This is a genomic window from Polaribacter marinivivus, from assembly GCF_042651285.1.
Classification (GTDB): domain Bacteria; phylum Bacteroidota; class Bacteroidia; order Flavobacteriales; family Flavobacteriaceae; genus Polaribacter; species Polaribacter marinivivus.
Genome location: NZ_JBHSCY010000001.1, coordinates 168,145 through 398,830 on the forward strand (window position 1 = coordinate 168,145; position 230,686 = coordinate 398,830).

The 230,686-nt window shown below is 29.5% G+C and carries 197 protein-coding genes, 3 tRNA genes, 2 pseudogenes and 2 riboswitches (2 of these 204 running past the window's edge); of the genes and pseudogenes, 87 read left to right on the forward strand and 115 right to left on the reverse strand.

Translation table 11 applies throughout. From position 1 onward, the window contains the following. The 6 genes from ACFOWD_RS00840 to ACFOWD_RS00865 all read right to left on the reverse strand — a co-directional run. Positions 1-716: the 5' portion of a 5-oxoprolinase subunit C family protein gene (locus ACFOWD_RS00840; RefSeq protein ID WP_377407327.1), read on the reverse strand. It extends 142 nt beyond the left edge of the window; 716 of the gene's 858 nt are visible here — the first part of the coding sequence; its start codon is at positions 714-716; its stop codon lies off the left edge, out of view. Further along, the gene (pxpB, locus tag ACFOWD_RS00845) at positions 709-1,437 is read right to left on the reverse strand and encodes a 5-oxoprolinase subunit PxpB (protein WP_377407329.1); all 729 of its coding nucleotides are present in this window, start codon (positions 1,435-1,437) and stop codon (positions 709-711) included. Before pxpB ends, ACFOWD_RS00840 begins: the two co-directional genes overlap by 8 nt. Then, the gene (gene pxpA, locus ACFOWD_RS00850) at positions 1,430-2,161 is read right to left on the reverse strand and encodes a 5-oxoprolinase subunit PxpA (RefSeq protein WP_377407331.1); all 732 of its coding nucleotides are present in this window, start codon (positions 2,159-2,161) and stop codon (positions 1,430-1,432) included. The genes pxpB and pxpA overlap by 8 nt, the downstream gene beginning before the upstream one ends. Before the next feature lies 1 nt (position 2,162). Beyond that, on the reverse strand, positions 2,163-3,389 hold the full coding sequence (locus tag ACFOWD_RS00855) for an Nramp family divalent metal transporter (RefSeq protein WP_377407333.1): 1,227 nt from the start codon (positions 3,387-3,389) through the stop codon (positions 2,163-2,165). A gap of 97 nt (positions 3,390-3,486) precedes the next feature. Beyond that, positions 3,487-5,097 (reverse strand): phosphoenolpyruvate carboxykinase (ATP), encoded by a 1,611-nt coding sequence (pckA, locus tag ACFOWD_RS00860; protein ID WP_377409587.1) that lies wholly within the window; start codon positions 5,095-5,097, stop codon positions 3,487-3,489. Positions 5,098-5,183: 86 nt separating this feature from the next. Then, positions 5,184-5,564, reverse strand: coding sequence for a DUF423 domain-containing protein (locus ACFOWD_RS00865; protein WP_377407335.1), 381 nt, complete (start codon positions 5,562-5,564; stop codon positions 5,184-5,186). 71 nt (positions 5,565-5,635) lie between these two features. Between ACFOWD_RS00865 and ACFOWD_RS00870 the strand changes: the two genes are divergently transcribed. Continuing rightward, a complete protein-coding gene (locus tag ACFOWD_RS00870; RefSeq protein WP_377407337.1) occupies positions 5,636-7,003 on the forward strand; it encodes a saccharopine dehydrogenase family protein in 1,368 nt (455 codons plus the stop codon). Here the strand turns inward: ACFOWD_RS00870 and ACFOWD_RS00875 are convergent, their stop codons facing one another. After that, positions 7,004-7,726, reverse strand: coding sequence for a tRNA1(Val) (adenine(37)-N6)-methyltransferase (locus ACFOWD_RS00875; RefSeq protein WP_377407339.1), 723 nt, complete (start codon positions 7,724-7,726; stop codon positions 7,004-7,006). Positions 7,727-7,845: 119 nt separating this feature from the next. Here ACFOWD_RS00875 and ACFOWD_RS00880 point away from each other — a divergent pair, with 119 nt between their 5' ends. After that, entirely contained in the window at positions 7,846-9,408 is a 1,563-nt protein-coding gene (locus tag ACFOWD_RS00880; protein ID WP_377407341.1) for a family 16 glycosylhydrolase, read from the forward strand. 43 nt (positions 9,409-9,451) lie between these two features. Then, positions 9,452-9,868, forward strand: a complete 417-nt coding sequence (locus ACFOWD_RS00885; RefSeq protein ID WP_377407343.1) for a hypothetical protein — start codon at positions 9,452-9,454, stop codon at positions 9,866-9,868. Positions 9,869-9,883: 15 nt separating this feature from the next. On the opposite strand, the gene ACFOWD_RS00890 is transcribed toward ACFOWD_RS00885, so the two are convergent. From ACFOWD_RS00890 to ACFOWD_RS00900, 3 genes are all read right to left on the reverse strand, one after another. Next, a tRNA-Ser gene (locus ACFOWD_RS00890) sits at positions 9,884-9,970 on the reverse strand. Between the two features lie 2 nt (positions 9,971-9,972). Continuing rightward, positions 9,973-10,497: a ribosome maturation factor RimM gene (gene rimM / locus ACFOWD_RS00895; RefSeq protein WP_377407345.1), complete on the reverse strand. Its 525-nt coding sequence runs from the start codon at positions 10,495-10,497 to the stop codon at positions 9,973-9,975. Between the two features lie 14 nt (positions 10,498-10,511). Then, complete coding sequence (locus ACFOWD_RS00900; RefSeq protein WP_298989044.1) at positions 10,512-11,072, reverse strand: 30S ribosomal protein S16; 561 nt, start codon at positions 11,070-11,072, stop codon at positions 10,512-10,514. A 273-nt stretch (positions 11,073-11,345) separates the two neighbouring features. On the opposite strand from ACFOWD_RS00900, the gene ACFOWD_RS00905 reads away from it, so the two are divergent. The 3 genes from ACFOWD_RS00905 (at position 11,346) to ACFOWD_RS00915 (ending at position 16,901) form a co-directional block, all read left to right on the forward strand. Then, positions 11,346-11,795, forward strand: coding sequence for a ferritin-like domain-containing protein (locus ACFOWD_RS00905; RefSeq protein ID WP_377407347.1), 450 nt, complete (start codon positions 11,346-11,348; stop codon positions 11,793-11,795). A gap of 146 nt (positions 11,796-11,941) precedes the next feature. Then, entirely contained in the window at positions 11,942-16,279 is a 4,338-nt protein-coding gene (gene dnaE / locus ACFOWD_RS00910; RefSeq protein WP_377407349.1) for a DNA polymerase III subunit alpha, read from the forward strand. Position 16,280: 1 nt separating this feature from the next. Next, positions 16,281-16,901 (forward strand): hypothetical protein, encoded by a 621-nt coding sequence (locus ACFOWD_RS00915; protein ID WP_377407351.1) that lies wholly within the window; start codon positions 16,281-16,283, stop codon positions 16,899-16,901. 19 nt (positions 16,902-16,920) lie between these two features. Here the strand turns inward: ACFOWD_RS00915 and ACFOWD_RS00920 are convergent. From ACFOWD_RS00920 to ACFOWD_RS00945, 6 genes and pseudogenes are all read right to left on the reverse strand, one after another. Further along, positions 16,921-17,586: pseudogene (locus tag ACFOWD_RS00920) on the reverse strand (ATP-binding cassette domain-containing protein); the annotation flags it as partial. A gap of 39 nt (positions 17,587-17,625) precedes the next feature. Then, positions 17,626-18,387: a hypothetical protein gene (locus ACFOWD_RS00925; RefSeq protein ID WP_377407353.1), complete on the reverse strand. Its 762-nt coding sequence runs from the start codon at positions 18,385-18,387 to the stop codon at positions 17,626-17,628. A gap of 70 nt (positions 18,388-18,457) precedes the next feature. Next, on the reverse strand, positions 18,458-21,241 hold the full coding sequence (locus ACFOWD_RS00930; RefSeq protein ID WP_377407355.1) for a carboxypeptidase regulatory-like domain-containing protein: 2,784 nt from the start codon (positions 21,239-21,241) through the stop codon (positions 18,458-18,460). A 41-nt stretch (positions 21,242-21,282) separates the two neighbouring features. Continuing rightward, positions 21,283-22,149: a GLPGLI family protein gene (locus tag ACFOWD_RS00935; protein ID WP_377407356.1), complete on the reverse strand. Its 867-nt coding sequence runs from the start codon at positions 22,147-22,149 to the stop codon at positions 21,283-21,285. A 113-nt stretch (positions 22,150-22,262) separates the two neighbouring features. After that, on the reverse strand, positions 22,263-23,102 hold the full coding sequence (locus ACFOWD_RS00940; protein WP_298989065.1) for a GLPGLI family protein: 840 nt from the start codon (positions 23,100-23,102) through the stop codon (positions 22,263-22,265). Between the two features lie 3 nt (positions 23,103-23,105). Further along, positions 23,106-23,465 (reverse strand): hypothetical protein, encoded by a 360-nt coding sequence (locus ACFOWD_RS00945; RefSeq protein WP_377407358.1) that lies wholly within the window; start codon positions 23,463-23,465, stop codon positions 23,106-23,108. Between the two features lie 120 nt (positions 23,466-23,585). Here ACFOWD_RS00945 and ACFOWD_RS00950 point away from each other — a divergent pair, with 120 nt between their 5' ends. The 6 genes from ACFOWD_RS00950 (at position 23,586) to ACFOWD_RS00975 (ending at position 29,961) form a co-directional block, all read left to right on the forward strand. Next, complete coding sequence (locus ACFOWD_RS00950) at positions 23,586-25,187, forward strand: sensor histidine kinase (RefSeq protein ID WP_377407360.1); 1,602 nt, start codon at positions 23,586-23,588, stop codon at positions 25,185-25,187. After that, positions 25,180-25,857, forward strand: a complete 678-nt coding sequence (locus ACFOWD_RS00955; protein WP_377407362.1) for a response regulator transcription factor — start codon at positions 25,180-25,182, stop codon at positions 25,855-25,857. Before ACFOWD_RS00950 ends, ACFOWD_RS00955 begins: the two co-directional genes overlap by 8 nt. A gap of 66 nt (positions 25,858-25,923) precedes the next feature. Further along, positions 25,924-26,538 carry a deoxynucleoside kinase gene (locus ACFOWD_RS00960; RefSeq protein ID WP_298989079.1) on the forward strand — a complete coding sequence of 205 codons (615 nt, stop codon included), beginning with the start codon at positions 25,924-25,926 and terminating at the stop codon, positions 26,536-26,538. A gap of 435 nt (positions 26,539-26,973) precedes the next feature. After that, on the forward strand, positions 26,974-27,837 hold the full coding sequence (locus ACFOWD_RS00965; RefSeq protein WP_114424921.1) for a sigma-70 family RNA polymerase sigma factor: 864 nt from the start codon (positions 26,974-26,976) through the stop codon (positions 27,835-27,837). A 99-nt stretch (positions 27,838-27,936) separates the two neighbouring features. Then, entirely contained in the window at positions 27,937-28,593 is a 657-nt protein-coding gene (rpe, locus tag ACFOWD_RS00970) for a ribulose-phosphate 3-epimerase (protein WP_298989087.1), read from the forward strand. Continuing rightward, complete coding sequence (locus tag ACFOWD_RS00975; protein WP_377407364.1) at positions 28,594-29,961, forward strand: 3'-5' exonuclease family protein; 1,368 nt, start codon at positions 28,594-28,596, stop codon at positions 29,959-29,961. 7 nt (positions 29,962-29,968) lie between these two features. Here the strand turns inward: ACFOWD_RS00975 and ACFOWD_RS00980 are convergent, their stop codons facing one another. Beyond that, positions 29,969-30,388 carry a CBS domain-containing protein gene (locus tag ACFOWD_RS00980; protein ID WP_377407366.1) on the reverse strand — a complete coding sequence of 140 codons (420 nt, stop codon included), beginning with the start codon at positions 30,386-30,388 and terminating at the stop codon, positions 29,969-29,971. A 145-nt stretch (positions 30,389-30,533) separates the two neighbouring features. Here ACFOWD_RS00980 and ACFOWD_RS00985 point away from each other — a divergent pair, with 145 nt between their 5' ends. From ACFOWD_RS00985 to ACFOWD_RS01010, 6 genes are all read left to right on the forward strand, one after another. Then, positions 30,534-31,814, forward strand: a complete 1,281-nt coding sequence (locus ACFOWD_RS00985; RefSeq protein ID WP_377407368.1) for an FAD-dependent oxidoreductase — start codon at positions 30,534-30,536, stop codon at positions 31,812-31,814. A 21-nt stretch (positions 31,815-31,835) separates the two neighbouring features. Beyond that, positions 31,836-32,468 (forward strand): Crp/Fnr family transcriptional regulator, encoded by a 633-nt coding sequence (locus ACFOWD_RS00990; RefSeq protein WP_298989094.1) that lies wholly within the window; start codon positions 31,836-31,838, stop codon positions 32,466-32,468. 102 nt (positions 32,469-32,570) lie between these two features. Continuing rightward, positions 32,571-33,881 (forward strand): TolC family protein, encoded by a 1,311-nt coding sequence (locus ACFOWD_RS00995; RefSeq protein WP_377407370.1) that lies wholly within the window; start codon positions 32,571-32,573, stop codon positions 33,879-33,881. 4 nt (positions 33,882-33,885) lie between these two features. Continuing rightward, the gene (locus tag ACFOWD_RS01000; protein ID WP_377407372.1) at positions 33,886-34,962 is read left to right on the forward strand and encodes an efflux RND transporter periplasmic adaptor subunit; all 1,077 of its coding nucleotides are present in this window, start codon (positions 33,886-33,888) and stop codon (positions 34,960-34,962) included. Positions 34,963-34,979: 17 nt separating this feature from the next. Continuing rightward, positions 34,980-38,174 (forward strand): efflux RND transporter permease subunit, encoded by a 3,195-nt coding sequence (locus ACFOWD_RS01005; RefSeq protein ID WP_377407374.1) that lies wholly within the window; start codon positions 34,980-34,982, stop codon positions 38,172-38,174. Position 38,175: 1 nt separating this feature from the next. Beyond that, positions 38,176-38,367, forward strand: coding sequence for a YgaP family membrane protein (locus ACFOWD_RS01010; RefSeq protein ID WP_298989106.1), 192 nt, complete (start codon positions 38,176-38,178; stop codon positions 38,365-38,367). Between the two features lie 43 nt (positions 38,368-38,410). Here ACFOWD_RS01010 and ACFOWD_RS01015 read toward each other — a convergent pair whose 3' ends face one another. From ACFOWD_RS01015 to ACFOWD_RS01025, 3 genes are all read right to left on the reverse strand, one after another. After that, entirely contained in the window at positions 38,411-40,084 is a 1,674-nt protein-coding gene (locus ACFOWD_RS01015) for a glycosyl hydrolase 53 family protein (RefSeq protein WP_377407376.1), read from the reverse strand. Positions 40,085-40,190: 106 nt separating this feature from the next. After that, positions 40,191-40,643 carry a GatB/YqeY domain-containing protein gene (locus ACFOWD_RS01020; protein ID WP_377407378.1) on the reverse strand — a complete coding sequence of 151 codons (453 nt, stop codon included), beginning with the start codon at positions 40,641-40,643 and terminating at the stop codon, positions 40,191-40,193. Between the two features lie 19 nt (positions 40,644-40,662). Next, positions 40,663-41,109, reverse strand: coding sequence for a retropepsin-like aspartic protease (locus ACFOWD_RS01025; RefSeq protein ID WP_377409589.1), 447 nt, complete (start codon positions 41,107-41,109; stop codon positions 40,663-40,665). A gap of 142 nt (positions 41,110-41,251) precedes the next feature. Between ACFOWD_RS01025 and ACFOWD_RS01030 the strand changes: the two genes are divergently transcribed. Further along, on the forward strand, positions 41,252-41,719 hold the full coding sequence (locus ACFOWD_RS01030; protein ID WP_377407380.1) for a Na(+)-translocating NADH-quinone reductase subunit F: 468 nt from the start codon (positions 41,252-41,254) through the stop codon (positions 41,717-41,719). Positions 41,720-41,786: 67 nt separating this feature from the next. Here ACFOWD_RS01030 and nqrF read toward each other — a convergent pair whose 3' ends face one another. The 6 genes from nqrF to ACFOWD_RS01060 are packed head-to-tail and all read right to left on the reverse strand — an operon-like array spanning position 41,787 to position 47,824. Beyond that, a complete protein-coding gene (gene nqrF, locus ACFOWD_RS01035; protein ID WP_377407382.1) occupies positions 41,787-43,094 on the reverse strand; it encodes an NADH:ubiquinone reductase (Na(+)-transporting) subunit F in 1,308 nt (435 codons plus the stop codon). Positions 43,095-43,100: 6 nt separating this feature from the next. Further along, a complete protein-coding gene (gene nqrE, locus ACFOWD_RS01040) occupies positions 43,101-43,823 on the reverse strand; it encodes an NADH:ubiquinone reductase (Na(+)-transporting) subunit E (RefSeq protein WP_298989119.1) in 723 nt (240 codons plus the stop codon). 47 nt (positions 43,824-43,870) lie between these two features. Then, positions 43,871-44,518, reverse strand: coding sequence for an NADH:ubiquinone reductase (Na(+)-transporting) subunit D (locus tag ACFOWD_RS01045; protein WP_298989121.1), 648 nt, complete (start codon positions 44,516-44,518; stop codon positions 43,871-43,873). 3 nt (positions 44,519-44,521) lie between these two features. Next, positions 44,522-45,268, reverse strand: a complete 747-nt coding sequence (locus ACFOWD_RS01050; RefSeq protein WP_298989123.1) for a Na(+)-translocating NADH-quinone reductase subunit C — start codon at positions 45,266-45,268, stop codon at positions 44,522-44,524. Between the two features lie 2 nt (positions 45,269-45,270). Continuing rightward, a complete protein-coding gene (locus tag ACFOWD_RS01055) occupies positions 45,271-46,470 on the reverse strand; it encodes an NADH:ubiquinone reductase (Na(+)-transporting) subunit B (protein ID WP_298989126.1) in 1,200 nt (399 codons plus the stop codon). A gap of 4 nt (positions 46,471-46,474) precedes the next feature. Next, positions 46,475-47,824 carry a Na(+)-translocating NADH-quinone reductase subunit A gene (locus ACFOWD_RS01060; RefSeq protein ID WP_377407385.1) on the reverse strand — a complete coding sequence of 450 codons (1,350 nt, stop codon included), beginning with the start codon at positions 47,822-47,824 and terminating at the stop codon, positions 46,475-46,477. 205 nt (positions 47,825-48,029) lie between these two features. On the opposite strand from ACFOWD_RS01060, the gene ACFOWD_RS01065 reads away from it, so the two are divergent. From ACFOWD_RS01065 to ACFOWD_RS01080, 4 genes and pseudogenes are all read left to right on the forward strand, one after another. Further along, positions 48,030-49,253: a type IX secretion system plug protein gene (locus ACFOWD_RS01065; protein ID WP_377407387.1), complete on the forward strand. Its 1,224-nt coding sequence runs from the start codon at positions 48,030-48,032 to the stop codon at positions 49,251-49,253. A 51-nt stretch (positions 49,254-49,304) separates the two neighbouring features. Beyond that, complete coding sequence (gene apaG / locus ACFOWD_RS01070) at positions 49,305-49,691, forward strand: Co2+/Mg2+ efflux protein ApaG (RefSeq protein ID WP_377407389.1); 387 nt, start codon at positions 49,305-49,307, stop codon at positions 49,689-49,691. A gap of 137 nt (positions 49,692-49,828) precedes the next feature. Continuing rightward, a pseudogene (locus ACFOWD_RS01075) lies at positions 49,829-49,984 on the forward strand (DUF3667 domain-containing protein); the annotation flags it as partial. A gap of 24 nt (positions 49,985-50,008) precedes the next feature. Beyond that, positions 50,009-50,848: a hypothetical protein gene (locus ACFOWD_RS01080; protein ID WP_298989136.1), complete on the forward strand. Its 840-nt coding sequence runs from the start codon at positions 50,009-50,011 to the stop codon at positions 50,846-50,848. A 15-nt stretch (positions 50,849-50,863) separates the two neighbouring features. Here the strand turns inward: ACFOWD_RS01080 and ACFOWD_RS01085 are convergent, their stop codons facing one another. After that, on the reverse strand, positions 50,864-51,556 hold the full coding sequence (locus tag ACFOWD_RS01085) for an NRDE family protein (RefSeq protein WP_377407391.1): 693 nt from the start codon (positions 51,554-51,556) through the stop codon (positions 50,864-50,866). Positions 51,557-51,669: 113 nt separating this feature from the next. Here ACFOWD_RS01085 and pruA point away from each other — a divergent pair, with 113 nt between their 5' ends. Next, on the forward strand, positions 51,670-53,295 hold the full coding sequence (gene pruA / locus ACFOWD_RS01090; RefSeq protein ID WP_377407393.1) for an L-glutamate gamma-semialdehyde dehydrogenase: 1,626 nt from the start codon (positions 51,670-51,672) through the stop codon (positions 53,293-53,295). A gap of 67 nt (positions 53,296-53,362) precedes the next feature. Here the strand turns inward: pruA and ACFOWD_RS01095 are convergent, their stop codons facing one another. Beyond that, the gene (locus ACFOWD_RS01095) at positions 53,363-56,665 is read right to left on the reverse strand and encodes a reprolysin-like metallopeptidase (protein WP_377407395.1); all 3,303 of its coding nucleotides are present in this window, start codon (positions 56,663-56,665) and stop codon (positions 53,363-53,365) included. 59 nt (positions 56,666-56,724) lie between these two features. Here ACFOWD_RS01095 and lipB point away from each other — a divergent pair, with 59 nt between their 5' ends. Next, positions 56,725-57,432: a lipoyl(octanoyl) transferase LipB gene (gene lipB / locus ACFOWD_RS01100; RefSeq protein ID WP_377407398.1), complete on the forward strand. Its 708-nt coding sequence runs from the start codon at positions 56,725-56,727 to the stop codon at positions 57,430-57,432. A gap of 45 nt (positions 57,433-57,477) precedes the next feature. Here the strand turns inward: lipB and ACFOWD_RS01105 are convergent, their stop codons facing one another. After that, a complete protein-coding gene (locus tag ACFOWD_RS01105; RefSeq protein ID WP_377407400.1) occupies positions 57,478-58,530 on the reverse strand; it encodes a nucleoid-associated protein in 1,053 nt (350 codons plus the stop codon). 32 nt (positions 58,531-58,562) lie between these two features. Then, positions 58,563-59,162, reverse strand: a complete 600-nt coding sequence (locus ACFOWD_RS01110) for a ribonuclease HII (RefSeq protein ID WP_377407402.1) — start codon at positions 59,160-59,162, stop codon at positions 58,563-58,565. 80 nt (positions 59,163-59,242) lie between these two features. Here ACFOWD_RS01110 and ACFOWD_RS01115 point away from each other — a divergent pair, with 80 nt between their 5' ends. Together ACFOWD_RS01115 and ACFOWD_RS01120 are read left to right on the forward strand one after the other, a co-directional pair. Then, on the forward strand, positions 59,243-61,216 hold the full coding sequence (locus ACFOWD_RS01115; RefSeq protein WP_377407403.1) for a putative porin: 1,974 nt from the start codon (positions 59,243-59,245) through the stop codon (positions 61,214-61,216). A 272-nt stretch (positions 61,217-61,488) separates the two neighbouring features. Beyond that, positions 61,489-61,734 carry a hypothetical protein gene (locus ACFOWD_RS01120; RefSeq protein ID WP_377407405.1) on the forward strand — a complete coding sequence of 82 codons (246 nt, stop codon included), beginning with the start codon at positions 61,489-61,491 and terminating at the stop codon, positions 61,732-61,734. Here ACFOWD_RS01120 and ACFOWD_RS01125 read toward each other — a convergent pair. Both ACFOWD_RS01125 and nhaC read right to left on the reverse strand, forming a co-directional pair. Continuing rightward, positions 61,685-62,137, reverse strand: a complete 453-nt coding sequence (locus ACFOWD_RS01125; RefSeq protein ID WP_377407407.1) for a GNAT family N-acetyltransferase — start codon at positions 62,135-62,137, stop codon at positions 61,685-61,687. The two genes, ACFOWD_RS01120 and ACFOWD_RS01125, sit on opposite strands and share 50 nt — an antisense overlap. Before the next feature lies 1 nt (position 62,138). Beyond that, complete coding sequence (gene nhaC, locus ACFOWD_RS01130) at positions 62,139-63,608, reverse strand: Na+/H+ antiporter NhaC (protein WP_377407409.1); 1,470 nt, start codon at positions 63,606-63,608, stop codon at positions 62,139-62,141. 80 nt (positions 63,609-63,688) lie between these two features. On the opposite strand from nhaC, the gene ACFOWD_RS01135 reads away from it, so the two are divergent. After that, a complete protein-coding gene (locus ACFOWD_RS01135; RefSeq protein WP_377407411.1) occupies positions 63,689-64,711 on the forward strand; it encodes a metal-dependent hydrolase in 1,023 nt (340 codons plus the stop codon). 125 nt (positions 64,712-64,836) lie between these two features. Here ACFOWD_RS01135 and ACFOWD_RS01140 read toward each other — a convergent pair whose 3' ends face one another. Continuing rightward, positions 64,837-66,036, reverse strand: a complete 1,200-nt coding sequence (locus ACFOWD_RS01140; RefSeq protein ID WP_377407413.1) for an aminotransferase class I/II-fold pyridoxal phosphate-dependent enzyme — start codon at positions 66,034-66,036, stop codon at positions 64,837-64,839. Positions 66,037-66,187: 151 nt separating this feature from the next. Here ACFOWD_RS01140 and ACFOWD_RS01145 point away from each other — a divergent pair, with 151 nt between their 5' ends. Further along, entirely contained in the window at positions 66,188-66,646 is a 459-nt protein-coding gene (locus tag ACFOWD_RS01145; RefSeq protein ID WP_298989167.1) for an Lrp/AsnC family transcriptional regulator, read from the forward strand. A 40-nt stretch (positions 66,647-66,686) separates the two neighbouring features. Here the strand turns inward: ACFOWD_RS01145 and ACFOWD_RS01150 are convergent, their stop codons facing one another. From ACFOWD_RS01150 to ACFOWD_RS01190, 9 genes are all read right to left on the reverse strand, one after another. Beyond that, on the reverse strand, positions 66,687-68,732 hold the full coding sequence (locus tag ACFOWD_RS01150) for a DUF3857 domain-containing protein (protein WP_377407415.1): 2,046 nt from the start codon (positions 68,730-68,732) through the stop codon (positions 66,687-66,689). After that, positions 68,733-70,649 carry a DUF3857 domain-containing protein gene (locus ACFOWD_RS01155; RefSeq protein ID WP_377407417.1) on the reverse strand — a complete coding sequence of 639 codons (1,917 nt, stop codon included), beginning with the start codon at positions 70,647-70,649 and terminating at the stop codon, positions 68,733-68,735. It lies immediately after the preceding gene. Positions 70,650-70,842: 193 nt separating this feature from the next. Next, entirely contained in the window at positions 70,843-71,484 is a 642-nt protein-coding gene (locus tag ACFOWD_RS01160) for a YceI family protein (RefSeq protein WP_377407419.1), read from the reverse strand. 111 nt (positions 71,485-71,595) lie between these two features. After that, on the reverse strand, positions 71,596-72,048 hold the full coding sequence (dtd, locus tag ACFOWD_RS01165) for a D-aminoacyl-tRNA deacylase (RefSeq protein ID WP_377407421.1): 453 nt from the start codon (positions 72,046-72,048) through the stop codon (positions 71,596-71,598). Between the two features lie 2 nt (positions 72,049-72,050). Next, on the reverse strand, positions 72,051-73,010 hold the full coding sequence (rsgA, locus tag ACFOWD_RS01170; RefSeq protein ID WP_298989177.1) for a ribosome small subunit-dependent GTPase A: 960 nt from the start codon (positions 73,008-73,010) through the stop codon (positions 72,051-72,053). 89 nt (positions 73,011-73,099) lie between these two features. Continuing rightward, positions 73,100-74,182 carry a bifunctional 3-deoxy-7-phosphoheptulonate synthase/chorismate mutase type II gene (locus ACFOWD_RS01175; RefSeq protein WP_298989186.1) on the reverse strand — a complete coding sequence of 361 codons (1,083 nt, stop codon included), beginning with the start codon at positions 74,180-74,182 and terminating at the stop codon, positions 73,100-73,102. Between the two features lie 21 nt (positions 74,183-74,203). Beyond that, entirely contained in the window at positions 74,204-75,055 is an 852-nt protein-coding gene (locus tag ACFOWD_RS01180) for a prephenate dehydrogenase (protein ID WP_377407424.1), read from the reverse strand. Beyond that, positions 75,052-76,194, reverse strand: a complete 1,143-nt coding sequence (locus tag ACFOWD_RS01185; RefSeq protein ID WP_377407426.1) for a pyridoxal phosphate-dependent aminotransferase — start codon at positions 76,192-76,194, stop codon at positions 75,052-75,054. Before ACFOWD_RS01185 ends, ACFOWD_RS01180 begins: the two co-directional genes overlap by 4 nt. Further along, entirely contained in the window at positions 76,191-77,018 is an 828-nt protein-coding gene (locus tag ACFOWD_RS01190) for a prephenate dehydratase (protein ID WP_377407428.1), read from the reverse strand. Before ACFOWD_RS01190 ends, ACFOWD_RS01185 begins: the two co-directional genes overlap by 4 nt. 412 nt (positions 77,019-77,430) lie before the next feature. Here ACFOWD_RS01190 and ACFOWD_RS01195 point away from each other — a divergent pair, with 412 nt between their 5' ends. After that, on the forward strand, positions 77,431-78,507 hold the full coding sequence (locus ACFOWD_RS01195) for a formylglycine-generating enzyme family protein (RefSeq protein ID WP_377407430.1): 1,077 nt from the start codon (positions 77,431-77,433) through the stop codon (positions 78,505-78,507). Between the two features lie 868 nt (positions 78,508-79,375). Beyond that, positions 79,376-79,762 carry an HU family DNA-binding protein gene (locus ACFOWD_RS01200; RefSeq protein ID WP_377407432.1) on the forward strand — a complete coding sequence of 129 codons (387 nt, stop codon included), beginning with the start codon at positions 79,376-79,378 and terminating at the stop codon, positions 79,760-79,762. A gap of 202 nt (positions 79,763-79,964) precedes the next feature. Here the strand turns inward: ACFOWD_RS01200 and ACFOWD_RS01205 are convergent, their stop codons facing one another. From ACFOWD_RS01205 to ACFOWD_RS01320, 24 genes are all read right to left on the reverse strand, one after another. Beyond that, positions 79,965-81,209 carry an McrC family protein gene (locus ACFOWD_RS01205; protein WP_377407434.1) on the reverse strand — a complete coding sequence of 415 codons (1,245 nt, stop codon included), beginning with the start codon at positions 81,207-81,209 and terminating at the stop codon, positions 79,965-79,967. Continuing rightward, positions 81,210-84,566, reverse strand: a complete 3,357-nt coding sequence (locus ACFOWD_RS01210; RefSeq protein ID WP_377407436.1) for an EVE domain-containing protein — start codon at positions 84,564-84,566, stop codon at positions 81,210-81,212. It abuts the gene before it with no gap. Positions 84,567-84,572: 6 nt separating this feature from the next. Beyond that, on the reverse strand, positions 84,573-84,959 hold the full coding sequence (locus tag ACFOWD_RS01215) for a DUF6979 family protein (protein WP_377407438.1): 387 nt from the start codon (positions 84,957-84,959) through the stop codon (positions 84,573-84,575). 6 nt (positions 84,960-84,965) lie between these two features. Further along, a complete protein-coding gene (locus ACFOWD_RS01220) occupies positions 84,966-85,973 on the reverse strand; it encodes a hypothetical protein (protein WP_377407440.1) in 1,008 nt (335 codons plus the stop codon). Positions 85,974-85,978: 5 nt separating this feature from the next. Further along, positions 85,979-87,976, reverse strand: coding sequence for an AAA family ATPase (locus ACFOWD_RS01225; protein WP_377407442.1), 1,998 nt, complete (start codon positions 87,974-87,976; stop codon positions 85,979-85,981). 3 nt (positions 87,977-87,979) lie between these two features. Next, positions 87,980-88,702 carry an AbiV family abortive infection protein gene (locus ACFOWD_RS01230; protein WP_377407444.1) on the reverse strand — a complete coding sequence of 241 codons (723 nt, stop codon included), beginning with the start codon at positions 88,700-88,702 and terminating at the stop codon, positions 87,980-87,982. After that, entirely contained in the window at positions 88,699-90,000 is a 1,302-nt protein-coding gene (locus ACFOWD_RS01235) for a restriction endonuclease subunit S (RefSeq protein WP_377407446.1), read from the reverse strand. The genes ACFOWD_RS01230 and ACFOWD_RS01235 overlap by 4 nt, the downstream gene beginning before the upstream one ends. Next, a complete protein-coding gene (locus ACFOWD_RS01240) occupies positions 89,993-91,618 on the reverse strand; it encodes an HsdM family class I SAM-dependent methyltransferase (protein ID WP_377407448.1) in 1,626 nt (541 codons plus the stop codon). The genes ACFOWD_RS01235 and ACFOWD_RS01240 overlap by 8 nt, the downstream gene beginning before the upstream one ends. A 7-nt stretch (positions 91,619-91,625) precedes the next feature. Beyond that, a complete protein-coding gene (locus ACFOWD_RS01245) occupies positions 91,626-94,694 on the reverse strand; it encodes a type I restriction endonuclease subunit R (protein ID WP_377407451.1) in 3,069 nt (1,022 codons plus the stop codon). Positions 94,695-94,873: 179 nt separating this feature from the next. Further along, a tRNA-Asp gene (locus ACFOWD_RS01250) sits at positions 94,874-94,947 on the reverse strand. A gap of 61 nt (positions 94,948-95,008) precedes the next feature. Beyond that, on the reverse strand, positions 95,009-95,929 hold the full coding sequence (locus ACFOWD_RS01255) for a DUF58 domain-containing protein (protein WP_377407453.1): 921 nt from the start codon (positions 95,927-95,929) through the stop codon (positions 95,009-95,011). A 1-nt stretch (position 95,930) separates the two neighbouring features. Next, complete coding sequence (locus ACFOWD_RS01260) at positions 95,931-98,495, reverse strand: M1 family metallopeptidase (RefSeq protein WP_377407454.1); 2,565 nt, start codon at positions 98,493-98,495, stop codon at positions 95,931-95,933. An 8-nt stretch (positions 98,496-98,503) separates the two neighbouring features. After that, positions 98,504-98,857, reverse strand: coding sequence for a gamma-glutamylcyclotransferase family protein (locus tag ACFOWD_RS01265; RefSeq protein ID WP_377407456.1), 354 nt, complete (start codon positions 98,855-98,857; stop codon positions 98,504-98,506). 80 nt (positions 98,858-98,937) lie between these two features. Beyond that, complete coding sequence (gene trxA, locus ACFOWD_RS01270; RefSeq protein ID WP_298989225.1) at positions 98,938-99,255, reverse strand: thioredoxin; 318 nt, start codon at positions 99,253-99,255, stop codon at positions 98,938-98,940. Positions 99,256-99,378: 123 nt separating this feature from the next. Continuing rightward, the gene (metF, locus tag ACFOWD_RS01275) at positions 99,379-100,332 is read right to left on the reverse strand and encodes a methylenetetrahydrofolate reductase [NAD(P)H] (protein ID WP_298989228.1); all 954 of its coding nucleotides are present in this window, start codon (positions 100,330-100,332) and stop codon (positions 99,379-99,381) included. Between the two features lie 120 nt (positions 100,333-100,452). Further along, a complete protein-coding gene (locus tag ACFOWD_RS01280) occupies positions 100,453-103,554 on the reverse strand; it encodes a vitamin B12 dependent-methionine synthase activation domain-containing protein (RefSeq protein ID WP_449301191.1) in 3,102 nt (1,033 codons plus the stop codon). A gap of 141 nt (positions 103,555-103,695) precedes the next feature. Further along, positions 103,696-104,727: a homocysteine S-methyltransferase family protein gene (locus tag ACFOWD_RS01285; RefSeq protein ID WP_377407460.1), complete on the reverse strand. Its 1,032-nt coding sequence runs from the start codon at positions 104,725-104,727 to the stop codon at positions 103,696-103,698. A 97-nt stretch (positions 104,728-104,824) separates the two neighbouring features. Further along, positions 104,825-104,938: riboswitch (SAM riboswitch) on the reverse strand. Positions 104,939-105,008: 70 nt separating this feature from the next. Continuing rightward, positions 105,009-105,896, reverse strand: coding sequence for a cysteine synthase CysM (cysM, locus tag ACFOWD_RS01290; protein WP_298989232.1), 888 nt, complete (start codon positions 105,894-105,896; stop codon positions 105,009-105,011). Positions 105,897-105,901: 5 nt separating this feature from the next. Continuing rightward, positions 105,902-106,660, reverse strand: a complete 759-nt coding sequence (gene epsC, locus ACFOWD_RS01295) for a serine O-acetyltransferase EpsC (RefSeq protein WP_377407463.1) — start codon at positions 106,658-106,660, stop codon at positions 105,902-105,904. Between the two features lie 10 nt (positions 106,661-106,670). After that, positions 106,671-107,000: a 2Fe-2S iron-sulfur cluster-binding protein gene (locus ACFOWD_RS01300; RefSeq protein ID WP_298989236.1), complete on the reverse strand. Its 330-nt coding sequence runs from the start codon at positions 106,998-107,000 to the stop codon at positions 106,671-106,673. A 34-nt stretch (positions 107,001-107,034) separates the two neighbouring features. Continuing rightward, the gene (locus ACFOWD_RS01305; RefSeq protein WP_377407465.1) at positions 107,035-108,255 is read right to left on the reverse strand and encodes an acyloxyacyl hydrolase; all 1,221 of its coding nucleotides are present in this window, start codon (positions 108,253-108,255) and stop codon (positions 107,035-107,037) included. A 159-nt stretch (positions 108,256-108,414) separates the two neighbouring features. Next, on the reverse strand, positions 108,415-109,578 hold the full coding sequence (locus ACFOWD_RS01310) for an O-succinylhomoserine sulfhydrylase (protein WP_377407467.1): 1,164 nt from the start codon (positions 109,576-109,578) through the stop codon (positions 108,415-108,417). Positions 109,579-109,685: 107 nt separating this feature from the next. Then, positions 109,686-113,078 (reverse strand): bifunctional aspartate kinase/homoserine dehydrogenase I, encoded by a 3,393-nt coding sequence (thrA, locus tag ACFOWD_RS01315; RefSeq protein WP_377407469.1) that lies wholly within the window; start codon positions 113,076-113,078, stop codon positions 109,686-109,688. Between the two features lie 53 nt (positions 113,079-113,131). Continuing rightward, positions 113,132-114,424, reverse strand: coding sequence for an O-acetylhomoserine aminocarboxypropyltransferase/cysteine synthase family protein (locus tag ACFOWD_RS01320; protein ID WP_377407471.1), 1,293 nt, complete (start codon positions 114,422-114,424; stop codon positions 113,132-113,134). 124 nt (positions 114,425-114,548) lie between these two features. Continuing rightward, positions 114,549-114,682, reverse strand: a riboswitch (SAM riboswitch). A gap of 310 nt (positions 114,683-114,992) precedes the next feature. Between ACFOWD_RS01320 and metK the strand changes: the two genes are divergently transcribed. The 4 genes from metK (at position 114,993) to ACFOWD_RS01340 (ending at position 122,323) form a co-directional block, all read left to right on the forward strand. After that, positions 114,993-116,249, forward strand: a complete 1,257-nt coding sequence (gene metK / locus ACFOWD_RS01325; protein WP_377407473.1) for a methionine adenosyltransferase — start codon at positions 114,993-114,995, stop codon at positions 116,247-116,249. A 145-nt stretch (positions 116,250-116,394) separates the two neighbouring features. After that, the gene (locus tag ACFOWD_RS01330; protein ID WP_377407475.1) at positions 116,395-118,902 is read left to right on the forward strand and encodes a zinc-dependent metalloprotease; all 2,508 of its coding nucleotides are present in this window, start codon (positions 116,395-116,397) and stop codon (positions 118,900-118,902) included. Positions 118,903-119,041: 139 nt separating this feature from the next. Beyond that, positions 119,042-120,697 carry a SulP family inorganic anion transporter gene (locus tag ACFOWD_RS01335; RefSeq protein WP_377407477.1) on the forward strand — a complete coding sequence of 552 codons (1,656 nt, stop codon included), beginning with the start codon at positions 119,042-119,044 and terminating at the stop codon, positions 120,695-120,697. 42 nt (positions 120,698-120,739) lie between these two features. Next, positions 120,740-122,323: a carboxypeptidase-like regulatory domain-containing protein gene (locus ACFOWD_RS01340; protein ID WP_377407479.1), complete on the forward strand. Its 1,584-nt coding sequence runs from the start codon at positions 120,740-120,742 to the stop codon at positions 122,321-122,323. A 3-nt stretch (positions 122,324-122,326) separates the two neighbouring features. Here ACFOWD_RS01340 and ACFOWD_RS01345 read toward each other — a convergent pair whose 3' ends face one another. Then, positions 122,327-123,304, reverse strand: a complete 978-nt coding sequence (locus tag ACFOWD_RS01345) for an endonuclease/exonuclease/phosphatase family protein (RefSeq protein ID WP_377407481.1) — start codon at positions 123,302-123,304, stop codon at positions 122,327-122,329. Beyond that, the gene (locus ACFOWD_RS01350; RefSeq protein ID WP_377407483.1) at positions 123,301-124,956 is read right to left on the reverse strand and encodes a mechanosensitive ion channel family protein; all 1,656 of its coding nucleotides are present in this window, start codon (positions 124,954-124,956) and stop codon (positions 123,301-123,303) included. Before ACFOWD_RS01350 ends, ACFOWD_RS01345 begins: the two co-directional genes overlap by 4 nt. Positions 124,957-125,059: 103 nt before the next feature. On the opposite strand from ACFOWD_RS01350, the gene ACFOWD_RS01355 reads away from it, so the two are divergent. Beyond that, entirely contained in the window at positions 125,060-125,527 is a 468-nt protein-coding gene (locus tag ACFOWD_RS01355; RefSeq protein WP_377407485.1) for a Spy/CpxP family protein refolding chaperone, read from the forward strand. A gap of 65 nt (positions 125,528-125,592) precedes the next feature. Here ACFOWD_RS01355 and ACFOWD_RS01360 read toward each other — a convergent pair whose 3' ends face one another. From ACFOWD_RS01360 to ACFOWD_RS01375, 4 genes are read right to left on the reverse strand one after another with little or no spacing between them, the layout of a single operon-like run. Continuing rightward, the gene (locus tag ACFOWD_RS01360; protein ID WP_298989268.1) at positions 125,593-126,108 is read right to left on the reverse strand and encodes a gamma carbonic anhydrase family protein; all 516 of its coding nucleotides are present in this window, start codon (positions 126,106-126,108) and stop codon (positions 125,593-125,595) included. Positions 126,109-126,147: 39 nt separating this feature from the next. Next, positions 126,148-126,879, reverse strand: coding sequence for a LytR/AlgR family response regulator transcription factor (locus ACFOWD_RS01365; RefSeq protein WP_377407487.1), 732 nt, complete (start codon positions 126,877-126,879; stop codon positions 126,148-126,150). A 1-nt stretch (position 126,880) separates the two neighbouring features. After that, positions 126,881-129,061, reverse strand: a complete 2,181-nt coding sequence (locus ACFOWD_RS01370; protein WP_377407489.1) for a histidine kinase — start codon at positions 129,059-129,061, stop codon at positions 126,881-126,883. Beyond that, a complete protein-coding gene (locus tag ACFOWD_RS01375) occupies positions 129,061-129,777 on the reverse strand; it encodes a carboxypeptidase-like regulatory domain-containing protein (protein ID WP_377407491.1) in 717 nt (238 codons plus the stop codon). The genes ACFOWD_RS01370 and ACFOWD_RS01375 overlap by 1 nt, the downstream gene beginning before the upstream one ends. 245 nt (positions 129,778-130,022) lie before the next feature. Between ACFOWD_RS01375 and ACFOWD_RS01380 the strand changes: the two genes are divergently transcribed. Beyond that, positions 130,023-131,141: a vWA domain-containing protein gene (locus tag ACFOWD_RS01380; protein ID WP_377407493.1), complete on the forward strand. Its 1,119-nt coding sequence runs from the start codon at positions 130,023-130,025 to the stop codon at positions 131,139-131,141. Positions 131,142-131,188: 47 nt separating this feature from the next. Here ACFOWD_RS01380 and ACFOWD_RS01385 read toward each other — a convergent pair whose 3' ends face one another. After that, complete coding sequence (locus ACFOWD_RS01385; protein ID WP_377407495.1) at positions 131,189-132,022, reverse strand: glucosaminidase domain-containing protein; 834 nt, start codon at positions 132,020-132,022, stop codon at positions 131,189-131,191. Then, on the reverse strand, positions 132,022-132,936 hold the full coding sequence (locus ACFOWD_RS01390; RefSeq protein ID WP_377409590.1) for a 1-aminocyclopropane-1-carboxylate deaminase/D-cysteine desulfhydrase: 915 nt from the start codon (positions 132,934-132,936) through the stop codon (positions 132,022-132,024). Before ACFOWD_RS01390 ends, ACFOWD_RS01385 begins: the two co-directional genes overlap by 1 nt. Positions 132,937-133,076: 140 nt before the next feature. Between ACFOWD_RS01390 and ACFOWD_RS01395 the strand changes: the two genes are divergently transcribed. Both ACFOWD_RS01395 and ACFOWD_RS01400 read left to right on the forward strand, forming a co-directional pair. Further along, positions 133,077-134,117, forward strand: a complete 1,041-nt coding sequence (locus tag ACFOWD_RS01395; RefSeq protein WP_377407497.1) for a T9SS type A sorting domain-containing protein — start codon at positions 133,077-133,079, stop codon at positions 134,115-134,117. A gap of 3 nt (positions 134,118-134,120) precedes the next feature. Then, a complete protein-coding gene (locus tag ACFOWD_RS01400; RefSeq protein WP_377407499.1) occupies positions 134,121-134,801 on the forward strand; it encodes a YiiX/YebB-like N1pC/P60 family cysteine hydrolase in 681 nt (226 codons plus the stop codon). Positions 134,802-134,805: 4 nt separating this feature from the next. On the opposite strand, the gene abc-f is transcribed toward ACFOWD_RS01400, so the two are convergent. Next, on the reverse strand, positions 134,806-136,725 hold the full coding sequence (gene abc-f / locus ACFOWD_RS01405) for a ribosomal protection-like ABC-F family protein (protein WP_377407501.1): 1,920 nt from the start codon (positions 136,723-136,725) through the stop codon (positions 134,806-134,808). 54 nt (positions 136,726-136,779) lie between these two features. Here abc-f and ACFOWD_RS01410 point away from each other — a divergent pair, with 54 nt between their 5' ends. Further along, entirely contained in the window at positions 136,780-137,175 is a 396-nt protein-coding gene (locus ACFOWD_RS01410) for a DUF983 domain-containing protein (protein WP_377407503.1), read from the forward strand. A gap of 9 nt (positions 137,176-137,184) precedes the next feature. Here ACFOWD_RS01410 and ACFOWD_RS01415 read toward each other — a convergent pair whose 3' ends face one another. From ACFOWD_RS01415 to topA, 7 genes are all read right to left on the reverse strand, one after another. Next, positions 137,185-138,225 carry an NAD(P)/FAD-dependent oxidoreductase gene (locus tag ACFOWD_RS01415; RefSeq protein WP_377407505.1) on the reverse strand — a complete coding sequence of 347 codons (1,041 nt, stop codon included), beginning with the start codon at positions 138,223-138,225 and terminating at the stop codon, positions 137,185-137,187. A 75-nt stretch (positions 138,226-138,300) separates the two neighbouring features. After that, complete coding sequence (porN, locus tag ACFOWD_RS01420) at positions 138,301-139,155, reverse strand: type IX secretion system ring subunit PorN/GldN (protein ID WP_377407507.1); 855 nt, start codon at positions 139,153-139,155, stop codon at positions 138,301-138,303. Positions 139,156-139,171: 16 nt separating this feature from the next. Continuing rightward, positions 139,172-140,725, reverse strand: a complete 1,554-nt coding sequence (gene porM, locus ACFOWD_RS01425) for a type IX secretion system motor protein PorM/GldM (RefSeq protein WP_377407509.1) — start codon at positions 140,723-140,725, stop codon at positions 139,172-139,174. 39 nt (positions 140,726-140,764) lie between these two features. Next, entirely contained in the window at positions 140,765-141,400 is a 636-nt protein-coding gene (porL, locus tag ACFOWD_RS01430; RefSeq protein ID WP_298989311.1) for a type IX secretion system motor protein PorL/GldL, read from the reverse strand. 26 nt (positions 141,401-141,426) lie between these two features. Then, entirely contained in the window at positions 141,427-142,788 is a 1,362-nt protein-coding gene (gene porK, locus ACFOWD_RS01435) for a T9SS ring complex lipoprotein PorK/GldK (protein ID WP_377407511.1), read from the reverse strand. Positions 142,789-142,894: 106 nt separating this feature from the next. Next, complete coding sequence (locus ACFOWD_RS01440) at positions 142,895-144,055, reverse strand: formimidoylglutamase (RefSeq protein ID WP_298989316.1); 1,161 nt, start codon at positions 144,053-144,055, stop codon at positions 142,895-142,897. Positions 144,056-144,091: 36 nt separating this feature from the next. After that, positions 144,092-146,575, reverse strand: coding sequence for a type I DNA topoisomerase (gene topA, locus ACFOWD_RS01445; RefSeq protein ID WP_377407513.1), 2,484 nt, complete (start codon positions 146,573-146,575; stop codon positions 144,092-144,094). Positions 146,576-146,777: 202 nt separating this feature from the next. Here topA and miaB point away from each other — a divergent pair, with 202 nt between their 5' ends. The 9 genes from miaB to ACFOWD_RS01490 all read left to right on the forward strand — a co-directional run bounded on the left by miaB (position 146,778) and on the right by ACFOWD_RS01490 (position 154,073). Further along, complete coding sequence (gene miaB, locus ACFOWD_RS01450; protein WP_377407515.1) at positions 146,778-148,232, forward strand: tRNA (N6-isopentenyl adenosine(37)-C2)-methylthiotransferase MiaB; 1,455 nt, start codon at positions 146,778-146,780, stop codon at positions 148,230-148,232. An 84-nt stretch (positions 148,233-148,316) separates the two neighbouring features. Continuing rightward, positions 148,317-149,540, forward strand: a complete 1,224-nt coding sequence (locus ACFOWD_RS01455; protein ID WP_377407517.1) for a sigma-54 interaction domain-containing protein — start codon at positions 148,317-148,319, stop codon at positions 149,538-149,540. A gap of 1 nt (position 149,541) precedes the next feature. Next, positions 149,542-149,733, forward strand: a complete 192-nt coding sequence (locus ACFOWD_RS01460; protein WP_298989327.1) for a hypothetical protein — start codon at positions 149,542-149,544, stop codon at positions 149,731-149,733. 1 nt (position 149,734) lies between these two features. Continuing rightward, positions 149,735-150,235, forward strand: a complete 501-nt coding sequence (locus tag ACFOWD_RS01465) for an LptE family protein (RefSeq protein ID WP_377407519.1) — start codon at positions 149,735-149,737, stop codon at positions 150,233-150,235. A 19-nt stretch (positions 150,236-150,254) separates the two neighbouring features. Beyond that, positions 150,255-151,007 (forward strand): hypothetical protein, encoded by a 753-nt coding sequence (locus tag ACFOWD_RS01470; RefSeq protein ID WP_377407521.1) that lies wholly within the window; start codon positions 150,255-150,257, stop codon positions 151,005-151,007. Continuing rightward, on the forward strand, positions 151,004-151,336 hold the full coding sequence (gene secG / locus ACFOWD_RS01475; RefSeq protein ID WP_298989333.1) for a preprotein translocase subunit SecG: 333 nt from the start codon (positions 151,004-151,006) through the stop codon (positions 151,334-151,336). The genes ACFOWD_RS01470 and secG overlap by 4 nt, the downstream gene beginning before the upstream one ends. 179 nt (positions 151,337-151,515) lie before the next feature. Then, a complete protein-coding gene (locus ACFOWD_RS01480) occupies positions 151,516-151,791 on the forward strand; it encodes a co-chaperone GroES (RefSeq protein WP_298989336.1) in 276 nt (91 codons plus the stop codon). Positions 151,792-151,810: 19 nt separating this feature from the next. Further along, positions 151,811-153,448 (forward strand): chaperonin GroEL, encoded by a 1,638-nt coding sequence (groL, locus tag ACFOWD_RS01485; protein ID WP_298989339.1) that lies wholly within the window; start codon positions 151,811-151,813, stop codon positions 153,446-153,448. Between the two features lie 115 nt (positions 153,449-153,563). Further along, a complete protein-coding gene (locus ACFOWD_RS01490; protein ID WP_377407524.1) occupies positions 153,564-154,073 on the forward strand; it encodes a hypothetical protein in 510 nt (169 codons plus the stop codon). Positions 154,074-154,143: 70 nt separating this feature from the next. Here ACFOWD_RS01490 and ACFOWD_RS01495 read toward each other — a convergent pair whose 3' ends face one another. The 4 genes from ACFOWD_RS01495 to ACFOWD_RS01510 form a co-directional block, all read right to left on the reverse strand. Next, positions 154,144-154,869, reverse strand: a complete 726-nt coding sequence (locus ACFOWD_RS01495) for a heavy-metal-associated domain-containing protein (RefSeq protein ID WP_298989343.1) — start codon at positions 154,867-154,869, stop codon at positions 154,144-154,146. A gap of 1 nt (position 154,870) precedes the next feature. Continuing rightward, positions 154,871-155,272 (reverse strand): heavy-metal-associated domain-containing protein, encoded by a 402-nt coding sequence (locus tag ACFOWD_RS01500; RefSeq protein WP_377407526.1) that lies wholly within the window; start codon positions 155,270-155,272, stop codon positions 154,871-154,873. 108 nt (positions 155,273-155,380) lie between these two features. Next, positions 155,381-157,621 carry a TonB-dependent receptor gene (locus tag ACFOWD_RS01505; protein ID WP_377407527.1) on the reverse strand — a complete coding sequence of 747 codons (2,241 nt, stop codon included), beginning with the start codon at positions 157,619-157,621 and terminating at the stop codon, positions 155,381-155,383. A gap of 81 nt (positions 157,622-157,702) precedes the next feature. Beyond that, entirely contained in the window at positions 157,703-158,107 is a 405-nt protein-coding gene (locus ACFOWD_RS01510) for an HYC_CC_PP family protein (RefSeq protein WP_377407529.1), read from the reverse strand. A 135-nt stretch (positions 158,108-158,242) separates the two neighbouring features. Here ACFOWD_RS01510 and ACFOWD_RS01515 point away from each other — a divergent pair, with 135 nt between their 5' ends. From ACFOWD_RS01515 to rodA, 7 genes are all read left to right on the forward strand, one after another. After that, positions 158,243-158,695: a GAF domain-containing protein gene (locus ACFOWD_RS01515; protein ID WP_377407531.1), complete on the forward strand. Its 453-nt coding sequence runs from the start codon at positions 158,243-158,245 to the stop codon at positions 158,693-158,695. A gap of 398 nt (positions 158,696-159,093) precedes the next feature. After that, on the forward strand, positions 159,094-160,623 hold the full coding sequence (gene purH / locus ACFOWD_RS01520; protein WP_298989356.1) for a bifunctional phosphoribosylaminoimidazolecarboxamide formyltransferase/IMP cyclohydrolase: 1,530 nt from the start codon (positions 159,094-159,096) through the stop codon (positions 160,621-160,623). 75 nt (positions 160,624-160,698) lie between these two features. Next, positions 160,699-161,727 carry a rod shape-determining protein gene (locus tag ACFOWD_RS01525; protein WP_298989358.1) on the forward strand — a complete coding sequence of 343 codons (1,029 nt, stop codon included), beginning with the start codon at positions 160,699-160,701 and terminating at the stop codon, positions 161,725-161,727. A gap of 17 nt (positions 161,728-161,744) precedes the next feature. Continuing rightward, positions 161,745-162,572 (forward strand): rod shape-determining protein MreC, encoded by an 828-nt coding sequence (gene mreC, locus ACFOWD_RS01530; protein ID WP_377407534.1) that lies wholly within the window; start codon positions 161,745-161,747, stop codon positions 162,570-162,572. Continuing rightward, positions 162,565-163,068 carry a rod shape-determining protein MreD gene (mreD, locus tag ACFOWD_RS01535; RefSeq protein WP_377407536.1) on the forward strand — a complete coding sequence of 168 codons (504 nt, stop codon included), beginning with the start codon at positions 162,565-162,567 and terminating at the stop codon, positions 163,066-163,068. Before mreC ends, mreD begins: the two co-directional genes overlap by 8 nt. 2 nt (positions 163,069-163,070) lie before the next feature. Next, positions 163,071-164,960, forward strand: coding sequence for a penicillin-binding protein 2 (gene mrdA / locus ACFOWD_RS01540; RefSeq protein WP_377407538.1), 1,890 nt, complete (start codon positions 163,071-163,073; stop codon positions 164,958-164,960). After that, positions 164,941-166,221, forward strand: coding sequence for a rod shape-determining protein RodA (gene rodA / locus ACFOWD_RS01545; RefSeq protein WP_377407540.1), 1,281 nt, complete (start codon positions 164,941-164,943; stop codon positions 166,219-166,221). The genes mrdA and rodA overlap by 20 nt, the downstream gene beginning before the upstream one ends. A 69-nt stretch (positions 166,222-166,290) precedes the next feature. On the opposite strand, the gene rpsT is transcribed toward rodA, so the two are convergent. The 3 genes from rpsT to proS all read right to left on the reverse strand — a co-directional run bounded on the left by rpsT (position 166,291) and on the right by proS (position 168,207). Further along, positions 166,291-166,542 (reverse strand): 30S ribosomal protein S20, encoded by a 252-nt coding sequence (gene rpsT, locus ACFOWD_RS01550; RefSeq protein ID WP_298989376.1) that lies wholly within the window; start codon positions 166,540-166,542, stop codon positions 166,291-166,293. A gap of 32 nt (positions 166,543-166,574) precedes the next feature. Then, positions 166,575-166,646: transfer RNA gene (locus tag ACFOWD_RS01555), tRNA-Glu, on the reverse strand. Between the two features lie 85 nt (positions 166,647-166,731). Beyond that, positions 166,732-168,207, reverse strand: coding sequence for a proline--tRNA ligase (gene proS, locus ACFOWD_RS01560; RefSeq protein ID WP_377407543.1), 1,476 nt, complete (start codon positions 168,205-168,207; stop codon positions 166,732-166,734). A 149-nt stretch (positions 168,208-168,356) separates the two neighbouring features. On the opposite strand from proS, the gene ACFOWD_RS01565 reads away from it, so the two are divergent. The 5 genes from ACFOWD_RS01565 to porT all read left to right on the forward strand — a co-directional run bounded on the left by ACFOWD_RS01565 (position 168,357) and on the right by porT (position 173,273). Then, a complete protein-coding gene (locus ACFOWD_RS01565) occupies positions 168,357-169,430 on the forward strand; it encodes a hypothetical protein (protein WP_377407544.1) in 1,074 nt (357 codons plus the stop codon). Between the two features lie 15 nt (positions 169,431-169,445). Further along, positions 169,446-170,825, forward strand: a complete 1,380-nt coding sequence (locus ACFOWD_RS01570) for an OmpP1/FadL family transporter (RefSeq protein ID WP_377407546.1) — start codon at positions 169,446-169,448, stop codon at positions 170,823-170,825. Positions 170,826-170,929: 104 nt separating this feature from the next. Further along, positions 170,930-171,838, forward strand: coding sequence for a NifU family protein (locus ACFOWD_RS01575; protein WP_377407548.1), 909 nt, complete (start codon positions 170,930-170,932; stop codon positions 171,836-171,838). A gap of 4 nt (positions 171,839-171,842) precedes the next feature. Next, positions 171,843-172,574: a bifunctional demethylmenaquinone methyltransferase/2-methoxy-6-polyprenyl-1,4-benzoquinol methylase UbiE gene (gene ubiE / locus ACFOWD_RS01580; protein WP_377407550.1), complete on the forward strand. Its 732-nt coding sequence runs from the start codon at positions 171,843-171,845 to the stop codon at positions 172,572-172,574. Next, positions 172,575-173,273 carry a type IX secretion/gliding motility protein PorT/SprT gene (porT, locus tag ACFOWD_RS01585; RefSeq protein ID WP_377407552.1) on the forward strand — a complete coding sequence of 233 codons (699 nt, stop codon included), beginning with the start codon at positions 172,575-172,577 and terminating at the stop codon, positions 173,271-173,273. It abuts the gene before it with no gap. 346 nt (positions 173,274-173,619) lie between these two features. Here the strand turns inward: porT and ACFOWD_RS01590 are convergent, their stop codons facing one another. Next, positions 173,620-174,342, reverse strand: coding sequence for a TrmH family RNA methyltransferase (locus ACFOWD_RS01590; protein ID WP_377407554.1), 723 nt, complete (start codon positions 174,340-174,342; stop codon positions 173,620-173,622). A 69-nt stretch (positions 174,343-174,411) separates the two neighbouring features. On the opposite strand from ACFOWD_RS01590, the gene tamL reads away from it, so the two are divergent. From tamL to folK, 6 genes are all read left to right on the forward strand, one after another. Next, positions 174,412-176,892 carry a translocation and assembly module lipoprotein TamL gene (gene tamL / locus ACFOWD_RS01595; protein WP_377407556.1) on the forward strand — a complete coding sequence of 827 codons (2,481 nt, stop codon included), beginning with the start codon at positions 174,412-174,414 and terminating at the stop codon, positions 176,890-176,892. 108 nt (positions 176,893-177,000) lie between these two features. Further along, positions 177,001-178,068: a class II fructose-bisphosphate aldolase gene (gene fbaA / locus ACFOWD_RS01600; RefSeq protein ID WP_298989399.1), complete on the forward strand. Its 1,068-nt coding sequence runs from the start codon at positions 177,001-177,003 to the stop codon at positions 178,066-178,068. 147 nt (positions 178,069-178,215) lie between these two features. Continuing rightward, positions 178,216-179,088, forward strand: coding sequence for an acetyl-CoA carboxylase, carboxyltransferase subunit beta (gene accD, locus ACFOWD_RS01605; protein WP_298989401.1), 873 nt, complete (start codon positions 178,216-178,218; stop codon positions 179,086-179,088). 126 nt (positions 179,089-179,214) lie between these two features. Next, a complete protein-coding gene (gene rpsO / locus ACFOWD_RS01610; RefSeq protein ID WP_298989403.1) occupies positions 179,215-179,484 on the forward strand; it encodes a 30S ribosomal protein S15 in 270 nt (89 codons plus the stop codon). 225 nt (positions 179,485-179,709) lie between these two features. Then, on the forward strand, positions 179,710-181,959 hold the full coding sequence (locus ACFOWD_RS01615; protein WP_377407560.1) for a polyribonucleotide nucleotidyltransferase: 2,250 nt from the start codon (positions 179,710-179,712) through the stop codon (positions 181,957-181,959). 86 nt (positions 181,960-182,045) lie between these two features. Next, a complete protein-coding gene (gene folK / locus ACFOWD_RS01620; RefSeq protein ID WP_377407562.1) occupies positions 182,046-183,170 on the forward strand; it encodes a 2-amino-4-hydroxy-6-hydroxymethyldihydropteridine diphosphokinase in 1,125 nt (374 codons plus the stop codon). A 3-nt stretch (positions 183,171-183,173) separates the two neighbouring features. On the opposite strand, the gene gldC is transcribed toward folK, so the two are convergent. Together gldC and gldB are read right to left on the reverse strand one after the other, a co-directional pair. Then, a complete protein-coding gene (gene gldC / locus ACFOWD_RS01625; RefSeq protein ID WP_298989409.1) occupies positions 183,174-183,509 on the reverse strand; it encodes a gliding motility protein GldC in 336 nt (111 codons plus the stop codon). Next, complete coding sequence (gldB, locus tag ACFOWD_RS01630; protein WP_377407564.1) at positions 183,509-184,468, reverse strand: gliding motility lipoprotein GldB; 960 nt, start codon at positions 184,466-184,468, stop codon at positions 183,509-183,511. The genes gldC and gldB overlap by 1 nt, the downstream gene beginning before the upstream one ends. Before the next feature lie 58 nt (positions 184,469-184,526). Between gldB and nadE the strand changes: the two genes are divergently transcribed. Further along, complete coding sequence (nadE, locus tag ACFOWD_RS01635; RefSeq protein WP_377407566.1) at positions 184,527-185,315, forward strand: NAD(+) synthase; 789 nt, start codon at positions 184,527-184,529, stop codon at positions 185,313-185,315. 180 nt (positions 185,316-185,495) lie between these two features. Here the strand turns inward: nadE and dnaG are convergent, their stop codons facing one another. The 4 genes from dnaG to tig form a co-directional block, all read right to left on the reverse strand. Continuing rightward, positions 185,496-187,451, reverse strand: coding sequence for a DNA primase (gene dnaG, locus ACFOWD_RS01640; RefSeq protein ID WP_377407568.1), 1,956 nt, complete (start codon positions 187,449-187,451; stop codon positions 185,496-185,498). A gap of 87 nt (positions 187,452-187,538) precedes the next feature. After that, positions 187,539-188,774, reverse strand: coding sequence for an ATP-dependent Clp protease ATP-binding subunit ClpX (gene clpX, locus ACFOWD_RS01645; protein WP_298989423.1), 1,236 nt, complete (start codon positions 188,772-188,774; stop codon positions 187,539-187,541). 48 nt (positions 188,775-188,822) lie between these two features. Continuing rightward, on the reverse strand, positions 188,823-189,482 hold the full coding sequence (clpP, locus tag ACFOWD_RS01650; protein ID WP_377407570.1) for an ATP-dependent Clp endopeptidase proteolytic subunit ClpP: 660 nt from the start codon (positions 189,480-189,482) through the stop codon (positions 188,823-188,825). Positions 189,483-189,614: 132 nt separating this feature from the next. After that, positions 189,615-190,937 (reverse strand): trigger factor, encoded by a 1,323-nt coding sequence (tig, locus tag ACFOWD_RS01655; protein ID WP_377407572.1) that lies wholly within the window; start codon positions 190,935-190,937, stop codon positions 189,615-189,617. A gap of 206 nt (positions 190,938-191,143) precedes the next feature. On the opposite strand from tig, the gene pyrH reads away from it, so the two are divergent. From pyrH to ACFOWD_RS01685, 6 genes are all read left to right on the forward strand, one after another. Then, a complete protein-coding gene (pyrH, locus tag ACFOWD_RS01660) occupies positions 191,144-191,851 on the forward strand; it encodes a UMP kinase (RefSeq protein ID WP_298989432.1) in 708 nt (235 codons plus the stop codon). A gap of 26 nt (positions 191,852-191,877) precedes the next feature. Then, entirely contained in the window at positions 191,878-192,432 is a 555-nt protein-coding gene (frr, locus tag ACFOWD_RS01665) for a ribosome recycling factor (protein WP_298989434.1), read from the forward strand. A 100-nt stretch (positions 192,433-192,532) separates the two neighbouring features. Continuing rightward, positions 192,533-194,908, forward strand: a complete 2,376-nt coding sequence (locus ACFOWD_RS01670) for an efflux RND transporter permease subunit (RefSeq protein WP_377407575.1) — start codon at positions 192,533-192,535, stop codon at positions 194,906-194,908. A 93-nt stretch (positions 194,909-195,001) separates the two neighbouring features. After that, positions 195,002-196,435, forward strand: a complete 1,434-nt coding sequence (asnS, locus tag ACFOWD_RS01675) for an asparagine--tRNA ligase (protein WP_298989439.1) — start codon at positions 195,002-195,004, stop codon at positions 196,433-196,435. Positions 196,436-196,459: 24 nt separating this feature from the next. Next, complete coding sequence (gene rpoN, locus ACFOWD_RS01680; protein WP_377407578.1) at positions 196,460-197,917, forward strand: RNA polymerase factor sigma-54; 1,458 nt, start codon at positions 196,460-196,462, stop codon at positions 197,915-197,917. Further along, entirely contained in the window at positions 197,917-198,516 is a 600-nt protein-coding gene (locus tag ACFOWD_RS01685; protein WP_298989444.1) for a hypothetical protein, read from the forward strand. Before rpoN ends, ACFOWD_RS01685 begins: the two co-directional genes overlap by 1 nt. On the opposite strand, the gene ACFOWD_RS01690 is transcribed toward ACFOWD_RS01685, so the two are convergent. The 6 genes from ACFOWD_RS01690 to ACFOWD_RS01715 form a co-directional block, all read right to left on the reverse strand. Then, positions 198,511-199,185, reverse strand: a complete 675-nt coding sequence (locus ACFOWD_RS01690) for a porin family protein (protein ID WP_377407581.1) — start codon at positions 199,183-199,185, stop codon at positions 198,511-198,513. The genes ACFOWD_RS01685 and ACFOWD_RS01690 overlap by 6 nt on opposite strands. A 110-nt stretch (positions 199,186-199,295) precedes the next feature. Beyond that, positions 199,296-199,763 (reverse strand): ExbD/TolR family protein, encoded by a 468-nt coding sequence (locus ACFOWD_RS01695; protein ID WP_298989448.1) that lies wholly within the window; start codon positions 199,761-199,763, stop codon positions 199,296-199,298. A gap of 21 nt (positions 199,764-199,784) precedes the next feature. Beyond that, complete coding sequence (locus tag ACFOWD_RS01700; RefSeq protein WP_298989450.1) at positions 199,785-200,429, reverse strand: ExbD/TolR family protein; 645 nt, start codon at positions 200,427-200,429, stop codon at positions 199,785-199,787. 10 nt (positions 200,430-200,439) lie between these two features. Beyond that, positions 200,440-200,904: a hypothetical protein gene (locus tag ACFOWD_RS01705; RefSeq protein WP_377407584.1), complete on the reverse strand. Its 465-nt coding sequence runs from the start codon at positions 200,902-200,904 to the stop codon at positions 200,440-200,442. Between the two features lie 8 nt (positions 200,905-200,912). After that, positions 200,913-201,635 (reverse strand): MotA/TolQ/ExbB proton channel family protein, encoded by a 723-nt coding sequence (locus ACFOWD_RS01710; RefSeq protein WP_298989459.1) that lies wholly within the window; start codon positions 201,633-201,635, stop codon positions 200,913-200,915. Positions 201,636-201,880: 245 nt separating this feature from the next. Continuing rightward, on the reverse strand, positions 201,881-202,915 hold the full coding sequence (locus ACFOWD_RS01715; protein WP_377407586.1) for an asparaginase: 1,035 nt from the start codon (positions 202,913-202,915) through the stop codon (positions 201,881-201,883). A gap of 146 nt (positions 202,916-203,061) precedes the next feature. Between ACFOWD_RS01715 and ACFOWD_RS01720 the strand changes: the two genes are divergently transcribed. The 3 genes from ACFOWD_RS01720 (at position 203,062) to ACFOWD_RS01730 (ending at position 204,648) form a co-directional block, all read left to right on the forward strand. Further along, positions 203,062-203,760, forward strand: a complete 699-nt coding sequence (locus ACFOWD_RS01720) for a zinc metallopeptidase (RefSeq protein WP_298989464.1) — start codon at positions 203,062-203,064, stop codon at positions 203,758-203,760. A gap of 99 nt (positions 203,761-203,859) precedes the next feature. After that, positions 203,860-204,225, forward strand: a complete 366-nt coding sequence (locus tag ACFOWD_RS01725) for a DUF2237 family protein (RefSeq protein ID WP_377407588.1) — start codon at positions 203,860-203,862, stop codon at positions 204,223-204,225. Further along, positions 204,226-204,648, forward strand: coding sequence for a hypothetical protein (locus tag ACFOWD_RS01730; protein WP_377407590.1), 423 nt, complete (start codon positions 204,226-204,228; stop codon positions 204,646-204,648). Between the two features lie 85 nt (positions 204,649-204,733). On the opposite strand, the gene lepA is transcribed toward ACFOWD_RS01730, so the two are convergent. The 6 genes from lepA to ACFOWD_RS01760 form a co-directional block, all read right to left on the reverse strand. Next, a complete protein-coding gene (gene lepA / locus ACFOWD_RS01735) occupies positions 204,734-206,530 on the reverse strand; it encodes a translation elongation factor 4 (protein WP_298989495.1) in 1,797 nt (598 codons plus the stop codon). Positions 206,531-206,632: 102 nt separating this feature from the next. Then, the gene (locus ACFOWD_RS01740; protein WP_298989501.1) at positions 206,633-207,364 is read right to left on the reverse strand and encodes a metallophosphoesterase family protein; all 732 of its coding nucleotides are present in this window, start codon (positions 207,362-207,364) and stop codon (positions 206,633-206,635) included. 67 nt (positions 207,365-207,431) lie between these two features. After that, entirely contained in the window at positions 207,432-208,706 is a 1,275-nt protein-coding gene (locus tag ACFOWD_RS01745) for an outer membrane protein assembly factor (protein ID WP_377407592.1), read from the reverse strand. A gap of 7 nt (positions 208,707-208,713) precedes the next feature. Then, positions 208,714-209,547 carry a universal stress protein gene (locus tag ACFOWD_RS01750; RefSeq protein ID WP_377407594.1) on the reverse strand — a complete coding sequence of 278 codons (834 nt, stop codon included), beginning with the start codon at positions 209,545-209,547 and terminating at the stop codon, positions 208,714-208,716. Positions 209,548-209,625: 78 nt separating this feature from the next. Continuing rightward, the gene (locus ACFOWD_RS01755; RefSeq protein WP_377407596.1) at positions 209,626-210,630 is read right to left on the reverse strand and encodes a glycoside hydrolase family 113; all 1,005 of its coding nucleotides are present in this window, start codon (positions 210,628-210,630) and stop codon (positions 209,626-209,628) included. A 27-nt stretch (positions 210,631-210,657) separates the two neighbouring features. Then, entirely contained in the window at positions 210,658-211,527 is an 870-nt protein-coding gene (locus tag ACFOWD_RS01760) for a hypothetical protein (protein ID WP_377407598.1), read from the reverse strand. A gap of 157 nt (positions 211,528-211,684) precedes the next feature. On the opposite strand from ACFOWD_RS01760, the gene ACFOWD_RS01765 reads away from it, so the two are divergent. From ACFOWD_RS01765 to ACFOWD_RS01800, 8 genes are all read left to right on the forward strand, one after another. Beyond that, entirely contained in the window at positions 211,685-213,034 is a 1,350-nt protein-coding gene (locus ACFOWD_RS01765; RefSeq protein ID WP_377407600.1) for an NAD(P)/FAD-dependent oxidoreductase, read from the forward strand. Between the two features lie 4 nt (positions 213,035-213,038). After that, positions 213,039-214,658 carry a 4Fe-4S binding protein gene (locus ACFOWD_RS01770; RefSeq protein ID WP_377409592.1) on the forward strand — a complete coding sequence of 540 codons (1,620 nt, stop codon included), beginning with the start codon at positions 213,039-213,041 and terminating at the stop codon, positions 214,656-214,658. Positions 214,659-214,726: 68 nt separating this feature from the next. Further along, positions 214,727-215,137, forward strand: coding sequence for a toxin-antitoxin system YwqK family antitoxin (locus ACFOWD_RS01775; protein WP_377407602.1), 411 nt, complete (start codon positions 214,727-214,729; stop codon positions 215,135-215,137). Then, positions 215,138-215,830 (forward strand): glycosyltransferase family 2 protein, encoded by a 693-nt coding sequence (locus ACFOWD_RS01780; RefSeq protein ID WP_377407604.1) that lies wholly within the window; start codon positions 215,138-215,140, stop codon positions 215,828-215,830. It begins immediately after the preceding gene. After that, entirely contained in the window at positions 215,830-217,320 is a 1,491-nt protein-coding gene (locus ACFOWD_RS01785) for a cellulose synthase family protein (RefSeq protein ID WP_377407606.1), read from the forward strand. Before ACFOWD_RS01780 ends, ACFOWD_RS01785 begins: the two co-directional genes overlap by 1 nt. Continuing rightward, positions 217,320-218,717, forward strand: coding sequence for a mannosyltransferase (locus ACFOWD_RS01790; RefSeq protein ID WP_377407608.1), 1,398 nt, complete (start codon positions 217,320-217,322; stop codon positions 218,715-218,717). Before ACFOWD_RS01785 ends, ACFOWD_RS01790 begins: the two co-directional genes overlap by 1 nt. A gap of 48 nt (positions 218,718-218,765) precedes the next feature. Then, positions 218,766-219,779 carry a LacI family DNA-binding transcriptional regulator gene (locus ACFOWD_RS01795; protein ID WP_298989536.1) on the forward strand — a complete coding sequence of 338 codons (1,014 nt, stop codon included), beginning with the start codon at positions 218,766-218,768 and terminating at the stop codon, positions 219,777-219,779. Continuing rightward, positions 219,780-220,601, forward strand: coding sequence for an HAD family hydrolase (locus tag ACFOWD_RS01800; RefSeq protein ID WP_377407610.1), 822 nt, complete (start codon positions 219,780-219,782; stop codon positions 220,599-220,601). It begins immediately after the preceding gene. Here the strand turns inward: ACFOWD_RS01800 and ACFOWD_RS01805 are convergent. The 3 genes from ACFOWD_RS01805 to ACFOWD_RS01815 are packed head-to-tail and all read right to left on the reverse strand — an operon-like array spanning position 220,575 to position 222,783. Next, positions 220,575-220,997, reverse strand: coding sequence for a secondary thiamine-phosphate synthase enzyme YjbQ (locus tag ACFOWD_RS01805; RefSeq protein ID WP_377407612.1), 423 nt, complete (start codon positions 220,995-220,997; stop codon positions 220,575-220,577). The two genes, ACFOWD_RS01800 and ACFOWD_RS01805, sit on opposite strands and share 27 nt — an antisense overlap. Position 220,998: 1 nt before the next feature. Then, a complete protein-coding gene (locus tag ACFOWD_RS01810; protein WP_377407614.1) occupies positions 220,999-221,949 on the reverse strand; it encodes a carbon-nitrogen hydrolase family protein in 951 nt (316 codons plus the stop codon). Positions 221,950-221,991: 42 nt separating this feature from the next. Further along, complete coding sequence (locus tag ACFOWD_RS01815; protein WP_377407616.1) at positions 221,992-222,783, reverse strand: DUF2797 domain-containing protein; 792 nt, start codon at positions 222,781-222,783, stop codon at positions 221,992-221,994. A 59-nt stretch (positions 222,784-222,842) separates the two neighbouring features. On the opposite strand from ACFOWD_RS01815, the gene ACFOWD_RS01820 reads away from it, so the two are divergent. Beyond that, the gene (locus tag ACFOWD_RS01820; RefSeq protein WP_377407618.1) at positions 222,843-224,351 is read left to right on the forward strand and encodes a GH3 auxin-responsive promoter family protein; all 1,509 of its coding nucleotides are present in this window, start codon (positions 222,843-222,845) and stop codon (positions 224,349-224,351) included. Here the strand turns inward: ACFOWD_RS01820 and ACFOWD_RS01825 are convergent. The 4 genes from ACFOWD_RS01825 to ACFOWD_RS01840 all read right to left on the reverse strand — a co-directional run bounded on the left by ACFOWD_RS01825 (position 224,348) and on the right by ACFOWD_RS01840 (position 228,860). After that, entirely contained in the window at positions 224,348-225,325 is a 978-nt protein-coding gene (locus ACFOWD_RS01825) for a polyprenyl synthetase family protein (protein WP_298989561.1), read from the reverse strand. The two genes, ACFOWD_RS01820 and ACFOWD_RS01825, sit on opposite strands and share 4 nt — an antisense overlap. A 70-nt stretch (positions 225,326-225,395) precedes the next feature. Further along, positions 225,396-226,436 carry a 23S rRNA (adenine(2503)-C(2))-methyltransferase RlmN gene (gene rlmN, locus ACFOWD_RS01830; RefSeq protein ID WP_377407620.1) on the reverse strand — a complete coding sequence of 347 codons (1,041 nt, stop codon included), beginning with the start codon at positions 226,434-226,436 and terminating at the stop codon, positions 225,396-225,398. Between the two features lie 69 nt (positions 226,437-226,505). Next, the gene (queA, locus tag ACFOWD_RS01835; protein ID WP_288956544.1) at positions 226,506-227,555 is read right to left on the reverse strand and encodes a tRNA preQ1(34) S-adenosylmethionine ribosyltransferase-isomerase QueA; all 1,050 of its coding nucleotides are present in this window, start codon (positions 227,553-227,555) and stop codon (positions 226,506-226,508) included. A 75-nt stretch (positions 227,556-227,630) separates the two neighbouring features. Beyond that, on the reverse strand, positions 227,631-228,860 hold the full coding sequence (locus tag ACFOWD_RS01840) for a 3-phosphoshikimate 1-carboxyvinyltransferase (protein WP_377407622.1): 1,230 nt from the start codon (positions 228,858-228,860) through the stop codon (positions 227,631-227,633). Positions 228,861-228,915: 55 nt separating this feature from the next. Between ACFOWD_RS01840 and ACFOWD_RS01845 the strand changes: the two genes are divergently transcribed. Next, positions 228,916-230,686 carry the 5' portion of a WD40/YVTN/BNR-like repeat-containing protein gene (locus ACFOWD_RS01845; RefSeq protein ID WP_377407624.1) on the forward strand. The gene runs 1,337 nt beyond the window's last position, so 1,771 of the gene's 3,108 nt are visible here — the first part of the coding sequence; it begins with the start codon at positions 228,916-228,918; its stop codon lies beyond the right edge, outside the window.

Consider the following 230,686-nt stretch of genomic DNA (forward strand, 5'->3'; position numbering starts at 1 on the left):
TTACCTGAAGGTGTTAATTGAACAGTACCAGGTAAAACTGAAGATGTTAATAATTGTGGTAATTTATTATTTAAAATTTCATTTAACTGATACCCCATTCTATTATTATTTTTTGATATTGTAAAAATATCTGTAAATAATTTTTCTTTTTGGGTAGTTGAAAGCCAATCAAATTCTGGCCCCACTTTACATTCTAAAATTTCTGAACTAAAATGTTCTTTATGTATCTTAATAGACGACTTAGAAGAGAAAAACTCTTTTGGTTGTTGTTTAATTGGTATTATATCACCATTATTTATCTTAAAACTAAAAGTAACATATTTAAACTGACTTCTACTATTTAGTATTATTGGAGAATCAATTCCGCCAGAAATTGCTAAATAACATCGAACACCAATATTGATTTTTCCAAAAGACAATACATCATCTTTTTGAACTCTTATTTTTGAGTTTAATAAGATTGGCTTATCATTTAATTTAGGTGAAAAATCTGCACCAGAAATACAAATAGTAGTAGTATTCAAAAATTTTAAAATACAACCTCCAAAAGTAATTTCTAAAACTGCATTTGTTAAAGGGTTATTTAGAATACTATTGGCTAAATCTGCTGAATAAGCATCCATAACTCCAGAAAACGGAACTCCAAAAGAAGCAAATCCAAATCTTCCTTTATCTTGTATTGTTGAATAAAAGCCGGCTTTTAAAACTTTAATCATACTTTAAAGTTTTATGAATTTTAAAAACATTTACTGTAATATCTTTTTCAATTTGATAAAATTCTTCTTTAGATATAGATCTAAATTTAATTTCATCACCAGCTTTTGCAAAGCAAGGATTTTCTTTATCAGCATTAAAAAAATCAATAGGTGTTTTACCAATAATATTCCACCCACCAGCTGAATTGTTGGGGTAAATTCCTGTTTGCATCCCTCCTATTGCAACATTACCCTTATCTACATGTAATCTTGGGGTTGATTTTCTATCAAAGAATAGTTTTTTATCTAGACCTCCCAAATAAAAGAAACCTGGTAAAAATCCAATAAAAAAAATTGTATAAGTAGGTGCTGTATGAAGTTTTATAATTTCATCAATAGATATTTTTAATTTTTTGGAAATATCTTTTAAATCAATTCCAAAATCTAAATCATAACAGACAGGTATTTCCCATTTATATAAAGCTTTTTTTTCTATTTCTAATGTAGACGAGTAAATAGATTGAAGTTTAAAAATCTTATTTTTTACATTGTTAACTTTAAAATTAAATACAATTGTAAGTGAATTGTATGCTTGAATTATATCTAAATATTCTAAATCACTTTGTAATATTTTCTCTTTATAAGTAATAATATCTGATAGTATGTTTTTATCAATAATAGGTTCCCATTCTATTAAAATAGTATTATCTCCAAATTGTTTGTATGTAATTTGATTAGTCAATATTTAAACCTTCTTTCTCTAAATTTTGATAAAGATATTTTACAATTTCAACAGCATTTTCTGTGTCTCCATGAACACAAAATGTATCTGCTTTTATTTTAGATTTAGTATTGTCAATAGTTGTTACTAAACCTTTTTGTATAATATTTAAAACGTGTTCTAAAACTTCTTCTTTATTTAAAATTAATGCGTTTTTATATTTTCTAGATACTAAAGTTAAATCAGCATTATAATTTCTATCTGCAAAAACTTCATACTTAATTTTTATAGCATTCTTTAAAGCAACATTTTCTATTACAGAATTATAAGGCACATATAAATAACTATTTTTTAAATATTTTGCTACACTACTAATAAATAAAGTAGCCAATTTATTATCAATAGCTATAGCATTATATAGTGCTCCATGTGGTTTTATGTGATGTAATTTTCCGTTTTGTAAAGACAATCTTTCTAAAAATAATTCTAACTGAGATTGAATACTTTTTTTTAATGCATCATTAGAAATCTGTATTAATTTTCTACCAAAGTTTTCTTGATCTGGAAAAGAAGGATGAGCCCCAATTTTAACTTTATGTTTAATTGCTAATTCTATAGTTTTATCAATAGAATTTTTATCGCCAAAATGTCCACCACAAGCAATATTACAAGATGAGATAAATGGCATTAATAAATACTCATTATCTACACCTTCACCAACATCACAGTTAATATCAATTTTCATTTTATAAAAAATTAAACACTTTTAAAATTCCTTTAGCTCCTAAAAAAATAGCTATAGCTAAAATTATAAATCCTAAAATATTTTGAAATTTACTGTTTACATAGTTTCCTAAAATATTCTTTTTATTCATAATCCATAATAAAATTCCTGCAATAACTGGCAATAACATACCATTTGCAACTTGAGCAAATTTTATAATTTCTATAGGTTTTATACCAACTGATGAAAATAAAACCCCTAAAAAAAGAATGATAATCCAAACTAGTCTAAATGATTTTGATTGTAAACCTCCTTTAAAACCTAAACAACCTTTTGCAACATAAGCAGCTGCCAAGGGTGCTGTTATTGCAGATGTTATACCTGCAGCAAACAAACCTAAAGCTAAAAAGTATTTTGCAAAATTACCATATAAAGGAGCTAAACCTTTTGCTAAATCTGCTGCGTTTAAAATATTTGTAGAAGAAATAGAAGCAGCTGAAACTATAATAGCCATAGATACTAAACCTCCTAAAAGTATAGAAATAAAAGTATCTTTTTTGGCAAATATTAAATCTTCTTTTTTATGCCATCTTTCTTTAACTAAAGAAGCGTGTAAAAACAAATTATATGGCACAACTGTTGTTCCAATTAAACCAATAATGGTTAATAAGCTTTTATCTGGAAATCTAGGAACAAACATTCCTTTTAAAATTTGTAAAATATTAGGTTTAGTTACAATTGCAGTTATTACAAATGAAAAACTCATCAACAATACTAATGTAACTAGTGCTTTCTCTAGAAATTTATAATTTCCAATATAAAGTAAAACAAATGCAATTACACCAATAATGATACTCATTAAATTGATAGAAAAATCTCCAAAATGGTACTTAAACTCTCCAAAAATAGTTTCAAGACCTAAGATACCTCCACTTATATTACCTGCTTCATAAGAGGCATTACCAACAACAATTGCAGATAAAATTAAAATTGTAATACATTGTTTTAAAATTGGATTTTTTAATTCTTCTCTTATTACTTCAGATAGTCCTTTTTGAGAAATAATACCTAACCTTGCAGCCATTTCTTGCAATACAATAGTTGCAATAATAGAAAGCAACATAGCCCAAAGTAAATTAAAGCCAAAATTAACACCTGCTAAAGTACACAGGGTTACTGTACCTGGACCAATAAAAGCTGCTGCAACTAAAGTACCTGGTCCTATATTTTGAAACCACTTTTTAATCATAAAAAAAAGAATTTTTACTGACTAAAGATACTTTTTTATAAAGAAAAACACCTCAAATTTGAGGTGTTTCTGTGTAAATTAATAATTATGAACTTAATTAATAAGCATATCTTTGAGGACCACCTCTTCTAATTTCTTCATTCGCATATTCTTCGAATTGCTTAAAATTATTTCTAAACGCATTAGATAACTTAAAAGCTGTTTCATAGTAAGCCTCATCATTATTCCAAGTAGCTCTAGGACTTAGTAATTCAGTTGGAACTCCAGGACAAGATCTTGGTTGTGCTACTCCAAAAACAGAATGTATATGATAGTCTTCGTATGTGTAATCTCCTAATTTCCCATCTAAAACAGCACTAATCATGGCTCTTGTATATTTTAATGGCATTCTTCTACCTACACCATATTTACCTCCAGACCAGCCTGTATTTACCAACCAAACATTAACCCCTGCTTCTTTCATTTTTTTGCTTAACATTTCTGCATATCTTGTTGGATGTAAAGGCATAAATGGTGCACCAAAACAAGCTGAAAAACTTGGCACTGGCTCAGTAACACCAGCTTCTGTACCAGCTACTTTTGCTGTATAACCAGAAATAAAGTGATAAGCTGCTTGTGCAGGTGTTAACTTTGAAATTGGAGGCAACACTCCAAATGCATCTGCTGTTAAAAAGAAAATATTCTTTGGGTTTTTTCCTATTGAAGGTTTTTGAATATTTTCTATATGATAAATAGGATAACTAACTCTTGTATTTTGTGTAATAGAAGTATCAGCAAAATCTACATTGCCTTCACTATCCATAATAACATTTTCTAAAATTGCTCCTTTTTTAATAGCAGCATAAATTTCTGGTTCTTGTTCTTGTGATAAATTAATCACTTTTGCATAACATCCACCTTCAAAATTAAAGACAGTATTTTCTGCTGTCCAACCATGTTCATCATCTCCAATTAAACTTCTATTTGGATCTGTAGAAAGAGTTGTTTTTCCTGTTCCTGAAAGTCCAAAGAAAATAGCTGTATCACCAGCTGCACCAACATTTGCAGAACAATGCATTGGTAACGTATTTTTATCTACTGGTAATATGAAATTTAGGGCAGAAAAAATACCTTTTTTAATTTCACCTGTGTAACCTGTACCTCCAATTAATGCAATCTTTTTAGAAAAATTTAAAATTGCAAAATTATGTTGACGAGTACCATCTACTTCAGGGTTTGCCATAAAACCAGGAGCATTAATAACTGTCCATTCAGGAGAAAAATCTTTTAACTCTTTTTCTGTTGGTCTTAAGAACATATTGTAAGCAAACATATTGCTCCAAGGATATTCGTTAACCACTCTTATATTTAGCTTGTAGTTTTCATCTGCACAAGCGTAACTGTCTCTAACATAAATTTCTTTTTCTGATAAGTAGTTTACAACTTTATCATACAATTGGTCAAACTTATCTTCTTCAAATGGTAAGTTAATATTACTCCACCAAACTTCATCTTTTGTAACATTATCTTTTACAATAAATCGATCCATTGGAGAACGACCTGTAAATTCACCAGTATTTACAGCAATAGCACCTAAAGAAGATTCTACTCCTTGTTTTTTTTGTAAAGTTTCTTTGTGTAAATCTGCAGAAGAAAGTTGATAATTAATTTTTGCATTTTTGATTCCTAGACTATTTAACGAAATCGATTTCGTATTTGTATCTACCATATCAATGTTTTTTTGTTTTTTAATTACAGACAAAATTAAACAATATTTTTAGACGGGCATATTTTCGTGCGATTTTTATAAAAAAATTAATTCTTATTCATTTTTTTTGCGAATATCACAATCATAAGCAACCAACCTATTATAAAAAATAAGCCACCTAAAGGTGTAATAAACCAAATTAATTTTGCCGTTATTTGAGTTAATTGAATAAGATAAATAGAGCCAGAAAAAAGTAGAATGGCAATAAAAAATAAAATACTAATAGTATTTTTTTGTTTTGTAGTAAAACCATCAAAGAGATTAACTATTAATAAAACAATAACATGATACATTTGGTATCTAACAGCAGTTTCAAAACTATTAAGCTGTTCTACTGACAATATTTCTTTTAAAGCATGTGCTCCAAAAGCTCCTAAAATAATTGCAGTTAACCCTAAAAAACAAGTAATAATTAAATTTTTAAACATTTATTGAGGTTTTTGTTTAATTTTAAACAATTATAGTATCTTCGTTATTCTACAAAAATACGTTAATCCTTATGAAAAACATTTTGATTATTGGTGCAGGTAAATCTAGTTCATCACTTATAAAATATTTGTTAGAAAAATCTGATGAAGAAAATCTAAAGATAATTATTGCAGATATTTCTATAGAAAATGCTTTAGAACTTATAGATAATCATAAAAATGCAAGTGCAATTATTTTTGATGTTTTTAATGAAAATCAAAGAAAACAAGAAATAGAAAAGTCTGATATTGTAATTTCTATGTTACCTGCAAGATTTCATATAGAGGTAGCTAAAGATTGCTTATTATTTAATAAGCATATGGTTACTGCTTCTTACATTTCTAAAGAAATGAAAGCTTTAGATAGTGAAGCCAAACAAAAAGGGTTAATTTTTATGAATGAAATTGGTTTAGACCCTGGTTTAGACCATATGAGTGCCATGCAAGTTATTGATAGAATAAGAGATAATAATGCTAAAATATTATTATTTGAATCTTTTTGTGGAGGATTAGTGGCACCAGAAAGTGATAATAATCTTTGGAATTATAAATTTACTTGGAATCCAAGAAATGTAGTATTGGCAGGTCAAGGAGGAGCTGCTATGTTTATTCAAGAAGGCACTTATAAGTACATCCCTTATCACAAACTATTTCGTAGAACTGAGTTTTTAAATATTAATAATCAAAAATTTGAAGCTTATGCTAATAGAGATTCTTTAAAATACAGAAGTGTTTATGGGTTAGATAATATACCTACAATGTATAGAGGAACAATAAGAAAAGTTGGTTTTTCTAGAGCTTGGAATATTTTTGTTCAATTAGGGATGACAGATGATTCTTACATCATAGAAGATTCAGAAAACATGAGTTACAGAGATTTTGTTAATCTATTTTTAGCTTATTCTCCTTCAGATTCTGTAGAATTAAAATTACGCTCATATCTAAAAATTGATCAAGATGATGTAATGTGGGAAAAATTAGTTGAATTAGATCTTTTTAATCCAGATAAAAAAATTGGATTACAAAATGCAACTCCAGCACAAATGCTTCAGAAAATCTTACAAGATTCTTGGACTTTACAAAAACATGATAAAGATATGATAGTTATGCAGCATTTATTTGGATATGAAATTGATGGAGAAAAACGTCAAATAGAAAGTAGTTTAATTGTAGAAGGAGAAAACCAAACCTATACAGCTATGGCTAAAACTGTTGGTTTGCCTGTTGCAATTGCAACTTTAAAAATTTTAAAAGGTGAAATAAAAACACCAGGAGTACAATTACCAATATCAAAAGAAGTTTATATTCCTATTTTAAAAGAATTAGAATTACATGGGATAAAATTTACTGAACGAAAAGTAAAATACTTAGGCTATAATCCAAATCATGTAATGGGTTAATTACATTTTTAAATAAAAATCTTTAGTTAAATTGATATATTCATCTGTGTATTGATGGCGTTTAATCTCAATTGTTAAATTTTCTTTTTTAAGTTTTTTGTCTTCAAAAGAAAATTCTAAGAGACTTCTTTTAAATGCAGATGAAGAATTTCCTTTAACATGGCAAACCCTATTTAAAAATAGATTATTTTCTTTTGCTAATTCAACAAAACCTTGCTCTTCTTTAAAAGGGATAATTACTGCAAATTTTCCTTTTTTAGATAAAATTTTTGACACTCCTTTTAGCAATTCATTAAATGATAAAGAAGTGGTAAACCTAGCTTTATTTCTAGCATCGTTATCAGACTCAAACTCATCTGTATAAAAAGGAGGATTAGATATCATTAAATCATAAGTTTCATCTTCCTCTGCAATTTCGTCAGCAAAATTTTGAAAAGAAGAATGATAACAATACAAACGATCTCCCCAATTAGAATTTTCAAAATTAGTTACGGTTTGCTCATATGCATCATTATCAATTTCAACAGCATCAATGGTTAATGCAAAAGAACGTTGTGCTAACATTAATGCTATAATTCCAGTTCCAGACCCTACATCCAATATTGAATCTATCTCATTTTCTAAGAAAACCCAAGCACCTAACAAAACTGCATCTGTACCAATTTTCATAGCAGTTTTATCTTGATGTATTGAAAATTCTTTAAACTTAAATAATGTACTCATAGATCAAAAATACTGTAAAATTAACTTAAAAATAGGTTTTGTATTGGTTTTGTATTGGTCTATCATTTCAAAAATTAAACTACAACAGATATCTTTGGCTTGATTACAAAAAAATGAACATGTCTCAAAAATACTTTTCAACTTTACTTACTTTAATATTAATTACTTCATCAATATTTTCTCAGCAGATGCCAATTGATTTTGAAAACAAGAATCATGTGTTTTCAGGTTTTAGTGGTGCAAGTTTTTCTACAAGGAATGATCCTGATAATGCATCAAATAAAGTAGGTCAATTTAACAATAATGGCAATGATGCTAATCAAGGTTTTTGGATTGATTTAACAAGAGATATAGATATCAAAAATCAAAAAGAAATAACATTATCTTTTTACGCTTTTGATCCGAATACGCATACTATTTTATTAAAATTAGAAAACGGCACAAATGCTGATGTAGAAGTTTCACAATCAGTTACAAGTGGTAATGCAAATACTTGGCAAAATTTTACTTTTGATTTTTCTAATGCAAAATTATCAGGAACTAACAATACTATAAATGCAACTGGAACATACAGAAAATTAGTTATTTTTATTGACATAGGAGTACCAACTGCTGGTACTTATTTATTAGAAAATATTACTGATGGATCAACTCCTACAGATCCAAATGCTTTAGATGTTGAATACACAAATCTTGTTTGGTCAGATGAATTTGATGGTAATTCTTTGGATACTAATAAATGGCATCATCAAACTTTTGGGCCAAATGGAGGAAGATGGTTTAATGGAGAATTACAACACTATACAGATAGCCCAACAAACTCATTTGTTTCTAATGGTAATTTAAATATAGTTGCTAAAAAAGAAACAAAAACTCTAAATGGGGTTACTTTAGATTATACTTCTGCAAGATTAAACTCTAAATATGCTTTTACATATGGTAGAGTTGATGTTAGAGCAAAATTACCAGAAGGTGCTGGAACTTGGCCAGCAATATGGACTCTTGGTAAAAATATAAGTGAACCAGGAGCTTATTGGGAAACACAGGGTTTTGGAACTACACCTTGGCCAGCTTGTGGAGAAATTGATATTATGGAACATGGTTTACACGCAACTAATGTGGTTTCTAGTGCCTTGCATACACCATCTAGTTCTGGAGCTACTGTTAACACAGCAACAAAAATGTTAACAGATGTAGCTAATAATTATCATGTTTATTCTATGAATTGGTCTCCAAATCAAATTGCTTTTTTAGTTGATGGCGAAGTTTATTATACTTATAAACCATCTACACAAAACAGTAGTACATGGCCTTTTAATTTAGATCAATTCTTATTGCTAAATGTTGCTCTAGGAGGAATTGGTGGTACTATAGATCCAAATTATACAGAAAGTAGTATGATCATCGATTATGTAAGAGTATACCAACAAAGTACAGCAAGTACTGACGACTTTTTTAGCTCTAAATTTGTGGTTTATCCAAATCCTGCTAAAGAAAGTGTAAAAATAAAAACTAAAGAAAATATAGATAAAATAGAGATTTATTCATCATTAGGACAAAAAGTATATTCTAAAAGTTCTAAAATAAACGAAATAAATACAAGATCTTTAACTTCTGGTGTTTACCTTGTAAAGATTCATTCTAATAATAAAGTAGCAAACAAAAAACTTATTATAGAATAATTAAGGATTTTTTTATTTTTGCATTAGTATTAAATAAATAATTATGAGACATCTAATCTTACTTTTAGCAACAATTTTATTTTTCTCATGTGTAACAACTCAAAATGAATTTGAAGATGATGGAATTCCATTATCTCAAACTGATGTTAGGTTAGAGTTTTATACAAATGAGCCAAATGCAGATGAAATTAAGCTTACTTATTATGATAATGCTAACAATATTGATGTTACAGAAATAATAACCTTTGAATACGATACTAATGGTGATGCTTTACCACATATTATTTATTGGAATGATTATGGATATAAGTATGTTAGAGGTGAAGCTTTTAGAAACAGCCCAAGTTCTGCAGAGCTAATGTTAAAGCTTTTTGTTAACGATAGACTTGTACAAGAAGACTCAAAAGCTGGTACATCTAGTAGTTATGCTAGAGTTACTTTTGATTATACTATTAAATAAAATAATTCATTTTTGCAGAGAGGAAGGGATTCGAACCCTCGATACTATTTCTAGTATACTACCTTTCCAGGGTAGCCAGATAAACCACTCTTGCACCTCTCTAATTATAAATACAACTCTATAAGACCTGTTGGAGTCTCTACTTGTATTTGATTGTTTTTTCTATCTACTTTTTTGATAAAATCATCAATCATTGGAATAAAAATAGTTTTGCCTTCTCTATCTATTTCAAAAAGAGGCTGTGCAGCTTTATCATTAATATGTATAACTGTGCCTACTTCACCAAAATTTGAGTCAAAAACTGAAAAACCTATTACTTCATGATAATAGAATTTATCTCCTTCTAGTTTTGGTAATAATGTAAGTGGTAAATAAACATCAGATTTTAAAATAGAATCTGCCTCTTCCTCAGAATATACATCTTCAAATTGAACCCTTAGTTGATTTCCTTTGTGTAGTGAACTTTTATCAATAAAAAATGGAACCAGATTATTGCCAAGTTCGACATAAACTGATTCCATATTTTTATAAAGTTCTGGTTCGTCTGTATCTAATTTGATAACAACCTCACCTTTAAAACTGTGCTTTCTTCCGATTTTGCCTAAATAAAAACAATCTTCTTTACGCATTATCGCTTAAAAAATTACTCAGCTTTTTTCTCTTCAGCAACTTCTGTATCTGCAGCAGCAGCTCCTTCTTCAGCAGCTGTTTCTAATGCTTCAACTTCTTCTGTAGCTTCAACTGCTTCTTCAACTTCTGGAGTTGCAGCAGCAATTCTTGCTTCATTTACAGCTTTTTCAGCTTCTAAAGCTTTTGCTTTAGCTTCTGCTTGAGCTTTTGCTAATTTTTCTTCTTTAGTAGAAACTTTGTTTTCTTTTTCTTCTAACCAAGCTTTAAATTTTTCTTCAGCTTGCTCTTCAGTTAAAGCACCTTTTCTAACACCACCTGCTAAATGATTCTTTAATAAAGCACCTTTATAAGATAAAATACCTTTTGCAGTGTCAGTTGGTTGTGCACCATTCTGTAACCATTTTACAGCTCCATCAACATCTAAATCTATAGTTGCTGGATTTGTGTTTGGATTGTAAGTTCCAATTTTTTCTAAGTAACGACCATCTCTTTTTGCACGTGCATCTGCAGCTACAATCCAATAGAATGGTTTACCTTTTTTACCATGTCTTTGTAATCTAATTTTTACTGGCATAATTTGTTAATGTTGTAAGGTTCTCGACCTTGGTTATTAAAAATCTTATTATCTCGTAATAAGTGGGCGCAAAAGTACAAAATACTTTTAATTTATCACCATAAAAATAACTCTAAAATTTTATTAAATAAAAAACTGATAGTAAATGAGTTAAGACTTACATCATTTGCAATAAAGATAACTTTAGAAACACCTTAAATTTGTAATAACAAAAAGATGTGAAACAATACGCATCTCAAAAAAATTTATTGAAATTTTAAATGAAAAGATAAAATGAAGTATAGTGAAAAAATTTCGAACAAGTTAAACGAATTATTAGAAAAAAATTATGATGCTGAGAAAGGTTATTTAAACGCAGCAAGTAATGTAGAAAGTAAAAAGTTAAAAATATTTTTTAAAAAAAGAGCTTCTGAAAGAAGTGAATTTGCTAAAAATTTAAGAACAGAGATTTTATCTTATGGACAAATTCCAGAAGATAATGGATCTTTCAAAGGAACAATGCATAGAAATTGGATGTCATTAAAATCTATGTTTAATTCTAATGATGAGGAAGCTATTTTAGAAGAAGCATTAAGAGGAGAAGCAGCAAGTTATGATGAATATTGCGAAATATTGAAAGAAGATGACTTTGCTCCATCAACAAGAAAAATATTAGAAATGCAAAAACAGACCATACAGTCTGCTATTAATTCCTTAAAATATCAAGAAGAATTAGTATCATAGAATTCTAATTATTTAAATAAATAAAAAAGTCAATCCTTAGTTGGGTTGACTTTTTTTTTGTTAATAAGTCAGTATAATTAATTCAGGGTAAATCTTTAATGATTTTGTACATTTAACTCTCCAAATTTACTTCATAAAATTCGTGTATGTACTTAATTTTTGATACTGAAACTACTGGTTTACCCAAAAGTTGGAATGCCCCAATTACAGATACAGATAACTGGCCAAGGTGTATTCAAATTGCATGGCAGTTGCATGATGATATGGGTAATTTATTAGACAGAAACGATTTTCTAATACAACCAGATGGATTTAACATTCCTTATGATGCTGAAAGGATTCATGGTATTTCAACAGAATTAGCGCAAGAAAAAGGAATTTCTTTAGATGAAGGATTAAGGCTATTTAATGAAGCGCTTTCTAAAACAACATTTATTGTTGGTCAAAACGTTGAGTTTGATGTAAATATAATGGGATGTGAATTCCATAGATTGGGTGTTGAAAACAACTTAACAAAACTACCTGTTTTAGATACTTGTACAGAAAAATCAGCATTACTTTGTCAACTTCCTGGAGGTAGAGGAGGAAAATTTAAACTACCTACATTAACAGAATTACACAAACACTTATTTGGGATAGATTTTGCTGAAGCACACAATGCAACAGCAGATGTAGAAGCAACAACTCGTTGTTTTTTAGAACTAATTCGTTTACGAGAATTTACCAAAGAAGAATTAGATGTAGATGCAGATTATTTTAAAAAGTATTCAGAAGCCAACCCAAAACCTATTCAGTTAATTGGTATACAACATATCAATTTAAAAAAGGAAAGTGATAAAATTAGAAAACGTCTAGAAAAACTAAAAGACGTAGAAGATACCAAATCTACTAAAGAAGGTTTAGCTGAACTTAAAGATGTTCAATTTGCTCACTTACATAATCATACACAATTTTCTGTTTTACAATCTACTATTCAAATTGGTAATATTGTAAAAGCAGCTGCAAAAGATAATATGTCAGCTGTTGCTATGACAGATACAGGTAATATGATGGCTGCTTTTCATTTTGTAAGTGCAGTATTAAACCACAATAAAAATGCAGAAACACCAATTAAACCAATTGTTGGTTGTGAATTTAATGTTTGTGAAGATCATACTAATAAATCACAAAAAGACAATGGATATCAAGTTGTTTTATTAGCCAAAAATAAAAATGGATACCACAACTTAGCAAAAATGTCTTCTATTGCCTTTGTAGATGGGTTTTACTATGTTCCAAGAATTGATAGAGAGGTTATTAAAAAGTATAAAGACGATATTATTGTTTTAACTGGTAATTTATATGGTGAAGTTCCTAGTAAAATTTTAAATGTTGGAGAGAATCAAGCAGAAGAAGCACTTTTATGGTGGAAAGACCAATTTAAAGATGATTTATATATTGAGTTGATGCGTCATAATCAACAAGATGAAACCATTGTAAATGAAACCTTATTAAAATTTTCTAAAAAGCATGATATAAAAGTTGTTGCTACAAACAATACTTTTTACTTACAAAAAGAAGATGCAAATGCACATGATATTTTACTCTGTGTAAAAGACGGAGAAAAACAAGCTACACCTAAAGGTAAAGGTCGTGGTTATAGATATGGTTTACCAAACGAAGAGTATTATTTTAAATCAACTAAAGAGATGAAAACGCTCTTTGCAGATTTACCTGAAGCCATTATCAATATCCAAGAAGTTGTAGATAAAATAGAAGAATTTACTTTAGCTAGAGATGTATTATTACCAGCTTTTGATATTCCTGATGAATTTAAAGACGCAAAAGATAATGAAGATGGAGGTAAAAGAGGAGAAAATAATTACTTGCGCCATCTAACTTATGAAGGTGCAAAAAAACGTTATGGAGAAATAACTCCAGCCATAAAAGAACGTTTAGATTTTGAGCTAGATGTAATTGCCAAAACTGGTTATCCTGGATATTTTTTAATTGTTGAAGATTTTATTAGAGAAGCCAGAAATATGGATGTTTCTGTAGGACCAGGTCGTGGTTCTGCAGCTGGTTCTGTAGTTGCATATTGTTTATGGATTACCAATATAGATCCTATTAAATACGATTTACTTTTTGAGCGTTTCTTAAACCCTGAGCGTGTTTCTATGCCAGATATTGATATCGATTTTGATGATGAAGGACGAAGCAGAGTTATGGATTACGTAATTAACAAATATGGAGCAAATCAAGTAGCACAAATTATTACTTACGGAACCATGGCTGCTAAATCATCTATTAGAGACACAGCTAGAGTGTTAGATTTACCTTTATTTGAAGCAGACAGAATTGCAAAATTAATACCTGGGGTAAAACTTCAAAACATATTTGGAGATGATGAAAAAAGTAAAGGAAAAATTGCTGGTTTACGAAGCGAAGAAAAAGCTATGGTTGAAGAATTACAAACCATTGCTGCTGGTTCTGATTTAGCTTCAGAAACTGTAAACAAAGCTGCAATTTTAGAGGGCTCTGTTAGAAATACTGGTATTCATGCTTGTGGTGTAATTATTACTCCAGGAGACATTACCAATTATGTTCCTGTTGCTTTAGCAAAAGATTCAGACATGTATGTCACTCAGTTTGACAACTCTGTTGTTGAGTCTGCTGGGTTATTAAAAATGGATTTCTTAGGGTTAAAAACATTAACATTAATAAAAGACACTGTTAAGATTGTAAAAGCCAAACATGGTGTTGCCTTAGATCCTGAGAGTTTTCCTTTAGATGATGAAAAAACATACGAACTCTTTCAAAGAGGAGAAACTGTAGGTATTTTTCAATATGAATCTCCAGGAATGCAAAAACACATGCGTTCTTTAAAACCTACTGTTTTTGGAGATTTAATTGCAATGAATGCACTCTACAGACCAGGACCCATGGAATATATTCCTAGTTTTATCAACAGGAAACATGGTACAGAAGAAATAGAATACGACTTACCAGCCATGGAAGAATATTTGGCTGAGACTTATGGTATTACAGTCTACCAAGAGCAAGTGATGCTACTCTCTCAAAAGTTAGCAGATTTTACAAAAGGTGAAGCTGATGTTTTACGTAAAGCCATGGGTAAAAAGCAAGCTGCTGTTTTAGCAAAAATGAAACCTAAGTTTATAGAACAAGCCAAAGCTAATGGACATGATGAAGAAAAGCTAGAAAAAATATGGAAAGATTGGGAAGCCTTTGCAAGTTATGCCTTTAATAAAAGTCACTCTACTTGTTATGCTTGGATTGCTTATCAAACAGCGTATTTAAAAGCACATTATCCTGCAGAATATATGGCATCTGTACTTTCTAATAACATGAAAGATATAAAAGCTGTATCCTTTTTTATGGAAGAGTGTAAACGAATGGGATTAGAAGTTTTAGGACCAGATATTAATGAATCTTACCTTAAATTTTCTGTAAATGCAGCAGGAGCTGTACGTTTTGGAATGGCAGCAGTAAAAGGAGTTGGAGAATCTGCAGTAAAAGCTATCATAAAAGAACGCAAAGAAAATGGCAACTACACCTCTATTTTTGATTTGGCAAAACGTGTAGATTTACGTGCAGCAAATAAAAAATCGTTTGATAGTTTAGTAAAAGCTGGTGCTTTCGATTCTTTTACAGATACACATAGAGCTCAATATTTTGCTTTAGACGAAAAAGGAATGACGTTTTTAGAACGTGCCATGAAATTTGGCAGTAAATATCAAGAAAACCAAAATTCAGCACAGGTTTCATTATTTGGTGAAGCTTCTACAGTGCAGTTTCCTGAACCAGATATTCCTAATTGTGATACTTGGGGAACCATGGAATTATTATCGCAAGAAAAAGAAGTAATTGGCATGTATATTTCTGCTCATCCTTTAGATGATTTTAAAAACGAAATGATTTTTTGCAATGCAAGATTAAAAGATTTTAAAGGAGAACTTCAAAAAATAGTGGGTAACAATTTATCGTTTGCTGGTATTATAACAGATGTACAACATAGAGTTTCTAAAGCAGGAAAAGGTTGGGCTGCATTTACTATTGAAGATTATAATGATAGTCATGAATTTAGAGTTTTTGGAGAAGAATATTTAAAATTCAAGCACTTTTTAGTACCTAATTCTTTCTTGTATGTTAGAGCTACAATACAACCTGGATGGACCAATAAAGATGGAGTAACTGGAGAGCCAAGAATTAAATTTACAGACTTTAAGTTACTGCATGATATTATGGATGAGTTGTGCAAAAAACTCACTATAAAAATACCAGTTAATGATGTGAACGAAGAAAATATACTTAATTTAGAAAGCATATTAAAAAACAATGTTGGGAAGCAGTCTTTACGATTTACAATTTGGGATGCTCAAGAAAAAATTGAAGTGAATTTACCAAGTAGAAACACCAAAATTAAAGTTTCAAATGAACTATTATCAACTCTTGAAAAGCAGCAAATACATTATAAATTAAACTAACATGATTTTTTATCATCAAGGAAGTAAAAAGAAATCAAATGAATTAGGTGTTGCTAGTGGTTGTTTACTAATTATAGGGTTTGGAGCAATCATTTTCTTTTTTACATTACTAGATGATATAGATGATTTAAGCGATTATTTATTTGAAATTATTGGAGTTTTAGTGATGGCAATAAGTGTTACTTATGGCTTATTTTCAAAAAAAGGAAAGATTGCTAATAAACATATTACTATTAAAGATGACTACTTTAAAATTGATAAAGTAAGTGTTCTTTTAGATACAATTACCATTGATTGTTTTATGATAGAAGGTAAATTTTCAAGATATTTTTTAAGAGATTCTCAAGGAAAAATTGCTATTTACTCCGTTTTAAATGATGATTTAATTGCATTTTTTCTAGAAAATAAACCTCAACAAGTTACTGTTTTAGAGGAGACTTATCACAAGCATGAAGGCCCTTATATATCTGTAAAATCAGATGATAACAGTCTATATTATGATTTAGAAAGTGGCAAATACACTATTAAAAAACAAGATGAACCTTCTGTTAGTTTTACACCAGATGTTTTTGATTATGATGCCAAATATAAATTAGGAAAACCTCTTTTTAAGAAGAAGTAACCTCTCTAAATAAAGTCTCTAAGCTTTTATTTGTTGATTTTAACTGATCCATATCAGTCTTAAAAACAATATTGCCTTTATTTAGTATAATTACTTTATCTGCAACTGCTTCTACTTCTTGCATAATATGCGTAGAAAAAAGTACTGTTTTTTCTTTACCTAATTCTTTAATTAAAGTTCTAATTTCTACTAATTGATTTGGATCTAATCCTGTTGTGGGTTCATCTAAAATTAAAACAGTTGGATTATGTAATATAGCTGCAGCTAACCCTACTCTTTGTTGATATCCTTTAGACAGTTGATGTATTTTTTTATGAGCCTCTAGTGATAAACCAACTTTATATATACACACTTCTATTTGTGTTTTATCAACTTTAAAAATAGCCGCCTGAAAATGTAAATATTCTCTAACATACATATCTGCATACAGAGGATTATGCTCAGGCAAGTAGCCAATATTTTTCTGAGCTTCTAAAGCAGAAGTTAAAACGTCTATTTCATCAACTAAAACCTCTCCAGAGTTTGGTTTAATAAAGCCTGTTAATATCTTCATCATTGTAGATTTACCTGCACCATTTGGACCCAAAAACCCTATAATTTCACCTTTACCCACTTCAAAAGAAACCTCTTTTAAAGCTTGTTGCTGATTATAAAATTTATTAACTGATGAAACTTGTATAGACATTAAATGTGTGTTTGCATATTAAACGAAACTAATATAAAATTAGTTTACTGATTTAGATCTAATTTTTCTAATATTTTTCATGCGTAACCAAGCTAATTTATGTCGTTGTTTATACAACCATAAAGAGCCTAAATCTAATCCAAAATAAAAGAAACTAATTCCACTTGGTGGATTGTAACTTGGCAAAAAGTCAAATACACCCCAAGCAGTAGAAGGCCATTTCCAGCATAAATAATTTGTACCTATAATTTCTAAAACAGCAACTGTTATATACATAGTTAGGTAAAACAAGCGTTCTCTTGGTTTATTTCTTAAAATAAACAAAGTAGCTACAGTCATTACAAAACCAAAAACATCATTCTTAAAAATTAGAAATACAGAGGCATATATAAATATAAAAATGGTAAATATTTTTTCTAAAGAAATTTTATGTTTGGTTATTGAGCTTGCTTTAGAAAAATACAATACAGAAATATACACTAATGCATGACCTGGAGGAACATAATGAGGTACATTTTCTAATCTATAAGTATACATCCCTAAAACAATAGAAAATAAATATTCACCTATTATTGCAATAAGAATTGCAGTAATCATTTGCTCTCGGTTTCTTTTTGTTACATTAAAAAACACAATGCCAGTAACAATAAACATAGCTGCATTTGCAAACCACTGTGCATGTGCTGTTATTTTTACAAAGTGATAACTATCTAAAAAAAGACCCGTTAGTAAAAACAAATACAACAGCCCTAAACTTTTACCTGTTGCATACCAAGGAGATTTTGATGCTAATAAACTCATGTTGCGAAAATACTAAACAAAACAAAAAAAGGCTCTAAAAGAGCCTTTTTAATTAATTCAAATGAGATGATTATAACTGATAACGTAATCTAAAAGTTATTAACCTAGGTAATATAAATGTTTCGTTAATAGAGTTTGATATATTTCCATTATTAACAGAAATTCTAGATTCTGTTCCTAAAATGTTACTTGCTTCAAATTCGTATTCCCATTTTGCATCTCTGTCTTTTCTATAAGACATAGAAAAGTTTAAAATATCAAAAGCATTTTGAAAAACTCCATCTTGTCTCACTTCATTGTAGGTATAATCAGCTCTAACTGTTAATGATTTCCATAAATAGGCATCAAAATCAATAGATGGTGAATGTGTAACAGTTTTAAAATTAAACATATTTCCAGAACCTCTTTCTACTCTATCTTGATCATTAAATGAAGCTCTATACCTTAAGCTCACATTTGGCGCTTTAATATAATTAGTTCTTATACTTGGACTTACACTATAATTTTTTGTGTTGATTTTAGTAGTGTTAATATTTCCAGAACTTAAATCAAATAATTGATAAAATTCAGCATCTGAATAACTACCACCAATACTAGTTCTTATTTTACCAAAAGTTTTAGTAACTGTACCAAAAGCATTAAAACTTTCAATATCAAATGGTAAGTTTAAGTTTGTTCTTGTAGATACAACAGAACCAGGAACGAAATTTGCTATAGAAGAAATTTGTTCCATAGTTTTATTATATGATAAACGTGCAAAAACAAAAGTGTTATTGAATAAATTAAAACTTCTATAATTTAAGTTTGCTGAATGTGCACGAGCGTTCATAATATCATTATTCCCAAAGAAGAATGAGTTAAAACTATTAGCTACAATACCTTCTGCTATTTGGTTTACATCTGTAAAATTTACGCTCTGTCTATAATCAAAAGTCATGTTTTCACTTTTCTTAAATTGAGCAATAATATTCAACTCAGGTAACACTCTTACAAATGTATCTTTAAAATAATTTGTACCATATTGTGTATTATTAGCATTGTAAGAATGTACAGTAAAACCAGGTCTAAAAGTAAAAATACCTGTTTTTACTCTATAACGCATTCCAGCATATAAATCTGTAAAATTATACTCAGTGTCATTTGTATTTTGCGCATTAGCTACATTAGGAATATTTAAATTTGGGTCTAAAGTATTTCCATTATCTAATACTTGAAAAAATCTTGAATCAAAATTTTGTTGACTTAAAATTGTACCTCCTACAAAATTTAAGTTACTCTTGTCATTTAAAATATAATAGTAATCTAATTTCGCATCTAATTGATTCGATTTTACTCTTCTATTTTGATCTAATCTGTAAAACTGTTGCGATTTATTTAAACCTAAAACATCTGCTACATCATCAAAACCATCTACATTATTATTTGGGTCTGTATCTGCATTTTCTATAGACGCCATATAAAAAGGGTCTTCATCTTGCATTGCATGTTGCATCTCTAGTGCAAAAATACTTTTTTCACTAGCTGTGTAGAAATAACTTAAGTTTTGAGTAATGGTAAAAGGTGTTGCATTTTCATTTTCTGTAATTGGTGTATTGCTTCCAATAACTTGAGAAAAACCAACATCATTTCTAAACTCGTTTGTAAAACGACCATTTAAATCGTAGTTTAATTGGTTGTCTACATTCTTCTTATAAATTGCTTTAAAGTTTAATAACCCAGAATTACTGGTTTGGTCTGTAGTATTATCAGTAATATCGTCAGGAATACTTGGATCATTATAATCAACAATGTTACGATTTCTTTGTCCATTAGAATTACCAGACCAAATTAAATATCCACTTAAATCTAATTTTTTATTTGGTGAGTAGCTAAAGTTTAAAGCTGTTAATTTTGTTTCAATTCGGTTTGCATTTCTTGCAGTTGCTGTTAAAAATCCAATACCTGCACTTGCTAAACTAATATTTGTTCCATTAGATGGACTTTGACTTCTAAAACCACCTCTTAAACCTCTAACATCTCTTCTGTCTAAAACAGCTTCTCCAATATTATTAATATCACCAATAATATTTAAGGTATATTTAGGTGTGTAATAAAATAATTTTGGTTGAAATAAATATAAACCTTCATTTGGTGAACTTCCTGCACCAGCATAAACATCTCCAAACCAAAAATTCTTTTTACCTTCTTTTAACTTAATGTTTATAGCAACTCTATCTTGATTATCTTGAACACCTCTTAATTGATTTACATCTGCAAAGTTTCTTAATACTTGTATTTTATCTACAGCATTAGAAGGTATGTTTTTAGATGCCAGTTTTGTATCTCCACTAAAAAACTCTTTACCATCAACAGTAATTTTTTCTACAGCTTTACCTTCTACTTCTATTTGGCCAGCATCGTTAATTTCTACTCCTGGTAATTTTTTTAGTACGTCTTCTAGTTTACGTTCTGTACCATTTTTAAAGGAGTCTGCATTATATATAATTGTATCTCCTTTAACAGTAACAGGCATTTTAGAAACTATATTAATACCATCTAACATGTTGTCTTCGTACATGGTATAGTTTTTTGAAATATTAGTAGTGCCTGTTTTAATAAACTCACTAATTTCTTTAAAACCTATGTAACTTATTTTTACGTTATATACCTTGTTTTCATCTAAGTCTAATTTAAAATTACCTTTAGCATCTGTAAAACCAAATGAGCTAATTTTTTTAGCAACAGTATCTAAAGCGATTACATTTGCCATTTCTAGTGGTGCACCTATAGAGTCTTTTACAACCCCTGTAAGTTTAATTTGAGCACTAGTTACTAATGACACCATAAAGATGGTGATAAGTAATATTTTTTTCATGAATAATTTATTTGATTAGTTTTTTTGTTTGGGTAATCTTATTAGAATCTTCCTCTACCTCCTCTACCTCTACCTCTAAAATTTTGGCGCATTTCCTCCATTTTTTGAGTGATAGTCTTAGTATATTTTTCTCTTTTAATTTTTTCTCCTTTAGTTGGAGCTTCTATTTCGATTTTTTCAGAAGGATTTAAAACAAGTTCTGTACATAAAACAGTTGTTCTACCTGAATTAACCTCTAAGATTAAACCTGGTAATCCCCAATATTCTCCAGGACCATTACTAATAGGAATTTGTGGAGTATACCAAGCTGTAACTTCAATTTGTTTTGGCATTTCTATTTCATCAGAAATTTTAGTAACGTTACTCGAATCTTTTTTAGATTCATCTTTTTTGTTATCGTTATTTCTTCTTCTTCTCATGTTAGTCCAATCTAAAGGATCAACATCTTTCATCATAGTTGCTTTATAACAAGTATAGTTTCCAATTTTTTTAGTTTCTGTAGACATCTCCCATTTTGGTTGATTCATTTCATCAGAAACTAAAAAGTTTTTACCAAAAAACTCAGTAGATTCTAAGGCTACTTTATCTTTAGTATTTTTATATTGTGTTCCACTGCCACCAAAACCACCAAATCTAAATCCTCCTCCAGCACCAGGTGCTTCTAATTTTTCATCTTCTTTGTAAACAGATTCGTTTTTTGTGAATGTTAAAGTGTAAGTTTTTTCTAACATGTTTTTCATTCTTGCAGCAATTTGCTTTTTTTGAGCTTCAGACATTTGTCCATTTCTTCCCCAAGAACTCATATCTACTGTTGTTTTAGACATGTAAGTTGCTTTACCAGTAATTTCTTTTTGTGAAAAAGTTGTAATAGATACTGCTAAAAACAGTAGTGTTAAAAGGTTTTTCATTTTGTAGTGTTTAATTTTTTATCAAAAGTACTTTTAATTTATAGGGGTAAGACTTAAAAAAAACTTAAAAGTTTAATCTTATCAAATAAAAATGAAACAGCTTTAACAAAATTTTAACCTCCTATTTTTATATTGATTCCATTACCCATATCTACTCCATTTCTACTTTTAAAACGCTCCATCATCTCTTTAGATTTTTTTCTGCTAATTTCATCATATTCTGTTTGGTTCACTACAGTTCCTTTTTCAGGTTCATTTATTTTTATTTTATCTGAAGGATTTAAAACAATTTCTGTGCATACAATAGTGGTTGTACCATCATTTATTTCTAATATTAAACCAGGTAATCCTTGATAATCATCTGGACCATTACTTACAGGTATTTGAGGTGTATACCAAGCAGTAGTTGTTACAGATACAGTTTCTTTTACTTCTTTAGAATCTCCATTAACTATGCTCATTTTTACATTTTCTACATCTCTTGTAAATGAAGCTTTATAGCAAGTATAATTACCTATGTTTTTAGTTTCTGAAGACATTTCCCATTTGTAAGTAGGTAAAGAATCTTTTACAAGAAAACGCTTACTCATAATTTCTGTTTGGTTTGTAAACCTGTCTTCTTTAATGTTTTTGTAATAAATACTACCTTCTCCAGAACCACCAAAAGACATTACCATAACATTTGCACCTCCAACATTTGGTTTTGGAGCTTTTAATTTTACATCTTGCTTATACGTAGATGTATATTTATCAAAGTTTAAAATGAATGTTTTTTGATTCATTTTTTGAAATCTTGCTTGTAATTGTTCTTTTTGCTGATCTGTTAATTTTGAATCACCACCAATTTTAAAGTTAGATTTTCTACTAGTTTTATAAATTGCTTTACCTGTAAAATCTTGTGCATTTATAGAAAATGATAAGACTAAAGTTAAAAATGTAATAATAGTTTTCATGATTTAGTTTTTGTATTTATTAGATATTTTTATGATTGATTTTACGCCTTTTTTAGCTCTAAAAATTAAAGAATCTATATCTTTTGTTTGTCCAGATACTTTAATTGAACTTTTAATTTTGTATTTAGAATTTGGATAATTTAATGCAAAGCTCATTTCAATTTTTTCTGAACCCTTATTTGAATTAAAAACTTCTTTTATTTCTTTCCAATCTATACTCTGTAATTCTTTTGCACTATTAACAGCGTAAGAAACAGCTGTAATTTTTACTTCTGACTTTTCATTTATTATTGATAAATTATCTTTTTGACCATAAGCAAAAAAAGAAAAACTTAATAATAGAATTAATAAAATTACTTTCATAATATAGGTTTTATAGTTATACACTACAAAGATGCTTATGAATTATATATTTTATAGTTAATGAGTGTTAACGTGTGTTAACCAGCTGTTTTTCTATTTTTTACATCCTATATTTGCTGTATGAACACCAAAAAATACACTTGGCTTTTCTATTTTATTACACTTACAATTATTACAACAATTGGAGTGCAGTTCTATTGGAATTACAAAAACTACGAAGAAAACAAACAAAGGGTTGCCAACGAAATTCAATTAAGTTTAGACAATGCAGTAGAAGAATATTATTCTTCTTTAGCGAAAAGTAATTTTATTACTATTATAGGTAAAAACGCTACAGATAGTAATAAACTTAAATTTTTTGATGCTATAAGTAATGACACCATTAAACTAAAAAAGAGTAAAAAGAAAATTGGCAGTAAAATCACTTTAAATAGTATAAAAATTACTACAGATGAAAATTATTCTAAAGAAAAGATTGACTCTATTTTACTAACCACTAAAGATTTTGTGACCGAGTTTAATTTAAAAGAAGATTCAACAAAATCTAAATCATTTTTAGAAAACTATAAGCCACAAACTCATTTTAAAGATTCTATTAAAGGCTTACATTTTGATAGTCATGGAAATAAATCTGAGATTAAATATTTTAAAGGTAAAGCTGCTGCAGACAGTTTAAAACTACTTACCAATTTAAAACCCATTTTTATTTCATTTTTAGACCAATCTATTGAATATAAAAAACTAGATTCTTTAATTGAAAACCAACTAAATAAAAAAGGTATAGATTTAAAAACTAGTTTTCATCACATAAAAAATGATTCTATTATTAAAAAAACAAAAGACACTACTTTAATATCAGATCTTTTTTCTGTGGATTCTAAATCTACCTACTTAAAAAAAGAAGAAGCCTTTAAATTGTATTATGCTAATCCTAATTTCGAAGCTCTAAAAAGAGGGTTTGGAGGCATTTTATTATCTTTTATTTTAGCTTTATTAATTGTTTCTTGTTTGTTTTATTTATTAAAAATCATCAAAGAACAAAAAGAGCTTTCTATAATTAAAAATGATTTAATTAGTAATATTACTCACGAATTTAAAACCCCAATAGCTACAGTTTCTACTGCTATAGAAGCCATAGAGAATTTTAATGTATTAGATGATAAAGAAAAGACTCAAAAATATTTATCATTATCATCTATTCAGTTAAAAAAATTACATCAAATGGTAGAGAAACTTTTAGAAACAGCTACTCTTGATAGTGAACAATTATTATTAAAAAAAGAAACAATAGATATTACAGAAGTAGTTCAAAAAATAGTGACTAAACACCAGCTACTAGCAAATAATAAAACACTTAATTTTTCTACCAACCTAAAACCTATATATATAAATGTTGATGCTTTTCATTTCGAAAATGTAGTTTCTAATTTAATAGATAATGCTGTTAAGTATGGAGGAGATACAATAGAAATAAATATCAATTCAATTTTAAACAATACAGAAATTACAGTTGCAGATAATGGAAATGGAGTAGAAAAAAATCAACAAGAAAAGATTTTTGATAAATTTTACAGGGTGCCAAAAGGTAATACACATAATGTTAAAGGTTTTGGTATTGGCTTATATTATTGTAAAAAAATTATTGAAAAACATTTAGGAACTATAAGTTTAGTTTCAGATAAAAACAACACCATTTTTAAAATAAATATTCCAAATGAGTAAAGTTAAAGTTCTATTAGCAGAAGATGAAGCTAGCTTAGGAATGATTGTTAAAGAAAGCTTAGAAACAAGAGATTTTTTAGTTTTTTTAGCTGAAGATGGAGAGCAAGCAGTAGAGATTTACAAAAAAGAACAACCCGATATTTTAGTATTAGATGTAATGATGCCTAAAAAAGATGGATTCTCTGTTGCAGAAGATATAAGAAAAGAAAACAAAAGAATTCCCATAATTTTTTTAACAGCCAAATCGCAAACAAGTGATGTTTTAGAAGGTTTTCATAAAGGAGGAAATGACTACTTAAAAAAACCCTTTTCTATGGAGGAATTAATTGTTAGAATTAAAGCTTTATTAGATAGAATAGAAATTAAAAGTAATGTTGATCACATAACTATTGGAAAATACGTATTCAATTTAACCAAACAAACTCTAGAAATAGATAATAATTTAGAGCAATTAACTCATAGAGAAGCAGAATTGTTATTTTATCTATTTGAGAAAAAAAATGAAATCTTAGATAGATCTTTTATCCTTAATAAACTTTGGGGTAATGATGATTTTTTTAATGCTAGAAGTATGGATGTCTTTATAAGTAAATTACGTAAAAAATTAAAAAAAGACGAAACCATACAAATACTAAATGTTAGAGGTTTTGGATATAAATTAATCTGTTAAGCTTTTAAAATCTTTTATTTTTAGTAACTTTGATTTCTCTTTTTTAATCATAAGATACTATAACATATGCATGTTGCAATTGCAGGAAATATTGGTGCAGGTAAAACTACACTAACCAAACTTTTAGCCAAACATTATAAATGGAAACCACATTTTGAGTCTGTTGATGAAAATCCTTATTTAGATGATTTTTATGCAGAAATGGAACGTTGGTCTTTTAACTTACAAGTCTATTTTTTAAATAGTCGTTTTAGACAGATATTAGAATTACGCGAATCTGGTAAAAATATCATTCAAGATAGAACCATTTACGAAGATGCCCATATTTTTGCACCTAACCTACATGCAATGGGCTTAATGACAAATAGAGATTACAGTAATTATAGCTCTTTATTTGAATTGATGGAAAATTTAGTATCACCTCCAGATTTATTAATTTACTTAAGAGCAGACATCTCTACATTAGTAGGTCAAATTCATAAAAGAGGTAGAGAATATGAAAACTCAATATCTATAGATTATTTGAGTAGATTAAACGAACGTTATGAAGCTTGGATATCTACTTACACAAAAGGAAAATTATTAGTTATTGATGTAGATAATTTAGACTTTGTGAAAAATCAAGAAGATTTAGGATACATTATAGATAGAATAGATTCACAAATAAACGGACTTTTCTAAAAATCTAATAATTATAAATATAAAGAGACCGCATTTCTGCGGTCTCTTTTTTTGTGAAATAAATCACTCATGATAGATAGTCCCCCAACTTTCTATCAAATTGTAATTGAATGATTATATTCAATTGGCATATTATAAAGCAATTTTAGAAATTAAAATTGGTTGGTATTTCAAAAAATTTAGCAAATATAATTTATAAAAACTTAATTATCAAGTTCATATTTATAAAAAAAGAAAATTTATTTTATAATATTAGATATAGCCAATATAATTAAAAAATATAAAAATAGAACATAAATATCAATAAATCAGATTTATAGGTTTTATTATTAATAATAATAAAATATTTTTTAGCTTTTTTGTAACAAAAACAATCTTTGTTACGTATAATAATTTGAGCATTAGTATTAATCCTTAAAAAATGCAAATTATTAGATGAGACAGCTTAAAATTACAAAGCAGGTTACTAACAGGGAAACTGCATCTTTAGACAAATATTTACAAGAAATTGGAAAAGTAGACTTAATTACTGCTGATGAAGAAGTAGAATTAGCACAGCTTATTAAAGCAGGTGATCAAAGAGCATTAGAGAAATTAACAAAAGCCAATTTAAGATTTGTTGTATCAGTTGCAAAACAATACCAAAATCAAGGATTAACTTTACCAGATTTAATTAACGAAGGAAACTTAGGTTTAATTAAAGCCGCAAAACGTTTTGATGAAACACGTGGTTTTAAATTTATATCATATGCAGTTTGGTGGATTCGTCAATCTATATTACAAGCATTAGCAGAACAATCTAGAATTGTACGTTTGCCATTAAATAAAATTGGTTCTATTAATAAAATCAATAAAATGTACGCTTTCTTAGAGCAAGAAAATGAGCGCCCACCAAGTGCTGAAGAAATTGCTAAGAAATTAGACATGACTGTAAATGATGTAAAAGAATCTATGAAAAATTCAGGACGTCATGTATCAATGGATGCACCTTTAATAGAAGGTGAAGATTCTAACTTATATGATGTTTTAAACTCTGGTGAGTCTCCAAATCCAGATAGAACTTTATTACACGAATCTTTAAGAATCGAGATTAATAGAGCTTTAGAAACATTAACTCCAAGAGAAGCAGATGTTGTTAAATTGTATTTTGGTTTAGGTGAGCACCAACCAATGACTCTAGAAGAAATTGGTGAAACTTTTGATTTAACAAGAGAACGTGTTCGTCAAATTAAAGAAAAAGCAATTCGTAGATTAAAACATACATCTAGAAGTAAAATTTTAATGACTTATTTAGGATAATCATTATATAAATATTTTATTAAAAACTCTCGAACTAAATTCGAGAGTTTTTTATTTTATATACCTATTTTTGTAACCTTAAAACACAACTTTATACAAATGAGTAATTTAATTGCACCTTCAATCTTAGCAGCAGATTTTGCTAACTTACAGAGAGACATAGAAATGGTAAATAATAGTGAAGCAGATTGGTTTCATATAGATATTATGGATGGGGTTTTTGTACCTAATATTTCTTTTGGAATGCCTGTTTTAAAAGCTATTTCTAAACATGCTAACAAAACAATTGACGTGCATTTAATGATTGTAGACCCTGATAGATACATACAAACTTTTGCAGATTTAGGTGCAGATATTTTAACTGTGCATTATGAAGCTTGCACACATTTACACAGAACTGTACAAGCTATAAAAGCTGCAGGAATGAAAGCTGGTGTAGCTCTTAACCCACATACACCAATTGCTGTTTTAGAAGACATCATAGCAGATTTAGATTTAGTGTGTTTAATGAGTGTAAATCCAGGTTTTGGTGGACAGTCGTTTATAGAAAATACCTATAAAAAAGTAAGCCAATTAAAACATTTAATTGAGTTTTCTGAATCTAATTGTCAAATAGAAATTGATGGTGGTGTAACTAATAAAAATGCAAATGCTTTAATTGAAGCTGGTGCAAATGTATTAGTGGCAGGAAGCTATGTTTTTAAAAGCGATGATCCAACAGCAACCATTGCAGACTTAAAAAATATAGTTGGATAATTGTACAGTGTTGTAGACATAGAAACCACAGGAAATGGCTATAAAGGTCAAAAAATTACTGAGATTTCTATTTTTTTATTTGATGGTAAAAATATTATAGATGAGTTTACCTCATTAGTAAATCCAGAGCAACACATCCCTCCTTTTATTACCAATTTAACAGGCATAACAGATGCTATGGTTAGGTATGCTCCAAAGTTTTACGAAATAGCAAAACAAGTAGAAGAATTTACCAAAGACACCATATTTGTTGCTCATAATGTTAACTTTGATTATAACATAATTAAAGATGAGTTTAAAAACTTAGGTTTCGATTATAAAAGAAAAAAACTCTGCACAGTTCGTTTATCTAGAAAAATTATGCCAGGTTTACGTTCTTATAGCTTAGGAAATATTTGTTCTGGAGAAAATATATCAATAAATGGCAGACATAGAGCTAAAGGTGATGCAGAAGCAACTACAGAATTATTTAGAAGATTAATAGAAAGAGATGACCAGTTTATCATCAACTCGTTTTTAAACCCTCGTTCTAAACAAGCTACTTTACCCCCTCTTTTAAATAAAAGTGATGTTGAAAATTTACCATCTACACCTGGAGTTTATTATTTTAAAAATGAAGCCAAAGAAATCATTTATGTGGGTAAAGCTATTAATATTAATCAAAGAGTAATTAGTCATTTTTACGATAAAAAAAAGAAAGAAAGAGAAATGTGTCTAGAAACAGCAAGCATTTCTTTTTCTGAAACTGGTAGCGATTTGTTAGCCTTGTTATTGGAATCATCAGAAATTAAAAAGAGGTATCCTAAATATAATAGAGCTCAAAAAAATAATAAAGAAAGTATAGGGTTATTTACTTACGAAGATCAAAAAGGAATTATTCATCTAGCTTTTAATAAAATAAAATTAGTTTCTAATGCAATAATGACTTTTTACTCAATTCAAGAATGTAGAAACTTTTTAGAAAAACTTTGTGAAGAGTATAAATTATGTCCAAAATATTGTCATTTACAGACCAATGTTAAAGTATGTTTTCATCATCAATTAAAAGAATGTAAAGGGGTTTGTTGTGATAAAGAATCACCAAAAAAATATAACCAAAGAGTAAAAGAAGCTATTAATTCTATTGGTTTAGCTTCAGAAAATTTAGTCATCAAAGAAAAAGGTAGATTTAAAAACGAAATTGGTTTTGCCTTAATTTTAGGAGGTGTATACCAAGGATTTGGTTATATAGATAAAGAATTAGACAATCAATTAGAGTTGGCTGAAGATTATCAATTTTATGTACAACCTAAAAGAGATAATAGAGATGTGCAAAGAATTTTAAGTGCTTATTTAAAAAAAGAAAAAGAGCTTTTAAAAAGCTCTTAATCTATTATTAGTTTAATTGTGCTACTAAATAGCGACTTAAATCTGTAGAAGTTACTATACCTAAAAGTTTTTCATCTTTAACTATAGGTAATGCATGAAACTCTTTTTCTACTAACATTTGAGCAACCTTTTTAATTGTAGTATTAGGTGGCACCATTGTTAAGTTTTTTGCCATTATTTGTTTTATGGTAAACATCTCATAAATAAAAGCATCTATTTCAAATTCTTCATTTGTTAAGTCTGCAAAACTTAATCTTAATAAATCTGAATAACTTAACATCCCTACTATTTCACCATTATCAACAATAGGTATATGTCTAATATTATTTTTCTTAAATAATTTTTCTGCGTTTTCTAACTTATCACTACTACTTAACGTTATTACATTTGTAGTCATAATATCTTTTACTGTTGCTGTATTTTTCATGACTATAAGTTTTAAAATCCTACATCAAATTTCAATAATAATTTTATTAAAAAAGATGATTTATGTCATCCTTATGTCATTTTTTTAATTTATAAATAACAAAAATTCACAGTTAATAGCTAATTGATATATTATCTTTGTGATTATGAAAAAGTCTGACTATAAAATTCATATCATTGGAGCTGGAGTTAGTGGTTTAATTGCTGCTCAAATTTTAGAAAATCATGGATATTCGCCAATTATAATAGAAAGTTCTAAAACTGTTGGTGGTCGTGTAAAATCTGATGTTGTTAATAATTACATATTAGATCATGGATTTCAAGTTTTATTAAGTGCTTATCCAGCAGCAAAAAAATACTTGAATTATGAAAGTTTAGACTTACAAGAGCTATTGCCTGGTGCCACTATTTATAAAGAAGGAAAATCTCAATCAATAGGCGATCCTTTAAGAAGTTTTTCTTTGTTGTTTCCAACATTATTCTCAACAATTGGTCATTTTTCTGATAAACTTAAAATCTTAAAATTAAATTCAATTTTAAAGAAAAAGAAAACAGCTGAAATTTTTAAAGAAAAAGAAAAAACAACCTTACAATATTTACAAGATTTTGGTTTCTCTGAGGATATCATTAATAACTTTTTTAAACCTTTTTTTACTGGAATTTTTCTTGAACCCAACTTAGAAACTTCAAGCAGAATGTTCGAGTTTGTTTATAAAATGTTTGGAGATGGTTTAGCTGTTATTCCAAAAGAAGGAATACAAGCTATACCCAATCAATTAAAGAATAATTTAAAAAAGACAACTTTTAAATTCAATCAAAAAGTTAAAGAAGTATTAGATACTAAAATAATTTTATCAGACAATTCAGAAATAAAAAGCCATATTACTATTATTGCTACAGAAGCTTCTCAATTAATTTCAAATTTAAAAAACCAAGAAACTGAGTGGAAATCTTGTAATACTTTATATTTTGAAACAAATACAAAACAAATAAATAAAGCTTTAATTGGTTTAATTGCAGATAAAGATGCTTTAATTAATAATATTTTTTATCCTACTTCTGTTGCAACTGCATCTAAAGGAAATAAAGAATTATTATCTGTAACTGTTGTTAAAGATCATGATTTAAATGAAACAGAATTAATTGAAACTGTACAAAAAGATTTAGAAAAATATTGTTCTATTTCAAATACTACTTTTTTAAAATGCTATCAAATTAAAAAAGCTTTACCAAAATTAAGTAACTTACAATACGAAATTTCAAGTACAGAAACCAAGTTGAAATCTACTATATTTTTAGCAGGAGATCAATTATTAAATGGTTCTTTAAACGCAGCTATGATTGCTGGAGAAAGAGCTGCATTAGGTGTGATACAAACTTTAGAAGATGGCTTAATTGTAGACGAGCTTACTTCTGAATATCAATAATTAATGATTAAAAAAGATTTTATGAATCAAAATTTTGATACTTACTACAGTTACTTATTTGAAGAAGATTTATTAAACGAAATTAAAGAAAAAGGCGTTTTTAAAAAGTTTTCTGCTGATACAAATATTATTGAAATTGGCGACTATATAAAATCTATGCCCTTATTAATAAATGGAGCTATAAAAATACTAAGAGAAGACGAAAATGGTGATGAACTTGTATTGTACTATTTAGAAAAAGGAGATACTTGTGCAATGACTTTATCTTGCTGTATGGGTGAAACTAAAAGTAAAATAAGAGCTGTTGCAGAAAATGATGTAGAGCTAATTTTAGTTCCTAAAAACAATATGAATAGCTGGTTAAGTAAATACACTTCTTGGCAATCATTTATTTTACAAAGTTATCATAATAGAATGGACGAACTTTTAGAAGCCATAGATACTATTGCTTTTTTAAAGATGGATGATAGACTTTTTAAGTACCTAAAAGATAAAGCCATGGTTACTAATAATGATGTAATTACAACTACTCATAAAAAAATCTCTGATGACTTACACACTTCTAGAGTGGTTGTTTCAAGAATTCTAAAAAAGCTTGAGAACGAGAAAAAAATTAAACTGTTTAGAAACAGTATTCAAGTTCTCGAATTATAGATATCTCTATAAAATAGAAAATCTTCTTAGTATTACTAAGTAACTTTTGTTACTTATAGAAATAGTTTTTGACTCTAATTTTGCATCATAAAAATGATGTAAATGAAGAACATAACTTTTTTTATCACCACTTGTTTTATGCTACTTTTTATAAAAGTAGACGCCCAAGAATATACTTTGTTAGATAAATCTGATGTCTTAAGTAAAGTAAAAGCAGAAAATTTAAGTCTGAAAATTTCTCAAGAAGAAATTAATAAAGCAAAAGCAGAATATGTGCAAACCAAAGCTGTTTTTTTACCTTCTGTATCTGCAAGTCACACAGGGTTTTCTACCACAAATCCTTTAATGGCATTTGGTTCAAAACTTAATCAAGGTATACTTACACAAGCAGACTTTAATCCATCTCTTTTAAACAATCCAAATAAAACGCAAAACTTTGCTACTAGGTTAGAAGTGCAACAACCTATTTTAAATTTAGATGGAATCTATCAAAGAAAAGCAGCTAAAAATATTTTAGAGGCAACAATTTTACAAAAACAAAGAGCAGAAGATTATTTAATTTTTGAAATAGAAAAAACATTTATGGAGCTACAGCTAGCCTATAAAACTTTAGAAGTATTGAAAACTAGTTTAAAAGCAGCAAATGAAAATAAAAAAATAATTGAAAATTACTTTGAGCAAGGGTTAGTGCAAAAATCTGAAGTTTTAAATATAAATGTAAACGTCACAGAAAATCAAAATCAAATACTAGCAGCTAAAAGCAATATACAAAACATCTCTAATTACCTGTCTTTTTTAATGAATGAGAATAGTTTTAAAGTTTACAAACCTGTAAAAGAATTAGCTTTACATACTGCTGATGTTACTACGAACGCTGTACCTGAAAATAGAAGTGACATTAAAGCAAATGAACTTTCTGTACAAGCTTATAGTGCAATGAATAAAGCAGATAAAATGGCATTTTTACCACGTTTAAATGCTTTTGGCTCTTACGAATTATATGATAATACACTTTTTAATGGAAATGCAAATGGTTATTTAATTGGCGCTTCTCTAAGTTGGGATATTTTTAAAGGATCTAAAAACATTGGTAAGGCACAAAAGAGTAAAGCTGCATTAGAACAGCAAAAATTAGAATATAAAAAATATGTTTCTAAAAGTAATTTAGAATTAGAAAAAGCAAAAAGAATGCTTTTTGATGCTCGAAACAATTTATCGCTAAATAAATTGGCAGTAGAACAATCTCAAGAATCACTTAGAATTTTAAAAAACAGATTTACTCAAGGTTTAGAAAAATCGAATGATATTCTAGTAGCTGAAGCTAAATATGCTCAAAAGCAATTAGCCTATTATGCTACAATTTACCAATACAATTACGCACTTATATACACCCAGTTTTTAACAAAAGAATAAAAAAATGAAAAACATATACTACATACTAAGTCTTTTAATTTTAATAGCAAGTTGTACATCTAAAACTGAAACAATAACTGAAAATGAAAATCCAGTAATAAAAGTTAAGGTTGCAAAAGTGGAAAAAAACTCATTAAATAATTTCTTTACTGCTAGTGGAAAAATACAAGCAGTACAAAGTGCTGATTTAAGTACTAGAATAATGGGTTTTGTAGAAAAAGTAAATGTAAATGTTGGAGACAAAGTAACTAAAGGACAAAAATTAATTAGCATAAATAATACTGATTTAAAAGCTAAAATAGGTCAAGTTAAATCTAGTATTCTAGAGGCAGAAGCAAGCTTTAAAAATGCTGAAAAAAATTACTTGAGATTTAAAAAATTACATGCTCAAAATAGTGCTTCAGATAAAGAGATGGATGATATTACAACTAATTATAATATGGCAAAAGCTCGTTTAGAATCTGTAAATGAACTAAAAAATGAAGTAAAATCTCAATTTGATTATGCCAATATTAAAGCTCCATTTACAGGTATAATAACAAATAAATATATTAAAGAAGGAGATATGGCTAATCCTGGTATGTCATTACTAACTATTGAAAACGGAAATGATTTAGAGGTTATTGCTACTGTCTCAGAAAACGAAATTATTGATGTTAAAAAAAATACTAACGTATTTGTATCTATCTCTTCAGTAAATAAAAGAATTGAAGGAAATATAACTGAAATAAGTAGTTCTTCAAAAAATACTGGAAATCAGTTTTTAGTAAAAATTGAATTAAAAAACACACCAAAAGAAATATTATCTGGCATGTTTGCCACTGTTGAATTTTATTTACCTAAAAAAATAGAAAAGCAAAATTCTAAAATATTAATCCCAACAGCATCAATCATAAAAAAAGGTGAATTAACAGGAGTATATACAGTTAGTCAAACCAACAAGGCTTTATTAAGATGGTTAAGATTAGGTAAAGTTTATGGTGACAAAGTAGAAGTACTTTCTGGGTTAAATACAACTGAATCATATATTATTTGGTCTGAAGGTAAACTTTTTAACGGTGCTAATATTAGCATTCAATAAATCTAAAAAATTATAAAATGAAAGAAGGTTTTGCAGGTAAAATTGCCAAAGTATTTATAGACTCAAAATTAACCATACTCTTAATGATTGTTTTTATGGTTATTGGAGTGTATAGTTCTTTTTTAATTCCACGTGAAGAAGAACCTCAAATAGATGTGCCTATGGCAGATATATTTGTAGGATATCCTGGAGCTAGCCCAAAAGAAATTGAATCTAAAGTGATAAAACCTTTAGAAAAAATCATCTCTAATATTAAAGGTGTAGAATATGTTTACTCTACTTCTATGCAAGAAAAAGGGATGGTAATTGTACAGTTTTTTGTAGGTGAAGACATAGAAAGATCGTTTGTAAAACTGTATAATGAGATTAATAAACATATGGATGAGATACCAAAAGGAGTCTCTTTTCCATTAATAAAATCGCGTTCTATAGATGATGTACCTATGCTTGGTTTAACATTATGGAGTAAAAATTATGACGATTATGAACTTAGAAAAATCACACAAGAATTAGAAACCGAAATTAAAAAAGTAAATGATGTTTCTATTACTAAAACCATTGGAGGTAGAAATAAACAAGTAAGAGTGGTTTTAGATAAAGAAAAATTAGCTGCAAGCGGATTAGATTTTTTATCTGTTTCTGAAATGATTAAAGCTAATAATGCACAATTAAATTCAGGGAAATTTCAAAGTAATGATACAGAATACTTTGTAAAAACAGGTAATTTTTTACAATCTAAAAATGATGTAGAAAATTTAATTGTTGGTACACAAGACAACAATCCTATTTATTTAAAACAAATTTCTGAAATTATTTACGGTCCAGAAATATCTCAAAATTATGTCTCTTTAGGCTTTGGAAAAGGAAGTGATAAAATAGCATCTTACAATTCAGAATATCCAGCTGTAACACTCTCAATAGCTAAAAGAAAAGGTGCAGATGCTATGCAAATTGCAGAAATTATCATCAATAAAATAGATAAATTAAAAACAACTTTAATTCCTGATGATGTTCATGTAGAAATCACAAGAAATTATGGAGAAACTGCTTCTCATAAAGTATCAGAATTATTACTTCATTTAATTGGTTCTATTATAGCTGTAACTTTAGTAGTAATGTTAGCTATGGGCTGGAGAGGTGGTTTAGTTGTTTTCTTATCTGTACCCATAACTTTTGCTTTGACTTTGTTAAGTTATTACATGCTAGACTATACATTAAACAGAATAACCTTATTTGCTTTGGTTTTTGTTACAGGTATAGTTGTAGACGATTCTATAATTATTGCAGAAAATATGCATAGGCATTTTAAAATGAAAAAATTACCTTTTAAAAAGGCAGCTTTATTTGCAATTAACGAAGTTGGTAACCCAACTATATTAGCAACATTTACAGTAATCGCTTCTGTTTTACCTATGGCTTTTGTGTCTGGTTTAATGGGTCCTTATATGGCTCCAATGCCAATTGGTGCTTCTATTGCAATGATTTTATCATTATTTGTAGCATTAACAATTACTCCTTATTTAGGTTATTTATTTTTAAATGAAAAGCATAAAACAGATGATAAAATCTCTTCTGATAAACCAATAGAAGATACTTTTATTTATAAAATTTATAATAAAATTGAAAGACCTTTACTAGATAGTAATAAAAAAAGGTGGTCTTTTTTAGCTGTAACTTTTATTTTATTAATAGCCACAATGACATTGTTTTTTACAAATGCTGTAGCTGTAAAAATGTTGCCTTTTGATAACAAAAATGAATTTCAAGTGGTTATAGATATGCCAGAAGGCACCACTTTAGAAAGAACAAATTTAGTGGCTAAAGAAGTAGGTTTGTATCTATCTACAAGACCAGAAGTAGTAAATTATCAAAATTATGTTGGCACTTCTGCACCAATTACTTTTAATGGTTTAGTAAGACATTACGATTTAAGAGGTGGTAGTAATATGGCTGATATTCAAGTAAATTTAAAAGATAAAAAAGACAGAACTATTCAAAGTCATGATATTGTTAAATTACTTCGTTCAGATATTCAAAAGATTGGCAAAAAATATAATGCAAATATAAAATTGGTAGAAGTTCCTCCTGGACCTCCAGTATTGTCTACAATTGTTGCAGAAGTATATGGCCCTGATTATAATGAGCAAATAAAAATTGCTAAAAATGTTCAAAAAATTCTTACCAATACAAATGATGTTGTAGATGTAGATTGGATGGTGGAAGATGACCAAAAAGAATATCAGTTTGAAGTAAATAAAGAAAAAGCGATGTTGTATGGTGTAACACCAAAACAAATTGTTTATACCATAAATATGGCATTATCTAACAATGCTATTACACAATTATATAACGAAAATGCTGCAAATCAAGTTAGTTTGATTTTAACTTTGGATGAAAAAGAAAAATCGTCAATTACAAATATTGCGAAGTTAAAAGTTAAAAATAATCAAGGAAATTTAATTCCAATTATTGATTTAATCAGTATTCATCAAAATAAAACCCCTAAAAGTATTTATAGAAAAAACCAAAAAAGAGTGGTTTATGTAATGGCAGATATGGCAGGCAAATTAGAAAGCCCAGCGTATGCTATTCTTGGAATGGAACCTAAACTTAAAGAGATAAATATACCTAAAGGATATTCTATAAATGAACTGTATATAAATCAACCTGATTTTGAAGATGATTATACTGTAAAATGGGATGGTGAATGGCAAATAACTTTAGAAGTTTTTAGAGATTTGGGTATCGCTTTTATTGGTGCAATAATCTTAATTTATATTCTGATTGTGGGTTGGTTTCAAAACTTTAAAGCTCCTTTAGTGATGATGGTAGCTATACCCCTATCATTAATTGGAATTATCTTGGGTCATTGGTTAATGAACGCCTATTTTACAGCAACTTCTTTTATTGGTATGATTGCTTTAGCAGGCATTATGGTTCGTAATTCTGTTTTATTAATCGATTTTATAAATTTAAGAACAGCAGAAGGTATTTCTTTAAAACAAGCTGCTATAGAAGCTGGTGCTGTTAGAACAACACCAATATTATTAACTGCTGGTACAGTAGTAATTGGAGCATTTGTAATTCTTTTTGACCCAATTTTTCAAGGCTTAGCTATTTCTTTAATGGGTGGTACAATAGTATCAACAGTTTTAACTTTAATAGTTGTGCCTTTAGTCTATTATATGATTGAACGTAAAAATTATAAATAAAATGAAAGTAGAACAAATTATTAGAGCAATCGCAGGAACTTTTATACTTATAAGTCTAATATTGGCCATAAAAGTAAATATCAATTGGCTTTGGTTTACAGCCTTTGTAGGTGCCAATCTATTACAATCTTCGTTTACTAAATGGTGTTTAATGGAAGATATTTTAGTAAAAGTTTTTAAAGTAAAAAAGTAAGGAGTTTTTCCTTACTTTTTCTTTTTTGTAAAATCTTTAAGTACTAATTTTTAATAAATTTTAAAGTATTATTATTATTTACTTTAATAAAATATACACCTTTAGATAATTTAGAAACATCTATATTTTCATTAAGGCCTTTTGAGTTTATTTTATAAATTAAATTACCTTTTACATCATAAATTTCTATATTATTTAAAACATCATTTTTATGAGATAAGGTTATAAAAGTATTACTTGGATTTGGATATAATTCTATAACATCAAGTGTTTGTAAATCATTTTTATAAATGCTTAAAGTAGCCTCATTTTTAAAAGCATCCATAGCTACAGAAGGGCTGCCATCTAAATCCCAAGCACCTTTGTTATACGAACGCCAATTACTGTGTGCTATAGGCTCCCAATAGAAAACACCTAAACCATTTGCTTGTTTTGTTTTTTCTATCATATAAATTAAAAATTGATAGGTAACATCAAAATTGTCATTAGGGTATCCTACTTCAACCATCATTACCTGTTTATTGTAACGAGATTGTAAATCTAAGAGATTGTTATAAGTTTCATCTACTTTTAATTTCCATTCTCCTAAAGAAGGATAAAGAGAAAGTCCAATAATATCTAAATTTGAAAACAAAACTCCATTAGAAATTAATCCATCAATATTCCATCTATACAAAGAATTATTATCGCCATTTGCTAAATGTAATATGGTTTTAATACTTGAATCAAATGTTTTTACAGCATTAGCACCAGCATTTATAAACTTTGCATAATTAGCAAAACCTCCTGTAGAGGCTTTTCCTGTATCCCATAACATTCCATCATTAGTTTCATTACCAATCTGAACCCATTTAGGGGTTATAGATTTAGTATTAAGAGCTGCTAAAACATCTATTGTATGATTTGCTACAGCAGTTTCTAACTCACTTACAGAATAATTTATCCAAGCATCTGGTTTGTTTTGTTTTCCTGGATCTGCCCACCAATCACTATAATGAATGGTTAACATTATATCTAGTCCAGCATCGTTTGCTAATGTTGCTTTTTCTACTAAATCATCTATATCACACCATCCATTTGCTCCAGAATTTTCAGGATTAACCCAAACTCGCAAACGAACAGCATTCATATCATATTCTTTTAACAATGGCATTAATTCTTTTTGGTTACCATTGTTATCTTTCCATGTAAAATTAAAAGATTCCATTTCTGTCATCCAACTTATATCAGCCCCTTTGCTTATAGATTTTGTGCTAAAATTATAAGTGTTATTGTTTTTTAAGACCAAGGCTGGAGTATTCCAATACCCTGCCCAAGCATTTTCTGTCCATGTACCACTTTTATACAGAATTGCTTTAGCTTGATAGTAATGACCTGAAGGTAAATTTTTAGAAAGTTTATGCAAACTAGCTATAAAAAGAGGTACAGATAATTGTAAATTTTGACCAGAAGTTTGATTTTCTAAGGTTACTTCAGCAATAGTTTTAACAAAATTATTGTTGCTATCTAACTCCTCTAAACCAATATAAATATGATTATTTGTGGCTCCAGATTCACTAGAATATTGAATAGTTAACTCTAGATTTGCACCTAATAAAGGACTTACTTCTAGTGGGTTTTGACTATAGGAAATGATTTCTATAGATTGTGAAAAAAAAGTAGTTCTAATTACTAAAATCAGTGAACAAAAAATAATTCTTTTTAAGTCTAACATCATTTTTTTTATTAATGTGATAAGATTAGTAACTAAACTTAAGAACCTAAAACTGATTATAAATTCATTAAAAAGAATAGTTTTCTACTGATTTTTTAAAAAATAAATTTTACTTCATTAAAATCTTTTTGACTAAAGTAGAAATTGTTTTACCATCTGCTTGGCCTGCTAATTCTTTAGAAACAATACCCATAACTTTACCCATATCTTGCATACCACTTGCTCCAAGGCTATCTATTGTTGCAATAACCACACCTTCTATTTCTTCTTCTGTTAAGGCTTCTGGTAAAAACTGCTCTAACACAGCAACTTCGTCTAATTCTGGTTTTGCAAGATCTTCTCTACCTTGTTTGATAAAAATAGCTGCACTATCTTTTCTTTGCTTAACTTGCTTTTGTATAATTTTTATCTCTTGAGTTTCTGATAAATCATCTCCTGCTCCACTTTCTGTTTTAGCTAATAAAAAAGCAGATTTTACAGCTCTTAATGCTTGTAAGGCAACTGTATCTTTAGCTTTCATTGCTTCTTTCATTTTCTCCATTACTTGTTTTTGCAAACTCATATTTCTTAATTTTAATTATTTATTTTTTCTTTTTTAAATATAAAATATTCTTATTGTAATCTATAAATGCTTTTCCTTTTTGCAGAACATCTGCTCCAATAATTCCATCTACTTTTTTTGCATTATGTTGCTCTAAAGCACTATTTACATGAGATAAATCAAATAAAATTAAGTGGCTCTTTTTAGTTTTCCAATCACCTATTTTAAGTATATTATTTTTAGATTGTTGTGTTTCCATATCTATAGCTCCAGCTCCAGCAGCTTTAGTTTCACTAACTTCTGCTGTAAGTTTAAAATGTTCAACTAAATCTAGTCCAACACAAGTATTTGAAGCGCCTGTATCTAAAATAAACCTACCTTTTATACCATTAATAGTTGCTTTTAATTCTAAATGATTGGTTGCAATTTTTTTTAATTTAATTGTAACGTAATTGTTTTTCTTTAGAATTTTCTGAATGCCTTTCATTATATATATTATATCATCAAAAATACGACTTATAATCATCATAAAAAAGATGATTATAGTATATCAAACTCATCAATTTTAACATAGATGATTTTATAATATCTTTATTATTTGTTATTTTTAGAGTAATAAAAGATGATGAATGAAAACTACAAAACGTTTAGAAGCAGCCCTTATAAAGCTATATAATGCTTATCATAATAACAAATTAAATCCAGAAGATTGCACTGCATGTGCAGTAGGTAATATTTTAGATAATCATGATAGTTGGAAACATCTTTCCAATCAACATGGGTCTTTAGAATTAAGTTATGTGGGCAGAGTTCATCAAAATTTAGGAAGAAAATTTAATGGGTACACTCCTCAAGAAATCTTACAAATAGAGAAAGTTTTTTTAGATGCTTGTGGGTTTAAAACACCTCTTTGTCATTACAATAAAAAACCGGAAAATCCGAATGCAAACGAAGTGCTTTTTAATGGTTTAGCAGCAGTTGTAGATTTATTATGTGCTTTAGACAACATACCAAATGTAATGGATTATTCTAAGCTTTTTGAACAAGAAAATGGTGAACCTATTTATCATGTTGAAACTTTTTTAGCAGAAGTATAAACTTTATTAATTATAAATAAAAAACCGAGCAATTTGCTCGGTTTTTTTTTATATGTGATTTTAGATATTATCCTCCAAAATCATCAAATCTGATATTCTCATCAGGAATTCCAAAGTCTTCTCCCATCTTTTGAACTGCTTTGTTCATTAAAGGAGGACCACAGAAGTATAATTCGATATCTTCTGGTGCTTCATGATGATTTAAGTAATTATCGATTACACAGTTGTGAATAAATCCAACAAAACCATCACCTTCATCATTAATATCTTTTTTAACTTTCCAATTATCTTCTTCTAAAGGCTCTGAAAGTGCCATGTAAAATTTAAAGTTTGGAAAATCTTTTTCTAAAGATTTAAAGTGGTCAATATAGAATAATTCTCTTTTAGAACGACCTCCATACCAATACGTTACTTTTCTACCAGTCTTTAATGTTTTGAATAAGTGGTATAAGTGAGAACGCATTGGAGCCATACCTGCACCACCACCAACATATAACATTTCTGCATCAGACTCATTGATAAAGAATTCTCCATAAGGTCCAGAGATAGTTACTTTATCTCCTTTCTTTTGATTAAATATATAAGATGATGCTACACCTGGGTTTACATCCATCCAACCGTTTTTAGCTCTATCCCAAGGTGGAGTAGCTATACGTACGTTAAGCATAATTTCTCTACCTTCTGCTGGATAAGAAGCCATAGAATAAGCTCTTTCTACAGTTTCTGTGTTTTTCATTACTAAAGGCCATAAACCGAATTTATCCCACTCAGCTTGAAACTTATCTGGAGTTTCATGCTCTTCTGGATGTGCTGTAATATCCATATCTGCATATTTTACTTCACAAGGTGGAATTTCTATTTGTATATAACCCCCAGCTTTGTAACCCATGTCTTCAGGAATTTCTACAACAAACTCCTTAATAAATGATGCTACATTGTAGTTTCTAACCACTGTTGCTTCCCATTTTTTAATTCCGAAAACTTCTTCAGGAATCGTAATGTTCATGTCTTGTTTTACTTTAACTTGACATGCTAAACGTGCTCCAGCTTTTAATTCTTTTCTTGTAAAGTGTGGTACTTCTGTAGGTAAAGCTTCTCCTCCACCTTCTAAAACGTGACACTCACACTGAATACAAGAACCACCTCCACCACATGCAGATGGTAAGAATATTTTTTCGTTACCTAACGTAGTTAATAATGTACTACCAGAACCAACTTCTATTTTCTTTTCTCCATTAATGGTAATAGTTACTGGACCTGAAGGAGATAATTTTTGCTTAACAAATAATAATAAAGCTACTAATAACAGAGTTAATAATAAAAAAGCTGCTACTGTTGCTATAATAGTACCTGTTGTACCTGCTGCTAATATCATTCTTCTTTAATTTATATTTGTGTTTTCAGCTACAATTTCTTTAGCCTCTTTTTTAATTTCTTCTTTCTCTACTTTGGCTTCAACCTTAGGTTTTTCTTCTTTCTTTTCATCACCACCTGTTAACATTCCTCCAAAACTCATAAAGCCAATTGCCATTAAACCTGTAATAATAAAAGTAATACCTAAACCTCTTAATGCAGGAGGTACAGCAGAATATCTAATTTTTTCACGAATAGCTGCAATAGCTAAAATCGCTAAAAACCAACCAATACCAGAACCAACACCATAAGTTAATGCTAAACCAATACTTGGTATTTCACGAGATTGCATAAATAAACTACCACCTAAAATGGCACAGTTTACAGCAATTAATGGTAAGAAAATACCTAATGAGTTATATAATGATGGCGAAAATTTTTCTACGATAATTTCTACCAATTGTACCATTGTTGCAATTGTTGCAATAAACATGATAAATGATAAGAAACTTAAATCGTAACTCGCATATTCTTCACCTAACCAAGATAAAGCGCCTTCTTGTAAAATATATTGATCTAATAACCAGTTTAAAGGAACTGTTACTGCTAATACAAAGATAACAGCAGCACCTAAACCAACAGCTGTAGATACTTTTTTAGATACAGCTAGGTAAGAACACATCCCTAAAAAGGTTGCGAAAACCATGTTATCTATAAATATCGATTTGAAAAATAATTCTATATGTTCCATAATTTTATTTTAAGATTCTGAAGCAAGTTCAGAATGACGCTAAGCGTCTAATTTTCTTCTATTAATGCTTTATTCTTAGTTCTCTGTACCCAAATTATGATACCTACCACAATTAATGCCATTGGCGATAATAACATAAAACCGTTATTTTCGTAACCAAATGCATACAATCCTGTTTTTTCTATTGGATCTCCTAACACTTTAATACCTAATAGAGTACCAGAACCTAATAATTCTCTAAAGAAACCAACAGCAATTAAGATTAATCCATAACCTACAGCGTTTCCAATACCATCTAAGAAAGATCTCCAAGGTCCGTTTCCTAAAGCAAAGGCTTCAAAACGTCCCATAATTATACAGTTTGTTATAATTAATCCAACAAATACAGATAGTGTTTTACTTAATTCATAAGCAAAGGCTTTTAGCACTAAATCAACTATAATTACTAATGTTGCAACAACTATTAATTGTACTATAATTCTAATTTTAGAAGGAATAATATTTCTCATTAAAGAAATCACTACGTTTCCTAAACCTAATACAAACATTACAGAGATAGACATTACAATAGATGCCTTTAACTCTGCTGTAATAGCTAAAGCAGAACAAATACCTAAAACCTGAATAGTAATAGGGTTGTTATCAAATAATGGATCTTTAATTAATGCTGCGTCTTTTTTTGATAAAAGTCCCATAAATTATTTTTTTAATGTTTTAAAATAAGGCACGTATAATGCTAAATCATTTTTAATCATTGCAGAAACTCCATCACCTGTAATGGTTGCTCCAGCAATTGCATCTACCTCATAATCTGTTTTGTCTTCGTTTTTAGGATCGTTATTTCCTTTTGCTACAGTAATTCCTTTAAAAACTCCTGCTTCTGTTAATAGATGCTCTCCGTAAAAATCATCCATAAAATAACGTTGCTTTATGTTTGCTCCTAATCCAGGAGTTTCTCCTTTATGATCAAAATAAGCTCCTTGAACAACCATGTTTTCATCCATAGAAACATAACCCCAAATAGCATCCCATAAACCTTTACCGTAAATAGGTGCTACATAAAAAGTGTTTCCATCTTTTTCACCAACAAATAAAGGCAATCTTCTAGTACCTCCTTTTTTTGCTTTAGCTTGTTCTTTTTTAACGTCTATTAAATAAGCTTTTTCATCTTCAGTAATATTGTCTCCTTCTATTACTAATTGTTTTTTGATGTACTTATTAAACTCTTGACCAGCAACTGCAGTTGAAACAAAGTTTGCACTTGATTCATCATTTTCATTTACACCCATTGCGTAAAGAATATTTTGTTGCTTTTCTATTCTTTTATTTTCATCAATATTTGGTTTTAATGACGATGCAAAAAATGCCAACATTGATCCCACTACTATTACCATAACAATGGCAAATATTAGTGTATATACATTACTATCTGTTCTCTTACTCATAATTAGGCAGTTTTAACTTTAGCACGTTTTAATCTTCTTTTTACGTTTCCTTGAACTACATAGTGGTCTATGGTTGGAGCAAAAACATTCATTAATAAAATAGCTAAGAATACTCCTTCTGGATATGCAGGGTTAAATACACGAATCATAATAGATATAAAACCAATTAAGAAACCGTAAATCCATTTTCCTCTATTTGTTTGTGATGCAGTAACAGGGTCTGTTGCCATATATACAGCACCAAAAGCTAAACCACCAATAATTAAGTGTTCCCAAAAAGGAGCACTCATTAATCCATAAAATTTACTAGACTCTGTAATAATATCTGCGCTTACAACCCAGTTAAAAATTAAACCCATTGCAGCTGCTCCAATAAAAGTAGAAACAATAATTCTCCAGCTTCCAATTTTTGTGAAAATTAAAAATGCTGCACCTAATAAAATTAATAAGGTTGATGTTTCACCCACTGAACCAGGAATGAATCCCATAAACTTATCCCAAGTAGAATAAACAACTTCTTGGTTTTGTGCATAGCTACCTAATATAGTTTCACCAGAAATTGCATCAGCAGTTCCTGCTCTGTTTACAGCATCATATACCCAAACTTTATCTCCAGACATCCAAGTTGGATATGCAAAGAATAAGAATGCTCTTATAGTTAATGCAGGGTTTAAGATATTCATACCTGTACCTCCAAAAACTTCTTTACCAATAACAACACCAAAAACTACTGCTACAGATAACATCCAAAGAGGTGTATCTACTGGCACAATTAATGGCACTAACATACCAGTTACTAAGTAACCTTCTTCTACTTCATGACCTTTTATAACAGCAAAAATAAATTCTACTAAAAGACCTACTGCATAAGAAACTACAACTAATGGTAATACTTTTATGATACCTATCCATAAGTTATCCCAAGTAAAGAAATTTGCTAATGGATCTAAACGTAGTGAATTGTCTATAGCTGCATAATGTTGGTAACCAGCATTAAACATTCCGAAAATTAAAATCGGAATTAAAGCCATGATAACAGTATTCATAGTACGCTTTAAATCGTCTGCAGCTTTTATATGAGTTCCTCCATGAGTCACTTCATTTGGTAAATATAAAAAGGTATGGATTGCATTAAATGCAGGTGCCATTTTTGTTCCTTTATATTTCTCTTTTAAATTATGTAAATTTTGTTTTAAGCCCATAATCTTATCCTAATTCTTCTCTCATTAAATCTAAACCTTCACGAATTATTTTTTGATGTGGTTGTTTAGACACACAAATAAATTCGGTTAATGCAAAATCTTCAGGGGCCACTTCATAACCTCCTAAAGCTTCCATTTCATCTAAATCTTTATACATAAATGCTTTTAATAATTGCATTGGATAAATATCTAGTGGAAATACATTTTCATAAGAACCAGTAACAACAAATGCTCTGTGTTCTCCATTTGTATTGGTAGTTAAATCGTATTTTTTATTTGGGTTTAACCAAGAAAAAGTTAATGCTCTTGAAGGCGAAATTTTATCAAAAACAGGTTTATTCCATCCAAAGAATTCGTAATCGTCACCTTCTGGAATAGCCGTAATTTGATTGTCATAATAACCTAAAAAGCCATCTTCTTCTACTTGAGTACCAGTAAGAACATTACCACTAATAACTCTAGTATTGTCATTTTCTAGGTTACCTTTTACCACATCAGAAATAGTTGCTCCTGCAATTGCAGTAACATATTGTGGTTTATTTATTTTAGAACCTGTAAGTGCAATTGTTCTAGTGATGTTAAATCTACCAGTTAAAAACAATTCACCAATTACAACTAAGTCTATTGGGTTAAGAGTCCAAACAACTTCACCTTTGTTAATAGGATCTATTTTAGCAATTTGGGTACCTACGTTTCCTGATGGATGTGGTCCTGAAACTTTATGTAATTCAATTCCTTCTACACCATCAAAAACAGTAGTTTCGTTTTTACCAACAGAAACATGTACCTTACCTTCTGTTAATTTAGAAAGAGCAGCTAAAGCTGTTTTTATTTCTAAATCTTTACCTTGAAGTGTATATGTTAAATCTGCAGCTAAAGGTGCACTTGCGTATGCAGAAATAAAGATAGCCTTTGGTGCTTGATTTGGATTTGCAACAACATCATAAGGACGTTGCTTAACAAATGGCCAGCACCCAGAAGTAAACATGTGTGTTTTTACTTCTTCAGCAGTCATTTCTGATGGTTTTTTAACACCAAAATCTACGTGTTCATTTTTTGCATCAGCAGCAATTTTAATGGCTAATACTTTTCTTCTTGCCCCACGAACAACCTCTACAACTTTACCAGAAACAGGACTTGGAAATAAAATACGCTCATCACTTTTTGAATAAAAAAGAGATTGACCCGCTTTTACTACAGCTCCTTCTTTCGCCATAAGTTTAGGTGTAATTCCATGGAAGTCTTCTGGCTTTATTGCATACACACTACTTAAAGAAATGTCTGTAGTGGTTTTTTCTGCTTCGCCAACAAGCTTAATATCTAAGCCTTTTTTAATACGAATGTCTTTTGACATAGTAAATTGGAATTGTTAGTTATCTAAAAAAATCATGCAAATTTACGGCTTTTAACAATTATTATAAAGATAATGCTTCTTATATGTTCGTTAAAAAATACTATTTATAATAATTCTAAATAACTTATTTTTATAAAACGTTTTCGAATTATCTTTTGGCTTACATTTTGATTGTTTTTAAAAATCAAAACCTATTTTTGTATTTATGAAACAATTTGTTACGCTCATTTTTTTAACTTTTTTATCGCTTTTTTCTAATGCTCAGCATATAAAATCGATTCAATTAAGACCTTTACAAGAAAATAATTATTCGAGTATTGTTCCTTTAGGTACTGTATTAGAACTGTCTTTTGATGATTTAGAAGCAGATGGAAAAGATTACAAGTATAAAATAGAGCATATGACCCATGATTGGCAAAAAAGCAGATTATTATCTAGCCAATATGTAGATGGTTTTAACCAAAACACCATTATTAACGTAACCAATTCATTTAATACATTTCAAAGCTACTCACATTATAAAGTAAAAATACCTAATACAAATACTGTAATTACTAAAAGTGGCAATTATTTATTATCTGTTTTAGATGATTATGATGAAGTTGTTTTTACAAGAAGATTTGTTTTGTATGAAAATATTGCAACAGCTGGTGTTGCTATTTCTAGAAGTAGAAATGCTAAAAAATTAGATTCGCAACAAACTGTTGAATTTACTATTAGCCATCCAAATGTTCGTATTAACAACCCACAACAAGAACTAAATGTTGTAATAATTCAAAATGAAAATTGGAATAAGACCATTACAGGTTTACAACCTACTTTTTTTCAACCTAATTTATTAAGATACACTTACACCAATAAAACTAATTTTGAAGGTGGCAATGAGTATTTAAATTTTGACAGCAAAATCTTAAGAAATAAAAGTATCAATACCATTAAAATTACTCAAAATGGCACTGATATTTTTCATCATTATATATATCCTTTTGAGTATAATCCTTACCTAGAATACAGATATAACCCAGATATTAATGGCCAATTTGTAATTAGAAGTTTAGAAGGTAGCAATCCAGATACAGAAGCAGATTATATAATGATGCACTTTACCTTAAATGTAGAGGCTCCTTTTTTAGATGAAAACGTTTATGTCTATGGCGCTTTTAATAACTTTAAAATTGAAGAAGAAAATAAAATGACTTACGATTTTAAAGACAATGCTTACAAAGCAACTATTTTATTAAAACAAGGTTTTTATAATTATACTTTTGCAACTGTAAACAAGTTTAATGAAGTTAATACTAATAAAGTAAATGGCTCTTTTTTTCAAACTGAAAACGAATATAAAGTTTTAGTGTACTTAAAACCTTTTGGTAGTTTATATGATAGAGTTATTGCTGTTGGAACAGGTTTTTTTAACCCAGATAGATAGTTTATGTTTTTGATTTGTGTTTTTTAATCAAAAAAACTACATTTACCATGTATGGTAGAACAAATAACACAAGGCGTAAAAATCTCTGTAAAAACAAAATACAATGGAACCAGTTACAGAAATAATAGGTTGTATTATGTTTTTGCCTATTTTGTTACCATAGAAAATTATTCTAACAAAACAATAGAACTTACACATCGATTTTGGGAGATATTTGATTCTTTAAACAAAACTGAATTTGTAGAAGGCGAAGGTGTAATTGGACAAACTCCTGTTTTAAAACCAAATGATACTTACTCTTACAGTTCTGGTTGCTTTTTAGAATCTAATGTGGGAGCTATGAAAGGTTTTTACACTATGAAAGATGTTAAAACTTTTGAGCAATTTAAAGTTACTATTCCTACATTTCAACTTGCAACACCAATATTATCAAACTAGCAAAATCTAAAAATAAGGTAAGTAAATTCGAAGATCCAGAATGTCTAAACTGTGGACATCCTTTTAGTGGTCACGAAAAATTTTGTCCAGATTGTGGGCAAGCTAATAAGGGTAATAAAATTACGTTTTGGAATTTTATACATGATGTTTTTAATGGCTTCTTTGATTTTGATGGTAGATTTTGGACAACCATTATTCCTCTGTTAACAAAACCAGGTAAAGTTTCTAGAGATTATATAGATGGTAAAAGACAACGCTTTTCAAATCCTTTTCGATTTTATTTAACAGTATCCATTCTCTTTTTCTTAATTGTTGGTTTGTACAAAACCATTCAGAAATATGAAGAATTTACAAAAGATAGTATAAAAGAGGTAACTACTAACGTTAAAAAAGACTCCACCACTACTAAGGATAAAAAAGAAAAACTGACTCCAGAAAAATTAGATTCTATAAAGCAAGAATTAAACGATAAGATGGATAAGTCATTTATCCCTATCCCAAAAAAGGCTAAAGAAAAGTTGATGGAAGAGTTAGATAAAGAACTTAAAGATTCTACCAACTTAAAAAAAATAAATGATAATAGTGGTAAAGATATAAACTTAGAGTTTGGAGGCGATACAAGGTTAGACAAGTTTGTTTCTTATGTAGATAAAAATCCTGAAGCAGAAATAGATGTTGCTTTAGACTCTTTAGGTTATGAGAAAAATTTCTCTAATAGATTCTTATATACAAGAGCAAAAACAGTGCATTCATTTACAAAAAGTAAAGAAACTAGAGAGCAATACTTTAATCAATTATTGTCTTATGGTTCTATAGCACTCTTTATCTTTTTACCCATTTTTACCTTGTTTTTAAAGTTTTATTACATCAGAAGAAAGTTTACTTACATAGACCATTTGGTTTTTGTTTTTCATGTGCAAACAGTTTTCTTTATGTTGTTTGCGTTCCATTTTATATTCTTAATCTTTCATTTAGAACCTAAACTTTGGATTTTTATCATTCTATTTTTACTCTATTTGTATTTAGCCATGAAGAAGTTTTATCAACAAGGTTATATAAAAACCTTTTTTAAGTTTATTCTTCTAAATATAAGCTTTGGCTTTATAGGTATTTTTGGGGTAGCAATTTTGTTTGTAATTTCTTTTGCTATTTTTTAATTAAGTTTTTTTTATCTAAAAAGAATGATTTTTTGTATTAAAATCTATATAAGAAATCTCAACATTTTCTTCTTTTTTTATTGATGTTATACTTACAGTTTCTACAAATTTTCGTTTCATTTTTGGGGAAATTTCTTTAGTCCCTAAACTATCATTTTTATGAAACTCTAGAATATTTTTTAAAGATTCTTTTTTATTATTTTCTAACCAATTTGTAAACCATAACTCTCTTTCTGCTTTCATTTCTGGGGTATATAAAGGAGAAGAAGACCATATTTTTGGTTCTTGTGCTAAAGGTTTAAAATGCTTTTTCATACCATCCCAAACTAATTCGTATGTTACTAATTTAACATCCCAATCAATTAAAATTAAGGTAAAAGGTTCAATATTGGTAAAGTCAAAATCATTTATAAAAGCAATTGCATTATCTGCTATTAAAATATTTTTTACAATAATACCTCTACTCATTTTATAAGGTAATTTTCTTTTATGATTAACAAAACCACCATTTAACAAACAGACCACTCTATTTTTAGAACTCACACCTATCCATGTACCTCCAGCAATTTCATCTTTTGGATACGTTAATGTTACACCATCTTCTACATATTTTTTTGGAGGTATCGTTTTTCTTAGTGGAGTTTCGTCTCTATTAGATGTTAAAATAAATTGATTATCAGCTATAGGTAAATAGGTTACTGTACACATATATAGTATCAAATTTGGATTATATACTATTAATCTGCTCAGCAAATAAACTAACAAATTAATTGTAACTTTGTTGTTCAAAATTAGTAGAATAAAAATTAAAAACTTACAAAATGGCAAGAGGATTTTTTAATGTTCCAATCGCAGTTAACGAACCTGTAAAAGGATATGCTCCTGGGTCTCCTGAAAGAGAAGAATTATTAGCAACCTATAAAAAGATGTATGCAAGTAATATAGACATTCCTATGCATATCAATGGAAAGGAAGTGAGAACTGGCAATACAAAAAATGTAACTCCTCCTCATGATCATAAACATGTAGTTGGTCAATACCACACAGCAGATAAAAGTCATATAGATGAAGCTATAGCAACTGCTTTAGCAGCAAGAGAAGCTTGGAGTTCTGTTTCTTGGACAGAAAGAGCTTCTATCTTTTTAAAAGCTGCTGAATTATTAGCAGGCCCATATAGAGCAAGAATGAATGCTTCTACTATGATTGCTCAATCTAAAAATGTACATCAAGCAGAAATAGATGCTGCTTGTGAAATGATAGATTTCTTTAGATTTAATGTACAATACATGACTGATATTTTTAAAGATCAGCCAGAAAGTGCACCAGGTATTTGGAACAGAGTTGAGTATAGACCTTTAGAAGGATTTGTTTACGCTATTACACCTTTTAACTTTACATCTATTGCAGCTAACTTACCAGCTGCAGCAGCTTTAATGGGTAATGTTGTGGTTTGGAAACCATCTGATCATCAAGCCTATTCTGCTCAGGTTATTGTAGACCTTTTTAAAGAAGCTGGTTTACCTGATGGTGTTATAAATGTAGTTTATGGAGACCCTGTAATGATTACAGATACTGTTTTAAATTCTCCTGATTTTTCAGGTTTACATTTTACAGGTTCTACATTTGTATTTAAAGAATTATGGAAAAAGATTGGTGAAAACATTCATACCTATAAAACTTACCCAAGAATTGTTGGAGAAACTGGTGGTAAAGATTTTATTTGGGCACACAATTCAGCCTACCCTTTACAAGTAGCAACTGCAATCACTAGAGGTGCTTTTGAGTTTCAAGGACAAAAATGTTCTGCTGCTTCTCGTGCTTACATCCCTGCTTCTATTTGGGGTGAGGTTAGAAAGCATTTAGAAAACCAAGTTGCAGAATTAAAAATGGGTTCTCCAGAAGATCCAAGTAACTTTATTAATGCAGTTATTCATGAAGGTTCTTTTGATAAAATCAAAAAATATATAGATGCTGCTAAAGCAGATAATAATGCAGAAGTAATTATTGGTGGTGGTTATGATAAATCTAAAGGTTATTTTATAGAACCAACAGTAATTTTAGCTAAAGATGCTTCTTACCAAACAATGACAACTGAGCTATTTGGTCCTGTAATTACGATTTATGTGTATGAAGATGCAGAATGGGAAAACTCATTAAAATTAGTAGACGAATCTACAGAGTACGCATTAACAGGTGCCATTTTTTCTACAGATAGATACATTGTTGAGCAAGCTTCTAAAGCTTTAGAAAATGCTGCTGGTAATTTCTATATTAACGATAAACCAACAGGAGCAGTTGTAGGCCAACAACCATTTGGTGGTGCAAGAGCATCTGGTACAAATGATAAAGCAGGTTCTGCTCAAAACTTATTAAGATGGACATCTGTTCGTTTAATAAAAGAAACATTTGTTACTCCACAAGATTATAAATATCCTTTTTTAGGATAATAAGTATAACTAATAATAAAAAATCCTCATCTAAATAGATGAGGATTTTTTTATTATATCATTTAGATTATTCTATAATTAATTTTCTTGCTGATTGCTTGTTTCCATTTGTTATTTTTAACAAATACAAACCTTTAGCTAAGTTGTTAAATTGTATCTCTTCTCTAAATATAGCCTTTGTATCTCTAAATATTTTTTCAGCCAGTTGCCTACCTCTAACATCATATAGTTGAAGCGTAGTTTTAGAGGTATCTAAAGTTTCAAACATTAGCGTAAAGTTTCCAGTATTTGGATTTGGAAACAAATTAAATTTATTAAAAGACACATCTTCTAAAGAAGCTGTTGCATCTTCAATGATTAAAGCATAGTCCTCTACTTCACCATCAAAACCTGTTTCACAAGCTGTTGGATAGTCTACAGGACTAGGACTTGGATCTGTATATTTTGTTGAAATCCTCATAATAATAGGTCCTAATTTTGCTGTTGCTGGAATTGTTATTGATAATGGACTCATATCTGTAACACCATTTGGAGTATTACTAGCACCACCTAAATCATATTCTTCTGTACTTGTATCAAATACACAATCTCCATTCCAATCTATCCAAGCTTTAGTTTGCACTCTAAAATTACCATCTGAATTTACGCTTACAGATAAATCATGAGAATCTCCTCTTTTTACACTAGTAGATAAAGAAGTATAATCGGTATAAGGCACTGTTTTTCCTGATGCATTATTAATGGTATTAAATTGAACCAAAGTGGTACTTGTAGCAAAATCTAAACTACCATTAGAAGTACAAACAGTACAACCTTCTGTTGTAAATGAATATATTGAAGAAAAATTACCTTCTGTACAAGTATTTTTAGGTTTTACCCTCCAAAAATATGTTGTTGATTCATTTAACGTAGACGTTGTAAAATTGGTAGTTGTTACTGTTCCACTACTAACGATGTTGTTAAAACCATTATCTGTAGCCACTTGCACTTCATAAGAAGCTGCATTAGTTTCTTCTTCCCAAGTTAGTATTGCTGAAGTTGCTACTCCTGTATCACTATCAGCTGGTGAAGTTAAATTTACGGTATTTAAACTAGAAGTTGTCACTTTTAAAGCAACACCTATTGTTTGCGTTATAGAATTAGATGTTCCTGTAACATTAATAGTATAATCAATTGGTATAGCTCCATCTAAATTAGAAACTGTCATCATTACATTACCATCTGCATTTATTGTAGTGGGGCTAAATGTTACTTGTGCTCCAAAAGGCTCGTTTGCTGCAGATAAAGTAACCGTTTCTGAAAAACCATTTACAAAATCAAAATTTAAACTATAGCTAGCAGATTGACCTGCAACATTACATGCAGATTGCACATCACTTGTGTTTGTTACAATAAATGTTGGTGCAGAATTAATTGTAATTGAACTATTGTTAACATTATAAAAAATATTACCTACTGCTTCAACCATAATTCTAACATTGTTAGAAGCATTATTGGGCACAATAATAGTTTCTGAACCGTCATTTGGTGTATTCGCTTTTAATACTATTGGAAACGTAATTCCACCATCTGTAGACATTTTTATATTTACTAATGTACAGTTAATTGGTGCTGTATTTGTTGTAGTATGAGACCATGTAATTTCTTGAGAAGAACCAACATCCCAAGTTTCTGAACTTTGTTGTGAAGTCACTGCAAAAGCAGGCACATCTGCAACTGTTACTTTTACATCATCTCTTGCTGTGCTTCCTCCTCCAGAATTGTTATCTCTTACAGTAAAAGCAAAATTTAAATCTCTAGCAACAGAAGGTAAAACTTCCCAAGTACCATCTTTACCAGCAACAATTACTGATAAATCTGGAAAATATCTAACAGGTATAGTTTTAGAAGGTAAAGATCTAAACATTGGACCAACTGCATTCGTTGATTCAGGAGGCATGGTTGCCCCTACTTCATTATCAATTTGTTCCCAATTATAGGTTAAAGAATTTATACCATCTGCATCTGTAGCTTCACCTGTTAATCTAAAAGGTGTAGATTTGGGTATAATATAATCGTTACCAGCATCAGCTGTTGGTGTTGCATTATTAGTATCAGATAAAGTAGCACAATTACCAGAAGTTTGTATAATATTCTGCATTTGAGCAATACTTACTGTATGAAAATGATCATCACTATTTCCTGTTGCATTTCCAGCCCCAAAAACATTTGGTGAACAAATACCTGCATAACCCATTATTGTAGATCCACTACCAGGTTCTACAGCAGTTGAATTTGTTCTATTACAACTGTTATTTTGTGTATGTGTTGCTCCAAATTGATGGCCTAATTCGTGCGCTACATAATCTATATCATAAGGATCGTTAATTGGAGAAGATATACCTGTTACACCTCTTGCTTTTTGACCAGACACACAAACAACTCCCAAACCTGCTAAGCCTGCACCACCAATACTAAATATGTGTCCTATATCGTAATTTGCATTTCCAATTTGAGCATCACAAATAGTCTGAGTTTCATTAATCATTGTACCTGCACTTCCATCAGAAATATTATCTGTATTTGCATCTAAAAAAATGATACTGTCATTATTACTAACAATAACCATATTTACACCTAAATCTTTTTCAAAAACTCCATTTATTCTGGTCATTGAAGTATTCATAGCAGATAAAACTGCAGCTTTTTTTACAGCATCAGTAGCTGTTGAAGGTACATTTTGTCTATTGATATGAAACTGAGAATATTCGCCACTAGTTACAATTGCAATTCTATAGGTTCTTAATTTACCATCATTAACTATTCTATTAAATGTAGTATTCTCAACTTTTTCATTTACAGTTTCTTCTACCATACATTTAAAGTCAATCTCATTTTTTGGTAAGTTTAGTCTACTGTAAACAATATAATCTTTTTTGTCTTTAGAGTGTGGGTCTATGTATACAGTAGCATGATTTCCAGAATATATAGTACCATGAAAACCATCTGTACCAATACTTATTTTTGCAATTGCTGTTGGGTCATCTATACCTTTTGCAGTATAAGATCTTATGTTTGGATATTTTTCTTGTAAACCTTTTTCAAAAGTAGATGTTTCTTTAATTGTAAATCTCTTTAAATCTCCATTTGCGTCTGGTAATGCAATCGTTTTTATAGCATTTTTACTTTTTAAGTTTAAACCATTTGTAAACGCTTCTACATCTAAAGAAATTAATTTATACTCTTTAGGAAAATTCTTTTTGCTATAAATTTCATTAGTATTTTTTTTGTAATCTAATTTTGTGATTTGCTCCCAAGTATTTTGAGAATAGGTATTTACACACATTGTAAGTATTAAAAATGTGATAAATAAAGGATTTCTAACGTTCATTTTTTTGATTATAATTTCTATTTCACCAAAGATAATGAATTATTACCTTTGCATTGTATATGAATAAAACTGTTTTACTTCAAGATTTACATCAAAAAGACTACAAGGAAACTTGGGACTTTCAAACGGATTTACTCCAAGAAATTGTAGACACAAAAATTAGCAATCGTAGAAATAATCTTACTGAAGCTACTAAAAATCACTTTCTTTTTGTTGAGCATCCTCATGTGTACACACTAGGCAAAAGTGGAGATTTAAGTAATTTACTTTTAAATGAAGCTCAACTTGCAGAAAAAGGAGCTACTTTTTATAAGATTAATAGAGGTGGAGATATTACTTACCATGGTCCAGGACAAATTGTGGGTTATCCAATTTTAGATTTAGAAAATTTTTTTACAGATATTCATAAATTCCTTCGTTTATTAGAAGAAACAATCATTTTAACCATTGCAGAGTATGGAATTAAAGGTACTAGAAGTGAAGGTGAAACAGGTGTTTGGCTAGATATTGGCACCCCTTTTGCACGTAAAATTTGTGCAATGGGTATTCGTTCTTCTAGATGGGTTACCATGCATGGTTTTGCTTTAAACGCAAATGTTAACTTAGGCTATTTTGATAATATTATACCTTGTGGTATAAGAGGTAAAGCTGTGACTTCTATGGAAGCTGAATTGGGTAAAAAAGTAGATATAGAAGAAGTAAAACAAAAAATATTAAAGCATTTTAAAGCATTATTTGAGGTTGATGAGTTATTAATTGAAGGTTAATGTTTTGTAGTTTATGGTTTATAAAAAAACTAACAACTAATACCATTATTTCTCTTCGTTAAAATATACTTTATAATACTTCATTTTCTTTTCTTCATCATAGCCTCTTTCTAAATATTCAGAAGCTGCATCTGGTGCATCTACATCTAATTTTATACTAATATTAGTATCTAATTTAATTTCTGTCTTTAGCCTACTTTTTTCTTTTTTTAACACCACTCCAGAAACATCAAAATTATTTCTAATTAAGACATCATTTAACGTTTCGTAGTGTTTTTTGTAATCTTCAAATAAGTCTTTATGTTTTTCCTCTTCAAAGATTTCGTCTTTAAAATTATGATAATCTACAGATTCATGTTCTTTAAAATAATCTACAGTATTGGCTAAAAAATTTCCTTGTTCGTGTTTACCAAATTCTGGTTTTATCACTTCTTCTGAGAAAGAAGAACATAGTTCTAAATAGTTTTGAGTGTGCGAATTATAATCATCTGCTAGTTTAACACCTAAGAAATTCTTAATCCAATACTGAGCGTCATAATTATTATTATCTACAGAAAACACAACAGTACCTTCTGTATCTGTTGTATTTAAAATTAAACAACCTTTATCTATTTTTTTAGTAGAGATACCTTGTTGTACAACAACATCCCAACTTTCATTATCATCTAAATACGTTTGAAAGAAATCTACTTTGTTTTCAATTTTAAAAACTCCTACAGCTTCTGTTAACACATCTTTATATTCTAACCCTTCTATAAAAACTACAATTACATCACCTGTTTTAATCTGTGCAGAATTAGATTGTTCATACAAATGATTTACAATGTTTTTAGAAAACTCAATAAAAGATTCTTCATTTGTAAATATTTCTGATGCATAATTATTCATTTCATTTAAACGAACATCTGCATGATGAGAAAAACGATAGCTTTGTGTTAAATTACCAAAAGGCTTAAGTAAAAAGTTCTTCATTAAATCATACGTTTCTGCATCAAAACGAATTAATTCTTCTGAAAATACATTTTGCCCACTATTGTATTTATTGGCAACTTTGTGCAATATGCATTTGGTAATTTCTGCTCTCGTTTTTTTAATCATCTATTCTAAGTTTGGTTCGCAAAAGTAAAAAATTACAACGCTAATTTTAATTGTTCTGGTAATAATTTAAACGATTTTCTGTGATATTTAGTTACTCCAAAATTTCGAATGGCCTCTCTATGTTCTTTTGTTGGATAGCCTTTGTTTTTTTGCCAATTGTAGTCTGAATATTCTAAATGAATTTTCTCCATATATTCATCTCTATATGTTTTGGCTAAAACAGAAGCTGCAGCAATACTTAAGTATTTAGAATCTCCTTTTACAATAGTTTTGTGTGGTATTTCTTTATAGTTTTTAAATTTATTACCATCTACAATAATAAATTCTGGCGTTGTTTTTAATTGAGCTATAGCTCTATGCATGCCAGTAATAGAGGCTTGTAAAACATTAATTTTATCTACCTCTTCTTGCCAAACAAAAGAAACCGCAAAAGCAAGAGATTGTGCTTCTATTATAGGTTTTAATTCTTTTCTTTTTTTCTCTGAAAGTTGTTTAGAATCATTTAAAAAAGGATGTGAAAAATCTTTAGGTAAAATAACTGCAGCAGCTACTACTGGGCCAGCTAAACAACCTCTGCCTGCCTCGTCTGTGCCTGCTTCTAAATCAAAACCACTGTAATTTAACTTTAACATATTACAAATTAACAGATTTCGCTATAATTAAAGGCAACAATTTTCGTTTTATTATTTTACTTTTGTTGCTGTTATATTTTATGATGAATACATATAGAGTTTTATTTTTTTTACTATGCTTATTTTCTGTAAACACCCTTTTTTCTCAAAGAAAATTATCAGGTAATGAGAAAAGAGAAAGCACTTTTATAAATGCAAATGGTGAAATAGATACTTTAAAAACATCAAAATCTACTAAGGTTATTTTATCTGGAGATACTAAGTATACAGACTATAAAATTTTTTCTTTTCAAAGAGATACCACTTATATAGATACCACTTTAACTATAAAAAAACATTATCTATTTAACTATTTAAGAGAAGATAATTTTGAGTTATTTCAATTTCATAACCAAGGACAAACGTATAATAACTTAGGCTATCGTTTTGATGATCTAAATAGGTTACCCGATTTTGGGTTTAGCGCAAAACAGTTTCCGTATTTAGATGTAGATGACATAAATTATTACGAAGTTCCTACACCCACTACAGAAATCACTTATAAAACAGGTTTGCAACAAGGGCAATTTGTTGATGCCATTTTTACCTTGAATTTTTCTCGACGTTTAAATGTTTCTTTATCATATAAAGGCTTACGTTCTTTAGGTGCATATAGAAGAGCTCTAGTAAGTAGTGGTAATTTTAGAGGTACTTTTAGTTATAGAACTAAAGAAAATCAATATGAAATAAGAGGACATTTAACAACTCAAGATTTCTTTCATGAAGAAAATGGTGGTTTAACAGCCTCTGCCTTGCAAAGTTTTATTGATGAAGACCCAAATTTCGACCAACGCTCTAGGCTTGATGTAAATTTAATTGATGCCGAAAATCAATTTAACAGCACACGTTTTTATGTAGAACATAGCTATAAATTATTAGCAAGCAAAGACTCTTTATCTAAAAAAGATTTTACCAATTTAAAAGTTGGCCATGTATTTACAAGTGAAAGTAAGTCGTATAATTTTACACAACCCACAAACACCACCTCTATTTTTGGTGATGCCAACAGCACAAACCCATCTAATAACGATGCTTTAAGTGCTATTACTAATAATGAATTAAACTTAGAGTTTAATTCTAAATATGTCTTAGGTAAATTTAAAGCCAAAGTACATGTAACAAATTACTCCTATGGTTATGACACAATTTTAAACTCAACAAGTACTATTAATAGATTAAAATTAGAAGGTAATGCCATTTCTTTTGGAGGTTCTTGGAACGGAAAAATAAAAAACTTTAAAATAAATGCAGACGCTTCTGTAACTCCTGGTTCTGGAAGGTTGTCTGGAAATTATTTTAAAGGAGAAGCTATCTTTTCTAAAGACAGTGTATTTGATGTAAGAGGTAGTGTTTTATTAAGTTCTAAATCGCCAAACTTTAATACATTATTACATCAAAGTAAATATGATGATTATAATTGGCAAAATAATTTTAGTAATGTTAATACTAGAGATTTAGGTTTTTCTTTACAATCTAAATGGATTAATGGTTCTGTTAATTTTACCAATATCGATAACTATACTTATTTTGATGAAAATAGTTTACCACAACAATTTGCCAATCAAATTACTTACTTAAAGGTAAAAGCAAATCGTGAATTTAAGTTTTGGAAACTTGCTTTAGACAATACAGTCATGTATCAAAATGTAAGCAGTGGAAGTTCGGTTTTTAGAGTACCCGAATTTGTCACTAGAAATACTTTTTATTACACAGACGATTGGTTTAAGGGCAAACCTATGTTAGTAAATATTGGGGTTACTTTTAGGTATTTTACTCAATATCAAATGAATGCTTACAATCCTTTGTTAGCAGAATTTAGATTACAAAACACAGAGGAAATAGGTTTCCCAACTGTAGATTTTTTCTTTAATGCTAGAGTTCGAAGAACAAGGTTGTATTTACAAGTAGACAATGTAACTTCTGGGTTTAGCAAAAAGAATTATTTTTCGGCACCAAATTACCCTTTTAGAGATTTTACAGTACGTTTTGGTTTGGTTTGGAATTGGTTTATATAATTAAATGAGTTATTATTTAGTTTTCTTTATACCTTTATTTATTTGGGCATTTATTTTCATAAAACTATCTTCTTGGAATAATTTCTTTAAGTTTACTTTTTTCAACATTACTATAAGTTTAATTTACTTTATCATAATAATAAATTTTGGGAAATTTATTTTTGGTATTGACCCTTATGGTTTAAAGACATTTTTTTGGTTAATTACATTATTAATAATACATAGTATTATCGCATTTTTTTATTCAATTTATATTATTTACAAATTAAAGAATGATAAAAAATAACTGGAAACTATTTTTAATAGCAAGTTTAACTTTAGGCTTGGCACCTTTTAATCCTCCTCATATAGTAGGAAAACTGAATTGGATTTTAGGAGGTAATGCTTTTCATCCTGAAAAAGGACTGCAACCACAAGATTGGTTTGATGTTTTATTACATGGAAGTCCATGGGTTTTACTCATCATTTCTATACTTCTAAATCTTTTTGCATTATTGGCAAAAAACGACCAGCAATAGAACTTTCTTTTTTGTCTATAATTTTAAATCCTTGAGAGGTATAAAAAGCAACAGCATTTGGGTCTGCTAATAACGTAACCGTTTTTACCTTTACATTTTTAGCTTTTTTAAAAGCATGTTGTAGCAATTGCTTTCCAATTCCTTTTCCTATAAAATTGGGTAAAACAAACAACATTTCTAATTCACAATTATTGTTTTGTGGTTGGTTTAAGATATAGAAACCAACAATCTTATCTTCTACTAGAAAGTTAAAAGTATGTGTTTGTAAAATTAGGTTTTCAGAAACTGTTAAATCATCTACCCAACTATCAAGTTGCTGTTTTGTATAACCCCAAAAGCTTTTAGAAATCATTGCTATTTCAGAAAGTAAACTTGCGTCTGAAATGTTCGCTTTTACAATCATTTTACTTTTTAAGTAATCTTCTTATCTGAATGTTAAAGGCCGCAAATATAAGTGTCATAATTGGGCTTAAATAGTTAAAGATTGCATACACAAAATAATCTGCTACACTTACACCTAATACTCCAGATTGATAGGCACCACAAGTATTCCAAGGAATTAAAACAGAGGTTACTGTACCAGAATCTTCTAAAGTTCTACTTAAATTTTCAGGTGCTAATCCTCTATCTTCATAGGCTTTTTTAAACATTTTACCTGGCACTACTATGGCTAAGTACTGATCAGATGCTACAATATTTAATCCTAAACAACTAGCTACAGTACTTGCAAATAAACCAAAGATTGAAGTAGCTACAGATAGTAAACTTTTTGTAATTTTTGCTAAAGCTCCAATACCATCCATTACTCCTCCAAAAACCATAGCACATATAATTAAATACACTGTCCAAAGCATTCCTTGCATACCTTTAGCAGAAAATAATTGTGTTAACTTTTCATTATCTGTTTCTACTTGGGTTTCAATTAAAATAGAATCTAATATAGATGTAAATTTAGAATCAGAAATACTTAATAGCACATCGTTCTGAAAAATTAAGGCTAACACTATTGCAGATAATACCCCAATTCCTAAAGATATTAATGGTTTTACTTTAAATACAATAAGTACAATAACCAATAATGGCACTATAAACAACCAAGGTGTAATATTAAAAGTAGATTGTACTACATTTAATAAGTTGCTAACGTCTGCATCTCCAGTAGTTTCAATAGTTCCGCTTAAAACAGAAAATACAATTAAGGTAATTAAAATGCTTGGTATTGTTGTATAAAACATATACCTAATATGTGTAAACAAATCTGTACCAGCCATTGCTGGTGCTAAATTTGTAGTATCTGATAATGGAGACATTTTATCGCCAAAATAAGCTCCAGAAATTACAGCTCCTGCAATCATACCTGTAGGTATACCTAATGCACTACCAATACTCACCAAAGCAATACCTACTGTTGCAGAAGTAGTCCAAGAACTACCAGTTGCAATAGAAATAATGGCTGCAATAATAATAGAAACTGGCAAAAATAAAGCAGGACTTAACACTTGTAATCCGTAATAAACCATTGCAGGTATAATACCACTAACCAACCAAGTACCAGCTAAAGCACCTACTAAAAATAAAATGGCTATGGGTACTAAAATACTCTTTAAATTTTCGAGTATTTCTTGAAACATTATGGCAAATGGCACTTTTTTAAATACCCCAACTACTGCAGCTGCTAAACCTCCTAATAATAAAATGAACTGATTTGTATAGGCACCAAACCACTCTTGATCTTCAACAAAAAAAATGTTGTAAGCTAATAAACTCATTAAAATAACAACAGGAATTAAAGATTCTAAAAGATTTAATTCTTTGTTTTCGATAATTTTTTGATGATCTGTTTCTATTTCTGAGAGTTTATTTTTATCGTCCATTGAAGTTTTTAATTATGAGTTGTAATGTTACGATTTTGTAAAGACTTACACAAATATAATCTGTTTACTAACTTTGCTTTATGGATTCGTTAACTCAAATTATATTAGGTGCTGCTTGTGGTGAAGCTGTATTAGGAAAAAAGATAGGAAATAGAGCGCTTTTATTTGGGGCAATTGGAGGCACTATACCAGATTTAGATGTATTTATTGGTAGGATATTGTACCAAAACGAAATTCAAGCCATGGCTTTTCATAGAGGGTTTATGCACTCTATTTTCTTTGCGATTATCGGTTGTTTTGTATTTGGATGGCTTACCTACAAACTCTATGATTTTGGCAAAAGAAAACAGACAACTACATTAAAAGATTGGGTTTTACTTTTCTTCTGGTCTATATTTACCCACCCTATTTTAGATTGCTTTACGCCTTATGGGACCCAATTATTTACGCCATTTACAAATTACAGAGTAGCCTTTAACAACATCTCTGTTGCAGACCCTTTGTATACAGTTCCTTTTCTTTTATGTATGATTGTGTTAATGTTTTACAATCGAGAAAGAACTAGAAGAAAATGGTGGTTAAAAGCAGGAATTTATACAAGTTCTGCCTATATGATTTTTACCATAGCTAACAAATTTCATATGGATGCTGTTTTTGAAAAATCATTTATAAATAAAGGTATACCCTTCACTCGATTTTCTGCGCAACCTACAATTTTTAACAATATCCTTTGGTATGCTGTTGCAGAAACAGAAACACAATATCACCTAGCTTATTACTCATTATTAGACAAAAGTAATACTACAGATAACGTGATAACAGTAGATAAAAATCACGATTTATTAGATATGAGTGATAAAAACCTTAATACACTTACATGGTTTAGCAAAAACTATTTTAACCTATCAAAAAAAGAAGCAGCAGATACCTATAAATATACAGATTTACGATACCCCATGTTAAACCCTAATGACCCAAACACCTCAGTTTTTAATTTCACTATCTATAAGAACAAAGGTGAATGGGATATTTTACCTTTTGCTGGCAGCCCACCAACTCAAGAAGATTTTAAAGTGTTTATTAAACGTTTAAAAGGGGTTTAAGTTTAAGTGTTGGGTGTTGGGTGTTGGGTGTTGGTTAACAGAAATAAAAAATATGGTATATTTTAAACTTCATACATCCAACTTCAAACTTCAAACATCATACACCAAACTTTACAAGATAAACCCTATAAAACACCAACTTCTTTCATACAGGTTTTCATCATTTGAAAGGTTCTTTCAATATCATTATCTAAACCAATAGAAAAACGAATTAAACCATCAGATAAACCCATTTCTTTTTGTTCTTCTTCAGGTATTTCTGATGAAGTAGAACTACCAGGAGCAGAAAATAATGTTTTGTAAAAGCCTAAACTTACAGCCAAATACCCAAGATTTTTATGCTGCATTAATTCCATTAATTCATTTGCTTTTTCTAGTGAACCCACATCTAAAGTTAACATACCCCCAAAACCATATTCTGCATTCATCATGTTCGAAAATAATTTATGAGAAGGATGAGAAGCTAAGCCAGGATAAACAGTTTTTAAGCCCTCTTTTTCAAATTTAGATGCTAAATACATTGCATTATAACTATGTTGCTTAATTCTAATATGCAATGTTCTTAGGTTTTTTAATACAGAAGCCGCTCGTAAACTATCCATTGTTGCACCTAATAACATACAAGCTCCATCATTTACATTTCTTAAATCGTTAATAAATTCTTGTGTACCACAAACTACACCACCCACAGTATCTGAAGAACCATTGATGAATTTTGTTAAACTATGACAAACAATATCTGCACCTAATTTTGCAGGAGAAATAGATAGTGGAGAAAAAGTATTATCTACCACTAATTTTAAATTATATTTTTTAGCCAAAGCTGCTAAGCCTTTAATATCTGCTACTTCTAAAAGCGGATTACTTACAGACTCACAGTACAAAACTTTAGTGTTTTCTGTAATTGCTTTTTCAACCACATCTAATTTTGTAATGTCTACAAAACTTGTAGCAATCCCTAATTTTGGAGTAAAGTTTTTTAAGAAAGCATAAGTTCCCCCATAAATAGTTCTACTAGACACAATATGATCGCCAGCATTACATAATTGTAATAACACTGGGGTAATTGCACCCATACCAGAAGCTGCTACATTGGCTGTTTCTGTACCTTCCATTGCAGCTAAGGCTTCACCCAAATACAAGTTAGAAGGAGATGAATGTCTCGAATATAAATAACAACCATCTGCATTACCTTCAAAAGTATCGAACATGGTTTTTGCTGATAAAAATGTATAGGTAGATGAATCTGAAATAGAAGGGTTTACACCTCCAAATTCGCCAAAATATTGTAAATCTTGAATTTGATCTGCTGGATTGAATTTCATAATTATATGCGTTTAAATACAATTCAAAACTAATCGTTAGTAGTTTTATAATCAATAAATTATTACATATATAGTTTATTTTACTAATTTTAGCATTTATAAAAGAAAATATATCTATTTTTAAGTAATTTATAATCAAATTCTAGAAAAAATGATGCTCGATAAAACAGACAAAACACTCATTAACCTCTTACAAAAAGATAGTAAGCAGACCACAAAACAGCTATCATTACAACTAAATTTATCGGTTACTGCAGTTTACGAACGCATAAAAAAGTTAGAAAAAGAAAAAGTGATAGATAGGTATGTAGCTCTGATTAATAAAAACAAAATAGAAAAATCTTTTTTAGTTTTTTGCCATGTAAAATTAATTCAGCATACTAAAGAATATGTAACCACTTTTGAAAGAGAAATTTTAAAATTAGAAGAAGTTTCTGAATGCTTTCATGTAAGTGGAGATTACGATTACATTTTAAAAATTTACGTAAAAGATATGGATGAATACCGAAATTTTATGGTCACAAAATTGACAGCTATAAAACATATTGGCAGCACACATAGTACTTTTGCCATAGAACAAGTTAAAAACACTACTGAAATAAAGTTGTAAAAAAGAAAACCCAAAACTAAAAGTTTTGGGTTTTAAATTTTTAAATTTTGGTTAACACTATTTTTTCAGTTTCTTTCTGTACTAATTTGCTGTAAAAATCTTTTAGAAAAGTATAATATTGTGCACCTATTAATGCTTTATTAAACTGTAATATTGAAATGGTATTTATTTTATTACCTCTTGAGGTTACTTGAAATTTAAAGACGCCAATATTATCTGGCAATGCAATAGCCATAGGTTCTGGCGTTTGCTCTATTTTATATCCTTCTGGTATTTGAATTGAAACTTTATTTACATCTTTCCAAGCTGTAGTAAAATCTACTGGAAATTTACGTTCTTCTAATTTAAAAGGATTTGTGTTTCTTGTTAAAAACAATAAAGGTTCTATATATAATTTACCATTAATTTCTTCGATTAAATCTTCGCTTGTAAACTTTACATTTCTAGTAATAGGCTTAGCTAAATTTTCTTTATTAACAATTTTAAAATCTTCAACATCTAAATTATTATCCTCTTCAAACTTTGCTCTTAAATCTTCTTCTTTAATATGATTATAATTTTTTCTAAAACTTAAAGCATTTAGGTTATCTAATTTTGTTCTTACTAAACCTTCTACTTCTAGATCATCTGTTAATTTTACCATAACCATATTCTCTTCTAAAGCATGTTTATTTGTTGTTAACTTTACCCAAGAAGAACTGCCATCTTTAGTTACTACTCTACCATTCCAATTTAAAGCTCTAGTTGGTAAAACATTTGGTAAACTATAAGGATCTGTAGCATCTAATAAAACATAAGAATTATCTGCAAATTGCACTAGAGAAATCACATAATCAAACCCTCTAAGAGTTGGAAATAATGGCGTGCCATTTCCTTTAGAACTTATTAAAACAGGATATGCATTTAACTTGGCATACCTTAACATTGCAGTAAGCATTAAATTTATTTCTGCAGCATTCCCTTCGTTATCTTTGTATGCCTTTTTTACCCCTTTATTGGTGTATTTATTTAAATAACCATTCCATTTTACCTTTCTTTTTACAAATTCAAAAATAGTAGCAATTACTTCTTCATTAGACTTTGTATTTGCAATTAAAGGTGCTATATCATTTTCAAAATAGTTTGTTTTTTCGAGCTCTCCTCCAAAATTTTCTGATTTAAAAATCTGTTTAGCTACATTATCCCAAGAAGTAGATAAGTTTTTAGGCATTTGATTCGGAAATCTTGTAGCTACCAACTCAAACTTTATACCTCCTCTATAATTATTAATATTAGACACAAAAGGCTCGTCATCTTTTAATGCTGGAATGTTTTCTGCTTCGTATTTATTTACATTATATGTAACGTCTATTTTATTATTAGAATAGTATGTAGATGATGTTTTACCTCCACCTGCTCTATTATTTCTACTATAATTTGTATCTATTGTCTGTTTAGACCTAATTGTAAAAGAACTTCCATATTTGCTTTGCACTGGTTCTACTGCGTAAAAACCCTTACTTTTTTGAGCAAATATATACCAGTCTGGATTTTCTATAGTTGCAGAAAACTTTTTTACAGGAATACCATATTGAAATTCTAAATCGTCTATATATTGTAAGTAAGGAGATTTTAATGTGTATTGTATTTCTATTACAGAGCCTTCTTTTAAATTAGGCATAGTGATTTTTTTAAGATGACGAAACTTGCTTATTTTTTCATCGAAAATTCCATCTTTATCTAACTTGTCTTTTGTAATTTTTCCGTTTTCATCAATATTATAGGTGTAGGCTTTTAAATCTGAAATTTTTTCTGACTCTCCTTCTTCAGGATTTACATAAGGTATATTAATATTGGCATATTTAAAACCTTCTTTTGTATATATTTTTGTTCTATATACAAATTCATTTAAGATTTCTAAGCCTTTACTATTTCTATAATTATAATAAGTTCTTCTATACTTATACAAATAAGCTGCATCTGCAGTAGAATCTAAAGGATAAAACTCTTCTTCTAACTCTGCTTTAGATACTTTACCGAATTTATAATCTTGAGCAGATAAAAATTGACACATTATTAAAAGTGCGATAACTAATACTTGTTTCATTTATTTATTTTTGGTGATTGCTATTCTCGTATTTTCTAATTTTGCTATTTTTTTTCTAAAACTTCTATACTTACTATACTCTTCTTTAGGATAGATGCCTTCTTTAATAGAAAGCTCTCTTTTATACTCGAATGTCGTATCGTTTTTCTTTAGAAATGATAGTTTGTAGGTTCCGAATTTTGTTTTTATTTCTTGATTTTCGGGTAAATATTCTAATGAATATGTATTTGGAATTATAATTTTGTAAGTATCTATATCTTTATAACCTCTACTAATTTTTAAAGGTAAATTACGGTCTCTATATCTTTTGGGTACATAATTATTTTTATTTAAAACATTTACTCTAAATAAAAACTCTTTATCGTTTACAGCAGCATATTTACTTATTTTTAAATCAATTTTTTCTTTAAAAAGAATACTGTCTTTAAGGTTTTCTAAATTGGCAGAAATAATTTCTAAATTATTATTATAGCTCCAATCTCTAGATTTGTAATATTTATTTAATTCTTCTTCTGTATAGCCTTCTAGATTAAATTTATCATCATATTGTAATCCTTTAGAAATTCTTTCTAAACTTGCTGTAACATCACCAGATTCTAATAATTGTATGGTTGCTTTAGATGATTGCAGATTAACTTCATTTTTATAAGAAGATGTTCTTTTAATTTCGCCTCCTTCTGGCTTTATCACAAGTACATCTCTATCGTCTGTAAAATCTCCTAAAAAACCAAAAGGTATTTCTTGATTTGTACATTCTAACCAAACATCTTTACCATTATTTGGTAAATTTAGAATTACATGATTACCCTGCATTGATGAAAAATCTTTATCTAAGTTTCTTTTTTCTTGTGCATAAACAATCGTATAATAAGAGGTAACCCCAACAACATCTAACAAAGCTTTTGTGTAATTGGTTAAACCCTTACAATCTCCATAACCTACTTCATCTACTTCATTCGCTGCAATAGGTTCCCAACCTCCAATACCAACTTGTACACTTATATATCGCGTTTTATTTTGCATATATTCATATACAATTTTTGCTTTTTCTAAAGGGTCTGTAACACCTTCTACTAAAGCTAGTACTTTATCTTTTGTAGCTTGCTTTAAAATATCTCTATCTTTTAGAAGTGTAGCATTCATCCAAGCACCAAACTCTTTCCAATTTGTGTACTCACCATACACATCTTTTAGGTAAAATTTATCTAAAGCTACTATAGATTTTGGTAAAAAATCTCTGTAAGAAACAGCACTATTTTCGTATTCAAAAGCGTTTTGGTTTGCTAGAGAATAGCTTAGTTTTTGATTCGTTATTTCTTTTTCTATTTTAAAATTATCAAAATTAGTTTCTTTAATTCTCCAAGAAATTTCTTTTGGATTATGAATAATGTAATTGCTTTTTTCTACAGCAACATAATAACCACTAACAGGAAACCACCAAGGTATAAAACCAGTGGTTTTTGTTTTATATTCAGATTCAAAAACTAAGGTATAAGGATATGAAATTGGTTGATAGTTTACATATTTTACCTTAGCATCTGAGTATAATGAACCTCCATCAACAGCACTAACATCAAAAAAATCTCTTTCTTTATATTTCTTTATTTCATTACCAAAAGCATCATAAATTTTTGCAGATAAACTAGTTATTTTAGTGTCATTATCATAACTCTCTGCTATACTTGCAAAGTTGTTTCCAGATTTATTTAAAACAGTCACTACTTTTCTTTTAGTAACTATCATTTTATCTACATCTTCTATAGAAACTTCTAATGTATAATCTCTAATAACCGCATTTGCATTTTCTTTTAATTCGTTTTTAATCGTAAAAGCGATATAGTTTTTCTCTTGAGAATAGTTAACAATAGAAATAAATAAAAGGGTAAGTAGTAGAACAGGGGACTTTAAACGAAGCATTATTAATTTTTAATAGCTCAGCAATGTAAAAAAGAAAACCCAAAACTAAAAGTTTTGGGTTTAAAAAGTTTATGTAAAATTATTTTACATTATTTATTGGCATGTGAACCATCGCAAAAACCATCTTTATCAGCTGTATTGCCACAACCACATTTTGGTCTGTCTAGTTTTAATGTTTTCATCGATCTAAGAATTAAGCTTTTGTTACTACTGTAAAAGACATTTCCATCATATCATCAATAAATTTATCTTTTAAATTATCGAAGAAAGATTTAGAACCATATTTTACATTAAAGTCTGCTCTGTTTACATTAAAAGTTTCACTTTTAAAAGTTGTAACTCCGTTTTCTGTAGTTACAGTTGCTGGTATTGTAATGCTTTTTGTAACGTCTTTTATTTGTAAGTTACCAGTTACGTGTACTTTATCTCCTTTATCTTCTACATTGGTAATCACAAATTTTGAAGTTGGGTAAGTTGCTATATCAAAAAAGTCTCCACTAATTAAATGACCTCTTAATTTTCCATTGCCTTCGTTATCTGCAGGAATATCTAATACTTTAATAGAATTCATATCTATTACAAACTCACCTCCTTTTAAAGTACCTTCTTCTACTAATAAATCACCATCTTTTAACATTACGTTTCCATTATGCGAACCTGTTGGCTTAGTCCCTTTCCATGTAATTACAGATGCTGCTAAATCTACATTGTTTAATTCTGCTACATTAACGGCTACTTTTTCTGCTTCTTTAGTGTCAACAGCTTCTTTTTTCTCTCCTTTACAAGCAGTTAATACAGATGCTACTACTACTAATGCTAAAACTAATTTTTTCATTTTATTTTAATTTTGTTGGTTATTCATTTATTTTCCATGGCAAATATACATCTAATTTATTTTCCATGGAAATTATATGGTTATTTTTTAATAGAACTTTAACAATTAGGGTTATTCTCTGTTTTTTGAATCGATAAGGATGGTTACAGGCCCATCATTTAGTAACTCCACTTTCATGTCTGCCCCAAAGGCTCCTGTTTGTATGGGTTTTTGTAGTGCGCTTTCTAAGCTGTGTATGAATTTTTCATACAAAGGGATAGCAATATCTGGTTTGGCTGCTTTTATATAACTAGGTCTATTTCCTTTTTTGGTAGAGGCATGTAAAGTAAACTGACTTACCAAAATGACATCTCCATGAACATCTTGTAATGATAAATTCATGACCTGGTTTTCATCATTAAATATTCTAAGATTTATTATTTTTCTAACCAGCCAATCAATATCTTCTTGGGTATCGTTATTTTCTATACCTAAAAGTACTAAAACCCCTTTTTGTATAGCTGCAACTTTTTGTTGAGCTATGGTAACACTAGCTTTAGAAACTCTTTGTATAACGACTCTCATAATTAATCTTCTTCATTCCAAATATCTGTTCTGTAATGCTCAGACTCTTCTTCTCCTTCTATAATTTGCAGGTAGCTTTTGTAACGAGACCAAGAAATCTCTTCATTTTCTAAAGCTTCTTTAACAGCACATTGTGGCTCTTTTAAATGTAAGCAATTGTTAAACTTACAGTCTTGTTTTAATTTAAAAAACTCAGGAAAATAATCACCCAGTTCATACTTATCCATATCTACCACACCAAATCCTTTAATACCTGGTGTGTCTATTATTCTTGCATTAAAACTTAAGTCGAACATTTCTGCAAAAGTAGTAGTGTGTTGCCCTTGCTTGTGTTGGTCAGAAATTTCTTTTGTTTTTAATTGTAAAGAAGGTTCTATAGCGTTTACTAAGGTAGATTTACCAACACCTGAATGCCCAACAAACATTGAGGTTTTGCCTAACATTTCTGCTTTTAAAGCCTCTATATTTTTATTTTCTATGGCAGAAACTTCTAAACAGGTATAGCCAATAGCTTCATAAATATCCTTTAAATACAATACCTCTGCTCTTTGTTCTATTTCGTAAGCATCTATCTTATTAAAAATTAAAACAGTGGGTACTCTATAGGCTCTAGTAGTCACCAAAAAACGGTCTATAAAAGTGGTAAAGGTTGGTGGGTTATCTATAGTTACCAACAAAAACACCAAATCTAAATTGGCTGCAATAATATGGGTTTGCTTAGATAGGTTAACCGATTTACGAACAATAAAGTTATCTCTATCATGAATTTTTTTAATAACCCCTACTTCTTCATCACCAATTTTTTCGAGTTCAAAATCTACTTTATCACCAACAGCAATTGGGTTTGTGCTTTTAATATCTTTAATTCTAAATTTCCCTTTTATCCTGCATTGATAAAAAAGACCTTCATCAGATTTAATATGATACCAACTTCCTGTAGATTTATAAACTGTACCTGTCATTAGTACAAAGATGCAGAATAATCTTATTTTAGAAAATTAAAAAAGCCACAAACTTTACTTTGTGGCTTTTATATAGTGTAAAATAAAAATTATCCATTAATAATTTTTTCTTGATGATTAATCGATTCTTGATGAATGGCTTTAAACATTCTTAATACAAATTCTTCGCTTAATCCTTTTTGCTCCCCTTCTAAAACCATATTTCCTAAAATCTCATTCCATCTTCTAGATTGTAATACAGCTACGTTTTGTTCTTTTTTAAGTGCCCCAATTTGGTCTGCAACTTTCATACGCTTGCCTAACAAGTCTATTAATTGGTCGTCTACTACATTAATTTGTGCACGTAAATTTTCTAAAGAACTTCTATAACTAGAATCTGTTTCTGTTTCTTTTCTAATTTTTAAATCTTCCATAATTTGCTTTAATGAAGTAGGTGTTACCTGTTGTGCAGCATCAGACCAAGCATTATCTGGATCAAAATGTGTTTCTATCATTAAACCATCAAAATTTAAATCTAAAGCGGTTTGCGAAACATCAAAAATCATATCTCTTTTTCCTGTAATGTGTGATGGATCACAAATTAATGGTAAATCTGGAAATTTGTTCTGGAACTCAATAGCAATTTGCCACTCAGGATTGTTTCTATATTTCGATTTATCATAGGTAGAAAATCCTCTATGAATTGCTCCTAAATTTTTAACGCCTGCAGTATACAAACGCTCAATACCACCTAACCAAAGTGCCAAATCTGGATTTACTGGATTTTTAACCAATACAATCTTATCTGTTTCTCCTAAAGCATCTGCAATTTCTTGCATAATAAAAGGAGATACTGTAGAACGTGCACCAATCCATAATAAATCGACATCGTTTTCAATGGCTAATTTAACATGAGCTGCATTAGCTACCTCTGTACAGGTTTTCATACCTGTTTCTTCTTTTACTTTTTTAAGCCACCCTAAACCTAAAGCCCCAACACCTTCAAAATTTCCTGGTCTTGTTCTTGGTTTCCATATTCCTGCTCTATAATAGTTTACATCAGAATCTTTTAATTCGTGTGCAATTTTTAAAACTTGTTCTTCAGTTTCTGCACTACAAGGCCCTGCTATTACTAGTGGATGTTCTAATTTCATATCATCCAACCATGTTCTTAATGCTGCTGTATTCTTCATTATTCGTCTAATTTTGGCTTACTATTTTATGCCGTTTAAAATTTGTTTTATATGATTTGTGCTTTCCATTTCATTATAAATGGATTCAAAATTATCTTGTTGCATTAGCTCTTTAAACTGTTGCAAATTGTGTATATATTCTTCTAACGTTTCTATGACGTTTTCTTTATTTTGTTTAAATATGGGTGTCCACATTGCTGGGCTACTTTTTGCCAAACGCACAGTAGATGCAAAACCAGAACCAGCCATATCAAAAATATCGCGTTCATTTTTTTCTTTTTCAATTACGGTTTTTCCTAACATAAATGAACTAATGTGAGACAGGTGCGAAACATACGCAATATGTTTATCGTGCGAAACTGCATCCATATAACGAATACGCATTCCAATAGCTCTAAAAAGGTCTAATGCCTTTTCTTGTAATTTAAAAGTTGTTTTTTCTACCTCGCAAATAATGTTGGTTTTCCCTTTATACAAGCCAGCTATCGCTGCTGTGGGTCCTGAATTTTCTGTACCTGCAATTGGGTGGCATGCTAAAAAATTGCGTCTTTTTGCATGATGTTCAACCACCTCACAAATGGCTTTTTTTGTAGAACCTGCATCTATTACTAAGGTGTTATCTGCAATATAGTCTAAAATGGTAGGCAGTAATTTTACTGTAGCATCAACAGGTATAGACACAATAACCAAATCTGCATTTTTAATGTCTTCTAGTTTTGCCTTTTTATCGATTAAATGTAACTCTAACGCTTTGTCTAGTGTTGTCTCTTTTCTACTAATGCCATGAATTACAGTGTCTGGATAATGTGCTTTAATATCGATAGCAAAACTACCTCCTATTAACCCGATACCAATCATATATACATTTTTCATAGTCTTGCGATTGCTTCTTTAATAATGGTTGATGTTACACATAATGAAAAACGGATGTAGCCTTCGCCTTGCGAACCAAATACAGTACCAGGGGTAATAAAAATATCGTGCTCGTATAATATTTTATCGGTCACTTCTTCTGAGGTTGCCCCTTCAGGAATTTTTGCCCAAACAAATAAACCTGTGGCGTCTGTATCGTATGTAGCATTTAATTTATCTGCCAATTGCCAAATGAATGCTCTGCGATTTTCGTAAATTTTATTTTGTTGTAAAAACCAATCATCAGATAATTGTAAGGCTTCTATGGCTCCTTTTTGTATGCCATAAAACATCCCAGAATCCATGTTCGATTTTACTTTTAATACTTCGTTAATATAGGTGGCATTACCTAACAACATCCCTACTCGCCAACCAGCCATATTAAAAGTTTTGCTTAAAGAGTTTAGTTCTAAAGCCACCTCTTTTGCACCTGCTACCTGTAAAATACTAATAGGGTTATCGTTTAAAATAAAACTGTACGGATTATCATTAATGATAAGAATATTGTGTTTTCTACCAAAAGCCACCAACTTTTTAAAAGTGTCTAAAGTGGCATTGGTACCTGTTGGCATATGAGGGTAATTTACCCACATCATTTTTACTGCTGATAAATCTAATGCCTCTAATGCTTCAAAATTAGGTTGCCATTGATGCTCTGCATCTAAATCGTAAAAAAGCGGGGTTGCCCCTACCAATTTGGTAACAGAGGTATAAGTTGGGTACCCAGGGTTAGGTATCAATACTTTATCGCCTTCATTTAAGAAAGCCATAGAAATGTGCATAATACCTTCTTTACTACCCATTAATGGCAATACCTCGTCTTCTGGATTGGCAACCACAGCAAACTTATTTTGGTAAAACGTAGCAATGGCTTCTCTTAATTCTGGTAAACCTTGGTACGATTGGTATTTATGCGCTGTTGCATCGTCTAAACTACTAGAAATAGCCGCTAATACTTTAGCAGGTGGTTGTAAGTCTGGTGAGCCAATACCCATATTAATAATGGGTTTACCTGCAGCAGCTAAGCCCCTAACCTCTCTTAATTTTTTAGAGAAATAGTATTCTTGAACCGTATCTAATCTTTTTGCAGCCTTAATCATCCTCTTCCATTTTTATACGTTCCTAATATTTTAAATTCTTCTGCCATTATTTCTAAAATAGATTCCGCTTTTTTATAATCTTGATAGTCGTTAAAAGTTACATCTACAAAAAAAGAATATTTCCAAGGGGTTTCTATAACTGGTAACGATTGTATTTTGGTTAAATTCATTTTACAATCGCTTAACACATTTAAAATGGTGGCTAAGCTACCACGTTTATGATTCAATTGAAATTTTAAAGACGCTTTATTAATACTATCTATACCATTATTAGGCGCTTCTTTTTGCACAATTACAAAACGTGTAGCATTGTCTTTAATGGTTTGTATATCGTCTTCTAAAATGGCCAAGTTAAAAATTTCTGCAGCTATGCTTGGTGCAATGGCTGCAATACCTTGTAATTGTTCTTTAGCAATTCTTTTGGCTACCTCTGCAGTATCTACATCTTCTACCAATTTAATCTTTGGGTATTTTTTAAAGAACTCTTTACACTGTAACAATGCCATAGGATGAGACCATACTTCTTTTATATCGTCTATACTTTGCCCCTCTAAAGCCATTAAATGATGATGAATGTTTAAGTACTCTTCTCCTGTAATGTGCAAATTATAGGTATCTATTAAGGCATAGTTGGGTATAATAGAACCAGCTATAGTATTTTCTATGGCCATAACCCCAATATGGGCTGTATTGTCTAACAGGCTATCTACTAGAGCATCAAAAGACATGCACTCTTTTAACGTAATTGCATCTCCATAAAAGTCTAATGCCACCTTATGATGGTTAGATCCTTGAGCACCTTGTATGGCAATTATTTTTTTCATTTTTACTCAAAAAAAAAGCCTCGAAGTAAATTCGAGACTTTATATTTTTATTATTTGGTTAACAACAATATACAAAGTCTCTACTCTTATTATAAAAATAAAAGTAAAAATAGAAACGAGACCAAGTTGTTTTTAACATCTTCATTTAGAATTGAAAAGCAAATCTAAAAATTAATTTTTGATGCACAAGTATTATTACAAAACTTTCAAAAAAATTATGAATAATGTAAAATTTACAAATTATTTTACCTAAAATGTAAGGTAATCTTTGTTTTATTTTTAATACTATAACAGTATAACAAACGTTTATTTATTTTACATCGTTTAGCAAATCATGAAATATATCATGTATCTAATGTTTTCTAATTATTACTTTTACATTTTTTAAAATCAACCTCTTAAAATCAGGAAAATGTTACATCACTTAAAAAAATACATTTTATTTAGTTTTTTACTTAGTCTTACTTTTCTTTTTTACGATTGTAAATCTGATACACCAGCGACTACTAAAACAATTAAAACAGAAGCGCCAAAAGGCATGGTTTGGGTAGAAGGAAAAACCTTTTTACAAGGGGCAAAAGCATCAGATAAATATGCTATGCCTAGAGAAAAACCAGCACATCAAGTAACTGTAGATGGTTTTTATATAGATGTTACAGAAGTCACAAATAAACAGTTTAAAGCCTTTGTAGAAGCTACTAATTATGTAACTGTAGCCGAACGAAAAATAGACTGGGAAAAAATGAAAAGTCAATTACCTCCTGATACACCTAAACCTCATGACTCTATTTTACAACCAGGTAGTCTTATCTTTAATAAAAACGTAAATGCTGTAGTAAACATGAACAATTATACCCAATGGTGGACATGGAAAATTGGTGCAAATTGGAGACATCCTTATGGACCTGGATCTAGTATTGAAGGTAAAGACAATTACCCAGTAGTACATGTTGCCTTAGAAGATGCTTTGGCCTACTGCAAATGGGCAAATAGACGTTTACCAACAGAAGCAGAATGGGAAGCTGCTGCACAAGGTAACCAAACTGATGCAATATTTACTTGGGGTAATGATGCTACTATATTAAATGCTAATGCCAATACTTGGCAAGGTGTTTTTCCTACAAAAAACGAATCGAAAGATGGTTTTGAATTTATTGCAGAAGTAAAATCGTACCCACCTAACAGTATTGGCTTGTATGATATGTTAGGCAATGTTTGGGAATTAACTAGCGATTTGTTTCATGTAAATTACTACAAACAATTAGATACTACATCACCAATTCTAAATCCGAAAGGAGCAGCTAAATCGTATAGCCCAAGTAACCCTTACCAAGTAGAACATGTTATGAAAGGGGGTTCTTTTTTATGTCATGATTCGTATTGTGCTAGTTTTAGAATTTCTGCTAAAATGGGAGTTACTGTAGATTCGGGTTCCGATCATATGGGCTTTAGAACTGTGGCTACACCAGCTATGTTGGAGCGTAAATAATAGCGATTCTTATATAGACTCATAAATACAAATAACACGTCATTACGAGGACGAAAGGACGAAGTAATCTTTTGTTTCATTATACAGATTGCTTCACTGTGTTCGCAATGACAAATGACACGTCATTACGAGGACGTAAGGACGAAGTAATCTGTTGTTTCATTACACAGATTGCATCACTGCGTTCGCAATGACACGTCATTACGAGGACGTAAGGACGAAGTAATCTTTTGATACATTATACAGATTGCTTCACTACGTTCGCAATGACACGTCATTACGAAGGAGGAACGACTGAAGTAATCTGTTGATTCATTTTACAGATTACTTCGTTTCACTCGCAATGACACATCAGAGCAACAGTCGAAAAACTTTTAAAAAAAACTTCAAAAAAAAAGGTAACAATAAAATATATATTGAGTTTTTAATATATCAACAATTAATTAACGAACATATGCTCATAATTTGTTGATAAATTAATCTTATATAAAAGATACTTAATATAGATAAATATTATATTTGTAAAGAACAAAAAAGTCTTAAAGATGTTGCTCTAAGACTTTTTGTAAAATCGGTAACACTGGAGGCAGTGTGTAGTTTTTGTTTGAGACTCTTAAATTACAATACTTCTAACAGCTTACCAAAAGATTTGTATTAATTAATAAAGCAGGCCAACATCCTGCATTTGGTAAGAAATTATGGTTTAATTTTTTTTTACTCCTAAACTTTTTACAAAGTAATTGTTTGTTGGGTAAAACGTACCCAGCAATGTCCATACAAAGGCAGAGTGCATTTAAAACGTAGAGGTCGTCGTACAATACCCTCTCACCAAAAAGTATTGTAATTTTTTAATTTAAAAATAATTAACATGATAAGTTTAAATATCATAGAACGTCCAAATCCGCAGGACAGAACAGCGGAAAACAAATTTTACGCCCAAGTAGTAGCTACGGGCAAAACCGATTTAGAACGCCTAGCGTATTTGGTTAGTAACCAAAGTACAGTTAGAGAAGCCGATTGTTATGCAGTCATCTTATCTTTATTACACAATATTGTAGATGAACTAAAACAAGGTAGAATTGTAAAGCTCGATAAATTGGGGGCTTTTCAATTGGGCATACAATCTGAAGGTGTGGCTACTGCAGAAGAAGTAACTGCTAGTGTGGTTAAAAACTTACGTATTAAGTTTAGGCCAGACCAACGTATGAAAAACCAACTGAATTTAAAAACAGTGCAGTTTACGTTGGCAGAATAAGGTAAAACCTGTCATTTAATTTACAATCTCAATAGTTTCGGCTATTGAGATTTTTTTTTACCCCAAAAAAAGAAAGGATACTTTTTTAAAAAGTATCCTTTCTTTGTTTTAAAACTATCTATAGTTTTAGGCAAAACTAACCTTAGTTTGTATTAAAAGTATAGATACTTTATAAAATTTACATTTGTTAAATGTCATAAATTTATTTTAAGTCTAGTTGTTTTAAAATTTTTAAACCAACCTTTTTATCTAATTCATCACCCTCTAAAACCGAAACAAACCTCATTTTACATTGATGTTCTATTTGAGAATGATTTTTTTCTTCATCTATTACATAATCATCAGTTAGGTATGATTTAAATTGATTACCTCTTTCTTCACCTGGATACAACAACATCGCTTTTTCAGCATCCCAAAAACGACAATAGGCATACATTTGACGTAAATCACTTACTGAAGCTGTATTATTTTTTGGTCTTTTCCATTTGGTATCTATGATATAGGTTTTATCTCCTTTTCGTAATACAATATCTGGACGTAAACTATTATAGCCCCAAAAAGACTTACTTTCTTGTCCTGATACTTTTATATCTGTGCCTATGCACGCTTTTTGCAACTGCTTTACAATATACGTTTCCCAAAGCTCATTCATATCAAATAAAAGTGATACCATTTTTTCTTTACCTGCTGAAATATCAGGAGAATAATTTAAAATAATTAATCTTGCCAACTCTAAAGCTTGTTGATAGCCTTGTGTTTTACGGTTTAATTGTAACCTATTTAATTGTTGTCGAGTTATATTTTGATGTGCTACTTTTGGAAAGTTTAAGGCAACTCTTTTGGTAACATCATACAATCGTGTGCCTTTGGTAAATTGATCTACAATATTTAATGCTTTGTATAAAATCTGATGTAACAAATGGTTGGTGTCGTAGACTTGATGCGTAGTAAAAAAACGTTCTTTATGTATTGCATTTTTCTGGACGTGACCTGCAAATTCCAATTTCCCTTTTAAGGCTTTTGTATTTTTAGTTTCTTTATGATATTGTTTTACAAACCCTTTTCTGAGGAGTATATCTAGATTCGATAAATATTGCTCAAAATAAACTTCTAATAAGTTTAAATGTTGTCGTTTTACATCTGCACCTCCACCAGTTTGGGCATTTAATTTTCCACAGGCTTTCAGCATTTTTAACAATACATTTTTCCAACGATTGTCATCATCTTCCTTATCAGCTTTGGGGTGAATTTGAATAGCAAGACCATCTATCTGAATAATACCCACATATTGGTTGAATTTTAACCCTTTTGCAATAGGTTCAAAATATTTATTTTGATGTAACTCATTTAATTTTAAGAGTGCATCTAAATGTACTTGTTGAAAACCAGATTGACCTACATACAAACGTTGATGTTCAAAAACAGATATGGTTTTAAATGCTTTCAATTATTCATTTTCTTTTTTACCTAATAGCATTTGCACTGCTTCAACTACAGTGTCTTTTTCAACTTTATTTAAAGTATATGAAGACGTAATAAAATCATTGGCATTTTCATAAGAGAACTCTGCAAATTTTATGGTATCGTTCTTTTGCCTTTCTACAAATCCCTTACCCAATACCAAACCAATTTTTCCATAATCACCGTAAAAATACTCTTGTAACAAAGGCACTATTTTATTATTAAAAGCATTGGCTAGTTTTTCTGGAGTATCAACACCTACAAAATAAGAGTGACCTATAGTATGATCTCTGTCTATTAATAATTCGATACGTTGGTTTATGGTTTCTAAAACTTCTGACAATTGTATACTAGCAACTTCTTCGTTTACAATTACCTTATAATTTGGCATCATTTCTTTAAACTCAAAACGACGTCTTAACGCTGTATCTAAAGCTTCTACAGATCTATCTGCAGTATTCATTGTACCGTAAATATCTATATTTGAAGGAACTGAAAACTCTTTTTTAGAATAAGGTAACTTTATAGTGAGTTCATTTTTTTCTCCTTTTCTCTTATCCAATTCAATTAAGGTAATTAATTCTCCAAAAATAGCAGAAACATTACCTCTGTTAATTTCATCAATAAAAATGGCATACCTGTTTTCAGGATCATTTTTAGCCTTGATACATAGTTTTTTAAAAACACCATCTTCAATTTGATAACCTAGATCAGCGGTTTCCTCTTCATTTTCTGGCAATACAGGTTTTATACCTTCAATAAAATCTTCATAAGCAAACGATTGGTGAAAGGTTACAAATTCATAATGTTTGACGATATTATCTGGATCTGGATTATAATTTTCTACAGAATCTTTTAAATCAAGTAATTCAGGAGCTAATTCTTTTACTTCATCTTCTAGAATTTCCCAATAAGAATCTTCTGTTTTATTAAATATTAAAGGTTGTTGTCTACTAGAAACATTTACAAACTCACAATCTTGAATGGTGTGACTTTGCAGTTGCCCCCAAAGTGTAGGTCTTATTGTTTTAGAATTGGATAAACTTGCTTTTTTCTGAACCCATAAATGGACGAAAATATCAGAAACTTTCCCTTTTTTTAAGTCTAGTAATGCAATAGCAATCACTTGCCACCAAGAACAATTACTTACCACAGTTTCAAAATGCTGTTCTTTTGTAATAGAGGTTTGTTTCGAAGTATATTTATCAAACAATTGTTCTTTTAAAAAGTAGGTTTTTCCTGTTCCTGGAGGGCCATAAAGGATTTGGTTAATTGGTGTAAACATGTTAATATTATTTTTAGCACTAGCGGTTAAACCAAATACATAGTTTTGAAAATCAATATTATTATAATTGTTATAACCAGATTTATTGGTTCTTTTTAATTCCTGAGACATGGCATTTATGATAGAACTCCATTCATTTACTTTGGGTTGAAAATCTTTAAAGTAAGTGTATAGTACTTCTCTATCTTTACCTCTAAATGGTGCACTATTTTCTGTTAGTTTCTCTTTTGATATCACACCATATGATCCTTTACTTTTATTTAAGTATAGGTTAAAGGCATAACGTTGTCCTATAATAAAATTTAAACGATCATTTCTAACTGAAAAAACAACACGACTATCATCTCTATTTAAACCTAGTTGAGAAACCAGTTGTTTTAAATTAGAAATGTAGTTGTTAAAAATACCCTCATTAAATTTATTTTTTACCTCAAAAAAGGAATTTGGATTACTATTATAATACAATAATTCATTAAATTCTAATTCTGAGGCACTAAAGTTTGTACCTTGATTGCCAGCTTTAAATTCAGAAAAAATAGGGTTATCTTTTATATCTACCCAAAGAATTGGGTCTTCTGCTAAGTACTTTAGTATTTTAATTTGAACTCTTTCTGTTGGCTCGCTACTTTGGGTATTTTTATAATATTGTTGTTCATACTTCTCCTCTTCAAAAACACTAACTTCAGAAGTTACTTCTGCTAAAGCGTAACACCCTGCATTGTTACCTGTTTGCCAAATAATTATTTGATCGCCAACCTGTATTTTATCTTTATGAGCTGCTACCTTCCAACTTTTTAAATGACCTGCTTTTAATGCTGCTGCAATATCATAAATATTAGGGTTACCTTGAAAAATCCAGTAGTTTGGCGTTCTATATTCAAATCTTTCCTTTAAAAATTTAATATAATTATTTTTTCCAAGTATGGCTTTTGGTATACCATTACTATTTTTGTTATCATAAATTACAAAATCTTGATTTTTAGAGCGTTCTTTTTTACTTAATAAAAATAAGATACTACTAATTAATTCATTTACTTTTTTAGGATCAACAAAAAAGAAGTCTATTTCATCGAAAAAATGATTAATTTCAACTAATTTTTCTTCAATACTTTGGTTGGTATAGCCCAAATAAGCCCGATAAGAATCAAAAGTGTTTTTATTAAGCCATTTTGCAAAATCCTTTTTAACATCTATCTGTCGTTCTTGATATTGTTTCCACAATCTATGACAGTATTTAAAATAGTCTTCTTCTTGTGGTTTTAATTCTAAAATGGTTTTATGAAAGAAAGAAATAGGAGTTTTATTGTTGAACTTAATTTTTAAGTTAGAGGCTACAATTCTAAGCGCATCCAATTTAAACATGTTTACACAGTTATAATTACCATATAAAAATGCAATTTTCCATTTAAATGCATTCCCCAAATCGATATCATCTATAGAGTTTAGATTACCTTCTTGGGCGTAATTGGCAATACGTATAATTAAACTTTTAATAGTGTTGAATGCCTCTAAAGCAGTTGCGCCATACTTAGTATGCCAAGCATATTCACCATCATTTGTTCTATTCGTTGCTGATTCTGTTTTAGAAGTAGCCCCCATTTTATAGATACCAAACTTATAAGAGCTACCACCAACAATACTTCCTAAATCTCTAGTGATATGTTCTAACCAATAGCAAAAAGAGTTTTCTCTATTAGTATCTGTATACTCATCTAGAGTCATTACTTCTAGTTTCTCTAGAGACCAATACGCTAAAAATTCTTGTTTTAGTTTGTGTAAATTTTCGTTCATAGCTCTAACTTTTTTAACTATTTTAAAACCATTTTTTTCAAAAGCATTAAAGCAATCTGTACCTAAACCCCCTTTGAAATAGCGTTCAATTTTTCTGCCTTCTGCATGATAGTTTGCATATGCCATTATTGCTTTTGGTGGATATGGTTTATTTTCATAAACCAGATCATAAGTAGAAGATGGGCCAAATTCTTTTGGTAATCCTTTTTCCTCATAATCCTTAAAGGCTTGTAATATGTGTTCTTCTTTTACATTATCAAATAGCATTCATTCTTATTTTACAATTAAATCATTCTCCCAAAGTGCTAAAATAACATCCATTTGAGAATTATGTTTTTTATCTTCAAGTTCTAGTTGCTCCCAGAGTTCTTTTGAGGTAAATATTTTATTGGGGTTGCTTATTAATACTTTAACAGCCTTTAAAGCATACCTTTTGTTTTTAACTGACTTTGTGTAGTTTCCTTTGGGTACTCCTTTTACCAATCCTGCTTCACACAAACCTAAAAAGGTGTTTTTTGGACAACTTTTCTCTTGTGAGCTTTTAGTTTCAAAAACTTCTTTTGATGCTCTCGACCAAATTTCAATTATAGAATAGTAATTTTTATAGTTTTCTACACTTTTTAAAGCTGTTAGACCGTATTTATTAATTTTACTTTTCATAAAACTTTATTTAGATAAAAGATCTCTAATTATGTCATTCTTAAATTTACTGAATATCTTTTTATGATGATTTTTTTCTTCTAATTCTATACCAAAAATTAACCTATATCTTTCTTCTTTTGATATATCAAGGTTTCCAAAAGTTTTTTCCAAAAGAATATTTAAATAATTTTCCGAATACTTATATCGTAAGTCAATTAAATCCTGTAATTCTCTTCTAGAATGCCCTTTATAAATTAAAGGTAGATTTAATGCATTTACTGTATCAATTCCTTTATTATTAAGAAGCGAAGTGTTTTTTAAAATTATTCTATTATCATTATTTGTAATTGGCAAATAACTAAATTCATAGGAGCTTGAAATATTAGGATTTACATACGGATGTAAATGTTCTAATAGATTTAATTCTTTTATTGATTTAATAGTATTACACGTACCACAAGAAGGGATTAAATTATAAAACGAAATACCTAATAAAGGAAAATTCGTTTTAGAAAACCAATGGTCAAATTGAGGAACCATTCCAACACCTTTTCCTGAAGGGTTTCTGTATATAAAAATATACTCTCTATTACAATAGGTACAAGTATGCTTATCTAATAGTCTTGCCAAACGATAATTCCACTTTTCTCCTAAAGTTTCATCTGTAGAAAACCAATCTTTAAAACCAGACTTAACAAATATTTTTTTTGCGTTAGTATTAAAAATATTAACAGTTTTACCTGCAGTAGCTATAAATTGTGCCTGTAAAGTTTCATTTATTTCAATTAATCTGTGAGGTTTTGCAACTATCAATTCTTTAATGATATCATCAGTAAATAGATTTCTAAAATCTTGATCTATGCCACTTCTGATGCTTGCTGTTCCATTACAAATATTACAACTTGAATTTTTGCAAGAGAAACCAGTCCTGTTTCTTATGGTTTTTCTACCTTTAATTTTAATTCCCAACCAACAAGTTGCTTCTTTAGAATATGCTTTCAATGCAGATAATTGATCTCCTAAATAAATCATAAATTTTATTGGTTTAAATCTTCTAAGTTTAATCCTGCATTTCCAAGAATTCTTTTTACTCTTCTTAAAGTTTCATCTTTATCAATTTCTTCTGGGAAGGCTTGAGAATACATTTCATCCATTTTATATCTTAAAATTGGCTCATCAACGATATCAATTATATTTTTTAAATAGTTTTTATCTCTTTTTAAGAACTCACCTTCTATATTCTTAATTTGTTCTTTTTTAGAATTTAATAAATCTTTATTATTTTTTTCTAAATCAGATTCAAACTTTTTTACTTCATGACTTAAAATAATATAGTTTAAATTATTTAATACTTCTTGTATTTTTTCTTTAGCAAAATCCCCCATCAAACCGTCATCAACAAAAAATGAATCAGCCAATAAATCTGTAATGTTTGCACCAAAAGATTTTTCCGGTTTTTCAACATCATCATTTTTAAACACCTTAATACTTGAATCTCCTAGTTTCTTTAAATAGGTAATATTATCATTTCGTATATCTGATAGTGTCAAAGCATCGTGAGTAGTGAATATGACTTGAATATTAGGATCTTGTTTTAACTCTTTAAATAATTCAGGTAAAATTTCTGTTATGGATTTAATAAACTTCTTTTTCCAAATTGCATGATAGCCTGTTTCAGGCTCATCTAATAAAAGTAAGTACTGATTGTGTTTTCTTATATGCTGTTCTCCTTTTCTAACGAATGCATAAATAGAGCTGTAAAAATTTAATAGTGACTGTTCTCCTGTTGATAATCTTTTTTCTGGGAAAATGTTAAATATTCGAAACTCAAATTGAATATATTGTATAGATTCATGTACATTTTGATACAGTTTTATAAATGTTTCTAAGAAATTTTCAGAACTATCTTGTTTAACAGATAATTTTATTTCATTTGGCTTTTCAAAAATAAATGCTTTGGTATTTTTATATATAAAATGATAAAGCTCCCAAATTGCTGAATAGCGATTAATTGTTTGGATAGCATGAGTTTTTATTGGATTAAACTCAAAACCACCTGCTATTTTACTTATTGGATAAGAATTTATTTTTTTTATAAGTTCTTCTGTATTATTAAAAGTGATCTCTACATTATTTTCTAAAGATTGATATAAGGCTCTATCAATATTATCTAACCTTTTCTTAAGAAATACTATTAATTTTCTTTCAAAATCTTCTTCATCTAAAACATCTTGAAACCCAAAACTATATCCATTAGAGTTCGTTTGTGCAAAAGTATCATCTGTTACTAACAACGAAAGAATAAAAACTTCAAAATTATTAAGAAAATTAAAATTACCATGGATGGAAGGCTCATTAGGTATAGCATAATGGTTCCATAACATTTCTAATTGTTTGGTAATCGATTTTCCTATTGTAGCATTCTTATAAAATTCTGAATTGAGAAAAATTGACTTATCAACTTGGTTTACTTTAATTACTAGGTTTTCATAAAAGGGAAAATTATTATAATTTGTTTGGAGAAATTGCCCTTTTTGATTCAAGAAAAAAACTTGCTTAAGAATTGTATCATAATAATAATCTTCTAAACTATCTAAAATAAGATTAGATTGACTGATAACACTTGATATATCTTTTAAATTATAATCTATATGTGTGGAATAATAAAGCGGGTATAATTCTTGACTTGGGCTAATAATTTCAAACTTAAAATCTGTTTTAAAATCGACATCTGCTTGATTATGAATAATTATATTATCTCCGTCTAAAAAGATAGAAATGATTTCACATTTTGTGTCTCTATTAAGAACTTTCATTATAGATGTTTTACCAACACCATTGTTTCCTACTATGGCACTTATATTAGATAATTTTGTTCCATAAAAGTTTTGAATATATTTTAAATTATCCTTTTTATAAATATTTAAAATGTTTCCTTCTTTGTTATAATAAAATGTATATTTTCCTCCAAAATTAAAGAACTCTGGTTTTTTAAATAAGAAATGATTATTAATATAAAGTGATAATAATTCCATACTTTACTTCTTCTTTAATTCTTCAAATTTCACAATCTTCATTCCATCATCAATAATTTCCTTAATATAATTTTTTGCTTCTTCAATTTTTTTCTTTTCCATATGATTTTCAATTTTTTCGTGAAATAGAATTCTTAATTGTTTATTGAATTTAAAAATTTTATTATTGATTTTTAAAGTTTTAGAATAATCTTCAAAAGTAATTTTCTCTTTCGGCACAATCAACCTATCTCTATAATCTACATAAAAACCGTTATTTTTTATTTCATTGAACTCTTGTAAATATTCTATATCTCGATTTGTTGCATTATATAAAGGCTCCAATTTCTTTAAAATATCTTCTGTTATACTTAGTAAATCCCCAAAATTTTTACTTTTAAGGTTTTGAACTTTAGCAGGATCCAAATTGAATTCATTATTGAAAACAGTTTGAAATTCTAACCCCATAATAACGAACATTCCTATTTGATGTCTAATTACATGATCATAAAAGAACTTTTTTGAGTCCTTTATTTCGTAAATCCTAAAATTTTCTGAATGCAATAAAACCAAAATTGACTTTATGCATTCTTCAGCACTCAGGATTAATAAAGCAGTAGATGTGCTATATGATTCTCTTTTTTCAGCAATGAAAATTGCGTCTCTTTTTAAGTTTAAAGCATTTCTATAAATGGGTTTATCTAAACCTTTTGAATCTTTAGGAAAAAGGTTCAGAAACTTTCTCATCCCTCACCATATTTAACACCCTCCTCAGCAACCAAACCCAAACCTTCTTCTACTAAACCAGCAACACGAACCTGCCCATTCATTAACATAGGCAATAACCAATCTCTTAATTCCGATAGTTTTTGGTTTTCTAATTCTAATAAATTTTGTTTTTTAAAAATAGGTTTTGAGATTTTATAATATTGTTCCAAAACATTTTGGTTTGGAATGGAAATTTTTATCGTTTTTAATGTGGATGAGGATACTTCTTTAAATGTTGAGCCTGATGAATATGCTTCTATTTTGGGGATCTGATTTTTTACTGAGTAATAAATAAATTCAGAAGAATAATTCTCTTTTGGAACAAAAGATTTGAAACCTTGATTTGTTGTTACTTCTTGTCTTGATATTGCCAAATAACCAATTGGAGCTCTTGAACTTAATAAAACTGTTCCTTTTGGCATAATCTTTAATGAAGCACTCTTAATCCCTAAATCTGTAACATCCCATTCACCTCTTGTAATAAATTTTTTCCCTTTGTTTATAGATAGATCTTTTGGAGTAATCCAAGACATATTATCTTCTATAGTAAAGTTTTCTGTTACAGCTTTTGAAGGAGTACTTCCTCCAATAATTGTAGAAATAGTTTCAAATGTTCCACTTTCCCAACCCTCAGGAATTTCACGTTTCAACGCTTCATTAAAAACCATCTTACCACCAGAAGATTTATAAGGTTTTCCGTTTTTATCTGGAAAATCGAATTGTACAAACCAATAATCATACAAGGTTTTTGCCATTGCTTCTAACTCTTGGTTTATTTTGTTGTTGATTTCTATTTTGGCATCTAAATCTGATAAAACTTTGGCGATTTGTTTTTGTTTCTCTAATTCTGGTAATTGAATTGGAAATTGCTTCAACATTAACACATCAACTCCAGTTTGTCCACCTGTTCTTGGAGATAATGCATTTATATATTCAAATAAATGTTTTTGTTTTAAAAAATAATATAAATAGTTATTAGTTATATTATCCTTTGGTATTGCTTTCATCAAAGCTACATTATATGCGCCTTCAATTCCTCTCAAAATTTGAAATATTGGTGGGCCATAACGTCCAATCATTATGTCTGTTTTAGAACAAAGTTTCTTTGTACTGTCTTTTGGAATATAAGTAATGTAACTATCCGTTTTATAATCTCTAATTTGGATTAATCTGATATAACCTTCCTTTTTAGTATTTATAAATTCTTTTTTGGCAGGTTGGCTTCCTCCTACAAAATCACAAACTTCACCTAAAGTAGTATTTGAAATATTACTCATACTTCAAACTCTTTAAATTGGTTTGAATTTCCTTTTCCAAGATTTTGCTTTCAATAAATAGGTTTTCTAAGTTACTTTCAAAACTTATCATTTTAGTTGCAAATTCATCCGCAGAAATATCTATATATTCTATTTTTACTTCAAAATATTGTCCTGCACTTAAACTGTAGTTTTTGGCTTTTATATCATCATAAGAAACCACTACTGAAAAATCTTCTTCAACTTTTTTAGCATTAAAAACAGTACTGATTCTTTCTTCTTCCTCTAGGCTTAAAACTGTTTTTTGGTTTTTGCCTTCTTTTACTTTTGTACCTAAGTTAGAAGCGTCAATCAAAACTACATCTTTGGTATTGGTTTTGTCTAAAAACAAAATACTTACGTTAGTACCTGTGGTTGCAAATATGTTAGAAGGCATAGAAACCACACCTGCCAACATTTTACTTTCAACCAATTTTTGTCTAATCTTTTTATCGATACCAGATTGTGCAGTAATAAAACCTGTAGGCACCACAATAGCTGCTTTCCCTTTGGCAGATAAACTGTGCATTATGTGTTGTATAAACAACAAATAAATTGCCATAGATTCTTTCTTTTTAGCAGGTACTTTTGGGATACCTGCAAAAAAACGTTCTTTATTGGCTTTGGTATCTAAGGATGCACTATAATCTGAAAAATCTAATTTAAATGGTGGGTTAGATACAATATAATCGAAGGTTTCTAAACTACCATCTTCTTTTCTATGATAAGGATTAGAAATGGTATTTCCTTGAATAATGTTTTGGATGGAATGCACCAAGTTGTTTAAAATAAGGTTTAAACGCAACAAACCAGAAGATTTCTCTGAAATGTCTTGTGAGTAGATGGTACATTTATCTTCGCCAATAGCGTGTGCTAAATTCATTAACAGTGTTCCAGAACCTGCACTGGGATCGTAACAAGTAGCATTTGTCACATTAGTATCTGTAACCAAACAGGCTGCCATAATTTTAGCAACTGCATGAGGTGTAAAATACTCCGCATATTTACCACCAGCATTGCTATTGTAGTCTTGTATTAAATATTCAAAAATAGTAGCGAAAAAGTCAAACTTCTGATTAAAAATATGCTCAAAACTAAAACTCACCAATTTATTTACTAATGCCTTACAAAAGTTGTCTTTGCCTTCAGAAACTTTATTACCCACACTTTCGAACATTACAATTTTTTCTCCTCCTTGCGTCAATACAGAGAAAATATCGCTGTTTTGCGCGGCTATTTTTAATAAGGCTTCATCAAAAATTTCAGAGAACTTATCTTCATTTTGTTTTTTAAACAAGGTACTTAATAAAGCATCTGCATCTATAATGGCTGTGCTTTCATTCAGTTGCATATTCAACAATTCTAAATCGTCTGATGAATAGTTTTCTAGTGCTTCTTCAAAATTTGAAGCTTCTTTGAGTGTTGGCTCTAGTTGTTTGAGTTCGTATACATATTTATCATTCAAAAATTTATATAAAAATAGTTGAGAGATTACTGTAAATTCTTTGGCGCTATTTCCTAAACCATAATTGGCACATACCGATTTTAAATCGTCTATGAGTGCTTTGGTTTGGGTTTCAAATTGTATGGTTTCTGTCATAAAGTGATTAGGCTACATTGCCATTATACTCATTAATATATTCTTTTACTAAGATGTTATTTATACGTTTTACATCTGTTGCTGTAATGTTGATTTTTTGTTTATTTTTAAATTGATTGATAACCAAACGCATCATCATTTTTTCGACATAGCGTTCATTTTCTAACACTTTTGAATTTTGTAAAATCTCATTATCAACATCTTCCTTTAAACCTTTTAAGGCTTCAAATAATTTGCGTTCGTTTTCTGTTAATGGATTTTTTTCTAATAAGCGTTTATGAATACGTGCATATTTTTCATCATAATCATACTTTGCCTTTAGTAGTTGATTCTCTCTTTCTAATTTTTTGGCTTTATCGTAAATTTCGTTTAACGCTTTAATATTTGCTTCCATTTCTTCTTTAGAAACTTCACTCAAATTTTTCTTTTTAAACAAACGTTCTAGTTCTTCTTTTAAAGAAATGAATTTAGGATCTTTAGCATCAAAATTACCACCCAACATTTCTCTAGTTTTTTGCAGTGTATCTTTTAATTCATCTGCCAAAACCATTTCTTCTTCCTTTACTTTGGTAAAAGCAAAAATTACATCTTCTAATGCTGTATTTAAAATATTGTTGGTTTCTAAATTGGTTTCTAATGCTATTTTGGTATTGATTAAAGACAGTCTATCATTGGTCATTCTAGATAAAGAAGATAATTTTCTAAAATCCAATTGTTCTAACAATTCAAAATTACCAGACAAACGAATTAAGTTATACAATTCTTTAGCATTGTTTAAAACTTTTGCAATTTTTCTGATTTCAGTTCTGTCGTTGATTTCTGATATTTGCTGACTAAAAATCTCTCTGTTAACGGTATCAAATCGAAAGAGTACATCTTTAATTTCTTCAATTTCCTGTTGAATTTCTTCAGCAGATTTAAACAGGTTCGAATAATGTTGCATTTCATCACCCAATTCACCTTGTAACTCGTTAAAGTAATCTTGATTTGTTTTATCGAACTCTTTTTGAATATCAGCGAAATCAACTACAAAACCATATTTATGATCTTTATAGGTTCTGTTGACTCTGGTTAAGGTTTGTAATAAATTGTGTGATTTTATTTTACGACCTATGTATAATTTCTTTAAACGTTTCGCATCAAAACCAGTCAACAACATATTATAAACAAAGAGCAAATCGATATTACCTGCTTTATAATCTACTACCCAATCTTTACGATCTTGTTTTGAGCCAATATCGTGTAAAATTACTTTTGCTGTTTTTACTTTGCTGTTTTTTAAATGGTTTTTTCCATAACTTTCACGATCTTCAGCAGCCTGTTGAAAATGGGTTTTAGGATGCTCTGCATATTTTTTATCGAAGATTTCCTGCATCATTTTTGCTTGTTCAGAAGAATCGCAAACTACCATTCCACCAATAGAATTATCACCCATAGAAATTCTGGCTTGTTCCATATCCTGAACAATATAATGCAACATAGGTTCTACAAATTTATGATGCGCATAGACTTTCTTTTTATCTGCATCACCTTCTAATACCTTTATTTTCTCTAAGGCTTCTTGTAAAGTCAACTTATAATTAGTTTCTATTTCTTCACGAATTAAACGCAGTGTATAACCATCTTTAATGGATAAGTTGTAATAGTATTTATGAATATAATTACCAAAAAGGGTTTTAGAATTGTATTCTGTACCTAATAAAGGAGTACCTGTTAATCCTATTTTGATCGAGTTTTTATCGGCTAATTCTAAATTGGCTAAAAAACTACCTTTAGGGTTGTAACTTCTATGGACTTCATCTAAAAAGAAAATTCGTTGTACTCCTAAATTGTAATCGTTGTTTTTTATAACATCAGGATCATCTTTAAACTTTTGAATATTTACTACCGTAATTTCTGCTTTCCCAGAACTGTTATGAATAACTTTGGTTGATTTTATATCTCTAGTAAATTCTTCTCTACTATTTACTTTATGTACAATTAATCCACGAGCACTAAACTCTTTTGCTGCTTGAGTTAATAAATCTAAACGATCAACAATAAAGTAAAACTTAGGAATTACATTTTTAGTTTGATAATAATCTGTAAGGTGTTTTACGTTAAAAAAAGTCAAGGCAGTTTTACCAGAACCTTGTGTATGCCAAATGATCCCTTTTTTTACGTTGTTCTCTAGTTTATTCTCAATGGCTTTTGTTGCGAATAATTGAGGATAACGCATAACGTGTTTTTGTAATCCGTTTTCTTCTTCCACATATGCAAAGGCATATTGTAGAATAAATTTTAATCTTTCTTTTTGAAATAAAGACGTACTTATTTTGTTGGTTGGTGTTGTTGGTTTTTTGTTGGATGTAAACTCAACAGAATTTTTAATACTGATTAAATTGTTATCTCTTAAAACAAAGTTTTCTGTCTCTTCTGAAACAGGAGTCAATAAAGTATTTAGATCAAAACTTTCTTCCTCTCTAAAATAATTAAAAATTGGTTTTCTGTAATTGGTGGTACTATAGAAAGCACCTTCTAACATTTGAGTATCATTTTCATTATACTCCATATTATTAGAAAACACCATTAATTGAGTTAAGTTGATAAATTTTCTAAACTTTTTATTTCTAAAACGAGTTTGCATTCGTTTATGCTCTGCTAGAATTCCATCTCTATTATTTGGTTTTTTAACTTCGATAAATATCAAAGGCATTCCGTTTATTAATAGAATGATGTCAGGTCTAAAATTATCATCATCTTTTTCATAAGGCAATTCAGTAACTACGTGAAAAGAATTATTGTCAAAATTTTTAAAGTCGATCAATTTAATCCCAGATTGATCAACAAGTTTTTTATAAAATGCTCTACCTAAATCTTCATTTTCTAGAGATAATGAAATTTCATTGTACAACCTTTCTGTTTCTTTTTGAGAAAGGTTTTTGTTGATTTTTTGAAGTTGATCAAAGAATATATCTTTAAAAATATTGGTTTCAGTATCCCAAGAATTATTCTTTAAAGACAAATAAGTGTAGCCTAATTTTACAAGGTGCAAAATTGAGGGAATTTTTACTCTCGAATCTTCGTTAAATTTCATAGCAGGAAATCGAATTAGATTTAAATTGATTGAAAATCTATATTTGTAAATTTATAAATTCTGAATTGAAATCTGAAAGAAAAAGAATTCATTTTTCAGATTGCTTAGAAAATGTTTAGAATAATTGAAATAAAAAAACCTTAACATCTTTTATATCAAAGTGTTAAGGTTTTATTTTGCGGTCTGGACGGGATTCGAACCCGCGACCCCCTGCGTGACAGGCAGATATTCTAACCAGCTGAACTACCAAACCGTTGCTAATTGCGGATGCAAATATAATACAGTTTTTTGTTTACACAAACAGAAAATTAATTTTATTTAAAATTTTTTCGATGTACCAAATACGCCGTTAATATATCTGTAAAGCCGCTATTGATATCTGTAGGCACATAATCTACTTTGTATTGCAAACACTTGTTTTTTAATTGTTTAAAATAAGTTGCTACCAATTGCTTGTACGACCCTTGTATATTTTCTGCATAGACATTTATAGCCTCGCCAGTTTCTACATCAACAAACTTTTTTGGCGTATTGTCAAAATTAAAGTCAAATTCTGTTTTGGCATCGTAGGTATGAAACAAAACCACCTCGTGTTTGTTGTATTTTAAATGACGTAAGGCCTCAAAAAGGGCTTCTTCTTTTGTAGTGGTTTGAAACATGTCTGTAAACAAAAAGATAAGCGATCGTCTATGTAACTTCTCTGCAATTTCATGCAAGTAATGGTAGGTGTTGGTAGTAGCCTTAGAGGTTGTGGTTAATAAGTGCTCTAATTGATGTAGTATCATTTTACGATGACGCTCACTCCCTTTTTCTGGGGCATAATACTCATAGGTATCTGCATAAACACTTAAACCCACTGCATCTCTTTGCTTTTTTAAAATTTCTAACAAACAAGCAGCAGCTACTGCTGCAAAACCCACTTTATTTAAGGCATCTACGGTTTGTGATTTTACCACTGGGTAATGCATAGACGCAGAGTTGTCTATAATAATATGGCAGCGTAAATTGGTTTCTTCTTCGTACTTTTTGGTATACAGTTTTTCGGTTTTAGCAAACAGCTTCCAATCGATATGACGTGTACTTTCGCCCTTATTATAGAGTTTATGCTCTGAGAATTCTACAGAAAAGCCATGAAACGGACTTTTATGCATACCTGTAATAAAGCCCTCTACCACTTGTTTGGCAAGGATTTCTAAATTTTTTATTTCTGAAGCTTGTAACTGAGATAAATCCATATTACTGTTTTATTTGTTGTGCCCTCTCTAATTGATCTGTGGTTTGCTGTAATTTTTTTAGTAAGATAGGATTATAATCAGGATTTTCTGCTAAGAAATCTTGTAAAATGACATAAGCTTCTTTAGAAGAATAATTACCAATAGAACTGGCCAACCAGCCTTTTGGGAAAAAGATATCGCCCGTTAATTGTACCTCTTCTAAAGTTTCTAAAATAGACCTTAGATGTTTTGTGGCTGTTTTTTGCCTTATAGGATGATGGATGTTGTTTAAAGCGGTTTGCACCCAAGATTCTTTTTCTCTGTTTTCTTTTTGTAAAAGCGCTTGCATAAAATCATCTCTCACCTGTACCTTGTTAGACAATGAAGGCAGTAACCATTGAAAACGTTCTAACCTATCTGCATTCGAAATTTGCTTTTGTTGGGTCTCTAAAATTTCTGTGGCTTTTGGGTGCTGATAAATGGCCAACTTCATGGCTAAATTGGTGTAATCATTCTCGTTTAAAAACAGGTTGCTTATCGTCATTTCTTTTTGCCATATTTGGTACAGATGGTCTAACCCCTCTGTTGAAATGGCCACAGTAGTGTATGCCCCAAATAAGGTTTTTTTAATGTTTTGTGGCAGCTCACTTTGCAACAACCCAAACAAGTTGTCCTCTAATGTAGTTTGTATGGCAGCTTGCGATTGTTTTGATAAAAAGGTCCAATAGATATTTTGGATACGACCAGAGATATAATTAAAAATAAGTTCGTTTTTTTCTTGTGGTAAAGCCTCTAAAAATACTTGTATGGTTTCTTTAGGAGCTATGTTACCCACCAACATATTCTCGTACAAATTAATAAATTGATAGCCTCTAGACACCTCGTCTTTTATGTTTTTATAATCATTGATGGCTGCTTTGTAAATTGGGAAAACCCCATAGCCAAAACCATTGGTATTGTATAATACTTGCCCAGGCTTAAAGTCTTTGGTGGCAGCTGTAATGTCAAAAGACTTGCCCATATTTTTAATACCAATTATTTTTTGATAGCCTCTTTGGTCTATTAATTTAATTTTAAAAGATTGTGTCCATACTTTGTCTGAGCCATCTTCTGCTTTTTGATGAATAACAAACTTGGAGACATTGCCTTTTTCGTTGGTTTCAATTTCTTCGTAAAATAGGGGTCTACCTGATGCATTTACCCATACATCTGACCAACTTTTAATATCGCCAGCAGATTTTTTATCGAAAATATCAACCAAATCGTTCCAATCTGCATTTGTATTGGCATAGGTTTTAATGTATTCTTGAATACCACTTTTAAAAACGTCTTCGCCTAACAAATACTCTAATTGACGCATCATAATTGGTGCTTTATTGTAAATAATTCTACCATACAAAGAGCCTGCATTTTTTAAATTACCTAGGTATTGACGAATGGCATTGGTACCCTTTGTTCTGTCTTCTGAATAGGCACTTGGGTAATGAGACATCATAAAACTTAGGGTATGGTTTACTTCTGGGTAAACAGGGTTTACAATTTTGTCTGCCATAAAATTGGCAAATACCTCTTTCATCCATACATCATTAAACCATTTCATGGTCACCAAATCGCCAAACCACATGTGTGAAGTTTCATGAGCAATTAACTTGGCTCTTCCTAATTTTCTGTTTTGTGTGGCATTTTTATCTAAAAACAAAGACGACTGTCTGTATTGTATAGCCCCCACATGCTCCATACCCCCATATTGAAAAGGCGGTATTGCAGCAAAATCCATCTTTTGAAATGGGAATGGTACAGCAGTATAGCTTTCTAAAAAGTCAAGTGCATTTTGATGAATCTTATACACCTCACCAACACTTTCTGCAATCTTTTCTGGGTTATTTTCTCTATATAAAAAACGCATATCAAAAGCCCCAGGGTTTTGCGTTTGCTCTGTAAATTTACCAGCTACAAAAGAAAATAAATAGGTACTCATTAGATCTGTTTCATTAAAAACATGTGTTGTAAAACCTTCTTGTGAGGCTTTACTACTTGTTAATTTACCCCCTGCCAATACTTGCCAATCTTTAGGTGTAGTTAAGGTTAAATGGTACTTGGCTTTTAGGTCTGGCTGATCGAAACAAGGAAACAACGTACTGGCTCTGTCTGGCACTAGTAAAGTATATAAAAACTCTTTATTTCTATTGAGTGAAGTTTCCCCAGCATCAAAGGTAATAGCTACTGTATTTTTACCTAATTGTAATAAAGATTTGGCTACAATGATGTGTTCTTTTTGATGATTTATGCTAGCCTTTTTATCATTTATTGTAATCGTTTTGAGCTTTGCAGTAGCCTCATTAAAATCTAAAAAAACATCATTTTGTAAATCGTTTACCGTAAACTCTACTTGTAATGTAGTTGGTATGGGTTGGTCTTTTTCTTTAGGAATCGAAAAATGCAAACGATACACAATATCCGAAAGTTGTTGTTTTCTGTATTGGGCTAATTCGTATGAGATTCCTTTTTCTAAAATCAGTTTTTTATGGTCTGATGCACAAGACATCCATAAAAAAATAAGTAGTAAACTAGTACAAAATTGCTTCATATGATGTTTTAAGTAATTGCTATTTTAAAATTTGGATTTATGAGGTATGTATAAGCTGCTAGCTGTAAATTATTATTCAGTTCAATAACAACTTCTGTTCTGTTGTACATGTTTGTTTCAAAGTTATCAATTATACGCCAGTTATGTTCTAATTTTTCTGAAGTGAATAAATAGCCTTCAACCTTGCTTTTTGCATGTGATGCTATTAACCCTGGATAACCTGTTTTGCTTTCCCATTTTTTATCAAAAGCAAACCCAAAAAGTGTTGCTTTTTTAAAATCGCCTCCTATTTCTTTTAAAATAGAATCATTTTCACAACCAAATTTTAAGGTTCCATAGACAAAAAGTCGGTGCTCTATCATCAATTAAATTACTAAAGTTCTAAAATAAAAAAAGGTTTGACCTAAGCCAAACCTTTTTTAATTTATAAATGGAAATACTACTATAAAGCAGCATCTATTTTACCTGTGTACACATTTTTAGGAGCCACACCAACTTGCTTATCAACCACTTCTCCGTTTTTAAATATTAAAACGGTTGGTATATTTCTTACACCATATTTCGCCGCAAATTCTTGATTGTTATCTACATCTACCTTACCCACAACAGCTTTACCATCATATTCCGAAGAAATTTCGTCTACGATTGGTCCTACCATTCTACAAGGTCCACACCAAGCAGCCCAAAAGTCTACTAATACTGGTTTGTCTGATTTTAAAACTACTTCTTCGAAAGTTGCGTCTGTGATTTCTAATGCCATTTTATGTTCTGTTTTATGTTGTTATTTTAATTGTGATATACAAAATTAGTTAAAATATTAACTTTCTTAATCTAAAAAAATTGCTTTTTACTATTTATCTATCAATTGTAACTATGCTTACCCTTAAAATAATGCAGAAGCAATAGCATGTATATTGTCACTTTTACCCATAGAGTAGTAATGTAATACAGGTACCCCAGCCTCTAACAATTCTTTAGATTGTTGTATGGCAAACTCTATACCTACTTGGCGTACATCTTTATTGTGCTTACATTTTTCCACCTCGTTAATTAAGTATTCTGGTATATCTATTTTAAATACCTGAGGCAATAATTGCAAATGCTTTTTTATGGCAATTGGCTTTATACCTGGAATAATTGGTACGTGAATGCCTGCATCTTTTGCAGCTTTTACAAACTCAAAATACTTTTGATTATCAAAAAACATTTGCGTAACCACATAATCTGCACCTGCATCTACTTTTTCTTTTAAGCGTTTTAAGTCTGTTTGTAAAGATGGTGCTTCTATATGTTTTTCTGGATAACCAGCCACACCAATACAAAAATCTGCACAATCTGTAGTTTCGATAACTTCGTGTAAATATTTACCAGCGTTTAAATTCTGAATTTGTGCTACCAATTCTTTCGCATATTGATGTCCGCCTTTTGAAGCTTCAAAATACTTTTGATGACTCATAGCATCGCCTCTTAAAGCCATGACATTTTGGATGCCTAAATAATGACAATCTACCAACAAGTATTCGGTTTCTTCTTTGGTAAAACCACCACATAATACATGGGGTACAGTATCTACATCGTATTTGTGTTTAATGGCTGCACAAATACCTACAGTACCAGGTCGCATTCTAGTGACTTTTCTATCTAACAATCCATTTTTTTCTACATAAACATACTCTTCTCTAGAAGTGGTAACGTCTATAAAAGGAGGTTTAAACTCCATTAAAGGGTCTATATTATTATAGAGTTCTTGAATGCTATTGCCTTTTTTTGGCGGAATAATTTCGAAAGAAAACAAGGTTTTACCTTCTGATTTTTTTATGTGTTCTGTTACTTTCATAAGCCTCCCCTAACCCCTCCAAAGGAGAGATATTGTTAACTGGGTGTATTTTATTAATTCTTATTTTTTATGATATCTACTTTTCTTTTTGGAATTTCTAGTTCCTCCCTTTTGGGGAGGTTAGGAGGGGCTAGCTAAATTTGGATGCAACCATTTTCTAGCACACTCTTTTGTAATTCCTTTTCTTTCTGAATAATCAGTAAGCTGATCCTCAGTAATTTTACCTAACCCAAAGTATTTTGCTTCTTTATTGGCAAAATAATATCCAGAAACAGCAGCAGCTGGCCACATGGCTTTACTTTCTGTTAGGGTTACACCTATTTTGTTTTCTACATCTAACAATTGCCAAATGGTATCTTTTTCTAAATGATCTGGGCAAGCAGGATAACCTGGTGCAGGACGAATGCCTTTGTAATTTTCTTTGATTAAATCATCGTTTGTTAAATCTTCATCTGCTGCATAACCCCAATGTTTGGTTCTTACTTGTTGGTGCAAATATTCTGCAAATGCTTCTGCAAACCTGTCTGCAATAGCTTGTGCCATAATTGCATTGTAATCGTCTTCTTTGGCTTTGTAAGAATCTGCTAGTTCTTGGGCACCAAATATGCCTACACAAAAAGCACCAACATAATCGGTTTTATTACTTTCTTTTGGGGCTACAAAATCTGCTAAAGCTAAATTTGGGATGCCTTCGCGTTTTTTTAATTGTTGTCTTAAAGTTCTAAAAACAACTTTATCATTCTGAGATTTCTCGACTTTGCTCGAAATGACATTCTTCGTTCTATTTGGCTTTTTTAAAACTAGGATATCATCATCATTAATTGTGTTGGCTTCAAACAATCCAAAAACTGCTTTAGGTCTTAGTAATTGTTTTGCTACAATTAAAGAAATCATTTGCTGAGCTTCTTCGTATAAGGTAGTGGCTTGCTCTCCCACCACTTTATCTGTTAGAATCTCTGGAAATTTACCATGTAAATCCCAACTTCTAAAAAACGGACTCCAATCTATAAAAGGAAGTAATTCTTTTAAACTTAATTGCTCTAAAGTTTGAATACCTAGTGCTGCTGGCTTCACAATTTCTGAAGTTTCCCAATCAATTTTATATTTACGCTTGCGAGCTTCATCAATAGAAATGTATTGTTTTTCTTTACCACGTTTTAAAAACTTGGTTCTAAATTCATCATAATCTTTCTTCAATTTAGCCACATATGTATTAGATGTTTTCTTGTTTAACAAATCACCTACCACAGTTACTGCTCTAGAGGCATCATTTACGTGCACTACCGCATTTTTGTATTGCGTATCAATCTTAACAGCTGTATGTGCTTTAGAGGTTGTTGCACCCCCAATTAACAGAGGAACTTCAAAATTTTGACGTTGCATTTCTTTTGCCAAATACACCATTTCGTCTAAAGAAGGCGTAATTAATCCACTTAAACCAATAGCATCAACACGTTCATCTATAGCAGTTTGAATGATTTTTTCTGGTGGAACCATAACTCCTAAATCTACAATTTCGTAATTATTACAAGCCAATACCACACTTACGATATTTTTACCAATATCGTGCACATCACCTTTAACAGTGGCCATTAATATTTTTCCAGCTGGCCCCCTATCCCCCAGAGGGGGAATTGCCAATGCTTCTCTAATTTGTTCTAATACATTGTCTAGATTAGAGAGTACTTCTTTATTTGTAAATCTTATAACTCTATAACCTTCGTTTTCTAACCATTTTGTTCTTTCTAAATCTGATGCTTTATTTTCTGGTAACTGATGAATTAAACCATCAACTTCAACAATTAAATTCATTTTTAAACAAATAAAATCGGCAATATAATTTCCAATAATATGCTGTCTTCTAAATTTATAACCATCTAATTGTTTATTACTTAAAACTTTCCACAAAAGACTTTCGGCTTCTGTTGGTTGATTTCGCATTTTTTTTGAAAACTCAAGTAACAAGCTATAATTAAAAGGATCTGCAGTTTTCCAATACAAAGTCCCCTTTGGGGATTTAGGGGCTTTTTTTGCTGCTTCAATAAACGGATTTAAATAGGCTACCGCTTTTTTCATGACACGTGCAGATTTTACTACTTGTGGTAAGAACATTTTTCCTGCTCCAAATAAATCACCAACTACATTCATCCCAATCATTAAATGCCCTTCAATCACTTCTATAGGAGCTGTAGCTTCTTGTCTTGCTTGTTCTACATCTTCTATAATAAACGCATCTATTCCTTTTACCAAAGCGTGCGTAATTCTGTCTTGTAACGGTTTTTCTCTCCAAGTTAAATCTGCAGTTTTTTCTTTTGAAGTTCCTTTTACAGTTTCAGCAAAATCAAGTAAACGTTCTGTGGCATCATCACGCCTATCTAAAATTACATCTTCTACGTGTTCTAATAAATCTTTTGGAATATCATCATACACCTCTAACATAGTAGGGTTCACAATTCCCATATTCATTCCGTTTTGAATTGCATGATATAGAAAAACAGAATGCATAGCTTCACGCACAGTATTGTTTCCTCTAAATGAAAACGACACATTACTTACACCTCCACTTACAGAAACGTTGGGTAAATTTTCTCTTACCCATTTTGTAGCTTCAATAAAATCGATGGCATTTCTTCTGTGTTCCTCCATGCCTGTGGCTACAGGAAATATATTTAAATCGAAAATGATGTCTTCACTAGCAAAACCTACAATGTTTACCAATATTTCATAAGAGCGTTTTGCAATTTCTATTCTGCGTTCGTAATTATCTGCTTGCCCTACTTCATCAAAAGCCATGACAATTACAGCTGCTCCATAACGTTTTATTTGCGTGGCTTCCCAAATGAATTTTTCTTCACCTTCTTTTAAAGAAATAGAATTCACCACACATTTACCTTGCACCACTTGTAAACCCGCTTCTATGATTTCCCATTTTGAGGAATCAATCATAATAGGCACTCTACAAATATCTGGTTCTGCAGCAATTAAGTTCAAAAAACGAACCATGGCTTCTTTACCATCAATCAAACCATCGTCCATATTAATGTCTATAATTTGAGCTCCACCATCTACTTGATGTCTGGCAATATCTAAGGCTTCATCAAATTTTTCTTCTTTGATTAAGCGTAAAAACTTACGAGAACCAGCTACGTTTGTGCGTTCTCCAACATTTATAAAATTGCTGTTTTCATTCAAGATTAGTGGTTCTAATCCTGATAAACGCATAAATTTACGCCCCTCTCCAACCTCTCCCCAAAGGGAAGAGGCTTTTTTGAAGTTCTTATTTTTATCTTTTTCGATCATTTTAAAAAATGAAGTAAGTTTTAATTAATTTTTGTTTTTCAACTTATGCAAAAACAATAGATTTTAAAGAGTGCTGTACTTCCCTTCCCTTTGGGAAGGGATTGAGGGATGGGCTCTTGGTTTATAATTCTTAGCGATATCTGCTATTACTTTTATATGCTCAGGACTTGTACCACAACAACCGCCAATAATATTGATGAGATTTTTCTTTAAATACTCTTCAATTTGCTCTCCCATTTCTTCTGGAGTTTCATCATATTCACCAAAAGCATTAGGTAAGCCAGCATTTGGATGTGCAGAAATTGCAAACTCGGTTTTATTGGCAATAGCCTCTAAATGGGGTTGTAATAAATTGGCTCCTAAAGCACAATTAAATCCTACAGATAATAAAGGAATATGAGAAACAGATATTAAAAATGCCTCTGCTGTTTGACCAGATAATGTTCTACCAGAGGCATCTGTAATAGTGCCACTTAACATTACAGGCACCTCTATTTTGCGTTCTTCTTTTACTTGCTCAATGGCAAACAAAGCTGCCTTTGCATTAAGCGTATCAAAAACCGTTTCTACTAACAAAATATCTACACCACCATCTAATAAAGCTTCTGCTTGTTGTTTGTAGGCTATTCTGAGTTCATCAAAAGTGACTGCTCTGTAACCAGGGTCGTTTACATCTGGAGACATACTTGCAGTTCTGTTTGTTGGACCTATAGAACCAGCTACAAAACGTGGTTTGTAGGGTTCTTTAGCAGTAAATTCATTGGCAACTTCTTTGGCTATTTTTGCAGATTGATAGTTTAGTTCGTAGACCAAATCTTCCATTTGATAATCTGCCATTGCTATGGTTGTACCAGAAAAGGTATTGGTTTCTACAATGTCTGCACCAGCTTCAAAATACTTAGCATGAATGGTTTTTATGGCTTCTGGTTGGGTAATAGACAACAAATCGTTGTTACCCTGTAAAGGTGTAGGGTAATCTTTAAAGCGTTCTCCTCTAAAATCTTCTTCAGAGAATTTATAGGCTTGTAGCATGGTACCCATAGCACCATCTAAAACTAAAATTCTTTCTTGTAAAGCTTTATAAATGTTTGACATATCATTGATTTATAGAAATATGTCATCAGGAAAAGTGAAGTTTTTTCGCTGTTATCTGTCGAATGTTAAAGTCAGTAATTTAAAAAAATGACTTTAAATGATACTGAAATACATTCAGTATACATTCGTAGAATGTAGCACCTTTCTCAAATAGATTGAGAGGTTGCCAAGGTTTCACAGGGTCTATTCCCTCAACCTTTCATGATAACATATCAATAAGTTTATGAACTATACTACAAAGAAAAGAAATCTTTGTTTATTTAAAGAATAGTTGACGATAATTATTCAAATAAAGTTGACGATAAATAACGGTCTCCTCTATCGCAAATTATAGCTACTATAACGCCTTTGTCTATTGATTTTGCAATTTCTAAAGCACAATACACAGAACCTCCACTACTCATACCTGCAAAAACACCTTCTTTTTCAGCTAATAGTTTTGTTGTTGTTTTTGCAGCTTCTTCTGTGACATCTATTGTAATGTCTACCCTACTTTTATCAAAAAACTTTGGCACGTACTCAGGAGACCACTTTCGAATACCTGGTATTTTAGCCCCTTCTGCTGGTTGTGCTCCTACAATTACAATTTCTTTATTTTGTTCTTTTAAAAATTTTGAAGTACCCATAATTGTTCCTGTGGTACCCATAGTAGCAACAAAATGAGTTATTGTTTTATGAGTTGCATCCCATATTTCTGGTCCTGTTGTTTTATAATGTGCTTTCCAATTGTCGTCATTCTCAAACTGATTTAAAAGCACATAACCTTTTTCATCTCTTAATTTATAAGCCAAATCTCTAGAACCTTCAATACCTGTAGCTGCTGGAGTTAAAATAACTTCTGCACCATAAGCTTTCATTGTTTTTACACGTTCTTCTGTGGCGTTTTCTGGCATAATTAATACCATATGTAAACCCATAAGTTGTGCAATAAAAGCCAATGCAATTCCTGTATTACCACTTGTAGCTTCGACTAATGTGCCTCCTTTTTTAATATCACCTCTTTTTAATGCTTCATTAATCATATTAAAAGCAGCTCTATCTTTTACGCTTCCTCCAGGATTATTACCCTCTAACTTTAAAAGTAAGGTGACGTCTTTTTTATTAAAAATATGCTGAACTTCTATTAAAGGAGTATTGCCAATAAAATTTAAAATGGTGTTTTTTTGCATTGCTGTTATTTTTTAAAAAAGATCTTATTTTTTGCTTGAACAGTAACTACAGAATTTTCTGGTAACGATTCTGTAATGCATACGTTTGCACCAATTACTGAGTTAGCACCAATAACTACATCACCTCCTAAAATTGTAGCATTTGCATAAATAACTACATCATTCTCTATGGTGGGATGCCTTTTTGTTTCTGCTAAACTCTTTTTTACTTGAATACCTCCTAAGGTAACACCTTGAAATATTTTTACATGATTTTTAATTACGGTGGTTTCTCCAATGACTATACCTGTGGCATGGTCTATAAAAAAAGACTCACCAATTTCTGCTCCAGGATGAATATCTGTACCAGTTACACCATGTGCAAACTCACTCATCATTCTTGGTAAAATGGGTATGTTTTGATGTAAAAGTTGATGACTTAACCTATACACTATAATTGCATAAAAACCAGGATATGCCAAATAAATTTCTTCTAAACTTTTTGCTGCTGGATCACTATTTAAAGCTGCAAGTGCATCTAAATCTAGTTTAGCTCTTATTTCTTTAAAAGAAGCTGTAAAATCTAACCAATAACTATCTTTATGTTCTATGTTTAACCTCTCTAAAATTATATAGAATTTTTCTTGAGATTTAGGCAAGTATTCTTTACTGTAATAAGTATCAAATAAACAATTGATAATTTCTCTGGTAAACACCTCTACTGCATTTCTTAAACACATGCTGTATGATTTAGGTGTGGTATCTAATCTTGTAACCGTTTGCATATGTATGTATTTAAGATTCTGGAGCCAATTCTATCTCTAATCCTTCTAAGGCTGGTGTAATTTGAATTTGACAACCTAACCTGCTATTGTCTTCTACATAAAAAGCTTCTGCTAACATGGCATCTTCATCATCTGACATTTCCGGTAACTCATGATTCGATTTTATATAACACTGGCAAGATGCACACATGGCCATACCTCCGCAAACACCTATAGTACCCTCTTCTGCTAATTCATAAGAACGTACAACTTCCATTAAATTCATAGCCATATCTGTTGGTGCCACAACATCGTGAGTTACACCATTTCTATCTGTAATTTTTAAATTTACATCATTCATGTGTCAAATTTTTTGCAAAGTTAGCAAACCAATTCTAAAAAGTTTTGCCAAAAGTAAATTGAATAGGAACAGCAACACCTGCATTATCAGAAAATATATTACCATTAGAATAATGCATAATGCGCAACTCTGCATTATATTTTCTGTTTTTTCCAAAGAAAACACCAAAACCCATGGTGTCTTGATAGGTTACATTTGTACCAGAATCAAAGTTATCCATTATACTTTTTGTAATATAAGTGGGCCCTATGATAGAGTAGTTTGTGTAAAAATCATAGCCTTTTCTTCTTAATAAATAGAAACGTAATACAGGAAAAATTGAAAAGGCAAATACATCTTCTTTTCCAGCAGTTTGAAAATAGGTAGTACTAACACCCCAATCTAAAGAGAAGATTTTTTCTGATCTATAAATAAGCCTTTGATATGTTAACGATACTGAATGTTGTGCTTTAATATCGCCCAACCAAAAAACAGGTACTCCAAAACTTTGAAAATTTCCTACATTCATATTCATAGAAAAGAACTCGTTCATACCATACCCAATAGCTCCAGTACCATAACTAATTTGAAATATGTTTTTTGGAAAAAAATATTGATTATTTGCATAATCATTTGCAGTTTTATCATCCACTTGTTGCAAGTGGTATTCGAAACCTAAAGAAGCTTGAGAAATTGAAGGCTGATTGTATGTCTCTGATTTTGGTATAAAGGTGCCATTTGCAGATAATCGCCATTTTTTACTCAACCAATATTGCACACCAAAACCATAAATTAGACTTGCAAAATGAGCATCATCATAAACCACATTATTACCTATAGAAAAGCCCACTCTAGTTACATTTGCAATACCAGCTTCTGCGTAAATTGAGGTTTTATCAGAAATTGTAAAGTCTCTTTTTAAAGATAAAGACCAAGCATTAATCCAAACACTATTTTCGTAACCAATATTATTTATATTATCATATTTAAACCAAGAAGCAGGTCTCATAGTACCAAACTGAACAGCCCAATCTTTTGCAAATTTATGTCCTAATAACATTCTGCCAGAAAAGCGATTTTTACTTACTGTTTCTGATTGATAACCTGGAGCTAAATTATCATTCGTAAAAGGATAAAAAATGCCTCCAAAATTTATACTGTAATAAGAATTGGCAAGAAAATTTGTGAATTGAGTTTTTGGATTTTCTTTTTTTTGGCCTACTACTCTAAAAGAGGAAATGATTAAAAGTAAAACTAATAAAACTCTTTTTAGCATATAATATATTTAGTCGGCTTTAAAAGCATCAACTAAATTAAACAAAATCTTGTAAATCTAGTTTGTTGTATGCGACTTTTCTTGTCTATAAAAAGTGGCTTGCACATAATCGTCTGCATTACCAGAATTGTTACCTTGATATAAACCTGCTTTAAAAGATTATGCTGTTAAGGCTTGTTGTAAGTCGTTTATAATATCTTCAACATTTTCTAAACCTACAGAAATCCTTACTAAACCATTTGTAATACCTACTTCTAAACGTTCTTCTTCAGATAATTTACCATGAGTTGTAGAGGAAGGATGTGTTACTATAGTTCTAGTGTCTCCTAAATTTGCAGATAGTGAGCACATTTTAATGTTATTTAAAAATTTTCTACCAGAAGCTAAGCCTCCTTTAATTTCAAAAGCAACAATATTTCCTCCTAATTTCATTTGCTGTTTAGCTGTATGGTACTGAGGATGTGATTTTAAGAAAGGATATTTTACGAATTCTACTTGTTTATGCTCTTCTAAAAATTGAGCTACTTTTAGTGCATTTTCGCAATGTTTTTCTACTCTTATAGCTAAAGTTTCTAAACTTTTAGACAAGACCCATGCATTAAATGGCGACATTGCTGGCCCTGTATTTCTAGCAAATAAATAGATTTCTCTTATCAAATCTGACTTACCCACAGTTACCCCACCTAAAACTCGACCTTGACCATCGATTAATTTTGTTGCAGAATGTATTACTAAATCTGCTCCGAATTTTATAGGCTGTTGAATGTAAGGTGTTGCGAAACAATTGTCTACAATAAATATTAAGTTGTGTTTTTTGGCGATGTTACCTATTACCTCTAAATCTAAAATATCTACTGCAGGGTTTGTAGGTGTTTCAATGTAAAGAATCTTCGTGTTTTCTTGAATTAAACTCTCTACTCTATCAACTTCATCTACCTTAAAATAAGAGGTTTCTATATTCCATTTAGGCAAATATTTAGTAAACATACTATGTGTTGAACCAAATACAGATCTACAAGAAACAATATGATCGCCAGCATTTAGTAACGCAGCAAAAGAAGAAAAAATAGCAGACATACCTGTTGCAAAAGCATAACCAGCCTCAGCACCTTCCATAGCTACAATTTTATCTACAAACTCAGTGGTATTTGGGTTTGTAAAACGGCTATATAAATTACGTTGCTTCTCTTCTGCAAAAGAAGCACGCATATCTTCTGCATCATCAAAAACAAAACTTGATGTTAAATATAAAGGTGTAGAATGTTCAGAATACTGAGTTCTCTCTGTTTGGTTTCTTATGGCTTGGGTTTCGAAATTTTTCATTTTTTTTTGGTTGATGGTTTGTGGTTACTTGTTGATTGTTTTTAGTTCTTAGTTATTGGTTTATGGTTAGTGTTTACAAATATGAACCAACAAGCAATATTAAATAACTAAATTGCTAATCTTAAAATATCACCAAAAACACCTCTTGCAGTTACATTAGCTCCTGCACCTGCACCTTGTATTACAATGGGTTGATTACCATAAGATTCTGTATAAATCTCAAAAATAGCATCAGAACCTTGTAAAGAACCCAAAGGAGTGTTTTTAGGTGTTGATATTAATTTTACTTCTAAATTTCCTTTTTCTTTTGATAAATCTCCACTTAATTCACCTATATATCTTAATACATGATTTGGTTTTTGAGCATCTTTAAGCGTTTGATATTCTTGATTCATTAGTGCTAAATTGTCAAGAAAATTTTTAACAGAGCCATTTCTTAATTGTTCTGGAATTAAGTTTTTAATGTCAACTTCATTCAACTCGTTTTTTAAATCTAATTCTCTTGCTAAAATCAATAGTTTCCTTGCAACATCATTACCTCCTAAATCTTCTCTAGGGTCTGGCTCTGTAAAACCTTTTTGAATCGCTTCTTTAAGCACCTCTGAAAAAGAAACATCTTGTGATGAAAATGTATTAAATAAATAACTTAAAGAACCCGAAAAAACGCCTCTAATTTTTGTGATATTTTCTCCAGATTCATGCAATAAACGAATGGTATCTATTAAAGGTAACCCTGCACCCACATTGGTTTCGTATAAATATTGTTTTTTTTGTTCTTTTAGTTTTGCACGCAACTCTTTATAAAAATCAAAAGACAACGTATTTGCTATTTTATTGCAAGAAACCAAATCAAATCCTGCTTCTATTAACGGAATGTAGTTTGAAACAAAGGTTTTACTAGCAGTATTATCTACAGCAATTAAATTTTCGAAATGATGGTCTTTTGCAAAGTTGATAACATCTTGTACAGTTGCATTTGAATGCCCTTTATCTTCTAAGTCTTGTTCCCAACTTTTAGAAACCCCTCTAGACGTTAATAATACTTTTTTAGAGTTAGCTACAGCAAAAATATGTAACTGTATTTTTCGTCTTTCTAATATAGAAGTTGCATTGTCTATTATTTGATGTATAAGAGTACTACCCACTAATCCTTTACCAAAAATGGCAATATTTATTTTTTTATTGACTCCGAAAACTTGACCATGAATTACATTAACAGCTTTATGTAATTCTTCTTTTTTAACCACCAAGCTTACATTTTTACCTGTAATGGTATTATTAAATAACACAGGTATGATATGGTTTTTAATTAAAGCATTATATGGGTGATGAAACTCACTTAAATCTTGACCAATAATAGAAATTACAGCAACATTTTTTGTGACAGAAATTTGATTTACATCTTGCGAATAAAAGTCGTTTTCGAATTCGTTTTCTAAGGCTAACACAGCTTCTTCTGCATGGTTAGCATTAATAATAAGACCTATACCTCTTTCTGATGAGCCTTGAGAAATAATACTAACACTAATGTTTTTATGGCTTAACGCTTTAAAAATACGAGCATCTACCCCTACTTTACCTAACAAACCTCTACCCTCGAAATTTAAAAGAGCCACATTATTAATTGTAGAAATAGAAGTAATTCCTTTAGATGAAGACTCAGCAGTTATTAAAGTTCCTTTGTCTTCTGGATTAAACGTATTTAAAATTCTAAGGTTAATATTCTTCTCTAATAAGGGGATGATTGTTTTAGCATGTAATATAGATGCTCCAAAATTTGCCAATTCATTAGCTTCTGAATAAGAAAGCTGTGAAATCTTTTTGGCATCTGAAACCAAATCTGGATTGGCAGTATAAATACCACTTACATGTGTATAATTTTGTAATTCTTCTGCATCTAAATAATTGGCTAAAAGTGCAGCTGTATAGTTGCTTCCATTTCTACCCAAAGTAGTAGTTTCTCCTTTTTTATTTGAAGCGATAAAGCCAGTTACAATATTTATTGAGTTTTTATTCTTTTTAAAATATTCAGTAACATTTTCTTTAGAAATAGACTGTATTGGTTTTGCGTTTCCAAAAGATTCATCTGTAACAATAATTGCTCTAGCATCTACAACATTTACCTCTATTTTTAAATCTTTTAATAAGCTCGAAAGTAGCTTAGCAGCAAGTAATTCGCCTTGTGCCAACACTTCATCTTTAATTTTTTGGCTATAATCACCTAATAAAGAGACACCCTCAAAAATAGTTTCTAATTTTAAAAATTCAATTGATAAATCGACTTTAGAATTTGGTTTTTGTTGATATTCTTTAAACTTAATAAAGCTAGACAAGTACTCTTTTTTTAGAGCTGCTTTTTCTAAAATATTTTCTAATTGATTAGTAGCATTTCCTCTAGCAGAAACTACTACTGTAAAATTTTCTCCGTTTTTATATTTTTTAGAAATAATGTTTAAAACATTTTCTAGACCAGCATCATTTGCAAGAGATTTACCCCCAAACTTAATCACCTTCATCTTTTGCTTTTTGTAATCTTTATTAAAAATTGGTTCTATTATTTTTTGTAATTGATTGTATTCTATTAAAAATGCATCATGACCATGAACAGAATTAATTTCGTTATAGGTAACATTGGGTTTATTTAATGCCATTAATTTTTGTGTTTCTCTGTTTTCTTCTGCTGTAAAAAACAAATCTGAGTCTACACCAATAATGTGTATATCTGCTTCAATAGCATCTAGAATAGCTGCACTTTTTTCTCCATTATTGGTAACATCAATGGTTTTTAATAATTGATTCATTAACTTATAGGAAGACAATTGAAAACGCTCTTGTAATTTTTTTCCATGATGCAACAACCAACTTTCTATATTAAAAATTTCTAATTCTTTATTTTTTGTTCTATGAAAACGCTCTTTAAAAGATTCTGGTGTTCTGTAACACAACATGGCATGCATACGAGCATCATGCACAGGGTTTTTAGAATTTACTAAAAACTGTTCTTGTATTTGGCAGTTTGCAATTAACCAATCTGTAGATTTCCAATCTGTGGCAACAGGAATAAAATGTTTGGTGATTTTATTGTTTAAAACAACCATTTCCCAAGCAATACCACCCCCTAAAGAACCTCCAATTAAAGCAAATAAATGCGTAATATTTAATTGCTGTAATCCTTCTAAAAACAACCTAGCAATATCTCTAGCTATAAAGCTTTTATAATCGTCAATAATAAAACCATCAAAACCATTACCAGGAATATTAAATGCTAAAACAGTATACTTCTGCGTATTAATTGTTTTATTTTCTCCAATAATTGCTGACCACCAACCTTCTTTTCCTGCTACATTACTATTACCAGTTAATGCATGGTTTACCAAAACAATAGGAGCAGTACCTAATTGTAACCCAAATAATTGATAACTCAGTTTAATGTTTTCAAATTGAGTACCACTTTCTGTTGTAAAGTGCTTTAGTATGATATGATGTAATGAATGTTTCAAACAATATATTTTTTGAGCCTTTCTAAAAAAAAGAAAGGCTCAATGAATTAAAATTACACTAATACTTCTTGTGGTATTTTGGCAAAAGCCTCTTTTAAATCGGTCTTTAAATCTTCTATATCTTCTATACCAACAGACAGTCGTATTAAATCTGATGTTACTCCTGCACTTTCTTGCTGAGCTTCATTTAATTGCTGATGAGTTGTACTTGATGGATGAATAATTAAAGATTTTGTATCTCCAATATTTGCTAATAATGAAAACACTTTAGTTTCATTTGCAATAGTTTTTGCTGCTTCAAAACCTCCTTTAGCACCAAAAGTTACTATACCACTTTGTCCATTAGCTAAATACTTTTTTGCTAAAGCATTGTATTTACTACTTTCTAAACCAGGGTAATTTACCCAAGCAACTTCTTCTTGTGCCTCAAGCCATTTTGCTAATGCTAAAGCATTTTCTGAATGTTGTTTTATTCTTACAGATAAAGTTTCTAAACCTTGAATAATATTAAATGCATTTGTTGGGCTTATGGCACCACCAAAATCACGTAAACCCTCTAAAATCAACTTAAAAGTAAATGAGGCAGCACCTAATGTTTCGTAGTATTTTAAACCATGATATCCTGCTGAAGGTTCAGTAAATTCTGGGAATTTACCACTAGACCAATCAAAAGTTCCTGCATCTATTATAGCACCTCCTAAAGAATTTCCTTGACCACCAATATATTTTGTAAGAGAATGAATTACAATATCTGCACCATGCTTTATAGGATTTAATAATGCAGGTGTAGCCACTGTATTATCTACAATAAAAGGTACCCTAGCTGCTTTTGCATGTGTAGCAATCTCTTCTAAATCTAATACATCTAATTTTGGATTTCCTAACGATTCAACAAAAAAGGCTCTAGTATTTTCTTGAACAGCTTCTGCAAAATTTTCTGGGTTTGAGGCATCTACAAAAGTAGTTGTAATGCCAAATCTTGGTAAAGTTACACTTAATAGATTATAAGTACCTCCATACAAACTACTTGAAGCTACAATATGGTCTCCTGCTTTTAATAGGGTTAATAATCCTGTAGAAATTGCTGCTGTACCAGATGCAAAAACAACAGCACCTATACCACCTTCAATTGCAGCCAAACGTTCTTGCAAAATTTGATTTGTTGGGTTGTTTAAACGTGTGTAAATAAACCCTAATTCTTGTAATGAAAAAAGATTTGCTGCATGATCTGCATCATTAAAAACATAAGATGTAGTTTGGTAAATTGGAACAGCTCTTGCCCCTCCATTTGATTTTACATCATGACCTGCGTGCAACGCATTCGTTGCTAATTTTTGTGTACTCATTTTTCTATTTTTTTGAGTTAATAAATAATTAAAACAAAAGTCAAATGCATCATAAATATGATGTACTTAAAAGAAAAATGTTAAAAAGAAAAATAAGAATAGCCAGAACTAGCATATTCTTTTTTTGTTATCTATCCATTCTCAAATTTGAGATACTAAAACTAGTTTAGTATTTGGGTAGAATTTAGCACCTTCTTTATTGCTAAAGGGTTGCTAAGGCTTCATTGGGTCTAATCCCTCCACCTTTCTTGATAACATTTCAATAAGTTATTGAACTTTGTGAGTACAAATATTGCAACAGAAAAATTTAATATCCAAATAAAAAGAAGTTAATTTTATTTTAATTATCGATTTCAATTAATTTTTATACATTTTTTAAAGTATCTATAAATTTTAGTTAAAAATTCGTTTCGTTTTAGAATTATCACTTAAATTTGCAGTCGAATTTAAGAGGAAAAATTTGAACTGATTGCAACCTCAATAAAAAATGCTAAAGCAGTAATTTCCTACTTCTTTTAGCGACAAAGCAATCATTTTTAAATAAAAACAATTAAAATAAAATTGAATTATGTCGTATTTATTTACTTCAGAAAGTGTATCAGAAGGACATCCAGATAAAGTAGCAGACCAAATCTCTGATGCTTTAATAGACAATTTTTTAGCCTTTGATAAAACTAGTAAAGTGGCTTGTGAAACTTTAGTAACTACTGGTCAAGTGGTATTAGCAGGTGAAGTTAAATCTGATACTTATTTAGATGTTCAAAAAATAGCTAGAGACGTTATTAACAAAATAGGATATACTAAAGGAGAATATATGTTTGATGGTAATTCATGTGGAGTATTGTCTGCCATTCATGAACAATCACCAGATATTAATCAAGGAGTAGATAAAGCAAACCCAGAAGAACAAGGTGCTGGAGACCAAGGTATGATGTTTGGTTATGCAACAGATGAAACTGAAAACTATATGCCTTTAGCCTTAGAATTGTCTCATAGACTATTAAAGGAATTAGCAGAAATACGAAGAGAGAATAAAGACATTACTTACCTTAGACCAGACGCAAAAAGTCAGGTAACTATTGAGTATTCTGATGATAATATCCCTCAAAGAATTGATGCCATAGTAATTTCTACACAACATGATGATTTTGACAAAAGTGAAGCAGTAATGTTAGCAAAAATCAAAAAAGATATTGTTGAAATTTTGATTCCAAGAGTTATTGCAAAGTTACCTGCTCATATTCAAAAATTATTCACAGACGACATTACTTATCATATTAATCCCACAGGAATTTTTGTAATTGGTGGTCCTCATGGAGATACTGGCTTAACAGGTCGTAAAATTATTGTAGATACATATGGAGGTAAAGGCGCACATGGTGGAGGTGCTTTTTCTGGAAAAGACCCTAGTAAAGTAGATAGATCTGGCGCTTATGCAACTAGACATATTGCAAAAAACTTAGTAGCTGCTGGCCTTTGTAAAGAAGTTTTGGTACAAGTTTCTTATGCCATTGGTGTAGCAAAACCAACAAGTATACATGTAGATACTTACGGAACTGCAACTGTTAATTTAACAGATGGAGAAATTAGTAGAAAGGTAGAAGAGATTTTTGATATGCGTCCTTACTTTATAGAACAAAGACTTAAATTAAGAACACCTATCTATTCTGAAACTGCTGCTTATGGACATATGGGAAGAACTCCAGAGGTAAAAACAGTTACTTTTACAAATCCAATGGGAGAAACTGTTTCTGAAGAAGTTGAAACGTTTACTTGGGAAAAATTAGATTATGTAGATAAAGTAAAACAAGTTTTTCAACTTTAAAATCATAAATAGTATTACAAAACAAGCCTTTAGAAATTCTAAAGGCTTTTTTTATGTTAATTATTTTTTTGGCTTTAACAATTTATTAAGAATTCTACCTTTTTAGTTTCCGTAATTTCGGGGGCAATTCAAACATAAATTAATTATGACAAAAAAAGTACTATCGCAACTTCTTTTAGTTGCATTCGTTTTTGCTTTTTCTTTAGATGCTGAGGCTCAAAAAAAGAAGAAAAGAAGTAAAAAAGATGATAAAAAAGCTGTGGCTGTAAAACCAAAGCCAAAACCAAAACCTAAAAAAGGTGCAATACAACCTTATGGGAAAGTGGTAACTAAAGACATGAAGACTGATGATGGTCTTTTTAAAGTGCATTCAAAAGACAATGCTTACCTATTTGAAATTCCGGATTCTTTATTAGAAAGAGAAATGCTAATGGTAACTAGAATTGCTAAAACTGCAAGCGGAATTGGTTTTGGTGGTGGAAAAACTAACACACAAGTTTTACGTTGGCAACGTAAAGACAAACAAGTTTTATTAAGAATTGTATCTCATCAAGTAGTTGCAGATACTATTTTACCAGTTCATGAAGCTGTAGTAAATTCTAACTTTGAACCTGTTTTATATTCTTTTCCTATAAAAGCTTATAATAAAGACACTACTGGTGTTGTTATAGACGCTACTAAATTACTAACAGAAGATATTAAGCCATTAGGTTTCCCTCAATCTTACAGAACTAGATATAGAGCAACTCGTTTAGATAAGTCTAGATCTTACGTAGAAAGAGTAAGTAGTTACCCAGAAAACATTGAATTACGTCATGTAAAAACTTATTTTGCATCTAACCCACCAAGTAATCGTAGTGTTGGTTCTATTTCTGTTGAAATGAGTAACTCTATGATTTTATTACCTAAGGTACCTATGAAACGTCGTTATTTTGACGAACGTGTTGGATGGTTTGCTAGAGGACAAACTGACTACGGTTTAGACGCTCAGAAAAGTAAAACTGTAACTTACTTAGACAGATGGAGATTAGAAGTAAAAGATGAAGATATTGAGAAGTTTAAGAGAGGAGAATTAGTAGTACCAAAAAAACAAATTGTTTACTATATAGATAGAGCTACACCAGAAGTGTGGAGAAAGTATATAAAGCAAGGTATAGAAGATTGGCAAGTTGCTTTTGAAGCAGCTGGTTTTAAAGAAGCTATTATTGCAAAAGATCCACCAACAAAAGAAGAAGATCCAGACTGGTCTCCAGAAGATGTTCGTTATTCTGTTGTTAGATATTTAGCTTCTCCAATTCCAAATGCAAACGGACCTCACGTAAGTGACCCACGTTCTGGAGAAATTTTAGAATCTGATATTAACTGGTATCATAATGTAATGTCATTACTTAGAAACTGGTTCTTTGTTCAAACTGCTGCTATTAATCCAGAAGCACAGTCTACTGAATTTAAAGATGAAATTATGGGACGTTTAATTCGTTTTGTATCATCTCATGAAGTTGGGCATACTTTAGGATTACCTCATAACATGGGAAGTTCTGTTGCTTATCCTGTAGATTCTTTACGTTCTGCAACATTTACAAAAAAATACGGAACAGCACCTTCTATTATGGATTATGCTCGTTTTAATTATGTGGCACAGCCAGAAGATAAAGGTGTTGCTTTAATGCCAGATATTGGAGTATATGATAAATATGCTATTGCTTGGGGTTATAGACCAATTTTTGATAAAACTGCTAAAGAAGAAAAGCCAATTTTAGATTCTTGGATTTTAGAACATGCTGGAGACCCAATGTATCGTTTTGGACATCAACAAGCAGGTGGTGTTGTAGACCCTAGTTCTCAAACAGAAGATTTAGGTGATGATGCTATGAAAGCTAGTATGTATGGTATTAAAAACCTAAAAAGAATTTTACCTAAATTAGAAGATTGGACTACTAAAAAAGGTGAAACTTACGAAGAAATGGCAACTATGTATGGTCAAGTTTTAGGTCAGTTTAGTAGATACATGGGACACGTTGCTGCTAATGTTGGTGGTGTTTACGAATACTACAAAACAGCAGACCAAGATGGAGCTGTATATACGCATGTACCAAAAGATCATCAAAGAAATGCAGTTAAGTTTTTAAATGAGCAATTATTTAAGACACCAACTTGGATGATTGATAAAAACATTTTTAGTAAAACAGGTTTTTCTGGAAACATAGAACGTATTAACTCTATTCAAACAAGAGGGTTAAATGGTGTTTTAAGCCCTGGAAAAATGGCACGTATGATTGAAAATGAAACACTTAATGGAAATGATGCTTATAAAATAACTACATTGTTTTACGATTTAAGAAGAGGTGTTTGGAGTGAGTTATACAATGGAAAAACTATTGATACTTACAGAAGAAACTTACAAAGAGCTCATATTGAGCGTTTAGATTATTTGTTAAACGACGCTAAAAGTCAAAGAGGTTTTAATGCTGGATACTTAAAAAGAAGTACAGTAAACATTGACCAATCTGATATTAAAGCTATGGTTCGTGGAGAATTAAATCGTTTAAAAAGAGATATCAAAGCTAATGTTGGTAAAGCAGCAAACACAGTTTCTAAATATCACTTACAAGATGCTTTAGCTAGAATAGACATGGCTTTAGATCCAAAATAGTAAAACATTATTTTTACACATTTAAAACCTCGCAATTTTGCGAGGTTTTTTTTATAAATAAGTTCTTATATTTAGTGTAAAAGAAACTGGGTAAATTTTCTTTATTATAATGCTACTACTTATAAAAAATTGAACATAAATGATTGCTAAATATTACGACTTAAAAAACTTAAAAGGAGATATTACAGGAGGCTTAGTAGCTGGTGTTGTTGCTTTACCTTTAGCCTTAGCCTTTGGTGTACAATCTGGTTTAGGAGCTATAGCTGGTTTATATGGTGCAATTGCTGTTGGTATTTTTGCTGCTATTTTTGGAGGCACTAAAACACAAGCTAGTGGACCAACAGGACCCATGACTGTAGTTTCTGCTGCATTAGTTGCCTCTGCAATTGATACTACAGGTAGTTTACAAGCAGCCATGCCCATAATAGTTGCCACATTTTTATTGGGTGGTATTTTTCAAATTGTATTTGGATTCTTAAATATTGCTGGTTATGTAAAGTACTTTCCTTATCCTGTAGTTTCTGGTTTTATGAGTGGTGTAGGTTTAATTATTATCATACTTCAACTATTTCCATTTGCAGGTTTATCTTCAGCAAAATCGACTTGGTTAGTATTACAAGATTTACCAAGATTATTCACAGATTTTAATGTTAATGCACTCTTATTGGGTTTATTAACTGTAATTATTTATTACGTTTTTCCTTATATATCTAAAGCAATACCTAGTGCTCTTGTAGCTTTAGTTGTTGCGTCTGTAGCGAGTTTCTTTTTAAATTGGGATGTACCATTAATTGGAGAAATCCCTTCTGGCTTACCAAGTTTACAAGTAGATGGTATATTTAGTATAGACGCAAGTGCTTATTCTCTAATTTTAGAGTATGCAATAGTCTTAGCAGTTTTAGGCTCTATAGATTCATTACTAACATCTGTTATAGCAGATAATATGACCAAAACAAAACACAATAGTAATAGAGAATTAATAGGACAAGGAATTGGTAATGCAATAGCAGGTATTTTAGGAGGTATACCAGGAGCTGGTGCTACTAAAGGAACAGTAATCAATATAAATAGTGGAGGTAAAACAAGACTTTCTGGAACCATACATGGTTTATTTTTATTAGCTGTTTTATTAGGCTTAAGTAAACTAGCTGCATACATTCCTCTTTCAGTTTTAGCAGGGTTATTAATACCTATTGCATTTAAAATTATAGATGCTAAAGGCTTTAAACATTTATTGGTTGTTCCTAAATCTGATGCAATTGTACTTATCATTGTATTATTAATAACCACGTTTGGTAGTTTAATTCAAGCAGTTGGTATTGGGTTGCTTTTGGCTTCGTTATTATTTATGAAACAAGCTAGTGATATTGCAGAAGAAGGATTAGAAGTAGGAACATTGGCTGGGTTTAAAGGAGAGAAACCTTGGCAAGATGAATTAGAGTTCTATGAAAAATATAAAGACAAAGTCTATATTAAGCACTTGTATGGTCCTTTGTTTTTTGGATTTACATCTCATTTTCAAGAGGAAATAAAAAACATACCAAAAGAAGTAAAAGCTTTAATCATTAGAATGGATAGAGTGCCTTATATAGATCAATCTGGTTTATATGCACTTGAAAATGCTATCTTAGATTTAGAACAAAGAAATATTATGGTTTTATTAATAGATGTTGATGAACAACCTTGTGATAAATTAAAATCTATTGATATTATTCCTGATTTAATTGCTGAAGACCATATTTTTAATACAGTTGAAGAAGCTTTTGTGTTTTTAAAAACTGAATTAATAAAGTAAGGATGGTCTAATTTTTGTAAATAAAAATTAAATCCAATTCTATTGAAAACAAAACCTTTTTTCTTTTTTACTTTACTTTTTATCTTTCAAATTACATTTAGCCAAGTAGATAATACTAAGGTTTTTCAACTGTTAGATAAAGAAACTAAGCAACCTATAGCATTTGCTACTATTATGCTTAAAAGTAAAAATAGAGGTACACATGCAGATACAGAAGGTTTTTTTGAAATACCATTAAAGTATATTAGAGATTACACCATACATATAACCTCTATTGGATACATTTCAAAAGAAATACAACTTTCTAAAATAACATTTTCATCAGTAACTATTTTATACTTAGAGCCAGCTAATACAGTTTTAGATGAGGTAGTTATAAGAAGTAAAAAAAAGAAAGAAAAGCGAATTTTAGCCTACAGTATTGTAAAAAAAGCCATTGCAAATATTCCTAAAAACTATCCTACAAAACCTTACTCTTATATTGGGTATTATAGAGATTATCAGCAACCCGTAAATCAAGAATATAAAAAGTTTGTAAATGCTAAAGAAGATATAGACTATATAAATTTACATGAAGGCATTATAGAAGTTTTTGACGCTGGTTTTGGTACAAATCAATTAACAAATAAGCAAAATCAAACTGTATTAAGAAGCTTTATAACAAATACCGATTTTAGAGTTGATAGTACTTTAACTGTACCTTATGATAATGAGTCTAAAAAGTTTTCAGATAACTATAAAGTTACTCCTTTAGGTGGTAACGAATTAAACTTATTAAACTTGGTAAATGCTGTTCGAAATTATGATAAAATGTCTTTTTCATTTGCTAATATTTTTGAGAGAGACTTTTTAGAAAATCATACATTTAGAGTAAAAAAGATACAATATTTAGATGGTAAAACACTTTATGAAATAAACCTTAAAACAAAAAAAACAAATTTTAGAAATCGATATTTTGCTTCAGGTAAAATTTATATTGATAAAGAAAGATTTGCCATTTATAAATTAAATTACAATTTATATTATGGCAATATAAACAACTTGCAGTATGCTATAACAACAGAGTTTTCTGAGAAAAATTCTAAAATGTTTTTAAACTATATTACTTTTAATAACCAATTTATTGCAAGAAGTAGTAACTATTTTAAGGTTGACAAGGTAAAATTAAACATAAACTCTTTTGCATTTAAAGTAGAATTTAACAAAGATGTAAATTTAGAGACTTTAAAACCATTTAAAAGAAAATTTAAAGCTACTTATAAAAATAAATTTTTAAAAATAGATAGAGTTACTATGCTAGATAGCAAGACCTTAATGGTTTATTTAGACACTTCACAAGTCTATATTTTAGATAATAAAAATGAAAAGTCATTTATTACAGATTTTAATTTTGAAGTAAGAAATATCAAAGATGTGTTTGGTTACACCATTAATAAAAAGGTGAATTTAAAATTTAACCAGTATAGAGAGTTATTTGTACAAGAACTATTTACTAATAAAGATTTACCATTAAATACCTCTTTTGTAAATAAAATGAAACCTTTATCTGAATCTAAAATTGAATCGTTAAATATTGCAGATCAATATTGGATAAACTCACCACTTAAAAAAGGAAAGAAAGAGTAGAAATTACTTTAACCTAAACTCCATATAAACAGGTAAATGATCTGATGCTTGACCAAATTCATTAAGTACTTTACCTGAAATATATTCAATAGAGTTTTTAGTGTAAAAGATATAGTCTATTCTTTCAAAAGGCTTTTTAGTATCGAAAGTATTTGGCGGATTTTGAAAATTAAAAGCAGCATTACCTGTTTCTTTCATTGCAAAAATCTTTTGAATAATGGCTTGATAATCTCTAGCTCTAGAATTAAAATCACCTAATAAAATAGTTGGATAATCTTGTGCATATTTATTATAAATACCCAAAACTTTCTCAAACTGTTGTACTCTTGTATTTTTATCAAAAGCCTCTAAATGAATATTAATCACAACAACCTCTTTATCATTTAATTCAACCTTTACTATCTGTGCTAAACGTTCTAAATAAAAGGCATCTCTATAAAATGGTTCGCTTTCTACTCTTTGTAAAACAATTCTTTCTTGATTTTTTATAAGATATTTGCTAAGTATAGATTGGCCTGAAATTACTTTTCCAAAATGCATGCTTGGTGGCCAATAAGGAAAAGGTAAATAACGCTCATCCCAATTAACAGTTCTTGCTCTATAATTATACCCTAATGCTGCAATTTTTTCTTCTTGATTTACATGAAAAGATCTTGAAGCATCGTAATCTATTTCTTGAAAAGCTATGATATCTGGATTTATCTTTTTCGTTTCTGTAAGTACTTTTTGTAAATTATTATCAAATAAAGATTGTGGTTTAGCTACAGCTCTATTGTTAGTCATGCCACTTAAATAACCAATATTGTAGGTTGCAATACTAAAAATTGAATCATTTTTAGGTTTAGTAAACTCATCTACAGTTATAATTTTTGCATATTCTTTTTCATCTAAAGTAGATGATGATGCCCAAAAATAAAATACAACTAAGGCTATTATTAATAAAACTAATATTCTAAAAAAGTACTTTACAAATTGTTTCATAAGTTTTCTGGTATATTTTCTGGTGGTTTATCATTTTTAAACTCACTAATCACTTTAGAGATTGATGACTCTAACCTTGCTTTATCTGTATTGTATTTTGGCGATAAATTTGATTTATCTGGAAACTGCTCTATAGTTACAGTTGTAGAAGGGAAAGCAAACTCTACTCCTAATTCTGCAGCTAACTTAATAATGGCAATGTGTAATCTGTGTTTAGATGATTGTTCTACACCCCAAGCTAAGCTTTTAAAATAAACATTAACCATAATTAATAATGCAGAGTCTCCAAAACCTGTAAATTCTACATTATAAGAATCAGATCTAGTTTCTGGATGCTCTATAACAATTTTACGAACTCCATTCACAAAAGCTTCTATTAATTCTGGTGGAGTATCATAACGTAAACCTAAATTGGTATTATATCTTCTGTATAAACGTAAACCTTTATTGTTAATTACAATTTCAGACAACTTACTATTAGGTATTTGATAAACAGAAGTATCTGCAGCACGAACTCTTGTAGATCTAAATCCAACTCTTTCTACTGTACCTACAACTTCACCAGCTTCTATCCAATCATCTATATGAAAAGGTTTGTCTAAAAAAATCATTATAGTACCTATAAGATTTTTTACAGTGTCTTGAGAAGCTAAAGCAAATGCTAAACCACCAATGGTAGCTCCAGCAATTAATGTAGTGGTATCTACACCAAATAAATTTAATAATTTAAAAACTCCAATAACAATTACTAAACCTGTAAAAAAGTTATTTAAAATTGGCACTAATTGATCATCTAGTCTACTATGTGTATTCTCAGTAAATTCTGAATACATCTTCATAACCACCTTTACTAATTTTAAAAAGACATAAATCCAAAATACAGTTTCAACTATATTTAATGCTAAGAATATCCATTTATTAAAAGTGATCGAGAACTGTAAAGAAGGTATAAATAGTTCAATAATATTTATACAAATCAACAAAGCAATTGGGTGAGCTAATTTTTTAAGTTCATTATCTATATCTTTATTTGAAATGTTTTTTAAAACAGATTTATGAATTCTTTGTAAGATAGAAAAAGCAATTTTTTTTACGATGATATAAATAAAGATGTTTAGTATAAACAAAATGATAAATCCTAAAATTTGCCAAATTTCTATAGACCCTATTTTTTTATGCCCAAAAACTGGTATAATTTCTTGAAACTTATCTATGTACCAAGGAAAAACACTATTGTAAATAGCATCTATTTTAGTAATAGTTTCTCTAGAATAATACCACTTGCCCTCTATTTTTTCTAAATAAATTTCGGGCATTCTATCTGGAAACATAATGTATCTAGATACTGCTGTAACTCCAATAGAATCTACATAATTACTATTTATTGGTACTTTAGTAAAGTCTACAAATAAACCTTTACCATCTAAAATTTGTTTAATTTTTATAGCCTTTCTTATGGCTTTTTTATTTTCTAAACCATAAATGGTTTTTGCAGATTTATTAGGTTGATAAGAATCTGGTTGTAAAAAGTAGAGATGTGTATTTAAAGTGGCATTAGGGTTACTTAAATTTACTTTTACTGTATCTAGTAATTGCTCTTGAGCACTTAATAATAAAGGAAAAAAAAGAAAAAGTAATCTTAGTTTTTTCATATTCAATTTTGTTAAATATACGTTAAACACATAACAAATTTAAACCTTTTAAGAATTATGTTGTCAAAGAATTGAAAATAAAAAATAATTAAAAAAGAATATCATGAGAAAATTAGCAAGCATATTAGTTTTAGTTTTTGCCTTTACATTAACAGCAGAAGCACAAAAAATGAGGAAACAAAAAAGACCAAAACTAACTGTAGAACAACAAACAGATTTAGCTGTAAAAAAAATGACGTTAGCTTTAGATTTAACTGAAAAGCAACAGAATCAAATAGAACCTCTTATAAAAGCAAAAGTTTCTAAAAGAAAAGCAATGATGGAAAAGCGTTTAGAAATGAGAAAAAACAACACTAAACCTACTGCAGATGAAATGTATAAAATGCAAGCAGAACGCTTAGATGACCAAATTGCAATGAAAAATAGAATGAAAAATATTCTTAATAAAGAACAATTTGAAAAGTTTGAAAAAATGGCTAGAGGAAGAAAAATGAAAGGAAAAAAAATGATGAAAAAAAGAGGAGCTATGAAGAAAAGAAAAATGCTAAAAGAGCGTAAAGAAGATAACTAATTTTGGTTGATTGGTTGATTAAAAAAGCTCAGTTTCATATCTGAAACTGGGCTTTTATTTTTGTATTATTCTTTAAACCAGCCTGAATATTTTACATAGTTATTCGCAATTCTATCTATTTCACCAGAAATTAATTCTTGTGATATATCTTTCACTTTTTTTGCAGGCACACCTGCATAAATACTTCCAGCTTCAACTCTTGTATTTTTAGTTACCACTGCACCTGCTGCAATAATTGAGTTGCTTTCTACAATACAATCGTCCATAATTATGGCACCCATACCTACCAAAACATTATCATGAATGGTACACCCATGTACAATCGCATTGTGCCCAATTGAAACATTATTACCAATGGTTGTAGGTGATTTTTGATAAGTCGCATGTATAACTGCACCATCTTGAATGTTGACTTTATTGCCAATTTTTATAAAATGTACATCTCCTCTTAATACTGCATTAAACCAAATAGAACATTGTTTTCCTAAAGAAACTTCGCCAACAATAGTGGCATTTTCTGCAACATAACAATCTTCTGGAATTTGTGGGTGTTTGTTATTTACGGGTTTTATGATGGGCATATTTATAGTTTTAATTGGTTCATTTTGGTTTTTAATTAATCATTTAAAATAAGACAACAAATTACTCTTTTGTGATGCAGAAACTACAATTTCTTTTCCATTAGAAACGATAACACTACCTCCTTTTCCTTTTTTGTATTTAGTAATCGCATTTATGTTTACCAAATACGATTTATGAATTCTTACAAATGCATGTTCTTGTAATACTTCTTGAAAATATTTAAGTGTTTTACTCACTAGTTTTTTTGAGCTTGCTAAATGAATTTCTGTATAATTATCATCTGCTTTACAAAACACAATATCATTTACATCTAATACTTCAAAACCATCTTGTTGTGGTATGGTTATTTTACCTTTTACTGTATTGGTTTGTGGTGTTAATATTTGATACTGCAGTTGATTTTCTTTTTCTTTAATTTCTGATACAATATTTACTGCTTTTATGAGCTCGTCTATAGAAATCGGTTTTAGTAAGTAATAACTTGCATCATTGTTTAAAGCTTCTATTGCATAATGGTCGTAAGCAGTAACAAAAACGGTTTCAAAGGTTCTATTTTCTACTTTTTCTAATAAATCAAAAGCATTACCAAAAGGCATTTCTACATCTAAAAACACCAAGTCTAATTCGTTGTTTTTAATCAATTTATAAGCATCATCAATGGTACTTGCTTCACCAATTAAATTTACATTAGGGCAATATTTACCTAAATAATTTCGCAGAATATCTCTACTTATTTGTTCGTCTTCTACAATGATAGCTTTTAGTTTCATATCAATTTTTCTTTAATAACAACTCAACTTTTGTGCCCTCTCCATTTTCTAAAGCATTAGTAACTTTTACAGAAATACGTTCTTTGTACATACTGTTTAGAATGGCTATTCTATTTTTTATAGTACTCATTCCTTTAGATTTCTGTTTTAGCTGATTTTTTGTTTTTAATTCTTGAGACTTTTTTCTTCCTATTCCATCATCAATAATTACAATTGAAACAGTTTCTGAATCTTTTTTTGTGATAGAAATCTCTAAATTCCCTTTTTCTTTTTTATATCGTAAACCATGCCAAATAGCATTTTCTATGTAAGGCTGTAATAACATTGGCGGAATTGAAAATTGATCTAAGCTAATATTTTCATCAACCATTATTTGATAATCAAACTTATCTTTAAATCGATTATGTTCTAGTTTTACATATAATTCTAATAACTCTACTTCTTTTGTAAGTGGTATAAAATCTTCATCAGAATTTTCTAAAACAGAACGCATTAACACAGAGAACTCACTTAAATATCTATTAGCACTTCTTTCATCATTAACAGCTATAAAACTATTTACAGAATTTAATGCATTAAAAATAAAATGCGGATTCATTTGAGAACGCATAGATTTTAAAGCCAATAAATTATTTGCTAATTTTTGTTGCTTATTGGTTCTAAACATAAAATAAGCGAGTAAAGAAATCAATAGTAAACCTCCAAAAAGTGAGTAAATTAAAATGCGTTGTTTTCGATTACTTTCTTCTGATAATTTTTGATCTATATACGCTAAACTAATTTTGCTTTCTGCTAACTCTTTGTCTTTTTCTAAGCTAGTTATTCTATTTTGATTGTCTGCAATTCGTTTAGAAAAACGCTTTACTTGCTGTATTTCTTGTTCTTTTCTTATGTATAAAGAATCTACTAAGGCAACATATTCTTTGTAATTTTTTAATGCATTTACTTCATCACCAAGAGTCGCAAAAGTTTCAGATATTTTACGTGTTGCATCTTTAGCAACCACAATATCTTTATTTCTTTTAGCATCTTCTTTACTCTTTTCTAAATAAGGTAAAGCTTGTTTGTAGTCTTCTTTTTGTATATAAGCGTTCCCTATTTTATAGTTGATTTTCTGAGAGGTAATAGAGTCTTCTTCTTTACTAATTTTTCTATGACTACTATTTAATTGTGCTTTTTGTAAACTCTTTTTTCTTAATTGAATTTCATCATCAAAACGTTGATTTGCATTATAAAAATCAGCTACTTTTTCTTCTTCTTTTAAAGCACGAACAGGACTCTCTTTTTCAGCCAGATTTATCGATTTTTTAAAAAGATTTTCAGCCTCAGAAATTTTACCTTGGGCAGCATAAACATCTGCTATTTTAGAATTTAAATCTGTAATTTTAGGTGTTACCAAATTGTCTTTTGCAATTTGTAAGGCATCTTGATAATTAGTTCTTGCAGTTACTAAATTTTTCTGAGCAAAATTTACATCACCCAATCCTTCAAAAACTTGTATTTCTTGGTAATTACTTAATTTACTATTCTTTAATGAAGTGTAATTTTCTTTACTCTCTTTATATTTTTTTAATAAAAACTGAGTTTTAGCAATAGCAATTTTTGTGTCTATTTCTTCGTTAATTTGATTTGACAATTTATAATTGTATTCAGCCAAATCAAACTGCTTCCAATAGAAATAAATATCTGCTAAGGTCTTATAGGTTTTAGCATTTCTTCTTTTATTTTGATTGTTGGATAGCGCTTTTTCTATAAAAGAAACACTCTTTTCTATATCATTCTTTTTATAGTAATTTGCAGAATCTAGATTTTGTAAATAAGCATCTCCTCTTTTTATTTTTTTTGAAGCATATCTATCTGAAGCATAATTTTCTACAATTATTTTAATATCCTCACTTGAGGTAAGTGTATGATGAACCGTTTCAAAATCTGGATGCGTAACTCTTACATCATCACCTACTTTTGCTGTAACAATATATTTACCTTGTATATCTGGCAAAGAATAGCTCATTCCGTTTACAAAAATAGTGACACCCTTTTTTATAACGTTATTGTTTTCATCAACAATTTTTATTCGAACAGAAAACTCAACTCCTTTTTGAGTAATTATCGTTTGTTGAGAAAATAAAGGAACAATACAGAAAAGTAAAAACGTATATAATATGTTTATTTTTTTTGTCATTACCATTTTCTGTTTTCTTTCTTTCTAAATAAATTACCTATTCTTTTAAAAATATTGGGTTTCTTTTTAACCACAGCATAACCTACAACAACTACTTCTCCTAACAATTCTTCATCTTCTTTTAGTGTTACAACCAAAGGTTTTTTTATTTTTAAAACATCTATTTCTTGCTTTTTATAACCTAAATATGAAAAAACTAAGATAATCGACTTTCTTTTTTTATTGGGTATTTTAATTGAAAAGTTTCCATCAAAATCTGTTTCTGCACTAATTTTTGAGCCTTTTAATGTAATATTCACCCCAGGTAAATCTCCTGATTCATCTCTAACTTTTCCTTTTAAAATGATATCTTGTACTAAAGTGTCATTATTGATAGTAAACTGATTTTTTACCTCAATTTTTTCTATTTGTGCTTTTTTAGATTGAGAATACAAAGGATTTGTTGAAAGTAATGCAGACAATAACGCTAAACCAGCAGCAACTTTAGGCAAACTACTTTTTTGATAATTGTGTATTTCTTTATTTAACTGATCTTCTCTAAACCTACCACATAAATTATTGTTTTTTAAGATTAGATCAGCAATCTCTGTGTTTGTTAATGAGGTAAAATCTATAACTTCTTTACTACAACTTTTGCAAAATTTTCCATTTTCTGTTGGCATCATTTTGCCAAAATCTTCATGACAGGGTTTAGGTACATGTATTTTAAATTTCATAATTATCACTTTAAAATCATGATAAACTTAGGAACAAATTAGCTGTCAAAAAAATCACTAATATCTAATATTAGCTCTTTTTACCTTAAAAAAGCAGGGTTTACGAAATAAGATTTAGCGTTTACTCATTTAAAAAGACACTTTACTCATTCTAACTTTTTTTTGAATTATGTTGGCATTAATATTGAATTGTATTTAGCAACCAAACTTATATGTCTAAGTATCAATTTAAAAAGAAAAAAATCATGAAATCATTAAAATTAAGCGCTGTAATTCTGTTATTACTATTCACTTCTACTTTTAGTTTTGCAGACCATCAACCTAAAAAAAAACAAACTATAAAAGTGGCCTTGTTATTAGATACAAGTAATAGTATGGATGGTTTAATAAATCAAGCAAAAGCGCAACTTTGGGAAATTGTAAACGAACTTTCTTATGCTAAGTATGGCATTCAAAAACCCAATTTAGAAATTGCTTTGTATGAGTATGGAAACTCAAATTTACCTTCTAGAGAAGGCTTTATAAGACAAGTGTTACAGTTTAGTAATGATTTAGATGAAATATCTGAAAAGCTTTTTTCTTTAACTACAAATGGTGGTAATGAGTTTTGTGGGCAAGTGATACAAACTTCTTTAAATGAATTAGATTGGGGTACAAATAAAAATGATTTAAAACTACTTTTTATAGCAGGTAATGAACCTTTTACACAAGGTAAAATCAATTATAAAGAGGCTGTTGCTAATGCAAAAGAAAAAGAAGTTGTAGTAAATACAATTTTTTGTGGAAATTATTCAAACGGAATTTCTGGTATGTGGAAAGATGGTGCAGATTTAGGTGGTGGTGATTATTTAACTATTAATCAGGATGAGAAAATTGTTCACATCATTACACCTTATGATAATGATATTATCATTTTAAACAAAAAATTAAATGGCACTTATATTTATTTTGGAAAAAAGGGATACTCAAACTATAACAAACAAAAAGTACAAGATAGTAATGCAATGCAAATGCAAGAAGCTGTTGCTGTAAAAAGAGCAGTTAGTAAAAGTTCTAGATTGTATAATAATGCAAAATGGGATTTAGTAGATGCTGATAAAAATGGAAAACTTGATTATAAAAAAATTGAAAAAAAGAATTTACCACCAGCTTTACAAAATAAATCTGAAAATGAGATAAAAGCTTATGTTCAATTAAAAGCTAAAGAAAGAGAGGAAATTCAAGAAAAAATTCAAGAATTAAACAGTAAAAGAAGAAAGTATATTGCAAAAAAACAAAAAGAATCTATAAAAAAAGATGACTTAAACAATGTTATGATAAAAGCGATAAAGAGACAAGCAAAATTAAAAAATTACTCTTGGTAATATAGTTAGTTGATTTGTAAAAAAGCCTGTAATTTGTTTACAGGCTTTTATTTTAATTTTAATTTTTGACCAACAGAAATTGTATTATCTGTTAATCCATTAAGCGCTTTTAGTTCAGACACACTTAATCCAAAACGTCTAGATATAGAGTATAAAGTATCTCCTTTTTTTACTTTATAAGATTTAGATTTTGTAATGGTCTCTTTTGTTTTCTTTTCTCTTTTAGGCTTTTCGTATTTAAAGTTTTTCTTCTTTACATCATCAAACTCATATAACTTATAATCTTCTATAATTTTTATTAATTTATTTGGGTATTTTTTATCAGTGGCATACCCTGCTTTTCTTAACCCTTTTGCCCATTTTCTGTAATCTTTGGTACCATAAGAAAATAGAAATGCATAACGTCTTCTCTGTGTTAAAAATTTAGAATGGTCATCAAATGAAGTTTCTACATATTTGTATTTTCTAAAACATTCACCTTTTTCATCATCATCATGATAAACACGTTGACCTTGCCAACCTGTATGACACTTTATCCCAAAATGATTGTTAGATTTCAAAGCCAATTCGCTTCTACCTCTACCAGATTCTAAAATACCCTGAGCTAAAGTTATACTAGCAGGAATTTTATTTTCATGCATTTCATGAACTGCTAAGGGTGCATATTTTCTAATATAAGCGAGTGTATATTTATTTAATTTTGGGTTTTTTCTTTTAAGTTTCTTGGTAATTTCTACCTCATCTACAGAAGGTAATTTTACAGGTTTTTTTTCAACTGAAACAACCTCTGTATTTTTCTTTTTATTTGTTGCATTTTTAGAAGAACCACAAGAAAAAAGTAGTGCTGTACAAAAAAGAGTGATAATTATTTTAAACTTCATTAATAGACAATAATTTCTTTATTTTTCTTTTTTAATTTTTGGTTAAAACCCTCAATTCCTTGAATGCCTCCTGTATGAATTGCTAGAATTTTACTCCCTTTTTTAAATTGATTTTTCTTAATCATATCTAAAATACCAAACATCATTTTACCTGTATAAATTGGATCTAACAAAACACCAGTATCTTTATTAAAATCATTAATAAAACGAATTAACTCATCTGTATATTTTGCATAGCCGCCAAAATGATAGTTAGTTTGTAAACTCCAATTTGATTTTGAGGTATGTTTTTTGATGTCATCAAACAAAAAATCTCCTTTTAAAGCAGGAAAACCTATTACTTTTTGGTGTTTAGATGATGCATTAATTACCCCCGAAATTGTACCACCAGTTCCAACTGCACAACAAATATAATCGAATTTTGCATCACTAACCGTTAAAATTTCTTCACATCCTTTTATAGCTAAATCATTGGTTCCTCCTTCAGGAATTAAATAAAAATCACCATATTTTTCTATTAAAGTATGTATAAAACTATCTTCTAATTTGTTTCTATAAAGCTCTCTTGAAACAAATTCAAATTGCATATTATGTTCATAAGAATTTTTAAGAGTAGTGTTTTTTGATAAGGTATTAGATACATCTAACCCTAATTCCTCACCTCTAATAACACCTATAGTTTTAAAGTCTGTTAAATAACCAGCAACAGCTGTTGCTACAATATGATTTGAAAATGCACCTCCAAAAGTTAGCAGTGTATTTTTATTTGTTTTATTAGCTTCTTGAATATTATATTTTAATTTACGAAACTTATTGCCAGAAACGAAAGGATGAATTTCATCTTCTCTTTTAATATATAATTCAATACCTTTTTCATCCAAAAAAGAAAGTTGAATTTTTTGATTTTTTGAAATAAATTGTTTTGTAAAAAAGGTTTCCGTAAACTTTAATTTTGAATGAATAACAAAAATAAACCATAATTTTTAACAGTAAAGCTATTTGGCTTTTATTTAGAAATTTACGACCTTAGTACACTTATTGTCATGTGCCTATTTTGAAAAACTTACTTTTCTTTTTTTGTTTTTTTTACACTATTTCATTTATTGGGCAAATTACATATATAGAAAATTTTAATGATAAAGGTATACCTATAAATATACCAAATGGCAGTTACTGGAAATACTTTAATGATATTCATCCATATCAAAATACTTGGGAAAAATTTATTCCAGGAGATGGCTTTGCTTATATAAAAGTTGATGCTGACATACATAATGACACAGATACAACATACCCTTATCAAACCATGGTTTTTGGTGGAGCCACAGAAAATCATAGAATTGAAGTTAGAATGAGAGGAGCAGTTGTTGATGGTGGTTTGGTTGGTTTTTTGTTTACCTACTCAGAAAATAGTTTGGGGACAAATTTTAATGAAGTAGATATAGAAGTTGTTGCAAATGATAGAGATGTAGATGTGCATGAAACTTTACCCCCAAATGGATGGACAGATGCTCGTTTTAATAGTTGGAGAAATGCAAGTACAACTACTTTTTTACCAATTACAGGTTCTGCAAAACCAGTTGTAAATGATAAAGGAGAAAAAATATCTTTAATAGATAATGAATTTCATACCTATACAATTGATTGGAGAACAGATCAAGTTGATTTTTATATTGATGGTGTTTTACAAGATTCCTTTAATACTAATATTGCTGCTGGTTGGGGTGAAGTTATTATTGGCTTCAGAAATTTACCTTGGGCTAAAGATTTTAATTGGACAGGTGAACATTACCTAGTTGTAGATTACTTTAAAGTGCAATATTTAAATAGCTTATCTATTAAAGATAATTCTATTTCTAAAATAAAAGATGTAGCTGTCTACCCAAACCCTGCTCAAAATGAATTAAACATTACTAGTAAAGATTTTTATAATATTAATAAAATTGAAATTTTTAATTCACTTGGTAAACGACTGATTTCCTTTTCTGATTATCAGAATAAAATTGATATTTCTAATCTCTCAGCTGGTCTTTATTTAGTAAATACTTATTTTATTGATGGAAGTATCATTACTAAAAAACTGATGAAAAAATAATTGATGAATAAGCTTTTTATCATTCTTTCTGTTTTATTTTTCTCATTTTCTTGTACTACTAAAAACAATGAAAAATTTAATTTAAAAGAAGGAGACATTTTATTTCAAGATAGCGATTGTGGACCTTTTTGTGAGTCTATAGAAAAAGTAACTTTTGGTTATAAAGGATCTAAATTTTCTCATGTAGGAATGGTTATTTACAATGATAGCAATGAACTCATTGTTATAGAAGCCATCTCAGAAGGGGTCGTAAAAACTTCTTTACACGACTTTCTAAATCGTTCTTTTGATACTAAAAATAATCCAAAAGTTGTGGTTGGTAGATTGAAAGAACAACATCAAAACTTACTAAAAAAAGCTATAGAGTTTTCTAAAACTAAATTAGGTTTAGCCTATGATGAAGTTTTTGATATTACCAATAATAAATACTACTGCTCTGAATTAATTTATGATTCGTTCAAATTTGCAAATGAAAACAAACCCATTTTTGAATTACAAAAAATGACCTATAAAGATCCAGCAACCAATAAAACATTTCCTATTTGGGATGATTATTTTAAAAAATTAGGTGTAGTCATACCAGAAGGAAAACCTGGTTTAAATCCTGGTGGAATGTCTAAAAGTAATTATTTAGATATTGTTCATTTTTATGGCAAACCAGAAGGATATTTAAATCAAGAATAAAAAACTATCCAAATTGTGAAACTTGTTCTTCAACCTTTTCCCATTCTTCCATTAAAGCATCTACTTTTGCTTTTTTAGCTTTGTATTTTTCAAAGAAATTAGGTCTTGCAGAAACTTCATCATAATTTTTAGCCAATTCTAAATCTAACTTTTCAATTTCGGCCTCTAAATCAGCAATTTCAGTTTCTATTTTAGACAACTTATTATTTAATTTTTTAAGTTCTTTTTCTTCTTCTTTAGTACGTTGGTATGCTTCTTTTTTTGTTGATGATTTTTCTTCTTTTACAACAGTTCTTTTTTCAGCTTCTCGTAAACTTTCCATTTTATGTTGCTCTAAGAAATAGTCGATATCACCTAAATATTCTTTAATTTCTCTGTCTTTAAAACCATATACTGTTGTACATAAACCTTGTAAAAATTCACGATCGTGTGAAACTAAAATTAAAGTACCATTAAAGTTTTTTAAAGCCTCTTTTAACACATTTTTAGAAGCTATATCTAAATGGTTTGTAGGCTCATCCATTATTAACACATTAAAAGGTTGTAATAATAATTTACATAAAGCCAATCTATTTCTTTCACCTCCAGAAAGCACTTTCGCTTTTTTATCTACAGCATCACCACCAAATAAAAAAGAACCTAACATGTCTCTAACACGCATTCTATTATTATCTGTTGCAGCATCTTCCATGATTTCTAATACTGTTTTTTCTGGTGGTAAATATTCAGATTGATTTTGAGCAAAATACCCAACCTCTACATTATGTCCTAACTTTAAATGTCCTTTAAACGGAATTTCACCAACCATCATTTTAGCAAGTGTAGATTTACCTTGACCATTTTGTCCTACAAAAGCAATTTTACTGTTACGTTCTATGAGTAAATCAACGTTTTCTAGCACTTTTTTATCACCATAACTTTTAGCTAAATTTTCTGCTTCAACAATAATTTTACCTGGTTCTTTAGAAATTGCAAAACGCACATTCATTACAGCATTATCATCTTGATCTACTTCTATACGTTCTACTTTTTCGAGCTTTTTAATTAGAGATTGAGCCATAGAAGCTTTACTAGCTTTCGCTCTAAATTTCTCTATTAATTTTTCTGTTTGCTCAATTTCCTTTTGTTGATTCTTTTGAGTCTGTAATTGTTTTTCTTTAATTTCTTCTCGCAATTCTAAAAACTGAGAGTATGGTTTTTTATAATCGTAAATCTGTCCTAAAGAAATTTCTATAGTTCTGTTAGTTACATTATCTAAAAACATTTTATCATGAGAAACTAAAACAATAGCACCTGCATAATTTTTTAAGAAGTTTTCTAACCAAATAATCGATTCAATATCTAAGTGGTTTGTAGGCTCATCTAATAATAGAATATCATTATTCTGTAATAATAATTTTGCCAATTCTATTCGCATTCTCCATCCACCAGAAAAGGTATCAGTTAGCTTATCAAAATCTTCTCTTTGAAAACCTAAACCTTGTAATATTTTCTCTGTATCTCCTTGATAATTATAACCTCCTAGCAGTTCGTAACGTTCTTGCTTATCTGTTAAATTCTGAATTAACTCTGTATAAGAATCACTTTCGTAATCGGTTCTTGTAGTTAATTGATGATTGATATCTTCTAGCTCTACCTCTATTTGTTTAATTTCTTCAAAAGCTTGATAAGCTTCTTCTAAAATGGTTCTTCCTTGCACAAAATCGATATCTTGTCTTAAAAAACCCATTTTTATATCTTTATCAAACGCCATAGTTCCTCCACTACTTTCTATATCTTTAGATAGCACTTTTAGTAAGGTAGATTTTCCTGCTCCGTTTTTACCAATTAAACCAATTCTATCACCTTTATTTAATTTAAAAGTAATACCAGAAAATAAGTCTGATCCCATAAAGGAAACAGATAAGTTATGTACGTTTAACATTTAATTTTGCTAATTTTGTAGTGTGCAAAACTAACTAAAAAAATACAGTTTATCATGTTTAAAAAAGGGACAAAAATCTATAGCATTTTTAACGGAAAATGTCCAAGGTGTCATGAAGGTGATTTCTTTAAACATGGCTTTACATTTAATCCATCAAAAATTACAAAATTGCATGATAACTGCTCTCATTGTAATTTAAAATATATGATTGAACCTTCTTTTTTTTATGGAGCAATGTATATTAATTATGGTATAACAGTGGCTATTTCTGTAGCTGTGTTTGTGATTGCAAAATTAGGTTTTGAATTAGATTTGTTACAATCGTTTTTAATGGTTTTAGCAGCTTTAATAGTTTTAGCACCAATTAACTTAAGACTTGCTAGAATTCTTTGGATTAATATGTTTGTGAATTTTAAGAAAGAAACTGAAATTGAGAAATTGAAAGAGTAAAAATTAAAGTTAATCAAATCTTCTAATATCAATTTCTTTATCTAATTCTTGTTGGTGCTCAATAAAGTTATAGAGTTCTTTAGCAACAGTAGGTGCAATCATTACACCTCTGGTACCTAAACCATTTAGAACAAATAAATTTTTATGTGCACTATGTTTACCAACTAAAGGTCTTCTATCTTTTGTTGTGGGTCTAACACCTGCTGTATGGTCTGTAATTTTATACTGAACAGCAATTACTTTTTTGAGTTTTTCTGTTAATTCTTGCTTTCCTTCTTCTGTAGGTTTAGAGGTTTTATCTGACCAGTTAAAAGTTGCACCTACTTTATAATAATGATTGCCTAAAGGCAATACAAAAACGGTTGATTTAACTTGAAAATTAATCTCTAATTCAGGAGCATAAATGGTGATAGTTTCTCCTTTAACTCCTGTTAATGGTAGATGATTAAAAAATTGATTATGTTTTAAACCAAATCCTTCTGAGAATACTATTTTAGTTGCTTGAATATCTTGATATATCAATTGATTTTCTGTGATTTCAAGCTGGTTATAATAAAATTTTTGAATTCTTAATTTCTGTTCATTTAGTAAAAAATCTCTATAAACTTTGACTAGTTTATTGGTATTAATTCTGCCTGTTTCCTTTACATTTCCAAAACCAAATTCAGAGAAAACTCCTTTGTAATTTGCATGATCTAATTTGTCATCTAAATAATTACCAATATCATGTTTATCTATGGCTGCAAACCAATTATTTTGATCTTCTATAGATTTAAATACTTTTTTAGTGACAAATTTTTCATCAAAAATAGTTTCGAATGTTTGTTCTAATTTTTCATAATGTGGTAATGCAACTTTTAATTGCTCAGTTGCATTCCAAACTGGAGTAAATCTTTTTAAAATAACAGGATTATAAACACCTCCAGCAACTAAAGAAGACGTTTGAGACTCATCTTCAAAAACAATAAAAGATTTATTGTTTGCTAAAAGTTCTTCAGCAAAAGCCAAACCAGCTAAACCTAATCCTACTATGATATAATCTACTTTCACCTTGTAAAAATACTTCTTAAAACTAAAAAACGTTCCAAAATTTGGAACGTTTTTTATCTTATTTTTAAACTGGAATTAATAATTCCACATATCAATTTCTCGATTTCTAATTTCTTCTTTAATCTTATTGGCTTCTAATAATTGGAATAATGAATTACCTCTAACATAATCTGAAATAGCTCTATTACCATAAATATTTTCTTCTCTAACAATTACAGCACTAAATCTTCTAGCATTTAATAAATGATCGTAAGAAATAGGATGTGCAGCATTCATTGGATTAAATACCTTAGACTCATGTAAAACTTCTCTTGCATTAGGAAAGAAAATCCAGAAAAGCTCATAAAGATTTTCGTCTTCTACACCTTCTACACCTAAAGTTTGTACATCTCTACCCATTGGTGCTAATGCTAATAATCTGTATTTCATTTCTCCTTGAAGCTTATCAAAATACCACATCCCTTTTAACATATAACCACCAACATCTTCTGTTTGAATATTAAAAGTATCTGTATAACCATTTTCTTCACGTATGTTAACTAAACGAGTGTCAATTTCGTCTTGTGTTATTTTAGTCGTAAAGAAAGAATCTGTATATGCTTCTTTTATTTTTCCTGATCTAATTCCTTTAATTAATGTATCAAATAAAGATCTTCTATCTGAAGAAATATTAGTAGTATCTATTGGAAAATAATAAGGTAAATTTATTTTTTGATTTAAATCTACAAATTCCCAAACCACTTTAGACCACATGATATCTCTATCATCTACATAACCATAAGGTATTGGTCCATCATTATCTGCACCTATTTGCTGTTGGCTTTTTTTACCAATATCATTTGCAGATTTTGCGTTTAAAATATTTGCTTGCGCATTTACTAAACTAACTGCAAAACAGATACAAATAAGAGTTAAAAATTGTTTCTTCATGATTTTCTAATTTTTCTTAGTTAGTCAATTCTATACTTACAGGTAATACCCTTTTTAGCTTATAACTAGAATTTACAACATTAGCTTGTATGTCATAAATATTAATAATATCTCCTCTTTTAGCCTTTGATAAAGCTCTTTTAGCATTAGCATTTAAAGTAGAACCATTTACAATAATGGTTAATTGACCTGGTACTTTTATTTTAAAACTAGTTACTTGTAATTTTAAATCGAATTCAAAATCTGGTAAACCTGCAGCTATAGGTGCATTAGATAAACCTGACTTTGGCATTCTTACAATACCATATTGATTTCTAACAGAACCTTGTGCAGCTGGTACATCTTTAATTCTAAACGTTGCTTTAGAATTTACAGTTTTACCACTACTTAGTTTTGCACTTACATTAATAGTAGCAACATTACCAGAACCAGGTCTAATCATATAACTACTTCCATTTTTAGTTAATTTTCCACCAGTTGCTGTAACGTCTAAATTATTTGAACCCACACCTGGTAAAGAAACTGATATTGGATTACTTAACCCTCTATACACCACATTCATTCTATCTGCAGAAACTACAGCACCACTTGGTTCTGCAATTACAGAATATTCACTTTCAAAAGGAATAACCTCTGGTTTTCCATCTTGCATAAAGGTAATTTCTCCTTTAATAGATTTTTTACCAACATTTCCTGCAGACATATTTAACAAAACTTGCCCATTTTCTACATTGTCAGTAATATCTCTACCATTTAGCGTAACTTTAGTAGGTACTAAATTAGAATCGTATCTACCTAATACTACTTGTCCAGTAACATTTTCTCCTGCAAAATATGCAGTTTTATTTAATGAAACTATACCTTTATAGTTATTGGTTGTTAACTTACTATCTGCTTCTAATTGACCTCCTAAAAGTTCTGTTAACATCTCGCTTTCAGTATTTTTAATGCTAGCCTGCATCTGAGTAATACTTGTTAAAGATGCAATTAAAGGGAACCCTTTATAACGTGAATCTAACCAATCTAATTTTTTAGTTTCACTTATTTTTTTATTAATAACACTATCTGTACTAAAACGAAATGCAACTCTTTCATTAAGCGCTTTATAATCTGAGCCTAAAGTAGAAATAACTGTATTTCTATAATTATTAATATTATCTACAAACTCTTGACCTTCTTTAGTCTTGTTATCTCCTTGAAAAAAGTATGATTCTAAAAAGTCTGTTTTATCCATAGTTTCATAGTCAGTTTTATCTTCTATGCTAGCTTGCATAGTATCTTTTAACTGTTCTAGATATTTATAGAAATTATTTGACAAAGACTTTACTTTCTTTGCTTTTTCATTTAAAGGGGCAAACTTTTCTGGCTGATCTTGAGCTTTTTGTGATAACCCTTCATAACTAATGCTGTTTTTCCTTTCAGTAGCATCAGTATTAACTTTCATTTCTTCCTTAATAAAACCAAAAGCAGATAATACTTCTTTACTCATATTCATTGCTAACATTGCAATAAATACAAGATACATTAAGTTAATCATCTTTTGTCTTGCGGACATTTTTCCTCCTGCCATTCTTAATTAGTTTTTAAGTTATACGTTTTATTTAACTAATTATTTGCTAGACATTGCAGAAAGCATACCACCATAAACTCCGTTTAAAGAAGATAAGTTTTTTGCTAAAGACTCCATTTGTTCTTTTAATCTTTCTGTATTTTCTACAACAGCAGAGTTAATTTCTGCTTGCTTACTAGAATTTTCTACTTGTACTTTATATAAACTATTTAAAGTCTCCATTTGAGCTGCTGCCATAGACACTTGCTCATTATATCTATTTGTTGATGCCACAGATTCTGATGCAGATGATAAACCTTCTGCTGCACTTTGAAAGTTTTTCATACTATTTCCTAAACTTTCCATTAATGACGAATCTATTTTAGCCTCTTGTAATAAGTTATCTAATTTTTGAGATAATAATCCGTCAGCACCTAATTTTTCTTCACTTTCAAAACTATCTGAACCTAATTCTGGGTATACTTTTGTCCAATCTAAATCTTCTTCTATTGGCTCAAATGCAGAATAAACAAAAACTAATGCTTCTACTACTAAACCTATTGTTAACATTAATCCTCCTGTTAAAGGACCAAAAGAAATATGTTGAATTTTAAAAAGAGCTCCAATAATTACAATTGCTGCTCCTAATCCATAGACCATATTTGTAATTCTCTTAATTGATTTTGACTGTGCCATGTTTAATTTAAATTTGGGTATTAATTTTATTTGTTTGTTGTACCTATATAATTTTGAACGGTTCTAAAACCAATATAGCTTCTAGCTGTATCAGCATATTCATAATCTCTAGAAGCTACTTCTAAATAATAAGCAACATCTTTCCAAGAACCTCCTCTAATTATTTTTCTTTTATTTTTTCTATCCTCTACATTTGGATTCATAGTAGAAGCCATATAGTAAGAAGATAAATTGTAAGCTGTGTTTGTCCATTCAGAAACGTTACCAGCCATATTATACAAACCATAATCGTTTGCGTTGTAAGATTTTGCTTCCATTGTATATAAAGCTCCATCTACAGCATAATTACCTCTAACTGGTTTAAAGTTAGCTAAGAAACAACCTCTATCACTTGTTGTGCTTCCAGATCCCCAAGGATATGTTGCAAATTCTAAACCACCTCTAGCTGCATATTCCCATTCTGCTTCTGTTGGTAATCTAAAATCAGGAACTAAAGCTGCATTTTTTCTGCTTTTTTGGTAAGCATTTTTCTTTTTTGTTCTCCAATTACAAAATGCATTTGCTTGACCCCAAGTAACACCAACTACAGGATAATCTCCATAAGATTGGTGATTAAAATAATCTTGGTGCATTGGGTCATTATAAGAATAGTTAAAATCTTTAACCCAAACTGTAGTATCTGGATAAATATTTAAAACTTCTGTTTGTACAAAATCTTTACGATCTCCTCCTTGTCTAGCTGCTGCATCTCTATCAAACCAAGAATATCTGTATTTTAAAAACTTTGTATTAAAAGTTCTTACACCATCTACTGCATCTTCTTTGCTTATGTATAAGCTATCCATAACTTCTACATAATCTGCATCTGGATATTCTTCTGTATTCCAAATTAAATCTGCCTCCCAATTTAATGGCTGTATGGTATCAAAACTGTAGTAGTTTTCATACATGTATTTTTGGTAAGGAGATAAATCTGTAGTATCTGCATTTTTAAATGCGTACTGCTGAATACCATTTCTTGAATTATTATTACCTGTTGGATCTGTATTACCAAGGGCTGCAAACTCAGCTTGATAAGCTAATTTTGTTCTAGTCACAGAATCTCTAACCCAAAAAACGAACTCTTTATATTCGTTGTTTGTGATTTCTGTTTCATCCATATAATAAGGACGTACAGTAACTGTTTTGGTTGGGGTATTTAAAGTACCTAATACATCTTGATCTTGTTTACCCATGGTAAATGATCCTCCTGGAATCAAAGCCATACCATAAGGTTTTTCTGAAAACCATTTTTTCTTAGTTTTTACACCTACTAATTCTCCTCTATCATTAGAACCACAACTGTAAAAAACGGCGATTAAAAGTGCAAGTACTGCTGCTTTTTTCATATTTCTATTTATGTCTTTACTAAAAAGTTCGTAAACCTATTATAATTTTTGCTAAAATACAATCTTGTTATTGTTTTTAACGTACAATATTTATTAAATAATTCTATTACACTAATTTTTTCATTGCCTTAAACCATTTATCAGGGATTTTCTGCTCTGTTGCTTCAATGTAATCTTTATATGTACATGGTATTAACGCATGTCTTTTGTATTTATTATCTGATAAAATATTTATCTCCATCCACCATCTACCAGTTTTATGGCTTTTATAAAAAACCATAGGATCATCATCTTCTACTAAAACTGTAAATTTTTGATAATTTTCTTTACCAGAAAATGGATAATCTTTTGCTCTTAAACTCACACCTTCAATAAAATACCAAATCATCTGAGCAATTAAATTTGCAGTTTGATGATTGTTATCTAATCTAGAATTGTATTCATATATTCCAAAAGAAGATACTTTATCACTTAAGCCAGCATATCTTGTAATTGCACAAATTTCTTCTCCATAAAATCCATTTGCAGAGGCATTATTGTTAGCAGGAGCATCACTTTGCCTAACAGCACCAATATCTATAGAAACAATATCTGCATTTCTAAAAGCTGGTTCTATATTTTCTAATTCTTTTGCTTTACCTAATCTATAAGTATCAAAAAATAATTCTTCTAAAAGTTTAATTTCTCCTTGTGAATTAAAGTAAGTTTGGTAACCAACATTGCAGTAGTTAAATAAATTATTAGGCTCTTGCATAATAATTTTACTTAAATAAGATTGAGAAGTTAAATCGTCTTCTAAATTACCTAAATCAAAACGACTATCAACTGCAGTTATGTTTACAGTTTGTTCTAATTTATCGTAAGCTCTATAGTTTACGTAAGTAATATCTTGACCACCACCAATAATAACAGGAATAATCTCTCTTTCTAATAATGCAGTAATAATCTCTGAAACAGCAAAATAGGTGTCTGCTACTTTTTCTCCTCTTTTTACATTACCTAAATCAGCAATTTCTAAATCCCAAGTACCAGGAAATAGTTGGTATAACTTTTTTCTAATATTTACTAAGTTATCTCCACAACCAAAATTATTCTCAGAGTTTCTATCTTCTTGAACTCCAAAAATAGCAATTTTTACACCTTTTAATTTTGGAAAACCTTCTTGTGCTGAATGTATTCTAATAACTTTACCCAAACAAAATGGAGACTGTAGCACCAAATGCGCTATAGCAACTTCATCTATGGGGGTTAGAAAGTCGTGATTCATTAAATTATATTAATAAGTACGCTAATATATTAAACTTTATTTTTTTTTGGTAGTTTTTCTTTTAGTAGTTTTCTTTTTTGGTGCTTTTGCTTCAATCATTTTTACAGCTTCTTCTTTTGAAAGCTTTTCTATTGCTGTAGTTTTTGGTAATTCAATTTTAATTTTACCTTTTAAAACATTAAATCTGCCCCATCTTGCTTTTTCTACTCTAATACCTACGTCTTCCCAATTATGAATAACTTTATCTATCTCTTTTTGCTTTTTTTCTTCAATTAAAGAAACAATATCATCATGAGATAAATTATCGAAATCATACTTTTTATTTACGTTAATAAACATACCATTCCACTTTATAAAAGGCCCAAAACGCCCAACACCTTTTTGTACAGGTAAATCTTCATAATGTGCAATAGGCGCGTCTGCTTTTCTTTTAGCTTCTATTAACTCTTTAGCTCTGTTTAAATCTACTTCAAAAGGATCTTCGCCTTTATCTAGTGAAACAAACATTTTATCAAATTTTACATACGGACCAAATCTTCCATTCGCTACAACTACTTCTTTATCTTCGTATGTTCCTACTTTTTTAGGCAATAAAAACAATTCTAAAGCTTCCTCTAAAGTGATTGTACCTAAGTTTTGATCTGGATTTAAACTAGCAAATTCCTTCTCTTCATCTTCAGGAGCCCCTATTTGAGCAATAGGTCCAAATTTACCCAAACGTACTAAAACCGTTTTTCCACTCTTTGGATGTTCCCCAAGAATTCTTTCTCCACTTTCTCTATCAGCATTTTCTTTTACATCTTCTACATTATCATGAAACTTTTGGTAAAAACCTTTAATCATTTCTGTCCAATTTTCATCTCCTTCAGAAATGTCATCAAAAGAATTTTCTACTTTGGCTGTAAATCCGAAATCTAGAATATTAGAAAAATTAGCTACTAAAAAGTCGTTTACAATATTTCCAATATCTGTTGGTACTAATTTGTTTTTATTAGAACCTGTTTTTTCGGTTAAGGTTTGTGTTTTTACATCGCCATTTGAAAGAATTAACTGTTCGTAATTTCTTTCTACACCTTCATTTTGTCCTTTTTCTATATAGCCTCTTCTTTGTACAGTAGAAATTGTAGGTGCATATGTAGAAGGACGACCAATACCTAATTCTTCTAATTGTTTTACTAAAGATGCTTCTGTAAAACGATAAGGTGGACTTGTGAAACGTTGTGTTGCGTTAATGAAATTGTAGGTTAAACCATCATTTACTTTTAAATTAGGTAACATTCCTGCTTGTTCCTCTTCATCATCATCTTTACCTTCTAAATATACCTTTAGAAAACCATCGAATTTTATCATTTCTCCATTAGCAGTAAAGACTTTATCATTTTCAGAATTTTCAATCTTTACATTTGTTCTTTCTAATTGAGCATCGCTCATTTGTGAAGCTAATGTTCTTTTCCAAATCAAATCATATAATCTATTCTGATCATATTCAGTAGAAATAGAATGCATTTTCATATTAGTAGGTCTAATAGCTTCGTGAGCTTCTTGAGCTCCTTTTGCTTTAGACTTAAATGTTCTTTGCTTACTATAAGCTTTACCATATGAAGCAATAATTTCTTCTTCGGCTTCGTTTCTAGCATCTACAGATAAATTAACACTATCTGTTCTCATATAAGTAATTAAACCAGCCTCATACAATCGTTGTGCAACTTGCATTGTTTTTCCTACAGGAAAACCTAATTTTCTAGATGCCTCTTGTTGTAAAGTTGAAGTTGTAAATGGTGCTGCTGGTGATTTTTTCGCAGGCTTTTTTGTTAAATCTGCGATTGTAAAATCTGCGTCTGAACAAGAATTTAAAAATGCCTCAGCAGCTTTTTTAGAATTAAAATTCTTTGGTATAGTTGCTTTAAACGTTTTTCCTTCTTCTGTTGCAAACTCAGCCAATACTTTATAATGAGATTCTGCTTTAAATTCTTGTATACTTCTTTCACGCTCTACAATTAAACGTACAGCAACAGATTGAACTCTACCTGCAGACAATCCTCCTTTTACTTTACGCCATAAGACTGGTGAAAGCTCATAACCTACAAGTCTATCTAAAACTCTACGTGCTTGTTGGGCATTTACCATATTATAGTCTATATCTCTTGGATTTTCGACTGCTTTTAAAATGGCTTTCTTAGTAATTTCATGAAAAACAATACGTTTTGTGTTTTCATCTTTTAAGTCTAATTGCTCTTTTAAATGCCATGCAATTGCCTCTCCTTCTCTATCTTCATCACTTGCTAACCAAACAGTATCTGCTTTTTTTGCTAAGGTTTTTAATTTTTTAACAACGGGTTTTTTGTCGTCTGAAATTATATATTTTGGAGTAAAATCACCATCTACATCAATCCCTAATTCTTTAGAGGGTAGGTCTGCAATATGACCATAACTTGATTCTACTTGAAAATCTTTTCCAAGAAATTTTTCTATGGTTTTTGCTTTTGCAGGTGACTCAACTATAACTAAATTCTTTGCCATTTATCTTCTTTTATCTCTGAAAATCGCCCAAAATAAGGGAATTTTTCGACTGCAAAAGTAGTTAGTTTTTTGTTAAAAAAAATTTTTTCATCATTTTTCAATAAATAATTAACAGAATTACAACAATATATTTTCTGCCAATTTGTCATAAAAATATAATTTTGGTTGTATCTTTGCCCACCTTTATATCATATTTAGACAGATGGAAAACGTTGAAAAAGTAATTGATGAAAAAATACAAGGTAAAGCACTTGTAACTGAAAATAAAAAAGAAAATTCAAAGAAATTATTCATTGAGAGTTATGGCTGTCAAATGAATATGAATGATAGTGAAATAGTTGCTGCAATTTTAGATAAAGAAGGCTATAATACAACTCAAATTTTAGAAGAAGCAGATTTAGTTCTAGTAAATACTTGTTCTATTCGTGAAAAAGCAGAAACCACAGTTCGTAATCGTTTAAAAAAATACAATGCTGTAAAAAAGGTAAACAAAAACATGAAGGTTGGTGTTTTGGGTTGTATGGCTGAACGATTAAAAGAAAAGTTTTTAGAAGAAGAGAAAATTGTTGATTTAGTTGTAGGACCAGATGCATATAAAGATTTACCTAATTTATTAGAAGAAGTTTATGAGGGTAGAGATGCTGTAAATGTAATTTTATCTAAAGACGAAACGTATGGTGATGTAGCTCCTGTTCGTTTAAACTCAAATGGAGTTTCAGCTTTTGTTTCTATTACAAGAGGTTGTGATAACATGTGTACTTTTTGTGTAGTCCCTTTTACTCGTGGACGAGAACGAAGCAGAGATCCAAAGAGTATTTTGGAGGAAATTAGACAAATGGTTGATAAAAACTTTAAAGAGATTACACTTCTTGGTCAAAACGTAGATAGCTATTTATGGTATGGAGGAGGATTGAAAAAAGATTTTAAAAAGGCTTCTGAAATTGCGCAAGCTACTGCTGTAGATTTCGCTCAACTATTAGATATGTGTGCCACAGAGTTTCCTAAAACTCGTTTTCGTTTTTCTACATCTAATCCTCAAGACATGAGTTTAGATGTAATTTATACTATGGCTAAACATAAAAATATTTGTAAATACATTCATTTACCTGTACAAAGTGGAAGTAATAAAATGCTAAAAGCGATGAACAGACAACATACTCGTGAAGAGTATATGGAGTTGGTTGATAATATTTTTAAAATCATACCAGAAATGGCATTAAGTCAAGATATGATTGTTGGTTTTTGTGGAGAAACTGAAGAAGACCATAAAGACACCTTAGATTTAATGGAGTATGTAAAATATGATTTCGGTTTTATGTTTGCATATTCAGAAAGACCAGGAACTTTAGCTGGTAAAAAAATGGATGATGATGTGCCACAAGCCATTAAAAAAAGACGTTTACAAGAAGTTATAGCTTTACAACAAAAACATAGTTTATATAGAACTCAACAACATTTAGGAAAAATTGAAGAAGTTTTAATTGAAGGAACTTCTAAGAAAAACCCTAATGAATGGAAAGGAAGAAATACGCAAAATACTGTCATTGTTTTTCCAAAAGAACATTATAAATTAGGAGATTTTGTAAATGTAAAAGTAGAAGATTGTACCTCAGCAACCTTAAAAGGAACAGCTGTTGGTTATTCTGATAATAATTGATTACAGAAAAAAGAAAATAGAGACTAGAAAAAAGAACAATCTTTCTTCTCTATTCTTTTTTCTCTATTCTAGAGAAGAAAAAAAATGGAAAGTATACAAGCCATAAAACAACGATTTGGAATTATTGGAAACGATGTTCAATTAAATCGTGCTATAGAAAAAGCAATGCGTGTTGCACCTACAGATATTTCTGTTTTAGTAACAGGAGAAAGTGGTGTGGGTAAAGAAAACATTCCAAAAATAATTCATTCTTTATCACATAGAAAACATGCAAAATACATTGCAGTAAACTGTGGAGCCATTCCTGAAGGAACAATAGATAGTGAACTTTTTGGTCATGAAAAAGGCGCATTTACTGGGGCTACACAAGACAGAAAAGGATACTTTGAGGTTGCTGATGGTGGTACTATATTTTTAGATGAAGTTGGTGAACTCCCATTAACCACACAAGTGCGTTTATTACGTGTTTTAGAAAATGGTGAGTTTATAAAAGTAGGTTCTTCTAAAGTACAAAAAACCAATGTTAGAATAGTTGCAGCTACAAATGTAAATATGCGTTCTGCCATCGAAAAAGAAAAATTTAGAGAAGATTTATACTATAGATTAAGTACTGTAGAAATTCATTTACCTCCTTTAAGAGAACGAAATGAAGACATTCATCTATTATTTAGAAAATTCGCATCAGATTTTGCTCAAAAATACAGAATGCCTTCTGTTAGATTAGATGAAGCCGCAGTAAATATTTTATTAAACTATCGTTTTCCTGGTAATATTAGACAATTAAAAAACTTAGCTGAACAAATCTCTGTTATTGAAGAAAATAGAAATATTACCGCTCAAAAACTACAACAATATTTACCTGATAATTCAGGAAATTTACCTGCAATTGTTGGTGGTAAAAAAGAAAATGACTTTTCTACAGAACGAGATATCATGTATAAAATACTATTTGATATGCGAAATGACATCAATGATTTAAAGAAATTGACTTTAGATTTGATGAAAAACGGAAATATTGAAGATGTACAAGAAGAAAATCATCAGCTTTTAGAAAAAATATATGGTCATCAAAAATTAAGAGAAAATGATATAGAGGTATTAAATATTCCTCAAAATTCATCAGCTGAAAAAGAATATGATTTTATTGAAACCATAGAAGAAGACGAATCTTTATCTTTACAAGACAAAGAAATAGAAATGATTAAAAAATCTTTAGAAAAAAACAACAATAAACGTAAATTGGCTGCTAAAGAATTGGGGATTTCTGAAAGAACCTTATATAGAAAAATAAAACAATACGATTTATAGTATGAAAGCTGTAGAGATTTTTAGAATCAGAAGATCTTTTGGACCAAATAGTTCAGAAAAAATTAGAGGTGAAGCAGAAGATTTAATTAATGAAAAACATTACAAAGGCTATCGTTTAATTTCTGTTTCTTTTACTGTAGAAGGCAGTTATTTCTATGCATTTATTACAATGAAAAAACCTAACACTTATTAATATGGGTTTAAAAAAAATAGGATTATTAATTATTACTGTTCTAACTTTAATTGGTTGTGGAGCTTATTCTTTTACAGGCACAAATACTACTGCAGAAACCATACAGATAGATTTCTTCCCAAATAATGCTCCTTTAGTAGAACCACAATTAACACAGCGTTTTACAAATGATTTACAAGATTTATTTGTTAGACAAACCAATTTAAATTTAGTACCATCTAATGGAGAATTGTATTTAAGTGGAGAAATAACAGGGTATAGAATAACTCCTATGAGTGGTACTTCTAACCAAACTGCAGCTCAAAACAGACTTACAGTTACTGTAAATGTGCGTTTTGTAAATAAAGAAAATGAAAAAGATGATTTTGAAAAAACATTCTCTTTTTATTCAGACTTTGCAGCTAATGCACAATTAACAGGAGGCGTTTTAGAAACGGCTTTAGATGAAATTATAGAGAGAATAACACAAGATATTTTTAACGCTTCTGTTGCCAAATGGTAATTTTGAATTTATAAGAAATTTGGAAAAGAACACATTCATAGAAATTTTAAATAACAAAAAAGAAGTAGATCATAAATCTACTTTAGATTTAAAAACTGTTATTGATAAATATCCATATTTTCAAGCAGCTAGAGCTTTATATTTAAAAGGATTAAAAAATCAAGATAGTTTTAAATATAATAAAGAGTTAAAAAATACAGCAGCTTACACAACAGACAGAACTATACTTTTTGAATACATAACTTCAAATGATTTTTCTAAAAAAGAAATTATAAAAGAACCAGACTCAATTCAGCCTAATATTGAAGAAAAACCAATTTCAAAAATAATTAAAGCTGAAGAAAAGCAAGCTAAAACTGAAGTTCAAGAAACTAAAGAAACGCTTTCTATTGGCAAACCTATTCAATTTAGTGCCTCAGAAAATTTCTCTTTTAACCAGTGGTTACAATTATCAGTAAAAAAACCAATAATTAGAGAAGTAAAAAAAGAGAAATTAATAGACAAGAAGCAAGAAATTATAAATCAATTCATAGAAAATAACCCGAAAATAGAGCCCGTTTCTAAAGATAAAGTAATCCCTATATCTATACCAGAAACAAAACAAGATAATGCTTTAATGACAGAAACTTTAGCTAAAGTTTATTTAGAGCAAAAAAAGTATGAAAACGCCATTCAAGCATACAGAATTTTAAGTTTGAAATATCCAGAAAAAAGTGGTTTCTTTGCAGACCAAATTAAAAGAATAGAAATTTTACAAAAACATAAATCATGAGTTATACAGCATTTTTAATCTTAATTTTAATTGTGGCAGTTGCCTTAATTTTAATTGTTATGGTTCAAAATCCTAAAGGAGGAGGATTATCTTCTTCTTTTGGTGGTGGAGGAGCACAATCTTTAGGAGGCGTGCAAAACACAAATAATTTTTTAGACAGAACAACTTGGACTCTTGCTATTGCAATGTTTGCGCTTATTTTATTAGCTAATTTTGCTATCCCTAGAGAAGGTGATAACAATGTAAACTTAGATAATACATTAGAAGGTGTAGAAACAACAGCACCTGTGCAAAACACATTACCTGCAACAAAAGATACTGTTCAATAAGACTGATAAAACTTAGAAAAAATGCCAACGAAAATGACACGTTGGCATTTTTTTTTGCTTAAAAATTACGAGTAAAAATCAATCAAAAGAAAAATTGTCAGTTTTAAACCAATGGCACAATTTCTGACTAATTAAAGACTGATAAAATAAATTACTAATTAATCAAAATTTATATAAAAATGGGATTAAACATTAAACCTTTAGCAGACAGAGTTCTTGTAGAACCTGCTCCAGCAGAAACTAAAACTGCTTCTGGAATTATTATACCAGATAACGCAAAAGAAAAACCTCAAAAAGGTACTGTTGTAGCTGTAGGAAATGGAAAAAAAGATGAACCTTTAACTGTAAAAGTGGGTGATACTGTTTTATACAGCAAATATGGAGGTACTGATTTAAAATTAGAAGGTAAAGATTATTTAATGATGCGCGAAAGCGACATTTTAGCAATTGTTTAATTGATAAAAATATAGAAAAATGGCAAAAGATATAAAATTTGATATAGAAGCTAGAGATGGTTTAAAACGTGGAGTTGACGCTCTAGCAAATGCAGTAAAAGTAACTTTAGGACCAAAAGGAAGAAATGTAATTATTTCTAAATCTTTTGGAGCTCCAACAGTAACTAAAGATGGTGTTTCTGTTGCAAAAGAAGTAGAATTAGAAAACGAGCTTGAAAACATGGGAGCTCAAATGGTAAAAGAAGTAGCTTCTAAAACTAATGATTTAGCTGGTGATGGAACTACAACAGCTACAGTTTTAGCACAAGCAATTGTTAAAGAAGGATTAAAAAACGTTGCTGCAGGTGCAAATCCTATGGATTTAAAACGAGGTATAGATAAAGCTGTTGAAGCTATTGTTTCTGATTTAGAAAAACAAACTCAAAAAGTGGGTAACTCTTCTGATAAAATTCAGCAAGTAGCTTCTATTTCTGCTAATAATGATGCTGTTATTGGAGATTTAATTGCTACTGCTTTCGATAAAGTTGGTAAAGAAGGTGTTATTACTGTAGAAGAAGCAAAAGGTACAGATACTTATGTAGATGTTGTAGAAGGTATGCAATTTGATAGAGGATATTTATCTCCTTACTTTGTAACTGATGCAGATAAGATGATTGCAGATTTAGAAAATCCGTACATATTATTATTTGATAAGAAGATTTCTAACTTACAAGAGATACTTCCAATTTTAGAGCCAGTTGCACAATCTAGCAGACCTTTATTAATAATTGCAGAAGATGTAGATGGACAAGCACTAGCTACATTAGTAGTAAACAAATTAAGAGGTGGTTTAAAGATTGCTGCTGTAAAAGCTCCTGGTTTTGGAGACAGAAGAAAAGCAATGTTAGAAGACATCGCAATTTTAACTGGTGGTACAGTAATTTCTGAAGAAAGAGGATTCTCTTTAGAAAATGCAACTTTAGATTTATTAGGTACTGCAGAAACAGTAACTATAGATAAAGATAACACTACTATAGTAAATGGTTCTGGAGATGCAGAAGCAATTAAAGCTAGAGTAAACCAAATTAAAGCTCAAATAGAAACAACTACTTCTGATTACGATAAAGAAAAACTGCAAGAGCGTTTAGCAAAATTAGCTGGTGGAGTTGCTGTATTATATGTTGGTGCTGCTTCTGAAGTAGAAATGAAAGAAAAGAAAGATAGAGTTGACGATGCTTTACATGCAACAAGAGCTGCTGTAGAAGAAGGCATAGTTGCTGGTGGTGGAGTTGCTTTAGTGAGAGCTAAAAAAGTATTAGAGAAATTAGCAACAGAAAATTTAGACGAAACTACTGGTGTACAAATCGTAAACAAAGCTATTGAAGCACCTTTAAGAACCATTGTAGAAAATGCTGGTGGAGAAGGTTCTGTGGTAATCAATAAAGTTTTAGAAGGTAAAAAGGACTTTGGTTACGATGCTAAATCTGACGAATACGTTAATATGTTAGATGCAGGGATTATAGATCCTAAAAAAGTAACTAGAGTTGCCTTAGAAAATGCAGCTTCTGTTGCTGGTATGATTTTAACTACAGAATGCGCTTTAATAGACATTAAAGAAGATGCTCCTGCTGGTGGTGGAATGCCTCCAATGGGTGGTGGAATGCCAGGTATGATGTAAAATTTATGAATAAGTTTTACTTATAGCATTATAAGTATAAAATGCCAATTGTTAAACAATTGGCATTTTTTTTGTGGATTTATTAAATAATGTACAACCTTTTAAACCAACTATTATGAAAAATTTCATCTACCTTTTTGTTTTTTCTTTGATTTTTACCTTAACAAGTAATGCTCAAAAAAATGAAGAATCTTTTAATATAGAAGATGCAGCTGTTGTACTTGAAGCTAATGGAGAATATAGAAAAAACTTACTATTATTAGACTTATTTAGAAAAGAATCTAGATTTTCGAACGGCACTTCGTTTACAGGCCAAACACTTTATGGTTCTGCTTATGGAAATAGCAGAAGTGCAATGCAATCATCAGCTTATGTATCTGCAAGTTATACAGAAAACAACTCTAATCTAAATGGTTTTAATCACGAAAACAGATATGTTTCTTTTACACCTACAAATAGAACATATTTATATGTAGATGGTGAGCTAATTTTTGGTAATGGAGAAAGTAGACTTGACAAAATTATTAACGTTAGAATGAAAGATGTAAAATCTATTGTTCGTTTTAACAAATTTGATACTAAAATTTATGTCACGCTTATGGATAATGAGGAAGTGAGATATTAGTGACATTATTTAAATAAAAAAATCCGATTGAAAATTCAATCGGATTTTTTTATTATCAACTCTTTAAAACTTATAATAAGTTAATCAACATAAAAATAGCCATAACAATCATAATTGTATTTTCTATAAATGTTGCTTTTGTCATTGGTAAATTTAAAACAGACCCTAAGCAAGCACACTTTATTGCTTTTTTATCTAATAAAGATTTGGTAACACCAATTGTTGTTACGCCTAAAATTACTAATGTGATTAGTAAAGCTGCTATTATTTGAAATCTCATTAAAAAGAAAATACCTAAAGCCAACTCTATAAAAGGATATACCAAACCATAATTTGGTATTGTTTTAGCTAAAGGATCATACATAGAAAAACTCATAGCAAATCCTTTTACATCTAAAAGCTTAAAAAAACTGAATACCACATAAAATAACCCCATAAATGTCAACATAAATTCTGATGTATTCCAAGGATTAATATTTATTAAAACAGCTGCTGTAGTAATAAAAGCAAAAATTAAGAATAAAGGATACAACTGTTTAATTGTTGATTTTTCTTCAGCTTCTGCATTTACAGATTTAGTTGTATGATTATCTTTCAACTCAGTTATTGTAAATTTTTCTGATAGAGCATTTTGCAACACAGCAACTTCTATATGTTGTTTCATTTCAATTGCTGCAGTTTCTTTTTCTAAATCAACAGAAACATGTTTTATATTTTCTATTTCAGAAAGTGACTTTTCAACAGAATTTTTACATCCATTACAAGTCATTCCAGAAACACGATATACATGTTTCATCTTAGTTTTGTTTTTTATGCATTTTCATACCACCTTCATGCTCAAGCACTACTTTTTCATCTCTATATTTACAACAAGGGTTTACAGAGTTGTAAGCTTTTAAAGTTGCTGTAATTTTTTTATCTTTTAAGATAATATCATGTCCAACATTTGCTATATTTTGCTGTACAGTTCCTACTTCAACTTTACGTTCATCCATAATTAAGTTTAGTTGATGCGTTTTAACATTCCATAATGCAAATTTTACTCCTTTAGTTTTTAGAGCAGCAGTTTCTATTCTTTTCTTACACATACCACATACACCATCTACCTCAAAAGTTACTTTAGCATTTTTGTTTTTTTCTTGAGCATTTGCTGTAAAGCTTAAAATACTTACAATGACTATTAAAATTATTTTTTTCATGTTCTTAAATTTTATTGTTATTCTTTTTTATTTGTTTTACGTCTTTACGAGTTTACGAAGTAATCTTTAAATTAATAAGAGATTGCTTCACCATGTTTGCAATGACAGTTAATTTATTTTAAATCTAAATCCTGTATAAATCATTCTACCAAAAATTGGTGCATACACAATAGAGGTATCAAAATTTGAACCAAAAGGATTATCGCTTCCTAAAACAGGGTTTTGTTGTCTTGTATTCGTTATGTTTTCTGCACCTATATAAACTTCAAACTTTTTAGAAAACACTTTGGTTATTTGCGAATTTAACAATTCGAAACCATTTACAGATGCTGGTAACTGGTATTGTACAGGATTAGCACTTGTGTTTGGTAAACGTTGAGCTCCAACTGCATTAAAAGTTACATCAAATCTCCATTGATTAAAATTATCGTTATTGGTTTCATAAGAAAGATTTGCAAAAAAGCGATTTCTTGGTTGTAAAGGCTTTTGTAATCTGCCAGACTTATAATCTGTAATTACATCAAAATATTTATAAGCAGTTCTTAGGTCTAATCCTTCTGCTAAATTATAATTCACTTCTACCTGAAAACTATTAGCTATACTTCTACCCTCTAAATTATAGAAATTTATTTCTTGTGGATTTTCCCAATCTACAACAATTTGATTTTCGAAATCGGTTACATAATAATCTAAAGTGATGTCTGCTTTTTGTCCAAATAAATTGAATTTCTGAAGATAAGAAAACCCATAGTTCCATGCAATTTCTGGGTCTAAACCATAGATGTTTCCATTTGCATTATCAATATTTAATTGTCTAGAGCTTGCAAATAATTGCTGATTTTCTGCAAAAATATTTGCACTTCTAATACCTCTACCCACAGAAGCTCTTAAGGTTGCTTTTTCCCAAGGTACATATCTAAAATGTAATCTAGGTGTTATAAATGTGCCTAATAAATTATGATGATCTACTCGTAAACCAGCAGTGTAACTAAAGTTATTTAAATTATCGAAAGCATATTCAAAAAAAGTACCAACACTATTCTCTACTCTATTGTATGTATTTGTAAAAACATCTTCATTATAACCATCGTGAGTAAAACTAATACCTGTTTTAAATTTGTTTCTAGTATCACCAATAATTGAATTAAACAATAAGTTACTGTAAATACTTTCATGAGAAATATTATAATTTCTTAATCCAAAATAAGATTCTTGTTGATGGTTACTATATGCGAATTGAAATCCAAAACTTTGAAAAGGTAACTCAGGAAAAACGTATCCTACTTTAGCAGTAAAGTCAAAACGTTTTGTATCAATTTCACTACCCCAAGCATTCGTTGTTCCTTTATCAGATTCAGGGTTAAAGTCTATTTCTCCTGTTTGTTTATCATCAGATAAATACCTAAAGTTTATAAAACTAACCCAACCTTTTTCTGCATCAGTATACTGCCAACGATTCATAATATTAATTTGATTGGCTAATGGCATATCTAAAAAATTATCTCCATTATTATCAAATTTTTCACCTCTATAATTACCATGTAAATACAGACCTGTAGACCATTTTTCAGAAATCTTTTGGTTAAAATGAGTATTCAATTCTAACCTACCATTTCTATTAGCATATCCGTTTACAAATAATGTATTATCACTAAATGGTTTTACTAATTCTGTATTGATTTGACCAGAAATACTTTCATAACCATTTACAACTGTGCCTGCTCCTTTAGAAATCTGTATACTTTCTACCCAAGTACCAGGTGTAAAAGTTAAACCATAAGCCTGTGATGCACCTCTAATAGATGGCACATTTTCTTGAGTAATTAATATATAAGGACTCTTTAAGCCCAACATTTGTATCTGTCTAGTACCAGTTAAAGCATCAGAAAAACTAACATCTATAGACGGATTTGTTTCAAAACTTTCTGCTAAATTACAGCAAGCTGCTTTTAATAATTCTTCGCTATTCACAGTAAATATATTAGCTGTAGCAAAAGAATTTTTTTGAACAGCATTTCTTTTGCTTTCAATAGTTATTTCATCTAACTCACTTTCTAAGGTTAAAAAATGATGAATAGGTTTTAGATTAGTAATCGTTAAAGTATCTGTTTTATAACCAATGTAACTTACTACTAATTTTTTGTATTCTTCTTTGTAAGGTATAGTAAACCAACCTTTTTCGTTTGTTGTTGTGCCAACATTGGTGTTTAACCAATGTACTGAAACACCTTCTACCCCAAGATTATCTTTTGGGTTATTTTTATCCATAATCATCCCTTTAAAAGTTGTTTGAGAAAAGATGATGTAAGGAATAAAAAGTAAAAAACTATTTAAAATTTTTGTTTTCATGTATATAAATTTAATTCTAATTTTTAAATATTTACAATTTAAACACCTCATTAGGTGATTAATAAATAGAAAAAATTAAAATCAAATGATATAAACTTGATAAGTAGATTGATAATCTATAGGAATATCTGGAGGAGAAAAATCTTTATAATACTTTACATTTCTAAAAGAGTTATAAAATAAATCTTGGTAAGATATTACGAATGAAATTAGAAACTGTTGATTCTCAAAACTAAATTCTTGTTTTAATTGTTGCTGTAATTCGTCTTGACCATCTATATGATGCACTTCGTCTTTACAACAATTTTTCTTTTTAGTTGTAGCAACATTATCCATTTTCATTCCACAACCTTCAGCTTTTCCTGTAAAAGAAACATCAACTAAAAATTCTCCACAATAATGTTTATCTACTGTAAAAGACATGGTAGACAAAAGCACAATTAATGCTAAAAGAATAGATAATATTTTAGAGAAAATAACTTTCATTTCTAAATGCAAATTTACAATAAGATTTATAAAGATTATGTTAAAAAGAAATGTATGTAAGTTTCGAAACAAAAAAACGATTTAATAAATAAAAATATAGATTTTACAGTATTTTTGCATATAATAATGATAGGTATGGAAATTACAGTTTTACAAAATTATATAGATACTATTATAGCATCAAAACAAGCTAAAGAAGAAAAGCTTCAAGCGATTTGTGATTATTTAGAAAGTAAAATTTCTTATTACGATTGGGTTGGTTTTTATTTTAAAAACGGAGATAAAAACGAATTAAAATTAGCACAGTTTACAGGTGAACCAACAGAGCATACAACTATACCTTTTGGAAAAGGTATTTGTGGTCAAGTTGCAGTAAGTAATAAAAATTTTGTGGTACAAGATGTTACTGAACAAGACAATTATATTTCTTGTGGATGGAAGGTAAAATCAGAAATTGTAATTCCAATTTTTGTTGATGGTGAAAATATTGGTCAAATAGATATAGACTCTCATATAGCAAACACTTTTACAAAAGATGATGAAATTCTATTAGAGTACGTTTGTAATAAAGTAGCTACTATTTTATAGGGTATTTGTTTTTAGATTTTTCAATATTTTTTTGTATGTTTGATATTCACATATAAATTTAAGTTTAATCATTAACCCCCCAAAAGTGATGAAAACAAAAAACAACCCTAACTTTCAAATTTTTGAAAGAAACCTCTACTTTGAGGAAAAACCACTAACTTTTTTAGAGAAAATTAGAGACAGTATTCGTTATTTTTTAGAGAATGCTGAGTAATTTTTTGTAAAAAATTTAATTTCTAATAATTTTTAAAAACTTTATAGTTTAAGAAAGTAATTAATAATTATACAAGTTTTAATAAGCTGTTTAATTGTTAATTACTCTTCTTTTTTGTGAGTATCTTTTATTGTGATTTCTGTAAGGTTTGCGTAGTTTTGCTTGCTTAACAATTTTACATAAAATGAGCGCTTCAAAAACTATTAAATCTGCATTAATTTCGGTATTTCACAAAGATGGTTTAGCACCAATTGTTCAAAAATTAAATGAACTTGGCGTAACTATATATTCAACTGGTGGTACAGAAAAATTCATTAAAGAATTAGGTATAAATGTTGTACCTGTAGAAGATGTAACCTCTTACCCATCAATTTTAGGTGGTAGAGTAAAGACTTTACATCCAAAAGTTTTTGGAGGTATCTTAAACAGACAAGATCATGAAGGAGATGTTGCTGAGATGCAAGAATATGAGATTCCTCAATTAGACTTAGTTATTGTAGATTTATATCCTTTTGAAAAAACAGTTGCTTCTGGAGCTTCTGAACAAGATATTGTAGAAAAAATTGATATAGGTGGCATATCACTAATTAGAGCAGCAGCAAAGAATTTTAAAGACACTTTTATTGTATCTTCTATGGAGCAATATGATGAGTTTTTACAAATTTTATCAGAAAACAAAGGAGAAACCTCTATTGAGCAACGTAAAAAATTTGCTGCAAAATCTTTTAATATTTCTTCTCATTATGATACTGCTATCTTTAATTACTTTAACAATCATGAAGAACCTATATTAAAAATTAGTGAACCAAAGGGTCAAGTTTTAAGATATGGAGAAAACCCACATCAAAAAGGATTTTTCTTTGGAGATTTAGAAGCTATGTTCGACAAATTACATGGCAAAGAATTAAGCTACAATAATTTATTAGACGTTGATGCTGCTGTAAATTTAATGGAAGAATTTAAAGGTGAAGCTCCAACTTTTGCAATTTTAAAACACAATAATGCATGTGGTTTTGCTCAAAGAGATACTATTAAACAAGCTTATGTAGATGCTTTAGCTGGTGACCCTGTTTCTGCTTTTGGTGGAATATTAATAGCAAATACAGAAATAGATGCTGCAACAGCAGAAGAGATTCATAAATTATTCTGTGAAGTTGTTATTGCACCAAGTTATACAGATGAAGCATTATCAATTTTAAAAGGAAAAAAGAATAGAATTATCTTAATTCAAAAAGAAGTAGAGCTACCTAAAACAACCATAAGAACTTGTTTAAATGGAGCTTTAGTTCAAGACAAAGATAATGTCACAGATAAATTAGAAGATTTAACGTATGCAACTAATACTAATCCTTCTAAAAACGAGTTAGAAGATTTATTATTTGCTTCTAAACTTTGCAAAAACACAAAGTCTAATACTATTGTTTTAGCTAAAAATAAACAGTTACTAGCAAGTGGTACAGGACAAACAAGTAGAGTTGATGCCTTAAATCAAGCTATAGAAAAAGCTAGAAATTTTGGGTTTGATCTAGAAGGTGCAGTTATGGCAAGTGATGCTTTTTTCCCATTTCCAGACTGTGTTGAAATTGCTGATAAAGCAGGTATTAAAAGTGTAATTCAACCTGGAGGATCTATAAAAGACCAATTAAGTATCGATTATTGTAATGACAATAATTTGTCTATGGTAATGACTGGAACAAGACATTTTAAACATTAAGAATTTGTTACGTGATTACAGATTTAATTTACTAGATTTGTAAGAGTACATCAATAAATAACAAGAAAAATAAATATGGGTTTTTTCGATTTTATGACTGAGGATATTGCGATTGATCTTGGAACCGCAAATACATTAATTATCCATGAAGGAAAAGTTGTTATAGACAGCCCTTCTATTGTTGCTAGAGATAGAACAACAGGAAAAATTATTGCAATTGGTCAAGAAGCTAACTTAATGCAAGGTAAAACTCATGAAAATATAAAGACAATTCGTCCTCTAAAAGATGGAGTTATTGCAGATTTTCAAGCATCTGAAGAGATGATTAAAGAGTTTGTAAAGAAAATACCATCAATTAAAAAGAAATTATTTCCACCTGCATTACGTATGGTAATCTGTATCCCTTCAGGAATCACAGAAGTAGAAAAGCGAGCAGTTCGTGATTCTGCAAAACATATGAATGCCAAAGAAATCTATTTAATATACGAGCCAATGGCTGCTGCTATTGGTGTTGGTATAGATATTATGGAGCCAAAAGGAAACATGATTATTGATATAGGTGGTGGTACTACAGAAATTGCAGTTATTGCTTTAGGTGGTATTGTGTGTGATCAATCTGTAAAAGTTGCTGGTGATTTATTTACAAGTGATATTATGTATTACATGAGAACACAGCACAATTTACACGTTGGTGAAACTACAGCAGAAAAAGTAAAAATTCAAATTGGTGCAGCTACAGAAGATTTAGATACACCTCCAGATGAAATGTTAGTTCAAGGAAGAGATTTATTAAGCGGTAAGCCTAAACAAGTTCAAGTTTCTTTTAGAGAAATAGCTAAGGCTTTAGATAAATCTATTTTAAGAATTGAAGATGCTGTTATGGAGACTTTATCTAAAACACCACCAGAATTAGCTGCAGATATATACAATACTGGAATTTATTTAGCAGGTGGTGGTTCTATGTTAAGAGGATTAGACAAGCGTTTATCTCGTAAAACAGATTTACCAGTTTATGTAACAGAAGATCCTTTAAGAGCTGTTGTTCGTGGAACAGGCATTGCCTTAAAAGAATTAAATAAATACAAAAATGTGTTGATGAATTAGCATTTTAAATTCTAACAATGCAACAAATTATTTACTTTTTTCAAAAGTTTAAATACTTTCTATTCTTTTTATTGTTAGAAATTATTGCGCTTTCTTTAACATTTAACAACTTAGACTTTCATAGAAGTAAGTTTGTTAATTCTGCAAATAATTTAACTGGCGGTTTTTATAGTCAGTTCTCTAATATTTCTGATTTTTTAAATTTAAGATCAGAAAACCAAAAATTGTCTGAAGAAAATACTTATTTAAAAAATCTTTTAGCAAAACAGTCTTTCTTAGATTCTTTAAATAAAATAGATTTTACAGTAATTGATTCGAGTAAGTTTAGACAAAAATATAGTTATATTTCAGCAAAAATCATTAATAATAATTACAGTAAACAATTTAATTTTTTAACTGTAAATAAAGGGCAAAAAGACGGTATTTCTAAGGAAATGGCTGCTTTTAATAGTAAGGGAATAATTGGAATTACAGAAAACACATCTACGAATTACACTAGAATTCAATCCATTTTAAATAGAGATAGTAGAATTAATGCTCGACTGAAAAATACAAACTATTTTGGAACATTAAGTTGGGATGGAAAAGATTATAAAACTGTTCAGTTATATGATATTCCAAGACAAGCACCTTTAAAAATTGGAGATACTATAGAAACTGATGGAAAATCCACTATTTTTCCTGAAGGAATTTTAATAGGTACAATATCAAAAATAAATAATGGTAATACAGCAGACAATAAAGTTGATGTTACTTTATTTAATGATATGAGTAATTTAGGATACATATACATTGTTAAAAATTTCGATAAAATTGAAATTAAAAATTTAGAAAACAATGAATAATCCTCTTAGTACAATAACACTGTTTTTTTCTTTACTGCTTTTACAAGTATTAATTTTAAATAACATCTTGTTTTTAGGTTTTATTAATCCTTACGTTTACATCGCTTTTGTTTTTTATTATCCTTTAAAGGAAAATAGAATTCCATTTTTATTTTATTGTTTTTTATTAGGTATTTCTATAGACTTTTTTTCTGATACAGGAGGCATACATGCCCTTTCTATAGTTTTCATAGCTTATATTCGATTATTTTTTATTCGTTTATATCTAAAAAAAACAGCTGTAGATTACCCATTTTTTAATTTAAACTCAGAACCTTTTGGTAAAGTTTTCAATTATGTAGTAACTTTAACAGTTATACATCATTTCATATACTTTTCTTTTGCTAATTTTAGTTTTCAAAATTTTTCAAACGTATTACTAAACACATTGTTTTCAAGTATTTTTACTTTAATTTTGTTTTTTCTAGGTGCGTACATTTTTAAGAAGAAAAATTAACAATGCAAAGAAGCTTTTTACTTTATTTTCTAATAACCATAACTGGTTTTATCTTTATTGGTAGACTTTTTCAACTTCAAGTAATTGAAGGAGAAAACTATGACCCAATTAGAAATGCTGCAGTAAAAGTAGAATACAACTATCCAGAAAGAGGTTATATTTATGATAGAAATGGTAAATTATTAGTAGCCAATCAACTTTCTTATGATGTTATGGTTCAACCTAATCAAGTTAAAGAAATAGATACTCTTGAATTTTGTAAACTCTTAAAAATTTCTAAAAAAGATTTTAAAAGACGTTTTAAAAAAGCTGAAAATTACGCTTCTTATTTACCTTCAGTATTTTTAAAACAACTTGCTAAAGAAGATTTTGCTTACTTACAAGAAAAACTACATAAATATCAAGGATTTTACATTCAGAAAAGAATAATCAGAGATTATCCAATAAATGCAGCAGCTAATGTTTTAGGTTATATTGGCGAAGTAAATGAACAAAAAGCTAGAAATAACAATTACTATCAACAAGGAGAATTAGAAGGTAAAGATGGTGTAGAAAGACAATATGAGGATGTTTTAAGAGGTAAAAAAGGGAAAAGATATTTACATAGAAATAGATTTAATAGAGTAACAGGGTCCTATAAAAATGGGGCTTATGATACTTTACCAGAAAACGGAAAAGATTTAACATTAACACTAGACATAGAGTTACAACTATATGCTCAAAAATTAATGAAAGGAAAAAGAGGTGGCATTGTTGCTATTGAACCTTCTTCTGGAGAAATTTTAGCTTTAGTTACAGCCCCTTCTTACGATCCTAATATGTTAGTTGGTAGAAAAAGATCTCCTAACTCATATAAACTTTTTAAATTAGATAGTATAGAAAAACCAACTTTTGATAGAGGCTTACTTGCTGCTTATCCTCCAGGTTCTCCATTTAAAATGATGAATGCTCTTATTGGATTGCAAGAAAATGTAATTAACACAAATACTAGTTTCACTTGCTATGGAGGATTTAGATATGGAAATAGATCTAATGAATTTATGAAATGCCATTGTGATATTTATGGTAGACCAATTCGATTAAAAACTGCAATTGCTAGATCTTGTAATAGCTATTTTTCAAATACCTATAAAAGAATTGTAGAAAATAATAATAAACCTTCAGAAGGCTTAGATAATTGGAACAAACACATATCTAGTTTTGGTCTTGGAAATTATTTAGGATATGATTTACCTGCAGGAGTTCCTGGCTTAATTCCTGATGGAAAATATTATGATAGTAGACTAAAATATGCTTGGAATGGGTCTTCTAATATATCAAATGCTATTGGGCAAGGTGAAATTTTAACAACACCAATACAATTGGCTAATTTTACAGCTGCTATTGCAAATAGAGGTTTCTTTTATACACCTCATATTGTAAAAAGAATTGATGACAGATCTATAGATGACCCTAAATATATTAATCCAAAAAAAACCACAATAGACAAACCACATTTTGAACCTGTAATAGAAGCTATGCATGAAGTTTTTAAAACAGGAACAGGAAAATGGAGTCAAGTGAAAGGAATACCAATTTGCGGAAAAACTGGTACAGCAGAAAATTTTATTAGAAAAGAAGGTAAAGTAATTCAATTACAAGATCATTCTATTTTAGTTGCGTTTGCACCAAAAGATAATCCCAAAATTGCCTTAGCTGTTTTTGTAGAGAATGGAGGTTATGGATCTACAATTGCAGCCCCGATAACAAGCCTTATTGTTGAAAAATATATTAATGGTTTTATTTCAAAAGCCAATAAATATAGAGAGCAAAATATGTTAAACTTAAGTTTGCAAAATATTTATGATTTGCAGCTAACAAATCCAGAAGAATTTGCGTCAGGAACGAAATAATATTTTTGCAGGTGTAGATTGGATTTTAGTTTTTTTTTACATTGTTTTAGTTGGTTTTGGCTGGTTAAATATCTATGCTGCCATTGTAGAAGAAAACAATTTTGAAATACTAGACTTTTCTAAAAGATATGGTAAACAACTAATTTGGATTGGCCTATGTATCCCTCTCATAATACTAATACTATTTTTTAATTCTAAATTTTATGAGAAATACGCTAGTATATTTTATGTAATTTCAATAATTGCATTAGTATTTTTATTTCCTTTTGGTAAAGAAATAAATGGAGCAAAATCTTGGTTTAATTTTGGGTTTATGAGCCTACAACCATCAGAATTTGTAAAAGCTTGCACAACTTTAGGTATTGCAAAATTAATGAGTGATAGACAATACAATCTAAAATTAGTAAAAAATCAAATTAAAGCTTTCATTATTATTTTCTTACCAGCATTACTTATTACTTTACAACCAGATGCTGGATCTGCACTTATATATTTATCTTTCTTTTTTGTCTTAAACAGAGAAGGATTAACACTAAACTATATTATTATTGGTGTTACTTGTATTTCTATTTTCTTCTTAACAGTATTATTTGGTGTGAGTAAAATTCTCTTATCATTATATGTAATTATAAGTATTATTTTAATCTATTTAATTTATAAAGGAGGAAAAAGATTTTTAAGATTTAACTGGTATAAAATTATTGGTCTATACACTATTATAGCATTGTTTACTTTTGGAACTGCATACATTTATAATAATGTATTTAAACAACATCATAGAGATCGTTTCGAAGTTCTTTTAGGTCTTAAAGTCGATAATAAAAATATTGGCTATAACTCATATCAATCAGAATTTACTATTAGTTCTGGTAGTTACTTTGGAAAAGGTTTTTTAAAGGGAGATTTAACTCAAGGGGATTTTGTACCAGAACAAGATACAGACTATATTTTTAGTACAATTGGGGAAGAGTGGGGTTTTTTAGGCACTAGTTTAGTTATACTATTCTTTATGCTATTATTATTTAGAATTATATATTTAGCAGAGACTCACACCAATAAATTTGGAAGAATTTATGGTTATGGAGTGGCATCAATATTATTTTTTCATGTAGCAGTTAATATAGGTATGGTAATTGGCTTACTACCAACTGTTGGTATTCCATTACCTTTTTTTAGTTATGGTGGCTCTTCTTTATGGGGTTTTACTATTCTTCTATTTATTTTTATAAGACTTGATGCTCATAAAAACTATGATTTTTAAAAAAAATTAAAGCATAAAAAAAAACTCTGAATTTAAATTCAGAGTTTTTTTATTTTTTACTACTTATAATTATAAAGCAGCAACGTGTTTTGTTAATTTAGATTTTAAATTAGCTGCTTTATTATCGTGTATGATATTATTTTTAGCTAATTTATCTAACATAGAAATAACATTAGGTAATTTACCTTCAGCTTCTTTTTTATCTTCAATAGCACGTAAATCTCTAACAGCATTTCTTGTTGTTTTATGCTGATATTTATTACGTAACCTCTTTGCTTCGTTACTTCTGATTCTTTTTAATGCTGACTTATGATTTGCCATTATTCTATTTCTTTATTTTTAATAAAAATTTGTAGTCCGTACGGGAATCGAACCCGTGTTACCAGGATGAAAACCTGGCGTCCTAACCCCTAGACGAACGGACCAAAACAATTAAATAATCTTCAATTGCGGATGCAAATATACAATGTTTTTAAAAATCTGCAATATTTTTTTAAAAAATTTATTTTTTTAATATGCTTTAGCAAAAAGCACCCTTTTGTTTGATGGTTTTCCAGTCAAAACACAAACACCAGATTCCTCTTTAGCATCATTAGGTATACATCTAATGGTTGCTTTTGTATATTCTTTAATTCTATCTTCAGTTTCTTCTGTACCATCCCAATGTGCAGAAACAAAGCCTCCTTTTTTTATAGCTTTCTTAAATTCTTTAAAATCGTCAACAATAGAAGTGTTTTGTTTTCTAAAATCAATTGCCTTTTGAAATAAATTAACTTGGATTTCTTCTAGTAAATTTTCAATAAAGTTTACAGAATCGTCTTGATTAACAATTTGTTTTTCGAAGGTATCTCTTCTTGCTATTTCTAATGTTCCGTTTTCTAAATCTCTATTTCCAATTGCAATTCTAACAGGAACTCCCTTTAATTCATATTCTGCAAACTTTGCTCCTGGTCTAAAAGTATCTCTATCATCAAATTTTACAGAAATTCCTTTTCTTCTTAAATCTGATTGAATTGATTTTGCTTTTTCTGAAATTGCATCTAATTGATCTTGTCCTTTATATATAGGAACAATTACAACTTGAATTGGAGCTAACTTTGGAGGCAATACTAACCCATTGTCATCTGAATGTGTCATAATTAAACCACCTATTAAACGCGTAGAAACTCCCCAAGAAGTTGCCCAAACATAATCTTGCTTACCTTCTTTATTGGTAAATTTAACATCAAAAGCTTCAGCAAAATTTTGCCCTAAGAAATGGCTTGTCCCAGCTTGTAAAGCTTTTCCATCTTGCATTAAAGCTTCTATTGTATAAGTATCTTCAGCACCTGCAAAACGTTCACTATCTGACTTCACTCCTTTTACTACTGGCATTGCCATAAAATTTTCTGCAAATTCTGCATAAACCTCTTGCATTTGCTTTGCTTCTGCAATTGCTTCAGTTTTAGTAGCATGTGCTGTATGACCTTCTTGCCATAAAAATTCTGCAGTTCTTAAAAATAATCTAGTACGCATTTCCCATCTTACAACATTTGCCCATTGATTTATTAGTAATGGTAAATCTCTATAAGATTGTATCCATCCTTTATAAGTATTCCAAATAATTGCTTCTGATGTTGGTCTTACAACTAACTCTTCTTCTAACTTAGCCTCAGGGTCTACCCTTAATTTACCTTCATTATCAGGGTCATTCTGCAAACGATAATGCGTAACAACTGCGCACTCTTTTGCAAAACCTTCAGCATTTTTTTCTTCAGCCTCAAATAAACTTTTTGGAACAAATAAAGGAAAATACGCATTTTGATGACCAGTTTCTTTAAACATCCTATCTAATTCTGCTTGCATTTTTTCCCAAATAGCAAAACCATAAGGTTTTATAACCATACAACCTCTAACAGCAGAATTTTCAGCTAAATCAGCTTTTACTACTAATTCGTTATACCACTTTGAATAATCTTCTGATCTTTTCGTTAACTTCTTGCTCATAAATATATTTTTGGCACAAATGTTGATTATTATTAAATGAAATTCTTGTTAAATTATTTCAAATTTTTAAAATCGGGTACAAAATTAGCATAATTTAGTGTTTTGGATGCAAAATTATTAGATTATGTGCCATATAAAATAATATCATTATGAAATTACATTATAAATCTTCGAAAATTTACAATTTTTTAATCTTATTAATAGCTTCTATTTTGTTGGTTTCTTGTGGATCTTATCAAAATGTTTCTAATAATGATGGTATTTATGATGATACAACATTTACTAAAAAAGAAAGACCAGTAGTTGTTTTAGAAAAAAAGGAATATCAAGAATATGAAGATAATTATTTTACTAAAGAGTTAGATAGACTAAACACTATTGATGACAATGAAATATTTGTTGATGTTGATTCTTACAACTCTGGAGGAGATAATGTTAATGATGATGAATTTTATAATGAAAATAGTCCTTGGGGATATGAAAACAATGATGTAGTTGTTAATGTTAATTTAGTTGATCCTTTTTGGGGTGGTAATGGTTTTGGATGGGGATGGAATAATCCTTGGGCATTTAACAATTGGAACTATTGGGGCTGGAATGATCCTTTTTGGGGTGGTGGACCTTTTTGGAGAAATCGTTTTTGGGGAGGTAATAGATTTTGGGCTTATAATCCATATTGGAATCCTTATCGAAATAATTGGGCTTGGGGTGGAGCTTTTTGGGGAGGAAGTCCTTATTGGAATAATTGGGGTTGGAATAATAGGTATTATAGAAACCAAAGATATGGAGCAAGGGTTACCAATAATAGATTTGGCAGAAGAACAACATCAAATGGAAGATATAGTGTAACAAGTAGAAGAAATAACTCGTTTAATTCTAACACAAGAGTAAGAAGGAATACAAATTCAAATTACTCGAGAAGAAGCTCTTCAAATATTCGAAGAAGTACGTCTACTAATAGAAGAAATTCTTCAACAATTAGAAGAAGTTCTCAAAGAAGGGGTTCATCTACAATTAGAAGAGGTAGTTCTTCTAGAGGTAATAATAGAACTATTAATAGATCTTCATCAAGAGGAAGTAGTTCAAGAGGTTTTACTCCTTCTAGAAGATCATCAACATCTAGAGCAACAAGTACAAGAAGTTCTTCAAGTAGAAGCTCAAGCAGCAGAAATTCTAGCAGAGGATCAAGCAGAAGTTCTAGTAGATCTAAAAGAGGTAATTAAAAAAATCCAAAAAAAATGAAAAAAATTATTACAACAGCGATATTTTTCGCAGTAACCTCCTTGTCTTTTAGTCAAGCCTTGGGTTATGAAGATTTAGGAATTTTATTTTCTCAAAATGATAATAATGGTACTGCAAGATTTACAGCTATGGGAGGTGCATTCGGAGCTTTAGGTGGAGATATTTCATCTATTAATATAAATCCAGCTGGTTTATCAGTATTTAATAATAGTGTTTTTTCTGGAACATTTAATTCTAGAAATTCAACAATAAATACCACTTATTATGGGAACACTTTAGGTACACAAGACGAATTTATTAATATTTCTCAAGCTGGTGCTGCTTTAGTTTTTGATACTAATTATTCAAATGAATGGACAAAGTTTGCACTTGGTTTTAATTATAGAATGACCAAGGATTTTAATGATAGTTTTTCTGCACAAGGAAATAGTGGTGTAGCTACTTTTACAAACTTTCCTTTAGATACAAATACGCCAGCATTAGAATATAATATTGCAGATGAGCAACGTTTTTTTAATAACTATAGAGGTGATCTTACAGAGTTAAATATTGGTTTGTCTGCTGTACATCAAAATAAACTTCATTTAGGTGTAGCTATTAATTTTTATGATTTAAATTTTAGTCAACAATCTACACTAAGTGAATTTAATAGTGATACAAATGGTAATGAATTAGATGCATTCTTGTATCAAGAAAGTTTTATTACAGGTACTGGTTTTTCTGCTAACCTTGGTTTTATTTATAAATTACATAAAAATTTTAGATTTGGTTTATCATACCAAACACCAACATGGTTTACAGAAGTAATTGATGAGAATAACATTTTAGATAATGATGGTTTTAATGGTGATACAGAAATTTACGTAAGTAATGACAATGTTATTTATGACAACACAGTTAATGGTTTTCCTTCACAAATCTTTGATTTTAGATTAAGAACACCAAGTAAATTAACAGCCAGTGCTGCATTAATTGTTGGAAAATTTGGACTTTTTAGTGTAGATTATTCAAATAGAAATTTTCAAAATATGCGCTTATCAAGAGGTAATTTTAATCAAGAAAATCAATCTTTTCAAGATAATTACAGAAACACCCACAACTTTAATGTTGGTACAGAGTGGAGATTTAATAGATTTAGTCTAAGAGGTGGTTATAGGTTTGAACAAAACCCAAGTAAACAAGCCTTAGATTCAGATAATTTAGAAGGATATTCTTTAGGTGGTGGTTACAATTTTGGAAATTTTAGATTAGATTTCTCATTTACAGACAATAACAGAACTTCTGCTTATAATTTTTATTCAGGATTTAATGTTAATGCAGCAGAGTTATCACAAAACAATAAAGTATTTACAGGTACAGTTACAATAAACCTATAATTGTATAAACACATAAATTTTAAGACTTTGTATAGAAAACATACAAAGTCTTTTTTATTGTAATCATTTTTTTTACCGTAATTTTGCAACTTAGTTTAAAGATTATGCAAGAGGTAAACATTACAATACAAGAAACTACAAACAATACTATTTTAAAGTTTAATAGTAACAAGATATTAATTAATGGTGGTAGCTATGAATTTTCAAATATTGACGAGGCAAAAAATTCACCATTAGCACAGCAATTATTTTATTTACCATTTGTTAAAAAGGTATTTATTACAGCAAATTTTATTGCAATACAAAGATTTGATATTGTTGAGTGGATAGATGTTCAAGAAGAAGTTAAAGAACAAATAGAAGCTTATATTGCTGATGGTAATAAAATTGTAAACGAAGAGACATCAACACAAAAAAAAGAAGCCATAGAAGTTTATGCAGAGGTTACTCCAAATCCTGCAGTAATGAAATTTGGCACCAATAAGAAGCTAACAGAAATTGATGTTGAATATAAAAACATAGAAGAAGCAAGTAAATCATCTCCTTTAGCACAAGCTATTTTTAATTTTCCGTTTGTAAAAGAAGTTTTTATCTCTGATAATTATATTTCTGTTACCAAATATGATATGATAGAGTGGAATGAAGTTTTTGCAGAAGTTAGGTCTTTTATTCGCGAATATCTTGTTGAGGGTAAAACCATTATAAAAGAATTACCTAAAGTTTCTGAAACTTCAGAAACATCAGCTGCTCCTAAAATTGAAGTAAAACTAGAGGGAATTTCAGCTCAAATTGCAGACATTTTAGATGAATACATAAAACCTGCTGTTGCTGGAGATGGAGGAAATATTGCCTTTAATTCTTATGATGAAAACAACAAAGTTGTAAGTGTTATTTTACAAGGAGCTTGTAGTGGATGCCCATCTTCTACTGCTACATTAAAAAACGGAATTGAAACTCTTTTAAAAGAAATGTTACCAAATCAAATTAATGAAGTGGTAGCTTTAAACGGATAATTAAATGTCTAAAACTGTAAAGCCTTACAAAGATTCTAAACTTGGTAAAAAAGAACAAGTTACTCAAATGTTTGATACCATTTCTAAAAATTACGATGGTTTAAATAGAGTAATCTCTTTAGGAATTGATGTAAAATGGCGTAAAAAAGTTGTAAAAATTGTTGGTGAAAATAATCCAAAGCAAATACTAGATATTGCAACTGGCACTGGAGATTTAGCGCTAATGATGGCAGAAACTTTAAATCCTGATAAAGTAATTGGATTAGATATTTCTGCAGGTATGTTAGAGGTTGGTAAACAAAAAATTGCCAAAGCTAAATTATCTGAAAAAATAGATATGATTGTTGGCGATTCTGAAGATATGCCTTTCGAAGACAACACCTTTGATGCTATTACTGTTTCTTTTGGAGTAAGAAATTTTGCCAATTTAGACAAAGGTATTCAAGAAATTGCTAGGGTATTAAAACCAACAGGAGTGTTAGTTATTTTAGAAACATCAAATCCTACAAAATTTCCATTTAAACAAGGGTATAAATTATATACTAATTTTGTATTACCTACTATTGGAAAATTGTTTTCTAAAGATAAAGTTGCCTATTCTTATTTATCTGAATCTGCAAATTCTTTTCCATTTGGAGAAACTTTCAACAATATTTTGAAAAAAAATGGGTTTACTCATACAGAACATCAACCTGTAACTTTTGGTTCTGCTACTATTTATACAGCAAAAAAGTAAATGAGAAAAAAAGTAATTTTAGTATTTCTACTCTTTAGTATTTGTACGTCAATCTTTGCACAAAGAGAACGTGTAGAAAATTTACCAACATTCGATAAAAGAAAAATTCATTATGGTTTTTATCTTGGGGTAAATCAAAATGATTTTAAATTAAACCTTAGAAATAGTGCTATTCAAAATGCAAATATTACTATAGAACCTTCTTCTGGTTTTAATGTAGGTTTAATTGCAGATTTAAGACTTCATAAAAATTTAAATTTACGTTTAGAACCTGGTTTAATTACTAACTCTAAAAATATATATTTTAACCACATTGCAACACAAAGAGATAGTGTTAGAGAGGTTAGTTCTACTTTTTTACATGTACCCTTAGTTTTAAAATTTAGTACAGATAGATATAAAAATATTAGACCTTATTTATTAGCTGGTGTATCTTATGATTATAATTTTTCTAGTAACGAAAAAAATCAAGATGATAATTCTGCTGGACAATTTAGAATGCAAACACATAACTTTATGTACGAAGTTGGTATTGGTATAGATATCTACTTAAATTTCTTTAAATTTTCTCCTTCTATTCGTGGAGTTTTTGCCATGAATAATGAGATTAAATACGATGATGACCCAAATAGCCAATGGACAGCACCAGTGAATTTTATGGGTACTCGTGGAATTTTCTTAAACTTTGCTTTTGAGTAGAAATAGTCTGCTAAATAAAAACTTAATTCCATTATTTTTAATTTGGATAGTATTTTTAATTACAATTTTTGCTTCTCTTTTTACGGAAGTAATTTTTAGCACAAAAAACTCAATTGCTTTTGTTCTTTTCTTAATAACTACATATTTATATGCAAAAAACAAAAAATACTATATATATTCTTTTGTTTTAACTTGTTTAGCAGGTTTATTTGACTTTCTAGATGTGTCTTATTTAAATATAATTTTTAGTTTTTTTATTTTCAAAGTAAATCCAATTTATTTTTTATTAATAATTGTATTCTTATACACTAATAAGGATTTAATTGAAGAAAAAATTAAATAAACTTTAATTTCTTCTAAATTCACTTAATAAAATAGCAGTTGCAGTTGCAACATTTAAACTTTCAGTTTCTTGTAGATTACCAAATCTTGGGATAGATATTTTATGTTTTATTAAGCTTTTAATTTCGTCAGAAACGCCATTTGCTTCATTACCCATAATCAAAACAGCTTCTTTAGGCAGTTCTTTTTTGTAAACGTTTTCCCCATCCATATCAGCTATAAAAGTAGGTAGTTCTGTATTAGATAAATATTCTTTTAAGTTTAAATATTTTATAGCTAATCTAGTTAAAGAACCCATACTAGATTGCACAACTTTTTGATTATAACAATCTACAGTTTCATTAGAACACACTAATGTTGTAACACCAAACCAATCACACAAACGAATAATTGTTCCTAAATTTCCTGGATCATTAATATCGTCTAAAACTAATATTAAACCTTTGTTACTAATTTCTTTTTCAGCAGGAATTTTAAAGATGCCAAGTACTTTATTTGGTGTTTTTAGACTACTAATTTTCCTTAATTCTTCATTAGAAATTATTTGATAATTTTTATGCTGTGTATCAAAATCTTCAGTAGCAAATAATTGATCTAGTTCAAAAGAAGAATTTAATAATTCATTTACAACTTTTACACCTTCTGCTACAAATAATTTGTGCTTTTGTCTATACTTTTTTTTTGATAAACTTGTTATTAATTTAAGTTGATTTTTAGAGATACTCATTAATCGAATTGAAATACAATTATAACGTTGAAAAATACTATTTTTGATATTCTTAGCAATGCTAAAGTAATGAAAAAACTTTCTTTTTATTTGTTGATTTTCTTAATTCTTGCAGCTTGTAATTCTACTAAGCATGTTAAAGATGGCGATTTTATGTTAACAGATAATTACTTTTTTATTGATAGTACAAAAACAGCTGCTCCAAAACTGCAAAAATATGTTTTACAAAAACCAAACTCACGCTTTTTAGGTGTTCCTTTTGGATTATATTTTCATAATATAGGAAATCATGACAAACCCAAAACACCTTCTGAATGGGCTAAAGAAAATCCAAATTCTTACAATTTTGTAAATAAGATTTTCTCTGAAAAACAAAGTATTGCTTATGCTAATTCTTTTATAAACTTAAATAAATGGTTTTTAAGTTATCAAGAACCTCAAATTATAAATCCTACAAAAATTAATAGAACCGCAAATAATTTAGCAGCTTATTATAAAACCCAAGGCTTTTTTGATTCTAAAATTAATTATAAAATTAAAAGAGATTCTATTAGTAAAAAAGCTGCAGTTTCTTATTTTATTAATAAAGGAAAACCTACAACTTTAGATACTATAAATATTAAAATAGATTCACCTGTTTTAGATTCTATTTATAAGAATTCTGGTATTAATAGTTTTTTAATTTCTGGTGACCAGTATAAAGATCAAACGTTTAGAAGAGAAGCAGCTAATATTGTAAAACTTTACAGAAACTCTGGTATTGTTCACTTTTCTGAATCTGCTTTAGGCTTTTATGTAGATTCTACAAGAACCGATTATAAAACCAATGTAGATTTTTTAATTTCTTCGAATCGTTTAAAAGAAGAGAATGGAAAATATGTAGAAAAACCTTACAGAGTTCATACTATAAATGAAGTTAATGTATATACAGATTATACTTTTGCAAAAAAAGGAGATCCAATAAGTGATACTATAAAGTATAAAGGCATCAATTTTTTTGCACATGATAAAATAAAATATAATCCTAAGTATTTATCACAGTCTATTTTTTTAGGACCAAACATGATTTATAAAGATACTTTAAGAAACTTAACCAGAAGTCACTTAAAATCTTTAAAAAACTTTAAGTCTACCAATATAAACTTTAGTACAATTTCTGGTACTGAAGATCAACTTAGGATGGATGTATTTTTATCTCCTTTAGAAAAATACACTATTGGTTTCGAAACAGAACTTACACATTCTAATATTAGAAATATTGGTGTCTCTGGTAAATTTTCATTATCAAACAGAAACACATTTAGAGGTGCTGAGTTATTTAAAATGTCTTTTTTAGGCACCTGGTTTAACTCTAATAATGGCCCTGGTTGGGAAATAGGTGCAGATGCTTCGTTAGAAATACCTAGATTTGTAGTACCTTTTGGATTAAGTAGATTGGTACCAAAAAGAATGTCTCCTAGAACTATAATTTCTTTAGGAACAAGTTTTCAAAAAAATATTGGTTTAGATAGACAAACTTTCTCTTTCTTAACAGATTTTAAATGGCAATACAATTCTAAAAGAACTATTCAATTAGAAGTGCTAAACACACAATACATTAAAAATTTAAATGTTGATAGTTTTTTTAGCATTTACAATTCAGAATATCAAAACTTAAATGATATAGCAAAGGTATATTATAATGACCCTAACAGAGTGTTAGCTTTACCTGATGAAGCAGTTTCTTTTATGAATACTGTATTTCAAGACAGTGGTTTTCAAACTTCAAATCCAGATGAATTTAGCAATAATGCGAATATTTTAAATAGATATAATATTATTACTTCAGATTTTATCATTCCTACAATTGCTTATTCTTTCACATATAACAATCAATTAGATTTTAAAGATTCTGACTTTTCTTTTTTCAGATTTAGAATTGCAAATTCTGGTAATATCATGGGTATATTATCTAAAAACACTAATAGTAACAATAAAAAAACTTTTTTAGGAATACCATTAGCTCAGTATTTTAAAACTGATATAGAATACAAGAAGTTTTGGGGATTAAGAAACAACTCAGTATTTGCAATTAGAACTTTTTTAGGAGCAATTATTACTTACGATAATTCTGACATTCCATTTGTAAAAAGTTATTTTGCAGGAGGTTCTAATGATATTAGAGCTTGGCAAACTTATGAACTAGGTCCAGGAAGAAGCAACACAGGATTAGAATTTAATGTCGGTAGTTTTAAATTTTTAACTAGTGCAGAATATAGGTTTGATATGTTTAGTAGACTTAAAGGTGCATTGTTTATAGATGCTGGAAATATTTGGGATATTTCTGATTCTAGCTTCGCAGAAGATGGCACTCGATTTACAGGATTATCATCATTAAAAGATATTGCAATTGGTTCTGGTTTTGGTGCAAGGCTAGATTTTAATTTTTTAATCTTACGTTTTGATGTAGGCTTTAAAACTTACGAACCCTATTTGTCTGGAAATAAATGGTTCAAAAACTATAATTTCTCTAATGCAGTTTATAATATAGGTATTAACTACCCATTTTAAACAGTCTAAAAAATATAACGTTTTCGTTATTTTATACTATTTAAAGAAAAGTAACTTACTATTTTTCATTATTTTTGAAGTATTAATTTATAAATAAATCAACTTATCATGGGTCATAATATTAAACCTGGTGTAGCAACTGGAAAAGAAGTTCAAGAAATTTTTAACTATGCAAAAGAAAAAGGTTTTGCTTTACCAGCGGTTAATGTAGTAGGTTCTAACACAATAAATGCGGTTTTAGAAACTGCAAAAGAATTAAACTCTCCTGTAATTATTCAATTTTCTAATGGAGGTGCACAATTTAATGCTGGTAAAGGTTTATCTAACGAAAACCAAAAAGCTGCAATTGCTGGTGGTATTGCAGGTGCAAAACATGTAAACGAATTAGCAGAAGCTTATGGTGTTCCTGTAATTTTACATACAGATCATTGTGCAAAGAAATTATTGCCTTGGATAGATGGTTTATTAGATGCATCTGAAAAGCATTTTGCAGAAACAGGTAAACCATTATATAGTTCTCATATGATAGATTTATCTGAAGAGCCTTTAGAAGAAAACATGGAAATTTGTAAAGAATACTTAGCTAGAATGAGCAAAATGGGTATGACTTTAGAAATTGAATTAGGAATAACTGGTGGTGAAGAAGATGGAGTTGATAATTCTGATGTAGATGCTTCTAAATTATATACACAACCAGAAGAGGTTGCTTATGCTTACGAAGAGTTAATGAAAGTTTCACCACAATTTACAATTGCTGCTGCTTTTGGAAACGTACATGGTGTTTATAAACCAGGTAATGTAAAATTAACTCCTAAAATTTTAAAGAATTCTCAAGAGTTTGTAACTAAGAAATTTGGTGTTGAAGAAAATCATATCGATTTTGTTTTTCATGGTGGTTCTGGTTCTACTGTAGAAGAAATTAGAGAAGCAATTGGGTATGGTGTTATAAAAATGAACATTGATACAGATTTACAGTTTGCTTTTACAGAAGGTATTCGTGATTACATGCAAGGTAAAGCTGATTATTTAGCTACTCAAATTGGAAACCCAGAAGGAGCTGACCAACCTAACAAAAAATATTACGATCCAAGAAAATGGTTACGTTTAGGTGAAGAGACATTTAAAACAAGATTAAAGCAAGCATTTGCAGACTTGAATAATGTAGATACTTTATAAAACATATTTCAAATACAATAAAAAAAACATCCTAAGTATATTAGGATGTTTTTTTTATTATTAATAATCGTGTTAAAGAAACATCTATAGTTTATAAAAACTATTATATTTGTAGACTATTTTATACTAAAAACTAAATAAAAGTTTATGGCTTGGTTTAAGAGAACAGATAAAGGTATACAGACTCCAACAGAAGAAAAAAAAGACACTCCAAAAGGCTTGTGGTATAAAACACCAAGTGGTAAAATTATTGACACAGAAGAACTTAAGAAAAATTTATATGTAAGTCCAGAAGATGGTTATCATGTAAGAATTGGTAGTAAAGAATATTTCGAATTATTTTTTGATGACAATAAATTTGAAGAATTAGATAAAAATTTAACTTCAAAAGATCCATTAAAATTCGAAGACACAAAAAAATACACAGATAGAGTAAAGGCTGCTCAAGATAAAACCAAATTAAAAGATGCTGTAAGAACTGCAGTAGGTAAATCTTTAGGTAGAGATTTAGTTATTGCTGCAATGGATTTTGCATTTATTGGTGGTTCTATGGGTTCTGTTGTAGGAGAAAAAATAGCAAGAGCTATAAATTATTCTATAGAGCATAAAATTCCTTTTTTAATGATTTCTAAATCAGGTGGTGCAAGAATGATGGAAGCTTCTCTTTCTTTAATGCAATTAGTAAAAACATCAGCAAAATTAGCACAATTAGCAGAAGCTAAAATCCCATACATATCTTTATGTACAGATCCTACTACTGGAGGTACAACTGCATCTTATGCAATGTTGGGTGATATAAATATTGCAGAACCAAATGCTTTAATAGCTTTTGCAGGACCAAGAGTTGTAAAAGATACTACTGGTAAAGAATTACCAGAAGGTTTTCAACGTTCTGAGTTTGTATTAGAACATGGTTTCTTAGATGCAATTTACGAACGTAAAGAATTAAAAAAGCAAGTAAATTTATATATCGATTTAATTCAGAATCTTCCAATAAGAAAAGAAGAAATTGTTTCTTAATATTAAGAAAATGTAACTTTCTAAAAAGAAAGGATTTACCACTTATTTATTAAAAAAATAATCTATATTTGCAGCTGCAAAGCAAAAAGCTAGGCAATACATAAAAATCATTTAAATAATATTGGCATGTACTTAACAAAAGAAGTAAAAGAAGGAATCTTCGAAAAACACGGTAAAGGTAAAAACGATACTGGTAATTCAGAAGGTCAAATTGCGTTATTTACGCACAGAATCAACCACTTAACAGAGCACTTAAAAAGAAATCGTAAAGATTTTAATACAGAGCGTTCTCTAGTAAGAATGGTTGGTAAACGTAGAAGTTTATTAGATTACTTAAAGAAAACAGATATCACAAGATATCGTGCAATCATTAAAGAATTAGGAATTAGAAAATAATTTCAAAATAAAAAGAGGCTCTATATGCGCCTCTTTTTTGTTTTATATCTTCTCAAAGTTTCGCTTTTAAACTCAAAATAGAAGCATACATCTTAAAAGAGTAACAAACTTTTAAGTAAGAAAAATCAAAAGAAGTAACAACCCTTTTGAATTTCCATTGGAAAAAAACATCCAACAACTACAACACAACAACAAATTAATTAAAAATTAGAATTTAAAAATTTTATGATTCCAAAAGTATTTAGAGAGGTCATAGACCTTGGAGATGGAAGAACCATTTCATTAGAAACTGGTAAGCTTGCAAAACAAGCTCATGGTTCAGTTGTTGTTCAATCAGGTAAGTGTATGTTATTATGTACAGTTGTATCAAACTATCATCAAGCAGATGTAGATTTTTTACCTTTAACTGTAGATTATAGAGAAAAATTTGCTGCTGCAGGACGTTATCCTGGAGGTTTCTTTAAAAGAGAAGCAAGACCAAGTGATGGTGAAGTATTAACAATGCGTTTAGTAGACCGTGTTTTACGACCATTATTTCCAAAAGATTATCATGCAGAAACTCAGGTTATGATTCAGATGATGTCTCATGATGATGATGTTATGCCAGATGCAATGGCTGGTTTAGCTGCTTCTGCTGCTATTCAGTTGTCAGACATTCCATTTGAAACTCCAATTTCAGAAGTTAGAGTTGCAAGAGTAAATGGTGAGTTTGTGATTAACCCAACAAGAGCTCAATTAGGTGAAGCTGATATTGATATGATGGTTGGTGCTTCTGCAGATTCTGTTATGATGGTAGAAGGTGAAATGGACGAGTGTTCTGAAGAAGAAATGGCTGATGCAATTAAATTTGCTCATGAAGCTATAAAAGTACAATGTGCTGCACAAGTTGCTTTAGCTGAAGCATTTGGCAAAAAAGAAACTCGTGAATACGAGCCAGAAGTAGAAGACGAAGACTTAGCTGCTAAAATTAAAGATATGGTGTATGATAAAACATATGCTATTGCAAAAGCAGGTTCTGCTAAGCATGAAAGAGGTGTAGCTTTTAGTGAAATTAAAGAAGAGGTTTTCAATTCTTTTTCTGAAGAAGAGCAAGCTGAATTAGGGAAGTTAATTCATAAATATGTTGCAAAAGCTCAAAAAACTGCAATTCGTGATTTAACTCTAAAAGAAGGTTTACGTTTAGATGGAAGAAAAACTACAGACATCAGACCAATTTGGTGTGAGGTAGATTATTTACCATCAACCCATGGTTCATCTATCTTTACAAGAGGAGAAACACAAGCTTTAGCTACTGTTACCTTAGGTACTTCAAGAGAAGCTAATCAAATAGATATGCCATCTTTTGAAGGTGAAGAAACATTCTATTTACACTACAACTTCCCTCCTTTTTCAACAGGTGAAGCTCGTCCTTTAAGAGGAACTTCTAGACGTGAAGTTGGTCATGGAAACTTAGCTCAAAGAGCATTAAAAGGCATGATTCCTGCTGATTGCCCATATACAGTAAGAGTTGTAAGTGAAGTTTTAGAATCTAATGGTTCTTCTTCTATGGCAACTGTTTGTTCTGGAACAATGGCATTAATGGATGCAGGTGTTCAATTAAAAAAACCTGTTTCTGGTATTGCAATGGGATTAATCTCTGATGGAGACAACTATGCAGTTTTATCTGACATTTTAGGTGACGAAGATCACTTAGGTGATATGGACTTTAAAGTAACTGGTACTGCTGATGGTATTACAGCATGTCAAATGGATATTAAAATCAAAGGATTAAGTTACGAGATTTTAGTAAATGCATTAAAACAAGCTAGAGATGGACGTTTACATATTTTATCTAAATTAACAGATACTATTGAAAAACCAAATGCTACTGTAAAAGCTCACGCTCCAAAAATGATTACAAGACGTATCCCTAATGATATGATTGGTGCATTTATTGGTCCTGGAGGTAAACATATTCAGGAATTACAAAAAGAAACAGAAACTACTATTGTAATTACAGAAGACCCAGAAACTGAAGAAGGTATTATTGAAATTCTAGGAACAAAACCAGAAGGAATGGATGCTGTTATAGCTAAGATAGAATCTATGTTGTTTAAGCCAGAAGTTGGTAGTGTTTACGAAGTTAAAGTAATTAAAATGTTAGACTTTGGTGCTGTTGTAGAATATACTGAAGCTCCTGGAAATGAAGTTTTATTACACGTAAGCGAATTAGCTTGGGAACGTACAGATAATGTTTCTGATGTTGTAAATTTAGGTGATATTTTAGATGTAAAATACTTTGGTATAGATCCTAGAACACGTAAAGAAAAAGTTTCTAGAAAAGCTATTTTACCTAAACCAGAAGGCTGGCAAGAAAGACCTAAGAGAGATAACAACAATCGTGGTCGAGACAATAATAGAGGAAATAGAGACAATAGAAATCGCGACAATAGACGTGATGACAGAAAACCAAGAGAACCAAGAAAAGAAGATTAATCTTTTCTAATTCTTAATAAGTTTCAAAAAATCGTCAATGAATATTGACGATTTTTTTTATGTTTTTAGTTTCTTTGTGAATCTTAATGAAAATTCAAAGAATTACATATTTATCTTTAGGTACAAATCAAGGAAATAAGCTAGAAAACCTACAAAATGCAATTGATATGATTGCTGAAAAAATAGGTGCTATTCTAAATATTTCTTCTGTTTATAAAACAGCTTCTTGGGGTTTTGATAGTAATGACTTTTATAACATTTGCTTAAAAATTTCTACCTATCATCCACCAGAAAAATTAATGAAAATTCTTTTAGATATAGAAAGTAATCTGGGTCGAAAAAGAAATGATAAAAAAGGATATTCAGATAGAAATATTGACATAGATATTTTATTATTTGATGATGAAATTATTTTTTCTAAAACACTTACAGTACCTCATGCTAAAATGTTAGAACGTAAGTTTGTTTTAGTACCATTAGTAGAAATTGCAGCAACTGTAATTCATCCTATAGAAAAACAAAAACTATCTACTTGTATTAAAAATTGTGAAGACACTTCAGAAATTTTATTGACTGATGAAAAATTAATTCGTCCAATACCAATATCAGAAAAGTACAATTACATAGCTATAGAAGGTAATATTGGAGCTGGAAAAACATCTTTAGCAAAAATGATGTCAGACGAATTTAATGCTAAAATAATTTTAGAACGTTTTGCAGATAATCCATTTTTACCAAAGTTTTACGAAGACAAAGAACGTTTTGCATTTCCTTTAGAAATGAGTTTTTTAGCTGATAGATATCAGCAATTATCAGATGATTTAGCACAATTAGATTTGTTTAAAAACTTTATTGTTTCTGATTATTATATTTTTAAATCTTTAATTTTTGCTCAAATTACACTTCAGAAAGATGAATATGCTTTGTACAGAAGAATGTTTGATTTAATGTATAATGAAATTACCAAGCCAGATTTATATGTGTATTTGTATCAAAATACAGATAGGCTTTTACAAAACATTAAAAAAAGGGGTAGAGATTATGAGCAAAATATAGAAGCTGGCTATCTCCAAAAAATACATGATGGCTACAAAAATTTTATAAGTACCCAACAAGATTTAAACACTTTAATTATTGATGTTTCAGAACTTGATTTTGTAAAAAACACAGAAGATTATTCAAACATCATCAATCAAATCAAAAAAGGGTAATTGTTACTTTTTAAGTTCTAATTTTTCTGCAAAGTAATCACAAAAATCACGCATTGTAGCACTCATTTTGTTATCATCTGTTGCTCTTTCAAAAGTATCTGCCATAGAAACTAATGTTTGATGATAAAACTGTTTCATTTCATCTACAGGCATATCTTTTGTCCATAAATCCATGCGTAAAGTATCTTTCTTCTTATGATCCCAAACAGATATCATTACTGCCTTAGAATATTCATTGGTAACTCCACCATCTTCTGCTGACCAAGAGATTTCTTCTGGTATTTTATTTTCGTCTAAACCAATATTAAATTTTACTTCAGAATTATGTTTAACTGCCATTACTTTTTAGGTTTGTAGTTCGATTTTTTGAAAATTTCATCTTCATTCATTTTCAATAATTCTTGCAAAGATACATCATTCTTTTCCATAAAAGAACGAACAATTTGGCATCCTAACCATACTCCTATTTTACCTGGAGATAAGTTATCTTGCTCCATATAAAATTTAGAAAAAGGTGCATTTTCTAAAAATCGAGCATTAAGTTTTGAATCTGTACTAAATAAGATTTTTCTATCAATAAAATACATCCAAATTTGCTGCTCATTTGCTTTTGCCCAATTAAACTTATCAGTAGAATAACCTATTTTTTCTTGATCAGAAATAGTTGGTAAATACAAATCTAACAGATACATTTTTTTACCCTCAAAAATCATTTTATCTATAAATCTTCTTTTATTAAAAGGATGAACTTGCTGATCAATAATTGCATTAGCAACATCTACAATAAGATGTTCTTTTGTGTTATTTTGTTTAATATATTTTGGATAATCTGCATAAAAACGATGTTGTTTACCTAAATAAACGTCTAAAGATATAAGTAATAAACTATCAGCATAAATTACTCTACTTTCATAATCTATGTTACTTAAAAGAGTTACAACATCTGGCTCTTTAAATTTTGAATTGTAATATTTTATATGCTTAAAAAGTGAATTGAGTTGATTTTTTAGAGGAAGTAAATCATCATATATTTTTTGTGTTTCAGCAAATAATTCTTGTTCATCTTTGTTATTTATTTTAGCTAAAGCTAAACTATCTGTAAATTCATTTGGAAATAAATATGGATATTTTTGCTTAACATTTATCAACGTTTTTGCATTTGCATTGTAAAAGTCTACATCATATCTTTTTATAGAAAAATCAACTTTAATTTCTGAGACATCAATTTTAGTCTCATTTTTATCAGAACAAGAAAAAAACAAGCATAAAACCATTAATCCTATAAAAAAAAATCTCATAATCTTTGTATCTTAGTAACTCAATTTAAGAACGATAAAAATACTAAAATAGTTATCAATGAACACTGAAAAAGTAGCAGAATACATCATTAATTGGTTAAAAGATTATGCAACAAATGCTAAAATAAAAGGATTTGTAATTGGAGTTTCTGGAGGAATTGATTCTGCATTAACATCTACTTTATGTGCAAAAACAGGGTTACCACTTTTATGCTTAGAAATGCCTATTCATCAATCACAAAAACAGGTATCTAGAGCAGAAAATCATATAAAATGGTTACAAGAAAACTTTGAAAATGTATCAAAAACCGAAGTTAATTTAACCCCTGTTTTTGATAGTTTAATTGATGCTTTACCAAAAGTTGAAAACGAAGAAAGTAGATTTATGTCTTTAGCTAATACTAGAGCTCGGTTAAGAATGACCACACTTTATTATTTTGCTGCTTTAAATGGGTATTTAGTAGCTGGTACAGGAAATAAGGTTGAAGATTTTGGTGTTGGTTTTTATACAAAATATGGTGATGGAGGTGTAGATATTAGTCCAATTGCAGATTTAATGAAGTCTGAAGTATATGAAATTGCAAAATATTTTGGAGTAAATAAAGAAATTATAGATGCAGCTCCTACTGATGGTTTATGGGGAGATAATAGAACTGATGAAGATCAAATTGGTGCTTCTTATGATGAATTAGAATGGGCTATGAAAATGCAAGATCTAGAAAAAACAGCTGATGATTTTACTGGTAGAGAAAAAGAAGTATATAAAATATATATTCGTTTAAATACAATAAATCAACATAAAATGATACCTATTCCTGTTTGTGAAATACCTGATAATTTAAAGTAATTGGAATAGAGAAAGTCTTTTTTTTATTTTTTTCAAACTTCTTTTTCTTGATCCCTTTGTAATCTCAAAAGGCAAAAAAAATAAAGCAGGTATTATTTTAATAATTTCTAGGGTTTTTTTCATCATAGCTTATTTTACATAAATATATAAAAAAACAATTTAAATAATTATAATACTTTACTATACAACCCTATTAAGTTTTTCAAAGAGTCGAATTCTTAGTGCATTGTAGTTCATAATTAATTCTTTTTCTTCATTGCTATATTCTTTTTCCTTAGTCATTTCATTTTTCACTAAATGATCAATTAAAATTCTACGTAAATTAAAAACAACGTCATTTACTGCTTTAGATAAAACTTCTACTGCATCTTTTACAAAAATATTTTGTTTTTCCCAGTTGCTTAATTGCCTGTTTGGATTCTCTTGATCCATTAAAATAGAAGTTACAATATTTGGGATTTCTGGATTTGAATGGTTTAATAATTGAGTTACATCTATTTTTTCTAATTGATTAAGTTGGTCAATAATTTCTATATAAAGCTCTTGGAAAATAGGATTTGAAAATTCAATTTCATCATCTTGTAAGTGCAAGTAAATCTCTTCAGACACTTTGCTGGTATACTTTTTTATAGTTATTGTTTCTTTCCCTTCTTCATCTACATTTTTAATTTCTTCCTCAAAATCAACTTCTTCATTTCCATAAAGTAATAGAATTCTAATAATTTCTCTTTCAAGAATTGAAAGTTGATTAATTTCTTTTAATTGAATATTTTGCTTTTTAACAACTTCTAAATTTTGTCTTTTTTCAAAATTTTTCTTTGTATTTGATGAGCCAGATTTTGAGAGCAGTTGAGCCATTTCATTAAATAAAACCTGCTCAGAAATCTCCATGATTCTAGCACATTCTTGTATGTAAACTTCTCTTTGAATTGAATCTGGAATTTTTGAAATACTACTTACAATATCTCTGATTAATCCAGCTTTTTTTACAGGATCATTTTTTGCATCTTTTATTAAAAGTGATACTTTAAAATTGATAAAATCTTGGGCAGAATCTTCTAAATATTTTGCCAATTCTGAATCTGAATGACTTTTTGCAAAACTATCTGGATCTTCTCCATCAGGGAATTGAACTACTTTTACATTCATTCCTTGTTCTAGAATTAAATCAATTCCACGAATCGAAGCTCTAATTCCTGCTGCATCACCATCAAATAAAACAGTTATATTCTTAGTTAGCCTATTCACTAACCTAATTTGCTCAGCAGTTAAAGCTGTACCTGAAGAAGCTACAACATTCTCAATACCAGATTGATGAAAAGAAATCACATCTGTATAACCTTCTACTAAGTAACAATTATCTTGTCTAGCAATTTCTTTTTTGGCTTGATAAATTCCATATAAGATTTTACTCTTATGATAAATATCACTTTCAGGCGAGTTTAAATACTTTGCTGCTTTTTTATCATTTGTTAAAATACGACCTCCAAAACCTAAAATTCGCCCAGACATGGAATGAATTGGAAACATTACCCTGCCTTTAAAACGATCAAATTGTTTATTTTCTTTTACAATAGTTAAACCAGTAGACTCTAAATATTTTAAATCATACCCTTTTTCTAAAGCAGCTTTTGTAAAGTTATCCCATTCATCTAAACAATATCCTAAATCAAACTTTTTAATCGTTTCTTCTCTAAAACCTCTTTCTTTAAAATAACTTAGACCAATAGCTTTACCTTGATTGGTGTTTAGCATTAAATTATGAAAGTAATCTTTAGCAAAATTAGAGACCAAAAACATACTTTCTCTTTCATTCATCTGAGCTTTTTCTTCATTAGTTTGCTCAGTTTCCTCTATTTCAATATTGTATTTGTTAGCTAACCATTTTATAGCTTCTGGGTAGGTATAATGCTCATGTTCCATTAAAAAGGAAATAGCATTACCTCCTTTACCAGTAGAAAAATCTTTCCATATTTGTTTAACTGGTGATACCATGAAAGAAGGTGTTTTTTCATCTGTAAAAGGACTTAACCCCTTAAAGTTACTACCTGCTTTTTTTAATTGTACAAATTCACCAATTACTTCCTCTACTCTCGCAGATTCAAAAACTCGCTCTATAGTACTTCTGGTAATCATTTATTTTTCTACTTATTGTATTACAAATATAATAAGACCTCACAGGTATAAAAATCTGTGAGGTCTTAAATCGAATTTATTTTTGTTTTAAGAAGCTGCTCTTAACTTTTTTAAAGTCGAGTTAGTTAATTTAGCTTCTGCATATTCCTTTGTTACATTAAATTCTTTTTCATCAGAACTTGGTAAATCAAACATAGCATCTGTAAAAATAGCTTCGCAAAGAGAACGTAATCCTCTTGCCCCTAACTTATATTCTACTGCTTTATCAACAATGTAATTTAATGCATCTTCTTCAATAGTAAACTCCACATCATCCATAACAAAAAGCTTAGCATATTGTTTGATAATAGAGTTTTTTGGCTCTGTTAATATAGCTCTTAATGTTTTTGCATCTAAAGGATTCATGTAACTTAACACTGGTAAACGACCAATTATTTCTGGAATTAAACCAAATTGTTTTAAGTCTAAAGGAGTAATATATTGCAATAAATTGTTATGATCTATTGTATCTTCTTCTAATGAAGCACCAAAACCAACTGCTTGCATATTTAAACGTTTGCTTATGATTTTATCAATTCCTGAAAACGCACCACCAGCAATGAACAAAATATCTTTTGTATTTACTTCTATAAATTTTTGTTCTGGATGTTTTCTACCTCCTTTTGGAGCTACATTAACAACTGCACCTTCTAGTAATTTTAATAATGCTTGTTGTACACCTTCTCCAGAAACATCTCTAGTAATAGAAGGATTATCTCCTTTTCTTGCTATTTTATCAATTTCATCAATAAAAACAATACCTCTTTCTGCTTTTTCTACTTTATAATCTGCTGCTTGCAGTAATCTACTTAAAATACTTTCTACATCTTCACCTACATAACCAGCCTGAGTTAGAACTGTTGCATCTACAATTGAAAAAGGAACATTTAACATCCTTGCAATTGTTCTTGCAACTAAAGTCTTTCCTGTACCAGTTTCACCAACTAAAACAATGTTACTTTTTTCTATTTCTACATCATCATTGTCTTTTGTTTGCAACAATCTTTTATAATGATTGTAAACAGCAACAGACATTGCTTTTTTAGTTTCGTTTTGACCAATAATATATTGATCTAAAAACTCTTTGATTTCTTTTGGTTTCTTAAGTACAAGATCTTTAGATAAACTAGATGTTTTTGCTTCAGAAATTTCCTCTTCAACAATGCCATGTGCTTGCTCTATACACTTATCACATATATGAGCATCCATACCAGCAATTAATAAATCTGTTTCTGCTTTTTTTCTACCACAAAATGAACATTCTAAGTTCTCTTCTTTTGACATTTTCTTTGGCTTTTAGCTTTTTTACGTTTAGCGCTAATTGCTAAATAATTATTTTCTTTCTAAAACTTCATCAATCATACCATATTCTTTAGCTTCATTGGCTTTCATCCAATAATCTCTATCAGAATCATTATGAACCTTTTCTATAGTTTGACCTGAATGATTTGCTATAATAGCATATAATTCATCTTTTAACTTTAAGATTTCTCTTGCTGTAATTTCTATATCTGAAGCTTGACCTTGTGCACCACCTAGTGGTTGGTGAATCATAATTCTTGAATGTGGTAAAGCAGAACGTTTTCCTTTTTGTCCTGCACACATTAACACAGCACCCATTGAAGCAGCCATACCTGTACAAATTGTAGCAACATCTGGCTTTATAAATTGCATAGTATCATAAATTCCTAAACCAGCATAAACGCCACCTCCTGGAGAGTTGATATAAATTGAGATATCTTTATTTGCATCTACACTTTCTAAGAACAATAGTTGTGCTTGAATAATATTTGCAATTTGATCATTAATTCCTGTACCTAAAAAGATAATTCTATCCATCATTAAACGTGAAAAAACATCCATTTGGGTGATATTCATTTGACGCTCTTCCATGATATATGGTGTTAAACTACTTGTTATTTTATTATAATAAGTACTATTAATACCATGATGTTTAGTAGCATATTTCTCGAATTCTTTTCCAAAATCCATTCTCTATATTCTTTAAATTATTATTATGTAAAGATAAGAACTATTCTCTTAATATTTTGTTAGACTTTTTAAAAACAAAAAGCTTGAATAGTAAGGTTATTCAAGCTTTATCTAGTTTTTAATAGTTGTCTTTTATTTATAGACTTCTTTAATAAAATCTTCGTAAGAAACTTCTTTAGTTTTAAAAGACATATTTTCTTTGAAGAAAGTCATTAATTTCTGACTTATTAATTGTGATTGTAATTTTTGAGCTTCTTCTTGATTTTGTAAAATTCTACCAGCAATATCATTTAACTCTTTTTCTTCTGGATTCATATTTCCAAATTGAGCCATTTGAGTTCTAATAAAACCTTTAGCATATTCAACTAATTCTGCATAATCAATTTTAATATCATTGTCTTTCATGATTTTACCTTCAATTAATTGATAGCGTAAACCTTTTTCAGACTTTGCATATTCTTCTGAAGCCTCTTCTTTTGTCAACTCTTTTTCACCTGCAGTTTGTAACCACTTTTGTAAAAACTCAGCTGGTAAATCGAATTTTGTATTTTCTATTAAATACTCTTGTACTGCATTTAATAATTGTTGATCTGCTTGTTGTTGAAATTGCTTTTCTGCATCTTCTTTTATTTTTTCTCTTAATTCTGTTACAGTTTTTACAGAACCATCTGGAAATAATTTATCAAATAAATCTTGATCTAAATCTGCAGGTTCAGTTTTGGTAATATCCTCAATTGTAAGCGTCACTTTTACATCTAAATCGTGAGCATCATCATGAGATACACCTAAAACATGCTGTAATTTATGATCGTCTTCGAATAATTTTTTGGTATCTAACTCTATAACATCTCCAACTTTAGCACCAATTAATTTTTTTTCGTTTTTCTTTCCTTTTAAATCATTTACTAAGAAAGTAGACTTTTTATTGATTTCTTTTTCTTCGTTTACAAAAGTTCCAGTTATATTAGAGTGTTCAGTTGCTTCTTCTAATGAACTCATTTTTCCATAACGAGTCTGAATATTCTTAACTTCTTCATCAATTAAATCATCTGTTGCAACAACATTATACTGAGTAATTTTTTTCTTAGGATTTAAGTTTACTTCGAATTCTGGAGCTAACCCTAACTCAAATTCAAAACTAAAAGTATCTGCATCCCAATTAAAGTCATCTTGAATTCTAGGTAATGGATTACCAAGAATATCTAACTTTTCTTCAGTGATAAATTTGTTTAAAGAATCTTGTAAAAGTTTGTTAACTTCATCTATCATTACAGATTTACCATACTGTTTTTTAACCATCCCCATTGGCACATGCCCTTTTCTAAAACCAGGTATATTTGCTTTTTTTCTGTAATCGTTTAATACTTCTGTTACTTTTTCTTGATAATCTTCTGTAACGATATCAACTTTTACAACTGCATTTAGTGCATCTACGTTTTCTTTTGTAATATTCATTTGATGTAATCTTATTTCTAAAAAAATTGAGTGCAAAATTAATCAATTTTATTAACCCCACAAAGCTTTAAATACTTCAATTTCAGTATCTTTATTTTTTATTTTTTTTAGCTTATCAAAAGAAGTAATAGACTTTACAATAAAGAAAAAAAAACCTTAATTTTGCGATGAATTAAATGATATTTTAATTATCAATAACTAACAAAATGCAATACAAAAGAATTCTTCTAAAATTAAGTGGTGAAGCTTTAATGGGTGATAGACAATATGGAATAGATCCAAAACGTCTAGCAGAATATGCCAAAGAAATAAAAGAAGTAGTTAATAAAGGTATTCAAGTTGCCATAGTTATTGGAGGAGGAAATATTTTTAGAGGTGTTGCTGGTGCAAGTAATGGAATGGATCGTGTACAAGGTGATCACATGGGTATGCTAGCTACGTGTATTAATGGTTTAGCATTACAAAGTGCTTTAGAAGATGAAGATGTACATACTCGTTTACAAACTGCTTTAGAAATTAAAGAAGTTGCTGAACCATATATTAAGAGAAAAGCCATAAGACACTTAGAAAAAGGAAGAGTGGTTATTTTTGGTGCAGGTACTGGAAACCCTTATTTTACAACAGATACTGCAGCTGTTTTAAGAGCTATAGAAATTAATGCTGATGCTATTTTAAAAGGTACAAGAGTAGATGGAGTTTATACTGAGGATCCAGAAAAAAATACAAATGCTAAAAAGTTTGAAACTATTACCTTTAAAGATGTAATAGAAAAAGGACTTAAAGTGATGGATATGACTGCTTTTACATTAAGTGAAGAAAATAAATTACCAATTATTATATTTGATATGAATAAAAAAGGAAATCTATTAAAATTGATTTCTGGTGAAAAAATTGGTACAATAGTTGACATTTAAAATTACAATCTTTAAATATTAAAAAGATGAACGAAGAAATTGAATTTATTTTAGATACTGCTAAAGAAGCAATGAGTAATGCAATTACTCACTTAGAAAAAGAACTAATTTCAATTAGAGCTGGTAAAGCTACACCTGCTATGTTAAGTACAGTTATGGTAGATTACTATGGTTCTCAAACACCACTTGCTCAAGTTGCAAATGTAAATACACCTGATGCAAGAACTTTAAGTATACAGCCTTGGGAAAAAAACATGTTGCAAGAAATAGAAAAAGCAATACAAATTGCTAACTTAGGTTTAAACCCAATGAATAATGGTGACTTAATAATGATTAATGTACCACCATTAACAGAAGAAAGAAGAAGAGATTTAGCTAAACAAGCTAAAGCAGAAGCAGAACATGCTAAAGTTGGTGTTAGAAATGCAAGAAAAGATGCTAACAACGATATTAAAAAAGTGGATATATCTGAAGACATGAAAAAAAATGCAGAAGCAGATGTTCAAACTTTAACTGATAGCTATGTTAAAAAGATTGATGAAAAATTAGCTGTTAAAGAAAAAGAAATTATGACAGTTTAATTTTAATGTATATAATTAAAAGTATAAAGAGCGTTTAAAACGCTCTTTTTTATTTTTAAAGACCACTTCAAAATTAATTACCTTTGCAAAAATATTTTTAATGAATTTCTGGACCAAAGTAGCAAGTTTAATTCTTAGAAACCGTTATTTAGTTTTACTTCTAATTGGAATAATTACTGCGTTTTTAGCTTCTCAAATGAAATATATGAAGTTTTCATATACAGAAGCAAACCTATTACCAGAAAATCATGAAGCTAATTTAGAATACAACAAGTTCTTAGAAATATTTGGAGAAGAAGGTAATTTAGTAATACTTGGTGTTAAAGATTCTACCATTTTTACTCCTCAAAAATTTAATGCTTGGAATAATTTAGTTAAACAATTTAATGGTTTAGAAGAAATATCTTTTACCCTCTCTATTGCTGATATTAAAAAATTAAAAAAAGATACTAAAAATAGAAAATTTGTTTTAGAACCTCTTTTTGACAAAAACCCAAAATCTACTGAAGAAGTTTTAGCCATAAAAAAACAGCTTTTTGAGAATCTCCCTTTTTACGAAAACTTACTTTTTAATAAAGAAACAGGTACTTTACAAACTGCAATCTATATTAAAAAAGAAATCATAAATACTCCTAAAAGAAGAGACTTTATCTACAAACAATTAATACCAATAGTAGAAAATTTCGAAGAATCTTACAATGTAGATATTCGAATTTCTGGTATGCCTTACATAAGAACTTTAAATGCGCAAAACATACAAGATGAAATTTTATTATTTGTAGTTGGTGCATTATTAATAACAGCTGTTATTTTCTTCTTCTTTTTTCGATCTTTTAGAGCCACTTTTATAACTTTATTAGTAGTAATTATAGGTGTTACTTGGGCCTTTGGTTTTATTGGTTGGTTTCGATATGAAATTACAGTATTATCAGCTTTAATTCCACCTTTAATAATTGTAATTGGAGTGCCAAATGCTGTTTTTTTAATTAACAAATATCAACAAGAAATAAAAAAACATGGTAACCAAGCAAAATCTTTACAAAGAGTAATTTCTAAAATTGGAAATGCTACTTTAATGACAAATATTACTACAGCCTCTGGTTTTGCAACTTTTGTATTTGTAAAAAGTAATTTATTACGTGAATTCGGAATTTTAGCTTCAGTAAATATCATTAGTATTTTCATTCTAGCTTTATTGATTATACCAATTATTTATAGTTTTATGCCATTGCCAAAGAAGAAACATTTAAATCATCTTGAAAGAAGATGGATTGAAAATGTGGTAAATTGGATGGAAAAAACAGTTAAAGAACAACGAATTGGAATTTATTTTGCCACAGTTTTTTGTATCATCTTAGGCATCATTGGTATTTATCAAATTAGAGTTTCTGGTAGTTTAATAGAAGACATGCCAAAAAGTTTAGCTTTTTATAAAGACATTAAATTTTTTGAAAATGAATTTGGAGGTATTATGCCTTTAGAAATTTTAATTGATACAAAAAAAGATAAAGGAGTCATGAAATTATCCACCTTAAAAAAGATGGAAAAAATTAATGAAACCATAGAAGCTTTTCCAGAATTATCGAAATCAATATCAGTTATAAATCTTGTAAAATACTCTAAACAAGCTTATTATAAAGGAAACCCCAAATATTATCAACTACCCACAAGTCAAGAACAAAGTTATATTTTTTCATACACTAAAAATTCTGATAGTAATGCAAGCATGCTAAATACCTATGTAGACTCTACAGGACGTTATGCAAGAATGACAACCTTTATGAAAGATGTAGGTTCTGATAAAATGGATATTATTCAAGAAAGATTAAAAGCAGTTATTGATAAAGAATTCTCATCAGAAAAATACGATGTTTCATTAACTGGTAAAGCTTTAGTTTTTATAAAAGGCACAAACTATTTAATTAAAAATTTAGTCTTTTCTTTATCGTTAGCAATTGTTTTAATTGCTCTTTTTATGGCATGGATGTTTAGATCTCCACAAATGATTTTAATATCACTTTTGCCAAATATTTTACCATTACTAATAACAGCAGGCTTAATGGGCTTTTTCGATATCCCAATAAAACCATCAACTATTTTAGTGTTTAGTATTGCATTTGGTATTTCTGTTGATGACACCATACATTTTTTAGCAAAATATAGACAAGAATTAATTGCGAATAAATGGAGAATAAAGCCCTCTGTTTATGCAGCTTTACGAGAAACTGGAGTAAGTATGTTTTACACGTCTATTGTATTATTTTTTGGTTTCTTAGTTTTTACACTTTCTAGCTTTGGAGGCACAATTGCTTTAGGTGGCTTGGTTTCTGTAACCTTACTTTTAGCAATGGTTTCTAATCTTTTACTATTACCTTCTCTACTATTAACTTTCGAGAAAAAAATAGCAAATAAAAAGGTATTTAAAAAGCCTGCTATTCCTATTTTTCCAACAAATGAAACAAAATCAAAAAGATAAGTTTTAGGCTTTTCTTAATTGTGCATCTTATAACAAAAAAGTATCTTTACGTTTTAAAATATCAGATTAAAACATACCAAATAGAAAGATACTATGATGTCTACAAATGTTGAAGAATTACTAAAATCAGAAGCACTTTTACAAGAAATAAATGTAAAAGGATGGGTAAGAACGTTTAGAAGTAATCGTTTTATTGCGTTAAATGATGGTTCTACTTTAAAAAATATTCAATGTGTTATCGATTTTGAAAACACTCCAGAAGAAACTTTAAAGAGAATAACTACTGGGGCTGCAATAGAAGTTAAAGGGACTTTAGTAGAAAGCCAAGGAAAAGGACAAAATGTTGAAATTCAAGTTTCTGAAATAGAAATTTTAGGAGATTCAAATCCAGATGAATATCCTATTCAACCTAAAAAACATAGTTTCGAATTTTTAAGAGAGAATGCACATTTAAGAATGCGTACAAATACTTTTAGTGCAGTAATGCGTGTACGCTCTAAGCTATCTTTTGCAGTTCATAAATACTTTCAAGAAAATGGTTTTAACTATGTAAATACACCAATTATTACAGGTTCTGATGCAGAAGGTGCAGGAGAAATGTTTAAAGTAAGTGCTTTTGAGCCAAATAAAGCGCCACTAACAGAAGATGGAAAAATAGATTATTCTAAAGATTTTTTTGGCAAGGAAACTAACTTAACAGTTTCTGGGCAATTAGAAGCAGAAACTTTTGCAATGTCTTTAGGAAAAGCTTATACATTTGGCCCAACTTTTAGAGCGGAAAATTCTAACACCACTCGTCATTTAGCTGAATTTTGGATGATTGAACCAGAGGTGGCTTTTATGGATTTAGATGGCAATATGGATTTAGCTGAAGATTTTATAAAATCTGTTTTAAATGATATTTTAGAAAATTGTAAGGACGATTTAGCATTTTTAGACCAAAGATTAACGCAAGAAGAGAAAAGTAAACCACAAGCACAAAGAAGTGAAATGAGTTTGTTAGAGAAACTTAAATTTGTGGTAGAAAATAACTTTAAACGTGTTTCTTATACAGAAGCTATAGATATTTTAAGAAACTCTAAACCAAATAAGAAGAAAAAGTTTCAGTTTCCAATAAACGAATGGGGTGCAGATTTACAATCTGAACATGAACGCTTCTTAGTTGAAAAACATTTTAAATGTCCTGTTATTTTATTCGATTATCCTGCAAATATTAAAGCATTTTATATGCGTTTAAATGATGATGGAAAAACAGTTAGAGCTATGGATGTTTTATTCCCTGGAATTGGAGAAATTGTAGGAGGTTCTCAAAGAGAAGAACGTTATGATGTTTTAGTTGAGAAAATGAAAGCCTTAAACATAGAAGAGAAAGAATTATGGTGGTATTTAGATTTACGTAAATACGGAACTGCAGTTCATTCTGGATTTGGTTTAGGTTTCGAAAGATTAGTGCAATTTGCAACTGGTATGAGTAACATTAGAGATGTTATACCTTTTCCAAGAACACCACAAAATGCAGAATTTTAATTAAATTTTAGTATATTTTAGTAAATGTTAAAACAAAGCTTACAATATAAATTATTGCAAAAATTATCTCCTCAACAAATTCAGTTGATGAAGTTAATACAATTGCCTACGCAAGCTTTTGAAGAACGTTTAAAACAAGAAATTGAAGAAAACCCTGCACTAGATACTGGAAAAGAAGAGTCAGATACTTTCGAAGATGATATGTCTAATGAATATGATGATACAGGAACAGAAAAAATAGATGCTGAAGACATTAATATAGACGAATATTTGAGTGATGATGAAATACCTTCATATAAAACTCAAGCAAACAATTATTCTTCTGACGATGATGAGAAAAATGTTCCTTATGCAGCTGGTACTTCTTTTCATCAATCATTAAAAAATCAATTAAACACTTTTTCACTAAATGACGAAGAAAAATCTATAGCAGAATTTTTAGTAGGTAGTATAGATGACAGTGGGTATATTAGAAGAGAAATTTTAGATTTGGTAGATGATTTAGCTTTTACTGCTAACATTTTTACAACCGAAGAAAAAGTGCTTTCTGTCTTAAAAAAAGTAGTGCATAATTTAGACCCAATTGGAGTTGGAGCAAGAGACTTAAAAGAGTGTCTAATCATTCAATTAAAGTCTAAAGAAAAAAATAAAACTAGAGCTTTAGCCATTAATATTCTTGAAAATGCTTTTGATCATTTTGTAAAAAAACATTACAAAAAATTATTAGAAAAATTTTCTATCTCTGAAGATGAATTGAAAGAAGTTAATACTGAAATTTCTAAATTGAATCCAAAACCTGGTAGCTCTTATTCTGGAAATAATAAAATCGCAGAACAGATAGTTCCAGATTTTTCTATTAAAATTATTGACGGCGAATTAGACTTAACTTTAAACTCTAGAAATGTTCCAGAATTGCATGTCTCTAAAGAGTATAACAACATGTTAAAAGGTTACCAAGAATCTAACGTTAAAACAAAATCTCAAAAAGATGCAGTGTTTTTTATCAAACAAAAATTAGACGCTGCAAAATGGTTTATAGACGCTATAAAACAACGTCAGCAAACACTTTTGGTAACTATGAATACCATAATGCATTATCAATATGAATACTTTTTAACTGGTGATGAACGTAAGCTTAAACCAATGATTTTAAAAGATATTGCTGATAAAATAAACATGGATGTTTCCACTGTGTCTAGAGTCGCAAATAGTAAATATGTTTCTACACCTTATGGTACTAAATTAATTAAAGAATTCTTTTCTGAATCAATGAAAAATGATCAGGGAGAAGATGTATCTACCAGAGAAATAAAAAAGATTTTAGAAACAGTAATTCAAGAAGAAGATAAGAAAAAACCTCTTACAGACGAAAAGCTTTCTAAAATTTTAAAAGAAAAAGGATATCCTATAGCTAGAAGAACAGTTGCTAAATATAGAGAGCAATTAGAGTTACCAGTAGCAAGATTACGCAAAGAAATTTAATGAAATTTCAAAAATATATTTCTGCAATTATACATCCAATTGTAATACCTACAATAGGTGTTATGATTTATTTTTTATTAGTACCAACTACGTATACAAGTGCTCAAAAATTCACTGTTTTAAGTGCTGTTTTTGTAATTACTTATTTAATACCTCTATTTACTCTTTTAGTTTTTAAAAAATTAAAGCTTATAGATTCTTATAAAACAGAAACTATAAAAGAAAGAAGATTACCTGTTTTGTTAATGGTAATTCTTTTTTATTTTCTAGCAAATACTTTAAATAGTACTTTAATTTTAAAAGATTTAACGTTGCTATTCTATGCATCATCTCTTGGTTTACTAATTATATATATCTTATTTTATTTTAAATTTAAAATGAGTATACATCTATTTTCTTTAGGTATTTCAACAGGTTTTTTTTTAGTATTATCAGAAATCTATAGTCAATCTTTCTTATTGGTTATTATAATTTTATTATTTCTTTCTGGTTTAGTTGCAAGTGCTAGATTACATCTAAAAGCACATAATAAGTTAGAAGTATATTCAGGTTTTTTTGTTGGAATTATAGCAGTTTTTGCTACCTATTTTATATTATAGAATATAAAAAATTAATCCAAATTTTAAAACACTTGTATCAATTGAAGCACCATTAAAAGATGCATTTTCAAAAATTGGAGTTAAGCTATAAAAAACATTAAAATTAAATTCATCATAGCCAGCAGAAAGTGTTAAACCATATTGAAATTTTCGATAAGCGTTTACATTTTTGTATTGAAAAGAAGAAGAATTTTCTGTAAAATCAAATTTATTAGATAAATTATAAAGAAATTTTATTCCTCCATAAATTCTCCAAAAATCATATCTTTTTGCATTTGAAGTTCTCCAACGAATTTCTAATGGAAATTCTAAATTACTCGCTGTATAATTATTAGAAGTTAGATTTGATCCATTACTAAAAACAGTATTACCATTTATTTCTTCTACTTTAAGTTCATGAGAAAAAGAATCAAAACCATACCCTACACCTACTGCAAAAGAAAAATTACCTTGTTTATTTAAAGTAATATCTTTTAAAAACCCTATAGATAAACCATAAGAAAAACCACTTTTTGTAATTTGTTGAGGTTGATTAAAAAACTGTGCATAAGATACAGATAGATAAATTTGATCTTCTGCATACTTGTCTCCTATTTGCAAAGAATCTTTTTGAGCATAATTGGTAAGGAAACAAAAAAGTAAAAAAAGTAAAAAATAAAACTTCTTCATAATTAATGAACGACAATTAAAGATACAATATTTTAAAATGAACATTAAAATTTATGTATAAAAAAAGCAACCTATTTTTAGGTTGCTTTTTTAACTTATTAAAATAATATTTAGTTTCCAGACCCTTTTTGAGTAGAGTAACTAATTTTAAGAGCATTTACATCTCTTAATTTTAATCTTATATCTGTCATTGTACCAACATTAGATTCTTTATCTGCTTTGATAGATGTAGTCATAAAAGGATGCATAGCTTCAGCTAATTTATCTCTTTTACTAAATATAAAAGCAGGTACTTGATCTGCAGATGCAATCTTATCATTTAATTGAATTTTATTATATCCAACCCCATCTCTATTTGGATCTTTAGATTTACCAACATAAATTGTACTTACTAAACTTTTGTCTTCTAACTTTTTAATTTCAGTAGCACTTGGTAATCTTGGGTTTTCAATTCTAAGATCGGTTTCTCTCATCGTTGTTGTAACCATAAAGAAAAACAGTAACATAAAAACAATGTCTGGTAAGGCAGCAGTATTTACTGCTGGTAATCCTTTTTTCTTTTTTCCGAATTTAGCCATATTGTTTAATTTTATAAGTTCTTAAGAAGTTGGTTCTGCATCAGAAATAATTTGAGGATATGCAATCTTGATATCTTCAACTTTCTTTCTTAATTCCTCAACTCTATCTTTTAAATCAGCGCTCTTTTTTGCATCTTTAAAAGCTTCTTCTAATTCATCAAAACTCATGCCATATCGTTGCTTAGACAACCTGTTTCTTAACTCTGTATAAGCTCTAAGTAACTCGTTTTGTACTTGAATATAAGTACCATATTCTGTTCCTCTATCACTTTGTACAGATATAATTGCTTTGTTTGGATGATCTGAAGAAGTATCGCTTCTTTCACCTTGACAGTAATCACATGGTTTTCCAGGAGTACCATCTTCACCAGGCTTACCTATTCCACCACCATTGTCTATAAACTTTTTGGCAGCTTCTTTAAGTTCTTTTATTTCCATTCTATCACCTTCTACCAACAACTCATTATTTCTGTTGATATTTACCTCAAAGATGTTTTTCTCTTTGATAATTGGTGGTACATAATCTGGTGGTGGTTTTTCTGATAACTTTTTAGAGATACCTGAGTCTACGTTCATAGTAGTGGTCACTAAAAAGAAAATCAGTAATAAAAAGGCAATGTCTGCCATTGAACCTGCATTAATTTCTGGGTTTTCTCTTCTTGCCATCTTACTTGTTTTATGATTTAACTAATCCTTTCAATAAATCCCAAACAAAGAATAAACTAGCAATTCCGCCTAAAATTACACTGTACCATATTCCAGTTCCAACCCATTTGTTTGTGCTAGAACCTTCTTCTCCACCTTCTAAAACTTTAAGACCATTAGCATCATAAACAGCAGCTGTGTCTGATAAGAAATAAGCTACTACTAAAAGAACAGCTAATACTCCTAAACCTGCTAAGGTTTTCTTTAAGTTTTCTGGGTTTCTAAACATACTCCATAAAGAAAGTACGATAGCCACTATTACTGTTGCATAAAACAACCAAGTAGAATAATAAATTAGAGGACTAATTACATTGTTCCCTAAATCTACATCTGTTTTAAGTGCTTCAGCATCTTCCATAAAAATTCTTATGAAAAGAATACCTCCAACAACAGCAATTAAGGTTATTAAGATATTTAATATTTTATTACTTTTCATATTGTTTTTTATTTTTTATACTTTACTAATAAGTCTACTAAAGAGATAGATGCATCTTCCATATTGTTTACGATACTATCGATTTTTGCAACAATATAGTTATAGAAAATTTGTAGAATAATAGCAACAATAAGACCAAATACAGTTGTTAATAAGGCTACTTTAATACCTCCTGCAACTACTGCTGGTGAAATATCGTTTGCTACAGCAATATCGTTAAATGCTCCAATCATACCAATTACAGTACCCATGAAACCTAACATTGGTGCTAATGCAATAAATAATGATATCCAAGAAACATTCTTTTCTAATTGTCCCATTTGTACACCACCATATGCTACTACAGCTTTTTCTGCTTCTTCTACTCCTTCATCAACTCTATCTAAACCTTGATAAAAAATAGATGCAACAGGTCCTTTTGTATTTCTACAAACTTCTTTAGCTGCTTCTACACCACCTGAACTTAATGCATCATCAACATTTGCTAATAATTTTTTTGTATTTGTAGTTGCCATGTTTAAATAAATAATTCTTTCAATGGCAATAGCTAAACCTAAGATTAAAGCTACTAATACAATTCCCATAAATCCTGGACCACCATCTATAAAGTTTTGCTTTAAAATTTGGTGAAACGTTTTTGCTTCTGTTACAGTTTCTTGAGCAAATGTAGATTGAACAGCTCCAAAAAACATGAATCCTATTACAGATAAGGCTTTTACTACTTTTTTCATCTTTGTTATAAATTAATTTTAATAGTTAACGGGTTAAAGATATAAATTTTCAACTCAAAAAAAGAAAATGCGAGATACTTTCTAACATATTCTAGGAAGAATAATTTATTCTTTTAAATTTCAGAGTGCCAAGTAACAAAAAATGTTAAGCATAAAAAAATTTTTTTGGTTGATTTCGTTAAAATAGACTACTTTTTTTTTTTTTCAAATTAACAATAGGGAAACTTAACATTTATTTTAGAAAATTAATCAGACATTTCTCCTCTTAAAGGCATTTCAAAATAATTCTTAAACTCAGTTTCATTTAAATTTTCTGCTAATAAATACATCATTTTTGCAACTGCAGATTCTGTTGTAATATCTTTACCACTAATTACCCCTATTTCTTTTAAAGAGAAACTTGTTTCATAATGACCTTGTTTAACACTTCCTCCAGAACATTGAGTTACGTTTACTATTTTAATATTCTTTTTTATAGCTTCCTTTAATAAATTTAAAAACCATTCTTTACTTGGTGCATTACCTGCACCATAACTCTCTAGAACAACTCCTTTTAAATTCTCTATAGCTAGAAGACTTTTTACAGTATTTTCTGTAATTCCAGGAAAAAGTTTTAAAACTAAAACATCTGTAACTAAACTCTTTCTAACAATTAAATTTTTACTTTCTTTTTTAGAATGGTATAAATAGTAATCATTAAAATATAAATTGACTCCACTTTCTGCTAAAGGTGGATAATTCATAGAGGCAAATGCTTCAAATTGTTCTGCACTAATTTTTGTTGTTCTATTTGCTCTATATAGTTTATACTCAAAATACAAACAAACTTCTTGAATTACTGGCAATCCATTTTTTTGTGAACAAGCTATTTCTATTGAGGTAATAAGATTTTCTTTTGCATCTGTTCTTAAATCTCCTATTGGTAATTGTGAACCAGTAAAAATAACAGGTTTACTTAAGTTTTCTAGCATAAAACTTAATGCAGATGAAATATAAGACATTGTATCTGAACCTGTTAAAACTACAAATCCATCAAAGTTATTATAATTGTTCTCTAATATTTCAGCTATTTCTACATAATAACTTGTATCCATATTAGAAGAATCTATTGGATCTTCAAAAGAGATAGTTTTAAGATTACAATTTAATTGTTCTATTTCAGGTATTTTATGAATAATCTGACTAAAATCAAAAGCTTTTAAAGCCTGAGTTTTATAATCTTTTATCATTCCAATAGTACCACCAGTGTAAATAATAAGGATGTTTGGTTTATTTGCCATTTTGACATTCATTCTTAATAAACTATTAAATTACAATCATTTTTTATGACACTGTGTTATTTTATTTTAAAAAAACTACAATGGAATAATTTATGTTGTAAATTTATCAAACAAAAATGATATACAATTTTAAAACAATATAAATTATGATGGGATTTTATATTTTAATTGGTGTAATTTCTTTAGTAAGTTGGCTGATTAGTAATACATTAAAAAGAAAATTTGATAAATATTCTAAAGTTTCTTTAAGAAATGGAATGAGTGGTGCTGAAATTGCAGAGAAGATGTTAGCTGATAATGGCATTTTTGATGTTAAGGTAATATCTACACCTGGTCGTCTAACAGATCATTACAACCCAAAAGATAAAACAGTAAATCTAAGTGAGGCTGTTTATAATCAAAGAAATGCTGCTGCTGCTGCAGTTGCTGCTCATGAAGTTGGGCATGCTGTTCAACATGCTACAGCTTACGATTGGTTAACAATGCGTTCTAAATTAGTACCAGTTGTTAGTATTTCTTCAAGATTTTCTCAATGGTTGGTCATTGGTGGTCTAATTTTAGGAGCTGCTTCAGGTGGTTCTGGAATTGGTTTTTATATAGCCATAACAGGTTTAGTTTTTATGGCATTAGCTACTTTATTTAGTTTTATTACTTTACCTGTTGAATATGATGCAAGTAACAGAGCATTAGCTTGGTTAAAGAATAAAAACATGGTTTCTAGAGAAGAACTAGAAGGATCTACAGACGCTTTAAAATGGGCTGCTAGAACCTATTTAGTTGCTGCTTTAGGTTCTTTAGCTATGCTTTTATACTGGGGACTTCAAGTTTTAGGAGGTAGAGACTAAAATTTATTTAAAATAATAATTTAAAATCGCTCAATGAGCGATTTTTTTATTTCTAATACTTTCATTTTGTATCTTTATTGAAACTGTAAATCTTTTGTTTTGGAATTAAATGTTTTAGGAAAACCATTAGAATCTTGTTGTACATCACCACCTACAGGTTACTTTAGAGATGGGTTTTGCAGAACAAGAGAAGATGATTATGGCACACATACAGTTTGCGCAATTGTAACAAAAGAATTCTTAGAATATTCTGCATCTAAAGGAAATGATTTAATGACACCTATACCTTATTGGAATTTTCCAGGTTTAAAGCCTGGTGATAAATGGTGTTTATGCATTTCTAGATGGTTACAAGCAGAGAAAGTTGGTAAAGCTCCATTTGTTATTTTAGAAGCAACACATGAAAAGTCTTTACAATTTACCTCTATAAAAGTTTTAAAAAAATATGCTTATAAAGAAAGTTAAATGGAAATTTTGTTACAAATACTTTCAAAATTCTCACTTTTAATTGATGCTGGATTAGTAGTTTTAATTTGGATGGTTCAACTTATCATTTACCCAAGTTTTCTTTATTATAAAAAATCAAATCTTATTAAATGGCATCAAAAATATACAACACGAATTGCTATTATTGTAGTTCCTTTAATGAGTATTCAATTAATTTATGGTTTCTTGGTTACATTTAACAACCCTATTCTTACTCATTTTATCTACCTATTGACAGTTGTCTTTTTATGGGGATTTACTTTTTTAAGTTTTGCACCAATTCATTTTAAAATTTCTGAAGGAATTGTAAAAAAATCAATGCTAAAAAAATTAAACTATAGAAATTGGATACGAACTTTTCTGTGGACATTCGTATTAATTTTACATCTATTTTTTTGCTAAAATCCAAAAAGGAAGAAATTATAAAATCTGATTTTAATCTATAAAAAAACCTTTCTTAAAAATTAGAAAGGATTTTTTATTGTGTTTAATCATTTAACTTTAAAACAGCCATAAATGCTTGCTGTGGTATTTCTACATTACCCACTTGACGCATTCTCTTTTTTCCTTTTTTCTGCTTTTCTAATAATTTACGTTTACGAGAAATATCTCCACCATAACATTTTGCTGTAACATCTTTTCTGAGTGCTTTTACAGTTTCACGTGCAATGATTTTAGCACCAATTGCAGCCTGAATAGGAATGTCAAATTGTTGTCTTGGAATTAATTCTTTTAGTTTTTCACAAATACGCTTTCCTATTCCGTAAGCATTATCTGCATGTAATAATGCAGAAAGTGCATCTACAGGTTGCCCATTTAATAACATATCTACTCTTACTAATTTCGATTTTTGCATACCAATTGGATGATAATCAAAAGAAGCATAACCTTTAGAAACTGTTTTTAATCGATCATAAAAATCAAATACTATTTCAGCTAAAGGCATATCAAAAATTAATTCAACTCTTTGTGTTGTTAAATAGGTTTGATTTACTATTTGACCTCTTTTTTCTATACACAAACTCATTACTTGACCAACAAAATCTGATTTTGTAATGATAGATGCCTTTATAAAAGGTTCTTCAACTCTATTTAATTTTGAAGGATCAGGTAAATCTGATGGGTTATTTACTTCTATAATTGTATCTGGTTCTTTATTTGTAAAAGCATGGTAAGAAACGTTTGGTACAGTTGTAATTACAGTCATATCAAACTCACGTTCTAGACGCTCTTGAATAATTTCCATATGCAACATACCTAAGAAACCACATCGAAATCCAAAACCTAATGCTGCAGAACTTTCTGGTTGAAAAACTAAAGAAGCATCATTTAATTGCAGTTTTTCCATAGAATTACGCAACTCTTCATAATCTTCTGTATCTACAGGATAAATTCCAGCAAAAACCATTGGCTTTACATCTTCGAAACCTTCGATTCTAGTAGCTGTTGGATTATTAAAATCTGTAATAGTGTCTCCTACTTTTACTTCTTTTGCTGCTTTAATACCTGTTATTAAATAACCAACATCACCTGTTTTTATTTCTTTTTTTACAACTTGAGATAATTTTAAAGTACCTACTTCATCAGCACCATATTGTTTACCTGTTGCCATAAATTTTATCTGTTGATTCTTTTTTATAGAACCATCAATCACTCTAAAATAAGTTTCTATACCTCTATAAGAATTGTAAACAGAATCGAAAATTAACGCTTTTAAAGGAGCATCAGGATTTCCTTTTGGCGCAGGAACTCTTTCAATAATTGCTTTTAAAATATTATCTACTCCAAAACCAGTTTTACCACTTGCAGGTATCACATCTTCTGGGTCACATCCTAATAAATCAACAATATCATCTGTAACCTCTTCTGGATTTGCAGATGGTAAATCAACTTTATTTAAAACAGGAATAATTTCTAAATCGTTCTCTAAAGCCAGGTACAAATTAGAAATAGTCTGTGCTTGTATACTTTGAGCTGCATCAACAATAAGTAAAGCTCCTTCACAAGCAGCAATAGAACGTGAAACTTCGTAAGAAAAATCTACGTGACCAGGAGTGTCAATAAGATTAAGAATATATGCTTCACCTTCATGAACATAATCCATTTGAATTGCATGAGATTTTATGGTAATTCCACGTTCACGCTCTAAATCCATGTTATCTAATAACTGATCTTGTTTTTCGCGTTCAGTTACAGAACCAGTATAATCTAACAACCTATCTGCAAGTGTACTTTTACCATGATCTATATGTGCAATGATGCAAAAATTTCTAATATTCTTCATTCTCCTATTTCTATCTACTTGTAATGCGCAAAGATAGGTGTTTTACGAACGTACTCAAACAAAAAAAATATAAGAAATTTTTACTTTTTTAAGATATAATAATTATCCATTTCTTCCTTTTTCATTAGGATATAAAGAAGGTAAATTATCACTTTGAAAAAAGGCTTTTGTATCTATATTCATAGCTGTAACTTTACCTTTAAAAGCAGCACCTGTATCTACATTCCAAATATTAACAGCATTCATTGGCACTTGTATACCATAATTTGTTGTTGGTGTATGACCTATATAAATTTCTTTGTAATGTCTTAATCTTTTAGGATATAAATCATGATTTACATCTATCTTTTTATCCATAACTAAAGCCATTTCCCACAAAGTTCTATCTGTACAAAATTTATGAGGATAAGATTCTTTTTCTACACCATGCATAGATGTAAAACCAGCATGTAAAAACAATCTATTTTCGTCATCTAAATAATACATAGTCATATTATTAAAAAAGCTTAGGTGATGTTGTTTTTCTTTAGGAGTAAAGCTCTCATAACTTTCTATAGTTTCTTTTCCTCCATGCATAAACCAAGCAGGATTAACATCATTATTATCTTTTAACCAATTTTCACACCAAACATCATGATTACCTTTTATAAAAATACAGTTTATTTTTTGGGATAGTTCCATTAAAAATTGAACAACTTGGGCAGACTCACTCCAACCATCTACATAATCGCCCATAAAAATTAAGGTATCTTCTTCTGTAATTTCAATTTGGTTTAATACTTGTATTAACGCTTTTAAACCTCCATGAATATCACCAATTGCAAAAGTTCTCATGATAAAAATTTTGAGCTAAATTATAATTTTTAACTCTTTGTATAGCTTTGTGTAGGTTAATTTATGATTAAAAATACTGTCCTATACCAAAAACTAATCCTCCTTTAGAATTTCCTTTAGTGTTAAGTACACTAAACCCATAATCAATTCTAAATGTTGCATTGTATATTTTTTTACTAACGAATCGTAAACCAAAACCAGAATAGATTCTAATGTTTTCTTCTTTTATAAAGTCATTTAAACTACCACCAGGATTTCTCCAAGAACCAATATCTGAGAATATATTTGTTTGTATGGCTAACCAATCTTTATCATATATTGTATATCTGTATTCTGAGTTTAATACAATGCTTCCTGTACCTCTATCTACTAAAATGCCAACACCTCTTAAATTTACATTATTATCTAAAGCAAAAGGTGCAAAGGGTGTATCTTCATTAGAAGATAAACCCACTCTTAACCTATTTGCCCAATTGCCTTTTTCTCCTATTCTTTTATAGTATAAAAAGTCGTTCCAAAAAATGTAAAAATCGTTCTGAAAATCGTTTTCTGTTAACACATATTGTGCATATAAAATACTTTTAAACCCATTTATGTATTGATAGTAATAATCTAAACTATCATAAGTATATACTAATTTTAAAAGCGCTTTATTTAGACTTAAGTTTTGAGGAATTGAGGTTGATGTTGCTCCTGATAAATACTGATATTTTTCTTTAAATAAATTGAGTCCAAAATCAATTCTATTCTTTAAATTGATTTGATGTAAGGCTAAAACTTCAAAAGAAATATTATTGTATACATAATTAGCAGATTGATTACCAAAATACAAAGGCTCTTCACTTTTCCAATTTTGGTGATTTACAGCCAAACCCCATTTCTTAGAAAACAAATTGGGTGCCCTAAAATTTACAGCATAGGTATCAAAACCATTAAATTGATAAAAGCCACCTAAAGTGATATTTCTTCCTAAAAAATTATATTCATACAACCCTAACTTGTAGGAAAACACATTATTAGTTGTTGTCCATAAATTAATTTCTGGCAATAAAGTTGCATTCTCTTCTATCTGAATTGAAACATTGTATAAATTATCATGTGAAAAGAAAACCTGATAATATGCATGAGCAATTGCAGGTAATCTTTTCAACAGAGTAATATCTTTTTCTAGAAAAGAAGAATCTAAAACAGCGTCTTTTTTAGAGTAAAGTAAGTTTTTTATAAAAGTAGTTTTCGTCTTTTTTACTCCTACTATTTTTACATCTAAAATTTTATTTTGTTGACTATGTATATTTAATAGCCAAAAGAAAAAAAAGAGAAAAGACGCTACTTTTATTTTCAATGAAATTTTACATTTTAAACGTCATTATTGGTAAGGCTGCATGATTCGTTACATCTTCTGCAACACTACCAGAAAATATGTGAGATAACCCTTTTCTACCATGTGTAATTACAGTTATCAAATCTGCCCCTATTGAATTAGAAAAACTTAAAATACCATCTTCAATAGACCTGTCACAGATAAAATTAGTACTAATCATTCTATCAGTGTTACCTTCTACTTTCATATAAAAGTCATTAGCCATTTGCTGCATTTCTACTGTGCTTTTAAAATTCTCATTAGGTAAGTTTACATAAATAACATGTTTAACAGCATTAAAAATATCTAAAGTTTTTAAAACATTTTTAAAAGCATCTACACTTTCTTCAGAGAAGTCTGTAGCAACAACAGCATCTTTAAAATCTACATTTGGTAAATTATTTTTTACTACTAAAACAGGCAAATTAGCATATCTTACTACTTTTTCTGTATTAGATCCAACAAAAAATTCTTTAAGACCAGTTGCTCCATGAGAACCCATTACAATTAAATCTGCGTTTACTTCTGATGCAATACTATCTACCTCACTAAAAACTTTGTAATGTTTTATTAAAGGCACTACCTCTACATCTTTTAAGTAATCTTTTTTTAAGAATTCTTTAAATCTCTTTTCTGCTAATTTTAAATAAAATGCAGTTCTTTCATGCTGATAACTAACACTTTCGTTTATAGAAACATCTTGAATATCTAACATATGTAAAGGATACAGAGCAAGGTTGTGTTTTTTAGCTAACATTGCAGCAACTTGCAAAGCATTTTCAGAATTTTCAGAAAAATCTACGGGTACAATAATTTTTTTCATGATTTATATAGTTTGATAATATATCAAAAATAGCTTCAATAAAATTTAAAAAATAGAACTTTTATCATGTTTTAAAATTTAATTTAAGCCATACAATTTAGTTAAAAGAGCTTCAGCTGGTTTATTTTGAGGCGTAAATCTGTTATTATTTTTTCCTCCAACATTATCGTGTTTATGAAACCATTTCCAAATAAACCCTCCTGCAAACCAATCTTCTTTCCAAAATTGATTATGTATAGCTTGAATTCCATTTACTTGTGCTTCTAAATTTATATCACCTTCAACTCTGTTAGAATCCCAAGGTTTTTGTCCAGTAAAATGTACACTTCTATATCCATATTCTGTAAATAGAATTGGCTTTTTAAATTTTTGCTGAATAGATTTTATTTGCTCTTTGTGTGCTTTCCAACCTAACTCTAAATCTTTAACAGATGGAGATTTTTTATCACTTAGAGGAAAGTAGGCATCAACACCAATAAAATCTAATTCACTCCAAAAAGAAACTCTTTTAAACTCATCCCAATTAGAGGCATAGGTTAATTTCCCTTTATATATTTTTCTAATTTTTTGAATAAGTGTTAACCAATATTTTGGTCTATTTAAAACAAATTTTTCTAATTCTGTACCTATACAAAACAATTCTGCATTGATTTCTTGAGCTGCCTCTGCATATGTTAATATAAATGAAGTGTAAGAGTCTTCTAAGGTCTTCCAATTTTCTTCAGAATTCATTTTTATATTTCCTGTAAACTCACCTCTCCAAACCCATATTTGAGGCTTAACCATTATTTTTACATTATGTTTTTTAAATGCTTTTGCATATTGTAATAAACCTGCTTTAGTTTCGCCAAACCATTGTCTTTCTGAATTATGAGTTATTGTAGGTGTTTCTAAATTTCTTATAAAACCAAAAGGCATAAGTGCAACAGCATTACTTTTCACCTTTAAAACAGGAGAAATATGTGTTTCATTAATTTGATCACGTGAAGCCACAAAGCTTACACCATTAAATTTGGTAGTTTGACAGTTACTAGATAATTGTACTACAATTAAAAGTAAAATAAAGAGATATTTTGTTTTCATAAATCTCTTTAAAAGTAGTGTATTTTCTTAAAATAACGCTCTTAAACCGATGTTAAAACTTTGTCCTAAACCAGTATTGTTTCCTCTAATAAATTTACCATATAAAATTTCTAGATTTAAAATCTCTGTAATTTGATATTTACCACCAAAACCTAATGTGGTAAAATCTTGTGTAAAATCGCCCATTCTCTGGTAATGTTGTATGTATCCTAAAATTGTAGATTTATCAGATGGAAAGTAACTCATAAATAAACCAGGTGCAAGAACAAATGTGTTGTTTGCAAAGCTATTATCATCACCAAAATTATACTCAGTACTTAGTTCTGTAAATAATTGCCATTTTCCACTTGGCAAAGTATAATCATAGAAAAATCTATTTTGAAACATATAAGCAGTTTGGTCTAAAAAAACTCCATTTACATCAGATTCATTATCTATTAAAGGAATATGAAAAGCACTTTGTACAGAAAAATTACCTATATTCTCTAATGGTTGCCATTTTAAAGCGGGTGCAAAAGAAGACAAACCATTTCTTGAATTTAGATCATTACTAAAACTAAATACAGAAGTAGCAGATTTACCACCAATTGTGTTAGATCTATATTCTAATAATAACCCAATATTAAGTCTATTATTTTCAGAAACTCCTGTAAAAATATCAATAGTAGATGTAAAATAGGTTTCTCTTACCTTATCTGCTTTTACTCCGTTAAATTTAGCTTCTGTTTCTGTATATAAATTGTTAAAAAACTTAATATCCCACTGACCTTTATTTAATAGTTTAGAAGGGGTATAGGTTTGAATATTACTTTTAGATGTATCTATATCATTTTGAGAATAAGTTTGTAATGCAGTAAAAACATATAAAAAAAATGTTGTAATAAATTTAGTTTTCATAAGGTTGATTATTTTTTAATTACACCTTAAGTCTGCACAATTAAAAACTTCTTACAAATAATTTTAAATAATTATTTAAAACAATTCTAAATTATAGTTTGTTGTTAAGTTCTTAACTTTAGCTTCGACAGAAATGCAAACAACCAATCAACTATTTATGGAACACATTGTCATCATTGGAAATGGAATATCAGGTGTTACAGCTGCAAGACATATTAGAAAAAATTCTGATAAAAGAATAACTATTATTTCAGCAGAATCGAAGTATTTTTTTTCTAGAACTGCTCTCATGTATATTTATATGGGCCATATGAAATTTGAACATACTCAACCTTATGAAAATTGGTTTTGGAAAAAAAATAGATTTGAATTAAAACAAGGCTTTGTAACTAAAATTGATACTAGTAACAAATCTCTTTTATTTTCTGATGACACTACTTTAATCTATGACAAACTAATTATTGCAACAGGTTCTAAACCTAATAAATTTGGTTGGCCAGGTCAAGATTTAGATGGAGTAATGGGCATGTATCACAAGCAAGACTTAGAAAATTTAGAAAAGTTTGCACCCGATAATAAAGTTTGTAAAAGAGCCGTAATTGTTGGTGGTGGTTTAATTGGAATTGAATTGGCAGAAATGTTAAGAAGTAGAGATATACCTGTTACGTTTTTAGTGAGAGAATCTAGTTTTTGGAACGGAGTTTTACCTGCACAAGAATCTGAAATGATTAATCAACACATCAAAGAACATCATATAGATTTACGTTTAAGCACTAATTTAAAAGAAATTAAAAGCGATGAAAATGGTAAAGTAACATCTGTAATTATCGAAGAAACAGGAGAAGAAATTGCCTGTGATGTAGTTGGTTTAACAGCTGGTGTTACTCCAAATATCGACTTTTTAAAAGAATCCAAAATAGAAACAAAAAGAGGTGTTTTAGTAAATCGTTTTTTAGAAACCAATGTAAAAGATGTATATGCTATTGGTGATTGTGCAGAACAACATGAAGCTATTGGACAAAGAAGAAACATTGAGGCTGTTTGGTACACAGGAAGAATGATGGGTGAAACTGTGGCACAAACTATTACAGGAAATAAAAGAGCCTATAATCCAGGTCATTGGTTTAACTCAGCAAAATTCTTAGATATCGAATATCAAACTTATGGATGGGTATTTAGCGAAAGAAATAAAAAAGAGAATGAAGTTTATTTTCAATGGAAACATGCTACAAAAAATATTTGTATCACTATTTCTTATGATAAGGATTCTCATCAATTTTTAGGAATAAATACTTTTGGAATCAGAATGCGTCATGAAATTTTTGATAAATGGCTCACAGAAAATCAATCTTTAGAATATGTTATAGAATATCTAGCTGATGCCAACTTCGATCCTGAATTTTACAGTTTGTATGAAGCAGATATTGTAGCCAAATTTAATAAAGAGATGGGCACAGATATTAAATCAAAAAAGAAAAGTTGGAAACGAATTTTTAAAATAGCTTAAGATGATGAAGACAATAAAATACATAGGTTTAGCTATCTTCTTAATTGGTTTAACCATCTTTACAGCTTCTATTTTTTTGGGTTCTTTTGAGATGTCTCAAAAAGAATTAGACACTTATATTGCTGAAAAAAAATACAAAAGTGAAATCATAAAACAAGAATTATCTAAAGCTATTGTAGACAAAGAGCTCAATATTTTTGAATTTTCGAGTGTTGTTAGAGAAGCCTTTGAAACTTCTAATAATTATTATGATAAACTCATAGCAAAATACAATGCAGAGAAAAATTGGAAGAAAAAAGGGGAACAATACAAGTATAAAATTTTTGGTAAACCTCATACATTAAGTTATGAAATTGCAAAAAAATCTGGCAAAGGTATTATAAAAGAAAACTCAGGCTTACTATGGTTTTTAACTTTTGGTTTAGGAATTATTGGGGCTTTATTATTCATTTTACCTAATGTAATTCTTCTTGGAAAACCTGGAATTAAAAACGATCACATTTACCAAAATTCAGCAACAAATAGAGGTTTAATAGCTTGGTTAGTTTTAGTGTATCTAGTACTATTTTATTTGGTACTTTATTTTATGCCAGATTATGTAGTAAACTGGACATATATTCTTGATCCAATTAGTATGGCTTTAAATGGTGGATCAGCATCACAATGGTTTGTTTACGGCTTTCTCTACTGTACAATAATGTTGGTGATGGGTGTTAGAATGTATATAAAATATAGACATAATAAATATCAAATTGTTAGAACAACCTCTGTTTTGTTCTTTCAAATTGTATTTGCTTTTTTAATTCCAGAAATAATGACCAGCTTAAACATGCCTGTTTACGATTTTAAAAATGCATTTCCTTTAGATTACGATTTTTTCTTTGAATGGAACTTAAAAAGTTTAACAGAAAGTGGTGCAATTGGTATTTTTATCTTGGTTTGGGGAACTTTACTAACCCTAGTAATTGTACCTGTAATGGTTTATTTCTTCGGAAAAAGATGGTATTGTTCTTGGGTTTGTGGTTGTGGTGGATTAGCAGAAACATTAGGAGACCCTTACAGACAACATTCAAATAAAAGTTTAAATGCATGGAAGTTAGAAAGGTGGTTAATTCATGCTGTTTTAGTCTTTTCTTTGGTGATGACTATAGTTACTTTATATTGTTATTTCTCTGGTACTTCTTCATTTATTGGTATTAAATCTCAATGGATTAAAGACACATACAGTTTCTTAATAGGTGCTTGGTTTGCAGGTGTAATTGGTACAGGGTTTTACCCCATTTTTGGTAATAGAGTTTGGTGTAGATTTGGTTGTCCTTTGGCTGCATATTTAGGTTTAGTACAACGTTTTAAAAGTAGATTTAGAATAACTACAAATGGTGGGCAATGTATTTCTTGTGGAAATTGTTCTACATATTGTGAGCAAGGAATTGATGTAAGAGGCTATGCACAAAAAGGAGAAAACATTGTACGTTCTAGTTGTGTAGGTTGTGGAATTTGTTCTGCTGTGTGTCCAAGAGGCGTATTAAAATTAGAAAACGGACCTGAAGCTGGAAGAATAAATCCAACTGAAATTTTATTAGGTAATGATGTTGATTTAATGCAGTTAGTAAATAAAAAATAATGCTTAAACCAATTATATCTTTTTTAATTATTTCTTTTTCTTTGATTACATTTTCACAAAAAAAATATGTGAAAAACTATTTCAATAATGGTAATTTAAAAGAAGAAGGTTGGTCTAAAAACAATAAAAAAACTGCTTATTGGAAATTCTATTATAAAAATGGTAGTTTAAAAGAAGAAGGTAGTTTTAAGGATGATAAAAAAATAAAATATTGGTACTTTTACAGCCAAAATGAAACCTTAGAAAAAGAGGGGCATTTTTATGAAGGAGTAAAAAATAATTGGTGGTTGTTTTATGATGATAAAGGAAAAATAAACCACAAATGCCAATTAAAAAACAATCAGAAAAACGGGTATTGTTTAATTTATGATAACGAAAAACTGATAAAAGCTTCAAAATTTAAAGAGGGTAAAAAAATAAAAGAATGGACAGATTTTTCATCCTTTAAAAAAGAAAATAATCTGTTGGATTTAAGATAAATGAATCACCTTATAAAAGTAATTATTCCTGCTTATAATGAGCAAGATTCAATAGCACATGTAGTTAATGATATTCCTAAAATTGTTGATGAAATAATTGTAATTAGTAATAATTCTACAGACAAAACAGAATTAAATGCAAAAAATGCAGGAGCTACTGTTTTAACAGAAACTAAAAAAGGATATGGTTATGCTTGTTTAAAAGGTTTAGACTACATCAGTAAGCAAAAAACAAAACCAGATATTATTGTTTTTTTAGATGGTGATTATTCAGACTATCCAGAACAACTTACAGAAATTATTGCACCAATAATTAATAAAGACATCGATTTTGTATTGGGAGCAAGAGTAGAAAAACTCAGAGAAAGTGGTTCTATGACACCTCAACAAGTTTTTGGTAATTGGTTAGCTACTTTTTTAATGAAACTTTTTTTTGGAGCTAAATTTTCTGATTTAGGCCCTTTTAGAGCTATTAAATACAACAAGTTATTGGCTTTAAATATGGAAGACAAGACCTATGGTTGGACAGTAGAAATGCAACTAAAGGTGCTTAAGCAAAAAATGACTTATAAAGAAATACCTGTAAAATATAGAAATAGAATAGGCGTATCAAAAGTTTCAGGAACCGTAAAAGGTACTATATTTGCAGGGATAAAAATTCTTAGTTGGATTTTTAAATACAGCTTTAAATAATGATTTTAGAATATTTAGTCATAATTATTTATACCATTTGTCTACTGCTTATTTTTATGTATGCATTAGCACAACTAAATCTTCTTGTTAATTATTTAAAGTACAGAAATAAGACAGATGATGCTGTAAAATTTGATTTTTCAAATCCAGATGAAGTACCATTTGTAACCATTCAACTTCCTGTTTTTAATGAACTTTATGTAATGAAACGTTTATTAAAAAATATCGCAAAATTAGAATATCCAAAAGATAAATTAGAAATTCAGGTTTTAGACGATTCTACAGATGAGTCAGTTGATGTTACTGCAAAACACATCAAAAAACTTCAAGAAAAAGGAATTAATATTCAGCATATTAGAAGAACTAATAGAAAAGGTTTTAAAGCAGGTGCACTTAAAGAAGGATTAAAAATTGCAAAAGGTGAATATATTGCCATTTTTGATGCAGATTTTTTACCTAAAAAAGACTGGTTATTACAAACTGTACCTTATTTTAAAAATCCTGAAATTGGTGTAGTACAAACAAGATGGAGCCATATCAACCGAAATTATTCTACACTTACAAGAATTCAGGCTTTTATGTTAGATGCGCATTTTACTTTAGAGCAAGTGGGTAGAAATAGTAAAGGTCATTTTATCAATTTTAATGGAACTGCAGGTATTTGGAGAAAAGAATGCATTTTAGATGCTGGAAATTGGCAAGGAGATACACTTACAGAAGATATTGATTTAAGTTACAGAGCACAACTTAAAAAATGGAAATTTAAATATTTAGAAAATGTTGAAACTCCTGCAGAATTACCGGTAATTATTAGTGCAGCTAGGTCTCAACAATTTAGATGGAATAAAGGTGGAGCAGAGAATTTTCAAAAAATGTTTAAAAGAATTGTAAGTAATAAAAACATCTCTTTTAAAACTAAAATTCATGGCTTATTACATTTGTTGAATAGCTCTATGTTTACTTGCATTTTTTTAGTAGCTATTTTAAGTGTTCCAATGTTGTATATTAAAAATGAATATGCTCATTTAAAAGGCTATTTTTATGTGATGAGCTTTTTTGTAATGAGTTCAATTATATTTTTTATTTGCTATTGGCATATGTATAAAAATATTTATGGTGGTGGTTTTGTAAAGTTTTTTAAATATATAGGCGCTTTTTTTACATTCTTTTCTGTTGCAATGGGCTTTTCTTTACATAATACAATTGCAGTTTTAGAAGGTCATTTTGGTAAAAAAAGTGAGTTTGTAAGAACTCCAAAATTTAATATTAAAACATTAAAAGACGGCTGGAAAAACAACAAATACATCAAAAAGAAACCATCTGTACACGTAATTTTAGAAGGACTACTTGCCATCTACTTTATCTTTGGAATGTATAGTGCATTTATAGTTGGAGATCAAGGAGGTGATTTTGGATTATTCCCCTTTCATTTAATGCTTTTTATTGGCTTTGCATATGTGTTTTTTAAGTCAATTTTTTCTAAAGCATAATGTCTTTATTGACTAAATATAGAGGTGTTTTACTCATATTTTTAAGTAGTATTCTCTATTTTTTATTTGCTTATTTTTTAGAAAGAACTTCTTTTTATTTTCTCACTTTCCTTTGGTTTAGTCTTTTTGGATGTTTTTACATTTTATTAAAATCTGAGGAATTTTCATTTTTTAATTTAGCAGGAATTGCATTAATTTTTAGATTAATTTTTCTTTTTGTAACACCTAATTTATCACAAGATTTTTTTAGATTTATTTGGGATGGAAGAATGATTTTAGAAGGTTTAAATCCTTATTTATCTTTACCTGAAACATTTATTCAACAAAACAACTTTCCTATAGCTGAAGCTAAAAAGCTCTATGCAGGAATGGGTACTTTAAATGGAAGTCATTACACAAATTACCCTCCTTTAAATCAATTAAGTTTTTTATTAGCTGCTTTGTTTTCGAGTAAAAGTATTTTTGGATCTATTATTGTTTTAAGAATTCAAATAATTTTAACAGACATTGGTATTTTATATTTTGGAAAAAAAATACTTGAACATTTAAAGCTACCTATTAAAAATATTTTCTGGTACATTTTAAATCCTTTCATTATCATAGAAATGACTGGAAATCTTCATTTTGAACCAGTAATGTTATTCTTTCTAGTTTTTGCATTATACAAACTTATACAACAAAAATGGATGATGGCTGCAATTTTACTAGGTTGTTCTGTCTCTATAAAATTAATTCCTTTATTGTTTTTACCTTTATTTTTTCAATGGTTTATTCCACTTTATAAAAAAGAAAAAAACGATATGATCTTTTGGACTGGATTTAAAATCAGTCCAAAAAAAATAATGAAATTAATGGTATTCTACTTTATTGTAATTTTTGTAAATATCATTTTATTTTCACCATTTTATTCATCAGAGTTTATTGCAAATTATTCTAATTCTGTAGGCTTATGGTTTGGTAAGTTTGAGTTTAATGCAAGCTTTTATTACATATTTAGAGAAATTGGTTATTTATTTAGAGGCTTTAATGAAATTGCAATAATTGGTAAAATTACTTCTGTAATAAGTATTTTATTTTTAGCTTATATTACTTTCTTTAGAAAGAACATACCGTTTACAAACTTAATATCTGCCATGCTTTTTGGTTTGTGTTTTTATTATTTTACAGCAACAACTGTTCATCCTTGGTATATAGCTACTCCATTAATATTATCAGTCTTTACCAAGTATAAATTTCCTATTGTGTGGAGCTTGGTTTTAGTCTTTACATATCAAGCCTACTCAAATGAACCTTGGAAAGAAAATTTGTGGTTTGTTGCTTTAGAATATGTTATCGTCTTTTCTTACCTCTTTTATGAATTAAGAAATAAAAACTATAATAATTTAATGGTATCTTAAAAATTGAGTGTTTTAATTTTTATATATTAGTAACTTATTAATTATCTCATGAAGAAACTGACTATAAAAGACATTGCCAAAGAATTTAATGTTTCTATTTCTACAGTATCTAAAGCGTTAAATGACAGCTATGAAATAAGCAATAGCACTAAAGAGAAAATTCAGAAATACGCTAAAGAGCATAATTATAAGCCTAATTTTAATGCTTTAAGTTTAAAAAATAGAAGTACAAAAACGATTGGTGTTATTATACCAACCATGTTAAACTATTTTTTTGCTCAAGTATTTAAAGGAATAGAAAAAACTGCCTTAGAAAAAGGTTATAAAGTAATTACTTGTATTTCTAATCAATCTTATGATAAAGAAATAGAAATTATAGAAATGTTATCTAATGGTAGTATAGATGGTTTTTTACTTTCGTTAGCTAAAGAAACAGAATTAAATAACAATTTTAATCACTTTAAAGATTCTATAAATAATGGTACTCCTATTGTTATGTTTGATAGAGTTGCACAATCTATAGAATGTGATAAAGTCATTACAGATGATTTAGAAGGTGCCTCTAATACTGTTGAATTTTTATACAAAAAGGGGCATAAAAAAATTGCTTTTGTATCTACAATAAGTGATTTACATATAGGTAAACAACGATTATTAGGTTACAAAAAAGGTTTAGAAAAAATGGGATTACCATTTAATGAAGACTTAGTGCTAAATATAGTTGAAAGAGATTATAAAAAATATAAAAATATAGTTAGACCTTTTATAAAATCGAATGATGTAGACGCAGTTATTACAACTGGAGAATCTGTAGCTGTTTCTGTAATGAAAGCAGTAAAAAAGAATGGCAAAAAAATACCTAAAGATGTTGCTGTAATTGCTTTTTCTAACGGAATTTTAGCAAGACACTCTAGTCCAAAAATGACAACAATAAGTCAACATGGTGAAACTATGGGACAAACTGCTGCAGAAATTTTAATAGACAAACTAGAAAACAAAACAAAAGAAGTAGTTACTAAAGTAATTAAAACTGACTTAGTTATAAGAGATTCTACAAGATAAATGATCGATTTTAGCAAAGTAAAGTTAGTTGTTTCTGATATGGATGGTACTTTACTAAACTCAAAAGGTCAAGTTAGTCCTCAATTTTTTGACTTATTTAACCAACTAAAAAAACAAAATATACATTTTTGCGCTGCAAGTGGAAGACAACATAATAGTATTGTTTCAAAATTAGAAACTATTAAAGATGACATTTATGTAATTGCAGAAAATGGTGGAGTTGCTAAAAAAGGAAACAAAGTATTACTTTCAAATTTTTTATCTTCAAAAAAAATTCTAGAATTTATACCTGTAATAAGAACTATTTCTGGTGCTAATATGGTTTTATGTGGAGATAATTGTGCTTTTATAGAAAGTAAAGACGAACGTTTTATTGAATTATTTCAAGAGTATTACCATAGTTTTGAGCAAGTAGATGATTTATTTGAAATTGCGAAAAAGAAGTCGATTTTTAAAATAGCAGTCTATCATTTTGATTCCTCAGAAGACTTTATTTACCCAGTTGTTAAAGATTTACATAAAGATGTTTTATTTAAAATTTCTGGTCAAAATTGGTTAGATATATCAGACAGAAAGGCCAATAAAGGAAAAGCATTAAGAAAAGTACAAAGCCTATTAAATATTTCTAAAGATGAAACAATGGTTTTTGGTGATTATCATAATGACATTGAAATGATGCAAGAAGCAAACTTTAGTTTTGCTATGAAAAATGCACATAAAGACATTAAAGCTTTAGCAAAATATACTACAGAAAGCAATGATAATTATGGAGTTGAAGTCGTTTTAGAACAACTTTTAAACTCCAAAAGCAGAAAGCACTAACTTTCTTGCTCCTCCATAATTTCTGTGTTCACACAAATAAATACCTTGCCAAGTTCCTAAATTTAATTTGCCATTTGTGATTGGTATTTCTATAGAGCTCCCCAATAAAGATGCTTTTAAATGCGCAGGCATATCATCTGAACCTTCATAAGTATGAATATAATAAGGTGCGTTTTCTGGTACTATTTTATTAAAATGACTTTCAAAATCTACACGTACACTTGGGTCTGCATCTTCATTTATAGTTAGACTAGCAGAAGTATGTTTTATAAATACTTTTAAAAACCCTTTTTCAATACTTTTTATCTCTGAGAATTCTTGAATCACAGTTTCAGTTATCGAATGAAAACCTCTTTTAAAAGGTTGCAGTTGTATCTCTTTTTGGTGGAAAAACATATTAGTCTTCAAAAGAAACTGTACTTTGTCTTTCTCTATTTACATGTAATTTGGTTACATCTGGTCTAGAATAATGCCCAACAGCATCAAAGTTTTGACGTTCTTCTAAAACTCTATTAAAATCTATAGTTTCTATTATTAACCCTTCTTTATGTAAAACTGGTTCAACTATCCATTCTCCATCAGGTCCAGCAATACAAGAACCTCCATTTGCTAAAACTTCTGGTGCATCTTTTACAATTTTATCATAATAAGGAATATCTTTAGGAAAGTCTGTTTTTTGCATCAATGCAGATACAGAAATTACAAAAGATCTTGACTCTCTTGCAATAAAACGAGTAATATCATTTGTATTATGATCACTTCCAGGCCAAACAGCAATGTGTAAATTTTCACCTAAACCATACAATGCTGTTCTTGGTAAAGGCATCCAATTTTCCCAACAATTTAAACCACCAACTGTAAATTCTTTTAAAGGATGTACTTGCAAACCATTACCATCTCCAGGAGCCCAAGTTAAACGTTCATCGTAAGTTGGCTGTAGTTTTCTATGTACAGATTTTATTTCTCCTTCTTCATTTATATATACCAAACTTGCATAAATACTATGTCCTCCTCTATTTGCTGCACGTTCCATAATACCTAAATAAATAGCCATTTTGTGTTCTTTGGCTAATTTGCAAATGGAGTCTAATTCACCTTTTTCTATGGTAATAGAATTACGTATATAGTGTGCATGAATTTCTTTATTGGTCTTTGTATTCCATTCAGCACCACCTGTTAATGCCAACCAAAAAGGATAACCAGGTAATAAGGCTTCACCAAAAACAATAAGTTCGCAATTTTGTTTTGCTGCATCTAAAATTGATTTTTCAATTTTTTCTATGGTTTTTTCTTTATTTAACCAAACAGGAGAAATTTGTGCTAGGGCTACTTTTAATAAATTATTCATTTTAAATATTTAAAATTTAAGAGTCGTAAACTCAAAAAATACTTACAGTTCTATAGAAACCACCAATCCTTCATTAGATCTGATATTAAAAACGGTTTCATCTTCAAAAATGAGATATTGTCCTTTTATACCTACTAATTTCCCTTTATACTTTTTTTGCTTTTCAATATTTAAACTTTTAGGTTTCTCAGGATATTTTAAAACAGGAAAATTCAAATTAGTTTCAGTGTTATTTTCTATAAAATACGGCATAGCTTCTTCAGGAATATATTGTTTTAAACGATCTCTCCATTCCACCAAGTTTTCATCCTCTATATCATTTTTAAGCATTTTACGCCAATTGGTTTTGTCTGCAACATGCTCTTTTAAAGTAACTTCTGTAATTCCTGCTAAATATCTATTAGGTACTTCAACAATTTCTATGGCTTCATGTGCTCCTTGATCTATCCATCTTGTTGGAACTTGTTGTTTTCTAGTAACACCAACTTTAACATTGCTTGAATTTGCTAAATACACAATATGAGGTTGCAATTGTACTTTTTTCTCATAAGCCAAATCTCTATCTTCTTCATCTAAATGCGCCTTACTTAATTCTGGTCTCATGATCCAATCTGCTGCTTGTGGAATATCAAAAAAACAAGATTGGCAGAATCCCTGTCTGTAGATTTTCTTTTCTAAATGACAATTTAAACACTCATAAGTCACAAAAGAAAGTGCTATTTCTTTGTTGATGAGTTGATTCATGTTTAAAAAATCAGATTTCATATCTAAATAATACTGAATTTCCTCAGCATTCTCTGTCATCATTTTTTTTAATACTCCTTGATAAACCATAACCAAATTTTACTATTTTTAGCTTCTAACAAACTTACGTAAAAAACCGAACTTTATTTATGCCTTTTCCAATTGTAAATTCTATAATTTCTTGGTTTTTAAAAAAACGAATTCATCAAATTGAGTTGTTTTTAAAGTATCCTACAGATGTTCAAGATGAAGTTTTAGCGAAACTTTTACAAACTGCAAAACGCACTGAATTTGGAAAACAATATGATTTTTCTTCAATAAAAACCTATCAAGATTTTGCTGATAAAGTTCCTATTCAAAAATATGAAAGCATAGAACCTTTAATTGAACGTTGTAGAAAAGGCGAACAAAATTTATTTTGGCCTACACCAATTAAATGGTTTGCAAAAAGTAGTGGTACAACAAATGCAAAAAGTAAATTTATACCTGTAAGCAATGAAGCTTTAGAATATTGCCACATGAAAGCAGGTAAAGATATGTTGTGTTTATACATCAATAATAACGAAGAAACAAAGCTTTTTACAGGTAAAGGTTTAAAATTAGGAGGTAGTTCTGATATTTACGAAGACAACAATTCTTACTTTGGAGATTTATCTGCAATTATAACAGAAAACTTACCTTTTTGGGCAGATTATAGCTCTGCACCAAGTTTAGAAGTAGCAATGATGTCTGAATGGGAAACCAAAATGGAAGCCATTATTGATGAAACTATAAAAGAAGATATTACAAGTTTAGTAGGTGTACCAAGTTGGATGTTAGTCTTATTAAATCGTGTTTTAGAAAGAACAGGAAAAAATAATATTCTTGAAGTTTGGCCTAATTTAGAGGTATATTTTCATGGAGGCGTAAACTTTAATCCTTACAGAGAGCAGTATAAAAAATTGATTCCAAAAAAGAATTTTCAATATTATGAAACCTACAATGCCTCTGAGGGTTTCTTTGCTATTCAAGATAGAAATGGTTCAAAAGAATTATTGTTAATGTTAGACTATGGTATTTTTTATGAGTTTATACCCATGTCTGAATACAAAGGAGAGAGTTCTATAGCAATTCCATTATCTGAAGTACAAAAAAATATAGATTATGCATTAGTAATAACTACAAATAGTGGTTTATGGAGATATATGATTGGTGATACCATTCGTTTTACTTCTTTAGATCCTTACAGAATAAAAATTACAGGAAGAACTAAACACTATATTAATGTATTTGGAGAAGAATTAAATATTGAAAATGTAGAAGACGCACTAAAGCTTACTTGTGAAAAAACTGATGCCTTAATTAATGATTATACAGTAGGCCCAATTTTTATGGAAGGCAAAAAAAGTGGTGGTCATGAGTGGATAATCGAATTTGAAAAGCATCCAAAAAGCATGAACTATTTCACAGAAATTTTAGACAATGCCTTAAAGTCTATTAATTCTGATTATGAAGCTAAACGTTACAACAACATGACTTTAGCTATGCCTAAAATTCACGTTGCTAAAAAGGGACTTTTTTATGAATGGCTGAAACAAAAAGGGAAATTAGGTGGGCAACACAAAGTGCCAAGATTATCTAATTCTAGAGCTTTTGTTGAAGAGCTATTGGCAATTTAAACTTTACGCTCAACCACATAATCTATCATTTGTAATAACGAACTTTTATAAGGTGAATCTGGATAAGTTTCTAATATAGAAAGCGCTTTGTTTTTGTAATCATTCATTTTAGCTATAGTATAATCTATACCTCCATTTTCTTTTACAAAAGCAATTACTTCTTTTACTCTTTTTTTGTCTTTGTTATACTTTTTAACAGAGTTAATTATCCAAGATTTTTCTTTCTTAGAGCAATTATTCAATGTATAGATTAGAGGTAAAGTCATTTTTTGCTCTTTAATATCTATACCTGTTGGTTTTCCTATTTTCTCATCTGTATAATCAAACAAATCATCTTTTATTTGAAAAGCAATACCTATGTATTCTCCAAACTTTCGCATTTGCTGAACAGTTTCATTTGAAGCTCCAACAGAAGCAGCACCAATTCCACAACAAGCAGCAATTAAAGTAGCTGTTTTTTGCCTTATGATATCAAAATAAATGTCTTCTGTAATATCTAATTTTCTTGCTTTTTCTATTTGTAACAATTCACCTTCACTCATTTCACGAACTGCAATCGAAATCAATTTAAGTAAATCAAAATCTTCATTATCAATAGATAACAACAAACCTTTTGAGAGTAAAAAATCACCAACTAAAACTGCAATTTTATTTTTCCAAAGTGCATTTATAGAGAAAAAGCCTCTTCTTCTATTAGAATCATCAACTACATCATCATGCACTAAAGTGGCTGTGTGAATCAATTCAACTACAGAAGCACCTCTATAAGTTCGCTCATCAAAACCGCCTTCAGAAACCATTTTTGCAACTAAAAAAACAAACATTGGTCTCATTTGTTTTCCTTTTCTACGAACAATGTAATATGTAATTCTGTTTAAAAGCGGAACTTTAGAAAGCATGGAATCCTTGAACTTTTTCTCAAAGAGTTCCATCTCTTTTTTAATAGGAAGTTTTATAAGTTCTACAGGCTTCATTCAAGCACAAAAATACGAAATATAAACAAGAATTTTTACAAGTTAAACTCTAAGAAATCAGAAATATATGTTAAGACTTATTTGCTAATTGCCCACAAGCAGCATCAATATCTTTACCTCTACTTCTTCTTACGTTTATGGTGATATCATTCATTTCTAAGTTAGAAATGTAGTTGTTAATTGCAGCATTACTTGCTTGCTGAAATTGGCCATCATCAATAGGGTTGTATTCTATTAAATTTACTTTACAAGGCACATATTTACAAAAATCTACTAAAGCCTTTATGTCTTCTTTTCTATCGTTTATACCTTCCCAAACCACATATTCGTAAGTAATTGCTCTTTTTGTTTTTGCATACCAATATTCTAAAGCTTCTCTTAAATCTTTTAAAGGAAAAGTAGTATTAAAAGGCATAATTGAAGTTCTAACCTCATCTATTGCAGAATGTAAAGAGACTGCTAAATTAAATTTAACTTCTTCATCTGCCATTTTTTTAATCATTTTTGGCACACCAGAAGTAGATACAGTGATTCTTTTTGATGACATACCCAACCCTTCAGGAGAGGTGATCATTTCTATAGATTTCATTACATTTTTGTAATTCATAAGTGGCTCACCCATTCCCATAAAAACAATATTTGTTAATGGATGATTATGATATAATCTACTTTGTTTATCTATCACCACAACTTGATCATAAATCTCATCAGGATTTAAATTACGCATTCTTTTTAAACGAGCTGTAGCACAAAATTTACAGTCTAAACTACACCCAACTTGACTAGAAACACATGCTGTTGTTCTGGTTGATGTAGGAATTAAAACAGATTCTACTACTAAGCCATCATGTAATTTTATTCCGTTTTTTATAGTGCCATCTGCACTTTTTTGCATAGAATCTACTTTAATATGATTGATAACAAAGTTATCTTCTAACATTTTTCTAGTTTCTTTAGAGATGTTAGTCATATCTTCAAAGGTGTGCAAAGATTTGCTCCATAACCAATCGTAAACTTGATTTCCACGAAAAGCTTTATCGCCATTTTCTACAAAAAATTGGCGTAATTGTTCTTTGGTTAAGGCTCTTATGTCTTTCTTTTTAGGCTTCATTTGCTTGCAAAAGTACAAAACCTCACAAGAAACTTGTGAGGTTTATATTTTTATAAATTTTATTTTAATTTAGATGATTAACATTGCATCTCCATAAGAGTAAAATCTATACCCTTCTTTTACTGCTTCTTTGTAAGCTTTCATTGTAAAATCGTAACCAGCAAATGCTGCTACCATCATTAACAATGTAGATTTAGGTGTATGGAAATTTGTAATCATTGAGTTTGCAATGCTAAAATCATAAGGAGGAAAAATAAATTTATTTGTCCAACCTTCGTAAGGATTTAGCATTTGATTAGAAGATACTGAAGATTCTACTGTTCTCATTACAGTTGTACCTACTGCACAAATTCTTCTCTTTTCATTTTTAGCTAAATTTATTCTATCTGCAGCAGACTGTGGAATAATAATTTGCTCAGAATCCATTTTATGCTTAGATAAATCTTCTACCTCTACAGGACTAAAAGTACCTAAACCAACATGTAAAGTCATTTCTGCAAAATCAACTCCTTTAATTTCTAAACGCTTTAATAAATGTTTAGAAAAGTGCAAACCTGCAGTTGGAGCAGCTACTGCACCTTCGTGTTTTGCATAAATAGTTTGGTAACGCTCTTCATCTGATGCTTCTACCTCTCTATTGATATATTTTGGTAAAGGAGTCTCACCTAATTCTAATAATTTTTCTCTAAAAGCTTCATAACTTCCATCAAACAAGAAACGTAATGTTCTACCTCTAGAAGTAGTATTATCTATCACTTCTGCTACTAAACTATCATCTTCTCCAAAAAATAATTTGTTTCCAATTCTAATTTTTCTTGCAGGATCTACTAAAACATCCCAAAGTCTATTTTCTGCATTTAACTCTCTTAATAAGAAAACTTCGATTCTTGCTCCTGTTTTTTCTTTGTTACCAAACATTCTAGCAGGAAAAACCTTTGTGTTATTTAACATCATTACATCACCCTCATCAAAGTAGTTTATAACATCTTTAAACAGTTTGTGCTCTATAGTTTGCTCTTTTCTGTTTAGAACCATTAAACGTGATTCATCTCTATGTTCTGCAGGATATTCTGCTAATAATTCTTCTGGTAATTCAAAGTCAAAGTTTGATAATTTCATAAGTCTATATTCTTTTACAAAAGTTGCAAAGATACAATCTCATGATAGGGGTTGTCAAGTGTTTAGCGATTTAATTTAAATATTATCTATTTTAATACCTAATTGATGCATATCATCCCAAAATTTTTGATAAGATTTTGTAACAACTTCAGCATCTAAAATCTGTATTGGAACTCTTAAAGCTAGAGGTGCAAAAGCCATAGCCATTCTATGATCATTATAGGTTTTTATAGAAACATTTGCATTGATTTTTGTGGAAACTTCTAAATGTAAACTCTCATCAGAAACTTTTATTGATGCTCCAAGTTTAGTAAGCTCATCATGTAACGCAACTAATCTGTCAGTTTCTTTAATTTTTAAAGTATGTAAACCTGTTAAATTACAAGAAATACGCTCTGCAAAACAAGTCACAGCAATAGTTTGTGCAATATCTGGAGCATTTTTTAAATCAATATCTAAAGAAGAAGTATTACTTCTTTTTATCTTTTTTAGAGTGATAGAATTTTGATTAAAAGTTGTTTCTACTCCAAAATGATTATAAATTTCAGCTAAACAAGAATCTCCTTGTAAGCTCTCTTTTTTATATGCAGTTAATTGGATTTCTGAACCAATTTCTGATAAAGCTATTATAGAATAAAAGTAACTAGCAGAAGACCAATCTGATTCTACTACAACAGTTTGTTTATGAATTGATTTTTTAGGATAAACTGTAATAAAATTTCCTTCAAATTTATTATCAATTCCTAATTGAGTTAATAAACTCAATGTCATCTTTATATAAGGTACAGAAGTTATTTTACCAATTAATTCTATCTCTAATCCTTTTTCTAATTTTGACGCTATTAATAGTAGAGAAGAAATGTATTGACTACTTACATTACCATTAATTTGTGCTTTATCTTTAATTAGTTTTTTACCAATAATTCTTATTGGAGGATACCCTTCTTTAGCTTCATAAGTAATATTAGCTCCTAAATCTTTTAAGGCATTTACTAAGATTTCTATAGGCCTATTTTGCATTCTTTCAGAACCTGTAAGTACAGTTTCTCTGTTTTCTTGAACTGCGAAATAAGAAGTTAAAAAACGCATTGCAGTTCCTGCGTGTCCTATATCTACTAATTCATCTTGAGTAGAAAGTGCGTGTTGCATGTGAACAGAATCATCAGAATCAGATAAATTTTCTATTGAAATTTCAGGAAAAAGCTTCTGTAAAATTAATAATCTGTTAGATTCACTTTTAGAACCAGATATAGTAATTTCTTGGTGTATTTTTTTATCCTCTAAAACATTTAACAATATGTCCATTTCTAAAACTGAATTTAATTCTTATTTTTAACCTCAAACTTATAACTAACCCAACATGAAAAAAATACTTTTTCTGGCAGTTTGCATCTTCTTAACAGCAAATGCCAAAGTTAATGCACAAAAAAAATCTACCAAAGTTTCTGAAGAATATTTTAGTGCAGTAGAATGGAGAAATATAGGACCTTTTAGAGGAGGAAGAAGTGCTGCTGTTACAGGTGTTTCTGGTAAAGCAAACCTTTTTTACATGGGATCTACAGGTGGTGGAGTTTGGAAAACTAATGACGCAGGTAACACTTGGCAAAATATTTCTGACGGATTTTTTGGTGGCTCAGTTGGCTCAGTGGCTATTTCTGAATCAGACAATAACGTTATTTATGTTGGAATGGGCGAAAAAACCGTTCGTGGAAATGTTTCTTCTGGAGATGGAGTTTGGAAATCTGAAAATGCAGGAAAAACATGGAAACATGTAGGTTTAAAAAACTCAAGACACATTCCAAGAATGCGTATTCATCCAAAAAATTCTGATATTGTTTTTGCAGGAGTTATGGGAGATTTATACAAACCTACTCAAGAAAGAGGTGTATATAAAACAACAGATGGAGGAGAAACTTGGCGAAAAGTTTTGTTTTCTAATGAAAATGCTGGAGTTGTAGATTTAATTATTGACCCTAATAACCCAAGAATTTTATATGCAACTACTTGGAATGTAAGAAGAACACCTTACAGTTTATCTTCAGGTGGTGATGGTTCTGCTTTATGGAAAAGTACAGATGAAGGAGAAACTTGGACAAATATTTCTACCAACAAAGGTTTACCTGATGGAATTTGGGGTATTGCTGGTGTTACAGTTTCACCAGTAAATTCAGATATAGTTTATGCTTTAATAGAAAATAAAAAAGGTGGTGTATACAAGTCTTTTGATGCTGGTAAAACTTGGAGATTAATAAATTCAGAACGTAAATTACGTCAAAGAGCTTGGTATTATACGCGTTTGTATGCAGATACACAAGATGAAAATATTTTATATGTTTTAAATGTACGTTATCATAAATCTACAGATGGTGGTAGAACTTATAAAACTTATAATGCACCTCATGGAGATCATCATGATTTATGGATTGCTCCAGAAGATAACCAAAGAATGATTATTGGTGATGATGGTGGAGCACAAATTTCTTTTGATGCTGGAGAAAATTGGAGTACGTATATGAATCAACCTACATCTCAATTTTATAGAGTAACTACAGATAATCATTTTCCATACAGAATTTTAGCAGCACAACAAGATAATTCAACAGTAAGAATTTCACATAGAACAGATGGTAGTTTCATTACAGAATCTGATTGGAGCTCAACAGCTGGTGGTGAAAGTGCACATTTAGCTGCAGATCCATTAAATCCTGATATTGTTTATGGTGGTAGTTATGGTGGATTATTAACAAGAGTTAATCACACAACAAATGAAACACGTGCTATAAATGTATGGCCAGATGATCCTATGGGTCATGGAGCAGAAGATTTTAAATATCGTTTTCAATGGAATTTTCCAATATTCTTTTCGCCAAATAATAAAAAGAGAATGTATGCAGCTTCTAACCATTTGCATGTAACAGAAAACGAAGGACAATCTTGGAAAATTATTAGCCCAGATTTAACTAGAAACGATCCAAAAACATTAGGTCCTTCTGGAGGTCCAATTACTAAAGACAATACTGGAGTAGAATATTATGGAACTATTTTCGCAGCAACAGAATCTTCTTTTGAACCTGGATTAATTTATACTGGTTCAGATGATGGTTTAGTTCATGTTTCTAAAGATAATGGAG

Bases quoted from the DNA above. Each gene is read 5' to 3' on its own strand.
- pxpA (WP_377407331.1), bottom strand. From the start codon at position 2,161: ATGAAAATTGATATTAACTGTGATGTTGGTGAAGGTGTAGATAATGAG.
- ACFOWD_RS00855 (WP_377407333.1), bottom strand. From the start codon at position 3,389: ATGATTAAAAAGTGGTTTCAAAATATAGGACCAGGTACTTTAGTTGCA.
- pckA (WP_377409587.1), bottom strand. From the start codon at position 5,097: ATGGTAGATACAAATACGAAATCGATTTCGTTAAATAGTCTAGGAATC.
- ACFOWD_RS00865 (WP_377407335.1), bottom strand. From the start codon at position 5,564: ATGTTTAAAAATTTAATTATTACTTGTTTTTTAGGGTTAACTGCAATT.
- ACFOWD_RS00870 (WP_377407337.1), top strand. From the start codon at position 5,636: ATGAAAAACATTTTGATTATTGGTGCAGGTAAATCTAGTTCATCACTT.
- ACFOWD_RS00875 (WP_377407339.1), bottom strand. From the start codon at position 7,726: ATGAGTACATTATTTAAGTTTAAAGAATTTTCAATACATCAAGATAAA.
- ACFOWD_RS00880 (WP_377407341.1), top strand. From the start codon at position 7,846: ATGTCTCAAAAATACTTTTCAACTTTACTTACTTTAATATTAATTACT.
- ACFOWD_RS00885 (WP_377407343.1), top strand. From the start codon at position 9,452: ATGAGACATCTAATCTTACTTTTAGCAACAATTTTATTTTTCTCATGT.
- rimM (WP_377407345.1), bottom strand. From the start codon at position 10,497: ATGCGTAAAGAAGATTGTTTTTATTTAGGCAAAATCGGAAGAAAGCAC.
- ACFOWD_RS00900 (WP_298989044.1), bottom strand. From the start codon at position 11,072: ATGCCAGTAAAAATTAGATTACAAAGACATGGTAAAAAAGGTAAACCA.
- ACFOWD_RS00905 (WP_377407347.1), top strand. From the start codon at position 11,346: ATGAAGTATAGTGAAAAAATTTCGAACAAGTTAAACGAATTATTAGAA.
- dnaE (WP_377407349.1), top strand. From the start codon at position 11,942: ATGTACTTAATTTTTGATACTGAAACTACTGGTTTACCCAAAAGTTGG.
- ACFOWD_RS00915 (WP_377407351.1), top strand. From the start codon at position 16,281: ATGATTTTTTATCATCAAGGAAGTAAAAAGAAATCAAATGAATTAGGT.
- ACFOWD_RS00925 (WP_377407353.1), bottom strand. From the start codon at position 18,387: ATGAGTTTATTAGCATCAAAATCTCCTTGGTATGCAACAGGTAAAAGT.
- ACFOWD_RS00930 (WP_377407355.1), bottom strand. From the start codon at position 21,241: ATGAAAAAAATATTACTTATCACCATCTTTATGGTGTCATTAGTAACT.
- ACFOWD_RS00935 (WP_377407356.1), bottom strand. From the start codon at position 22,149: ATGAAAAACCTTTTAACACTACTGTTTTTAGCAGTATCTATTACAACT.
- ACFOWD_RS00940 (WP_298989065.1), bottom strand. From the start codon at position 23,102: ATGAAAACTATTATTACATTTTTAACTTTAGTCTTATCATTTTCTATA.
- ACFOWD_RS00945 (WP_377407358.1), bottom strand. From the start codon at position 23,465: ATGAAAGTAATTTTATTAATTCTATTATTAAGTTTTTCTTTTTTTGCT.
- ACFOWD_RS00950 (WP_377407360.1), top strand. From the start codon at position 23,586: ATGAACACCAAAAAATACACTTGGCTTTTCTATTTTATTACACTTACA.
- ACFOWD_RS00955 (WP_377407362.1), top strand. From the start codon at position 25,180: ATGAGTAAAGTTAAAGTTCTATTAGCAGAAGATGAAGCTAGCTTAGGA.
- ACFOWD_RS00960 (WP_298989079.1), top strand. From the start codon at position 25,924: ATGCATGTTGCAATTGCAGGAAATATTGGTGCAGGTAAAACTACACTA.
- ACFOWD_RS00965 (WP_114424921.1), top strand. From the start codon at position 26,974: ATGAGACAGCTTAAAATTACAAAGCAGGTTACTAACAGGGAAACTGCA.
- rpe (WP_298989087.1), top strand. From the start codon at position 27,937: ATGAGTAATTTAATTGCACCTTCAATCTTAGCAGCAGATTTTGCTAAC.
- ACFOWD_RS00980 (WP_377407366.1), bottom strand. From the start codon at position 30,388: ATGAAAAATACAGCAACAGTAAAAGATATTATGACTACAAATGTAATA.
- ACFOWD_RS00985 (WP_377407368.1), top strand. From the start codon at position 30,534: ATGAAAAAGTCTGACTATAAAATTCATATCATTGGAGCTGGAGTTAGT.
- ACFOWD_RS00990 (WP_298989094.1), top strand. From the start codon at position 31,836: ATGAATCAAAATTTTGATACTTACTACAGTTACTTATTTGAAGAAGAT.
- ACFOWD_RS00995 (WP_377407370.1), top strand. From the start codon at position 32,571: ATGAAGAACATAACTTTTTTTATCACCACTTGTTTTATGCTACTTTTT.
- ACFOWD_RS01000 (WP_377407372.1), top strand. From the start codon at position 33,886: ATGAAAAACATATACTACATACTAAGTCTTTTAATTTTAATAGCAAGT.
- ACFOWD_RS01005 (WP_377407374.1), top strand. From the start codon at position 34,980: ATGAAAGAAGGTTTTGCAGGTAAAATTGCCAAAGTATTTATAGACTCA.
- ACFOWD_RS01010 (WP_298989106.1), top strand. From the start codon at position 38,176: ATGAAAGTAGAACAAATTATTAGAGCAATCGCAGGAACTTTTATACTT.
- ACFOWD_RS01015 (WP_377407376.1), bottom strand. From the start codon at position 40,084: ATGATGTTAGACTTAAAAAGAATTATTTTTTGTTCACTGATTTTAGTA.
- ACFOWD_RS01020 (WP_377407378.1), bottom strand. From the start codon at position 40,643: ATGAGTTTGCAAAAACAAGTAATGGAGAAAATGAAAGAAGCAATGAAA.
- ACFOWD_RS01025 (WP_377409589.1), bottom strand. From the start codon at position 41,109: ATGAAAGGCATTCAGAAAATTCTAAAGAAAAACAATTACGTTACAATT.
- ACFOWD_RS01030 (WP_377407380.1), top strand. From the start codon at position 41,252: ATGAAAACTACAAAACGTTTAGAAGCAGCCCTTATAAAGCTATATAAT.
- nqrF (WP_377407382.1), bottom strand. From the start codon at position 43,094: ATGATATTAGCAGCAGGTACAACAGGTACTATTATAGCAACAGTAGCA.
- nqrE (WP_298989119.1), bottom strand. From the start codon at position 43,823: ATGGAACATATAGAATTATTTTTCAAATCGATATTTATAGATAACATG.
- ACFOWD_RS01045 (WP_298989121.1), bottom strand. From the start codon at position 44,518: ATGGGACTTTTATCAAAAAAAGACGCAGCATTAATTAAAGATCCATTA.
- ACFOWD_RS01050 (WP_298989123.1), bottom strand. From the start codon at position 45,268: ATGAGTAAGAGAACAGATAGTAATGTATATACACTAATATTTGCCATT.
- ACFOWD_RS01055 (WP_298989126.1), bottom strand. From the start codon at position 46,470: ATGGGCTTAAAACAAAATTTACATAATTTAAAAGAGAAATATAAAGGA.
- ACFOWD_RS01060 (WP_377407385.1), bottom strand. From the start codon at position 47,824: ATGTCAAAAGACATTCGTATTAAAAAAGGCTTAGATATTAAGCTTGTT.
- ACFOWD_RS01065 (WP_377407387.1), top strand. From the start codon at position 48,030: ATGAAACAATTTGTTACGCTCATTTTTTTAACTTTTTTATCGCTTTTT.
- apaG (WP_377407389.1), top strand. From the start codon at position 49,305: ATGGTAGAACAAATAACACAAGGCGTAAAAATCTCTGTAAAAACAAAA.
- ACFOWD_RS01085 (WP_377407391.1), bottom strand. From the start codon at position 51,556: ATGTGTACAGTAACCTATTTACCTATAGCTGATAATCAATTTATTTTA.
- pruA (WP_377407393.1), top strand. From the start codon at position 51,670: ATGGCAAGAGGATTTTTTAATGTTCCAATCGCAGTTAACGAACCTGTA.
- ACFOWD_RS01095 (WP_377407395.1), bottom strand. From the start codon at position 56,665: ATGAACGTTAGAAATCCTTTATTTATCACATTTTTAATACTTACAATG.
- lipB (WP_377407398.1), top strand. From the start codon at position 56,725: ATGAATAAAACTGTTTTACTTCAAGATTTACATCAAAAAGACTACAAG.
- ACFOWD_RS01105 (WP_377407400.1), bottom strand. From the start codon at position 58,530: ATGATTAAAAAAACGAGAGCAGAAATTACCAAATGCATATTGCACAAA.
- ACFOWD_RS01110 (WP_377407402.1), bottom strand. From the start codon at position 59,162: ATGTTAAAGTTAAATTACAGTGGTTTTGATTTAGAAGCAGGCACAGAC.
- ACFOWD_RS01115 (WP_377407403.1), top strand. From the start codon at position 59,243: ATGATGAATACATATAGAGTTTTATTTTTTTTACTATGCTTATTTTCT.
- ACFOWD_RS01120 (WP_377407405.1), top strand. From the start codon at position 61,489: ATGATAAAAAATAACTGGAAACTATTTTTAATAGCAAGTTTAACTTTA.
- ACFOWD_RS01125 (WP_377407407.1), bottom strand. From the start codon at position 62,137: ATGATTGTAAAAGCGAACATTTCAGACGCAAGTTTACTTTCTGAAATA.
- nhaC (WP_377407409.1), bottom strand. From the start codon at position 63,608: ATGGACGATAAAAATAAACTCTCAGAAATAGAAACAGATCATCAAAAA.
- ACFOWD_RS01135 (WP_377407411.1), top strand. From the start codon at position 63,689: ATGGATTCGTTAACTCAAATTATATTAGGTGCTGCTTGTGGTGAAGCT.
- ACFOWD_RS01140 (WP_377407413.1), bottom strand. From the start codon at position 66,036: ATGAAATTCAATCCAGCAGATCAAATTCAAGATTTACAATATTTTGGC.
- ACFOWD_RS01145 (WP_298989167.1), top strand. From the start codon at position 66,188: ATGATGCTCGATAAAACAGACAAAACACTCATTAACCTCTTACAAAAA.
- ACFOWD_RS01150 (WP_377407415.1), bottom strand. From the start codon at position 68,732: ATGAAACAAGTATTAGTTATCGCACTTTTAATAATGTGTCAATTTTTA.
- ACFOWD_RS01155 (WP_377407417.1), bottom strand. From the start codon at position 70,649: ATGCTTCGTTTAAAGTCCCCTGTTCTACTACTTACCCTTTTATTTATT.
- ACFOWD_RS01160 (WP_377407419.1), bottom strand. From the start codon at position 71,484: ATGAAAAAATTAGTTTTAGCATTAGTAGTAGTAGCATCTGTATTAACT.
- dtd (WP_377407421.1), bottom strand. From the start codon at position 72,048: ATGAGAGTCGTTATACAAAGAGTTTCTAAAGCTAGTGTTACCATAGCT.
- rsgA (WP_298989177.1), bottom strand. From the start codon at position 73,010: ATGACAGGTACAGTTTATAAATCTACAGGAAGTTGGTATCATATTAAA.
- ACFOWD_RS01175 (WP_298989186.1), bottom strand. From the start codon at position 74,182: ATGAAGAATACAGCAGCATTAAGAACATGGTTGGATGATATGAAATTA.
- ACFOWD_RS01180 (WP_377407424.1), bottom strand. From the start codon at position 75,055: ATGAAAAATGTATATATGATTGGTATCGGGTTAATAGGAGGTAGTTTT.
- ACFOWD_RS01185 (WP_377407426.1), bottom strand. From the start codon at position 76,194: ATGATTAAGGCTGCAAAAAGATTAGATACGGTTCAAGAATACTATTTC.
- ACFOWD_RS01190 (WP_377407428.1), bottom strand. From the start codon at position 77,018: ATGAAAAAAATAATTGCCATACAAGGTGCTCAAGGATCTAACCATCAT.
- ACFOWD_RS01195 (WP_377407430.1), top strand. From the start codon at position 77,431: ATGTTACATCACTTAAAAAAATACATTTTATTTAGTTTTTTACTTAGT.
- ACFOWD_RS01200 (WP_377407432.1), top strand. From the start codon at position 79,376: ATGATAAGTTTAAATATCATAGAACGTCCAAATCCGCAGGACAGAACA.
- ACFOWD_RS01210 (WP_377407436.1), bottom strand. From the start codon at position 84,566: ATGCTATTTGATAATGTAAAAGAAGAACACATATTACAAGCCTTTAAG.
- ACFOWD_RS01215 (WP_377407438.1), bottom strand. From the start codon at position 84,959: ATGAAAAGTAAAATTAATAAATACGGTCTAACAGCTTTAAAAAGTGTA.
- ACFOWD_RS01220 (WP_377407440.1), bottom strand. From the start codon at position 85,973: ATGATTTATTTAGGAGATCAATTATCTGCATTGAAAGCATATTCTAAA.
- ACFOWD_RS01225 (WP_377407442.1), bottom strand. From the start codon at position 87,976: ATGGAATTATTATCACTTTATATTAATAATCATTTCTTATTTAAAAAA.
- ACFOWD_RS01230 (WP_377407444.1), bottom strand. From the start codon at position 88,702: ATGAGAAAGTTTCTGAACCTTTTTCCTAAAGATTCAAAAGGTTTAGAT.
- ACFOWD_RS01235 (WP_377407446.1), bottom strand. From the start codon at position 90,000: ATGAGTAATATTTCAAATACTACTTTAGGTGAAGTTTGTGATTTTGTA.
- ACFOWD_RS01240 (WP_377407448.1), bottom strand. From the start codon at position 91,618: ATGACAGAAACCATACAATTTGAAACCCAAACCAAAGCACTCATAGAC.
- ACFOWD_RS01245 (WP_377407451.1), bottom strand. From the start codon at position 94,694: ATGAAATTTAACGAAGATTCGAGAGTAAAAATTCCCTCAATTTTGCAC.
- ACFOWD_RS01255 (WP_377407453.1), bottom strand. From the start codon at position 95,929: ATGGATTTATCTCAGTTACAAGCTTCAGAAATAAAAAATTTAGAAATC.
- ACFOWD_RS01260 (WP_377407454.1), bottom strand. From the start codon at position 98,495: ATGAAGCAATTTTGTACTAGTTTACTACTTATTTTTTTATGGATGTCT.
- ACFOWD_RS01265 (WP_377407456.1), bottom strand. From the start codon at position 98,857: ATGATAGAGCACCGACTTTTTGTCTATGGAACCTTAAAATTTGGTTGT.
- trxA (WP_298989225.1), bottom strand. From the start codon at position 99,255: ATGGCATTAGAAATCACAGACGCAACTTTCGAAGAAGTAGTTTTAAAA.
- metF (WP_298989228.1), bottom strand. From the start codon at position 100,332: ATGAAAGTAACAGAACACATAAAAAAATCAGAAGGTAAAACCTTGTTT.
- ACFOWD_RS01280 (WP_449301191.1), bottom strand. From the start codon at position 103,554: ATGCGTTTATCAGGATTAGAACCACTAATCTTGAATGAAAACAGCAAT.
- ACFOWD_RS01285 (WP_377407460.1), bottom strand. From the start codon at position 104,727: ATGTCAAACATTTATAAAGCTTTACAAGAAAGAATTTTAGTTTTAGAT.
- cysM (WP_298989232.1), bottom strand. From the start codon at position 105,896: ATGCAAAAAAACACCATTTTAAATTTTATTGGCAATACTCCTTTAATA.
- epsC (WP_377407463.1), bottom strand. From the start codon at position 106,660: ATGCAAACGGTTACAAGATTAGATACCACACCTAAATCATACAGCATG.
- ACFOWD_RS01300 (WP_298989236.1), bottom strand. From the start codon at position 107,000: ATGAATGATGTAAATTTAAAAATTACAGATAGAAATGGTGTAACTCAC.
- ACFOWD_RS01305 (WP_377407465.1), bottom strand. From the start codon at position 108,255: ATGCTAAAAAGAGTTTTATTAGTTTTACTTTTAATCATTTCCTCTTTT.
- ACFOWD_RS01310 (WP_377407467.1), bottom strand. From the start codon at position 109,578: ATGAAAAATTTCGAAACCCAAGCCATAAGAAACCAAACAGAGAGAACT.
- ACFOWD_RS01320 (WP_377407471.1), bottom strand. From the start codon at position 114,424: ATGAGTACACAAAAATTAGCAACGAATGCGTTGCACGCAGGTCATGAT.
- metK (WP_377407473.1), top strand. From the start codon at position 114,993: ATGTCGTATTTATTTACTTCAGAAAGTGTATCAGAAGGACATCCAGAT.
- ACFOWD_RS01330 (WP_377407475.1), top strand. From the start codon at position 116,395: ATGACAAAAAAAGTACTATCGCAACTTCTTTTAGTTGCATTCGTTTTT.
- ACFOWD_RS01335 (WP_377407477.1), top strand. From the start codon at position 119,042: ATGATTGCTAAATATTACGACTTAAAAAACTTAAAAGGAGATATTACA.
- ACFOWD_RS01345 (WP_377407481.1), bottom strand. From the start codon at position 123,304: ATGAAACAATTTGTAAAGTACTTTTTTAGAATATTAGTTTTATTAATA.
- ACFOWD_RS01350 (WP_377407483.1), bottom strand. From the start codon at position 124,956: ATGAAAAAACTAAGATTACTTTTTCTTTTTTTTCCTTTATTATTAAGT.
- ACFOWD_RS01355 (WP_377407485.1), top strand. From the start codon at position 125,060: ATGAGAAAATTAGCAAGCATATTAGTTTTAGTTTTTGCCTTTACATTA.
- ACFOWD_RS01360 (WP_298989268.1), bottom strand. From the start codon at position 126,108: ATGCCCATCATAAAACCCGTAAATAACAAACACCCACAAATTCCAGAA.
- ACFOWD_RS01365 (WP_377407487.1), bottom strand. From the start codon at position 126,879: ATGAAACTAAAAGCTATCATTGTAGAAGACGAACAAATAAGTAGAGAT.
- ACFOWD_RS01370 (WP_377407489.1), bottom strand. From the start codon at position 129,061: ATGACAAAAAAAATAAACATATTATATACGTTTTTACTTTTCTGTATT.
- ACFOWD_RS01375 (WP_377407491.1), bottom strand. From the start codon at position 129,777: ATGAAATTTAAAATACATGTACCTAAACCCTGTCATGAAGATTTTGGC.
- ACFOWD_RS01380 (WP_377407493.1), top strand. From the start codon at position 130,023: ATGAAATCATTAAAATTAAGCGCTGTAATTCTGTTATTACTATTCACT.
- ACFOWD_RS01385 (WP_377407495.1), bottom strand. From the start codon at position 132,022: ATGAAGTTTAAAATAATTATCACTCTTTTTTGTACAGCACTACTTTTT.
- ACFOWD_RS01400 (WP_377407499.1), top strand. From the start codon at position 134,121: ATGAATAAGCTTTTTATCATTCTTTCTGTTTTATTTTTCTCATTTTCT.
- abc-f (WP_377407501.1), bottom strand. From the start codon at position 136,725: ATGTTAAACGTACATAACTTATCTGTTTCCTTTATGGGATCAGACTTA.
- ACFOWD_RS01410 (WP_377407503.1), top strand. From the start codon at position 136,780: ATGTTTAAAAAAGGGACAAAAATCTATAGCATTTTTAACGGAAAATGT.
- porN (WP_377407507.1), bottom strand. From the start codon at position 139,155: ATGAAGAAACAATTTTTAACTCTTATTTGTATCTGTTTTGCAGTTAGT.
- porM (WP_377407509.1), bottom strand. From the start codon at position 140,725: ATGGCAGGAGGAAAAATGTCCGCAAGACAAAAGATGATTAACTTAATG.
- porL (WP_298989311.1), bottom strand. From the start codon at position 141,400: ATGGCACAGTCAAAATCAATTAAGAGAATTACAAATATGGTCTATGGA.
- porK (WP_377407511.1), bottom strand. From the start codon at position 142,788: ATGAAAAAAGCAGCAGTACTTGCACTTTTAATCGCCGTTTTTTACAGT.
- ACFOWD_RS01440 (WP_298989316.1), bottom strand. From the start codon at position 144,055: ATGAATCACGACTTTCTAACCCCCATAGATGAAGTTGCTATAGCGCAT.
- topA (WP_377407513.1), bottom strand. From the start codon at position 146,575: ATGGCAAAGAATTTAGTTATAGTTGAGTCACCTGCAAAAGCAAAAACC.
- miaB (WP_377407515.1), top strand. From the start codon at position 146,778: ATGGAAAACGTTGAAAAAGTAATTGATGAAAAAATACAAGGTAAAGCA.
- ACFOWD_RS01455 (WP_377407517.1), top strand. From the start codon at position 148,317: ATGGAAAGTATACAAGCCATAAAACAACGATTTGGAATTATTGGAAAC.
- ACFOWD_RS01460 (WP_298989327.1), top strand. From the start codon at position 149,542: ATGAAAGCTGTAGAGATTTTTAGAATCAGAAGATCTTTTGGACCAAAT.
- ACFOWD_RS01465 (WP_377407519.1), top strand. From the start codon at position 149,735: ATGGGTTTAAAAAAAATAGGATTATTAATTATTACTGTTCTAACTTTA.
- secG (WP_298989333.1), top strand. From the start codon at position 151,004: ATGAGTTATACAGCATTTTTAATCTTAATTTTAATTGTGGCAGTTGCC.
- ACFOWD_RS01480 (WP_298989336.1), top strand. From the start codon at position 151,516: ATGGGATTAAACATTAAACCTTTAGCAGACAGAGTTCTTGTAGAACCT.
- groL (WP_298989339.1), top strand. From the start codon at position 151,811: ATGGCAAAAGATATAAAATTTGATATAGAAGCTAGAGATGGTTTAAAA.
- ACFOWD_RS01490 (WP_377407524.1), top strand. From the start codon at position 153,564: ATGAAAAATTTCATCTACCTTTTTGTTTTTTCTTTGATTTTTACCTTA.
- ACFOWD_RS01495 (WP_298989343.1), bottom strand. From the start codon at position 154,869: ATGAAACATGTATATCGTGTTTCTGGAATGACTTGTAATGGATGTAAA.
- ACFOWD_RS01500 (WP_377407526.1), bottom strand. From the start codon at position 155,272: ATGAAAAAAATAATTTTAATAGTCATTGTAAGTATTTTAAGCTTTACA.
- ACFOWD_RS01505 (WP_377407527.1), bottom strand. From the start codon at position 157,621: ATGAAAACAAAAATTTTAAATAGTTTTTTACTTTTTATTCCTTACATC.
- ACFOWD_RS01510 (WP_377407529.1), bottom strand. From the start codon at position 158,107: ATGAAAGTTATTTTCTCTAAAATATTATCTATTCTTTTAGCATTAATT.
- ACFOWD_RS01515 (WP_377407531.1), top strand. From the start codon at position 158,243: ATGGAAATTACAGTTTTACAAAATTATATAGATACTATTATAGCATCA.
- purH (WP_298989356.1), top strand. From the start codon at position 159,094: ATGAGCGCTTCAAAAACTATTAAATCTGCATTAATTTCGGTATTTCAC.
- ACFOWD_RS01525 (WP_298989358.1), top strand. From the start codon at position 160,699: ATGGGTTTTTTCGATTTTATGACTGAGGATATTGCGATTGATCTTGGA.
- mreC (WP_377407534.1), top strand. From the start codon at position 161,745: ATGCAACAAATTATTTACTTTTTTCAAAAGTTTAAATACTTTCTATTC.
- mreD (WP_377407536.1), top strand. From the start codon at position 162,565: ATGAATAATCCTCTTAGTACAATAACACTGTTTTTTTCTTTACTGCTT.
- mrdA (WP_377407538.1), top strand. From the start codon at position 163,071: ATGCAAAGAAGCTTTTTACTTTATTTTCTAATAACCATAACTGGTTTT.
- rpsT (WP_298989376.1), bottom strand. From the start codon at position 166,542: ATGGCAAATCATAAGTCAGCATTAAAAAGAATCAGAAGTAACGAAGCA.
- proS (WP_377407543.1), bottom strand. From the start codon at position 168,207: ATGAGCAAGAAGTTAACGAAAAGATCAGAAGATTATTCAAAGTGGTAT.
- ACFOWD_RS01565 (WP_377407544.1), top strand. From the start codon at position 168,357: ATGAAATTACATTATAAATCTTCGAAAATTTACAATTTTTTAATCTTA.
- ACFOWD_RS01570 (WP_377407546.1), top strand. From the start codon at position 169,446: ATGAAAAAAATTATTACAACAGCGATATTTTTCGCAGTAACCTCCTTG.
- ACFOWD_RS01575 (WP_377407548.1), top strand. From the start codon at position 170,930: ATGCAAGAGGTAAACATTACAATACAAGAAACTACAAACAATACTATT.
- ubiE (WP_377407550.1), top strand. From the start codon at position 171,843: ATGTCTAAAACTGTAAAGCCTTACAAAGATTCTAAACTTGGTAAAAAA.
- porT (WP_377407552.1), top strand. From the start codon at position 172,575: ATGAGAAAAAAAGTAATTTTAGTATTTCTACTCTTTAGTATTTGTACG.
- ACFOWD_RS01590 (WP_377407554.1), bottom strand. From the start codon at position 174,342: ATGAGTATCTCTAAAAATCAACTTAAATTAATAACAAGTTTATCAAAA.
- tamL (WP_377407556.1), top strand. From the start codon at position 174,412: ATGAAAAAACTTTCTTTTTATTTGTTGATTTTCTTAATTCTTGCAGCT.
- fbaA (WP_298989399.1), top strand. From the start codon at position 177,001: ATGGGTCATAATATTAAACCTGGTGTAGCAACTGGAAAAGAAGTTCAA.
- accD (WP_298989401.1), top strand. From the start codon at position 178,216: ATGGCTTGGTTTAAGAGAACAGATAAAGGTATACAGACTCCAACAGAA.
- rpsO (WP_298989403.1), top strand. From the start codon at position 179,215: ATGTACTTAACAAAAGAAGTAAAAGAAGGAATCTTCGAAAAACACGGT.
- ACFOWD_RS01615 (WP_377407560.1), top strand. From the start codon at position 179,710: ATGATTCCAAAAGTATTTAGAGAGGTCATAGACCTTGGAGATGGAAGA.
- folK (WP_377407562.1), top strand. From the start codon at position 182,046: ATGAAAATTCAAAGAATTACATATTTATCTTTAGGTACAAATCAAGGA.
- gldC (WP_298989409.1), bottom strand. From the start codon at position 183,509: ATGGCAGTTAAACATAATTCTGAAGTAAAATTTAATATTGGTTTAGAC.
- gldB (WP_377407564.1), bottom strand. From the start codon at position 184,468: ATGAGATTTTTTTTTATAGGATTAATGGTTTTATGCTTGTTTTTTTCT.
- nadE (WP_377407566.1), top strand. From the start codon at position 184,527: ATGAACACTGAAAAAGTAGCAGAATACATCATTAATTGGTTAAAAGAT.
- dnaG (WP_377407568.1), bottom strand. From the start codon at position 187,451: ATGATTACCAGAAGTACTATAGAGCGAGTTTTTGAATCTGCGAGAGTA.
- clpX (WP_298989423.1), bottom strand. From the start codon at position 188,774: ATGTCAAAAGAAGAGAACTTAGAATGTTCATTTTGTGGTAGAAAAAAA.
- clpP (WP_377407570.1), bottom strand. From the start codon at position 189,482: ATGGATTTTGGAAAAGAATTCGAGAAATATGCTACTAAACATCATGGT.
- tig (WP_377407572.1), bottom strand. From the start codon at position 190,937: ATGAATATTACAAAAGAAAACGTAGATGCACTAAATGCAGTTGTAAAA.
- pyrH (WP_298989432.1), top strand. From the start codon at position 191,144: ATGCAATACAAAAGAATTCTTCTAAAATTAAGTGGTGAAGCTTTAATG.
- frr (WP_298989434.1), top strand. From the start codon at position 191,878: ATGAACGAAGAAATTGAATTTATTTTAGATACTGCTAAAGAAGCAATG.
- ACFOWD_RS01670 (WP_377407575.1), top strand. From the start codon at position 192,533: ATGAATTTCTGGACCAAAGTAGCAAGTTTAATTCTTAGAAACCGTTAT.
- asnS (WP_298989439.1), top strand. From the start codon at position 195,002: ATGATGTCTACAAATGTTGAAGAATTACTAAAATCAGAAGCACTTTTA.
- rpoN (WP_377407578.1), top strand. From the start codon at position 196,460: ATGTTAAAACAAAGCTTACAATATAAATTATTGCAAAAATTATCTCCT.
- ACFOWD_RS01685 (WP_298989444.1), top strand. From the start codon at position 197,917: ATGAAATTTCAAAAATATATTTCTGCAATTATACATCCAATTGTAATA.
- ACFOWD_RS01690 (WP_377407581.1), bottom strand. From the start codon at position 199,185: ATGAAGAAGTTTTATTTTTTACTTTTTTTACTTTTTTGTTTCCTTACC.
- ACFOWD_RS01695 (WP_298989448.1), bottom strand. From the start codon at position 199,763: ATGGCTAAATTCGGAAAAAAGAAAAAAGGATTACCAGCAGTAAATACT.
- ACFOWD_RS01700 (WP_298989450.1), bottom strand. From the start codon at position 200,429: ATGGCAAGAAGAGAAAACCCAGAAATTAATGCAGGTTCAATGGCAGAC.
- ACFOWD_RS01705 (WP_377407584.1), bottom strand. From the start codon at position 200,904: ATGAAAAGTAATAAAATATTAAATATCTTAATAACCTTAATTGCTGTT.
- ACFOWD_RS01710 (WP_298989459.1), bottom strand. From the start codon at position 201,635: ATGAAAAAAGTAGTAAAAGCCTTATCTGTAATAGGATTCATGTTTTTT.
- ACFOWD_RS01715 (WP_377407586.1), bottom strand. From the start codon at position 202,915: ATGGCAAATAAACCAAACATCCTTATTATTTACACTGGTGGTACTATT.
- ACFOWD_RS01720 (WP_298989464.1), top strand. From the start codon at position 203,062: ATGATGGGATTTTATATTTTAATTGGTGTAATTTCTTTAGTAAGTTGG.
- ACFOWD_RS01730 (WP_377407590.1), top strand. From the start codon at position 204,226: ATGGAAATTTTGTTACAAATACTTTCAAAATTCTCACTTTTAATTGAT.
- lepA (WP_298989495.1), bottom strand. From the start codon at position 206,530: ATGAAGAATATTAGAAATTTTTGCATCATTGCACATATAGATCATGGT.
- ACFOWD_RS01740 (WP_298989501.1), bottom strand. From the start codon at position 207,364: ATGAGAACTTTTGCAATTGGTGATATTCATGGAGGTTTAAAAGCGTTA.
- ACFOWD_RS01750 (WP_377407594.1), bottom strand. From the start codon at position 209,547: ATGAAAAAAATTATTGTACCCGTAGATTTTTCTGAAAATTCTGAAAAT.
- ACFOWD_RS01755 (WP_377407596.1), bottom strand. From the start codon at position 210,630: ATGAAAACAAAATATCTCTTTATTTTACTTTTAATTGTAGTACAATTA.
- ACFOWD_RS01760 (WP_377407598.1), bottom strand. From the start codon at position 211,527: ATGAAAACTAAATTTATTACAACATTTTTTTTATATGTTTTTACTGCA.
- ACFOWD_RS01765 (WP_377407600.1), top strand. From the start codon at position 211,685: ATGGAACACATTGTCATCATTGGAAATGGAATATCAGGTGTTACAGCT.
- ACFOWD_RS01770 (WP_377409592.1), top strand. From the start codon at position 213,039: ATGAAGACAATAAAATACATAGGTTTAGCTATCTTCTTAATTGGTTTA.
- ACFOWD_RS01780 (WP_377407604.1), top strand. From the start codon at position 215,138: ATGAATCACCTTATAAAAGTAATTATTCCTGCTTATAATGAGCAAGAT.
- ACFOWD_RS01785 (WP_377407606.1), top strand. From the start codon at position 215,830: ATGATTTTAGAATATTTAGTCATAATTATTTATACCATTTGTCTACTG.
- ACFOWD_RS01790 (WP_377407608.1), top strand. From the start codon at position 217,320: ATGTCTTTATTGACTAAATATAGAGGTGTTTTACTCATATTTTTAAGT.
- ACFOWD_RS01795 (WP_298989536.1), top strand. From the start codon at position 218,766: ATGAAGAAACTGACTATAAAAGACATTGCCAAAGAATTTAATGTTTCT.
- ACFOWD_RS01800 (WP_377407610.1), top strand. From the start codon at position 219,780: ATGATCGATTTTAGCAAAGTAAAGTTAGTTGTTTCTGATATGGATGGT.
- ACFOWD_RS01805 (WP_377407612.1), bottom strand. From the start codon at position 220,997: ATGTTTTTCCACCAAAAAGAGATACAACTGCAACCTTTTAAAAGAGGT.
- ACFOWD_RS01810 (WP_377407614.1), bottom strand. From the start codon at position 221,949: ATGAATAATTTATTAAAAGTAGCCCTAGCACAAATTTCTCCTGTTTGG.
- ACFOWD_RS01815 (WP_377407616.1), bottom strand. From the start codon at position 222,783: ATGGTTTATCAAGGAGTATTAAAAAAAATGATGACAGAGAATGCTGAG.
- ACFOWD_RS01820 (WP_377407618.1), top strand. From the start codon at position 222,843: ATGCCTTTTCCAATTGTAAATTCTATAATTTCTTGGTTTTTAAAAAAA.
- ACFOWD_RS01825 (WP_298989561.1), bottom strand. From the start codon at position 225,325: ATGAAGCCTGTAGAACTTATAAAACTTCCTATTAAAAAAGAGATGGAA.
- rlmN (WP_377407620.1), bottom strand. From the start codon at position 226,436: ATGAAGCCTAAAAAGAAAGACATAAGAGCCTTAACCAAAGAACAATTA.
- queA (WP_288956544.1), bottom strand. From the start codon at position 227,555: ATGAAATTATCAAACTTTGACTTTGAATTACCAGAAGAATTATTAGCA.
- ACFOWD_RS01840 (WP_377407622.1), bottom strand. From the start codon at position 228,860: ATGGACATATTGTTAAATGTTTTAGAGGATAAAAAAATACACCAAGAA.